This is a genomic window from Vibrio sp. L5-1, from assembly GCF_021728315.1.
GTDB lineage: Bacteria > Pseudomonadota > Gammaproteobacteria > Enterobacterales > Vibrionaceae > Vibrio > Vibrio splendidus_K.
This window is the reverse complement of sequence record NZ_JAKKCQ010000002.1, coordinates 57,672-288,357: the sequence shown is the minus strand read 5'-3', so window position 1 is coordinate 288,357 and position 230,686 is coordinate 57,672. Positions and strand designations below refer to the sequence as shown.

The following is a 230,686-nucleotide window of genomic DNA, read 5'->3' as shown; positions in this document are numbered from 1 at the left end:
AGCGGTATTCGTTATGGCAATTTGGGGGTTCAATTTCTCGATGATCAAAATGGGTGTGACCAACGTTCATCCATTATTGGCCACTGCTGCGCGTTTTTCGCTAGCGGTGATTCCGGTGATATTTTTCGTGGCGAGACCTAATGTTGCTTGGCGCTACTTAGTCAGTTATGGCTTTGTGTTCGGTGTGGGAATTTGGGGTATGGCTTCATGGTCGATTACTGCGGGTTTGTCTTCCGGGCTTTCATCGGTATTGCTTTCAACCAACGTATTAATCGGCATGGCGGTTGGCGTGTGGGTGTTCAAGGAGAGTGCTTCCGTTCGCAAACTAATGGGTGCGATGCTAGCCATGTGTGCGTTAGCAGTGTTGGTTTCGGCAGCAACGGGCAACGTGACACTCAATGGTGTTATCTTGATTATGATAGCGGCATGCAGCTGGACCTTGATGGGCGTGATTGTTAAGGCATCTAAAACCACTCAGGCTTTTGCATTTAATGTGTGGGGGATGCTGTTTGCTCCGCTGCCACTGGTGTTATTTGCCGTGATGTTACACGGTGACCAAATTATCTGGCAGGGTATTGAACAGTGGGATTGGAACACTACGATTGCCGTGTTGTTTCAGGCTTACCCAACCACGCTATTTGGTTACTGGGTGTGGAATAAGTTGTTGATCCAATATCCGTTAAGTACGACCGCGCCGCTAACCTTGTTAGTGCCTATCTTCGCATTGATCAGTGGCTACTTTATGTATGACGAAGTACTGTCAGTCGCCCAAGTTGTCGCATCGGTGCTGTTCTTAGTCGGGATTGGCTTAATCGTGAAACCTGCGAAGACACCGAGCGTTAAAACATCAGATAGCGCAGACGATAATGGAAAGCTTGTTAAGCAGTCGTGATTTGATTCGCTGCAAAGAAGCACGATGTAGATTAATCATCGAAACTACAGTGTTGAATAAAAACGAAGGCCTCGCAATTGCGGGGCCTTTGTGTGTATGTTTCACAATGAGTTATCGTTTCCATATTGAATTTTTGTGTCTACTTAGGACTATCTAGTGCCTGATTACGAAGTGTTCTGGAGAAATGAACTCATTGTTGTTATGTTATATCGTAACGATAAAGCAAGGGTGACTTGCACTTTCGATATTTGGAAATCAATGACATGGACAACATTAATCAAGTCTTACTGGTTGCTGGAACACACGGTAACGAGCTCTCAGGAATCTATTTAAACAAACTCATCAAAGAGCGTTTGTATGCCGCCGATCGTTCAACGTTTTCGACTACTTCTGTTACCGCAAATCCTAAAGCGGTAGAGCAGAACGTTCGATATGTTGATACCGACCTAAATCGTCAGTTTTCTAATGCTAACAACGACGATACTTCAGGTTTAGCTGAGTACACAGTCGCACGACAGTTTATAGATAGACACGCAAGCAAAGAGCAGCAATTGATCGTGGATTTGCACAACACGACCAGCAATATGGGAGCGACATTAATCTTGCTTTCCAATGATGCTTTCTACCAAAAAATGGGCGCTTACGTGAAACAGCGAATGCCAGAAGCCAATATTCTGTTTGAAGATAGAAAGCCTTGGGATGAGCAGCCTTACCTTTGCACAACAGGCAATTGTGGAGTGATGATTGAAGTTGGCGCTCAGGCACATGGCTCACTTAAGTTCGATACTCTCAAACTGATGAAGCAGATGCTGACCATGGTTCTTGATTACGTTGAGAAGCATAACCTTAACCAAGTACAAGCGTTAGAAGACTACAGCGCCTTCTTCTATGTTGAAGAGGTCAATGTTCCACTTGGTCCCGATGGTATGCGAGTAGCCACAGTACACCCAGCGATCTGTGGTCGAGATTTCGAGGTAGTGAAGCAAGGGGAGCCTTTGCTCGCGACTTTCTTTGGTTATGATATCTATTGGGAGCGCGAACAAGATATCTATCCCCATTTCATTAATGAAAGTGCTTACGCTAAAGCCAACATTGCAATGGCACTGGCAGAAAAGCGTTTGGTTTCGGTGAGTTAGTGATTTACACATAGCTGATTGGTTAAAAAGCCCTATGAATGTATCAATCCATAGGGCTTTGATTTTAGGGTGGGATAAGGGTTAACCAGTTCTGGCTAAATCTGACACGCCAACAATTGGTTCTCTAGGTCACTATCTATGCTTTGGCCTATAACCTCAATTCTGGTTTCATTGCATTCATCAAGTTCACACTCTGTTAGACCATCTTCCGTTAGGTTGTAACCAAAGATGCCGCTTTGAGTGATGAACACCGCTTTCATTCGTTCGGCTTTGAGTCCAACTAATACATTAAGCAATTGCTGACGGTCGAACAGTTTGTCAGCCGCGAATCGCCAACCAATACTTTCAAACCCTTCACCTTGGTTGCTCGCCTTTATCATGCCGCTTTCTGGCATCGGTAATTCAGAAGCGAGTGGTTTATCTTGTTTATGATCATGGTGGTGATGGTGCCCATGAGCTTGATGATGGTAAAAGCTGGTGTTTCCATCAAACTCGTCTGAAGGGATCTTACCGTGATGGGCAAATATTAGCTTGGTGTCTGGGTGACAAACCTGCGCGACGTACTCAGCCAGTTTTTCTGCATCGCCACTTTTGTATAGATCGACTTTATTACCCACGATGGTATCGGCAATAGTGATTTGCTGATTGAAGGTATCGTGTTCAGAATAGCGTGTGTCAGAAAGCTTACGGGCATCAACCAAAGTAACGTTCTTCTGCAGTGACAAGACTTTGCGGTAATGCTCTGAAGACAAGACTTCTAGCACTTCTTTAGGGTGACCAAGCCCGGTTGGCTCAATCAATAAGCGATCAGGTTTTGCCTCAGACAGCAGTTGATTCAGTGCGATCTGCATCGGTAAACCAGCCGCGCAACACATACAGCCGCCAGGCACTTCACGAATAAACACTTGTTGTTTGCTGTCGTTCCCTTGGATCAAACTGCCATCAACGCCAATTTCTCCAAATTCGTTCACCAAAATAGCCCAGTTTTCATCAGCGGGCTTATTCTTCATTAGGTTGAGAATCGCAGTGGTTTTACCCACGCCGAGAAAGCCGGTAATGATATTGGTTGGAATACCCAAGATAGGCTTTTTATCAGAGCTCATTGGCAATTCTCCGATAACCTTGCACAAGGGTATGGTTTGCTGAAACGACCGATTCTGAAAACGCAGAATACTCAGGTGGGACCTTGGAGATATTGTTCAAATCAAACCCTGAGCCGATGTTGGTCATCGGTGGTACATGGAAGTTTTCAGGTAAGTCGTGTCCGTCCACCACACAGTTATGGCGAATCACACAACCTTTGCCAATCACCGCATTAAAGACCACAGAGTTGAAGCCAATAAAAACGTCGTCACAGACCTCGCAAGGGCCATGAATAATCGAGCGATGGGCGATGGATGAACGTTCACCAATGGTGACGGCAGCGCCAGCTTTTGAGTGAATAACCACACCGTCTTGAATATTGGTATCACGCTTGATTACGATGGCTTTCATATAGCCTTGTTCATTGACTTCGTCAGCTCGAATCACGGCATAAGGGCCAATAAACACGTTGTCTTCAATGATGACCTTGCCACAGATGATGGCCGTTGGGTCAATGAAAGCGGTCTCCGATACTTCTGGCATATGGCCGTTTGGGTTTCTTCTTAACATATTGAGCTCTTTTATTTTTTCGTAATGCCACTGGGCATACCACCATTGATGGCGCTGGGCATTTATGTATCGACGCATTCATCGCACACGCAACTGATCTCTAGTTGAGGCGTGACCACGGTAAAACCTTCCTGTTTTGCATGGGATTGAAGCCCGTGAATCATGGCAGGGTCGATGGTTTGCTCGCTGATTTTGTCGCACTTTGAGCAAATTAAAAATTGAGGGATCCCGTGCTCATGTTCGCAAAGAATATGGTCGCAAAGTATGTACTTGTTGGACACTTGCAGCTTGTGCGCTAAGTGTTGCTGTTCAAGAAAATCCAACACTCGATAAACCGACATCGCTTGAACATTTTGGTCAAAATGCTCTTTACAATAATCAACGAGTTCATACGCAGACAACGCTTTGTCGGTGTGAACCAATGCCCGCAATATCAATCGTCTTTTTGCCGTAAATTGTTGGCCATTGGCTTTGCAGCCTTGTTTTACGTGCTCAATGATCGCTTCAATGTCTCTCATTCAATCTACATAATTAATGATAGTATTGATATGTTATAACATATCAAGTTGGGGTGTGAAACGTACTTTTTCTTTGTGGTGTCGAGGATAAATACTCAGGGTGATGAATATTAGTTTTGGCTGAGGTAGGTAATGAAAAGACTCGCCAAGCAATCATGGCGAGGGTTTACGGAATAATGAGCATGCTGAAATTTTTAAACCAAATTTACTGGCGCTTTGAGTGTTGGGTGGAAAATACCCTTGGCGCCCATGTCGACAATGGCATAGTCGTTGACTCCTTCAGTCATTCGGTTGTGCGACTGACTAATCTTTAGTGTTTTTAACATTAACTCCTCAAGCTTAGCGTTATATTCTTTAAATTCGTCTTCGGTCAACCTAAGCCTGGCAGTAATAAAGTAAGCCTGTTTGTTACGTGCATCGATATATTGCACGGCCTGTTTTAATGCATCTATGACTTGATTTTTAAACGTGACGCTAAATTGCGCTTGTTCAGAGAAAGCTGTATTTGTGGGCACAATGACGTGGAATTTTAAGCCAGATAACATCGTTATTAGTTTTAACTGTTCAAGTTTCCTGAGGTAGATATGCAGTGATGGTTCGTTTAAATCATAACTGGCCATTAACTGTTGAGCGTTTGCTCCTTCATTTACAATATCTTGGAAAATAGTAAATAACGGCGGCTTTTTGCAGAAGGCTGCATCTTGCTCATCCGTAAATAATGATACCGAGGCTAATGCTTCTTCTGCTTCTGTGATAATGGCTGATAGAGGAAGCTGAATTAGTTGACATATCTTTTGTAACTTCAAAATAGAGAGCGATTGATGGCCGTTCAGCAATCGTTTAATGCTTATTTCGGAAACTTCTGTGAACTCTGAAACTTCTTTATAAGAGATACCCGCCTTTTTTAAATGGCGTTTGATTGTTGTGCAAATTTCGTCGTCAAGTGCGTCCATTACTCTATACCATCGCTATTTCATACACCTAAGGTAGCATAAAGTGTCACTTTTATTATTCTCTTTGAAATATAAGCGATCTTTTTTGATACTTCCTTTCGGTAGTCAATACTATTTGAGAGGTTACGATGAATTTAAGGTTAGGGAATATCAATGTTGTTGTCACTGGAGGTTCTAGCGGAATTGGGGCGAAAATAGTTGAAGGCTTTGCTAACGAAGGAGCGAATGTTTGGTTCTGTGGCCGTTCTCAACATCGGATAGATAAGCTGCTTAAACAACTTGGAAAAGCGTCAAAGCAAGTTGTCGGAAAAGTGGTCGATGTCCATGATTTGGCACAAATGAAAGCTTGGATCGAGTCAATTCCGAATATCGATATTTTTGTACCCAATGTAAGTGCACTCTCTGATGAATGGGAAGATGTTCTGCAAAAAGACATTGCAGCCACGCAACAGGGCATTGCGTTAGTTTTACCTAAATTGCTTGAGTCGCGTTGCGCAGCAATCACCTATATTGGGTCGAAAGCGAGTGGATATACAGTTTGTAACGCCAATGCTTATGGAGCAGGGAAGGCCGCGCTTGCCCATTATATGAAATCCTTGTCTTTGACCTACGTTCGTAAGGTGAGAGTCAATACTGTTTCGCCTGGAGACACATATATTGCTGATGGTTTATGGGGGCGATGTAAGCGTGAAGAGCCGGACACTTTCCAGAAAGTTATCGATAGAAATCCAATGGGTCGCTTAGCTACCCCTGAAGAAGTAGCCAACGTGGTGACCTTTATTTCTAGTCCTGCTGCGAGTTTTGTTTCTGGGGCAAACTGGTACGTAGATGGAGCATCGACCAGCCATGTTCAATACTAGCTGTATCGGCTAGGTTGTTTATGCAAAGGTGAGCTTTATTATGTTAACTTCTAAACAAGTAACTCCGTGGGAAGCGTAACTCAGTAAGGTTTTATTCAGGCTAATTCGAATTAAATGCTGAAATGATACAAATCTCATATTTAATAACGCTTATTTAATAACCTCTGTTGAGTTCGATATCAAATCAAGTCGCTGATTTTATTGGGTATAGGATAAAAGTCTCAAAAATTATCATTTAGGTCTCTAAAGTATTAAATTCTGTTTTTAGTTAATTAATGGGTGTGTTGTTCTATTTGATGGTGGTTAAGTAGATGTTTTTTAGCCATATATGTGAATTTACAAGCGACTTATCTTTCTGATTTGAAAGAATAATTAAATAGTTGAGATAAAAAAGTTGGCGAAAATCAGAAGCTTGGCATACACTTTCCTTGTAAACGACCTTATCTCATTGATTGAATAGGGTAAATGCTTTGGCGCTACTGGCGATGGTAGCAATGTATAACATAGCTTTGAGGAAAGTTTTATGGCACTCACTAAAGCCGATTTGGCTGAGAACCTGTTTGAAACACTCGGATACAGCAAGCGGGATGCCAAGGAAACGGTTGAAGTGTTTTTCGAAGAAGTTCGTAAGGCACTTGAAAATGGCGAACAGGTAAAACTGTCTGGTTTTGGTAACTTTGATCTTCGTGAGAAAAACGAGCGACCTGGTCGTAACCCGAAAACTGGTGAAGACATTCCAATTTCTGCTCGACGTGTTGTTACTTTTAGACCGGGACAAAAATTAAAGGCCCGAGTTGAGAATATTAAAATCGAGAAGTAGCCAAGCAATAGACCACGCCTAGCGTGGTCTTTTTGTATCTATCCCAAGGAAAAACACCCATTCAATCTCTAACGGCTTTAACTTCCAAATTCCAAACCCAATCCTAGATTCACCATTCACCATTCACCATTCACCATTCACCATTCACCATTCACCATTCACCATCATTATGCCCATCTCTTTAGATTCGTTGATTTCACGGTTGGTTCTCAACCCCACAGCTTAAGACTGATGTATTTCCGAGCCTGTCATAACTTTATCTGCACCATATACTTTTAAAGTTCACCCAATTGTCTAGTTTACTTCTTATGTTTGTACTAGGAACTCAGTGTAAACAGATACAAAAAACACTAGACCGATCGGTTTGTTTTGTTTATTGTGTCATCAATACAGAGTGAAAGGGTGGCTGAAAGTCAGAAAATTTCTGCACAGAGCCTTTCAAACAGGCAGTTCAAAGAGAGAATCGCATCTATGACACTAGCATTGGAAAGTTATCTATTCATTGGGTTTTCAATGGCGCTATTGAGTCTTTGGAAAACGTATTCAGGGCCTGCTCTGGCAGCGCTCATGTCATATTCATACCCTGAAATGCTATTATTTAATCTACTTCCCGCATTGCTGGCAGCTTATGTTGGGTGGAAGGTCGCGCCAGTTTATTCGAGCATTTTTAATCGCCACAAAACCGTTGCTTTTAAGCCCAAGCTGAGACGCTTTATGAAGCGATGGAATAAATATGGTCAACTTACGATGGCTGTTTTAGCCCCTGTTCTGGTGGGAATTCCAAGCTACACCTTTGTTTCGAAGCGGCTTAATCAAGATTGGAGAAAGACGTTCGCCATGCTGACGTTGTCGATCTTAGGTTGGAGTGGTTTGGCTTATGGCTGTTTCTTGTTACTCGATGTTGAGCAGTACATTGCCATCGAAAGCATCATACCTAACGCAATGCTTGAAGAAATTGAATAGTACACAGTAAGTGTTAATCGACTAAATGGTGAAACTAATATGAACAAATCAATAATTATTGCTGGTGCGAGTGGCTTAGTCGGTAAAGAAACGCTTGCTGCACTGCTTAAAAGTGATGAGGTAAATCGCGTTTATGCATTGTCTCGACATCGATTGGCTGTTGAAGGTTCTAAGTTGACTCAAGTGATTGACGAAGCGCTGTCAGTCTCTCCAGACATCACAATGGATCAACCGCCAGAGATTGGCATCATTGCTTTGGGTAGCACGATTAAGAAAGCTGGCACGAAAGAAAAACTGCGCGAAATTGATGTCAATTTAGTCACAGCTACCGCTGAGAAAATGCAGCAGCTTGGCGTAGGTCACATCATTGTTGTGTCATGCCTTGGAGCGGATATTAACGCTCGTTCCCATTACCTTCGTTGCAAAGGTGAAATGGAAGCAAAGGTCGAATCTCTGGGTTTTGAACAAACGACTTTTTTACATCCCGGGCCTTTAGCGGGCGACCGTGATGAGAAAAGAACGGATGAAAAATTTCTGCAAGGTTTATTGAAAATTGTTAAGCCGCTAATGATCGGCAATCTAAGTAAATATGTCCCGATTGAGTCGTCTGTTATTGCTCAAAGCATTTTGACGATATCGATGATGCCCCATTCCAATCAGGTTGAAAGATTGAACTCGGTTGCGATGAATCAGCTCATTTCTTAGCGTGAATCTGCGTTCACTCTACTGATACTGATACTGATACTGATACTGATACTGATACTGATACTGTATAGGTATAGGCATAGCTTTGTTGGGCATGTGATTAAAAATTAAGAGGTTATCAATGAAAAATCGTTCTTTAATGATGTTGCTGGCGTTACCTTTGATGGGATGTGAGTCAACAGTTGATCCCATTGCTTATGTCTCTGAGCTACAAGCCGTCGATCAGAATGCTTTGACCGTCGAAGCTAATGCCCAAGGGCAAAATTTGGATCATGTGCTGACTATCGACCATTCTCGTTTAGCGGAACAAGCAGGAGAGTATTTGGCTCCAAGTCGTGTGGATTTCTACACCAATGACGCTCTTAATACCGCATTATTAAAACGCAACCCGGAAGTAGGACTCGATCTGCCTTTTCGAGTTTTAAACTACATGGAAGGCGGGATTCAAAAAACGGTCTACACAGACGCGGAGTTTATTCGAAAAAGACATGGGATCACAGATGACGCCACGCTTACACAATACCAACTACAGGTTGAACAGCTTGTTCTTGGGCTAGATAATGCTTCTGCAGTTAATAGTGCCACCTTAGAGCAAGGGTATGGCATTGAAGCGCTTGAATCTGATTATGACTTTGAGACGACGTTAAAGAACATTAAGCGAGATGTTCTTGAACAAGATGACACGGTTTGGTTTATGAATTGGGACTACAAGGCTCGGGCCGAATCGATTGGACAATCGATTCCTAAAGCAACTTTGTTGGTGTTTGGAGGGCCAGCTCCTGGCGCGACCGCGATGACTGATTTTCCTAGCATTGGTCTAGATGCTTTTGGTCAAAAGGTTCTTGTTATCGAGCAAGAAGGCAAGGTTATTGTGCTCTATAACGACATTGTCGATATGTCGGAACTGCATTACGGCGATAACGCAATATCTCACAAGATCATTAACTTTCGATTAAGCAAAACCCTTGGCGGAGCAGTATCGAAGTAGGGGGTGTTTTTACTAGAAGCGCTATTTGTTTGCTAAGCGGTTTCAGTAAGTCTGTATATCTATAGTTTACCAATTACCAATTACCAATTACCAATTACCAATTACCATCGCATGAGCTCTGTTTACGCCCGTCAAGCAGAGCTCTTATGTCTAGTTATTCTCCACAGTCGATCAATACCTGCCATTTCAGCTCAGTCATACAACTTTGTTCCCAGCACCTTATCTTGTCTCCATACATCGACGCCCGTCTTCATTTATTACCCGTACATTTAAAATGGACAGCTAGGCAGTATGTATTCAACGCACCTTATTTTTTTTAAACCCGTTCAGTGAAATTGAACAGAGGTTAAATCTAATTGAATTTAAATCACTCGAGTGATTTGCTGTAATGCGCTCAATAAACAGCCAGTTAATCTATTTTGTTGATCTAAATCTAAGGAGAAGCTTTGCGTAAGTCCGCTTTAGCTTTGATGTTACTCTTTTTATCGACTGTCGCTTCGGCAGCGGAGTACCAGCAACTTGCCAATATGTGCATTGCTTGTCATGGCAGTAACAACGACAACTCGTTTCCCTCTATCCCTAACCTTAAGTGGCAGAATCAAGTCTACCTTACTGAGCAACTGACTGACTTTAAAAGTGGTAAGCGTGAGGACAAAACGATGTCCAAAGTCGCGCAACTATTATCAGAAGAAGACATCAAGAAGTTAGCCAATTACTTTTACCAACTGAATAACACAGGGTCACCGCAATGAGTTTAGATAGAAGACAGTTCCTTAAAGCCGCGCTTTCAGCAACCGCAGTATCTGCATTGCCGGTGTCGTGGGTATTTGCCGCGAATCGACCTGAAGGTTTAGCTGCACTGGACATCAATGCATTAACGTGGGCAAAAGCAGAAGATCTACCGGATTACTACACCGTTTTAAATACCAACCCTTTGAATGCGTATCCGCCAGAAAGTATGCTTGCGCCTGCTGTGACTCCTGCAGATGTTCCTTTTGTTCGTTGGAATGGTTTGATGCCAGATTTTACGGAGATGGACCCAGATACTTGGACCTTCGAGGTGAAAGGTGAATCGGTAAAGCAAAGCAAAACCTATACGATCGCAGAGTTGAAATCGAAGTTTAAGCATCATACTCAAAGCTTGGTTTTAGAGTGTGGTGGTAACAGCCGTAATAACTTTTATCCAAGCACCAAAGGCAATCAATGGAGCAATGCTGGCGTCTATTGTTCGCAGTGGACAGGTGTGTTGCTGAGTGATGTGCTTAAAGACTGTGGAATTAAAGATGATGCGGTTTACGTCGGTAACCATGGCTTTGATAAGCACTTGAGTGGCAAAGGTGAGGCGATTTCACGTGGCGTTCCTATTGCAGCGGCGATGAACGATAACGCCTTAATTGCATGGGAAATGAATGGCGAGCCGATCCCTTATCTCCATGGTTATCCGCTACGAACTGTATTTGGCGGCCGGCCGGCTTCTGTTTCTCAGAAATGCACGACCGGCATCAGTATTCGAAATAAGATCCATGATGGACACAAGATGGCGGCTCCTGCTTATCAAGTGCCTAAGAACCCAATCGCCCCGGGTGAGAAAGTGGATAACAAAGATTTCCGAATCATTGAAGAGATGATTGTGAAGTCGCTAATTACTTCTCCAAAAAGCGGGACAGAGTTTGCCCTCGGTAAGAAGGTTAAAGTCAGTGGTCATGCTTGGGCTGGGTTAAGAAGCGTTGAGAAGCTGCAAGTGAGTTACGATTACGGTACTACTTGGCATGATGCGAAGCTGAACAAGCCAGTAAATAAGGGCGCGTGGCAACAGTGGGAAGCTGATTTAGACCTTCCTACGATTGGTTATTACGAGATCTGGGCAAAGGCAACCGACAGTGAAGGCGATAGCCAGCCAGTCGTACAACCGCAATGGAACCCTAAAGGTTATCTGTTCAATGGTTGTCACCGTATTGCTGTAAGAGTGTCGTGATGCTGTCTATTTCCAATAAGCCTATTGATGGCAGTTCTAAACTCACTAATTTGGTTGATGGCCACTCATTTCATGCAGACTCAACTCCTGTCAGCAAGCTCGGTTACCGTAAAGGCATAATGAGAGCGGCATTAGTGTGTAGTTTGTTAACGTCGATGCTTGTTCATGCTGATGAAGTTCCAGAGAATCCGAAAGAGTATTACGGCGTAGACAAAACGTCGGGTCTAATTATGGCACCCGGTTGGGAGACCGTGAAAGGGCAATGTAACGCCTGCCATACTAGCTTAATCGTTGCTCAGAATAGCGGCAACCGAGAGCAATGGCGTGAAACCATTCAGTGGATGGTCGACACTCAAGGGCTGTGGGATCTATCTGATACTTGGGATCCGGTATTGGATTACCTCAGTACTTACTATCAAGACAAAGGCATCGATATGAACAAGTATCGTCGTAAGCCTATTGATAGCGCCTTGATGCCACCTATGCCGGGAGACAGCCAATGATCATCAATCGATTAAAACGGACCTCTCTTACGAATGGAATTGTTGCGAATGGAGCTGTTGTTATTGGAGCTGTAGTTAATAGAGCTGTTGTTAATAGAGCTATTGCGACAGCCGCTGCTACAGTAGTTTTGTCGCTGTCTGCGTGTACTGATGAAAAGCAGAGCACTGAAGATAAAGTTGCCTCGCGAGTCGAATCATTGGGCATGGAGTCGGAACCAGCGCCGAAGCTTAAAGCGGAAGCTAAAACTGAGGTTGAAACTCTTGTCGATAGCAAGGTAATCACTGACGATTACATTCCGAGCTTAGTTGCAGGTGAAAAGTTGGTTCAGAATCTATGTAGTCAGTGTCATGGTGACAAGATCATTCCCTTCGTACAATCTTATCCAAACATCAAAGGTCAGAAAGCAGGGTATATTCTTAAGCAGCTGCGCAATTTTAAAAGCGATGAGCGCCAAGATTTGTACATGCAGTCGGTGGTGAAACACCTTTCGGATGAAGACTTACAAGATGCGGCGGCGTTTTATAGCACGTTGAAGCCATTGGATTTATACAATCGCACTAAAGAGTATTATCACCAATAGGTGAGGCTTTCTGGGAAGTTGGTTAAGTAGGTTTTTACGAGATTCGATAGGTAAAACAGTAGATAGCGATAGGTGAAAAAGTAAATAAAACAAAGGGCTGCGATTATGCGGCCCTTTGTCGTTGTTGTTTGTGATAAGCGTTTATGCCAGTGGTTAAGCCGCTTTGATGTGCGTGGTAATGTAAGGTTGCCATGCTTGTTGATAAAGCTCTAAAGATTGGCGTCTTAAGCTATTAATTTGTGCCGCTTCAATGTCATTGATAGGACGTTGTTCTGCAATTGCGTGACGCTCAATGCCTTGGATGATTTCGTAAAGCTCGTGCTCAGGGCCACTTTTCACATCAGCAATCGCTTTTAAGTGAAGTTGAACCTCTGCAATGATGTTGGTCTTTGGCAAACGAACCAACAAGTTAAGGTCACGGTAACCAGAGTCGGCTGGTGATTTAAACTTGTTTTTCAGCTTAACAACGTCTGCTTCACGGCTTAGTGCTTCGTAGACTTCAACCAAGCTCTCTACATCGTTCGCGATGATAGTTGCACGGGCTAAGTCGGTAATTTTTGTCACATCACCATCAAGCTCAAGGGCGATTTTTTCTTCTGCACGAGCTTGAGATTTAACGCCAGCAAATAGCGCTTCAGAATTGGTGAGTAGGGCAGTACTTTTACAGATAGTTTCTAGTTCAGCTTGGCCTTGATGTGCTTTGCTGTACAGAATATCGAAGTCGGTGTAAGGCTGAGTCGGGCGTGAGTCGAAGGCTTTGATGCCGTAAAGGCCGCTCAAACTATGACGGAATACGTTTGATGAAACTTGGTTTTGCGCAGGGGTGCGCGTTTGATCAGTCGAACTTGTTGAAACAGGTGCTGCTGCGAATGCAGGCGCTCGGCTCAATACCAATAGCATTAGGGCCGTCGTACGGAGAAATACACTCATTCAAACTCCAAAATACAAGGTTACAAAAACGGGTAGTCAAAAGGGGTAACCAGTAACGCATAAGAGTAAAAACAGCTTAACTAAACTCACTACATATTAAATGGGGCTAGCTAAGACAGAAACCAACTCTAACGTTTAATATTGCTTTAAAATGTGAAGATATAGACAAATAATCCAACCGTTAGTTCCGCAATTATCAGAACTTTGAACTTAGCCAGTTTCTGATTTTATCGAAACCAATGTGGTACTTTAAACCAAGCTAAGGTTGCTCTTACCTCTCTATACTGTACCCTTGCATTATGACTGTTTAACATGAACGAAAGATGAATAATCCTGAATTTTGGCACAATAAATGGGCAGCCAACCAAATTGGTTTCCACCTCGAAGATGTAAACCCACTTCTGATTAAATTTTGGGAAAAGACTGAGCCTAGCTACGAGAAGAGTGTGTTTGTTCCACTTTGTGGCAAGAGTGAAGATCTGATTTGGCTAGCTTCAAAGCATGAAGATGTCCAAGGTGTCGAGTTAAGCCAGATAGCGGTTCGCGCATTTTTTGCAGAGCACCTTTACACCCCGACTGTGACTCAAATCAGTGGTCAGCACGAGCTGTATCAATTCGATGAACTGAACATCTACACGGGCGATTACTTCTCAGCGCCAATCCAGCCTGTCGATACCATTTATGATCGCGCGTCTTTAGTCGCATTGCCTGAAGAGATGCGAGTGCAGTATGTAGAGCGTTTGAAACAACGACTGAAACCGGGTGGTAAGATCCTTCTAGTGACTCTGGATTACGACCAAAGCGAGATGGCAGGGCCTCCGTTTAGCGTCCCTAAACTAGAGATTGATCAGTTGTTCGTGGGATACAAAATCACATTGTTGAATCAAGATATTGCAGACGATGAACATCCGAAGATTGCCAAAAAAGGCTTGTCTCGATTTAGTGAAGAAGTGTACTTGATTGAGTCAGACGCTTAAGCGCAGTGAGCTCTCTAGCGAAAAGACCGCTTCAATAAAAAAGATAACACCAACAAAAAGACGGGCTCGATAGCCCGTCTTTTTTATTGTTCAGATTTGAAGCCGTGATTGCTCAGATGCGAGAAGGTAATGGTTCAGATCTGAGTTAGTCGTTACCAATTAGTAGTCATTAGCTAGAAAATGGTAATTAACAGCTAGTAAATTACTTTTACTTTAGAAGCACTCTCAATTGCATCTTCAATCGCTGTCTCAGTGCTGTTACGACGAGTAAGCGCCACACCTAGACGACGGCGACCATCGATATCAGGCTTACCAAACAAGCGAACTTGCGTCTGTGGTGCGTCTAGAGCTTCTGTAAGACCTTCAAAACGAATGTTGGTTGAAGTGCCTTGACCAAGGATAACCGCTGATGCACATGGACCGTATTGCGTGATTGATTTGATCGGCATACCAGTAAAGGCGCGTACGTGCAGTGCGAATTCCGATGAGTCTTGAGACATCAGAGTCACTAAGCCAGTATCGTGTGGGCGAGGGGATACTTCATTGAAGATCACGTGGTCGCCTTTAACGAACAGTTCAACACCAAAGATGCCGTGACCGCCGAGTGCGTTAACGACTTGCTCAGCCGTGTATTGCGCCGCTTTAAGTGCGTTGTCTGACATCACTTGTGGCTGCCATGATTCACGGTAATCACCGTCTTCTTGGCGGTGACCGATAGGCGCACAGAAATGAACGCCATCAACAGCGCGAACGGTTAGAAGCGTAATTTCGTAATCAAAGTCGATGAAGCCTTCAACGATTACGCGACCCGCGCCAGTACGACCGTCTTCTTGTGCGTAGTCCCAAGACTTTTGAATGTCTTCTTCTGTTTTGATAACGCTTTGGCCTTTACCTGAAGAGCTCATTACTGGCTTAACAACGCAAGGCATGCCCACGAATTCAACAGCGGCAGCGAAGTCTTCAAAGGTGTCTGCAAAGCGGTAAGGAGAAGTGCTCAGTTTTAGTTCTTCTGCAGCTAGGCGACGGATACCTTCGCGGTTCATCGTTAGCTTCGTCGCATTTGCAGTGGGAACGACATTTAAGCCTTGAGCTTCTAGCTCTACCAACTTGCTGGTGGCAATAGCTTCAATTTCAGGAACCACATAATCTGGTTTTTCAAGTTCAATGACTGCTTGCAGTGCATCGCCGTCTAACATGTCTAATACATGGCTACGATGTGCAACTTGCATCGCGGGTGCGTCTGCGTAACGGTCACATGCAATAACTTCCAAGCCTAAACGTTGGCACTCGATAGCAACTTCTTTGCCGAGTTCACCTGAACCTAATAGAAGTACACGAGTAGCATTTTCACGAGTAGCAGTACCAAACATAGAAATTCCTTCCGATCTTTTGAGCGATTGATTGAAAACGGGGTGATCATACTTATTTCAATGATAAAAGCAAACGTTTGCGCAAGTTGTTGCGTTAATTACAGGTATAAAAAAAGCAGCCCCGTTAAATAGGGCTGCTTATTTAAAATTTTGTTAATTAGATGTACTTAGATTGCTAAGTAAGTCACTGGAATGTCGGGATTAATCGCTTCTAATGTAGATTGCGTATCCGCTAGGTGACTGATGCTACCTTCGGCAATTTCAACCAACGCTGCACTTTCAATCTGTTCAAAATCGAAGCCAGCCAGTTTAAGTTGAATCAACGCCACTTGTAGAGGTGGTAAGCTCGGGTTGAACGCTGCGTTTTCAGCGTAAGCACCGGTGAAAACCTCACCCGACGTCAATTGCAGTGAAACACCACTTAGGTTTTTGGTGTATGGAGCATGGCTGCGGTTTAGTGCTGCTAGCGCTTCTACAACAATAGGCGTTGTTTCTTCAGTCGTGTGCTTATGATCAAGCTTAGTCATTAGGCCAGTCGTCACACCTAAATCAGCAGGGCCGAATGAGTCTGGCAGGTATTCTTGCAGAGACATTTCATCACGTTGTGGAAGCTGAACCTTAAGCTCTTTCGCTGTGGTCAGTTCGTTCATGAATTGACGACAGTGACCACAAGGGCTGAAATTGATTGTGATATCAGAGATACCTTGCTCGCCTTTCATCCAAGCGTGGCTGATTGCAGATTGCTCGGCGTGTACTGTTTGGCCAAGTTGAGCACCAGCGATTTCAAGGTTTGCACCAAAATACAGAGTGCCAGACAAACCACGCACGATTGCACCAACATAAAAGTCAGATAGCGGAGCGTAAGAATAGGCTGCGGCAAAAGGAAGTAGCGCAATACGTAGCTCGTCATCCGCTAAACCACTTGCTTGCAGTAGGCTAGCAAATTGTTCTGGAGACAATGTCGCGTCAAAGTTGTCTGCTAATACGATGTCACTCAAAAGTGCTTTGATTGCTGTTGGAGCACTTTCCAGCGCCAGGGTAATACGACTGTTCATGTTGAATCCTTAATTGACCTTAGGCTTTAATTCTATGCAATGCTCAGGAATTTTCTGTGACTTTGATCACTACTGCGTTGTTGTTGTTACATTGGTTTGCATAATTAGAGTGAGGTCACAGATGAAATCGATTGCAAGAGTAAAAACTACCATTGATATCGCACTTATTGCTTGAAATTGAGTTTGGTTTGTCACGTATTGATGAATAAATGAGAGAAAAAAGCCCAAGCTATCACTGAAATAATCAGGTTATGCTTGGGCTTATTGATATCTGTAACGCTTAAAAGTCGCGAACCAGTGAGTTTAGTTATTTACCAACTCATCTATTAGAGCGCGTATAAACTGTAATCAAAGTGGTTAAGAATAGAACCAAACCACGAGCGAAAATATACTCGGTGCAATGATTGAGGTGATAACCCCACAAAGAACCAATGCCAACGAACTGAATGCAGCATCTTCCTGATTCTTTTCAGCACAGGTCGCAGTACCTAAAGCGTGAGACACGGTACCCATGGTTAAACCACGCGCGATAGGGCTCTTAATACCAATGAGATTGTAGATTGGGTAAGCAAAGATTGCCCCAAATAGACCAACAATCAATACCAGTATTGCCGCAATCGCTGCTTCACCACCTAAATGGCTCGACACTTCCATAGCAATTGGCGTGGTGACTGACTTACCTAATAAACTCGCAATCAAAGTTAAGTCCGCTTTAAAAGCCACTGCGATTAATGCTGTCGTTGTCATGGACATCACACTACCTAGCGTGCAAGCAAAGGTGATGATGCGCCAGTTGGCTCTGATTTGAGGTAGCTGTTCGTAAAGCGGATAAGCAAGGGCAACAACCGCAGGCTGCAGCATGTAGGTAATCCAGGTGTTGTCTGCATAGTAAGTCTCAAACGGTACTTTGAAGAACGTGAGTATCGGAATGATGATACCAATGCTGATCAGCAGGGGATTACACAGCGGTGAGTTTACTTTTTGACTTACCCAGCGAGCAAACAGGAATACCACGATGGTGAGTAGAATCCACATGATCAGTTACCTCTCGAAAGCAAGCGGTCTAAAAACCATGATAAGGACACCAACACCAGCAACGTGCCACCAACGGCGCTCGCCATAATTGGCAATGCGTTCGCGATGAGCATGTCGAAGTGATCCATCAACCCAACACTGATCGGAACAAACAGTAAGATCATTAGGCGGATAATCAAGCTTGCACCGGGTTGTACCCAGTGCGAAGGAACAATACCAATCACCATGGCGGCAAACAGAATCAACATGCCAAAAATACTGCCTGGGATTGAGGTATCCAAAAAGTGCTGTAACGCGTTACCTGCTGTAAGTGCTCCTATGATTAAGGTGAAGGAGATTAAGCAGTAAACCAGCTGGATCAATCTTTCTTTCAAAGTGTTACGTCTCTTGATAATGGAATTAGCTAGCTAACTTTTCTACGTATTGATAAACCGACTTCAAGATAGCCATTTTCTTCTCGTCGCTTTCATGTTCATGCGCGAGGTTTTCAAGGTTGAGCATGTACTCTTCTAAACGGCTCTCATAAAACTCACGACAATGGTTCGCCCATTTCAATTGCTCAGCTTCGTCGAGCGTCCATGGGAAATGACGAGCACGGTAACGGAACAGTAACGGTTTAATACGTTCATCACCGAAGGTGATGTCTAAAGCTGCCAAGTTATTTGGGTCAGTTTCGCGAATGATGTTCATCGCTGTTTTATCAGCAGGTGAAAAGAAACCGTCGTAAAGGTGTGTATCAACATCATCACTCTTTTCGTACTCTCGTTCTTGTGAGTACAGGCCGATCAGTTTTTCGCGGATCTCTGGGTGTTCGCGCAGCAGTGCCAAGTTCTTCAAGCATTGTTGACGATCGATACCGATGGTTTCGGCATTTTCAGCCGTCAGCGTTTTGGCTGGAGCAAGAATAGGGCACTTGTTCAGTTGAACCAATTTAATTGGTACGGGTAGCTCGTCTTCACCCAGTTCACTGCGTTTGGTGTAGAGTCTGTCTCTGAGTTCATCAGCGTCCAGTTCTAACAGTGGGCTTGGATCTTTGGCTAAATCAACCACGATAACGGCATTTTGATTGGTTGGGTGCCAAGCCATAGGCACAATCCAACTTGTGTAGTTGCAGTCACGGCCAAACATGCCCGAAACGTGCATCAATGGTGTCATGTTTACAATATCAACCAGGTCATTCAGCTTACGCTTATGACGCATGTTGTAAAGGTAATCGAACATCTTAGGTTGTGCAGCTTTCAGCTTCTTCGCTAACTCGATGGTCGCAATAACATCGGCCATCGCATCGTGCGCGTTCTCATGTTCAATGCCGTTTGCCACAGATAGGTGTTCCAGTTTGAAGCTTGGATAACCTTCTTCGTTCTCTGGCCAAACAATGCCTTCAGGGCGCAGTGCGTGAACAGCGCGCATTACATCTAATAGATCCCAACGTGAGTTGCCGTTCTGCCAGCTCCACGCATATGGGTCGATGAAGTTTCGGTAGCAGGTGTAACGCGTTACCTCGTCATCGAATCGAATACTGTTGTAGCCAAGGCTTGTGGTATTTGGTTTCGCCAACTCAGCATGGATCTTTGCGATAAACTCTGGTTCAGGAAGACCTTGTGAAGCCGCTTTTTGTGGTGTGATGCGGGTGATCAGTGCAGCTTCAGGCGCAGGGAGATAATCAGCAGGAGGTTGGCAATAGATAACCAGAGGCTCTCCAATAACATTGAAATCTTGGTCGGTACGAACACCCGCAAACTGACTCGGACGGTCTTTTGCTGGGCTAACGCCCCACGTTTCGTAATCGAAAAAGAAGTAGGTCGGCTGATTATCTGAACTCATTGAATTTCCTGAACAGCAAGCGCGGAACGTTTACTGTGGCTGAAGGTTAGTTTTGTTCAGTATCTGATAGTATGCGGTACGCGTGCAACCCAGATCACAAATAAATTGCCGGAAAACGGTGCTTTACTATTCAATCGAGTCGGTGGGGAAGGTTTTGAATCCAATTGTGGCTTTTCTATGGTCACAATTCTGCCTGTGTACCTCTTTTTTAACTATCTTTTCACCTTATCTGTTGTAAAGCGATGAGTCGGGTTTTAGGTTTACCGCGAATGAGTTTGTTTGTCTTTTACTCTAAAGCTGTGTGATTAGAAACACCTCGTTGTTTTTTGACTGGTGGCTAATCTGCTGTACCTGTACCTGTACCTGTACCTGTACCTGTACCTGTACCTGTACCTGTACCTGTACCTGTACCTGTGGCTAAACCGCTGTGCTTGTGTCTAAACCGCAGCGCAGATGTCTAAACCGTAGCACAGGTGTTTAAACTGCTTCACTTGCCTGTCTAGGCTCTGTCCAATTAAGGTGTTTTTCGCAATACAATCCCCTTAGATTTAATTAATTTTTGGATATTTATGATTGTCGGGGTTAATTTTACTGGAGCGTTATGTCTGTCTCATTTTTAATACTTTCTATAATCCGTGTTTGAATTGGATATAAAGAAAGCTCTAATATTTCATTTTCATCACAATTTATTTTAATTGTCAGTATGTTTCATTTTTGAGACTGTATTGCAACACGGTGATCTATATAGTAATTAACCTGAATATAATAAGGCTTTATTCTTGTCCTTTATTCTTGTCCTTTATTCTTGTTCTTTATTGAGGGTTACTTTAATTAAGGTCATTTTATAGGAATAATTACGTACAAAAATAAAGGAATTAAGTGTAAAACCAGTTTTATATATAATTGGTGAAAATGAATCAATACCATCATTATTGTTAGTGTTATTTATATCAATTTGCGTGATCTTATTCTCACTGCGCCTCATTTCTTTATAAATAAGTGTCAATGTATATATTTTCTAAATAGGATTGTTGTTACTTAATTGTTAACTTTGATTGACTGTTAGGTAACCCTAATAATAAAGCCGATTTTATATAAAGGATTAAAAAATGAACAAAGTCTTTAAGGTTGTTGCTGTATCTGCACTTTCTATCTCTTCAGCGAACGTTTTCGCTGTGAGTGACACTTTTGATGCAACACTAGAAGTAAAACAAGCAATTACAATGACAAAAACAAGTGATCTTGACTTCGGTATCATCACTTCAGACAACACAACGGACGTTGTTATCGCTCAAGGTGATGCTGGAGCTGCGGCATTTACTCTTTCTGGAGAATCTGGTGATGCAGTAACAGTAAGTATTTCTGATACTAACTTGGTTAACGGCGTAAATACGATTGCAGCTGAATTCGACTTTAATAACGCTATTACTCTTACCGGTGGTACTGCGGCTCTTAATATTGGTGGTACTGCACGTACTTCAAGTGCGACATTAGTTGCTGGTACATATACTGCTAACGTTGCAGTAGATGTAACTTACCAGTAATTAAATGAAACCAGTGTAATATTGTGGCTGCTATAAAGCAGCCGCTTTTACTATGAGTGTTCTATTAAAATACGCGATTTATATTGGTCTGATGATTTACTCCAGCCCTTTTCATGCGCTAGAAATTATTCCTGAGAATATGGAAGTGAAATTTCCGGGTATGTATATCTCTGGGTCGGGTCAGAATGCGGATTCAAACCCATCCAATAGTCAGGTTTATGTGGTTCGTTTTTATGTTGAAGGTGAGCCTGGTAAAAAAATCGTGGTTTCTCTCCCTTCCAAGCAATATCTAAACCATTCTCGTAAATCCAAACGCCTGCGTATTAGAAAGTTCTATTTTGGTTGTGGCTTATCAAAGCGTGGTAGAGCCAAAATCAAAGGGAATGGAAGAAGCAAATTATTGTGTATTGGTGCCAAAGTGAAAATCGGCGCTAACCACCCAGCAGGTCTTTACACCAGTACAATCCCTTTTGAGGTTAATTATAAATGAAGTTGTTTATCTCATGTGTTCTCGGCTTAATCTTCACAACACAAGCCTATGCTCAGTTACTCATCGCACCGACTCGTTTTGTGCTGGATGCCGACACTTCGGTGACTGAAAAAATCGTCGTCGAAAACAATTCAGATCAACCGATTCGCTTGGAGATAAAACCGATTTATCGCCCGGTAAAGGCGAGTGGCTTAGTTCGAACTGACGCTAATATCGCGCAATCAGAAGATATCGCGAGTTGGATTAAAGTGTCACCACCAATAATTCGTGAACTTAAACCCAATCAAAGACGCACGGTTCGCTTACGTATGAATGCTTTACCTGCTGACATGGCTGATGGTGAATATCGTGCTTACTTGTGGTTTTCTCCAATAGCAAAAGCTACAGAGCTATCAGACATTGCGTTGTCTTCAAGTAAAACCAACAGTGATGGTTCAGCCTTTCAACTGAACTTTCACATCAACAGTTATGTACCCGTTTATGTTCAGAAAGGTGAGCAGGTGCAAGATGTTAAGTTTGCGTGTGACAACCAAAGCATCAAGATTCGCAACGATGGTAACTTTCAATTTACTGCGAAATTGAATGTTGATGAGCATAGCGAAAAAGTGGTGCTACTACGTAATTCTGAATTAACCAAGGCTTTTCCTAAAGACTCAAAGATCTCACTGGTTCAGAACGAACAGCCCCTGTACGAATGTGTTCTGTAGTGCTCGTTTCATTGAAGCGAACTCTGTAAAAGCCAGTGTTCAATTGCATGGTTTGGCGACTTTTGTTGCTCGCTTCACTGTTTCCTTTTGGTGCGTATTCGCAATCTAAAGCAGAAAGTGAGGCGAGTGAACTCTATCCAGCCCATGTTGAAGTTCGAGTCGGGAAAGTGGGGGATAGCTTTTATCGTGTCATGATGGATGACTACGAAGAACCCTTCATTTCGATATCCAATGCCGCTTTTTATCTGCTCGAAATGAATGGTCAGTGTGATGAAAGCGGATATTGCGAACTGTATTTGCCTCAAGATGTGGGAAGAGAATCTCCTCCGTACATTCTAGATACCGAACAAGCCATTTGTTATCGCGATGACAACAATATCCAGTCGATCAAATATCAAGTCATCGACTCAGAAACTTACATTCACTGGTACAGCTTACAAGTTTGTATCCCGGCAAAAGTGCGTTGGGATATTGATGATTATAGGCTCACCGTTACTCCAGAATTCAGTTCATTGACTGAACTGGAAGCCGCTATTTCTAAGATGAAAAATGAATCACGTAAGAAGGCCGAGGATCTCAAGCGAGCTGAAAGCACGCCAGCTTTCGAACCTGTTGCCGCTGTGGGTTTGGCGACTCGCTTAGCGACTTCGGTTTATCACTACAGTGAAACTGGCGGTGATGTTTATGCAATCTCAGACACCATATTAAGCACTGAACACTCTTTGTCTCGCTTGTCGATTGATTCACGAGAAGATAACCCCATCGTCTATTACAACATTGCGGTTGAGGCTCATGAAGGTGAAGGCTCTTTAGAAATAGGTCATGTGTTATTGGATGGCAGCGTCTTTACCGTGAATCAAACCCTCGAAGATGGGCTCTATTACACCAACCGAAAGCGACAGACAGAGTTCGGCAACCTTCAACTCGAACGAACTACTCAACCTAATATCAGCATCGATGTTTTAGTCAATGGCATTTATCAAACCACTTATCGCTCTGATGAGTTTGGACGCTTCGTGGTTGAAGAAGATAACATTTCCCCCGGTGACACCATCAAGTTTCGCTACTACCTATCGAAAGGTGTCTGGCAGGAAGAAGAGATCACCGTCGCCGGTTTAGAAGATGCATTTCTGCCAAGCAACGAGTGGGGTGTGCAAGTGGTGGGCAATGAAGGTGCAGACCGAGCTGGCGCTGTGTCGCTCGAATATGGGCTTGCCGATTACTTCACCGTGGGTAGTGCCTTTATGAGGCAAAATGGTAAAGACTTGATTGGTGTTCAAGGACGATACTTACCGGCGCATTGGTTCGCGGGTCATATCGGTTGGTTACCTGAGTTCAATCGCTTTCCAATGGAATTTGATATTTTGATCAATGGCGATCAGTCGGCATCGATAGAGCTCAATAAAACCGATGAATTGGACTTAGAGTCGATGGAGTACGATGTGTTCAAATACAGCCTGTCGCTTGCCAATCTAACGGCCTTTTTAACGGTAAGGGATGATGAAGATGAGTTGAGCGTTGAACCCAAGTTGAACTCGAAAGTGGCTCGTAATCTGTTTGTCTCATACGCCGGTGATTATCGATACACCAAAGCTTCTCATCAAGAAGACTATCTACACACGATTGGCTTGGCCAAAAGCGGTTTCTCCGATACGTCGTGGAATATTTCTGGAACCGTTGATGGCTCTGGTCATCATGAACGAACGGAGCTGTCTCTGAGAAATGCGTGCAAAGAGTGCCTGTTAGATCCGTTGGAGGTTTTTCAAGAGCTCACGACGAACGTATCGGCTCGCTATCAAAAGCAGGAGGTTTCGTTTTCCGCCTCTTTAGAAGCTCGAGTGAACCCTTATTTACTCTTTAAGCTAGAAGGAACCGAAGACCGATACGGTGTCGAGATGACGACAGAATTCGGTGCTAAAACTTACTTTGATGAAAGCATTGGTGAGTTTGTTGAGTGGAATCGATACAACCATTCTAAGCTGACGGGCGTTGTCTACGATCACCACAAACAACCCATACAAGGCGTAAGCCTACAAATCTTGGACCAACGAGCGGTCAGTGATGCAAAAGGCCGATTTGAATTCTCAAGTGTTCCGGCTCGAGATAATCTACCTATCTATATCGATGAAGGGGCACTCGACCTTAACCTCACGCCGATTCAAAACCCTGTGTTTGTAAACACTAAGCAAGTCGGGCTAACTCATGCTCACATCGAAATGGTGGTATCATTTGGCGTCGATGGCACAGTGGAAGGCGATCTAGAAAACAGTGCTTATCTGCACTTTAAACATATCCAGAAAGGCACCGAGTATTCGAGCGAGATTGAGAGCGATGGCTTTTACATGGTAGAGGGGCTCATCGCGGGCAAATACATTGTGACTTTAGAAATGGGCGACAAGCGATACGTGCAAGGTGCCGACTTGGACGGCGATTTCTGGGTAAGCGGCCTCACATTCAACCTCATTGATTTTCATAAGGTGTACTAAATCCGATCGCTTTGATTAGTCTGAAGGAGGCGAGAGTATCAATCGTACTTTCTGTTTCATGGTTAACTCTCGGTTCCTCAAATCTTTGAATATGGCCTTCCATTCTTGAAAGGTGACCACTATCGGGTTAAAACTGTTTACTGGCTTGGTGACGCCGTAACGCACGGTTTCAACTTCAGGTTCGAACGTACCAAACAACTTATCCCAAATGATCAAAACGCCGGCGTAGTTCTTATCTATGTATTGTGGGTTTTTTCCGTGATGTACTCGATGATGCGAAGGGGTGTTAAAGATGTATTCAAGTGGTCCCAAGCTTCGTATCCATTGTGTATGGACAAAGAACTGCAAACCTAGATTCAGAAGCACCACAAAGATGACCCATTTAGGGTCAAAACCTATGATGACCAACGGTACCCAGAATAGCCACATCCCAGCAAGTGGGTACATTAAGCTTTGACGGAAAGCCGTACTGAAGTTCATCTGTTCTGAGCTGTGGTGCGCGACGTGTGCTGCCCACATCCAGCGAACACGATGGCTTGCTCTATGGAACCAATAATAGAAAAAGTCTTGTAACACCATCAATACAACAAAACTCAGCACGCCCATGTCGATGTCCATTAAACGCCAACCAAACATCAAGAGATACAACTGCACGACCAATAACCCGGTGAGCAAATCGGAGAGTTGATGCATTCCCGCAAGCGTGAAGTTACACATCACTTCTGAAAGTTTATAGCTGGAATTATCTGGTAGTCGACCTTGCTTCTGACCGATAAAATACTCAGCCAACATGCACACCACGAACAAGGGCGCTAATACCAACAGTAGCCATTCTGGGTGATTGATTAATGCGTCGATATTCATGTTTTATCCTTGTTGAGTCGCCATACGCGTTCTTAGTATCAAATTTGCTTAGACTTGATCGTTTGTGATTCAGTAAGCAGAATTTCGCTACCAGCGTGCAAAGTGATCTTCTGTTAGACCAAGAGCGCCATCGAGTCGATGTGTCACTCCATTGTTGTCTTCAATCGAGCCAGAAAAATGACCAATGAACTGACGAAAGTTACTCTTTAACAGCCACAAGTTGAGCTTTTCGCTGCGGTTATTTAAGGGCGTAAAGGTCAGGTTTATACGTCCACCTTGTGATGTTATCTGCCAAGGCAAGTTCGTGTCTTGGCGACTGAACGTAAACTGTACCGGGTTAAGCAAGTGTCTGGTTCCATTGACCCATAACACGTTTTCGCAGCCTCCGGTTTCATTCACGCCCGCCGCGAGGTTTAGGCCAATATCTGTGCCATTGGATTGCGTGTTGATGCTTGCCCAGCGCCAACTGGTCTCACGTCTCATGTAGCCCGCTGAAAAGTCATAACCGGCACGAGCTTGTTCGAGAACGAGTGATTCTCCTTTGATTTGGATTTCACCGCTGATGCGCAAAGCATTGTGCTTTTGGGTGTAAGTCCAACCTGAATACCCCGTTGGGCTGCACATCGCCATGGGCAAGCTGTCGGCTTGAGGCTTTAAAGCGATATCGGCCTTGATGAGCTTGGTATTCAAGCGAACTCGCCATTGTCCGCCTTCGATATCGAAAGCAATGCTTTGATCTGCAATGCTTGTCTTTCCTTCGAATGGTGAAGGCGTTACATGCTTATCAAACCCTAATAGCCTCAACCAAGATGACTCTTCCAGATGGTTGTTTTCAATATCGTACAGATAACAAAATGCTGAGCCTAAGTAGCGAATATCCGCGATAGCGACACCAATAATGTGTGTGTCGGTGACGATACTGACAAACTGGAATTGCTTGTAGTGAAAGTGCTTCTGCCAAGGACCTGCTTTTGAATCCATCGAGTTTCGGTAGTCAAAGTTCTCGATGTTCAGTTGTTTTGGGATGCCATCGAAATGTCCAATGATCGGCTGACCATTAGAATCAATCAAACTGTGTGGGGCAGGGTTCGTTTTTATCATTGCGATGGTTCACATAAATTTAACAATTAAAGCCATTGTGCGATGAGTAGCGTAGAATTGGGAGGTCATATTCGGACAAGAGCGCGTTACCAATCACGATTTTGTCAGCAGTGTTGTTAAAGCTGAGTAGTCATGTTTATGGGAATGGGTTAGATATAAGGAGAGACGCTTGGAGATTATCGCGGAGTATAAGCCAACCGGACATCGGCATCAGTTGGGGACATTAGATATCGCGCTGCTGTTGAATACCTTAGAGCAACGAGGTCTCGATATTGAAAGGCTACTCATGGATGTGGGTTTAGAAACCATGGATTGGCGAGACCCGAATGGAAAGCTGACTTACGCTGATAAACTTGCGTTGTTTAGCGCGGCTAATCAGAGTTTTCCTCACGATGGTCTAGGTCTTTGGTTGGGAGAGCATGCAAGTCTGAGCCATTTTGGCGTGTTGGGTTATGCGCTATCAACCAGTCAAAATGTCGGGGAGGCCATCAAGTCGGGCTTTAAGTATTTGCGCCTGAATGGGCCTATCTTCTCGGTTAAATTGTTTCTAGATTCCGAGCAAGCGGTGATTCAGATTGAGAACACCTTGGAAGTGGGTGATCTCCTTCCTTTCTGCAGTGAGTACTTCTTAAGTTCAATTGTCTCTTTGTTCAAAGAACTGACTGGTTATGATTTAGCTATTAACACTCTGGCTTTTCCTTATGCTCGTCCCAATTACACCAAGCTTTATGACAACCGCTTCCAGTGCCCGGTGATTTTTGAACAAAACCATTGTGAACTGCGTTTTGATGTTTCTGTTTTGTCACAAACCTTATTGACTCATGATGCCGCGACACTGAAGCGCTATCTCGCGTCTTGCCAGTCGATAGTGGAAACGTTGGACTCGGAACATCTGTTGACTAACCAGATCAAAACGATCTTTTATCAAACTGCAGGTAGCTTCCCGAATATTGAACAACTCGCAGAAGAGTTTGGTTGCAGTTCTCGTACACTCAGGCGAGAGTTAGTGACCAATGACTCCAGCTATCAATTATTGCTTACCGAAGTTCGAGTGGAACTGGCCAAAGAGCTATTACTCGGTACAACCATGAGCATTGATGACATCGGTGAAAGGCTCGGTTATAGCGATCCTGCAAACTTCAGAAGAGCGTTTAAAGGGTGGCTCAATAAAACGCCTGCGCAGTTCCGTAACGGTTTAAGTTAAAGCGTTACTTGCTAAAAAACTGCTCCCTGAAATCGGATACTTGCTGCTGATAGTAACTGTCCCAATCTTGTTGAGTCCAAGTGGCATAACTTGAGGAACGCTGAGAGCCTAAGGTCGCTTTGAGCTGATCCAGTTGCTCGTGGTAAGTCATCACTGTTTGTTGCTGTTGCGCGACTTGTTGTTCTCGTGCGGCAATGTTATTGGCCTCAGTTTCATCTAAGTAGGTCTCTTGAAGGTCCGCTTTGACTGATACTATCTCAGCAGGGCTATAGCTGTTGGGTATCAAAGAGACTGCCAATTCATATTTTTGAAGCTGTGTTTCGGCGTTTAACGTGCCCGTATTGTTTTGCCATTCACTAAGCAAACCTTGATAGTTGGCCAAAAACTGGCTCGCTTCGTTTTCTTTAAGGGTGTTTGCGTCGAGCGTAAAATCTAGATGCGCAAACTGGTCTGCGAATAGCTGGTGGGCCAACTCGCCCCATACTTGCTGTGCAGATTGCTTGAATAAGGCAACACGATCTTCAAGAGTCTCTATGGATTCAAGTGGGATGGTACTTTGGGCTAATTGCCAGTCGACTGATAGCTGCGGATAGTCGCTCAGTAACTCAAACCATATACTCGGCAACTCTGATTTCAATCGTGCGAGTTGCTCAGTGCAGTCATCGCGTTGTTTGCAAAGCGCCCAGAACCCATCGAGTTCATCGAATAGAGCTTTACCTTCAAGTTCGCTTAAGTTTTCAACATGCGTTTCTCCGCCCGATGATTCTGCCTCGGCTTGTTTGTTCTGCGATGCTGCATTTCCCGAACTGGCGGTTGCAGTTGGCGTGGAATTATCGTCATCAGTTGTCGTAGAAACACGCGACTTAGCTTCTGTGTGTGGAGCAGAAGATAGCGGTGTTTCGTTCGTTTTTGATGACCATGAATAGCCAATAATGCTCGCCGTTAAGACGAGCATTATGATTAATATAACTCGATGCATTATGGGTTCACCGAGTTACTTGATGACAGCGCTAACAGGGAAGTGGTCTGAAAGGTTGTAGTGCTTCCATAACTTACTGCTTGTTGAACGAGGAACATCAACGCGGTTATTGTTGTGAGTTTTTTGTGCGTACTCCGAACTCACCACTACGTAATCCAAGTATTCGACGTTTTCCCCGCCAGACATAGGTTCGCCTGCAAAGTTGTTGATGCGAGGATCAAAGGTGGAAGCGGTATAACCTGAATACTCAGGCTCAGCGGCTTGCAGGTTAGCGAACATCTGTTGGTAGTCGCCTGGGAACTTCAGCTTGTTCACGTTGAAGTCACCGCTGTAAATAACCGTTTCTGAGGTTGGTATTTCCAGTGATTGAGCAAGCTGACGCATCTGTTTAAATTGACGCTGTCGGTAGTCACGAGCGGTATCCGTATCGAACGACGCGGTGTGAGTGCCAAACACATGGTAAGCCTGACCATTTTTGATGACCTCAGCGTAATTCACGCCCTTATCAGCGAAACAATCTGTGCCTGTACAATCAGGGAACACGTATTGCGCTTCGTTGACAATAGGGTAGCGGCTCACAATGACCACGCCACCGTCATAGATGTTAATCCCATCTTTATCGAGCATTTTGGTTTGGTACGGGTACTCTTTTGCAAGTTCACGCAAGAATTCATCTCTGCCGTTAGCAAACACCTCTTGTAGCGCCAACACGTCGTAGCCTTTTACATATTGAGGGAGAAGATCGTAGCGGTCACCAATATGCGAAGCGATGGCAGGTAGCGCCCAGATGTTATAGGTCATGACTTTGAGTGTATTGGCATCCGGCTCTGGTTGCTCATCTACTTTGGGTGGGGTGATGGTGTAATAAATATCATCGTAGCGCGCCGTAGAATCGGCTTTAAGTGCAAGCTCTGCATTGACCCCGAATGCATCGGTTGTGCTGCGATGAATATTACGATCGTCATGCAGCGTTAGGTTGACGTCTACGGCACTTAAACCATGTTGCAGTGTCGAGTTGTACCAATGACCTTGCATGGTTTGATTGAGCGTGACACTCTCTCCCACAGCGTTCGATACTACAGTGTCAAACTCGTAGGTCTTCCCAGATTTCACACCAGTCCAGCGATTGAAACTGATCAGCTTCTTCGTCTCCCAAGGGCCAATCTGTTCAACATGCTGTTGCCACTCATCACCGAATTGAAGCTGGTCAGTACCTGTGTGATTGGTTTGAATCGTCATTACTTGGCTAGTGTTATTGGTCAGGTACACATCGGTATCTGCAATAGCCGAGGTTGAAATGAATGAAGCTGATGCAAGTAATGCACTCAGGCAAGTCCATTGAGTTTTCATTTTCACGTTATCCTTACTGATTGGTTTAAAGAATAACGTAGTAAAGAGTTATGACATTGGAGTTATAACTCTATCAGAATTATCCAAATATTAGATATATGCCATGGTTTTATAAATTCGATTACTCATTGATAATTAACATATTGCTTTGTCGGAATGATAAGTGATACGCGCGCACGCCAACAAATAGAGGAACGATTTGGGTTTGAGGGTAAGTCACTAGTGGTTGTTTTCGTGGAAATCATAGGTCGGTAAATAACCAGAAATGGATGCTGTGAATCACGATAAGGAATAACGCTAACCGCCTTGCTCTATCAGCAAAAATTTTGCCATTGTTCAGTAAACAGATTCCTCAAAAACAGGTATGATAGTGTCGTTTTTAATCCTGAACTGGGAAAGTCATGGCAAAGTTAACACTCCAAGAGCAAATGCTTAAAGCTGGCTTGGTAAATGAGAAAAAATTAAAGAAGGCGAAAAAAGGCTCTAAAAAGTCTCGCGTTCAGTCTCGTGAAGCAAAAGCGGCAGCAGAAGAAACTAAACTGGCGCAGCAAGCGAAAGACAAAGAGTTAAATCAACAGTTGAAAGAACAGCAGTTGAGCAAAGAAATTAAAGCTCAAGTGAAGCAACTGATTGAGATGAACAAGATCGAACAGAAGAACGGTGAGATCAAATACAACTTCACCGATGGTACGCTAGTTAAATACCTTTACGTAGAAGACCTGACTCAAAAGCAACTAAGTAAAGGTATTCTAAGTATCGCGCGTCAAGGCGAAAGCTATGTTGTTATTCCTACTGCGGTAGCGAACAAGATCGCGATGCGTGACGAAGAATCTATCGTTGACACTCAAGCTTCAAGCTCTGATGAAGTAGACGAAGATGATCCGTACAAAGACTTCGTGATCCCAGATGATCTAATGTGGTAGTCCTCGACTAAACCACTATCTAATTCGTCAATTACTTGTGGCGTGAAGAAGTATTAAAAGCCCCGATGTGTCTTACATCGGGGCTTTTTCAATGTTGGCAACTGCATAGAATTATTTACGGGCTCATCTGAACCGGTCATGTCTCTATATTTGAGAAATAATTCATTGCCGGTGTCTCACTTACGACCGCTTTACTGGTAAGTAGCTAAGTAGCTAAGTAGCTAAGTAGCTAAGTAGCTAAGTAGCTAAGTAGGTAGGTTACCTACTAAGGCTTTGGCCAGCTAATCGGCAACAATGTCTGCGATGTCGAAAGTTGAGTCTTGTTGGTTGTTTTTAAGTTGATGATATTCGAGTTGATATTGCTCATAGCCATCAAAATAGCAGTCGCCGATTTCATTGCGTGGACAAATTTGTACATCGTCTCTTGCGACCAGTTCAGTTGAACAAGATGGGCAATGTTTCATAGATCCTCCTGATGGAATCCCAGTGTATAACCGACTCCATTAACTCAAACTTTTGTTTCGTTGTGATTTCATTTTTAAGTCAAGTAGTGGTTTTATTTGTCATAACCCCGCTACTTGTTGCTGTGCTTGGCCACAGAAAGGAGCAGCGATATAAGTTGCTTCGTGTTCGACAATGCTGTTTATTGGATGCTACATATATTGAAGCGAGAGCGACTACCTCCACCTAGCATTTTCACATTCTCTTTGTTGCTAAGTGCCTTCCAGGCGGTACTTTCTTCCGCACTGAGATTTGAAGGTTGATAATCTAAGTTAGCGTATCTGGATACAACCACTTGTTTATCCATGCTTTCAGATAGGCTATCGATTACATTAGTTGTCACTTTCCCATCGGAGTAGGCCATGACCAAAATTTCATCATTTTCCTCAAGCGCTGAGACTAACGTGCTTTCATTGTCTTTGCTGTATTGAACATCACTGTAACCTTGGTCTGCGTCTGTCTGTTTGCCTGAAATTGAACGATAAAGAAGGCTCTTTTTACGTTTCTTTAAGGAGTTAAGTGGGGTCTCATTCTGCTTGCTATAAATATTGACCACTTTAATATCGTTTTGAGCGGCGTATTTCAGAATTGAACTTTGGTTTCCGAGTCCTCGGCGTGTTAGCGCTGGTGAATTTTGCAAGCTTTGAGATAAGCGTTGTTCGGTAGCATCAACGATAACAATCGCAGGTTTGTTACCTTCACTTATCGATTTCTTTAGTACTTGTCTAACTTCGATATGTGCCATTTTCCCTTCTACAGTATCCCAGTTCGGTGCATGCTGAGGTGTTGCGGATGGTCTTGTTTCAAGCGTATATGGCTTGTAGTCGTAGTGCTCTTTCGGCCAATAAGTATTTCTTTTTGCTTTTCCCAAATCGTCAGCCAAATGAAATTCACTCACGATCTTTTCATTTTTTAAATACGCCTTAGGTTTTTCTTGTCCTAGCGCTTTCCATTGGAAGTACATCTCTTCACGAAGGTTGATGATTGACTGCCTGGCACTACTGATTTCCGTAACGGGATCTCGACCGTGTTCAGCATTGTTGTAGTGAGTAATTCCTGTGGTCTGATATTCATAATTTGGAATCACATACTCTGTCGCTTTATTGGTGTCTGGGTGACGGTGAAACAGAGGCGCATTACCTTGAGGTACGGCACCAGAAGAGAAGTCTCTCGCATGAATGAGTTCATGCCCTAATGCGACGGTTTGATCAAACGGTGTCTCTGTTCCTGGAATATTGACCATCTCCGTGGTGGAGAAGTAAACCGTATTCGAGACCCCCTTACCATTAAACTGTCGCTGCCAAGCTAGCGAGGCCTTTTGTTGATCTTCAAATATAGAGGGTATCGTCTCAAAGAGTCTTCCTGGTCCTTCTGGTTCTCTTATCACAGTGACAACCGTAGTATTAGAGTGGTCGATCCCCATTGTATGTTCAATTAATGGTTCAACATCGTCGTGAGGCGCATTGACCGGAACGTAGGTAGCGATTTGTCGTAAAATTTCTCGTCCAGTTTGTGACAACTGTAGCTTGCGTATTAACACGCTTATATCTGCAAGGTATGCGTCACTCTTTGTTTGTACGTAGAGGTTTCTAGACATGCGATAAAGTTTACCGTGGGTGTCTGAGTTGTACCCAGCAATCACTTTTACGCCATCCGGAGCGTCATAAAAGAGGCCGAATTCTGAGCCTTTTCCAGCATATACATTCATTGGGTCAACAAGCATTAAAAGTACTAAAAGCGTTAAGAACATTCTATTTTTCATTGGCTTATTCCTCTAATGCGATTTGTAATTCAATCCAATCTTCGAGTTCTTTGAGGAGCAGATGGTTGAGATGTGGGAGCATGGTGAATTCTTCTTGTTTAATGATTAACCCAAGCTGCCCAATCGCAGACTCGAGATCTCCTTGGCTCAACGCTATTTTTATGTTCGCGAGTTGGGTCCAGAGGGCATGTGAAGATACATAGCCTACTTGTTGTCCCAGCTCATCTTGATGCTCATCGGAAAGGTAGCTCAGGTGCAGAGGGGAAAGCGTGCTGTTGAACAGTTGATGTTGACTGTTAGGAGATACATTGAATTCTGACAGCTGATGTTGCGCGATTTGTAGATAGAGCGAAAGATCGCCTAATAAATATTGAAGTTGGTTGGCATTCGTCGTCTTCATTGCCTTTTCAATGATGCTTTCAATAGCGATTTGAAAGTTTTGGTCAAAGTTAGTGCTTGGCTGCGACATCACGTCATCGAGTATGTCTGCCATTTTTGGGGCATAAAACCTAAGATTTGCTGCAGAGTATACACTTGGATACGGTAACGAGTAATTGAGAGAGCGGATGTAAGACATTGAAATAGCAAGCTTGAATTGAGGCTGAATAAAATGTTTAAAAATTTCATATTGTTTGATTTGATCTAACACTCCGCCACTCGGTCGCTCTGTTAGCAGCAGTTCATACCAACGGCTAATCTCATACCAACTTTTACGAATATTTGGATCAGAGCTGTCAATACCTTTGCTCTCTAGGTACTCGTTGAAAGACGTTTGATAGCTAAGAATCTCGATGTTCGCTAACTCGGACACTAGCTCTTCAAATAGTTTATTCGAGGACTGGCCAGATATATAAGCGCTAGCGGTGTTGATTAGCTGAGTTCTAAATAAGCCTGCTGGCCAACCATTAACAACCCTCGATGCAATATGCTGTTCGACATTAAATCCTACCTTTTTTAGCAACAATTCGGATAACTCAGGATCCTTTATAGGGTGGTAAGTATCGTACAATGGACCAGAGTCTTTACATGCATCTAGAGAAGCTTGAATACCGCCTGGGGCTATGGAAGGAACACCCCAGCAAGTTCTTGCGGGGCGGACTTCTACAGTTGCTGTACTGAGTTGTTCCTCGCTCAGGTAATCGATATCCCACATTTCTTTCGCATACTCTCTCAATCCACTTTGCCTTACTTGAAATTCCAATATACTTCGGTTGATTTTGCTGTGTGTAATGATCGATACCACGTGAGGCTTTGACCTTTCTATGAGCCGTTTAATTGTGTTTTCTCTATGTGTGGATAGTCGGCGCAAAGCAATTTCAACAAGTTCTCTTTTCTTGCTATGTATATTCAAAGCGAGCTCGTTATAGTCATCTGCGTTCAGTTTATTAATCAGATCATCGATGCGTGCTGGTCCTTCAATGCGAATGCAGCGTTCGAGCGCTGTTAAAGAGTCTTGAGCATTTTTGCATAGCGGCTGGTGTAGATTTGAATTAGGGGAAACATGTCCGATTGACTTCAACAGTTCTAAATCAATTCGTGCCATTTGTTTAGATAACTGCCTGTCATACGCTGAAGCTAACCGGCGATACTCAGTGTCTGCTTCAAGAAGTAGGTTATCTATATACATAGAGGCAGTGAGCTTGACATGATCGTCGTATTTATTGATGAGTTCGATGGCATCTTGTTTTGAATGATGGAAACGAGAAAATTCTGATGAGTGGTTGGTAAACACGTAATGCGATTGGTTTTCAAATTCGGTGATTTTTTCTTTGGCTGAGAAGTACTTAATGTCATTCGATAATAGGTTTAGCTCATCACCAACTAGAGGAATGAGAGAAAAAATAGAAGCCGTTTTGTCGAGTTGAGTCGAAGATTCTTGAGAGAATGTTTGGACCATGTTGTCGACCCAAAAGCCCACCGCAACAGCATCTCCGATTGGCCCTAAGACTTCCAAAGTAGAAGAGCCGGCCTGACCCAACCGATTGATTAGGCTTTCTTGGCTCAGCGAGCTTTCGAATGTTTGTGGGACGTTAGCCAACGCTTTTTCTGTTTGTGGCCATGCTGATGTGAAAGATTGCGTGTGCGCATCGTGTTCAAGTTCGCCTAACGCAGTACCAAACTGTGGTTCCAAATAAAGCTCATTTCGAGACCATAAAGAGGCACGATCATTGTTTATTGTGTCTAGTGATTGGGTATCCTGAACTCCATTGCTTAAGCAAAGCGCGGCTGACATGGGGCTGTATAGTATGGCGACAAACCGCCATAACGTGTTTTTGTTTTTCATAGTTAACTTTTTCTTGGAGTAAATAGCTGGCCGTATTTATCGAGATAAAGGTTCACCCATAAACAAGAGCCTCGTTTGGGTGCCGATACGCAGGAGTGTTTTGGCTTTTTTGATTGAGGGGTTGCAAAAAGCTCACCACCAGTGTGGTGAACCTAGATTTGGGAATATGAGTTTGCTTACTGCTGCACAGGGTTAATCACAAGTTGAGCATCTAGATACCCAAGTTGAGCGAAAGTGTCAGGGTTGAAATCAGTCACTATTTTAATATCACCCGCGTAGTAGGTTTCGTGATTGTTGAACGTCGTTGTATCGAATGAATCAGCAGAATGCTCAGCGCCGATATCTATCATCCCTGAATATTGAGATTCAGCACTGAATTGGCCAGACACGTGAGAGTAGAACGGACGCACACTGGCACCTGCGGCATATTGCATGCTACTCAGCCCATTTGTGTTGATTGCCCAACTCCAGTCCCACCATTTCATTTCACCAGGTATATAGCGATGGTCCCATTGGTAGCGAATATTGGCTTGCTTTTCGCTGTTGGTGCCCATCGTAAAGGTGTGCGAGACAGTAGGGCGGTTTGTTGGGTGGGAGCTTAGCGCATTGCCGCTATAACGGAGGAAACCTGTGAAGTTCACGTCGTAACTCATGCTCGTTTTGATACGGTATGGGTATGAAATGGTAGAGCGCAAGAACTCAACCTGAAAGGGAAGTACTGAGTTCGCTGGTACAGTGATGATGGCTTGTAGGTCAGTCGGCTCAAAGCGAGAGCCACTGTTGGTATCAGAGAAGCGCTGGCCTTCTTCTAGCACGACTCTTACCTCTGTTTTTCGAACTTGCGGCCAATGAAAGGTCTCATCAATGACGACTGAATCAGCAAGGTCGAAGCGCTGTGTTTTACTCCATTGTGTTGATTGCTTAAAATGAAGGTCAACGACGATTTGTTTCGGCTGATCAGTCTTGTTAATAGCATAAGCTGTAAGGGTGTTGACCAGCTCTTGGTTAGTTTCTTCTACCGAGCCGTGCCAAAACGCAGTGTTATCGAGTACGTAAGAGAAGTTATCGACAGTGATGGTTGTCTTCTCATTACAACGCTCACCGGTACAGCTTCCATTGTTATTCCCTTTGATCTCCCAACCATTGTTAAGCGGTTTTATTGCCATATCTTGACCGACGTAACGCCCGTTATTGCCGCTAACCCAAGCGTAACCAAGACTATGAGCCAAGTAACTTAGCGGCCTGATAAAGTTCGTGTCGTCATTGACTAAAGCTCGTTGAACTTCAAGGTTACTGTTCTCTTGGATAGCTTGTGCTTCGTAGTATGGCAAGCCCGCTTCTGGTGTATTGGGGTAGCACCAAGTGCTATCGCTTGGTTGACCTGGTTTAATGAGGCCATGGTAGCCGGAGCCCATGATCACCCAATCATGCTGAAGGCCAACAACGTCCCAAACATTCATACGGGATATCAGTGCTGTTTTATGTTCTTGAGCTTCTGAATTGTTGAGAGCGCGATAGTCGAAACGACAGATATCTTCTCCAAGTTTATCTAAGACGATTTGGTCTGAGTATATCTTCGCATGAGCAGTAAAAGAGATTACCGATAGGGCTGTGCTAAATAGAATGGTTCTACTGACGTTAATCATTAATAAGTTCCTAAATGCCATTATTTGGCTATTTTTATTAGAATCGAGTTATTAGATTTTATTGATATTATTTAAAGCCGAGGGTTACTAGCGGGGTGTACTCTGCATATAAAACAATGCCAAAAATACTGAAATGAATTGAAAATAAATACTTATAATTATCAGCTAGTTATGTTGATTAGATTGTTGTTTTATAAAGGATTATTGCGATTGTTTTCAATTAGTTTCAACTATCAAAATATTAGGTGGTTGATTGTTGAACGTTTATATTTTCGTAGCTTGCTATTTGGAAAATTGGCTGAGTGATTAGCTAGCAGGAATGGTTGCCGAACGGCAAGAACAGACGTAAATGAGAATAAGAAATGGTGTTGTGATAGGCAGGATCAAAAAATGCAGCCAATAACCTTTCGGTTGTTGCTGCATCTTTGTTTTATATGGCTCTAGTTAACTCAATTGAACGTGTTTAAGCATCACCTGGCTGTTCGCGTTTACTGTTCCAACCCATAAAGTTGTAGATGTTGTAACGAGCAAAGCCTATCTGTTCATGCAAAGCAAAATCTGTGACCGCAAAGTTGTACCATAGTGGCAACCACGAAACTTGAGCTGCCATATAATCGGCTCTTACTGGAATAACATTTAAGCCGAAGTGGTTGAAGTAGAGCTCGCTGCGACGAATATGCAGGCCAGACGAAACTAACACAATGTTATCGAATTTATGATGCTTCATTAGGTCACTAGTGAGCTGTGCATTCTTCCAAGTGTTTACGCTATTTGGCTCTTGAATGATGTCACGTATTGGAACGCCAAGTCTCAGCAATTGTTGTTGATAAACTTCTGCTTCAGTTACACCATTATTTTGTGCATCGCCACCACTGATGATAACTGTGCATGTGGTTTGGGTTTTGGCGCAATCTTTATATTGGCTTGCCGCTTCGTTGATTCTGCCGAAAGAGAAAAAGGCTGGCTCGAACTCTTGCGTGCTTTTAATTAACTGCGTTCCCGCGCCCAGAAGAACAATAGCGTTATTGCCAGACCATTGGATATCAGGCTTACTTTCGTAATCAGTTTGTAGGTCGTTCAGTAAGTAACGAGGAATTAAGCCTGAACCAATCAACACAAATGACGATATAAGAACAAGAGATAAAAACAGAGAGGTTTTTCGCCACTGAAGTAAACGTGTAAAGCCTACGAATAGCAGAAGAAGTAATAATATAATAAAGCTCATGAGGATCCTGTTATCGAACTGGTGCCAAAATGATGTGACATACTGAAGCGGTGCATCATATCTCAGTTATGTTAGTCGTTCATAGCTAACTCATTGTATTATTGAACAAATGCACGATTTCTTTCTATTAAACACAATCATCGATGAGAGCATTCTAAAAATCGCTTTATTATTGTTCGATAATCCCATTCTAAATATAGGTATATAAATCAAGAAAGTTATTTAAACCTTATTTCGTGTTATTTGATTTATCTGTTCATCGGTTTCCGTTTTTTCAACTCGTTAACTCAGCTTTCATATTCTTAAACTACCAAATCTTCAAGCTCTTAAATGATCGAGCTCTCCAGTTTTCAAGCTCTTAAATTATCAAGCTCTCAAGCTCTCAAGCTCTCAAAGTAATGCTGAACAAATTTAACGAACACTTGGTGTTTCTTTGCAGGATAAATAACTTGCGGATAGAAAAGATAAATACTGTTGCCTTGTTGCAGGCATTCATCAGGCAGCACTCGCTCTAATTCTCCAAGCTCGACCTCTTTTGCGACGTAATAACTTGCGATACGGATGATGCCACTGCCTGCCATAGCTTGTTGCTTAAGTAAGTGGTTGTCATTACTTGAAAGCCAGCCGGACACATCAATATTTGCCGATTTTAAAGGCCACTCGGTTTGGTGCAGCGTTGCTAAGCATTGATGGTCATTTAAGTCGTTGGCATTGTTGGGGCGGCCAAATTGATCAAGATAGCCGGGAGTCGCGACTAAATCATGCTGATAGCTAATCAAGTGTTTCGCCACCATGTTATCAGGTGGCGTATTGGTGGCGCGAAACGCGATATCGATATCATCTTGGTTGAGATTAAAGTTGGTGTAGCTACTGTTTATCTCGAAACGGATCTCAGGGTATTGCTGCCTAAACCGTTGGCAGATATCGAATAGATATACCTCAGTAAACATCTTTGGCGCAGTGAGGCGTAATAGACCTTTTACGATGTCATGTTGCTCTGAAACGCTGCGTTCAAGCTGTAAGACTTGCGAGCGAATCGTTAAGCCTTGTTGTAACGCGCGGTCGCCTTCTTGGGTTAAACGAACACTGCGCGTGGTTCTGACCAAAAGCGGGCACTGTAAATCGTTCTCTAAACGTTTGATCTGCTCAGAAAGGTAGCTCTTAGAGATACCGAGCTTTTCGGCTGCCTTGGTAAAGTTAAGTTGCTGAGCAAGTTCTACAAACAGGATCAGTCGTTCTATTCTTTTGTGTTCGTTCATGTGCGTATGCCTTCAAAATTGGTCAGCTCTATTGTTCGTCATATCAAACAATCATTTCGTAACTAGCATATTCTGTTTTCTAAAAAGAACAATATGATAGAGGCATATTTATTGGCATCAAATCTTCAAAGCGAGATCAGGTATGACGAACAGCATTGAATCTACAAATAAAACGAATGATAAAAAGAACATTCCGTTATCAAACTATCTACCGAATGTCGGGCAGGTTGCCTACGGCTGCATGGGCTTAGGTGGTGGCTGGAATGATAATCCAGTAACGGCGGCTGATGTAGCGCAAACACGCAGCGTAATCGACACAGCATTAGAGTCAGGGATCAACTTGTTCGACCATGCAGACATTTATACCTTCAGCAAAGCAGAGCAAGCTTTTGGTCAAGCGTTACAGCAAGCTCCTGAATTACGTGATCAGATGTTCATTCAATCTAAATGTGGTATTCGTTTTGAAGGCGAGGGCAATGTTGGTCGTTATGATTTCTCGGCAGATTGGGTAAGTCAATCGGTAGACGGCATTCTCAACCGATTGAATACTGAAAAGCTCGACGTGCTGTTACTACATCGCCCAGATCCTTTGATGGAACTCGATGAACTAGCAAGAACGCTAGAAGATTTGAAAGCTCAGGGCAAGGTCGATTTCTTCGGTGTCTCTAACATGAACAGCCACCAAATTCAGTACCTACAATCTGCGCTCGGGCAACCCATTGTCGCAAATCAGGTTGAGATGAGCTTGGCTAAGCTTGATTGGCTTAATGATGGTGTGATGATTAACTCGCAAGGGCACCATCAATCTGATTTTGCTGCAGGTACACTTGAGCATTGCCAAATGAAGGGGATTCAATTACAAGCGTGGGGCTGCTTGGCGCAAGGTCGATTTTCTGAACAAGGCTTGTATTCAGAACATGACAACGTGAAAAAGACCGCGCATTACGTAGCTCAGCTAGCGAATCAATATGGCGTAGAAAGTGAAGCGATTGTGTTGGCGTTTTTACTTCGTCATCCAGCAGGTATTCAGCCTGTTATTGGTACGACTAACCTAGAGCGAATCAAAGCTTCGGCAGTCGCGACTCAGATAAATCTGTCGCGTGAAGAGTGGTACAACTTATACGTGTATTCACGTGGTCAAGCACTGCCATAAGGAATGAACATGTTGAATCAAAAGATCGCACAACAGTTGGTGTCTAACGCTCTCGATATTGCTGAGCATCATCAACAAGCAATTGCGGTGAGCGTGTGTGATACGCACGGAGAGTTATTGGCGTTTATTCGCATGGATAATGTGAGCGTACAAGCCGGGTTGTTAGCACAGAACAAAGCTTATACGTCTGCAAGAGACAGGCAGCCAAGTGGTAACTTAGGTGTTTGGGCGAGAGAAACTGGTAAAGACTTAAGTTACTGGACCGACTCAAAGCTCACTGGCTTTAAAGGCGGTGTTCCCATTGAGATAAAGGGGCAGGTGATTGGCGCAATTGGCATCAGCGGATTGAGTGAAGATGACGATGAATCGCTCGCCGAAAAAGTGATCCAACGAGTGCTCTAAGCGCTGTTGCTTGTGAAGTAACTGAAGCTAGATACAACAGATAATAAAAAACCGATGCATGTGCATCGGTTTTTTTGTTTAAAGAGACTCAAGTTAATGAATCCATTAAGCGTTCGCTTGTTCTAGATCCTGTTGCTTGTCTTTCTTACCCAATAGGCGACTTGTGATCGTACCCGCTGTCATTGCACCAGATACGTTAAGCGCTGTACGTGCCATATCGATAAGTGGTTCGATAGAGATAAGCAGTGCTGCAATCGTTACTGGAAGCCCCATAGCGGGTAGCACGATAAGTGCCGCGAATGTTGCACCGCCACCCACACCCGCGATACCGAATGAGCTCACTGTAATGATAGCAATTAGAGACAGAATGAAGTTGATGTCCATTGGGTCGATACCAACCGTAGGCGCAACCATGACTGCTAGCATTGCAGGGTAGATACCCGCACAACCATTCTGACCAATCGTCGCACCGAAAGTAGCAGATAGGTTAGCAATCGCTGGTGGCACATTTAGCTTAGTGATTTGAGCTTCAACGTTCAGTGGAATCGTTGCAGCAGAACTACGTGAAGTGAAAGCGAACGTTAGGACCGGCCAGATTTTTTGGAAGTACTCTTTCGGGTTTACACCAACAAAAGAGACCAACACACCGTGGACAACAAACATCAGGATGATTGCGACGTAAGAAGCAACGATGAAACCCAGTAAGCTTAGGATGTCAGAAGCACTTGATGTTGCTACAACTTTCGCCATTAACGCAGCGATGCCGTATGGCGTGAGTGCCATAATCATCTTAACTAAGCGCATAACGATAGATTGCGCAGCGTCAACGAAAGTACGGATCGGTGATTCTAGCTCTTCTTTCTCAGCCATTACTTTACGAGCAGCAATACCTGTTAGAACGCCGAAGATAACAACCGCAATGATAGACGTAGAGCGAGCGCCCGTTAGATCTGCAAACGGGTTGGTCGGAATGAAACTAACCAGCATTTGTGGAATGGTTAGGTCTGAAACACTTCCCATGCGGCTTTCTAGTGTTGCAATACGAGCTGTTTCGCGCGCGCCCTCTGTTAAGCCTTCAGCAGAAAGGCCGAATGCTTGAGCGACGGCAATACCAACAATCGCAGAGATCGCTGTTGTTGCGAGTAATACTGAAATAGTGATACCAGAAATCTTGCCCAGTGAACCGCCTTTTTCAAGCTTCACTACAGCCGCAATCATTGAAACCAAGACTAATGGCATGATTACCATTTTAAGCAATCCAACGTAACCACGACCAACGATGTTTACCCAGTCTAGCGTCTCTTTGATGATGGGATTGCCTTCGCCAAATAGCAGCTGTAGACCAAGACCAAATGCACTACCAAAAACTAAACCAAGTAAAACGAGGCGAGAAAGTGTGTTTTCTTTTTTCTGCTGTCCGTAGAGAAAAAAGAGGATACCAGTGAATACCGCTAAGGCAGCGATAGCTGAAAATGACATTTGTTTTCCTTATGAATAACTCTAAATCAATTAAGCACCTAGATGTATAGGTGTCAGTACTGCTGCTAAAATAACGTTCTGTTACAAAACGTAAAATAAGGAAAAGTAATTTATTAGAACGATTAGTAATATCCACTCAATGGGATGGGTGGATATTCAACATTGTGATGAATAGGTGAGCTTTTTAGCGATATTTTGCCAATAAATTGAGCATGTCACTTGACGAGTAAATTTCGGTATTTTTAAAATTATTTTCGAATAATCGGAACAACATTGCCTTCGCTACGTCTTCCGCTTGAATAGGGCGTAGGTTTTTGAACTGACCAAACATAAAGGGAGAGACTAAAGGAAAGATGCTTTGCAGGAGTTTTTCATCGGCTCTTGGTTCATCACGTTCACCAACCAGCGGCCCCGGACGTGCGATGAAAAGCTGCTTGAAGCCAATACGTTTTAAGTTTTGCTCCATTTGCCCTTTGCAACGAAGGTAGTGTGAATAAGAATCTGGTGAAGCGCCATAGCTCGAAACAACGGCAACGCGTTGTACCCCAAGAAACTTCATCGACTGTGCAACCTGGCTAACCAATTCAACATCGACTTTGCGAAGTGCTTCTTTTGATCCTGCCTTTTTCTTAGTTGTACCTAAGCAGATAACGCCAAGTTTAGGCGTCGCATTCGTATCATCCCAATTCGTGACTTGCAGGTCATTATGAATGAGTGTGTGGAGTTTATTGGAGTCAAATTGTGCATGGAGTGATCTTCGGGATAACGCATAGATATTGTCGACCGCGGGCTCATCAATGAGCTGCCTCATCACATGATGACCAATTAGCCCTGTTGCACCAGCCACAACAACCGATGTTTTGTCTCCAGCAATGCTCATTCTAATCCCTTATTCACTCCACAAGTGCTTGTTTAATATAAACAGTGTTTGAATTTTAAGCGAATAAAAGTTTGTTAAACGAGTGGTCAGTAGTGTGTGGGGAGTCACCTGTTTATGGAAAAGAGATGATTTAGTTTGGCTTGACGCATAAGTACGGCGTTAAACATAACAAAGCCCGCTGGGCGACGGGCTTTGTTACTTACTTTACTGCTTTCTAGGTGAAGGATAGTGGGATTTTCCTTACCTTTTTGCTGGTTTTCTTACTTGATTTATTTGGTTTTCTTTTACTAGAGTTTGGAATCATTACACCTCCTAAATCGTTGTTCTGTTTTGTCTTTCAATCGGTTGTCTTTCTTTGTGTAGCGTCAGTGTTGTGGGCATTCACTGTATGGGTACTTATCAATGGAGAGATTAATAAGTACTTTAGATAAAGCATAAACGATGCCAAAATGTAAGTTATTGATAAATCTATTATCAGTATTGTCGGTGTTTTAGAGTTCGTCAATTTGATTGTCAATTTGAGAAAAAATCAGCGTGATCTGTTTAAATTAAGAACACTCTCTACGGTTTCTGTTACTTAGGCATAGATACAGCATTGCTTAACACGTAAACTGAGTCGTAATTCACATAGACCAAGGACGTGCTATGAACCTCAAGCTTGATACTCTTGCTCCCACTCAGATTTATCACCTGATGACCCAAACCGTTGTTCCTCGCCCGATCGCGTGGGCATTGACAGAATCTTCTGACCAAGAGTACAACCTAGCGCCTTTCTCTTATTTCACGCCTGTTTCCAGCAATCCGCCGCTACTGATGTTGTCGGTCGGAAAGAAGCCATCGGGCGAAATCAAAGATACCACCCGTAATACCCTAGAAACGGGTAAGCTAGTGATTCACATTGCTTCTTCAAGTTCTGCCGAAACAATGACAGCAACAGCAGCCACTCTCGATCATGGTGATTCTGAAGTCACCGCGAATGATATTGAGCTGGTTGAATTTGAGGGCTTTTCTTTACCGAGAGTAAAAGAGTGCGCGGTCGCTTTTGGCTGCACCTTGTACGATGTAAAAGAAGTTGGAGAGGTGCCACAAAGCCTTATCTTTGCTCAAGTCGAAACCGTGTACATTGCCGAAGACGTGATCGATAAAGAGAGTGAACGTCTTAAGATTGATGCGCTGGCATTGGATCCACTGTCGAGACTTGGTGGTGGTGAATACGCGACGCTTTCTAATGTGTTCTCTGTTGCTCGCCCAAAATAGCCAATCCTAAATTTACGTACCTAGAATAAGCGTTTTTAAAAACTATGTTAGATACCCAATACTCGCAGTACATCCAACACCGTATTGACCAAAAAACCAAGCCACTCGGTGCGCTTGGCTTACTAGAAAAAGTCGCACATCAATTAGCTCTGATTCAAAGCCAAGGCAAAGAAGCTGCGGTTGAACATATCGAATTGAACAAGCCAAGTATTATCATTTTTGCTGGCGACCATGGCATAGCAGATGAAGGTGTGAGTATTGCTCCAAGTGCCGTGACACAGCAGATGGTGTTGAACTTCTTAAGCGGTGGCGCGGCGATCAATTGCTTCTGTGCGGTGAATAATATCGATATCACGGTAGTCGACACGGGGATATTGTTGCCTGTGGAATCTGACAGTGACATGTTGATCTCTCAGCGCTTGGGTACGCGAACCAATAGCTTTGCCAATGAAGCGGCAATGAGTTTAGAAACGGTTGAACGTGGCATTGAACTGGGTACAGAGCTTGTATCTAGAACCATTTCGAATGGCACCAATATCATCATGTTTGGTGAAATGGGCATCGGTAATACCAGCAGCGCATCAGCGATCTTAAGTGCATTATCGAATCGTGCTGCAGCGGAGTGTGTCGGCCTAGGCACTGGCATCAACAATGAACAGCTTGCACGTAAAGTGGCTGTGGTTGAGCAAGGTGTCGCACGTTGCAAAGGTTTAGAGCTTAAAGAAGTGAAAAAGCTTAAAGATATTAAAGAGGTACTGGCACAAGTCGGTGGCTATGAGATCGTTCAAATGGTAGGTGGTTTTCTTGGCTCTTACCAGAACAGAACACCAATATTAGTCGATGGCTTTATCGTGTCGGTTGCGGCGTATGTCGCGACCTTAATTGAACCGAATTGCCGCGATTACATGATCTTCGCTCATCGGTCTGAAGAGTCGGGGCACAAAATTCTATTAGAACTGCTAGACGCTGAGCCTCTGCTCGATCTTGGATTGAGATTAGGTGAGGGCACTGGTGCTGCGCTAGCTATGCCCATTATTCGTGCGGCAGCCGAGTTCTATAACAACATGGCGAGCTTCGAAAGTGCTGGAGTCTCGGTTTAATGAGTGATGCGCCAGAAAGATCGTTGAAAGGCCGAGTTACTTATCAGTGGGACCTGTTTGCGCTGGCTATGGGCTTCTTTTCTCGCTTACCAATGCCGAAGAACACGCCCTATTCATCAGAGCGAATGAATCGTTCTGGGCGCTACTTTTCAACGGTTGGTTTGTTACTTGGTGTTCTTTGTGGCGGTGTGTTCTTGCTACTTGATGCCATATTGCCGAGTGCGGTGGCGATCTTTTTGATGATGAGTTTTAGCTTGATGCTCACTGGTGCTTTTCATGAAGACGGCTTAACCGATATGGCGGATGGTATTGGCGGCGGCATGACCTTAGAACGCCGTTTGACCATTATGAAAGACAGCCGAATTGGCACTTATGGCGCGTCTGCACTGGCTATGGCTCTGCTTGGCAAGTGGGTGCTATTGAATGAACTGGTGAACATGACAGCTTTGTTTATGGTTATCGTTACCAGTTATACCTTTAGCCGTGCAATTGCTGCGTCACTTATCTATGACATGTCCTATGTCAGCGATTTAGATACCAGTAAAAGTAAGCCATTGGCCAATAAGCAAACTAGGGGCGAACTTGTCTTTCTATTGCTTGTTGGCGTTCTGCCAAGCCTGTGGTTTGGTCTTGAATTCGCTTTGGTTTTATCTGTCGTCGCTTATCTGTTCAGAACTGGTTTCAAAAAGTGGTTAACGGCTCGAATTGGCGGCTTTACCGGCGACTGCTTGGGGGCCGCTCAACAGTTGATGGAGTTACTGATTTACCTTGTATTCATTACTGCATTTTACAATGGCTTTCTATAACGGTTTCCTATGACAAACACCAATCAAACTATTCAATCAAGCCAGCGAAACAGCCATTTGGTATTGGGCGGAGCTCGTTCTGGCAAGTCGAGTTTTGCAGAGCAACAAGCATTATGTGCGTTTGAAGCATGTTCAAATGGACGCCTCAATTATATTGCGACAGCGACATATCTTGATGATGAAATGCGAGAACGAATCACGCACCATCAACAACGTCGTGGCGAGCAGTGGATTGAGCATGAAGTACCCGTCGAGTTAGCCTCGAAACTGCAGTCTTTTGATCAAGATGATGTGGTGCTGATCGACTGCCTAACATTGTGGTTGAACAACATCATCTTTGAACTGGGTGATGACGCGACTAATGAACAAGTGGAAGCAGTGGTTGAAGCCTTGGTCAAAAGCGTAGAGCAAAGCCCAGCGCAAATTATCATGGTCTCTAACGAAGTCGGTTTAGGTGTGGTACCTCTGGGTAAAGTGTCGCGCTTGTTTGTCGACAATGCGGGGCGAATGAACCAAGCATTGGCTCGCGTTGTCGAACGAGTTACATTGATCGCCGCAGGATTGCCACTGCACTTAAAACCATCTAATCAATCGCTTGATACTCAGGGTTAGGTCGCGCACATGATCAATGGAACAACCAAAAACATCTATTTGCTGAGACACGGCAAGGTTGAAGGGAAAGCAGCACTGAATGGTTTATCTGACGTGTTGGTTCATCCAAATATTCAACAGCGGATTTATGATGCGTTGGCTCATAATGATGTCGCTTTCGATGGTGTTATTACCTCACCATTAAGACGATGCAGTGACTTGGCAAACCTATATGCACAACGCATGTCGGTGCCTCTGTCTGTTGCACCAGATTTCCAAGAAATGAACTTTGGTGAAGTTGACGGGGTCGCATTTGATGAACTTGAAGACAAGTGGGCGATGCTAGACACTTTCTGGCAAGATCCCGCAAATCATCAACTGACTGGTGCGGAAAGTTTACAGAGCTTCCATGACAGAGTAACTCAAGCTTGGTCGCAACTTTTGAATGATCCAAGTGACAATCTACTGCTGGTTACTCATGGTGGCGTAATTCGAATGTTATTGGCGCATTGCCTTGATATTGATTGGAAAAATCCGAGTCTCTATTCGAAGCTATCGATAGAAAACGCGTCGATAACTCATATTCAAGTCACTCAGTTCGCACAGAGTTTTATCAGTGTAAAGTCGATAGGGTTGCCTGTTCTCTGAGTGTTAAAAATACACAGTTTTAAGAATTAACAATCTATTAGAACTGTAGATAGAAATATAAATAGAAGTATAAAGCGGCGTTTACAGTCGCTATACCAGATTGGTATTACTACCTACGTGAAAGGAATTTAGTCATGACAACTCCAAGTTGGGATTTAAGCATTGCTTATCGCGATCTTGATGATGCAAAAATCGAACAAGACATCGAACTGATTCAACAGTGTATTGAACTGTTGTACCTGCATGTTGAAAAGCGTCACATCATTCTTGCAATGCAAAACGCAATCCAGACCTCAGAAGCGGCAGGCACGTTACTGAGTACGATCAACACCTTCGCTAATTGCCACGCGTCGGTCGATGCGACACACACAGAAGCCAAAGCACTGCTTGGTCGTGTAGCGAAGCTGAACTCTGAAATGTCTCAAGCGTTCAGCCCTTACGAAGACACGCTAATTCACGCAGAACCAGAATTTATTGATGCAGTATTAGAGCACGAGAGCGCGGATGTTGCAGGGCAACGCTTTGCTATCGAAAGCTCACGTAAGTTATCAAGCAGTCGACTCAGTGTTGCTGAAGAGCAGTTGTTAGCGGCGATGAAGGTTGATGGCCGTGATGGGTGGGGGCGTTTATACGATAACCTAACCGGTTCTTTAAAACTGTCGCTAAAGCTGGACGGTGAAGACGAAGCTCTAGGTTTTTCACAAGCGGCGAGCCTGTTGTACGGCAGCGAATTCGACAAACAAGAACCTGCATGGCGCGCGGTTCAAGGCGCAATGAAGACGCATCAAGAGTCGTTTGCTTCGATCCTAAATGCATTGGCGGGTTGGCGACTGACTGAAAACAAAAAGCGCTCGAAAATAAGCGACGTACATTTCTTAGATCCAAGCCTGCATGGAAGCCGAATCGTTCCTGAAACCCTAGATACTATGATGTCGGTAGCAAAGGCAAATCGAGCAGTAGGACAGAAAGCAGGCCTGTTAATGGCAAGAGTTCACGGGCTCGATGAAATGAAGCCTTGGAACCATTTAGCAGCGATGCCACCGCTGGGTGACAGCGAATCTAAGGTTTATCCATTTGATGAAGCGATCGACGTGATTAAAACCGCCTTCGCTGAAGTAAATCCAGAGATGGCTGATTTCGTCGCATTAATGGTTGAGAACGGTTGGATTGATGCCGCACCAGCAGCCAACAAACGTTTAGGCGCGTACTGCACCAAGTTTGCTGCGACACGAACCCCGCTTGTGTTCATGACATGGAATGGTAGCCGCTCAGACTTAATGACATTGGCGCACGAGCTTGGCCACGCGTTCCACAACTGGGTAATGAAAGACATGCCGTTGTGTAAGACGCGCTACCCCATGACGCTGGCAGAAACGGCTTCTATTTTTGCTGAAAACATCGTTCGTGACCACTTGTTACAACAAGCTCAAACACGCAATGAGAAGCTCGAAATGTTGTGGGAAGAGCTTTCTTCTTCACTCGCTTTGATGGTGAATATTCCAGTACGTTTCGAATTTGAAAAAGCGTTTTACGAGCAGCGTGAGCAAGGCGAACTGACAGCTAAACAGTTGTGCGATTTAATGGAAACCACTTGGAAAGATTGGTACGGCGATGCAATGACTGAAGCCGACCCTTATTTCTGGGCGAGTAAGTTGCACTTCAGCATCTCTCAAGTGAGCTTCTATAACTATCCGTACCTGTTCGGTTACTTGTTCAGTAAAGGCGTTTACGCACAACGCGATGCTAAGGGTGAGAAATTCTACGGTGATTATGTCTCATTGCTTCGTGATACTGGTAGCATGATGGCGGAAGAAGTGGTGCAAAAGCATCTCGGAATGGACCTGACTCAAGCTGATTTTTGGCAACAAAGTATCGACATGGTCAAAGTTCAAATCGATGAATTCGAAAGATTGCTGAATCAGGAAGATTAATTGATCTCAATCTGTTCATAGCAGGTCAGAGCTGTGTTAGCTTACGTGGCTCTTATCTTGCTGACATGACTTGAGAAAAGCTGAGACGACCCAAAGTTACTTTAATTAGAGAAAGTTATTTGGAACAGATGTCGGTTAGTAAAGCCAGCAGGTAATATAAAAATATATGGGTAGTATTTGTGATTGATAACGGAGTTTCTGTTGATAAGTGCGATCCTAGCGACACAATTTCTATGTACAATTTATTAACATACGGCCGTGCAATTAAGGAGTAGCGCATGACGAAGACCCTCTTTCGCCAATCATTTCTTTTTGACAGCCTAGATCTTGAGCAAGAAGTGTTTGCAGGACAGACCGTACTGAGTAACGGTGTTGAAATTAAGCTTCATCAACGTGGTGTATTGGAAGTAATTCCCGCGGATTATAATTCTGAAACTAAGAACATCATCTTCTCAACAGGTGTTCATGGTGACGAAACTTCACCGATGGAGCTAGTAGATAAATTAGTTGAGGATATTGAGACAGGCTTTCAAGTAGTAAATGCTCGTTGCTTGTTTATCATCGCTCACCCAGAAGCGACCAATGCGCATACGCGTTTTCTCGATGTGAATATGAATCGTCTGTTTGATGAAAAGCAGCACGAAAGCAATCGAGAAGTGGATATCGCTAAGAACTTGAAGTTCTTGGTTACTGAGTTTTACAAAGAAACGGAACCTGCCACTCGTTGGCACCTGGATTTGCACTGTGCAATCCGTTTATCTAAGCATTACTCGTTCGCTGTGAGCCCTAAGGTTCGCCACGAAGTGCGCAACAAGGAGCTTTTCGATTTCATCAACAGTGCCCACGTTGAAGCTGTGTTGCTGTCGAATGCACCAACCAGCACCTTTAGTTGGTACAGCGCTGAAAACTTTGAAGCGCAAGCACTGACAATGGAATTGGGTCAGGTAGCAAAAATTGGTGAGAACCAACTTGATAAGCTAACAGCTTTTGATTTGGCGATGCGTAATTTGATTGCTGAAGCTGAGCCTGAGCATTTACCTAAGCGAACCATCATGTATCGTGTGAGCCGCACTATTGTTCGCTTGCATGATGACTTCGATTTCATGTTCTCTGATTCTGTAGAGAACTTTACCGCGTTCAAGCACGGTGAAGTATTTGGTCATGATGGTGATAAACCATTAATGGCTAAGAATGAAAACGAAGCGGTGGTGTTCCCAAATCGAAACGTGGCTATCGGCCAACGAGCTGCCTTAATGGTGTGTGAAGTTGAAACGCGATTCGACCACGGTCAGCTTGTGTACGATTAATACCGAGTCCGGTTTAAGCGACTAAAACAACTGCTCAACTGGTTGAAATATCAAGGTTCACATTACGGTGTGAGCCTTGAGTTTATTTGGGTATACAGGTAAGGTTACGCGAACATTTTCAAAGTAGCTTGATATGGATTTCCAACAACTTCTTCACCAAAAACAGCGTAAATGGACGCGAGCCATTTATCTGATGGCAGCACTGCTTGTCGCGCTGAGTGCAATTTACCTAATGGTTGGCGATCTCTTCATTTCCCCTCTGGGCACCTTGTCCACGTTAGAACAAAAACTACTGATTGATTTACGCTTACCTCGACTATTGGCAGCTATTGCTATCGGGGCTGGTTTGGCTGTATCTGGCGCAAGCTTACAAGTGTTATTAGGCAACGTATTAGCAGAGCCGGGTGTGCTCGGTATTTCCGGTGGCGCGAGTTTAGCCATGGTGATCGTGCTGTTCTTTTTGCCGTTTGCTCCCACACCTGAACTCTTTATGGTCGCTGCCGTATTAGGGTCACTCTGTTTTACCGTTATTCTGGTGAGTATGGTCAAAACGATGCGACTGACTACGGCCAAATTATTGCTGGTGGGTGTCGCGTTAGGCATTCTTTCCGGCGCTATGGTGACGTGGGCCTTCTATTTTAGTGATGACCTCAGCCTTCGCTTATTGATGTACTGGCTGATGGGCAGTTTAGGCGGCGTGACTTGGTATCAACACTCGCTTACGTTAGTGATGATCCCTGTGATTATTTGGTTGTGTCTGCAAGGCTGTAAACTAGACAAACTGATGATTGGCGAAACGCATGCCGCACAACTGGGCGTGAATGTTCCGAGATTACGCTGGCGTCTAATTTTCGCCGTGTCTATTTTAGTCGGCTGCGCGGTGGCATTGGGCGGTGTAATCAGCTTTGTTGGCTTGGTTGTGCCACACTTACTCCGTTTAGCGATTGGTACCGACAACCGATACCTGCTTCCTTTGTCTGCCGTTGCAGGTGCCGCGTTATTGGTGTTTGCTGATATTTGCGCGCGTACATTACTCGATTCTGCAGAATTACCTTTGGGTGTGATGACCACCAGTATCGGCGCGCCTATCTTCATTTGGATGTTAATTAAAAATCATGATTCAAATTAAGAGCCTGAGCGTCGGCGCTCGTTTATTACCACTATCATTTGAGCTCAAGCAAGGGCAGGTGACTCACGTTATCGGTCCTAATGGCAGTGGTAAAAGTACCTTACTCGAAGCGATATCTGGCATTGGAGATGGCTATAAAGGCGATATCAAGCTTGATGGGCAAGACTTATCTGTGTTGTCGTTACAAGACTTATCATTACACCGTGCTTATCTTTGTCAAAGCGCAAGACCCGCCTTCAATTTGGAAGTGTTCCAATACCTTGCGTTGTCACTGCCAAGCTCCTCACACGGCCTTGATACTGAAATCAACGCAGCTTTGGACGAAATAAGCCAGATGTTGGCCATCACAGACAAACTTCACCGCTCCATTCAAACCTTATCTGGTGGTGAATGGCAACGCGTCCGTTTGGCGGGAATGTGCCTGCAAATTTGGCCGTCGCTTAATCCTTACGCGAAGCTGCTGATCCTCGACGAACCCGCAGCTCCGTTAGATATTGCTCAAGAAGCCTTGTTATACAAGCTCATCGAGCGAGTGGCAGAGAAGGGCATCGCCGTGATCATGGCCAACCACGACCTGAACAGAACCCTAAGACATGCAGACCAAGTGTTGTTGCTCGACAAAGGCGTACTTCAAGTATCAGGTAGTGCAGAACAAGTTCTTACGCCTGAACAGCTAGAGTCCGTGTTCAACACTGAAGTCAAAAGTATCTCAGTCGATAATCAAACTTATATGTTGTTTGGTTAAGCCTTTATCGTTTGGGTAAGACGGTTGAATTTAGGATTGGAAAGCTCGGCAGTTATCGGGCTAACATCATCTCATATTCAACCATCATATCTGGCATCCCTAAACGCTGAACATAGCGCAACGTGCCTGTCGCTGGTTTTACTTCAACATCCCCTAAAAACTCTTCCCAGACATGAGCAATACCTTCGAATTGTGCAGAGTTTACTTCGTTGGTAAATGTCCAATCCGTCCTGACAATGTCGTTAACACTAAAGCCAGCTTCTTCTAAGAATGCCTTCATTTGGTCTAAAATCAATCGTGTTTGAGCAACAGGATCATTAGGGTGTTGAGTGATAAAGTCCGGGTTACAGTCAGCATGTCCTGTCACAAAGAATACTTCGCTGAATTCACTTAGTTTCAGTCCCCAACTAAACGCATTGCTCATATCGGGTAGGTTCTTATTACGAAAAGCTTGTTTAATGGCCATTTTATATCCTCTCTACTTGATAGTGTTTACAGCGAAACTTCCAATACGATTTTGCCACGAGCACGTTTCGATTGACTTAACTCCTGTGCTTGAGCGGCTTTAGATAGTGGGAACACCTTATCGATGTTCACTTTAATTACGCCATCATCAATTAAAGCGGCAATACGTTGTAGATCTCTGGCATTGGGTGAAACCCACCAACGTTGAAAATTTACGCCTAGTTGCAGTGGTAATGCGCTTTCAATGTCATCTAATAGTGAAACTACGTTGCCACCTTTTCGTACGACTTCGAGTGAACGCTCCGCGATGCCATCACCCCCAACAGCGACGAGTACAGCATCTAACTCATCAACCTCGTCTTCAAAGCGTTGAGTTTGGTAATCAATGAATTGATCGACCCCTAAAGCCGTTAAGTAGGCTTTGTTGCTGGCTGATGCTGTTCCGATAACATAAGCACCGAGCGCTTTCGCTATTTGAACCGCAAAGCTGCCTACACCTCCGGATGCATTGTGAATAAGGACACGTTGACCAGCTTTGAGTTGGCAGCCTTCAACAAGTGCTTGCCATGCTGTTGTTGCGGCCAATGGCACAGCTGCAGCGGTCACGATGTCGAGAGACTTGGGCGCTCTTGCTACTAAATCACTATCGACAGCAAGATATTCGGCGTAGGCGCCTTGTTCAGAAATGGGCGCATATACATAGACCTGCTCCCCAAGTTTAAGGTTGCTTACATTGTTGCCTTTTTCGACAACTTGCCCTGCTGCATCCCAGCCAACAATGAGTGGCATTTCATGTTGACCGCTAGCCTGTAAGAATCCCTCTCTTACCATCCAGTCGACAGGGTTTACCCCCGCGCCTTGTACTTTGATCAGCACTTGATTTGGTGTGATGGTGGGTTTCGCTATATCGCCGAACGTTAAGTTCTGCGCACTTCCATACTCTTCTAAATACACGGCTTTCATCGTATTTCCTTATAAGTGAGTCATCTGATTTGTTTTTCTACCAGCGGGTTAATCTGTTTGTGGAACTCACTTTGCCCAACTTGTTACTTATCGTCTAATTGATGATTGGTATAATATGCATTGATTAATATGATGAGTTTGTCGATACTCATTCACTAACTCCCTGTGTAATTAGGCAAGTAAGATGGCTAATGTCGATCTGAATTTAATGGTTATTTTTGATGCAATCATGCAGGAAAGCTCGATTACCGTGGCCGCAGAACGACTGTCGATGACGCAACCGTCGGTATCGAACGCAGTCTCTCGAATGCGTCACGCTTGGAAAGATCCTTTATTCGTGAAACAAGGAAGAGGGATTCGCCCAACCCCTTACGCCGTCGAGTTGTGGAAAACGATTGGTGAGCCGTTAGAGGCAATACGGATTGCAACTGAGCGTGATGAGTTTCGTCCTGCGACGTTAAAGCGCACGTTTAGAATCGCAACCACAGATTGGATGGCAGACCTGTTTTGGCTGCCGTTAAAGCAACGAATAGAGCTTGAAGCGCCTGACGTTAATATTCACGCCGTACCTTACAACGTCAATGGAGAAAAGTTATTGCTCAGTGCCGATGTCGATATGGTTTTGGATTATTTCGAAGGCAACTCAGCTCAAGTTCAAACTCAACATCTGTTTGATAATCACTTTGTGTGCGCAATGCGTGCCGATCACGCGTTGGCCAGTGAAGAGCTATCGCTAAGTGCGTTTGCTAGCGCTGACCATTTGTTGCTCTCGTTATCAGGTGAAGCGACGGGCGGGGTAGACATGCTACTAGGACAGAAGGGAATGAAACGGCGCATCGCCATGACGGTGAACCACTGTTACTCCATACCTAAGTTGCTCATTAATACTGACATGATCACGACGATTCCATTGCCGATAATATCGGAGAGCGTGAGCAAGGGAGAACTGGTGATCAAGAAAACGCCATTCCTCATGCAGCCGGGGCCCATTTCAATGTCTTGGCATGTGCGGCATCAACGTGACCAAGGTACGTTATGGTTGCGTGAGAAAGTACTTAGTGTTCTGAATCATGGTTTACCTAAAAATTTACTTATTGATCCGTTTCAATGAGAAGCGGTGCAAAGTGTATTCGTCTCGAAATTGCCTTTTTGCATTGTTAATCAGTATATTACTGACGTTATATATTGAGCATCGTCATAAAGAGTGACATTCTAAGTGTTGCTCAAATCTGAACAACATTTGATGTGATATTTGTAAATTGAAAGAGGAACTAGAGTGTTTAGATATATTGAACGACGAAGAATCAAAAAGGTGATTAAGTTACTGTCTGCAAAGATGGTACAGAGTTACGGAAGCCGTGACTTTTTCTCGATTGGGCAAGTTGAAACCAGCGCTCATGAACTAAGTAAACGCCAACAACAAATCGCATTGTCTTTGTTTACGGATCCACAAGATCTTGATGTTGAATTGGTTCCCACTATCCAACTGTTACGTAATGATGTGTCTAACGACTTCTTCGGCGGCGAAGACTACACCGCACGTGATGTGCTCAACCTCTTGGGTGGAAGCGGCTGGAAGGGCGGTCGTATGGACGACGACATGTCACATCGCATGGGCATGCATAGCCGTTATTAATGCTCTTCTCATTATTTAACTTCCTGTATATCCCCAAAGCGGCTTAATCATAAAGTCGCTTTTTTATTCATTTTGAATGATGTTCCCTCAATCAACACAGAATACTGAAATGTCATAATTCGAAGCAACATCATCTATCTACAACGCATTTGTTTGAGTTGTGTGATGCTGATTCCTATCAATATAAAACCCGCTGTTATTGATAAAATTGACGTATATATTTTTCGTTGTTCTTTAAGTCAGAAACTATAAACCTTCGAATGACAGTGCTGGTTGGTTAGTAACCAATTGGTTTTGTGTTTAGGGTAAAATAATAGAGAGTGGGAAAGTGACAACAATAAATAATAATATTCTAAAAATAGCAGTGGGTATGGCTATGCTATCGAGTGTGCCGTCAGTGGCAAATGCTCATGGCTGGTCTGAATTTCCAAGTGCACGTCAGAACACGTGTTACGAGCAAGGCGGGGTTTGGTCGGGTACACCACCAAATGCTGCATGTGCTCAAGCGAAAGATATTTCTGGATCATACCCGTTCGTTCAACGTAACGAGTATGCGAAAAATATCCAAGATTTCAACAACATCAATGCTGTAAAAGCGGCGATTCCAGACGGCACTTTGTGTTACGCCAATGATTCGCAAAAACGCGGCATGGGTGCACCTCATACAGGTTGGACTCGCACTGAGCTAAGCACAGGTACATTTGAATATGTATTCAACGCGACTGCGCCGCACAACCCATCATTCTGGGAGTTCTACCTAACGAAACCAAATGCAGATCTGAGTAAAGGACTAGCGTGGGGCGACTTAGATCTTATCCAAGAGGTGGGCAATGTTCCTGTTAGCGGTGGCAAATACCGTATCAACGTGACGATTCCATCTGACCGCTCTGGTGATGCAATCCTATATGTACGTTGGCAACGTGATGATGCAGCTGGCGAAGGCTTCTACAACTGTTCAGACATTACTATCGCGGGTGGTACAACTCCTCCACCAGAGCCAGGTCCAGAGCCTGATCTAGTCCGTGGCGACCTGTTTGTTTCTGACCAGTTTGGTACTCCACAAGTTGGCGACACCGTTAAGTACGACATCATCAACAAGTATGGTGAAGTAGCGCGTAGCTTCGACATCGTTATCGACGCTTCAAACGTTAATGATTGGGCTCGTTTGTTGGCTTCAGAAATTAATGGCTGGCATGAAGAGTTCAAAGATGGCGCGATCTTCATTGGTGATTGGCACGCTGAAATGCAGCACTACATGTACTTCCAAAACGATCCTTCACGTAACTTCTTCAACTCAAAGGATAGCCGTGCTTCTGGTCAGTTAACGCTGATTGATGGTGGCGACGGTGGTGTTGAACCACTGAAAGGCGACATCTACGAGCTAGTGAAGAGTGACAATGTAGTGAATGCTGGCGACAAAGTTGTGATTGCAACAAGCGAAGCGGCGACATTAACTCAAACTCAAGGTTCCGTAGTAAGCATTCAAAACAATGGCACAGCTTCTATTGTGGTTGATACGACTGCGATTACAGTGAACGAGACTTTGTCGTTCATGGCTAGCTCTATTGAAAGCGAGAGTGTTGAAACCTTCACGTTTGAAGTGATTGCTGATGACGGTGGCGTAACACCAGACCCAGATCCAACGCCGGATCCTGATCCGACTCCTGACCCTACGCCAGACCCAGGTACTTGGGACTCATCAGCGACTTACCTAGGTGGTGAAGTAGTGACTTACTCGAACCAGTCGTGGAAAGCGCAATGGTGGGTTCAAGGTGGTGAAAACCCTAAAGCGACCTACGAAAATGATCAGTGGGGCGTGTGGCGTCCAGCTAACTAGTTTGAATAGGATTAGTTAAGCCTTGAAAAATTAATGGCATCACTCTTTATAAGCGTGATGCCATTTTTTATGAGATAGCTGTCAACGGAGTTCTTTTTAAGAGAGTGTTTATGTAAGTCCTAGGTTGGCAGTGCGACAACGCATTGAATGTTATTAGGGAAGGACATTGTTTTACCTATAATATAATCTGTTCATCCACCTTCGAATACGAACGAACTTATTGATGAAAAAATCACAAATACTCGCCAATACAATCAAGAATCAGATAGAACAAAACATCTGGCTGAGTGGTGAGAAGATCCCATCAATTAGAGACGCATGTAAGCGCTATAAACTCAGTATCGAGACGGTGCTGCAGGCGTATCAACAGCTCGAAGACCAAGGCTATGTGCGCTCAAAGCCGAAATCTGGTTATTTCGTATTACCTCGCAGAAATGTATTCACCTCAGAACACATACAGCAAAAAGCCATAAAACCGTATCCGGTTAAAATCAGCGACCTGCTTTACGATGTACTTCAACGAGCGAAAGACCCCAGCATCATTCCACTTAGCTCGGCATTCCCAGACCCTGCCTTGTTTCCGCATCAAGCATTGTCGCGCAGTTTAGCTAATGCCAGCCGCCAAATGCCGGATAACAGCATGCTCACCAATTTACCACCGGGCAGTGAAACACTCCGTAGGCAAATCGCCCAGCGTTACCAAATGCATGGGTTAGATGTATTGCCGGACGATATTGTGATTACTTCTGGAGCGATGGAAGCACTTAATCTTTGTCTGCAATCTTGCACAGAGCCGGGTGACTTGGTCGCTATCGAGTATCCTGCGTTCTATGGTGTGTTGCAGACCATTGAGAGGTTAAACCTGACGGCAGTTGAGATACCAACAGGCCCTGAAACTGGTATAGATTTAGATGTGTTGGAATCGGTGTTCGCTTCAATGGACATCAAAGCGTGCTGGTTTATGACGGAATCGCAAAACCCAGTTGGCTATTCGATGAGTGACAGCAACAAGCAACGACTGGCAAAGTTGGTGAATCAACATAAGATCCCGATGATTGAAGACGATGTGTATCGAGAACTGCACGTCGGTAATCAAAGCTCATTGCCTACTAAAGCCTATGACACTGGCGAGCAAATCATGTTGTGTGGTTCGTTTTCCAAATCATTGTCGCCCGGCTTTCGAATCGGTTGGGTAGTTGCAAGGAAACAAGCGTTAAAGATTCAGAGATTGCAGCACCTTTCGACGCTCTCCAGCAGCATTCCTATTCAGCTTGGTTTGTCTCACTACCTAACGTTTTACAGCTATGACAATCATCTTAAAAAGCTTCGTAAATTGCTGAATGAAAGGAAGAAGGCGCATATAGCACTACTCGAATCCAGTTTGCCCAAGAGTGCTCTGATTCATAAAAGCCAAGGTGGTTACTTCCTTTGGATAGAATTGCCTCACTCTGTTTGTGTTGAGAAGCTGTATGAGTTAGCTCTTGAACACAACATCTCTGTCGCGCCAGGGATCATATTCAGTAGTGACAAGAAGTTCTCCCATCACATTCGACTTAATTGCTCGTATGCTTGCGACGACAAAATCGCAGAGGCAATTCAAACGCTCGGCAACCTAATCAGAACCATGGAATTGCAAGCTTCAGCCGTTAGCTGAGTTACCGACTGTTTTACACTTCAACGCTAGTCTCTACTGACTGGATATATAAACTGTTCTGTTTTTTAACAATCAATCTGTTCTAGTTTAGTTTGTTCGAACTGTGCTGAAATACGCTCCAATTCTTAATATGAAAGCCATCATTATGATGTTTGGAGCTTTAATGTTTGATGTTGTTGAATTGTCGCGTTTGCAGTTTGCGTTAACTGCTATGTTTCATTTTCTCTTTGTCCCCTTAACCATTGGTATGTCCTGTCTTTTGGCGATCATGGAATCGATCTATGTGCTGACTGGCAAGCAAATTTACCAGGACATGACTCGCTTCTGGGGCAAACTGTTCGGTATTAACTTTGCATTGGGTGTCACGACTGGTTTAACCATGGAGTTCCAGTTCGGCACCAACTGGTCTTATTATTCTCACTATGTCGGCGATATTTTCGGCGCACCTTTAGCCATCGAAGCGCTTGTCGCGTTCTTCTTAGAATCCACCTTTGTCGGCTTATTCTTTTTCGGTTGGGAAAGGCTATCGAAACGCCAACACCTTGTAGTGACTTGGCTGGTGGCGTTGGGCTCGAGCTTTTCTGCACTGTGGATTTTGGTTGCCAATGGTTGGATGCAAAATCCAATTGGATCAGAGTTCAATTACCAAACCATGCGTATGGAAATGACCAGCTTTGCCGAAGTGGTGCTCAACCCTGTCGCTCAAGTTAAATTCCTGCATACCGTGGCCTCAGCGTATACCTGTGGCTCGATGTTTATCCTTGGTGTGAGTTCATATTACTTACTGAAAGGTCGAGACATCGCATTTGCAAAACGTTCTTTCGCTGTGGCTGCATCTTTCGGAATAGCTTCTATCATTTCGGTAATCGTACTTGGCGATGAATCTGGTTATGAACTGGGTGATGTCCAAAAAGTAAAACTCGCAGCGATTGAAGCGGAATGGCACACCGAGCCTGCACCGGCTGCATTTACATTATTTGGTTTACCAAACCAAGAAGAAGGTAAAACCGACTTCGCGGTAAAAATCCCTTATGTGATGGGCATTATTGCAACGAGATCTTTGGATGAACAAGTGACGGGTTTACACGATTTGCGCGATCAGCACCTGGTCCGTATTCGCAACGGCATTATTGCATATGACTTGCTAGAGCGTTTGCGAGCGGGCGATACGTCTGATGAAACAGAACAAGCCTTCGACCAAACTAAGCACGACCTCGGTTATGGACTGCTACTCAAGCGTTACACCGATACCGTAACCGATGCGACTGAACAGCAAATCCAACAAGCGGCAGATGATTCCATTCCAACTGTCTGGCCACTTTTCTGGTCATTCCGAATCATGGTGGGTTGTGGCTTCATTATGTTGTTTGTCTTTGGTGCAGCCTTCCTGCAAACCTACCGTAAAAACATTACGCAAAAGCCTTGGTTACTGAAAGCAGCGCTATGGTCAATTCCATTGCCTTGGATTGCGATTGAAGCTGGCTGGTTTGTTGCGGAATACGGCCGTCAGCCTTGGGCTGTGGGTGAAATTCTTCCTGTGACGGTCGCGGCATCTTCGCAAACCGTTGAAAACCTGCTTACGTCTCTTGCTCTCATTATCAGCCTATATACCGTATTTATCATTGTTGAAAGTTACTTGATGATTACCGTTGCTAAAAAAGGTCCAAGCAGTTTAAAAACGGGTCGCTATCACTATGAACAAAATACAACTTCACTTGAAGCCAAATTGGCACAACAAGTTCAACAATAAGGTGACTGACTCATGTTCGAATATGACACATTACGTTTAATTTGGTGGGTTCTGATTGGTGTACTGCTGATTGGTTTTATGATCACCGATGGTTTTGATATGGGAGTGGGGGCGTTGTTACCGTTTATTGGTAAAACGAACGCTGAAAGACGAGTCATGATTAACTCCATCGCGCCCCATTGGGACGGCAACCAAGTTTGGTTAATTACCGCAGGTGGTGCGTTGTTTGCGGCTTGGCCTCTGGTTTATGCGACATCGTTTTCAAGCCTTTATGTGGCGATGTATTTGGTGCTTATTTCATTGTGGTTGCGTCCTTTGGCGCTTGAGTATCGAGCAAAGATCGACAGCGATCAGTGGCGACGGGTGTGTGACCTAGCTATCTCTTTCTCAGGCTTCTTGCCACCTATCTTGTTCGGGGTGGCGTTTGGCAATTTGATGCAAGGCTTACCTTTTACGCTCAATAGCTTTTTAATGGTTGAGTACCATGGTTCGTTTATCGATTTGATTAACCCATTTTCGCTTTTGTGTGGTCTGGTTGGGTTATTGATGGCGCTGTTACAAGGCAGTGCGTGGTTGATGATGAAAACCACAGACGCAGTGTACAAAAAGGCAAGAACGGTGACGCAGGCGAGTGCTGTATTTGTCGCTTTCCTTATGGTGATTGGCTGTATGGCGATAAACCATATTGACGGGTATCTAATAGTCAGTGCGATGGATCATAGCTCGGCTTCGAATCCTTTGAACAAAGAAGTCGTCAAACAAGCAGGTGCTTGGTTAACCAACTTCGATACGTACCCTTGGATGTGGTTTGCGCCGATCGGCAGCGTGACCATTCTTTTACTGGCTTTAATTGGCGCAAGGTTGAAATGGGATGCGATTGCTTTTATTAGTTCAAGCCTGACTAACGCTTGCATCATCTTAACGGCTGGTTTCTCGATGTTCCCGTTCATTATCCCGTCTAGCGTTAACCCGAGTAATAGCCTAACGCTGTGGGATTCAACCTCCAGTGAACTGACCTTGAATATCATGACAGGCGTGGCGTTTGTGATGGTGCCAATCATTCTGTGTTATACCGCGTTCAGTTATCGAACCATGTTTGGGCGACTTGATAGCGAGTATGTCGAACGTAATGGCCATTCACTGTATTAAGGAGTTTTTCATGTGGTATTTTGTTTGGATATTGGGCTTATTTCTAGCCTCTGCTTTTGCGGTTTTGAATGTCATTAGCTTAGAGAAAAGTGACTCAGAAACTGAGTTATGATTGACGCTTTAATTCATAAAAAGACCAGAAGCATGATGCTCTGGTCTTTTTTATACCTTTAAATCATGGTTATGCTGCTTTATTAGTTAGTGGCACAAAATGGTAAGACTCGAATCGAGTGAATGACTAGAATTATCTCAAACGAAACAAGTGAATTAGGGCGGATTCTAGTCACTTTATCTTATTCGAATGGATGCTTTGAAAGCTCGAAAGAGGATTATTTTATGTACGAACTCACACTGATTCTAAGCCTTATGATGGGTGGAGCTGATAGCACAGCAGAAATGGAAGTTAACACCCAATTTACGACTCTTGAGCAATGTAATGAAGAAGGCGCAGCGCTAGCTGAGAAGCTAAATGCAACAGATCTTAAAGTCATGCAAGTTCAATGTCAGCGTGATTAACTAGATCAAGATGAACTAGTTCATGATTAACCAGAACAGAACTAGTTAGATCATGATGAACCAAAGCTAACTAACTCCATAGATTTGGAGGCGTGGGCACACCCGAGGTGCCCATATCGAATTACCTCCAGTTTAACTAACCTTGATTCCTCAAATGTACTTCTTCAGATCATCCACATACATTCCCCACATCAGTCCAATAAAAACAATTTCATCTAACCTATTGTTAAATATTTACTATTTGATAGTGTGTCTAGGTGCACATTAAGGATGTGTTTCATATTGAGCGATGAAAATAGTAGGAGTTGCGATGAGTATTATAGTGAGACGGTCTGAACCGTCAGATGCAAAGGGAATCAAAGAAGTTTACGAATGCACTAATGCTTATACCGGTACGCTGCAACTCCCAAATCCATCTCTGGAAAGCTGGCAAAAACGAATCTCTAATATGCCTGACAACGTGTACTCGTATGTCGCGATGATAGACGATGAGATTGTTGGCAACTTGGGAATGGAAGTGTGTGTGAATCCAAGAAGACGACATGTGGCTTCATTTGGTATGGGTGTTAAAGACGATGTGTTAGGCAAAGGTGTGGGTAGTCAATTGCTCGCAACAGCAATCGATCTGTGTGATAACTGGATTAACATCAAGCGAATGGAGTTAACGGTGTACACCGATAACGAAAGAGCGATCAGTTTGTATAAGAAGTTCGGTTTTGTTATTGAAGGGGAGTCGGCAGGGTTTGCCTTTAGAAACGGTGAATATGTAGCGGTTTATCACATGGCGCGACTGGTATAGTGGTAACACTGTGACGTGTTCAAGAACGAGAAGACACAGAAAATAAGACGATAGATATTAAAACGCCACGTTATCGTAACGTGGCGTTTGTTGTTTTGACTCGCTAAAACATTAATGATTTAGAAAGCTAAAAGACTCGCCTAAGCTGTTAGTGGCTCAAGATTCGCAGGACGGTAGTGTACTGATTTAAGTACTTTACCTTGGCGAATTGTCTTACCTTCAGATACAAAATCTTCTGCACATTTAGCGATGATGTATTCACCTTTTTGAACAGCCATCAGCTTGATGTTTTGCTCAGCATAGAAAGCTTCTGTTTCAGCGTATTCAGTTTCGTTGCGACATACTTTGCTCATGTTGCTTGAGTGTACTTCGTCCCAACAAGGCAAGAAGTCGATTGAACGGTTTTTACAAACATTCAATAGCAGGTCGATCAGGTAGCTGATCGCTAGGTTATCTTCAACCTTAGCTTGGCCAAGGTGAACCAAACGTCCCATCAAAACATAAACGCTGTCTACGATAGCGTCAGCTTGCTCGATTTTAGAGTCTGCTTCTGCTAGTTCTGTTAGTTCTTCTATCGCTAGAGATGTATGTAGCGTATCGCCTTTTTCGTCCATTGTTTCAGGAGCAGCAACAGGCAGATCAAAAGTGCTGCGGAACTCTTCAATGTCGCGGTAAAGGTGATCGTAGATTTCTTGGCTTAGTTGAGAAAGGTTCATTTTCCTATCCATTCTGTTTCGTTAATGGATTATTTTACCAAAGCTAGGAATAGGGTGCTAACGCAAAGTCGAAGAAGTAGACTTTTATTCATTGGACCAATGAGGTATTTTGCATACAAACCAATTGATTATTATGTTTTTTTACCCTTTACTCTTTTTAATATACCAAATGTTGATGTTGCCATTAACTTCTGCAGTAGTGGAATCCCTGTTATGAACCAAGCTAGTGAAAGCGAAATTGTTATACGCCGCTTGTATCAAATCACCAATGATTATCGAAAGGGCTTCGAGAGTCAGATCGCTCAGCTGCTTATCATGGGGCTCGAACGCTTTAATTTGGATATTGGTATTTTATCTAAAGTCGATGGTAATTCTTATTTAGTCGAGCACTGTGTTACGCCAGAAGGGGTTGAACTCAACACTGGCGACACCTTCGATTATCGTTCGACCTATTGCGAGATTACCTGTAAATCGATTGGTCCTATTTGCATTGAGCATTGTGGCAAACACGATAAGTATGCGACGCATCCCGCTTACCAGTCTTTTGGTTTAGAGTCTTATATTGGCATCCCGATTTTCGTTAATGACGAGCTTTATGGCACCTTAAATTTTTCAAGCCCGGCTCCTTATCATCGTGAATTCAAGGAGTTCGATATCGACGTTATGAGGTTAATGGCCTCATGGATCGAAGTGGAACTGGTTAGAAGACAGCAAGAGCGAAAACTCAAAGAGCTGAATGAGAAGTTAGAGTACCAAGCTATGTACGATCCTTTGACACACTTGCCGAATAGACGTTGCTTGTTCAAAACGTTGAACGCAGAAGTGGAGCAGTTAAAAGGATCTTTAGGAAAGGGAACCTTAGCGGTTGTCGACATCGATTTCTTTAAACAGGTTAATGACACTTATGGTCATCAAATGGGTGATGTTGTATTAAAGAAAGTGGCGAACGTGCTGAGCAATAACACTCAAGAGGGTGAGTTTGTGGCGCGCTTTGGTGGCGAGGAGTTCATTCTTTGGTACCCCAATAAAACACCAAGTTGTGTTGAAGATAAGTTCATGACTCTTTTAAAAGAGATGAAGAAAATCACGCTTGATAGAAAGCCAGTCACTATATCAATCGGTGCGTGTCATTTTGAGTTGAGTACAGGGGATACCAAAGGGGAAAGGATGTCGGCGTTAGATAAGCTAATCAAAGTGGCCGATGAATGCCTGTACATTGCGAAACAAAATGGACGAGATCAGTTCATTTCTCGTCCATATCATCAAGAACGCTCAGGAATATGAGCCATCTTGTTAGCGATTAACTGGACGATTAACTGAACAGGTAAGGGAACAGTTGACGACGTTCTTCCGGCGTTAAAGATTCAACTCTCGCGATGTTGGTATCAGGAATCGCTTCAGGGTTAGGGTAGTGCTTCAACACTTTTTCCATACTCGCTTCACGAATCAAATGGTAAACCGGATACGGAGAACGGTTCGTTAGGTTTTCATCGTCTTCTGGATCTGCACCACCAAAGCAATAGTCTGGGTGGAAGGTTGCTACTTGGTAAACGCCTTCCCAATCTTCTTGCTTGATCAACGCTTCAATCCAATCAATGAACATGTTGTAGTCGAAGAAATCTTGCAGCATGTTAGGTACAACCACCAAAGTCGTCTCTAATTCTGCGACTGGCGTGTTATCTAACTCTACGAAATGCGTCATGATGTCTTGCAACAACGCTTCTTCCGTATTCGCTTCACTCACAAAGATCTTAATCTGTTTATTACGTTGTGGCTTGGCTGCGAATGGACACAGGTTTAGGCCAATAACGACATCGTCTAACCACTGCTTTACTTGGTCGTGGATGGTTTGAAGCTCTGTGCTTTGAGTGTTCGACATAACAGGTTCCGAAATGAAATTTTGCGTAGGATATCAGAACGGACGTTAATCAAAAGCAATAATTGAGTTACAACCTCAGTCGCACTTATGCTTGTGCGAGTTTAGAGGCCGATACTTGAAGTTGTTTTAATTGGTAGACCCAAGCAAATATCGCAACATAGAAGATTGAACCGCCCGCAATCACGCCATTCCAACCGAACAGTTGCCAGCAATACAAGAGTAAGAAACCACCTAAGCTCCCGCCAATATAATAGTGAACCAAGTAAAGTGCAGTTGCTGTCGCCTTAGCGCTTGGTGCTTTTTGACTTACCCAAGAGTAGGCAAGGGTATGGGCGAAGAACGCGCCGCCACTAATCAATAACAAGCATGCTAGCATGAACGGAACTTTGTCGACGGCAGAAATTAGCATTCCGATTAAGCTAATACACACGCCCATCAATATACCGTTTAACGGGTCAAAGCGAAGTGTCCATTTGTTGGAGAGCTTAGAGCTTACCGTACCAGCCAAGTAACAGAGGAATATCAGTGAAGCTAAGCCCACAGGCACTGAGTGAGGTTCGGATACCAACCGAAAGCCCATTACTGAATACAGGTTAACGAATAGCGCAAAGTTAGCGCCACCAATCAACATCGCGAGCCACAAGGTACGGTTTCTTAAGTGCATCACAACCGAGCGGTTATGATGAAAGAACAACCCTTTCTGAGGTTTGAAGTTTTGTTGGTCAGGCAAGCTATACGCAATATAGAGCGCGCCAAGTAAAGAGCCGACCACAAAAAACAATACCGTAGCGTGCCAGTCAAAGTAATCCGTGATTAAACCTCCGAGGACACGTCCGAAAATACCACCCAACGAATTGGCTGCAATATAACCACCAATCGCGACCGCGAATGCTTTCGGTGACAACTCTTCCACCATATAGGCAACCGCTACACCAGCAAAAGCTGCGACAGCGATTCCCATGAATGCTCGGGCAATAACCAGTTGTAGCAGGGTCGTCGTGAACACCATGCTCAGTCCAATCAAAGGAATAGCGAACAAACTGAATAGGATAATAGGTTTTCGACCAAAGGTTTCAGAAGCGATTGCCCAAGGCACCAAACTGATGGAAAGCCCCAGCGTTGTCGCGGCAAACAACCAGTTGATTTGAGTTTCAGATACTTGGAAGTGCTCGGCCATGTGCGGCAAGATAGGCTGAAAGAGGTAAAGGTTACAGAAAATGATAAACGAGCCAATCGCCAATGATTGGGTGATACGTTTGTATTGAGGACTGCCTTTATCAAACATTGACGTTGTGCCTGCGCAAGTTAGTAAGCTATTTGTGAACAAGTTATCAGTACAGGTGCGATTAAAGAAATATATTAAAGATATCACCTCCATATATAAAATATATCGCCATGCTTGAATCAAAACCACTTCGACATTTTCTGGCTGTTGCTCAGTTTGGTAACTTCACCCAGGCTGCCAAAGCGTTGTATATTGCACAGCCTGCATTGAGTATCTCCATTAAAAAACTAGAACAGACGCTTGAGTTGATTCTATTCCGTCGAGGCGATAAATCCGTCACTTTAACGGAGGAGGGCAAAGTACTGTTTGAGCATGCGAAGCGAATCGCCCAGCAGTTTGATGATGCTCAACTTGCGATGAATGAACTAAAGGGACTAGAAAAAGGCGAGGTTCGATTAGGCGCTCCAAGTATGATGGGCAGTTACTTTTTCCCGCAAGTCGTGATGGCATTTAAAAGCCAATACCCAAACCTAAAGTTGACCTTGATTGATGCTGGCACCGCATCGATTCGTGAAATGCTGTTAAACGGCGAACTCGATATTGGTGTAATTAATCATGAGAACGTCCCTGATGATTTGGAAACGGATCATCTGTTAAGTTCTGAGATGGTCGCCGTTGTCGGTAAGGAGCATCCGCTAGCACAACAGCCTTCGATGACCTTTGAAGAATTCTTTGCTCAAGAGCTGATCATGTTCAAATCGGGCTATTTTCACCGTGATTTTATCGATGCGACTTGTAAAAAATACAACCTCGATATGACCATTGCGTTTGAAACCAACTTGCTCCCGATGATTCTTTCTATCGTTAAACAAGAGTTTGCGATCACCGCGCTGTTGAGCTTAGTGACAGAATATGAAAAAGACGTGATAGGCGTGCCATTTAAAGACCCTGTAAAACTGAATCTATCGTTGGCCTGGAGAAAGGAAGGGTATTTGTCGAAAGCCGACAGAACCTTTATTGATTTCGTTAAGCGATATGTGTGATTGAGTAAGATATAAATAAACAAAGCCCGAACATCCTCGATTGGATATTCGGGCTTTGTTGTATAGAAGTATGACTGGCTCAAAACACGTTAGGTGTTCTTTGAGTTATACATCTTATCGAAGTTTTTCTGATTCCAGCCGACCATCACTTGGTCACCGATTTTCAGCACAGGGATAGAGCGAGCACCCATCGCCTGTAATTCTTTACGGCCACGCTGCATTTTTGCATTCGTTAGGCGATATTCAATTTTCTTCGAATCCAAATAGCGTTGTGCATCTTTACAGTGCGGGCATTTGTCTGCGACGTACAATACAACACGTTTCATTTTTACAATCTCTTTTTGAGTGTAGCTCTTGGTGAATCTCGCTAAAGTGTAACGAATCCTAGGTGATTAGAAAAGTGTGATCAGTTACACTATGCGGCTCAATTTTCAAGACCACAACATATTGTCGTGGTGTAACTTGTACGGTCTTTCAGCATGCATCCTTCTTTACGCTATATTCAAGGCTACCCGAAGCACATTCTCGACCCTGTGACTCAGTTAGTTGAGTCGGGTAAGTTAGTGCCGTGGTTTGAAGCTCGCTATCCAGATAATCACGAGATAAAAAGCGAGAAAGCCTTGTTTGACTATGCGATTGAGATAAAAAATCGCTATATGAAGAAAACACCGCCGATTAGCAAAGTGATTTACGACGGAAAGATCCACCTGATCAATAATGCACTAGGTCTTCACACTTATGTGGCAAAGAATCATGGTGGAAAGATAAAGTCGAAGAATGAAATTCGTATCGCGAGTGTTTTTCGAAATGCACCAGAACCTTTGCTGAGAATGCTGGTGGTGCATGAACTGGCGCACATCAAAGAGAAAGAACACGACAAAGCCTTTTACCAACTATGCTGTCACATGGAGCCGGAATATCATCAACTTGAGTTAGATGCCCGTTTATTCATGATGTATTTAGACTTAAAGAAGTAGCCCAATGAGCCAATCACAAAATAGAACTACGCTAAGCCTGTCGAAAAACAGTACCTCATCAACAAAAACAAAAGACAACCAAGCTGATCAAGGTAACCGTAAGCACGGTGATATTAAGCCAAATGCCGGCAAGCCAAGCAGCGACAAGCGTATTTCTACAAAGAACACATCAGACCGCAAAAACAGTGCTCCCAAAGGTGCTGACAACAACAAAGCAAAGCGACCTTTTGCAAAAGATAGCAAAGGTAAACCGGGTGCGAATAAAGGATCATCGAATAAGGGTTCTTTCAATAAAACTGCTTTTAACAAAAACGCAGCCCAGAAAAGACGCTCGACTGAAAAGCCCCAAGGTGGATTGCACCCAAGAAACCAACATACAGGTCGCTATAACTTCGAGTTATTGGTTGCAGCATTGCCTGAGCTAAAAGAACACCTGATCAAGAACCCGGTGGGCGAAGACACCATTAATTTCTCTGATCCATTAGCCGTTAAGCTACTTAACAAGGCTTTACTGGCGCATCACTATGGCGTTAAGCATTGGGATATTCCTGCTGGCTACTTGTGCCCGCCAATTCCTGGCCGTGCAGACTACATTCACAGAGTGGCAGATATCCTTAATAGTGATGGCCAAGGTGAACCTTATAATCATGCTTCTGTGAAAGCACTAGATATTGGTGTTGGTGCAAACTGTATTTACCCAATCATTGGTGCGACAGAGTATAAGTGGCGCTGGACAGGTACTGATGTCGATTCAGTATCCATCAAAACAGCGAACTTCATTGCGGCAAGTAACCCTAATCTAAAAGGTAAGATTCGAGCTCGCCTGCAAGCCGACTCAGAATCTATCTTTAAGGGCGTGATTAAGGATAATGAACGTTACGATGTCACAATTTGTAACCCTCCATTCCATAGCTCTCTAGAAGAGGCGGAAAAGGGATCACAACGTAAACTGGATAACCTAGCGGCAAACCGTGCTAAGAAAGCCGGTCAGTCGTTCAAGCCAGAAACGAACAAGAAGCCAGTTAAGTTAGACAAATCAACTAAGCAAGAGAAACCAACCTTAAACTTTGGTGGCCAAAAGTCTGAACTTTGGTGTCCGGGTGGTGAAGCAGCTTTCATCATGAAGATGGCGAGAGAGAGCCAGCTTTTTGCTACTCAAGTATTGTGGTTTACGACATTGATCTCAAAGAAAGACAACGTTGATATGGTTCGTTCAGAGCTTGGCAAGCTTAGAGCTAAACAAGTAAAAGTGGTTGAGATGTCACAAGGCCAGAAGGTGAGTCGCTTTATCGCATGGACCTTTATGGACGACGAACAAAGACAAGAGTGGATTGCGCTTAAATAACAGACTGTACTTAGTTAAGATATTAAGTTGATATTACGAACGGGCTTGTTGTTAACGCAACAAACCCGTTTTTTATATCTATCGCATCGACTCTAAGCTTAGTTAGCCTTAAACGGAGAGCAGTTCGTCTAATTTACTTTGGTATTTCTGTTGAAGTGCACGGTTACCCGCTTTCTTTTCGAGTTCGACCAAGATTTGAAGCGATGGAATTTGATAGCCATAACGTTGGTGGAATTTGAATAAGCGGAGCCTAGCGTCATTGTATTCGGCCTCACTGACTTCAATTTTAGAAAGCTGTAGTACGGATCTAGCTCGATTTGGGTCGTGGTCAATCGCACGAGAGAAGTAGTATTTTGCTTGCTCGACCTCTCCGGCCTTAAACGCGCAGAATGCGGCATTTTCATAACTTGCAGAGACGAGATAATAATAGGGTTGGTCGATGGCACGGTTAAAGTATTTATCGGCTTGCTCGTATTCGCCCTGTTTACACAAGAATGTACCGTAGTTGTTCAATACATTGCCGTTTCTTGCGTCTAACCTCAGCGCTTTCTTATAGGCGTCTCTTGCTTCGTCAACTTCCCCAACTTGTTCGTAATAGTGCGCAATGGAAAGGCGAGCTCGATAGTAGCTAGGTGCGTGTTTGATGGCGAGTTCTAGGTTCTCACGTGCTCTCACCATATTCCCTTGTCCCATATAACCCAAACCTAATTCAATACGAGATTCAGACATCGCAATAGGGTCGCTTTCGATCTTTGGCGGTCCTTCAGTGACAGAAACACAACCGACCAACGAAAGAGAGGCGAGTAGTATCAGGCTCGATAACGAAAGGGGGCGGGATAACGAAATAGGTTTAGATAATAACGGCTTGGCGGGCATGTGAAGCTCCTTATGAACACCAACCCATCATATGAAATCAAACCCATTGAAGTGGTAAATCTATTATGGAATGCGACTCAAACACCATAAAAAAACCGTGTCCAATTTGGTGTTTTATCAACAACCTACTGAACACGGCTTTATGTGATTGTGAATCGGAAGAAAGAACTTAATCGTCTTTGGTAAAGTTGTCTTCGCTGAAGTGATCCAAATCGTAAGGCGTTTGTTGGTAAACGCAGTAGTTCAACCAGTTCGAGAATAGCAAGTGCCCATGACTACGCCAACTTGCGACAGGCTTATTATCTGGATTGTTGTTCGGGTAGTAGTTGATTGGAATCACGGGTTCCATACCTTCGCCTAAATCACGAACGTACTCACCGTGCAATGTATGCGCATCGTATTCAGGATGACCCGTTACAAACACGTTTCGCTTATCTTTGGTTGCCGCCAGATATACGCCAGCCACATCAGAAGTCGCAAGAACATCAAGGTCGGTATGCTCGGCTAAGTATTCCTGAGAGAAATCTGCATAGCGAGAATGCGGTGCTAAGAAGGTATCGTCAAAGCCACGTAGAAGCGGGTGGTAAGGGTGATGAATCTCGTGATTATAAACACCAGAAAGCTTCTCTTTGCGAGTGCGCTTTGGTAAATCATACAGTAATTTCAAACCAGCCTGAGCGGCCCAACACACATACAAGGTTGAGGTCACATGCTTGTTTGCCCATTCCATGATGGTTTTTAGGTGGTCCCAGTAAATCACATCTTCAAATTGAACCAAGCCAAGCGGTGCACCAGTGATGATCAATCCATCAAAGTTTCTCCCTTTGACCATTTCAAATTGGCGGTAGAAGTTATCAAGGTGTTCAGTCTGTGTGTTTTTGCTTGGTCGGTCATCAATACGCAGCAGCTCTACATCCACTTGCAATGGACTGTTTGATAGTAGGCGTAAGAATTGAGTTTCAGTTTCAATCTTCTTCGGCATTAGGTTGAGGATCAAGACTCGAAGTGGACGAATTTCCTGCGTCGATGCTCTTGATAACGGCATCACGAAGATGTTTTCTTCACGAAGAACATCAGATGCTGGCAATTGGTCTGGAATGCGAATAGGCAAAGCTTTCTCCCTAAGCTAGATATGTAGACGTCTATACATCTAAATCTATAGTAGTTTGGTACGCTTGTCGATATGCAAAATGGATAGATGTAAATTATTTGTGTTTTCTATCAGAAGCCATCTTCCGACGTCGAGGGCGTCTTATAATGTTTTACGACTACCCGAGTAAGACATAAGTGCTTGGTTCTGTTATGTAGAACTAGGCAGTTATCAGAGCAAGCGGCTAGCATTTACGATAAACTCATGTTTTCGAATTAGCCTGTAAAGTGACAGATGAAGTTAATACTCATCCGAGGGTTGCCCGGTTCTGGCAAATCAACAAAAGCAAAAACCTACGATGCATTGCATGTCGAAGCGGATATGTATTACGTGAATGAGCAAGGTGAGTACCATTTTGACCCTAGGCAGCTGCAACAAGCTCATGAGTGGTGCCAAAACACGGCTGAAAACGGCTTAAAGCAAGGGCTTGATGTGGTTGTTTCGAATACCTTTATTAAGCATTGGGAAATGAAGGCTTACCGTCAACTGGCAAGAAAATACAAAGCTGACTTGTTCATCGAAGTATGCCGAGAGCAATATGGCAGCATTCACGACATCGAACCGTCTGTGATTAAGCGCATGGCAAAAGATTGGCAAGAATAGCCTCGTGCTTATCCAGCTTGGCTGAATGGCAAATAGAATTAAATTAATAGAACAACCCCAAGGTAACGATTGAAATGGCAAAGCGCTCTGTTGTGGTCGATATGACATCTTACGGGATCTACACAACGTGGGATTCTAAATCTAAAGACCTTCCAAAAATCCAAGAGTTTACTACTACCGTTGATGCCGAAATCGATGTGGAGTTTGGCTATATCTTGAATATTAAGAAAGCCAAAGGTGAAAAGATCCGCTACTGCATCTATCACCCGGATATCACCACAGAGAAGGGTGAAGTGCTCGAACCGTTCGATGGTGAAGAGCATGTCGGTAACAACGACTGGGATTTCTACTTAGGTGACACCATCTGGGCGCCAGTCTCGAACAAGTTAGGTAAGTGGCGCATGACCGTGGAGCTAAAAGGCAACATCATTGCCGATAAGACATTCGACCTTGTTGCAAAAGACGAAGGCCAATTCTGGAAGCGTAGGGGTTTTTAGACGAAATTTCTGGTGGACGTTAGCTTTAGGCTAAACGCAGACAATAAAAAGCCGAGTCACACGTCGTATGTGGGCTCGGCTTTTTTTCATAGTGCTAGATAGAAGTGACTACCTAACTAATGGATTAGATTATTGTGTTACGTAAGCTACAACAAACTCAGTGATAGCGACCATATCTTTCACTGCAATGTACTCTTCAGTGGTGTGAACTTTCGCCATACCAGTAGAAAGGTTAACCGTTGTTAGACCTTTCGCGTTGAAGTTGTTCGCATCGCTACCGCCGCCAGTGCGTTTAGTATTTGCGGTTACGCCAAGCTTCTCAAACGCTGATTTGATAGAAAGAATATGCGGGTGATCGTCTGCAATCACGAATGCATCGTAAGCACGAGTAGATTCGATTTCTACTTCAGCGCCGAACTGTTTTGCACTCTCTTGGAATGTCGAGATCATGTGCTCAACTTGAGCCGTTAGCTTTTCGCCGTTTAGAGAACGCGCTTCAGCCACGACTTTAAGCTCTGGCATTACGATGTTGGTCGCTTGACCGCCTTCAACAATACCCACGTTTGCCGTCGTTTCTTCATCGATACGAAGTAGGTTCATCTTAGTGATAGCGTCTGCAGCAACTTGAATTGCGCTGATGCCTTCTTCTGGCGCTAAACCAGCGTGAGCTGGGCGGCCTTTGATTTTAGCAACAATCTTTTGCTGACCTGGAGCTGCATTTACGATGGTGCCAATTGGACCGCCTGTATCTAGAACGATAGCGTGCTCAGATTGAATGTAAGACATATCAAAGTTCAAGGAACCGAATAGACCGCCTTCTTCGAAGACAGTAAACGCAATCTCGATAGTTTTGTGTTCTTGACCTTCGGCTTTGATGCAACGAACCGCTTCCATAATAGCTGCGATGCCTGATTTATCGTCGCCGCCTAGAATGGTGTTGCCTTTTGAACGGATGATACCGTCTTCGATGATTGGCTCAATGCCGATACCTGGCGTTACTGTGTCCATGTGGCAGCTGAACACTGTGCTACCTGGAAGGGTACCATCTAGACGAGCGTAGATATTGAAACCGTTAGACACTTCTTCAGGGACAGCCAGTTTGTGAACTTCAAAGCCTAGTTCACCAAGTTGTTCAGCCAACGCTTCAGCAATCGCTTTTTCATTACGAGATTCACTATCAATTTTCACTAGATTGCAGAAATGTTCTACAAGACGTTGTTCATTAATTTGGGTCATTGTTAATTCTCATTATGCTTCCGCTCGTTCTAAAGAAGCCGCGGAGGTAGGAACAGGAAAATTACTATAACGCCAATGAGGTAGATGATTATCTGAGTTAAATCAAGAAAGTTGCCTGATTATTCTAATTGATGAGAAAAAGCCAACTCAGATTCTCCAATGCGCAGGATTTTAATCTGTATATCTGTCGGGTATAATGTTTAACCGCTTTGAAAAAACGTCGATGAAATTGGAATGTAAACAATAATGGCACTGATAAATGAATAGAAACAATGTGTTAGGTTCATTCCTTTTAGTGGTGCTAATGAGTGTTGTGCTGGGGCTGTATTTGCTCTATCCAACTTATGACGATGATTTAAAGCACATTCGCCCTGAAAATCCGAGTGTTTATAGTCCAGAGAAAGAGTTATTACTCTCTCAATACGGAGCTACATTGATTGATATTCTCGATGTGTCTCGTGGTGATCCTAATCTAGCTGCCCAACAATTAGAGGCTCTGCGAGCTAAGTTCCCCCATCAAGATAAAGCCATCTATCGTGCCTACGAATTGATGATTTTGTCGAACCTCGCCCAACACAAACTGGATACCGAAGCGGTTTCAGAATACGTCAGACAGATTAAAACACTCGCACAACACGAACATATGGGTTGGCTAAAGGCCCAATCTCTTGTTGAACTGGCGATCGAATACATCAGTAAGGGCGAGCTAGCGGAATCTGAAATCCAAATCAGAGCAGCGATAGATATCGCGGAATCACTCCACTATGAAGAGTTGTTGATTAAGGCCTATAACACGGCTGGTGTCATCAATAATATCCGCAATGACTTTCCTGAAGCTCAATATTTTTTCCATAAAGGCTTAGACCTTGGCAAGAAGTACCCTCAACACATCTATAACAGTAAGTTAGTGTCTAATATGGCATTGCTTTATATCTATTTAGAAGACTGGCCTAAAGCACTCAAGTTGATTAAAAGAGCTAAAAGACTCTATTACAAGAGTGGACTACTCGAAGCTTCTACCATCGGTGTGCTGCATGTAAATGAGTCTTTTGCTTATCTGCGCAGTGGTGATTTGGTTAAAGGCCGAGAGGCGTATCAAAGTGCGGCTAAGCTCAATGGCGATAATGTGAGTGAGCGATACAAAATCATCTTGTTGAAAGCAGAGAGTGATGTGTTGTTGGCGGAAAAGAACTTTGAGTTAGCACGGCAGGTCGCAAATTTGTGTCTCAGATATCCGGGAGTGGACAAATACACACTTCAACTGGGTCAGTGCTACTTAAACAGAGCCTTAGCAAATATCGGTTTGAACCGAGATAATTTTGTCTTTGCTGATCTTAAGCGATCGTCTGCAATGTTCGACGTTGTGGGTACTCGCAGTTGGAAAGTCCTCGGTTTAAGAACACTTGCTGAATATTACGATTCGAGAGGCGACAGCGAAAACGCACTTCGTTACTTTAAGCTCTACTACAAAGGTAACAAAGCGCTGTTGTTTGATAAGCGTCAGAGCGATATCTTTTTACTAGAGCAAGATTTCACCACGGCATCATTAGCCCAAGAAAATGAACTGCTTAACGCAGAAAAAGAGCTTGGTGAGCTGACGTTAGATAAGCAGCAGTTACGAAATCGAATTGTTGTCGCGTTGGGAATAATGGTGATGATCAGTGTCGCATTGTTGTTGATAAGGCTTCGCAGCATCCAAAGTAAAAATAAAGCGTTGGTCACCCAATCTACAACGTGTGCGCTAACGGGTTTATACAACCGACGCTATCTAGAGCAGTTGTTAACTCAGCCAATGCCATTTAATACTTCACGGTTTGGAATCAGTTTAGTTATTTTAGATCTTGACCACTTTAAGCGCGTTAATGACACCTTTGGACATGATGTTGGTGATGAGGTATTAGTGGAAGTCGCAAGGCGAGTTAAACAACATTTGCTTCCGAATGACGTAGTGGCTCGCTGGGGTGGTGAAGAATTTGTCCTGTTGCTATCTGGATCCGTCGATCCTGAACAACAATTGAACGCAATTCGTTTAGGCATTGCTGAAACGCCAATTGATACGCACTCTGGCTCTTTAGACCTCACCACATCGATAGGAGCGTCGATTGGTATTGCTCATGAGCAACTCAATCAAGATACTTATAAGAAGTACCTCAAAGCCGCGGATGATGCATTATATCAAGCGAAAGAGTCGGGTAGGAATCAAGTTATCATCGCTGAAAGTTAATCGCTAATCTGGAAACAAAAAGCCATTCTGATCTTCGTGAGATAAGAATGGCTTCTGGAACACTCTGAGATCGCTAATATCAAAATTTGAGTGAGAAGTGGGGTTTACTTAGCGATATGTCGAGTTTATCTATATCAACATTTCTAAATGAGTTATTTAGCGGCACCTTGCAGCATTTCAACCAGTTCGCCCTCTGTAGCCGGTTCTTTTGCCAGTTCAATCACCGCGGAAGCACCGCCTTTTAACATATAAGCTCGAGTTCCGCAGTGGTCATAGTGGAACCATTTACCGTCTACACATACGTCCGTATAACATCTTGGGTCTTGTTTGAGTTCCATATCAATTTCCTTATTAACATTTGCCTAACGTTTTTCAGACTAGTTGATCACAAATTTAGGTAAATTGATCTAAATCAATCTAGAGTGTAATTGATGATTTGATTATCAAATAGGAGAGGTGTGTCTAGCGTATGAGCGACCTCTTGTTGATTACAGCATTCAAAGGTCGTGATTCTGGTTGGCAACTCTCGCTCTTTTGCTTGCCACGTGAGGCTTTTCTACATACGCTAGCCACTCTCTTAATCCCTATACAGACGTGATTGTGTTGGAAAATGACTAATATCTTTATCGTTGTAATTGTTCTGGTTGTGTTCTTTTACTTTATCCAAAAGTATCTAGTGAAGCATGACGACACCAAAGATCATGCCTATCAGAAAAAAGGGTCGTTGATGTCGACGCAACAGGCGACATTTTATAACGCACTTAAATCTGCAGTGGGTAACCATGGCGAAGTGTTTGCCAAGGTCAGCATGTCGAACGTTCTTGTTCCTGCTAAGGCGAACAACAAGAAGAATTGGTTTATCGCTAACAACAAAATCTCACGTAGCTATTTTGATTTTGTCGTGTGCGACCCGCGAACGTTAGAGCCCCGCGTGATCATCGAACTTGATAACGGCAAAGAGCTCAACAAGGGAAAGGCCGATCGAGAAAAGCTACTGATCCACGTGTGTAAATCGGCAGGATTGCCACTGATTGGTGCATCTATTAAACACAGCTACCAAGTGAGCCGTTTGAAGAGGTTACTGGCAGCACACATCGATTTAATCGAGCCATCAAAAGAAGTTCGATTCTGTAAGAAGTGCGGCAGCCCGATGATCATCAAACTGGCCAGCCAAGGCGATTACAAAGGCCGACGATTCTTCACTTGTAGCCGTCAACCAAACTGTACGTATACAGAGAACTACAACGTTGTATTCGATGTGGATGAAGATTCTAACTAATATCTTGAGTTAAAATGCTTTATTAGAGGAGTAAGACACGAAACAGGCAGATGTATATAGCTATTGAACTATAGGCGAAATGTGATCTACTTCAAGCCATTGATCTGCTTTGTGTTTAAAATTCATTCTGATTGTTGTTTTTAAAAGCAAACGAACCGTTTTGTGCAAATTTATCCTTGCACGCTACCCATTCACTCGTTATTATCCATCTCGTTCTGAAGCGTTAGCCACTTAGAAAAGCGGTTAGTTAAGTTTCAAAGCATTGCCCGCTTAGCTCAGTTGGTTAGAGTACTTGCATGACATGCAAGGTGTCACTGGTTCGAGTCCAGTAGCGGGCACCAAATTCGTTCTTTATGAACAAGCAAAAAAGCCCACCTAGCGTGGGCTTTTTTGTGTCTGTAATTCCTTTTTTATCAGACTCTTAACCATTTCTTGGTCCCAACAGATCCCATAATATGTTGTAAACCCCAAGGTTTGTGATTTGCATATCTATCCTATAATTAGAATTTTGGGCTTCTTAATTTCTTGCTTGCTAAGCTTTTGGACTGTGCCCTTCAATGCTCCAAAGTGCAATAACCACTTAAAATCCATTCGGGTTGTCAATAACGTATAGCCAACCTCCATCTATATACTTCATCACTTCGAGAGCGGTGCCTTTGGGGCCTCCAACTATCTCCCAATCAGACCTTATGAGAGCCGTGTCGCCGTTAATATGGATAGACACATCATGGGTGAGCATTTCAACGTCACCTTGAAGGTAACTTTTCAATATAGGCTTAATAGCCTTTGGCCCTCTAGCAAGGTTACCCTGATTATCTAGGACGAATATGGCGTCTTGATGGAACAGAGTGCCTAGTCCGTCTATGTCTTGTTTTGAAAAGTATTCAGCGAAAAGTTGATGTAGTTCTGTTGGCGACTGCGGTTTTTTGTAATCTGTTGATGCGTAAGAATAGAAAGTTATTAAGTTTAAAACTACGAATAGAAGTATCTTCATGGAACCACCTGCTTGTTTGTGTTTTGGGTTGAAGCCATAATAGATAGGCTGATTACTAAAAGAAATTAGCTACCTAAAAGTAACTAATTACCTATAGGTAACTATGCAATTGTTACTATGGATAATCTAAGAGGTGGATATGAGTGAACAGGGTAAGCAACCTGAAGGTTATTGCAGCGCTGATAAATATTTGGCATTGATCTCTACTAAATGGACTGCTCACATAGTTTGGATCTTAGGTCAGAGTAGCGAAATACGTTTTGGACAAATTCAAAAGCAGTTGGCTCTAGTGTCCAGTAAAGTACTTAGTGAGCGGCTGAAGTTACTCAGCAAAGAAGGTTTCATTTGGCGCAGGCAAGAAGAAACCGTTCCAGTGACGGTATATTACGGTCTGACCAAAAAAGGAAAAGAGCTGGCGGATATTGTTGATATTATCGTGAAAAAATCGGATAGCTGGAATTAGCCTAACGTAATGGTTGTAAAGCTATTCTGATATCCAACGTCATTACTATGGTGGATTTTTCTGTGTGTATGGTTTAGGCGGTTATTTTCGATATTTAGTGACAGACGAGGTCATAGGTTAAATATCGAATACGTTTAATAGGTTAGTTTTTAATTAGATTTAATCACAAAAACATGTGAGGCTAAATAATGGAAAAATACCAGTGCATATGTTGGTTATTACATGTCGGTCTTGGTATTAGTATTTCGTATGTTTTATTTTAGATATATATTAGGATGAGTCATCGTATTGAAATATCACACTCGAAGCTGAAGCGTGCAATAGAGTGTGATTGTTAGATTTCAACAGAGTATCATTGAGTCAAATCAGCAACAAATGTTTGCTTGTAACTGGCAGTAGTTTGCAACTCTTTTTTGATCCATTGGTTGAACAAGCTAAAGTCAGAGTGTAATTGCCAGAAAAGGGACGCAATAACTCGCTTACCAAAAAAATCAGGGTGGTCTGTAACTACTTTAAGTTTACTATTTTCTACACTTCCCTCTATGAGAAATCCCGGTAAAAAAGCGATGCCTTTTTGAGCCTTACATAGATCGATGATGGTTGCTAAGTCATCCAGTCGCCATAAGTTGTACGATGCTATGTTTGACAAGTTAAGCAGCTCTTCACAACCATCCATTAATAGAACTCGTTGTGATGGTGCTTGAGACTTAAAGGTTATCAGGTCTTCATGAGCCACCCACCAACAGTTGACGTGAAATAACTCCTCTATATTGAAGTCGTAATTTGTCTTGTGATAGGGGTTACCTAGGGCTAAATCTATCTTCCCTTCATTTATATAGTTACCTAACACGAAACTGGGTTTAGTTACGACAAGTAAATCAACGTTAGGGAATGCTTCTGAAAATGCTAACAGTGTTTTCTTTACATTATTATTAAACACTAATGGGTCTATGCCTACCCGATAGACTATCTGGTCAGATATATTCATTTGCTGTGCGATCGTGACTAGATTACGATATTTCGATACCACAGGTAAAGATAACTGGAATAGTCGTTTTCCTTTCTCTGTTAGCCAAACTTTAGAGTGTTCTCTATTAAATACATTGAAACCTAAATCGGACTCAAGATTTTGAACAGCCGTGCTAACGGTTGATTGTGACTTGCCAAGCTTGCGAGCAGCAGAGCTAAATGAACCTTCCTCAACTACCGCTATGAACGAAATGATATTTTCGAAATGTAGTTTCATGATTCGACTAACCTTTTGACACAAATAAATTATATTTTTTATGGTTTGTTGATTTGAAGAACAATAGCGTGATGATAATTGTATTTCAACAAGTTTTATAAGGAGTAATAAAATTGGGTAAATTAATTCTTAGATTGGTTCCAAAGCTTATATAAAGTTTAGATAAGTTAAAATATTGACCAATGTCTTACTTTTTCAAGTTTATAAATTTTATTTAATATTGTCTTTTGAAGTTGATCTTATATGTAACTCATTGTTAATTATAGTTTTGTTTTTAATTCCTTTGTTTTTATTGTGTTTATTTTGATCATTTTTCGTCCTGCCTATTGATTAAGTCGATAGGGGTTATTTTCCATAGATTGGTAGCGCTAATTATAATGGCGACGAATTTTCAACAGCCCTTATAGGAACAAATAATGATTACTAAGCTATACGTCAAAACAAGCATGTCTTTATCACAATTCAAGAACGATGAGCGCGGTGTAACTGCGATTGAATATGGTCTTATTGCAGTAGCAATGGCTGTATTAGTAACTACTGCAGTAGGCGCTGATGGTTTCATTGGTAAGTTAGAAGGTGCTTTTGAAGATGTAGCTACCGCTATTGACACTGCAAGCAGCTAACATCAAGCCTTATTGGCTAATGTAGATCATATCGAAAGATATTTGTGCCAGACCTATGTTTTCCATTGGTCTGGCTCAGTTAATTAGGAACATCAATTAAGACATACTTTACGCTAATCCATATAAATCTAGGTGATATTTCTAATTTTGAGTTTTGACGTGTATTTACTGATTTTGGTAATCGTGTGTGTCTATGTATCGGCTACCGATTTTCTCTATCGAAAGATACAAAATCACACCTTGTTGATATTGCTCTTTTTACAATGTTTTTTGTCACCGTTAGACATTCAAATTATGAGCTTTCTGCTGGTGTTAGGGGGAGGGTTGATTGTTTACGCCCTGATTTGGATTGGAGCTGGCGATATTAAATATGCCGCGGTTCTATCACTTACTATACCTCTCAATGATTTACTTTGGGCGTTTGTTATGACGGCTTTTGCCGGTGGATTTCTAGCCGTTATTTATCTCGTATACAACAAGCTGATAAGTAAAAGGCTAGTAAGAAAAACGTCGAACGGCCAGCAAGGTATTCCATATGGGATAGCGATTAGCGTTGGATTCTACTTGGTAATTTTAACTCAAAACACGCCACATATATAAACCTCCAAGAATGAGAACATTATGAGATCTCGACTGGTATTACTTGTTGCCATTGCTGCCCTGATAGTTGGCGCGCTAGGCGTTGTCGATTTGTTCAAGAGTGAACCTCAATCGACAACGACCGCTGAAGTGGTGGAAGAAAAAAACGAAGAACATGTTGCCGTTTGGATGACCACGGAACCTTATGAAAAAGGAAGTGCGATCGATGCGCAAGGTGTCGTTAAACAACAACTCCCTCTTAGCCAAGCATTGAAGCTTGGCGTTAGAGAAGACGCTCAAATCAGCTTTGCACCCTCCACTTTACTCAATCGAAGCCTCAACGCTGGCGAGGTTGTACTGCCTGAATATCAAGTGACGCCCGGCCAGCCTGGATACATAGATCTTTTGGTCACGGAAGGCATGACGTTGTACCCACTTAAAGTCAGTGACAAAAACCTAATCAACGATTACATCCGTCCTGGAACGTCCATCGATATCTTAACTGTAAGTTCTCCGAACGATAACTTAGCTGGAAATATCGATAAGCCGAAGCGCTTTAGAGGGGTGAAGGCGTCGATGTTTCTTAAAAACGTCAAAGTACTCAACATTGGAACTGATGCAACTGGCGATAGCTCAATTACCGCTCGCGCTCCGAGTAAAGAGGATGGGCTGACTACGGTGGTCATCGAAGTCAGCCCCGACGAGTTACCAAAACTTGCGCTAGCACAACGAACAATGCACATCGAGATTTACCGAAGCCAAACCTACACGCAACCTGAGTATGCAGAGGTGCGCAATATTATCGATAACTATACGGGGATTGCTGAGTTACGTGGTAACGAGAACAACCCGAGAGAGGCTTTGTGATGATGATTCACCATCGAATCAAGCAAGTACTGTTTGCTTCCATTCTAGTGCCGCTGATTGGCTTACTTTCTATAACAAACGCTTTTGCCGCCGATCGCTCCATCACGCTCAACGATGGTCAGCACATCCAGCTAAAAAGTCCGATTGGCCAAGTGTTTATTAATAACCCTGACATCGTCGACTACAAAATAATCAACGACAACACGATAGTTGTGTTCGCCAATGCTATTGGGCAATCACGACTGATCGTCTACGGCATTGATGGTGATGTTCTGCTTTCCGATCGCATTATTGTTGATTTGGATTTAACGGATATTAGACGACAACTAAAATTTCATTTCCCTGATGCCAAAGTCAAGATTCAGTCTGTGGGAGAGCAAGTCGCCGTGAGTGGTCTTGTTGATTCCGAAGCGACTCGTGACGATATCTATCGTTTGGTTGCCACTCTGCTTGGACGAGAAAAAACAGAGAAATGGGACAAAACGGTGAAACTGGAGTTTAAGTCCGACAACTCAAATTATGAAGAGCCCGAAAGTATGGTGTTTGCCCGCAATATGACGTGGGAAGGGATCATCGAACGCATTGAAGTAGCAACGACCCAGCAAGTGAACGTCAAAATATCAGTGGCTCAAGTCACCGAGTCATTTGGACAAACCGTTGGTGTTGATTGGAGTTCAGTCGGTTCAAGTGTTGGCGAGTTTGTGTTCGACCAGTTCGATGCAGCAAACCTGAGTACGTTAATCACGGCATTAGGTAACGACCAGATTGCTGAAGTTCTGGCTGAACCTAACTTAACCGTGTTATCCGGTGAATCTGCAAGTTTCCTTGTGGGCGGCGAAGTGCCCGTTATCGTTACTACCAGTAACAATGTAAACATTTCCTTCAAAGAGTTCGGCATCAAACTCGATCTCACCGCGAAAGTGCTTAGCCAAGACAGAATCCGCATGCAATTAGCGCCAGAAGTAAGCGAAGTTGAAGGTTATATAGAAACGGCAGGTATCAAAGTTCCGCAACTGGCTTCACGACGTGCGATGACAACCGTAGAGTTAGCTGATGGTGATAGCTTCGTGCTAGGTGGCTTGATGAGCAGTGCCGATTTGGAAAAAATGCAAAAAATCCCTTTTGTTGGTGATATTCCAGTACTCGGTGCCGCCTTCCGCAAAGCAACCACAGAAAGAAAACGAACTGAATTGATCATCGTTGCCACGGTGAATCTTGTAGAGCCAATGAAGCCGAAAGACATTCAACTGCCTTACATCAAGAAGACGTCTACTTTGGCGCGTTGGCTAAACATTAAGTGGGATGGCAAGTCGGTGACATCTTCCGATGCAACGATTCGTCTGTTGTCGCAAGGAGGGTTTATTCAATGAAGAAATTACTATTAATGGCGTTATTTACCACGTCACTTTTAGGCTGCGCCTCTGAGCAATATTTTGTTGGTCATGGTGCTGAAGCCTTGGTGTACAAAGAGCACCACAGTTTTGAGTTTGCGATGAAAAACCGCGCTGAAACGACGAAGCAGATCAACGCTTTGATTCAAGATATTGAGTCAATGGATAAAGAAGCCACCTATGTCGTGGATTACAAATCAACCCGTAGCAAGCAGATGTTGCAAGAGATCTTCGATCACTATCCGTCGCATGTCATCGCACCACAAAGAGTCTTGTATCGAAACGCTCAGTTGTTGCCGAGCGACTTAAAGGTTCAGGTGACCTTAGCGCGTTTGAAGACTCAGGAATGCGCACCAGCACAGATTCACGTTCGATTGAGGCAGTCAGATTGCTTTGCTGAATCGATGCGTTTGAAGCAAGTGGCTTACAAGTCTCGATTGGTAGGAGAGCAATAATGTTTGACCTGACCAAAGCATTAACAACAAAGGCTAAGCCAGTGCAAACCGGAACGACAGGTGTTGCCGGATGTACTTTGTTCTATCAATCTCAAGAGTGTTTAGATCTTGTTCAAGAAGTCTTTCGATTTGAAGGGTGGAATGATCCTGCATGCGTTAAAGCCAAAGCTGGATTGACCAAGCTGACAGAACAACAAAGTAGCCACATTGTGATTCTAGAGCTTAATGAATCGACCAATGTGGTTGAAGACGCTAAAGCCTTTGCCAGCAAACTACCCACACACAAAGGGGTGGTCGTGATTGGTAAAGAGGATGCCATTTCTACGCTTCGTTCTCTTAAAGACATGGGGTTTTACTACGTGTTCTGGCCGGTGAATAAGCAAGAATTTGCTGACTTCTTAAATCACGTTAGCAAGAACCTGAAGACGTTTTCTGGTGTGAGTCAAAAACGTAAAGCGAAGCGCGTGGCGATTGTCGGTTCAAAAGGTGGCGTTGGCGCATCGTTTATCACAACTGAGTTGAGCTCACTGTTATCGACGCAAGGCTCGGACACGATTCTCGTCGATCATCAATATGCCGATACCAACATTGATGTTTTGCTCGGCCTAAAAGACTTTAAGCCGCGAACCATTGACGAGTTCACTGCGCCATTACATGAAATGGATGAAGAAGGGGCGTTGAGTTATCTAATCAACGCTCGCAAGAATCTACGTCTGTTGGCGATTGATGGAGACATGAGCCAAACCGATGTTCTTAATTACAACCAAACCTTGTGTGACCTGTTAGCACGCAACACCAATTTCATTATCGAAGACTTTTCTGGTGGTGTGGATTTCAAAGTTGAACCTCAACTCTTGGTAGAAAACTTTGATGTGGTTGTGTTGGTTTTAGACGCATCAGTGTCTTCAGTAAGAAGTGCAAAGCGACTGTTTGAAAAAGTCTCCAACTTACAGCTTTCGTTATCGTCGCGCACTCGTGTTATTACGGTGGTGAACTACCATCGCCCGGAAAATGCCTACGTTTTACAAAAGCCTGATCTTATTAAGTATCTAGGCGCAGAAGTTGATCTAGAAGTCGACTACTGCAAAGCGCTGGCGCACATCATTATCGATGGAAAACGCGGGCATAAGCATGATCGTCATATTAGTCGTTCTATGGACCAGTTGGTGAAGCTGATTAATGGTCAACCTATGGACCAGAAGGGCATGAACTCTTGGTTGAAAAAGGTGCGTGCTAAATGAGTTCTAACAAAGACTTATACCTCGCGTTTCGTGGCCAGATATTTGAAGCCCTAGATGCAGAAGCGGTTCAGAAAATGAGCCGTCGAGACCTTGAATCGCAGATACAAGCGGCGGTTGATTTGTTGGCGAATAGCTACCAAAGACCGATTACTTCGATGATGAAGTCAGGCTTGGTGAAAAGCCTGATTGATGAACTGTTTGGCTTGGGGCCTTTACAGCCCTTAGTCGAAGATCAGTCCATTTCCGACATCATGGTGAACGGGCCCAACAACATCTTTTTCGAACGACACGGTAAGGTGAAAAAGTCCGAAGTCTCGTTTGTGAATGAGGAGCAGTTATTAGCCATTGCTAAGCGTATTGCCTCACGTGTCGGAAGACGTGTCGATGAACTTTCGCCGACAGTCGACGCTAGATTGGAAGACGGCAGCCGTGTGAACATCGTAATTCCTCCCATTTCGTTGGATGGTACTTCGATCTCCATTCGTAAGTTCAGAGAGCAGAACATCGGTTTCGAAGATTTAATTGGCTTTGGGTCGATGTCTCCAGATATGGCGAGAGTGTTGATGATTGCTTCGCGTTGTCGCATCAATGTACTGATCTCTGGTGGTACAGGCTCAGGTAAAACCACGCTGCTCAATGCGCTATCTCAATACATTGCCGAGGATGAACGTATCGTCACCATTGAAGATGCGGCCGAACTGCGTCTGCAACAACCCAATCTAGTTCGACTCGAAACGCGCACCTCGAGTATTGAGCAAACTGGCGCTGTGACTCAGCGTGAGTTAGTAATCAATGCACTTCGTATGCGTCCAGATCGCATCATTCTTGGTGAGTGTCGAGGATCTGAAGCGTTCGAAATGCTGCAAGCTATGAACACCGGACACGATGGGTCGATGTCTACGTTGCACGCCAACACGCCGCGCGACGCAATTGCTCGTGTTGAATCGATGGTCATGATGGCGAACCTGAATCAGCCTCTTGATGCGATTAGAAGAACGATCGTGAGTGCCGTTCAAATGATTGTTCAGGTTAACAGGCTGCGTGATGGGTCTCGTAAGATCACAAGCATCTCGGAAATCGTTGGCCTAGAAGGCGACAGTGTGGTGATGGAAGAAATTTATCGTTTTCGTTATGACGACGCGCATTACGGAGAAACCGTTAAAGGCGAATTTGTCACCGACGGCATTATGCAGCGATCTGAGCTTGTGAAAAAAGCGCAATTCTTCGGGCTCTACGAAGAGCTGAAAGCATCGTTTAAGGGGGCCTAGCATGCTTTGGCTTTCGTTAATCCTCTTTGCGTTTGTGCTGCTTTTGATCCGAGATTCAAAGGTAAAAAAGGTCAATCAGTTTTTCAATATTGAAGAAGTTGAAGCTGAAAACTTCAATGCCATTAACGTCAAGTCTTTGGTACGTAAACAAAACTGGCAAAAGTTCAAAGAGTCCATTTCACCCACGTTAATGGTGTTAGGCCCACGCTCTTCTCTTTACATCGCGCTCTATATTACGGGCAGCATCATCGCATCTTGGTACATCGTTGTTGAGTTGTTATCAATCACCAATACGTGGTTTGTACTGGGTTCATCTATGGTGTTTACCCTTTGCGGTTATCGATTCCTGGTCACAAGAAGACGTACAGAATTTGAGAATACATTTCCTGATGCGCTGAACATTCTAATGAGTGCGGTAACTGCAGGTGACAGCTTAATGCAAGCTATTGGTTATGTAGGCGATGTGATGCACAACCCGATTGGTCGCGAATTTAAGTTAATGGGTGACCGACTGAAGTTGGGTGAGTCGCCAGAAGTGGTGCTTAAACGATCGTGCAAAAACTACCCCTACCCAGAGTTTCTATTTTTTACCGTGACGATCAGGGCGAATATTGCGCGAGGCGGTCAACTCAAGGGTGTGTTAGCGCGGTTGATTAGGGTTTTGGTTGACTCTCGAACATTAGAGAAAAAGAAAATGGCGATGACTTCAGAAGCTCGAATCTCTGCCAAAATTGTTGCCGCAATCCCTTTGATTTTTATGCTTATTCTTAACTACGTTAATCCAGATAATGTGGAGTTTGTTCTCTACGATCCAGAAGGAAGGCTTGTATTGTTTTACGTATTGGGTAGTGAACTGTTCGGTCTATTTCTTGTTTGGTTGTTAGTGAGAGGAGTTCGCGCATGATGTTATTGGCTTCCCTTATTGTGTTGTTTTTTTCGCTACTCTTTTTGATTATCGACTCTATTCGTAAAGAGCAACGACATAAGAAGGTTGCGCTCTATATCGGGGATAATTCGACTCGTGCGCCTTCGCGCGTAAATCGCTTTTTTGTTCGTTTTGGTAAAGAACATCGACAAGAACTCGAGCAAAAAATGATTGAGGCGGGTTATTACAACACGGATTGGGCAAAATTTTATTTTCCTGCCAAGTTGTTGGTATTAGCGTTGGTATCAGGCTTGGTGCTGTTAGGGGATATGACCTCAACCAATAAACTGATCGCGGTTATTTTTTCGTTGATTGGCGTCATTGTTGTCCCAGATACAATGCTTCAAATGCGCCGCAAGATGTTGATCAGTAGAACCTCAGCTCAACTGCCGTATTTGCTCGATATGATGTCGGTATGTGTTCAAACCGGTATGACGATTGAAGCGGCGCTGGTTTATTTAGGGAAAGAACTGGCTGAATTTGACTCAGATCTTTGCTACCAGATTAAGCGCACATCCGATTCTGCAAAAATACACGGTTTAGAAAAGGCGCTCAATGATCTGAGTGAGCGTATTCCAACGCCTCCAGTACGAAGCTTTGTATTGACCATCATTCAAAACCTGCAATACGGCACATCCGTGGCTCAGGTGCTAAGTGACCTCGCGGAAGACATGCGAAAAGTCCAAATTCTTACGGTCGAGGAGAAGGTAGGTAAGCTTTCAGCGAAGATGAGCGTTCCTTTGATCCTTTTCATCATGTTTCCGATCGTTATCTTGATTCTCGCACCGAGCATCATGCAAATGACATTGAATATATAGGGAGACGGCGAGTGATTGGAAAACGTTTTTGTCTCATTTTGTTGTCGATGAGTGTGTTGGCGGGCTGTCAATCGGCCCCTTCACCACAAGACCTGCAGCTTGGCAACGTGACTAGCATGGAAAAAGTGAAGAACTATGACGGCTTGATTAGTTATTACAAATCCGAGCTAGAGCAGGGCTCCGAAGATCCAGAGGTGAAAGAAAAGCTGGCATGGGCATATTTCCATAAAGGGGATATCGAGTCGGCAGACTTCTATGTTCAACATTTGCAAAAAGAGGGGTTTGAAAATCCCAATTTGTACCAGTTAGAAGGGCAAGTGTTTGATGCAAGAAATGACGTTGAAAGTGCCATTGCTGCTTATATGGCGTCAGTAGATGCGGGGAACACCACCGGTCAAATTCACGTCTTACTCGGCGTGTCATACACCAAAGTTGGAAGATTCAACGAAGCGTATCAAGAGCTCAATCGAGCACGTTTACGCGGTTATGACGATGTCGTTGTTAAGAACAACATTGCGATGATTCAAATGGCCAATGGCGAGTACCAACAGGCGATCGAAACGTTAGCTCCGGTTTTAAAAGAAGACCCAGCGAATAAGATCGTTAAAGCGAACCTAGCTATCGCACTAATGAAAACTCAGCAAATCGACTCAGCCAAAAAGTTACTTAAAGGCGATTTCTCAGCGGAAGAGATCCAGAGCATCGCCGCTGAATTGACTCAAGTAGGAGTTAATGATGAAGCGTCTTAACAGGCAGAAGGGCGTGACGGCGATTGAGTTTGTGTTGGGTGCGCTTGTTCTGTTTTTCGCCACCTTTGCGATCTTCGAATCGAGCTATCAAATCTACGTTGTGAACATGACCGAGTATTCGCTGAGAGAAACCATCAGGAATACCAAAATATATGAAGGTAAAGGGATCAACGAGCAGTACGAAACTAAGTTCAAATCGTTAATCGAAGATGATGACAATCTATGGAGTTTCTTAATTGATAGCTCAAGGTTCTCTATCGCAGGTCAGTATTTCAAAACTTATGACGATTTCATCGCGAACAGGGGACATTCTGATCAAGGCTTGAACTTCAATTATGACTTAGCCGAGATCACGGTGACCTACCGTTATACACCAGTCATTAAACTGGCCGGTGCTGCGGATAGGGATATCTCAAGCACTATGGTTTTGAACTTAGAACACGAGGGGTGGGACAATGATGCGCCGTAAACAACGTGTGTCTTACGCGATTCGCCAGCAAGGTTCATTTACCGTTGAATTGTTGTTCATCCTTGTCGCGTTGTGGGGCGTTTACCTCTTTGGGGCAGACTTGAGCAATCAGCTACTTGTGCTGGCCAAGCTCGATCGATCCAGCTTTGCTTTAGTGAATGTGATCAAAGAGCGTACTCGTTATTTTGATGCCGACGTGCTGGCAGGACAAAACCTACCCGTAACTAATTCAGAGTTAGAAGACATGGCTAAAGTGGCAAGTCGCATGCTCAATACACCAGTCGATAACGTGGCGATCAAGATAGAGTCATTGATCAATAAAGTTAATGTCGCCGAATTCTCAACCAGCAAGTACCGAAGCTTAAATTGCCAAACCGATTCGATTCTCACGCATGCGGATCTAGCTCCAGTAGAAAAGGGCGTTGTGTATCCATTATACCGAATCAGTCTTTGTGAAGAGCAAAGCTCTTGGTTCAAGCCCTTCTTCAACAGTGGTACCAGCACCACGGTTAAGATTGGCTCTTCTTCAATCATGCCTGGGAGATAATGAAATGAAAATGCAGCACGACCGTCATATCAATCGCCAGCATCTCAGTCTCCAAAGACAGCAAGGGGTTGCCGCGGTGTGGATGGGCTTATTGCTTGTTCCAATCATGGGCATGACCTTTTGGGCGGTTGAGGGCACACGTTATGTTCAAGAAACCAGCCGATTACGAGATTCAGCAGAGGCAGCAGCCATAGCGGTGACCATTGAAGATCAACCGGATCAGGCTCGTGGGTTAGCGACCAAGTATGTCGAAAACTACGTGCGAGACATCAAATCAACCAACCTATCAGCAGACCGATTTCACCAAGCGGAAGACGAGGGCACTGGGGTTCTGGAATACATCCAATACACAGTGAATGCCAAGACGACGCACGACTCTTGGTTCGCGAGTAGCTTTATCCCTTCGTTTGATCAGCAGCAAGACTTAGCGGGACGCTCGTTAGCGAGGAAGTACCCTGTTTATCTTGGTGACAACAACATCGATATTGTTTTTGTGTCGGACTTTTCCGGTTCAATGAACGACAGATGGGGCTCAAGTCGACACATAAAAATCGACGATCTGAAGACAGCTATTGATGAAATATCTAGCAAAATTCTTTGCACATCGATTAAGCAGGACTACGTCGATGGAGAGTGGAAATACGTTTGTGATGAGCCCGGAGAAGATACAACCGGAGACAAGCTGCTTAATCGAGTTGGCTTTGTGCCTTTTAACGTTCGAACTAGGGAGATCGTCTCAGGAAATCAAGCTCGGGCGACAAGCCAGTTGAGTTATAAAGATAACTATAAAACGAACGTATCACCTTATTCCTACAACGATGTTAACTGGGATTACTGGCGTACCTATTCGCAAAATGAGGTGATCAACTGTGCGAACTGGCAATCATATTGTCCCAATCCAAAATCAGACAATCGACGGTACGCCAAACGCATTCAGGATGTGATTTATCAAGATAATTACTTGGTTGCCGATGTCTACAACTACGTTGATTTCCCGAGTTCAGTATCGACGATGTTTACTGATAAGTCGGGGTTACAGCCTGATTTTTATAGTGTGAGTGGAACAAGTTTATTTAACGCGCATGGTTCTTCCAATTCATCGCAGTTTTCTAACATTCAACTATCGAACAAGCTTTCAGACTTGAATCCGATTAATTCGATGTGGGCAGACGGTGGCACTGCGGCTTTTCAAGGTATTTTGAGAGGTTCTCAGGTGCTTCATGACGGTGACCCGAACAGTTCCGATCAAGAAGAACAACAAGTCTACAACAAGAAAATCAAGATGCTGCTGATCTTAAGCGATGGGCAGGAGAGTCCGAATAACGGCATCCTCAAAGGGTTAGTCGACAGAGGCATGTGTAACAAAGCAAGAGAGGAAATACCAGGCTTATACATAGGTGTTATTGGTATCGATTTTCGAGCATCTCAACAAAGTGGTTTTCAAGACTGCGTTGTCGACCCAAATGAAGACATCATCGACGTATCTAACTTAGATGAATTGATTGAAAAGATAGAAGAACTCATCCGTAAAGGCTCAAAAACAAGCGGAATCACTAAGTTGTATTAGAGGAAAATATGAAAAAGTTAATGATCAGTTCAATCGTCCTATCGACATTGCAACTTAGTTTTATCGCTCATGCGGAAGAAGGTATCAGTGTTTATTGCGACACCGGATTCAGTGAATATCAACATAGTGTAAGAGTCGATAATGTCGTCGGCATTGCACAACACAGACAGGGCTTTCTACAAATAGAGCAGCCGTCTGACAGCAGTGAGCTAAAACAAGCGTTAGCAGGTCAATCCAATCTCGGTATGAACCAATCAGGTTGTAAGACTTGGATTAGTAACCAAGAGCGTCAAGGGTTGCTCGCTCGCCTTCATTTTGGTTTCGACCAACACAACTTAACACCAATGGGCAGCAAAGCATTGAGCCAACTAGCTGGCGAATTAAAGACTAACGGCAGTGCGATTACAGTGGATGGACACACTGACAGCACTGGCGAAGCAGGTTATAACCAAGCATTGGGGCTCCAAAGAGCGCTGACTACGTCGAATGGTTTAATCGCGGATGGTGTAGAGAAGAATCGCCTTGTTATACGCTCATTTGGTGAAAGTAAACCTATTGCGTCCAACGCAACGTCAGAGGGTAGAGCCAAGAATAGACGTTCAGAAATTTGGGCCTCTGCGAATGATGCTTCCGAACTAGAAAACTAGGATGTAGGGCTTGGTTGTTACTTTGTCGTAATAACCACTCTAAGCTATCGCTCTTGGAATTTTTGTTACAACGTATACTAATGAATATTCAATTAAGTTTAACTGTCTGATACTAAAGAAATATTAATGTTTTTTGATAAGTTCTCTTCTGAAGGGATGCAAAAAAATATCGATGTCGATACTTGGGTATCTATATTGGATAACATACGAGACATCATGGACGCATCGAATGCGGGCATCATCATGATCTCTGATTTGAGTTGCTCTGGTTCTGAGAGCGTGTGGAGCTCCTCAAACATATCGTGTAACCAACATAAGAGCAAAATTAGCCTCTTTTGTGAGTATGTGCATAACGAAAATCGCACGGTTTATTTGAGTGGTCATGCTGGTGGTGATTCCGTTTCTGCGAATGGGGCGGATGCCTATAAGTCGTTTTGCGGCGTCCCGGTAAGAGATATCGATGGCGAAGTGTTTGCGGTGCTCTTGGTTTTTGATTTAAGCCCAACAGCGTATACCGAGAGCCAAGTTAGCTTGATTGAAAACATATCGACTCTATTGCGTTCTGAAATTCTATTAAAAGAAGAGAGCCGGATTTTATACAAAAACAGTCACTTTGATATCATGACAACGCTGCTTAATCGAAGGGGCTTCTTCCATGAATTCAACAAAGCAAACATCAGCGATGGAGAGATCGTTTGTTTGTATTTCGACTTGGATAATTTGAAGTACATCAATGATACTTATGGCCACTTCAAAGGTGATGACTATATCTCTGGCTTTGCGTCATGCATAAAAAACAATGCAAAGTACAACATCATATCGGCTAGGGTCGGTGGTGATGAGTTCATTGTCGTCATACATTCGGAAGAGGCTGGTTATGCTTCTGAGTTGGTCAATAAAGTTCACGCTGAATTTGATGACTTCATTGAAGGTTTTCGTTGCGATGATGAGGTTCCCCTCGGTTTTTCTTATGGTTTTGGTACTGCAGACTCTCGAAGCTTCAACATCATTAATCTAATCAAGTCGTCCGATGAAAACATGTATCTCAATAAGAAGAACAAGATTTAGTTTTATTTTTCAGACCTTGTTGAGAGTAATGATCGTCAGGAACTCATTTCCCCTGTGTAAGAAATCAAAATATTAAACCTTAGATAATTCAGGAAAATTGTAGGACTGGATCGGACAAAACGAAATTTTGTTTATTTTGATTGTGTCTATAATGAATGCACATCGATACACAAAGACGCGATTGATAGCTTACTCATAAAGGTCTTTTGGTATTGAATTGTATTCCTCTAAATGAACTTTGAGACACGTGATGAAACCTATTAAGAAGCGTAATATCAGTACTTTAATTACTTTGGCTCTTAGCCTAGGTAGTGCCGGTGTATTGGCATCAGACTATGACTTAGTGATTGAAAATGGTCGAGTTATGGACCCAGAAACCATGCTTGATGCCGTGCTGAATGTCGGTATTAAAGATGGCCGCATTGCAATTATTACCGCGGACTCTTTAAAGGGTGACCATGTCATTGATGCAAAAAATCACGTCGTTGCACCTGGTTTTATCGATACACACTTTCACTCTCTTGATGGCCTTTCCATTAAGTTAGCTGCACTCGATGGCGTAACAACGGGTATGGATCTTGAGATCGGCGCAACCCGTGTTGCTGAGTGGTATGACGCGAAGAAAGATGCTTGGCCGTTAAATTATGGTACAGGTATTAGCCAGGAAGCGGCACGTCTTGAAGTACTAGACCCTGAAGTGAAAATTGATCGCGCTTATGATGCTCCAGATATTCTAGGTAGGTTGAGAGCAGAAGCAGCAAAAGATGGCGTCAGTGGTTGGTCAGATGTGAAAGCAAATCCTGAACAGATGACTCAGATTTTATCTATTTTAGATCAAGGCTTTAAAGAGGGAGCAATCAATCTTGCTTCAACAACGGCCTATATGAAAAATGGTTTAACATCGTTTGAAATGTACGAATCTCAAAAAGTGGCCGCGAACTGGGGACGCTTTACTGCTTCTCATACCCGATATCATGGCAATCCTGTCGATCCAGAAGGTCAACTAGGCTTTGATGAAGTCTTTGCCAATGCCGTTGCGCTCAAAGCTGGCCTACTGATGCTTCACAACAACGAGTTTGGTTGGTGGGAAGTGGAAGATAAACTGAAGAGAGCACGTGAGCAAGGCATGAACATGTGGTCTGAATATTACCCATATGATGCGGCCTCGACAGCCATTGGTTCATCTTTCTTGATTCCTGAGAGTATAGAAGGGCTGTTTGGGTACAAATATGAAGACATCATGTATGACCCAGAAGGCGATAAGTTCCTAACCAAAGAGGAATATCAAAAACTCTCGGTAGAAAATCCGGGCCACCTTGTCGTGATCTTTAGCCCACCACGTAAGGACTGGCTTAAGTACTTCTTACAGATCCCACATATGACAGTGGCGGCTGATTCGATTTATTCTGGTTTAGGTGTTGATTCTTGGGACGCTGACCCCTCTGAATATAAGGGACACCCACGTACCGCTGGCACACGTGGCAGAGTATTTACGATGGCTCGCGAGGAAGGCGTACCTCTGATGTTCACTCTGGCTCAAATGGCTTACTGGCCAGCGAAGCACTTAGGTGATGCAGGGCTTGAGTCGATGCAAGAACGCGGTCGTATGCAACAAGGAATGGTGGCAGACATTACTGTTTTTGATCCAGAGAACGTGACGGATAATGCAACCTACAAAGCGGGTGAGCAGGGCGCTCCGACGTCTGGTATTACTTACGTTATCGTAAATGGCCAAAAAGTGGTTGATAATGGTGAGTTTAAGAAAGTTTGGGCGGGTCAACCTATTCGTCACACCCCAGAAGACAAAGGTCGTTTTAAAGGACTTGATAAAGCCAGTTACTTAAAAAATATCACGGTACCGACATTTTCTACCACTCAGTCTGGTGCAGATGGAAATCCGACGTACAAACAAAAGTAGCGAGAGAGTTATGCGAATCACTAAAGGCTTTCTAACTTGTGTATTACTGATGACGAGTACTGCAAACGCCTCTTCGCTTGAAGAGTTAGCAGGTGAAGTTAATGCCTTACCTTCTTATGAATCTCAATTAGAGTCAATGACGGTGGTTAAGGATATCGACTCAACGGAGCTGTCTAAGTTCGTTTATAACGTCGGGTTGGATGTTTCGAATCTATCTGAAAACCAAGTCACTGAAATTGAATCGGATTTTGGAGATAAACCATTTTGGTCTTTTTGTGATGAGCACGATGAAGTCGAGATAGTGATGACGGGCAATAGCCTTTGGGAGCGCACCAAACTCATGAAACTTCAGCGTACAACGGATATCACTTTCATTCATTAAGTACTGATAAACCAAGAATTAAAGCCGCTAGCCTCTAGTTATATTAGATGCTGGCGGCTTTTTGCTTTCTACTTAGACAAATGGGATTAAAGGTTCAAATCTTCCAAAATATGATTAATGTAGTTTTCTAATGCGCTAATGATAGAAGTTCGGATTTTAACGAGTTGGCTAGAGTGAGGGCTCCAAAGGGAAATGGGGATTTCTATGCTCTTTTTTACTTCATCAATTTCGAGTGCCACTAAGTTTTGTCTAACATATTCAGAATAGATAACCGAACGAGGCAGCAAAGACCAGCCGTGCCCGAGTTGTACGAGTTTGATAATCAAAGAGAGTTGGTCAATCGCTTCATAATCTGCCGATAAAGTGACCTTGTCGGCTAGCCCTTCTTCGATAAGTGACTGCAAAACCAGTTGTTTCGAGACCCTTAATTTAGACAGCAATTCATTTGGTGGGACTTTTGATAGCTCACCACCTTTATTGGCAAATGGAATCAGTGATAGCGTTTCCAGATAAGTCGAATGGAAACTATTTATGGCTTTGCTGTCGTGAGTGTTAACTAAGCCGAAGTGAAATTCGCCGGACTCAATCCCTTTCTTAATGGTGTCTTTTCCACGCACGAAAAAGTTGACAGATAAATTAGGGAAGTCTTTAGCCAACTGCATTCTAATGTCTGCAATCGCTAATTGTGGCAAGAAACTACAGTATCCAAAGTTAATAGATTCTAACTCACCTTGAGCAAGGCTTATTGCTAGTTTATCAAATGCCTTGACCTGTTCAATGGACTGCTTAGCGTAACGATAGAGTAAATCAGCTTCCGTTGTTGGCTCAACTGAGCGTCCTACTCGGTCAAACAGCGTCACCATCAAAATGTCTTCTAGGTTAACGACAACCTGTCCTATCGTACTTCGATGTTTGTTCAGTTTTACCGCTGCTTTACTGAATGATCGTTGTTCATAAACAGCAACAAATGTATTGAGTTGTTCAAGGCTAAAATTCATTTCATCTCTCGAAAATGGTGGTTAATCGTCGTTTATCTGCGTAGATCCAAATGACATAACGGATATTAATGATTTTGTATTAATAACGATATCAATAATAGAACACAGCGGATCTTTGTCCAGTTGAATCCTACAAGTGTAAGTTCGGGAATGGTTGTATCCCGCATATTATGACGTTGAAATTTGAACACAATCTTGGAGATAACAATGTCAATCAAACACACAGTTTCACTAACTGCACTTACGGCTCTTGTTCTTACGAGCACTTCACTTTACGCCGAAGAAGATCACGATCCATCGGATATCGCACGAGCAACAACATCGTTCACCGTAGGAGCAACCAATAATGGTGATGTAAAGGGCATGCTGACCTATGGCTTTGGGGTGACTGATACTCAGCAAGGCATGGTGGCCGTAGAAGGCAACATGAACCAAGAGGGAAAATACAATGATTCTCGTATTCAATACTTTCATGTATTTAACTTCGAAAACCCAACAGTACCAAAGGTCGCAGCATCGATTGACATGATCGACAACGCTTCTATGACGACGGCAGCATTGGGTGCGGTCGTGGCAATTACGCCAGTAGAACGGTTTTCAATGTACTTGAGAGGCGGTGTGTTAGCGGGTGAGTACAGTGATGCGATGACCAACCAATTTAACGTGAGTGACGACTCTGCGGTAGGTGGTATGGCGGCTGGTTACTTTACGCTTAAGACGGGTCAAGACGGAACCTATGTCATGTTAAGCCCTGAATACACTTATGTAGATGGGGACATTGAAACCAGTACGCTTAAGTCTTCAGTACGTATTGGCACCCCAATGAATGCAGCGATGAATCATTGGGGTGAATTTAGACTTGAAAATACTTACGGCAGCGTGAAGTCAGCGGCGCTGAAGCAAGATATTGACGATACCGTTGCTTGGTTCATGTATAAGTCTTTCTTCTAAAACACCGTTATTCAGTTAACCAAAGTGATGTTTCAAACATTGTACCTATAAATGTTCCATTACCGTAATATCTCGCCACCAACAGTACGTCTGTGATGTGGCCATCGAGTAGATTCACAGAGAGTTCCATGAGAATACAATCCAAATTATCTCCCATTGCCATATTGTTGATGGCACTGTCTTACCAAGCAGTGGCAGCGGAAAGGCTTGATATATTAGCGACAACGACAGAGCTGAATGAAACCACAACAGAACCGTCGCACTTTGAATCTTGGACAGAGACGAAACAGCGCTGGCAAGAACAACATGGGCTGCAACTTGGTGTGGATTACAACATGTTGGGACTCACGGCAACTAATCCGTTGGGTGATTCGTCATCGGCATCTGGTGCTTTGCGAGTCTATGGACAATGGGACATGGTTCATACCGATTCTGGCTCGACGGGAGGGGTAGTTTTTAAATTTGAACACCGCCATAAATATAGCGACACCTCACCGAAAGAGTTTGGCGTTCAAGACCTTGGCTATATCGGGTTTGTCCACTCTTTATATGGAGACCAAGGCTTTAGAACGACCCATTTATTTTGGCGTCAATCGATGTTAGACGAACGCATGGTTGCCTACGCAGGTTTTCTCGACATGACCGACTACACCGATTTTTATGCGTTGGCGAGTCCTTGGAACGATTTCAATAATGGCGTATTTACATCAGGAAGTGGCACGATAGGAGGGCTTCCTGACGGTGCATTGGGTGTCATGCTAGGCGGCTTTCTAACCGATAAGATCTATGGTTCTGCGAGTATTCTTGATGCGAAAGGTAATGCGTCTAACCTTGGACAAGGTGTTGAAGATCTATTCGATAGCAAAGCAACATGGAAAAGCTTAGAGATTGGTTATACACCATCGAAAGAAGCGTTGTTTATAGATAATGCCCACGTGACCGTTTGGCAACGAGACGCGGTCGAAAATGATAAAGAAGGTTATGGTGTTAACGTTTCTCTATCGGGCTTAATTGATAACCAATGGCTACCCTTCTTGAGAGCAGGTTGGGCGGAAGATGGTGGTGCAATGTACGATGCATCGGTCAGCGTTGGATTTGGCTACATACCAGTAAATCGCAATCAAGATATGATGGGGCTTGCGTTTAACTGGGCAAGTCCAATGGCAAGTACCTTTGGTGATATTGAATTAGATGACCAATATACTGCCGAGCTTTATTACCGAGCTCAAGTAACGCCTTGGTTGCAACTGTCTCCAAGTGTTCAGGTGTTAAACCATACCGCAATCAATGTAAATGCCATTGAAACCGGTAATCAGGAAAATATTTTCATTAAAGATAAAACGGATGTCGTGTTTGGCTTTAAAGCGCGTTTTGCTTTCTAATTGAGCAAAACGGATATGCATATTAATAAGCGTGGTGAACAAAATTATCTCGAGCTAACAATAAAGTAAAGCTAGGGAATTTATGACAGATTATTTAAGTATTATGATGTTGAGCCTCTGCAGAATTCGATTAGCTGTAGAGGCTTTGTTGTGTAATTCAATGGTGCTAAATCTATAACCTACGATCTGATCGGCTACATTCATTCTCCTTCTTAGCCTCATGCCTAAACCTCGTTACAAAACAATCAACTGGAAGCAATATAACCGAGCGCTCATTAACCGTAGCTATTTGACCTTTTGGATTGATGAAGAAGTGATAAGTGGTTAGGCACAAAGCAAATAGAGGTCTCATTTAAGGCAAAATGCGGGGGAGTGGTACAGCACTTAGCCATTGATGCTACAGGCCTTAAAGGTTATTGCGAAGGTGAATAAAAAGTCAGAAAATACGGGACGGATGGCGAGCGCAAAGCCTGGCGAAAGCTGCATATTGCTGTCGCAAGCACTCATGAAATCATTACAACCGAACTACATTTATCGACGGTTACAGATGGAGAAGTACTCCCGAGCTTACTGAAACAAACATGTTGAAGCATCCTGATGTATCTGGCGATGGCGCTTATGACATGAGAGCCTGTCATGATGCAATTAGCATTAAGCGAGCAGTCGCGCATATACCTCTAACAGAAGAGGCAGCTCTCTGGGGACACGATCATCCTAGAAATTTAGCCGTTGATTGCCAGAAGCTATATGGTTCAAATAAGTATTGAAAAGAGCGATATCGATACCACAGGTGTTTACAATCAGAGCTGCAATGTATCGAGTTAAACAGTTGCTAGGGGGACGATTGAGCGTCAGAAACTACAATGCAAAGGTTGGGGGGAATTAAGCAATGCTGAATAAGCTTGCTGGACTTGATATGCCTGAAACTAGCCGTATTAATTGAAAAACATACAAAGCGAGGTAGTTTTTTCTCTAAACTGAATTACGCAACGAAGCCTTGCTTAGCTGCTTAGCTGCTTAGCTGCTTAGCTGCTTAGCTGCTTAGTTGAGAATGTTGAGAAAACTGAATCACTTTTTTATCGAATCTCTCACATTTAAAAGCTCGTGATTAATAAAAAAAAATGATAATAGCTGAGAAATTGTTTTACAGCGCGGATTGTCAATAAAAGGCGGCTAGATAAGCCTTATAAAGACTGCATTACTAATAAATAAGGAATGCAGTGATGAGTGTTTATTTTAAATTGTTCGTTGTCATTATATTGGGGACACTATTGAGTTTGTTGGTTTTCCCAGAGCTCTCTTACTTTTCTTTTACGCCTGGCGTTGAACATCACTATCCAATGGGCAGTTTCGAAGTTCATGCTTTTTTTGACCAGCATTGGCATTCCTTATAGTTAAAAATTCATATAAATCATCGTCTTTATCTTTTTTTATATCGCAATTTTATTTCATCATTTTATTTCATTTTAAAATTCTCGAAAAGAAATACAGGTTAAGGCAAGTTGAAGAGGAACAAAAATTACAATGAACCCTACACATCTGGAGTTTAACTATGACAACTAAAACAGCTCTTAAGCCTGGTATTCAATACAACGCCGAAACCGTCCTTTACACAGGCAACTTTATTACTATGAATGAAGAGCTTCCAAAGGCAGCAGCGACCATTGTACAAGATGGGAAAATACTATTCGCAGGTACTAAAGATCAGGCTGAAACATTTTTAACCGATAAAAGCTTAGAATATCGCTTAGATGCTCAGTTCGAAGGCAAAACAATTGTGCCAGGTTTTATTGAAGCGCATATGCATCCACTGATTGCAGCATTGTTTACAGGTATGTTTGAATATGGCGGACAATACGACCGTCTAGGTGTAGAAGGTAAGTTACTAAAGGGGTGTGCAACTGCTGAAACATTAAAAGCGCACTTACAAGATCTTAAAAAAGAGCACGACAAGGCAGGTAAAACAGGAGAATGGATCAATCTTTGGGGTTTGGACCCACTGTTGATGACTGATGGGACCATTGTGAATCGTGATTTCTTGGATTCTGTTATTGATGACTCTCCGGTGTTTTTTATGCACGCAAGCTGCCACTTAGCAGGACTCAATACATTAGCGCTTGAAATGTCAGGGTTCAGCTTGGGCGACAATGCTGAATTTGTATTACGTGAAAATGGTCGATTGACAGGCGATATTGCCGAAATGAAAGACATCTACCGTGCACTCAATGTTGGAGCATTTAACTACGGAACTGACCCGGCCGTGATCGGAAAGACCTTGATCGATTACGCGAATATTGCCCACTCATTGGGTGTGACTACAGTCTCGGATTGTGGCATGGGCTTGCCGTCGAATCCATATCCGCTTTACCAAGCATTGAGTACCAACCCAGCGTTTAAGCTTCGTATTACGGCTTACCCTTTGGTAGGGCCTTTCAATTTGGAAGACGTAAACACCATGAAGCAGAACGATACAGACAGGCTTTGTATCGGTAGCGTGAAGTATGTGAATACCGATGGCTCAATTCAAGGTTTCACTGCGAATCTGTTAGACGGCCAAACTTATTATAATGGCAAGCCGAGTACCTCGCTGACTCGCGACGTAGAAGAGATCTACGAGTCTGCTTTGCCGTTCCATAAAGCGGGCTACAACATCTCGTTCCACTGTAACGGTAATGGCACCACAGAAAAACTGCTAAATATTATCGAACGCATGCAGAAAGACACACCAATGCCAGAAGCTCGTCACTGCTTAGAACATAACCAAATGGTGACTGATGAGCAAATGGACAGAATGGTCAAGTTAGGTGTGTGTCACAACTTGTTTGGTACTCATATTCCGGTTTGGGGTGACGTACACGCAACACAAACCGTTGGGCCTGAGTATGTCAATCGATTAAACCCGTTCCAAACTTCGGCGAAAAAAGGCATCCCGTTCTCTATTCACTGTGATGATGGCGTAACGCAGGTTAACCCGTTGTTTATGATGTGGGGTGCAATGAATCGTAAGTGCATTTTCTCAGGTAACGTGTATGGAGAAGAAGAGTGCCTAACCGCTGAGCAAGCTCTGCACGCTGTTACACTTGGTGCAGCTTATCTAATGGGGCACGAAGACAGTAAAGGCTCGATTTGTGCTGGGAAATTGGCTGATTTTGCTGTGCTAGACGCAAACCCACTAGAGACGCCAAAACAAGAGATTAAAGATATACGAGTACATGCCACGGTGTTAGGTGGCGATGTTTCAGTACACAAAAATGCAACAACGTCAGTGAAAGAACCAGAAATGGCTTAATCATATAAATACAACTTTCACATCAACTCAAAGAGCACGTAAGTGCTCTTTTTTTGTGTCTATAGAAAGCCCTTAAAAGTATTCACTATAACGTGAGGGTTTCACGGTACCTTTTAAAACATGCTGTAAGAAGCCGCTTCAGAGCCAGCATTGGTGGCAAGCAATATAGCCAAGGTCTGTAATGGCAGATATTAGCGCCGCTATGGATTACTTATAAGTGGACAAGAATACAGCTGAAACCCTAAATCTAAATTTTCGATTAACGAGCTGAGGGTTATAGAACGCCATTATTCACAAATGTATTTTCTAAAGTTGGATGAGTTGCCAATGGAGAGGGGAATGTCGAGAGAAACAATATTAGGGCGTTGATACTGGACTATCGTTTTCACAGTGTTTAAGGCGCTTTAATCGATGAGTGGAGTTGTCTCTAAAGGCTTGATAGCTGATGACCTGAGGAGCAAAACTTAAAAAGCCAACCCGTTAAGGTTGACCTTTCACTAGATTTTTAGAGAGTGTTTGAGAGTGGGGGGACGAGGCTGAAGCTTCGGTGGACCGATTCGAGAGCTGATATATCCACCGAGGAGTGAAATCAACACCAGAACCATCATCGCTAAGTTGAAACCAAAAACGCGAGCGTTTGCATTTTCATTTAATAGATATTCAGCTTGATGGTTATCTAACTGATAATTTTTAATCAATGTGTTAACACGGCTATCATCAACATAGGGTACATGAGAAAGTTGGTTCAAATCCGAAACGAAATCTTGAGGGTAGTAGGTCGCGATCTCATGGTTAGAGCGAATGTTGTGGTCCATTGCACCTTGGTTTAATCCGCCAAATAGACTGATACCTAATACCAAACCAATGTTTCTTACCGTTGCTTGTAAGCCACCAGATTGCTCCGCATCTCTTTCACCTAAGGCGCTTGTAATGATGACGGGACATTGGGAAGCCAAAATACCCATCGCAGCCCCTAGCAACGCCATGCCCAAATAGAAAGGGGCTAATATTTGCTGGCTTTGGCTCGATAATATCAATGTTAACCCGGCGAAAAACATTGTGATGAAAGCAATTTGGCAGAGTTTTTTCTGTGATTGCTGTTTAAATATGATTGGAGTCGCCACTGATAGAACAATCATACAGGCAGAGAACAGAAGAATAATGCTACCAGAGTGAGCAGAAGAGAGCGAGATGGCGACTTGCAAGTAAGTGACGGTGACAAAGCTACTTCCGCCTAGTGCGATGTACATCAGTGAGAGTACGATAAATCCCGTTCTTGACGCACTATTTTTGAACCAGCTAAATGGTAAAAGCGCAAAGCCGTGCTTCCGTTCAAACCTAATTTGCTGAATAACAAACAGCGTAAATAGCAAAACGCCTAGGCCGAGCAAAAACAGAGCAGGGCTTAATGGGTAAATTACGTTCAGCCAGTAGGGAACCTTTGCGCCGTTTAAGACTGTGAATACGCCCCAATAAGGCATCTTAATTAGCCCTAGAAAAACAGCGACCGTGCTTACTGCACCGAGTATTGCACCAACAACATCGAACTTAGTCGGGCTGTTAGTATGAATAGGACGAATAGCAAAGATGGCCGCCATTAAGCTTGAGAAATAGCACACTGCAATAATAACGAAAGACCAATACCAATCGGTGTTGTCGTGCAGCCAACCGCTCAACAAAGGGATGATGGCTGCTGCTAATCCGGTGGCGGCGGCCATAAAGCCGAATCCAACAGCGCGATTTTTCCCCGGGAAATGCGCAACCACAAGCGCCAGAACAGCGGGAAGTATGAGCGCAGAGGCAATGCCTGCAAGAGGGCGGACTAAAAGGGATAGGGTGGTTATATCATCGATTGCGATAAAACCAAGTGTGGAAATAAAGCCGATGCTTGTGCCAAGGATCAATAATCGTCGCCAACCAATAATCAAACCGAAAATGCTTGCAGAAAGCATCAAAGCCGCGCCAACAAGTGGTTGAACACTGCTTAGAAACTGGATGTTCGAAATGTCTGTTTGAAAAACATTAACCAGTGCGGAGGTGGAGATAGACAGGTTGGCGACATCTGCCGAGAGTGTGAATTGTGCTAAGCAGAGCGCGATGAGTAACCAAGTTGTTTTGCTATCGTTTTTCTTATCCATAAAATCTCATTAGGTGATTGAAATTACGTCGGGTGAAACGAATAAAGCCCCGGCATTGCCGAGGCTTGAGATGTTACTCTTCGCTCTTCATTAATGAACGTTGGGGAAGTTTAGAGCACAAGGCTAACCCACCAAGCATTAATCCAATCAAAGTAAATAGCGCATAGTGAACCGACTGTAAGCGAGACTCCGCCATGACTTCGATGACAATGCGTTGCTCTTCTTTATCTGCAATCAGATTCTCCATAAGGTCAACTGCCATAGCGTTTGATACGAATGGTAGCGAAGGTTGCTCAATAATGATTTGCTTCGTTTCTGCTGATAGCGCCTCATGTTCAGCTACGTTTGACTTAATCGCACCAGTTAAAGAGAACAGCATCACTGAACCTAGGATAGCCACACCAAACGCTTGTCCTACGTTACGAGATGTCGCTTGAATGCCACCTGATTGTTGAGCCTCACGCTCACTTAGTGCAGACGTTACAACAATTGAAGCTTGAGAAGCCAGTAAGCCAGCACCTGTGCCAAAGATGGTTAGAGAAATGTATTGCCAGAAGGTGATACCTTCAGTGGTAAAGCCTAAGAACATCAGCGCAGTACCTGTCGCAGCAATACTGAAGCCCAATTGGCAAATACGCTGACACGTTAAGTGAGCCAATTTAACTGGAGCACCAAGGGAACCAATCATCATGCCAAGAGCGAACGCACATAATGCCATGCCAGATGAGAATGCACTCATACCCGCGACAAGCTGCATGTAAGAAACGTTGATGAAACCCGTAGCGCCAAACAGTAAGAAGATCGTGGCACACAAGACTAAGCCGACCACAACTTGTGGATTTTTAACATAAGAAGAAGGAAGAAGAGGTGTGCCACCTTGCTCTTCAAAACGGCGCTCCCACACCATCAGCACTTTAAGTAGTGTAGCGCCTAATAGTACCGTTGGAATCGCTGGAGACATGCCCAAAAGGTTGAAGTCAGTTAGGGGCTTGATCAATCCCCAATCAGAGATTTTAAGCAAACCAGTCACGAAACAAAGAAGGCCAACACCTGCTAAGGCGATACCGATAGTGTCGAGTTTACCTTTGAAAGGGCTAGACTCAAGCGTTGGTAGTTTCATGCTACCGAACATCACAAATAAGCAGTAAATGCCTAAGCCACTGAAAGCGACTTGGAAGCTCGCGACATCCAAAATAAAGCCAAACAACAATGGCGTAACTGCACTTGCGAGGCCAACCAGAGCTGCAATCGCAGAGAACGCGATTGCTTGGTCTTTACCTTTGTAAATACCTGCCACGTTTGCCAGCACTGCAGGGATCAGCAAACAAGCACCTAAACCAGAACCCACACGAGCTCCATAATTTAAGACTTCCATATTTGGAGCGAATGCGGCTGCAAATGACCCCACAGCAAGCATGCCTGCTCCGATGATCATTTGACGCTTCCATCCAATAATCAGACCGATCAGGCCACCAGCGATCATGCCGGCGCCTGCAATAAGCGGGTACATTGCATTAGCCATTTGAATTTGCGGCATGCTTGCACCGTGAAGGGCTATAAGTGCCTCAGTAGAAATAGCCAATCCAGAGTTATCGGCCATGGTTGAAAATTGGGCTGCGAGGAGAACAATCAGAGGGAACCATTTGGCTAACCCTGATTTTTCTTCCGGAGTAGGGGGTGTGGTTGCGGATACCGTCATTGTAGATACCTTTATGTTGAAGAGCGAAAGCTCAAGTCGTTATAGTTATGAAATAATCTTCATCACCATTTAAACCTGTGAGCTCACTTACTCTCCAACCAAAAAAAGTATCTTTAGAAGAAAAAAAATTGTATTTGTAAATTGAGAGATAAAAAAAAGTAAATTAGTACTAACTACCTGATTTCTTGTCTAAAATATAAGATACATCTAAGCCTGCACTTTGCTCGACCTCAATAAAAATTCGACCTTCATCGAGGTTCCAAGCATTCAGACGGATCAAATTACTACCCAGTGGTATGTCAATATTGGTATTTTCGATAAACGCTTCTAAACCTCGCACTTCTCTCTTCTTTATCTCGAAATCGGTACTGACGTGCTCAACACGTTTCAATTCTAATGTGACATCGTAGGTGTAGTTAAATTCGTTGTACCGATTGCTTATTGAAAGTCGAATCCCATCGTTTGCGACTAACATCATTGCATTACTGTCAATCCTTGAGTCATCAATATAGACAGCCCCTTTCCCTTCCCATGCCCCTTCATTTAATCGGAGAGGATTATTTAAATATTGATAAGCTTGTGTGCCAAGTACGCCAGAAACGACAATGGCAATGACTATGGATAAAAGGGTTAAAGTTCGACTTGCTGGCATTCCAAAACTCCTCTTATCTCTGAACAAATTCGATAGAACGACTTATTCTTAGACACATATTTTGTCGAGTCTCCGGGTTGTATAGGTAACGAGCTGAGCTCCTGCTCTGTAGCATTGAAGAGTATCCAGTGATTGCCATATTGGTGGCTAATACGCTCAGGTTGATCAGTAAAAAGGCCAGATGCGCAGAGGGCGAAAGTAGCGATAGAGATAGCCAGTAATAGAGTGATTGAATTAACGATACTCCGTGGTGTGGCTTCTGTTTTGGTATTATTAGTAGTTACTGAGTTGCTCTGTTCGCTGGCGGTGTCAACTGTCTCTACCTCAGTACTTGATATTGTCTGGGCAGTTATTGATACGTCTACGGCCAACTCGTTAGCGTTTGACTCGTTGAGTTTTGGTACTGTGTTGTTGTCAATCTTTGGTGCAACTGCCAGAACATAGCCTTGCTTGGGGATGGTTCTAATCAAAGTTCTATCAGTGTCTTCTAAAGAAAACCTCAACGCTTTAACTGTTTGATTAATTGTTGCGTTTGTCGCGTAAGAGTCTTTCCAAAGTGTTTCTTCGATCGACGAACGTGAAAGGACTTCAGGGAATGTCTTGATGAGTTCGTGAAAGAGGTTGGATTCTCGTGCTCTTAGGCGACTTCGCTCTCCCTGGCTATCTATCACAGCAGAAGTTGGTGAATAATAGAGTTCGCCAACTTTATATATTGGTGGCTCTAGGCATAGTTTGAGCATTTAGTCTTCTCACTTACGTAACGTCTTTAAATATGCTAACTGGTATGCGTGGTTTTTCATTTTGATCCACAGCAATAAATGTTTCACATTGAAAAGCTAATCTTAAAAAATGAGAATTTAAGCAGAAATAAAAAATAACCATGTGTATCTAAATATTAATGACGCCATATCTAGTGAATCTGTTTTGTCTAGATATTAATATATTGAATATTAAGTGAGAAGAGGGCGAGTGTGATGTATGGGAAAGAGTGACAAAGTTAACGTTATTTTAGGTCTCGTCATTTGATACTTTGAACCCTACTTTTTTTTATTTTTTGTCTCTTTATTTTGTTATCTAGCGGGATCGAATTTCTCTAAAGTGTTTTGGAACTTGGCTTAATTAGGCTAAGAGCCCAATAACGTATAATAGGTTTTTGATCATGGCTAATTATAAAAAAATAACACTCAGTAGTGCCCTTATTCTTTTCTCATCTCATGTATTGTCAGATGATCATATCACGCCAGATGATGCCCCTGACCCTGGCGACCACACTAAGGTCTCATCCGTTATCAACGTGACTTACGGGAAGCAAAGTTTCAGAGAAGAAGATAACGACTTCGCACAGATTCAAGCTCAGATTTCCGGACAAAAAAGCAATGAGAACTTGTTTCTCGGGCAACTAACGATACAAGGTCAAGATAATGGAAAAGTGGGAAGTGAAGACTTTAACTTATCTCAAGTTCGAGCTCGTTATTTCGAAGTGAGTCGAACTGACTGGCAGCATGCACCAATGGTTGGTGTCTCACTTGACTATATAGAAACTAGTTTTACGGATGCTATCTCAGATCGTTTGTTCGCAGTCGGTGGGTTGATTCGTGTAAATACTCCTTTTGATAATTGGTTATCTTTCCCAATTTTGGCCGGTGCAGTAGGGCAAAACAACAGCGATTTTAGTCGATTAGGCCTTACCGATGACTATACCTATGGCGTTCAATTTAATTTCTTGAACTCGATTTATTTGCATGAAAACGGCACTCATGTACAAATAAATCCGCAGTTTAGCTCGCTTGATTTCGGTGGCAGTGTTGGGACGATAAATCAGTTGCAACTTGACCTCGCATTTCAAGGCCCACTATCGGGCAACCGCAAGCACTGGGGTAAAGTGACGTATACGGAATTCTTCGATGATACGGAGCAAAGCTTTGGTCACAATAGACAGGGAACAGAATTAAAGTTTACCTATAGCTATTATTTCTAAACTGGAATTGGATCTTATCGCACTCTAGCTTTGTTGATGGACAGGAAGAGGGAGAACAAACCGTGACAAAGCTAATTGTTGAAGACGGACAAAGAAGGCCAATAAAAAGTCGAGCAACTTGCTCGACTTTATTTAGCGTGATCATATTCATCAACGGATTAAATCGGGTTTATAGACACAATCAATCCGGAGACTTATAGAGTTAAACAATCAAAAGGTTTGTGTTAAACCTAGTCTCGAATGATCATTTGCTCGCGCTCTGGACCAACCGATACCATCACGATTGGAACACCCATCAACTCTTCGATGCGAGTAACGTAATCTTGTGCCGCTTGAGGAAGGCTCTCAAAGGTGCGACAACCCGTGATGTCTTCATTCCAGCCCGCCATGTCTTCATACACAGGTTTTAGTTTAGCCGTTTGTGGCCAAATCGGGTTCTCGCTATGTTCACCCGCGTAAGCCGTACAGATCTTAAGTTCAGATAAACCAGACAGGCAATCGATCTTAGTCAATGCGATTTCAGTTGCAGCTTGTAGTTCAACACCGTTACGAGTTGCTACGGCATCGAAGTAACCCATATCACGTGGGCGTCCTGTTGTAGCGCCAAATTCATTAGAGCTCTCACGGAAGCTGTCTTGCTCTTCCATTGCCGTTACTAGGGTGCCAGTACCAACAGATGAGCTAAATGATTTAGCAACAGCTATCACGCGTTCAGGGCGAAGGGCTGGTAAACCACTACCAATGCCAGCATAAGCAGCCGTTACGTTTGAAGACGTCGTCCACGGGTATTCGCCATAAACTAGATCACGACCCGCGCCCAATTGAGCTTCGAAAAGTAAGTTCGCGTTTTGCGCTTGCAGTGATTTTAGAGGCTCAGTCACATTGCAAATGAATGGGCGCCAAGCTTTAGTCACTTCAAGTAACCATTCGGTCATCTCAGCAGCACTTTGGGTGAAATCACATTGAGGGTAAAGCGCTTTTAGTTGAGGCATTTTCCAATCAAGCATGAATTGAATACGTTGTTCTAAGATTTCAGGTTGATTTAACCAGCCTACAAGAATGCCTTTTTTCATTACGCGATCGCCGTACGCTGGTGCGATACCTTGACGTGTTGAACCATAAGCACCATCGCCTAAGCGTTCTTCTTCAAGTGTATCTTCCAATGCGTGTAAAGGTAGGCACAGAGTCGCACGATCTGAAATCGCCATTTTAACTTCAATGCCAGCCGCTTGAACTTCTGCAATCTCTTCACTTAGTGCTGCAGGGCTTATCACCATGCCTGGACCAAGAACAGCAATACAATCAGGGTTAAAAATACCACTCGGCAGTTGGTGCAGCTTAAAGGTACCGAAGTCGTTTACTACAGTATGACCTGCGTTGTTCCCGCCTTGAAAGCGGATGCTAGCAGAAGCGTCTGCTGCTAAGAAATCGACGATGCGGCCTTTGCCTTCATCACCCCAGTTTGCGCCCACAACAACAATAGATGGCATAATTTTTCTCCTGACTGATTGAGAAATAATGTTATTCCTCAAATTTGGATAAGAGAAATTAATTATGTTTATTATCTCGATAAGGATCTCATATAATATGTAGGGATAGCGGAGGAAAGATGATGCTTGATATTAATTTGTTGAAGACGTTTGTGACGCTCGCGGAGTACAAGCATTTCGGGAAAGCCGCCAATGCGCTTCATATGACACAGCCCAACGTAAGTTTACACTTAAAGCAATTAGAGCAAACCACGCGCATTAAGTTGATAGAGCGAAGTCCATTTCAACTGACTCAAGCAGGCGAAAGGCTATTAGAGACAAGCCGAAGAACGTTACTCGAACTGCAGATTTGTCAAGCTGATCTCAATGCGATTAACGACCTTAAAATAGGGACGTTAACCATTGCCGTGAGTGACATCATTTCTCGATTCTTGTTGATTCGCCCTTTCCAGAAGTTCAAAGCGCAATATCCGGGTATCGATCTCACGTTGTTGAATACCACATCATCTCAAGCATCGAGTTTGGTCAAGAATGCTCAGGCGGATCTAGGCTTCGTTATTGCCAAAGAACAAAACAATGAGTCGCTGCATTTTACTGAGTTACAAGAGCTGTCATGGTGTGCACTGGGTGATGGTTTTGAAGCTCAAGTTATGGCGGGTTCGAAAGAAAGTGGCGTTCAAAAAACAAAGCCAAAAAACGCAGAACCAAGAGCTGAATCCGAGACTGACGCTGAGCTAACCTTAATTCTGCTTGGTCATGATACTAGAACGCGTGACTTCATTGATGAAGGTTTACCAAGCCTTAATCTACCCAATTATAGGGTAATGGAAGTAGGGAGTGTTGATGCTCAAATTGACTGGGCGGAGGCTGGCTTTGGGGTGGCAATCATTCCTGAGTTTGCAATATCGACAAAACACCATCTAATTTCAAAAGTAACGCCGTTAACGGATTTTTGTCACACCAGTCTCGGTTATATCGTTAGGCAAAACCAAGTATTATCTAAGGCGACCAAACAACTACTCGGTTGGGTTGATGATGAAATTACGCGATTGCAGCGCAAAGATATTTGAGAACGGCGAGTGATTCCCATGAAAGGTAAGATGCACTAGTTGTCTCATTCTCACATAGGCTGACGGTTTTATTAAGCCCACCAAGTGTGGGCTTTTTTGTGCCTGTTATTTGACCGAGCTGATTGGCTTTCAACATTTTTAAAGCAATCAATTCAAAGACACCTTAAACCAAGATTCGAACCAATTCTCGAAACTCGCCATTGACAATGTTTGATAATCAAACTAAATTCCAGTTATTACTTTGATTATCAAATTACTTGTAAATCAAAGAATACCGACCAACTACGATTATTAGGTCTCTAACACAAGATAAGGACGCCAATTTGAGCTTTCCAACACGTCATCAACACAATTTTTCTTCACATAATCAGCAAGGTGAGAAGCGTACTTTTTATGTCCTGCTACTAACCGTTGTCACCATGGTTGTCGAGATCATTGCGGGTACCATATATGGTTCAATGGCCTTGCTTGCCGATGGTTGGCACATGGGAACACATGCAGCGGCGTTTGGTATTACCTTGTTTGCATACCGTTATGCAAAAAAGCATGCTGAAAGTGAACGTTTCTCTTTCGGCACTGGCAAAGTCAGTGTGCTAGGCGGCTACACCAGCGCGATCGCATTGGGAATTGTGGCGTTATTGATGCTGGTGGAGTCGGTGCATCGCTTATTCAACCCGCAAGCAATTCAGTTTAACGAAGCGATCATCGTGGCATGTATCGGTTTAACGGTGAATGTCGTCAGTATGTTTTTGCTCGGGGATCATCATCATGATCACGGACACGAGCATGGCCACAATCATAATAAGAATCATGAACATTCACACGGTCATTTACATAGCCATGATCATGATAAAGACGATAACCATGAACATGCTAAGCAACATGAACATCATCAAGATCACAATCTACGTGCGGCGTATATGCATGTTTTGGCTGACACGTTGACGTCGTTGCTTGCCATTGTAGCGCTACTCTTCGGTAAGTTTTATGGGTGGAACTGGCTGGATGCCGCAATGGGTATGGTTGGCGCGGTTGTGATTGCCAAATGGACAATGAACTTAATGAAACAAACAAGCCCAATCTTACTCGATCAGAATATTGATGATGAGTACCGTAACGGAATCACTGAAGCTTTAGCTCCTTATGCGGCCGTAACCGACTTACACATGTGGAAGGTGAGCGGGCATCACTACTCAGCGGCGATTACTCTTGAATCAAACAGCGACAAAACCGTCTCTGAATATAAACAAATGCTCGCCAAGTTTGATAAGATTAACCATCTTACTCTTGAAGTGCACTCAAACGGCCATGCGAAATATAGAACAGCTTAACCAAATACTGACCGAGTTCTACGATAAAATGTCTTCGTGGGAGCAATCTGTTGTCAAAGAAACGGGTTACTCCTTGGCGCAAGTACATACTATCGAAGTGCTTGGTATGCATGGTGCGTTAAGAATGAAAGAGCTCGCAGAAAAGCTCGGCATCACTACGGGCACGCTTACCGTTCAAATCGAAAAATTGGTTAAGGCTGAATTGATCGAGCGTCACGAACACCCAACCGACCGTCGAGCGATAGTCGTGGCTTTGACAAGCGAAGGGCAGAAGATCCATGTTCATCACAATCAGCTTCACTTGAATCTCGTTAATGAACTCACACAAGAGTTCGAAGAAGATGAGAAAGCCGTATTACTAAAATGCCTGACTAAGATGGTGAAAGCGTTTTAGGCTTAGTGAGCACAAAGCACAAAGCACAGAACTTAGAACCAAGAGTCAACAACCACGAACACAAATAATTGGACTGTACCTGAATAGGGACGGTCCATTTTTTATGAATCTAATATATTGAGCTTCATTTTGTCTCCTCTGATCAGCCAAAATAATGTCATTAAAAGCAATAAGGCCAATAAAGTACGAAAGCTTTTTGATTCAAAGCCTTACGTAGTCTGCTGTTCAAGCCTTGTACGACCCGTCAAATAGCTGCCTCCCAAATCTATAATTCAACTAATGTACATGTTGCAAATCTGTGTTATTGATAATTTTAACTTTAGTAATGATTTCATTGGCAGCTCAAATCCAATTGAGAACAGCACGAGTTAATCACTATATAAGCAACCTGGGTTATGCAAGCGACTAGAGCTAGATAGACAAATTAAGCTAGATAAATATAAAAACAAGATAACAAAAGTTACAAAAAAACTTAGATACCCATAATTAGATTAGTAAAGACGAGTCACATATATGAACATAAAGAAAAAGCTCTATTCATTAGGATTGTTTTCCATTTTCGGCATGATTGCATTGCTGTTTACCACATCACAATTCGCAGATACCACCGCTCAAATGGGCCAAGCTAAACAAATCACCAAAGAACTTGAAGTGCGATTGCTTAACCTTCGCCGTAATGAGAAAGATTTCTTACTGCGCAGTGATTTAAAATACCTCGACAAATTTGACGTTAACTACAACAAATTTCTAGTGTCTGAATCACAGCTCAATACAATACTCAACGACTTGGGTTTGGCCAACAGCACACACTTGCGTGAAGATATTGAAACGTACCATACAAGCTTTGTTAACCTAGTCAAAGCCAATGAAGTCTACGGATTGGCAAGAGATAAAGGCTTGCTCGGCCAGTTTCATGAAGAGCTAGACAGCATCAGTGCAACAGTCGGCGCAGAGCAAAAAGTAGAGCTGTACCTGTTTAACGATCTGATTGAAAAGGGCACATTTGACCCAAGCGTTCTTTCTATTACTTCGAATGCAAGATCAAGTGCACTTTTAGATGCTGCAAAGCAAGTCGTTGCGCAGAAGCGTGTGATTGGATTGAAGCATAACGAAGGTTTGTTAGGGCAAGCACGCTCAGGTTCTCACGCGATTGAAACTCAATTTAAAGAGTTCTCAGCCGTGTTAGAGCAAGAAACCCAACAAGAGATGGATAAACTCTCGCTGATCAACAACATCCTTTGCGTCACGTTACTTGTGTCGATCATTCTGTTCAGCTGGTTAATCGTCCGCTCTATCATTGGTAAGATTGAGTCATTACTCTCGGTAATCCGCAACATTGTCGATTCTAACGACGTGTCTATTCGTTCACACCTAGACGGTAAAGACGAACTGAGCACCCTAGGCCAATACTTCAACCAATTGCTTGATCAACTTGAAGGGCTTATCGCAGCATCGCAATCTAAATCACTTCAGCTGACACAAAGCACATCAAACATGCATGATGAACTAGAATCGGTAATCAAACAGTTTGAAGTGCAAGCTAACCACACCTCGACCATGACCACATCAGTACAAGAGATGGTGTTAACGATCGGCGAGATTTCAGAAAGCACATCGGTTGCCGCTGAAGGTGTACATCAAGCGAAAGCGAATGCCGATAAAGGTCGTGAAGTGGTTGTAGACACCATCAGCAACATTACTCAGTTGTCTGAACGCCTTTCAAGCAGTCAAGATTCAATAAGCTCGCTGAACCATCATGTTGACCAAATCGGCGATGCAGTAAACATTATCCAAGGCATTGCAGAACAAACCAACTTATTGGCATTGAACGCAGCAATTGAAGCGGCACGTGCGGGTGAACAAGGCCGAGGCTTTGCTGTTGTTGCAGATGAAGTCCGTGCTCTTGCAAGCAGAACGCATCAATCCACCACTGAAATCACCAGCGTTGTGACGGCCATCCAAAGCCAAATGAACGCTTCGATGACAGAAATTGGCGAGTGTAACCAACAGGGCCAATTGACTCTGAAAGATTCTGAGGAGCTAGATGCCAGCCTGCAGCTTATCTTGAGCGATATGGAAAGCATTCAAGGCAACTCAGAACGTATCGCGTCAGCAATTGAAGAGCAGGGTGCTGTGATGGCGCAAGTGAGTGATTCAATCACCGAGCTAAACACTATATCTAACGACAACAATGCTTCAGCGCAGCACTGTCTAGTTGAAGTTGACAAGGTCGCAGAGCAAGCCCATGAGATGGATAAAGCGGTGGCGCAGTTCAAGACATCGTAACGTTCCTGAAACTAGCTAAAACCAAAGGCGCAGTTGATCTGCGCCTTTTTGCATTTTGAGTGCCTTGGATATGATTTGCCTTGTCAAAAAAAGACCCTGCTCGGGGGAGAGCAGGGTCTTTTGGTTCAAGAACGCTTGTTACTGTTGCTGTAACTATTACTGTCGCGTTGTTATTTACTTCGGCCTTCCAACACTTCTAGTGCAAGATCGACCGCTTTGTCGATGTTGTCGCATCCGGCTAACTTACCTGAACTTATCGGGCCCAAAACGTTAGCGTATAACGAGATCTGCTTATTAAATGGCAGGCTCAACTGCTCATATAAACGCTGGCGAATCTCGGCGTGTTGCTCAGGAGCGTGAGCAGCAAGGCTTTTCAAAGTGTCATAAACAAGAGTGGTGGTAGTGTTCATATGGCGCTTTATCTTTGAGTGGGGGATGCTTATTTTATAATCTTTTCGCCTTAGCTTGCTGTGATATATGTCATACAATAGTGCAAATGGTGTTTTTTAATTTTTGAAATCTAATGCCTATGGCGAAACCTTCTGAGTCTAATGAGAATAAGGCATTCCAAAATAGACTTAACTATCTGTGAAATATGACTAAAATGATGACAGACTATTAATGGTATCAACGTTACCGGCTTCATTGGCTTGTTGCTGATTGATGTTTAGATCTCAAAGGAAGAGGAACAACATGCACTACGACGTATTCAATGGAGATGCAGACGGCATCATCGCTTTACTGCAACTGCGCTTAAAAGAGCCGAAAGAAAGTGTACTGATCACTGGTGTAAAGCGTGATATTAAGTTGGTTTCTCAAGTTGTTACTCAAATTATGGAGCCGGGTAAGCAAGGTGACATTTCTTCCGTTACCGTTTTAGATGTGTCGATGGAGAAGAACCTACCTGCATTGCACTCACTGCTAGACGCCAACATCAATGTATTTTATTGCGATCATCATCGAACTGGTGAGGTACCTGACTCTAGCTATTTGGATACTCTGATTGATACCGCGCCAGAGAGCTGCACGAGCTTGCTGATTAACCAGAAGCTGAATGGTGCGCATGTGGCTTGGGCAATCGCGGCTGCTTTTGGTGATAACCTAAAAACAGTGGCCGCGCGGCTAGCGGATGAAAATGGATTCGATCAATCTCAAACAGAGTTTTTAGAAGAGCTAGGTACCTTGGTTAACTACAATGGTTACGGTTCTTCATTAAGCGATTTGCATTTCACGCCAATTGAGCTCTACCAAACCCTTTATCAATACCCGAACCCATTTGATCTTTTAGATGATAAAAACTCTGTGTTTTATCGACTACGAGCTGCTTATCAAAATGATCGTCAACAGCTATCAAACCTTGCTCCTGTTTATGAAAGTGAAGTAGCACGCGTGTTTGAACTGCCAGGTGAGACGTGGGCAAGGCGCATCAGTGGTGTATTTGGTAATGAAATCGTTAATCAAGATCCAAACCGAGCGCAAGCAGTATTAACGAAAAACCAAGATGGCGAGTCTTACACGGTGAGCTTACGGGCGCCATTATCAAACAGAACGGGTGCAGACGAAATTTGCTCAAGCTTTGAAACGGGTGGAGGAAGAAAAGCAGCGGCTGGTATTAATCAACTTAATGAACTTGATAAGGTGAATTTTATTTCACTATTGGATGCATATTATTCATCTAGTGCTGAGGGGCAACTGAAAAATTCCTGAGGTATACATCCAAAATTCCACAAATTTTCACTCCTATATGCCGTTATACGTGTGTATCTCTAGCACATGCATGACGGCTATATCCAAGCTATTTTAGTGATGTCACTCGCAATGGTATCTGGTCATAGGTCAGTAATTACGGTGTGTTTGGATCGATTTTTGTCGATTTTTGTCGATTTTTGTCGATTTAAAGTTCGTTTTTTCCTATTGGTGATTTTTTATATTTTTGGTTAATTATCTATGTGAATTAAGGTTGATTAAATATTTGCATGGTCAATGTGTCCAGCCGAAAATAACAGCTTTTAGCATTTCATTTTGAATGAAAAGTCAAAATCATATTGATTCTGATATTCAATCTGTGACTTAAAATCACAAGTTAAATCAAAGGTCATCTTTTCCTATAAATTCCATTACTTCTCTATAAATATTCATGATTACAATGAATTGGTTCGGTTGTGATTGGCACAGCTGTTAAGTAAGGAAGTGGGACTAATGTTGAAACGTAAAGCTCTACAATTAGCTGTATCGGTCGGCATGGCCGCAATGTCTGGCGCTGTTTATGCGAATGGTTCAGATATGACGAATCCAGATTCTGGTGTCGTGGTCGGTTATTGGCACAACTGGTGTGACGGTGGCGGCTACCAAGGTGGTAATGCGCCATGCGTGACGCTGGATGAAGTAAACCCAATGTATAACATCGTGAATGTGTCATTCATGAAGGTTTACGATGTGGCTGATGGTCGAATCCCAACTTTTAAACTGGACCCAACCATTGGGTTATCAGAAGAACAATTTATTGACCAAATTGCCGAACTCAACAAGCAAGGTCGTTCTGTACTGATAGCGCTGGGTGGTGCTGATGCGCACGTAGAGCTAGAAACCGGTGATGAAAGAGCCTTTGCTGATGAGATAATCCGCCTTACTGAGCGTTACGGTTTCGATGGCCTAGACATCGACCTTGAACAAGCCGCGGTAACCGCAGCAAACAACCAAACGGTCATTCCTGACGCACTTAAGCTAGTAAAAGATCACTACCGTGCCGAAGGGAAAAACTTCCTTATTACTATGGCGCCTGAGTTTCCGTATCTAACGACAGGCGGTAAGTACGTTCCTTATATCGATAATCTAGAAGGTTATTACGACTGGATTAACCCACAGTTCTACAACCAAGGTGGCGACGGTATCTGGGTTGACGGTGTGGGCTGGATTGCTCAAAACAACGATGCATTAAAAGAAGAATTCATCTACTACATCTCTGATTCGCTTATCAACGGAACGCGTGGCTTCCACAAAATTCCACATGACAAGCTGGTGTTTGGTATTCCTTCTAGCATTGATGCTGCAGCAACTGGCTTTGTGCAAGATCCTCAAGATTTATACGACGCGTTCGAGACCTTAACGACTCAAGGCCAACCCCTGCGTGGTGTAATGACTTGGTCTATCAACTGGGACATGGGCACTAACAAAAATGGTCAACAATACAACGAGCAGTTTATTAAAGACTACGGCCCGTTTGTCCACGGTCAAGTGACGCCACCACCAGTAGAGGGTGAGCCAGTTCTTAAAGGTGTCGAAAATGCCCGTGTTCTTCACGGCACAACGTTTGACCCAATGGAAGGTGTAACGGCAACCGATAAAGAAGATGGCGATCTAACATCTTCTGTCGATGTTGAAGGTTACGTGGAAACCAGTGTGATTGGCACTTACGTTCTAACTTACCGAGTGAAAGACAGCGATAACAACGAAACCACTAAAGCGAGAACGGTAGAGGTTTACAGCCAGAAGCCTGTGTTTAATGGTGTGTCTGACACTACTGTTGTGTTGGGTACTGCGTTTGATGCTATGGCAGGCGTGACGGCGAATGATGCTGAAGATGGCGACCTGACAAGCACTATCACACACACTGGCAGTGTCGATGTAAATGAAATCGGCAACTACACGCTTGTGTATAGCGTAACAGACAGCGCGAACCAAACTGTAACCGCTGACCGTAAAGTGTCTGTGACGGATGGTTCTAACTGTGCTGCTGCATGGGATGCCGACACCGTTTATGTTGAAGGTGATCAAGTCTCTCATGACGGTTCAACGTGGGGAGCGGGTTGGTACACTCGTGGCGAAGAGCCAGGAACAACAGGTGAGTGGGGCGTTTGGAGAAAGGTTTCAGACTCTTCATGTGGTGGTAACCCAGATCCGGGCGATGACTTAGAGCTTGCAGTTTCAGGCCTTCAGTCAGAATATGCGCCAGATAACGGCAATGTTCGTTTAGACCTGACACTGACATCAAATGAAGCTTTAGATGTTACGGCTATGGTGATCAACAGTGCAGGGTCTGTGGTTGAGCAAACTCAGGTTAACGTAACGGACAGCCGCGCTATTACCATCGACTTATACGATGTAGCGGAAGGGCAATATGCACTTGAGGTTGTCGGCAAGGTATCCGACGGCGAAATAGTGATGGTAAACAATTCGTTCACTGTGAAAGATGGTGGAGGAACGACTCCACCTCCAGGTGATTACCCGCCATATGAAGCCGGCACAAACTACGCAGCAGGTGACATTGTGGTAGGCAGCGACAATGGTCTATACGAATGTAAGCCTTGGCCATACACGGCTTGGTGTGCAAGCGCATCTTACGCACCAGCAGAAAGCCAATACTGGCAAGATGCTTGGACAAAGCTGTAGTCTGATAGCTCGACGTTAGCAATATAAAGTAGACGATCAAAGAGAGGCCATTGTGCCTCTCTTTTTTTATGTTCAAACATTTCTGACTTAGAGCTTTAAACCTTTCCTAACCTCAAACTCGGTTCTGCATTTTGCTCTAGATCAAAATAAGAGTGATTATCAATTGTATTAATGAGGTGGTAGATGCACTATGCGCACACTGAATTTGCTCTGTTGTGAATATTTGCATAATGAATCTTGCCCAAGTTGACCTAAACCTACTCGTTATTCTTAAACACCTTCTTGAAGAGAAGCACGTTTCCAACACGGCGTTGGCGTTGGATATGAGCCAACCTACGGTGAGCCGATCTCTACAAAAACTTCGCACTGTGTTCAACGATGATTTGTTGGTGCGAGCTGCCTATGGCTATGAATTAACGCCGAAAGCAGAGGTCATCAAGCAAGACCTCAACTCTGTGCTTACGCGCCTTGAGAAGCTGGTTCACGGAGACGTGTTTGAACCACAAACGAGTGATAGTACGGTTCGTTTTTTTGGCTTGGTTCCTCAGGTCTCACACCTTTTGCCAAAAGTAGTGGCACAAATTCGCCAGCAAGCGCCGAATATGGTTATCGATATTGACTCGATTCCTAAACGACACTTTGAGCCTCTGTTATCCGGTGATGCGCACTTTGTGTTGTCGACGCATGAGCCATTAAGTTCTGAACAAAACCTGTATCGAATGTTCGTAATCAGTCGCGATTATCGGTTATTAATGAGCAAAGACCACCCGTTGGCAGACAAAGAGATCACAGTCGATGATTTACTTAACAGCCAGCTTGGCCAGATTTCGCTGCAAGGTGACAAAAAACTCTCGATTGAAAGTCGATTTAAAGACCTTGGTTTAATTGATAAGCAGCGCCAACTCTCGATCCCAATTCAGTTGTCCAACTTCAATATTGCTGCGGATATTGCGGAGACGACCGATATCATCTTTCACTTGCCCACACCATTTGCGACAAAAGCTGCCAATCAACGAGATTTAATTTGTAAACGCGTTCCCAAAGCGATCAGAAGCCCATCAGAAGATGTTTATCTCTATTGGCATAAACGTTTCCATAATGACCCTATGTGTCGTTGGGTTCGTGATTTATTTAAAGAGATATATACCCAATCCATCTAGGTGGTGAATGCTATTGAGGTCATGCTATTAAAATGAATATGTATTGGTTTTATTATTTGAAAGTTGAATAACGAGAATCAATTTTTGGTATGAAACTTTCGTTGATAAGAGTGGTAACTGGTTATTTAATGCAAACCATTATCATTACCAATCACATATAAGAATGAATATCATGTCTGAGAGATCTCTTTTGATTCGCAAACCTCTTTTGGTTCGTAAACCCCTTTCGATCGCAGTCGCTGTTATTTGTACCTCACTTTCGGCTAACGTGTTGGCGCAAGAAGAAGCGCAAGCAACAGATGAGCAAATGGTTGTTACGGCAACTCGTACTGAAATGGCACTAAAACAAGCTCCGGCTTCAATGTCAGTGATCACCGCTCAAGACATTGAAGACAGCCCTGGTATTACCTTGGCTGACATCGTTGCAGAATCAACCAGTGTCGAATCTGACTTTGATAGCACACGTGCTGGCCGTCAGATGATCTCTATTCGTGGTATGGATTCAGATTACACGCTTATCATGGTCAATGGCCGTCGTCTAAGCTCGGCGAGTGCCATCATCCGTGGTAACGACTTCGACCTATCGACTATTCCTGCTGATTCAATTGAACGTGTTGAAATTATCCGCGGCCCAATGTCTGCACTTTATGGCTCCGATGGCATGGGTGGCACAATCAACATCATCACCAAGGCACCTGAAAATGATTGGAGTTCAACACTAAGTATGGACACGTCTTCACCGTTAGATGGTGATGGCGGTGAAGAGTACTCGATGGGCTTCACGACCTCTGGTGCTCTAATTGAAGATGAATTGTTTGCTCGCGTTTCTGTGAACCAAACTAGCCGTGATGCTTGGCAACCCTATTCTGGTACACATAGCTCTGGTTACGATCGTTCAGACATTACTGCGTTAGAAGAAAGAGAGACATTAAGCTTACTCGCGAGCCTGACATGGAATGCAACAGACAACCAAACCATCGATTTCGATTTTGGCTACAGTGACGACGAACGTGAATCATCTGCAGAAAACGTATCATCTGTGATTGAGTCTGACACACGAGTAGTGCGTCAGAGCCAAGCGATTACGCACAGTGGCTTTTGGAGCTGGGGTGATACACAAGTTCGCTACTCACGCGAAAATGTGACTGACAACGACGCTGCGGATTCTGATACTAACTACAGCAGTGACGTAGAAGAGTTAACTCAAATAGCAGAAGCATCAGCGACGACTTATCTTGGTGAGAATCATACCGTAACGTTTGGTATGGACTATCAGTTGAGCGAATTAACCAACAAAGAAAACTTGGTCAATGGCACATCAGAAGCGTATCAAGGTGCGTTATTTGTTCAAGATCAATGGCTGATGACTGAGCAACTAACAGCAACCATCGGTGGTCGTTTAGATAAGCACGAATTGTACGGTGAAGAGTTCAGCCCACGTGTGTATTTGGTGCATCAAACAACGAATGACCTGATCATTAAGGGTGGCGTGGGTAAAGCATTTAAAGCACCAACATTGACTCAAAATCAAGCCGACTACACAGTTAACAGTTGTAAAGGTGCTTGTGATTTATATGGTAACGAAGACCTGAAGCCTGAAACGAGCTGGAACTATGAGATTGCAGCGATATACAGCCAACCTCGTTGGAACGTTGAAGGTGCCTTGTTCCGTAATGAAATCAACGACCTTATTGATCGTGACGAAACCTACTGCGAGAACGGCGGAATGTTTGAATCGGGTAAAGGGTGTGCCGATAGTTCTAGCTCAACTGGCTATGTGAAAGGCAAACGTACTTATACCAATGTGTCTGAGGCTGTGGTTCAAGGTGCTGAGCTTACTGGCCAATTCCAAATAACGGATGAATGGGGCGTATCTGGTAACTACACTTTCTTAGACACTGAAGATAAGTCTACTGGTGAAGAACTGCTTGAGCGTTACAAGCACTCGGGTTTAGTTAAACTGAACTGGAGCCCAACTTACGACCTGAACACCTTTGTTAGTGCGCGTTACCGAGGTGAGCGTAATATCGAAACTGATTTGACTCAAGAAGCATACACTACGCTAAATATTGGTGGGGTATACAACATTAATGATTCGGTTAGAGTACGCGCAGGCATTACTAACTTGACTGACGAAGCGGTATCACAAGAGCTAGAGAGCATGGGTTATGTTGAAGAGCCACGCACTTACTACTTAGGTATGACCGCTGACTTCTAATCGAGAGTTCGAACACCGATAGCTTGATACAAAAGAACCCACACTGGCTGGATGCTCGATAAAGAGTACGGCGAGTGCGGGTTCTTTTTTGTCTGTGCTTGAATCTGGCTAATTCGTTTTGTATCGACGGACCTAGATTTTTACACAAGCGATCAGAGCATTACCTGATTTGGTATCCCAAGGTAACAGCTTGTCATAATCGTGCTCAAAAATATGAACCTCAAAGTAGGGCTTCAATATCTCGATCAACTCCTTAAACGAGAATGCCACCATCGGGTGTTCATCATTCCAAACTTGTGTCTCACCGGATGTTGTCTTTTCGATACTGAGTTTTAACGCCTGCTTGTCACCCTTGCCAGAGTAATACCAACCTGAGCTGAACGTGAAATCATCTTGTTCAAGATTGGTGGTGTGTCGAACAAAAAGATCATTGCTGATCTTGTCTTTATCCACCACATTAAAACAGAAAACTCCCTCTGGTTTTAAAGCGCGATGTACGCTCTCAACACATTCTTTTAGCTTCTCGAAACCATCGTTGTAATGGATTGAGTATAAGAAGCAGGTGATTAAATCCAGAGGTTCTGCCACTTCAAAACTGCTCATGTTTTGCACCGAGAAATTGGCTTCGGGGCAGCGAACCTGAGCGATATCTAACATTGGCGCGTTGAGATCGAGTCCATTACTTTGGTAACCAAAATCGATAAAGTGACGAACGTGTGGACCAGTGCCACAAGCTAAGTCGAGGTGAGTCTTTCCACCATTTCCGAAAATTTGATGTAGCCTACGTACGCAGTTACTTTGCGCTTGATAGTCAATATCAACACACATTAAATCGTAGTAACTGGATAGGTCGGTATAAAGTGCGTTGGAAGAAATAGTAGCTGACATATTGGCGGACATAAGTGCCTACAGCGTTAGCTGATATAATGAGGGTGGCGCATCATATACTGAAATGTCGAAATCGCAACCAAATATTCGATCAAGTTATGTGCTTTAATTCTCGGTGGCTGTACCTTAATTATGTGCGGCTGTGCTCAATTTGTACGGTTAGCCGACTCATTTAGCGTTAGCTTAAAAAGGCGTTGGATTATGAAAGAGAGCTGGTGGGTTATGCAGGATAGCCAGTGGATTATGAAGGAGAGCAGGGAACTGCGATCAAGCTAGTGCTTCATAGCAAACCACATCATCGTTGATTGAGACTTGATTTTTACCATTCGCTTTCGCACGATATAGTGCATCATCGGTCACGCGAATAAGTGTATCAATGGTGTTGGCAGAGTGGCACTCGCATTGGTTGGTAACGCCAATACTCACGCTCGTTGTAAAAGCGCGGCGATTAATGCCAAAGAAGGTATGTTGGTTAAAGGTGTGGCAGATTCGTTCGCTGATGATTTTGGTATGGGCCGATTTCGCTTTTGGAATGAACACAATAAACTCTTCGCCACCCCAACGTCCAACTACGCCACCTAACAATTCAATGTGAGTTTTAATGGTGTCTGCTAAGTGCCTAATCACCGTGTCACCCACTGTATGCCCAAATCGATCGTTAATCGATTTGAAGTCATCAATATCAATCAACAGACATGACATCGCCATATGCTGATTAACCGGCTTCTTGAGCCAACCGTAAATAGCACGACGATTGAACACATGCGTTAAATCATCATGCATCGCTCGATGCAGCAACTCCCGTTCTAGTAATACTTTATCGGTGACTTCTTCAAGGATCACTTGAATGGCGTCTTCGCCTTCCCAGTTAATCACGTTGTCATAGAGGTTGAAGTATTTGTGGGTGCCATCAAAGCATTGGTTATACACCACGGAACTAAAGTTGGGTGTATTGCCATTGAGAATGTTCTCGCAGCGTCTGATGGCCGTTGAACGCTGATCTTCAGGTACGATGGATAGGATGGAGTCCATCGCAAGCACTTGCTCTATTGAGTCCGCACCTTGTTGTTCTACCCATGCTTGGTTGACCATTAAAGGTTTGAAGTTTCTATGGATCAGGATCCCTTGTTTCGATGTATTAAGTAGCTTGCGATACATGCGATCTGTTTCGTTACGTTTGCGCTGAGCTTCGACTACGGATGTGATGTCGATGATAGTGACTTGGAGGGCGGGTTTACTATTGAGTTCAATAATGTGTGATAGGCAAAAGATAGAGATGTTGCGGCCATTGGCTGGAATATCGGTGTACAATTTTCCTTTTTTTAGTTTGCCTTTTATAGCCTCTAAGTAACGTTTCTTGGCTAGCTCTTGGTAACTGTCAGGAACTAACGCATAAACAAATTCAACGTTCAATAACAGCTCTTCACGGGTTCGGTAACCAAAGATCTGAGCGATTTCGTTGTCGACATCAATAATTCGGTGATTTTGCAGTGTCATGCGCCCTTGCGCGGAATCGAAGTTCTGGCAGGGTGTCGTGGTGGTTAAATCTAATTGAATGCTCATATCGACCTGGCTACTTATTCGTTAAATTGAAACAGGTGTTGTTCCTCGCCGTAGTGACCACACAGGCATTGTGGAACACTTTTATGGAGAGACTAGATAAGAAAAATATGCTATCTAGGTAAGGTCAGTATGGCATTTATAATTTCATGATTAATCGGTAATTTTACTGGTTTAAACGAAGTTTTTGAAAAGAAAACAATCAGGAAAGCAGGCCAGTAATTAAAGCCAAATCACTCAAGCTAAATAAGCGAACTAAACAAGGAGAGTTGAGGTAATGAAACCAGAAATAAAAGCACAGGATTCAATGGGAAACGGAACAGCATTGGAAAGCAGCACGTCAATAGAAATTAAGCTTGATGACTTGTCGGGTGGGGAAGTCGTTGAATTGCTTGAAGAGCACCTTGCTGACATGTATGCCACGTCACCAGCTGAAAGCGTTCATGCATTGGATCTGGATGGACTTAAGTCGCCAGAAATTACCTTTTTCAGCGCTTGGAAAGACAGCCAACTGCTTGGGTGTGTTGCCATTAAAGAGCTAAATACCCAACATGTTGAACTGAAATCAATGAGAACCTCACAGTTTGCTCGAAAGTCAGGTGTTGCAAGCCAACTGTTACAGCATGTAATAGACACAGCAACCGTTCGCCAGTATCGACAAATCAGTTTAGAGACAGGTTCAGAAGATTACTTTAAGCCAGCGCGTAACCTGTATGAAAAGTTTGGCTTTGGATACTGCGAACCCTTTGCTGACTATGTGTTGGATCCGCACAGCCAGTTCATGAGTATTGAGTTGCGTTAGATGCGGTCGAAATTGTAGATCGAAGTAAAAGAAAGATTCTCTATCACGTTCGTTCCTCACTGTAGGGAATGACGGGCGGGGTGTATCTCTACGCAGAAAGTGACACGGTTGTAGTTCCTCGCTGTTAAGAGTGAGGTGGTTGTAGCGCCTCACAGTAGGAAGTGACGTGCACAACATTGACTTGATTCCCCAGCGTCATTCCAGAACCGAGGGACGAGGTATGTGGAATCTCTAACCGCGAAGCGAGATTCCCTATAACGCTCGTCCCTCGATTTAGGGAATGACGATTATCCGGTCAATGACCAATGACCAATGGCTAAAGCGTTAGCGTGTTTCTAGTTCTGCAAATATCGCTTCTGCATCCACAACACTTCCTGAGATAGAAAGGGTACTGAAAGGAACCAAATCTTCTGGGCTTGATGGCTTTTTAACAAGCAGCTCTGGGTAGATTTTTGATTCACCCATTAACATCGCCTTTAGCTCTTTTACCGATAAATCAGGATAGCGCGACCACACCAACGCAGCGACGCCAGAAACGACAGGCGCAGCCATACTTGTGCCACTTTTCGAACCGTAAGTATTCCCCGGTGTGGTTGACAGAATTCGATATCCCGGTGCAAATACATCAACCGATTTCTGACCGAAATTACTGAAGTTTGCGACCAAGGTTTCGTCTGCGTATTTCGCTGATGCGCCCACATCTAACCACGTTGAAATAGGCTTTGAGCGGTAGTGCTTAGCGTAGCGGTTTGGAAAGCTTGGTTTTATGTCGTTATCGTTGCGGCTGTTACCCGCAGAGTGAACGATCAATACGCCTTTACGAGCGGCATAGCGGAATGCATGGTCGACGATGTACTTACGTGGCGAGTAACTTTTTCCGAAGCTCATGTTAATGATTTTCGCGCCATTATCGACGGCGTAACGCACTGCATTGGCAATGTCCTTATCTCGCTCATCGCCATTTGGCACCATGCGTACCGCCATGATTTGGGCATGATCCGCGACACCTTCAATACCAATAAAATTGCCGCGCTCCGCAGCGATGATTCCAGCAACGTGTGTGCCGTGTGAGCCTACAGGGCCTTTCACATCGTTGTTGCCGTAGCCTCTTTCCCAAGGGTTAGAAATGTCATCCCAAACAATATCGCCACGCGTATCGATCTCTAGGTTAAGGTGGAAATCTAAAGAGTCTTGATAGCGGCTACGACGTGATTCCAGATATTCAAAGGAGTACCATGAATCAAATACGCTCAAAAGCCCTTCAGCTGCTGTAACGACGCTAGCATTCTCACTATCTAACAGTGTTTTAAGACCGTTAGTAGAAAAGTCTTTTTGATCGACGAATTTAAGAATCTCTTCTTTGTACTCATTAGCTCGATTAGTTGCTGATGTTACGCGATTCAACGCATCTTGGTCATCTTTTAGAGACGACAAATAATCAGATTCAACACCTTGATAGTACTTGCGTTTCTTTCGAGGAATCCAATGTCCATTTTCTTTTAACTCGAGGTACTTTTTGTATTCTCTGGTGACCTCTAATGTATCTTGATCAACGTTAATACCTAACGAGTTACCCAGAAAGTTCCAGCCGTGGACATCATCGATGTAACCATTGCCATCATCGTCAATCCCGTTGTCTGGGATCTCGTCTTCATTGGTCCAAAGTTTGTTTTTGAGGTCTTCGTGTTCAACGTCGACACCCGAATCAAGAACGGCAACGATGACAGGTTGTGGTTGAAGAGGGGGCATCAAGTAGTCGTATACCACATCAGAACCCACGCCCTGAAGTCTTGTGTAGCTCGCCGATAAGTTAAACCAATCGCCGCGTTGTTCATCGGCGTTACTCATCATTCTCATAGAGAAGAACGAAGGTTGAATGGTTTCTCGTGAGTAATCCTCAACAATCGTGCCTTTTATATCTTGAATAAAAGGTGAGTTGATGGGTTGTGGCTCTGGGCTACTTTTGTTCAGAGTCGTAGCTGATACGTGGGTCGAAGCCATAATAGCTAGGGCTATAGTGGTAAGTCTTTGTCCGTGATTCATCTGTGGTGCATCCTTATCATTGTGCGACTAAATAGTTATGCGACTAAATAGTTATGCGACTAAATAGTTATGCGACTAGCACTGACTTCTTCGAAACGAAGTGTACAACGCGCAATAAGTTAGTTAAGTGAGAGGGAAATGCCCGCTCAAAACGCAGTTAAAAGGTAATATGCAATCAGACTTGTATCATTCGCTTGGTCAATGAAATGGTAGGAAGATCTCACTGTGATCGATTTTTAATTCTCAAACTTTGAGCTAAATTCTATTAATAAAAGCAATATTTATAAAATAAAGACTGAAATTAAAGATGTTTAAAATCAATTGATTGGATTGTTAATTATTGTATCGGAGGGTAGGGTAACTCGTTTCGATTAGAGTCGAAGTATACGTCTGCTTCTCGTCTTTTGGTTACTCTAATGGCCAAAAATACACGAAACGTGTCATTGATAAACAACAGAGTCACTTGTTAACAATCTGATTAATTGGCAGTATTGTGTCAATTATTACCGTCACTACTTTTACAGATCTTTTTCCATGACGACTTATTTTGCTGGTTTTTCCCTTGGCCTCTCGTTGATTCTTGCGATTGGCTCTCAAAATGCGTTTGTTTTAAAGCAAGGGCTTAAGAACCAACACGTATTGGCAGTTTGTGCTGTATGTGCGATTTCTGATGCCTTACTCATTAGCTTTGGTGTGACGGGCTTTGGCGCAATCGTTAAGCAGTTCCCACAAATTGAGCAGTTCGCCCGTTATGGTGGGGCTATCTTTTTGGGCGTCTATTCATTCTTAAGCTTCCGTTCAGCATTTACTGAAAACCACGCCTTAGAAGCCACTGCTGAAACCAAAGACTCGCTAACTAAAGCGATTGCGATGTGTTTGGCATTCACTTGGCTTAATCCGCATGTGTATTTGGATACTGTGGTATTGCTGGGTTCTATCTCAACCCAATATCAACCTAACCAAATGTTGTTTGGCGCTGGTGCAGTATCGGCGTCGTTTGTGTTCTTCTTTTCACTTGGATATGGAGCACGCTTTTTGGCTCCAATGTTTAAGAACCCGAGAGCGTGGAAGGTGTTGGAGTTTGTCGTTGGCGTGATCATGGCATCTATTGCAATATCTTTGATCGTCTAGTTACTCGTAATTAGGTATTCAAATATATTATCTAAAGTTCCTACCTAAAGTGACGACTTAAAATGACTGTCTTTAGTTGCCTTTGTATTTAATTATTTCCACAAAAATGGAATTATTTTTCGTCTTTCGGTTTTGGCGTTCGTCTTAGGGGTACAAATACAAATTAATGACCTAATTCGGAGTCAACCATGATTAAACTTGTTAGCTTTAAAAACTGCCCATTCGTTCAACGTGTAATGGGTGCTTTAGTAATGAAAAATGTCCCATTTGAAATTGAATACATTGAGCTAAACAATAAGCCTCAATGGTTCCTAGATATTTCGCCAAACGGACAAGTGCCGGTATTGATTACAGAAAATGACACGGTTCTGTTTGAGTCTGATGCAATTGTTGAATACCTAGACGATAAATATGCGCCGATAGAAGAGGTGTCTGCAGAGCAAAAAGCACTAGATCGCGCTTGGTCTTATCAGGCAAGCAAACATTACATGCCGCAATGTGGAACGATGGGCAGTAAAGATAAAGAAACCTTTGAGACACGTTTAGCGAATCTTCAAAAATCCTTCCAAAAGGCCGAGAACAAGCTGGGTGACAGCGACTTCTTCAAAGGCGATGACATCTCTAACGTCGACATCGCTTGGCTACCACTATTACACCGAGCGTCAGTGATTAAAGAAGGCTCAGGTTTTGATATGCTTGAAGGCTTCCCGAAAGTACAGAAGTGGCAAGCGGCGCTGATTGAATCTGGCTTGACCGATAAAACCGTTCCTGCGGACTTTATTGAGAAGTTCAGCGGCTTCTACTTAACGAATAACTATTTGGCTAGTCTCGTTGACGCTCGTTAATAATATGAATTAAATTGTAATATATTTTAATGGCAGGTTGTTCTAAATAAATGTCCTCCAAAAATAAAACTTATTCTTCTCTTTATATCTTTTATTGGGAAAAGAGAGAAACAGGATGAGTTTTTATATTTAGGCGTGAAGATTCAGGTTGTTTTTGAGAACGAGTGACAATTTGGCTAGTACGGTAACGACATGATTATAATGAACTTAATGTTGATGATGCTCAGGTTTACTATCAGGTTTATACGTATTTTAGTACTCGTCACTTCTCAGGAAATACACCTGTCTCATAAGTAAGACTGAATTAAATATCTTTGATTGTTCGTTTGATGACCTAAAAATCTTGTGGTACTTTCTCATTCGCTCCGTAAATGAACAGTGTTTTATTGTTCATTAGGGGCTGCTTATTTAATTTATTTTAAACAGTAACGCAACAGGTGAAATAGTGTCGGAAGCTATTTGCGGTTGATCAACGTTGCTGTAGGACAGACAAAAAAAGGGTATTTTCATGCTTAAATCATCATTTCTATTGGGCCTAGTTGGCTTAGTTTCACTTCCTACATTTGCTGCTGGTATTGAGGGTGGTCCATACATTGGCGCCGGCCTTGGTGTGTATCAAGACTCAGACACTGACGGCGCAGGTAATTTAGATGCTGAAAGCATGGGATATAGCCTTTACGGTGGTTACCAATTTAACCGCATTGTAGGTATCGAACTTGGTTACACGGATTATGCTGACTATGAATCATTTGGAACGAAGGTGTTTTCGCCAACATCGCTTTCTGTTGCAGCAAACCTTGGCTACACCTTCGATAACTCAATTCGTCCATTTGTACTAGCGGGCTTGAGCTACGTAGATTTGAACTCAAACAACGCTAGCTCTTTTGATGATGATTCTGGTGCCGGCTTTCATTTCGGTATTGGTGTTGAATACACGCCAGTAGAAAACCTAACATTACGTTTGATCTCACAAGCAGACGCAGTAAACATCGAATTCTTCGATAGAACAACGGGTAATCGATTGGAAAGCCGTGATGTAGCCTTTAGCACAGTAACTCTGGGTGCTTCATACAATTTCTAATGGCTTCTGTTAAATAGCTTAAAGCTAAAGCTATGGACACCCAAAACCGCTCTAACGTTGAGCGGTTTTTTATGTCAAAAATAACGATTGCTCACGCTGTGGGCGGAGTTGGTCCAAAGCCTGAAATTAGTTGGTTTTCACAAGCTTATAAAAGGGAATTATCTCGACTATTTTGGTAGATTAAAGGTATTACAGACTTCCAGTGAGCAGCAATGAAGATTCTTCACACGTCCGATTGGCACCTTGGCCAAAACTTCTACAATAAAAGCCGTAAGAATGAACATGAACGGTTTTTACAATGGTTACTTGAGCAAGTTACAGAGCACGACATCGACGCGATCATTGTTGCTGGCGATATTTTTGATACCAGCACACCGCCGAGTTACGCTCGTGAGATGTATAACAAGTTTGTGGTCGATTCGAACAAGATCGGCTGCCAGTTGGTGTTGTTAGGTGGTAACCATGATTCGGTGTCTGTGCTTAAAGAGACACAACAGCTGCTCAAATACATGGGTGCAGACGTGATTCCTAATACCAATGAAGATCATGCGACTCAGGTTGTCGAACTAAAAGGCAAGAACGGCGATGTAGAAGCGCTGGTTTGTGCCATTCCTTTTATTCGCCCTCGCGATGTGTTGACCAGCCAGGCGGGTGTCACTGGCGTTGAGCGTCAGAAGCAACTCGGAGATGCAATCAAACAGCACTACCAAAGTGTTTATGATGCCGCTGTAGAAAAACGTGCGACGTTTGAAAACAGCGAGCACATGCCGATTATCGCTACGGGTCATTTAACGGCGATGGGCGTTCAACAATCGGATTCGGTACGCGACATCTATGTCGGTAACCTTGATGGTTTTGCCGCTGATGGCTTCCCAGACGCAGATTATATTGCACTTGGTCATATCCACCGCCCACAAGTGGTGGCAAAGCGTGAATACATTCGTTACTGCGGCTCACCAATTCCATTAAGCTTTGATGAACTTAAATCTCAAAAGCAGGTCTGTGTGGTTGAATTTGTTGAGGGCGTGCGCACCATTTCTCAATTGCCAGTTCCAACGTTCCAACCCCTAGCTGAAATCAAAGGCGACTTGAGTGAAATCGAATCTCAACTGAATCAATATTTAGGCTTAGATAGCGAACAAAGCGTTTGGTTATCGATAGAAGTGCAAGCGCAAGATTACTTGTCGGATCTTCAAGAACGTATGCGCGCACTAACAGAAGGTTTGAATGTGGAAGTGCTTCAATTGCGCAGAGCAAGAGAACGTCGCAATCAGGCATTAGAGCAAGAATCAGCAGAAACCTTATCTGAACTGAGCCCGATGGACGTTTTTAGCAAGCGTATTGCCTTAGAAGAGTTTGAAACCGATTCTGAAAAAGCGCGTTTAGAGCGAATGACGGTGAAGTTTAAACAAGTGATGGTTGAAGTGTCTGAAAGCGCTCAAACACCAAACAAAGTAGAAGAGTAACCAGTATGAAGATTTTAAGCCTAGAATTTGAAAACCTGAACTCTTTGAAAGGGCGTTGGAAGCTCGATTTTACCCAATCACCGTTTGCAGAAAATGGTCTGTTCGCGATTACTGGCCCGACAGGGGCAGGTAAAACCACCATTCTTGATGCGATTTGTTTGGCACTGTTCCACCGCACGCCACGTTTGAAAAGTATCGCTAAAGGCAACAATGAATTAATGACACGTGGTACAGGTGAGTGTTTCGCTGAGCTGGAATTTGAAGTGCAGGGCAAAACGTACCGCTCTAACTTCCATCAAAAGCGAGCGCGTGGAAAGCACGATGGCGCATTACAAACGCCAACGTGTGAATTTGCCGATGCTGACACCGACAAAGTCTTAGAAACCATGCTGACCAAGAAGACCAAGTTGGTCGAGCAGGTAACAGGTCTCGATTTCTCTCGTTTCACCAAATCCATCATGTTGTCTCAGGGTGAGTTTGCGGCATTCCTTAATGCCAATGCGAACGACCGCGCAGAGCTACTTGAAGAGCTGACAGGAACAGAAGTCTATAGCCTGATTTCCGAGCGCATCTACGATCATTTTAAGTCGAGTGAAGAGTCGCTTAATCACCTGAAAGCAAAAGCTGAGGGTGTGAGTTTGCTGTCTGAAGAGCAAATCCAAGCGCTAACCGCAGATCGAGAAACGTTAGAAGCTGAACAGAAGCGTTTGTCTGAGCAGTTAAAAGAGTGGCAAGCTCATCTTAGCTGGTGGAAAGACGTGACCAAAGCTGAGCAAATTATTGCGACCAGCGAGCACGATCTTAAAACAGCTCAAGATGAGCTAGACCTTAACCAACCCTCACTAGAGCGTTTGGCAAACAGTGAACCTGCCGAAAAACTGCGCCCAATGCACAAAGATTTAAAGCGTTGCGAACAAGAGGTGAACACTACTCAAGCTCACTTAGATAACAGCACTAAGTTACTTGCTGTTCGTGATGCGGAAAAGCAAGACGCGCAAACTCAACTGACTCAAAGCAGTGACGCTGTTCAGAAGATAAAAACCGAACAACAAGATCAAGAGAAGATCATTGAACAGGTTCGTCCTCTAGATAACCAAATTGCTGTACTCAAAGATAAGCAAACTGCGGCCGTTAATGCAGCGAATACGCTAAACGAGCAACACACGCAGCAGCGTAATCAACAGGTCGATTTAGTTCAAAAAACTGATGCACTGAAGCAACAATATCAACTGAGCACTGAGTACTTAAATACACATCAAGCTGACCAACATCTGGAAAAGTACCTAGGTCAATGGCAAGCAAAGGTAGAGCAAGTTCGTACCCTTGAGCGCCAGCATTCAGAACAACTAAACTCAGCGAGGCAAGCCTTATCTGCGGTTGATGCTCATCAAACGATCATCAAATCTGCGCAAGAATCTAAAGCATCGCAAGATAAAACCTTAGCTGAATTGGTAGTGGCAGAGAGTAGTGCAAAGCAACAATGGGAAGCATTGCAAGGCAACACCAGTGAGCAAGTGTTGAATGCGCAAAAGGAACTGTTGGAGTTTTGGAATCGCAATACGCACTCATTACTTGAGATCAATCGTGGTTTCCTAAATGCCCAACAACAGCTGCACGTTAAAACACAAACACATCAAACTAACACTCAGTTGGTCGACAAGCTTTCGAAAGAGCGTGAAGTGTTGGTGGAGCGATATAAAGAGAAAGAGACTTCGCTTGAGCGATTAACGCGTTTGATTGATCAAGAAGGCGAGTTGGCGAAATACCGTGCAGCTCTAGAATCAGGCTCTGAGTGCCCGCTGTGTGGTTCAACAGACCATTCGATTGAACAGTCACAAGATATTGCAAATTTGGTTGCTCAAAAAGATAGGGAAAACCTAGAGTTAACGGCCATCAAAAAAGAAGGCCAAGAGCATCGTCAGCAGTTAGATTCTCTTGCCCCTATGATTGCAGCACTTAACGATGACATTCAACGTGCGCAAGCGGATATTCAGCAAGCTCAAATGAATTGGCAAGGCGTTGTCGGCAAGCTTCAACAGAGCTTATCGGATTTCGTTGGCACGGCTCCAGAGCTAGCAGTGCTAACGATTAACGATTTAGGCAATGAAGCTACACTCGTGACCTTTGCTCAGCAGTGTGAACTTCAACTAAGTCAGATCTCGCAGCAACTCAAAGCGTTGGCTGATACGAAAGCACACTATGCTGAAGCTGAAAAACAACGCTTGTCTGCAAGTGTTATGGCTGACAAGGCGCAGTCTAATCTCGAGTTGGCCGAGCAACGCTTAGCGGATCTGAATAAGCAAAATCACAGCACGAGCGAACAAGTGGCTCAGATAGCTCTAACAAAAGAACAGCAATGGAACGCTCTGAAAGAGAGCATTGTTCAAACGGCTATCGAAGCGCCTGAACTTGAACATATCGATGATTGGTTTACTGCGAAATCGCAAGCATCAAGCACATGGCAGCAAACTAAACAGCAACAGGTCGATATTGAGAAGCAACTGATTACTCAAAATGCCGAATTGAAAACCTTAGATGACAAGCTAAGTAGCGCAGAGAAAGAGATCGCGACACTGACGCAAGAGAGTGAGTCTCTAGTTTCAGAGCTGACTCGTATTAGTGCTGAAAGGGCTGAGTTATTTGGTGACAAAGACATTCAAGCCACCAGCAATGCGATGAAGCAGAAAGTCACTGAAGCGGTAAATGCATTTGATGCAGCGCAGTTAGTGCTTAACCGCTGCGAACTGGAACATCGAACTGAGCAAACCAAACACATTAGCTTCTCTGAAGAGTTGGCCAGCAAGCAGTCAAGTTACACACAAGCGTCGAATGCTTGGTTAGAAGCGCTTAAAACGAGCCCATTCGAAGGTGAGACTGATTTTGAAGCAGCATTGTTGGATGAAGAGGTTAGAACTCAACTTCAAAGCCTGAAGAAGTCTTTAGACGAAGCGATTGTCAGTGCTCAAGCTAGGTTGAACACTGCCAAAACGACGCAAGTGGAGCTACAAAACCACGAAAATGCTAAAATATGGCAAGAGCAAGACCAACAGCAAGTTGAACTTGCGACGACTGAATGCCAAAACGCACAACAAAGCCATGCGACCAAGATCGGCGCGATTTCGGCTAATCTTGAAACGGATAGCCAGAATCGCAGTAATCAGCAAGATCTGTTCAAGCAGATCGACGAGCAGCAGGTCGAGTTTGATGATATTTCACGTCTCAACTCACTTATCGGTTCTAAGAACGGCGACAAGTTCCGTAAGTTTGCTCAAGGTCTAACACTGGAAAACTTGGTGTATTTGGCGAACAAGCAGCTACAGCGTTTGCATGGTCGTTACGAACTTAAACGTAAAGCCGACGATGGTTTAGAACTGCAAGTGCTTGACACATGGCAGGGCGATGTGATGCGTGATACCAAGACTTTGTCGGGCGGCGAAAGCTTCTTGGTGAGTTTGGCGTTGGCATTAGCGCTTTCTGATCTTGTGAGCTACAAAACCAGTATTGACTCTCTGTTCCTAGATGAAGGTTTCGGCACGCTGGATAGCGACACATTAGACATTGCACTTAACGCGCTCGATAACCTGAATGCGTCTGGCAAGATGATTGGTGTCATTAGCCACGTTGAAGCGCTGAAAGAGCGAGTACCTGTTCAGCTTAAAGTGACGAAACACTCTGGCTTAGGTGTGAGTGAGATGGAGAAGCAGTACAAGGTTGTTGCTTAGCTTCTCGCCATATTCATTAGCGCAGAAATAGAGGTAGAGCTAGACCAAGCAGATCCCCGACTCAGTCGTTCCTCCTTCTCGAGGATGACGGAGTCGGGAGTTGTCATCAATCATGTCTCGTACTCCCTAACACATGGAACGAACATAATAATTATCGTCATTCCCTAAAGCGAGGAACGAACGTAATAGGGAATTTCTACTAGACGCAGGAAGTGGGCTCATCGAAAAGGAAACTGACATGCACAAGAAGCCCCATTTACCAATTAAGACATGTCCTATTTGCCAAAAGCCTTTCTCATGGCGTAAAAAGTGGCAGCGCTGTTGGGATGACGTGATCTACTGTTCTGAACGTTGTCGTCGTCATAAGCCAACTTTGGCGTAATTTCTGTTCGTTTTTAGAACACGTTAATAGTTTCGTCATTCATTTCTTAAGTTAATATTTCTATCTGTAAGACAACTAATGTATAAAGGCGGCATGAAGATACCTAAAAGAATACAGCCCTTAGTTGACGATGGTTTAGTCGACGAGGTGACAAGCCAATTAATGAGTGGCAAAGAAGCATCAGTGTACATAGTGCGCTGCGGCGATACGATCCGTTGTGCCAAGGTATATAAGGAAATAAGCCAGCGCAGCTTTAAAAAAGCAACGGCGTATCGTGAAGGACGAAAAGTCCGAAACAGCCGCCGTGCCAGAGCGATGGAAAAAGGCTCAGGATTTGGACGTGAGCAACAAGAGAAAGTGTGGCAAAGCGCTGAAGTGGACGCCTTGTATAAACTGGCAGAAGCGGGTGTTCGTGTGCCTGTGCCTTATGGCTGTTTTGATGGCGTGCTGCTTATGGAGCTAGTCACTGATGATGACGGTTATGTTGCTCCAAGATTGAACGATGTTGTAATGCCGCCAGAACAAGCGATTGAAGATCATGCAGTGATGATGACTTACGTGGTTAAAATGCTTTGCGTTGGTTTGATCCATGGTGACTTGTCTGAGTTCAACGTATTGGTTGATGAATACGGCCCTGTGATTATCGATCTACCGCAAGCGGTCGACGCTTCGGCTAATAACAACGCCGAGTGGATGTTGGCTCGTGACATCAATAACATCCGTGATTATTACGCTCAGTTTGCCCCTGAATTGGCGAAAACCGAGTATGCCAAGGAAATGTGGGCTTTATACGAGAAAGGCGACTTAAAGCCTGACAGCAAGCTGACGGGCGAGTTTACAGAAACGGACGATTTGGCAGACATCGAAGCTATTATGCAAGAGATAGACGCTGCGCGAATTGAAGAACAACACCGACGCGAGCGTGTTAAAGAAGAAAAAGAAGGTGTGGACGACAGCAAGTTCAATTGGGCTGAGTAGTCGTAATGATCCGTTTTGATCTTTCGTTAAACATCAGCCATCTCTCCTTAAATAATTGATGCATTCATTCTAAAAATAACCCAACAGAGTAACACTCGTTGGGTTTTCTTTTTTAGCACTCATCAAATTTTACCATTCATCAAAGCCAACGATTGGTATTCCTCACTACCAGTTTAACTGCTCACCATCGTAAGCGTAGAAGTGCCCACTTTTGTCCGGTGTGGCAGTGCGAATGATATCGACCAATTGATGGGCGACATAGCTCGACTCAAACAACTTACCTTCAGGGACATTGGTTTGAAAAGGCTTAGATAGAGCGGTGTCGGTTGTACCAGGGTGGAGCGCTAACACGGTGCCTTTCTTTATGGTACGTTGCCATTCAATCGACATGGTTTTGATAAACATATTGAGTGCCGCTTTCGATGACCGATAGCTATACCAACCACCTAAGCGGTTATCTGAAATACTGCCGACTTTGGCCGATAGCACTGCAAATTTTGGATTGTCACTGGCTTTGAGAATCGGCGTGAAGTGTTTCGCCAGTAACAAGCTAGGCAGGGTGTTTACCGAGATATTTTTCAGGAAGAATTCTGGGTCGATAGAGGACAAATTCTTTTCTGGGCCGAGCTCTGGTGTGTGAAGCATACCCACGCAGTTTATCAACCAGTCCAATTTTTCAAACTGTTTGCTGAGTTGCTCAATATCAGCTTCATTGGTTGCATCGACTTGGTGCCAGTTTAAGCGACTGTTTTCTAGTTCTGGCTGTTGAGAGTGATAAGTCGCGTCGACATGTACATCGAGAAAATCAAAGCGAGACAGCTCAGACAGTAGGTGCTTAACCACGGCGAAACCAATACCGCCGCTGCCACCAATGACCAATATGTGTAATCTGAGTTGTTCCACCATTATAAGTTCTCCAAGTTAGTCAGTCGTTGTTCTGCGGTGTCGAGTATCGCTTGTTGGTCTTGCTCATCCATATTGTCCCAAGAGCGATAAAGCATCCCCATTCGAGGGTTGCGATTTAAGGCCTCGCGATGTTTGTTCATGAAGCGCCAGTACAAGCTGTTGAATGGACAAGAACTCTCTCCACTGCGCTCTTTAATTTGGTAATGACAGCCTTTGCAGTAATCACTCATGCGATTAATGTAAGAACCGCTGGCAGAGTATGGTTTGGTTCCGACGATCCCGCCATCGGCAAAAAGTGCCATACCTCGCGTATTCGGCATTTCGACCCACTCAATCGCATCAACATAAATACCAAGGTACCAACTGTCGACTTGCTCCGGAGCAATGCCCGTAATTAAGCAGAAGTTACCGGTGATCATAAGCCTTTGAATGTGGTGCGCATAAGCAAACTCGAGGGATTGATCAATCGCGTGCTTCATGCAATTCATCTTGGTTTGTCCATCCCAAAAGTAATGAGGCAACTGACGGTCTGCTGCGTAGTGGTTTTTGTTTGCGTAAGCAGGCATGTTCGCCCAATAAACACCGCGTATGTATTCTCTCCAACCTAGAATTTGGCGTACGAACCCTTCGACTTGTGCAATATCGATAGTGGGTGCGTTTAGCTTAGAGGAAGCCTGATAAGCCGAAAGTGCCGCATCAATCGCTTCTTGGGGGCTTAGCAGTTTGCTGTTCAACGAAAAGGAGAGGCGACTGTGATACAAACTCCATTTCGAATCGTGCTCGGTCGTCATTGCATCTTGAAACTGACCAAACAGTGGTAAACAGACTTGGCAGAAGTGAGCGAGTAGAGACAGACTTTGCGCTCGATTGACTGGCCATAATAACTGTTCGCCAACTTCACCAATGGTTTGAACTTGATGATGCTCGATGCGTTCTAAAATCGCAGAAATGTCGTTGGCAAACATTAATGGTTGCGGCAGGTTCTCGATGTCTTGTTTCTTTAGCTTCTTGCGATTGTTTGCATCGTAATTCCATTTTCCGCCAACCGGTTTGCCATCGTCGAGCAGGATGTCGAAACGCTTTCTCATTCGACGATAGAAATGTTCCATCATGATGTGTTTGTCTTTAGGAAACTCGGTTTCAATCTCGTCAAACGGAAACAAGAAGTGCTCGGAATCGATACAGCCTTTGGTTGCATTGGTGAGTTTTAGCTTGTTCATCTGCTCTAAAAGGCGATATTCATCTGGCCTTTGATATTCGAATGTCTCTGCGCCGAATTCGTGTACATAGTGCTTTAGAAGTTTATCTAGGTTTTCAAATTGCGTTGTGTCGTCAAGAGTAAGGTGGAGTACTTGATGACCTTGTTCTTTGAGTTCGTCAGCGAAGTAACCCATCGCACAGAAAAACGCGGCCACTTTTTGAATGTGAGATGCAACATAATCCGTTTCTTGTTTGAGCTCAGCAATGATGTAAATAACGTCATCGTTAACTTGTTGAAACCATGAATGCTCAATGTTTAGTTGGTCACCTAATACAAGTCGTACCGTTTTAAATTTCATAATGCGTCCTGGTTTGTGAGGCTTGTTGAAACTGCGTTACCACCTACCCATTGGTTGATGAAGGAATGGTCTGGGTCGTACATTTCAGTCTGCTTGGCCAAATCAAAATGGCGTGATTTAGGTTGTGATTGGTTTTTAGTTTGCTCGTTGTGGGCGGGTTTATTGAGAGCCCCAGCGATATACGCCCAATTCCCCCAGTTTGATGCCACGTCATGGTCGATAAGTTGGCTCTCAAAATAGGCTGCGCCGTGTCGCCAATCGATCCCTAGTTCGTAGATCAAACAGCTGGCCGTTAACTGTCTTCCTCGGTTAGACATATAGCCTGTTTCATTAAGCTGACGCATACATGCATCGACAATCGGATAGTTGGTATTGCCACTCTTCCATTTGGCGAAATTCAGGTTCGACGTCGCTGAGGAGTTAGGGCTGTAGAGTTGACGGTTTGAAGAATCACCGAACAACGAGGAACCCAGTGACAAACACGTCCAATAGAAATATTCGCGCCACAACAACTCAAAGTAGATCCAATAGGTTGAATCGTTACTGCCATGATCGGCTTCGAACTGTTTTAAATGGCGATAAATCGTTTTAGGCGAAACGCAGCCGAGCGCTAACCACGGTGAGAACTTGGTTGAGTTTTCGATGCCGTCAAATGCGTTTCGAGTCTGCTTGTAGTTAAGGGCGTAATCATGTGAAAAGTAGTTTTCTAAATGCGCTAGTCCTGCGTCTTCGCCACCCAAATAATCGCTTGTTACTCCGATTTCATCATTTGCTGAACTAAATAGTGGGATTGTCGATATTGGTTCAGGTGTCGCTATTGGTGTTACTGCTGGTGGAAGGCGTGAAATAACCGTCTCACTTTCATTAACGTCCAAGTGTTCGACTAGCTTTCTAAATTTGCTAAACGAGCTCGGAAGCTTTGACCATTCAAACGGCAGTTCATCTTGGTCAAACAAGGTGGAATGATGTGATAAACACATCACTAAGTTAGGGGACTGTCTTTGTGTCGATCGAATCAATTGTCGCTCGTCGTAGCTGCAATGTGCGTTAGCGAAAAAGTGAGTGACGTGTTGAGTAGCGATGATTTGGCTGAGTGTTTTCTCAGCAGAGCCTGGCTCTATATGGTTACTGTGAATTACGACAAGTTGCTGCCCAAGCTTCACTAAATTCGATTCTAGATTAGCTATCGATTGTGAAATAAAAGCCTGGCGATGTGCGCCATAACTTTGCTCTTGCGCTAAATCAGCAGAGAAATGAACCAAAGTGGGTTCGACAATCACGCAAACGAGTTTATCGACGCTCTGCGCGGCGTAATGGAGCAATTGATTGTCGTTGATTCTTAAGTCGTTCGTAAAAAGATAGAGACCAATCTTTTTCATTGCTTGCACTCGTGATTTGTTAGTTATTAGACGGTTACGAGTGGATGAGCAAACAAGATCACAAATGATTACGCCGAATGGGTAATGGTTGAATTTGGGGAAAGAAGAGGATTGAGGAGGGAATAGAAGCCAACCAATAATACCGATAGAGGCTGGCGATTGAAGCTTGGCTTTATTAGCCCAAACAGCTATTTTTTAAGAGCGACAGTCTTTAGGAGCAGACAGTCCATAGAAACTCTAGTCCATAGAAGCAGTCAGTCTTTAGGAACGAGCTCTAGTCCATAGGAACGACGAGTATGTCGACAGGAGAAGAGTCTATCAATTGCTTCGAGTGCGAGATGATCTTATGCCAAAAATCATGATGGTGACCACAGAGCATCAGGTCAATGTTGTGCGCTTTTACGGTGTCTTTGAGCTTGTCATTCAAATCACCCGTACCCACAAAGATGTGCTGAACCGGCTGTTTAGCGTAAGCCTCAAACTCTCTTAGTTGTTTTATGGCATCTTCATTGACAGGTAGGTCATTCTCATTTTCTTGAATATCAACGAGTTCTGGGTAGATTTCTCCGTGAGTACCGTCGATATAAACAAATGAAAGTTCCGTTTCTAGTTTGTTCGTGAAGAAGGTTGCTCTATCAATGAGTATTTTTGAGTCATCAGACATTTCAAGTGCGACCAGAATATGTCGGTATTCCATAATTAAAGCCTCTTGTTATTAGTGATGTTACAAGCATAGTTTCTCTCTAAGTAAATGATATCGAAGAGGTCTCATATTGCGTAAAATCATCATTCAAAGATCTTCTAAGTACTCTCGTATTTATATCGCTTTGATTGATAAGAAATTTACAAAAGGTTGTTATAGTGACTTGAGTCCGAGCTTTAGTCTTTTTGCCATTAGATAAGTTCGACAGTCCAACGCGCCATTAACGAAGAGGCATCAATGACAGCATTACTTACCATTCCCACTCGCACATTAGGCTTCGACTACGATATTGAGATCAGTGATTGGTCACAAAAGCTCGTGGGCTTTCATGTGTTTGAAGATGGTAGACGCCCGCTCGATGGTGGTATTGGTTTAAGCCTCAACCTCGTTGAACAGTTTGATGTAAATGGTCGTTGGTTAGATTCGTTGCCTGCTCGTTATCGTGAAATCACCGATGATTTTCCAGAGTATCAATATCAAATGCTTTGGTTAGCTGCAAACACTTATGAGGCAGCTCAACTGCTTGAATTAAGGCCGGTTATCTTGGCGTTAATCTGCATGAAACACAGTGTTGATAACAAGAAAGCGTTGGAACTGAGTCGTTTAGGGCAAAAGAAGATCTTAGCTAAACTCGGCTTAGACGGCAGTAAAGCGACGCTCAAGTTTATCGACAAGTTAGAGCTACATTATAACGTCGGTGACGAGCTTGACCACATTGTGCGAATTCTTGAACCGCTGCAAAGACGTGTTCTTAAATTCAAGCACTATTCCAAAGTTGGCTACACAGCGCTTCGTTTGGACCAAGTTCATCCATTTCTAACCGGCAGTCGATTGGGCATTGCGATGGTGGAAGAGGGCAGGCTTAATGCGCCTTCAAAAATGGCAATGTTCCAAGATGCGATATTGTTAGGACTAGATTTGGAGATGGATGATCCATTACGCGCTATTACCAGTCAAAATTCCTTTGCTATGTTTGAGCAACTGCATGATAGATGGACAGAACAGCGTCAGTTACGCCGTCTAGAAGGAAATCGGCCTGTGGACATGGACATCCCTTATCCAGTTCCTTTACTTGGTAATGACAACATTCATCCGCTTACTGACTACTACGACCTTGAACAAGAAGGCGTGGAACAAAAACACTGCATTGGCGTTTATCATAATCGAATCATGAGCGATCGCTATGTGGTATTCCGTATGTTCAAACCTCAGCGTTTAACCATAGGTTTACGTCGTGTCCCGAGCAAAGCGTTTCCGTTTGAAATCGACCAAATCTGCGGCAAACGAAATGCACCGCCATCGGAGTCCGCTCGCCAAGTCATTCACGATTGGCTAGAACTGAGTAAGCAAAAGTATCCTAAACAATAGTCGTTGAACTAGAAGGAATAACAGGATGTATCAACAAGGCGATTTATGCCCGCATTGTGGTTTGATTATTGTGATGCCAACAGATTTGCAAGCCGAATGCTTAGGGTGTGGCGAAGAGATCAATCAAGACCCTGCAGACGATTACGACGAAGAAGAGTAACTTTATCTACACTGATATAAATCAAGGCTAGGATGGCCGTATTAACCCTTCGAAGGATGGAAAGACATGCAGAAAGTAATCTTTAGAAATTGCGATGAAAGTTCGCCATATTGGAGTGAATTAGAGCGCTTGTTTCAAAGTGAATGGTCGGATTTCAAGTTTAAAGATACCTATAAAGACTGCGTACAACTCCCTCCAGTAATAGTAGTGCTTCGCGATAATGTGGTAATTGGTGGCTTGGCATATTCCCATTTTCAGGAACCTCATCAAGTAAGAGATGTGGTTTGGGTCAATGCTGTTTATGTTGATGCTCAATGGCGAGGCCAAGGTATTGCAAGTGAATTGATTAATCGTGGTGTAAAACAGGTTTCTTCTACAGTACAAACTCAACTGTACGTGTACACCAATGTAATGGAACTCTACCAAGGGTTAGGTTGGTCAGTCGTCGATATCGAATCAGAAGCAAACCATAAAGTGATGAGTATAGAGCTTATTCGATAAGCTCAGAGCAAAGCCGACTATTAGGTTATCTACCTATCGAGTATTGAACCTATCTCTTTATCAACAAATTGTAATCCTGTTAAATTTTCGTTTGAAATGATACCTATATCGCCTTTAAATCAAACAACTCGCTGTTGATTAAAACGATCACTACGATTTATTGCAGCAGTTGTTGAGCACAAAGCCTATATTGACTAGAATGGCGCACTTTTTTTATTTACGTACATACAGGTAATGAACATGAGCGATACTAATTCAAAACCAGCTTTACCAGATCATCTAGCAGGTAACCCACGCAGCCCACACCACGTGGCTGAGTGTTTCGAATACCCAATCGGTATTCGTCTAAATGGTAAAGAGCGTACTGATGTTGAAGAATACTGCATCAGCGAAGGTTGGGTTAAGATCCCTTCTCCAAAAGCGCTAGACCGCCGTGGTCAGCCAATGCTTATTACTCTAAAAGGCTCTGTAGAAGCTTTTTACATCGAAGAATAATCGCTTTGTGTGACTAGCTAATGCTTCGTGTAGTTAGCAAATGTTTTGTCTAATTAGCCAACATAAAGTCACTAAGAGTTATTACTTGAAAGGGTCTAGAGAAATCTAGGCCCTTTTTGTTTGCATTAATGTTGGCGAACTTGTCGACGTCTACTATGCATACGTAGGAATAATGCGTTTACTGCTGGTTGATTTATGTTCGCTCGCTCGTTTTGGGTTGATTAACGTTCGAAATTACTGCTGATAAATTAACCTATCAAAAACAAAAATATGAAGCGTAGTCTAATTAAATGAAACTAAAGTGCTGTATTTAAGGTTATTTTTTGTTAATGGCTATCTCTATCACAGAAAATAATCCTGAAGCACATACAATTCCCAGGCTTTCGAATGAGCGCTATACTTTTTTCGTTCGAGCATTTTATTTCTATCGCCCAATACACATGAGGTTCCTATGTTTGGAATATTCAAACCTATGGCGCATATCGATCGCTTATCTACCGATAAGATCGATAGCACCTACACACGATTACGATGGCAGCTTTTTCTCGGCATCTTTGTTGGCTATGCGGGTTATTACTTAGTTCGCAAAAACTTCAGTTTGGCGATGCCATACCTGATTGAGCAAGGGTACAGTCGAGGAGAGTTAGGGATTGCTTTAGCCGCAGTATCCATCGCTTACGGTTTATCTAAGTTTTTAATGGGAAGCGTTTCTGATCGTTCAAATCCCCGTTATTTCCTAAGCGGTGGCTTGTTAATGTCTGCACTGGTGATGTTTTGCTTCGGCTTCATGCCATGGGCAACAGGCAGTATCACTGCAATGTTTATTCTATTGTTCTTGAATGGTTGGTTCCAAGGAATGGGCTGGCCAGCTTGTGGACGAACCATGGTTCACTGGTGGTCACGCAAAGAGCGTGGTGAGATCGTATCGGTATGGAACGTTGCTCACAACGTGGGTGGCGGCTTGATTGGCCCAATGTTCTTATTGGGACTGTGGGCTTTTAACGATGATTGGCGAACCGCTTTTTATGTTCCTGCATTTTTTGCCACTCTCGTTGCTATTTTTGTTTGGTTCACCGTAAGAGATACACCTCAATCTTGTGGCTTACCACCGATTGAAGAACACAAAGACGATTACCCAGACGACTACGACACGTCCCATGAGAAAGAAATGACGGCGAAAGAGATCTTCTTTAAGTACGTTTTCTCTAACAAGTTACTGTGGTCAATCGCGATTGCTAACGCGTTTGTTTACCTTATCCGCTATGGCGTACTCGATTGGGCTCCAGTTTACTTAAAAGAAGCAAAAGACTTCTCAGTAGATAAATCGTCTTGGGCTTACTTCCTGTATGAGTGGGCAGGTATTCCTGGAACGCTACTGTGTGGTTGGATTTCAGATAAGTTGTTTAAGGGCCGACGCGCACCAGCAGGGATCCTGTTCATGGTTCTCGTTACTGTCGCTGTATTAGTGTACTGGCTAAATCCGGCAGGTAACCCAACGGTTGATATGCTGGCACTTATCGCGATTGGTTTCCTTATCTATGGACCAGTAATGCTAATTGGTTTGTATGCACTTGAACTTGCACCTAAGAAAGCGGCAGGTACGGCTGCAGGTCTTACTGGCTTGTTTGGTTACTTAGGTGGCGCAGTTGCTGCCAATGCAGTGCTTGGTTTCATGGTTGACCATTACGGCTGGGATGGCGGCTTCATTATCTTGGTCGGTGCTTGTGTTGCTTCAATAATTTGTCTGCTTTATGCCTTCTTAGGAGAGCGTGAACACCATAAACAAAAAGAACTTGAACAACAGAAAGAAGCATTAACTCAGTAGTTCATTAACTGGACAACGTCATACTAATAAACAACAGAGGCAGGTATATCCTGCTTCTGTTTTATCAAGGGAAACAATAATGAAAACAACGTCACTGTCTCTGACTTTATTAGCACTTAGCTTATCTGCAAATGCGTTCGCCGATCCTTTAGTGATTGCGCATCGCGGTGCGTCTGGCTATTTACCCGAGCATACATTACCGGCTAAAGCACTCGCTTACGCAATGAAACCTGACTATATCGAACAAGATGTAGTGATGACCAAAGATGACCAATTGGTGGTTTTGCATGATCACTATTTAGATCGCGTCACTGATGTTGCTGACCGCTTTCCAGACCGTGCACGAGCAGATGGCCGCTATTACGCGATTGATTTTACGCTTGCCGAGATCAAATCATTAAAAGTGACTGAAGGCTTTAACTTAGATGACCAAGGTAATCGAGTGGCAGGGTTCCCAACACGCTTCCCTATGTGGCAGTCTGATTTTCGTGTCGCTACATTTGCAGAAGAGATCGAGCTGATCCAAGGCCTAAACAAGACCTTAGGTTATGACGTGGGTATCTATCCAGAGATTAAAGCACCTTGGTTCCATCGTCACGAAGGCAAAGATATCTCTAAAGCTGTGCTTGCCACCTTGCAGCAATATGGGTATCTATCGAAAGACGACAAGGTGTACTTGCAGTGTTTCGATGCCAATGAACTTCAACGCATCAATGATGAACTTATGCCAGCGATGGAAATGGATCTTAAGCTCGTTCAGTTGATGGCTTATACAGATTGGAATGAAACCATGACGTACCAAGGTGACAAAGCAATGCCGTACAGTTATGACTGGATGTTTGAGAAGGGCGGAATGGCAAAAGTCGCTAGCTATGCTGATGGCATTGGCCCATGGAAACCTATGCTGGTGGACGATGCATCGACCAAAGATAACATCATTATTAAACCATTGATGAAGTCAGCAAAAGACGCTGGCTTAGACGTTCACCCGTACACGTTCCGTGCTGATCCAGGAAGAATCCCAGCTTATGCTGATAACTTTGATGGCATGTTGGATGTCTTCTACAACCAAGTCAAAGTCGATGGTGTGTTTACCGACTTTCCGGACAAAGCGGTCGACTTCTTAAAACGTTAATTTCCTGCTCAGTTACGAGGTACTAGTAACGAGATACGAAGAGCTAAAAGCACAGCCTAAAGGCGCTTTTAGCTCTTTTTACTTCTTGGCTCTTCTTGTACTGGCCTCGAAATCCTACCCATACTCTTCTTTCTCAGCCCACATTTTGATATTCACTCGGTTTACAGCAATAACCTGACTTGATAGGTTACTCCCAATGCAGCCAGATGCTTAATCTATAAGTATTTATCGGCTCAACCTAATATTGAACTTGGAAAGATCATGGAAGAAAGAAGTAAAGCTTATCTTGATAGGTACCTCAACACATTGCCAGCAGACGTTGCCTCGCAATACACCTCCTTTAGTGCTGATTATTACTGCGCCGACGAGTACAACGCCAACCTTTGCGCGCAGTTGATTTTAAAAGGTGAAAAACAGGCTTCCTGCGGCCTTGAACACTGGTATACCTATGAAGGCGAGACGAGACCCATAGTGGGTCACTTACAAGTCGTCACCGATTGGGATGGTGAGCCTGTCTGTATTGTTGAGATCACGTCGGTGTCGTCGTGCAAATACAACGAAGTGAGTGCGGAGTTTGCTGCTGCAGAAGGCGAGGGTGACAAAACACTAGAATGGTGGAGAAAAGCTCACTGGAACTTCTTCTCTCGTGAATGTGAAGAACTCAAGATCTCACCAAGTGAAGACATGTTACTTATGTTAGAGCGTTTCAAAGTGGTTTATCAACAGTGATCTCCCCAGTGAGTGCCATGTTGAATCTCGAGGCATGGCACTTTAGTCTTCGTTTGAACAATACAAGATAACTAACAATCACAAGGAGAGTGATGTGAAAATAGCGATATTGGATGACTACCAGAACGTTGTTAAAGACCTCGATTGCTTCAACAAACTCGAACAACACGGTGTCACTGTATTTACCGAGACTTACTCAGAGCAAGAGCTCGTCGCTAAGTTGGTCTCGTTTGAAGCCATTGTGCTCATTCGTGAAAGAACCGAGATCACCGAATCTTTGTTATCACAACTCCCCAACCTCAAGCTGATTAGCCAGACGGGCAAAGTGAGCAACCATATCGACCCGCAAATGTGCGAACGATTTGGTGTTACCGTTTTAGAAGGTCGAGGCTCGCCTGTTGCGCCCTCCGAGCTATGTTGGGCGTTGATTATGACTGCATCGCGCCACATTCCGACTTATGCTTCAAACCTTAAACAGAACCAGTGGCAGGATTCTGGCTCATTAGGGTTAGGTCGAACTTTGAAGGACTTGAAGCTAGGTATTTGGGGCTACGGAAAAATCGGAAAATGCATTGCGCAATACGCCCAAGCATTTGGGATGTCTGTCGTAGTGTGGGGGAGCCAAGCTTCACGCGATCAAGCACAAGCAGATGGCTTCGAAGCAGCAGCAACCAAACAAGACTTCTTTCGAGAAGTTGATGTTCTTTCTTTGCATTTGCGTTTGAATGATGTCACCAGAGGATGTGTTACGGCACACGACCTTAGCTTGATGAAACCGAACTCACTGTTTGTGAACATCAGCCGTGCCGAGTTAGTCGAACCGATGGCCTTGTATCATGAACTACGCGAGGTAGCGACCAAAACTGCCGCTATTGATGTGTTCGATTGTGAGCCAGTAACAATAGACACCGAACCGCTATTGTCCTTACCAAACGTCACAGCGACTCCACATTTGGGCTATGTTGAACAAAATAGCTACGAACTCTACTTCGATATCGCTTTCGACAACATTCTGTCCAATCAAAGAGATGGCCTATAAAGGCGCGATGATTAATGCAGGAGGCAAGATGACAAAGCTAATCGAATTAACAGAAGTAGTCTTATTCGACTGGGGCAATACGCTGATGGTCGATTTCCCCGACGCACAAGGGAAGATGTGTGACTGGGAAACCGTACAAGAAGTGAGTGGTGCTCGTGTATTACTGGCTGAACTCTCCAAAAATCATCAAGTCTATGTTGCCACCAATGCCGGTGATTCAAGTAAAAACGACATCATTCGAGCCTTTGAGCGTGTTGGCCTGTCTCAATATATCTTGGGTTACTTTTGTAAGGCGAGCATTGGCTTTTCTAAGTTCGAACCGGAGTTCTATCCCGCCATCATTTCTAAGCTCGGTGTTGAACCACAACACATCACAATGGTGGGTGACACCCTAAAGAAAGACATTTACCCAGCACTTGAAGCGGGTTTGCAAGCGGTGTGGTTGAATACGGAAGGAGTTGAGCTTAAGTCAGAGCATCCGAATGTCATGCAAGTTCAATCCCTAAGCGAACTGTTGGAGAAGCGCGATTAACTACCTGATATCAAGTTCAGATAAAGCGCTTGTCCTTTTTGACGCCAACTTCTCATCTCTTTGTTATTTAATCCTCTAAGCTAAGTCTAGTTTCCACTATGAGGGCTAGGCTATGAATATCGAACGTCACGGAATATCGGTTGGAATTGAACGTGTTAGTGGTGAAACCATTGTTGTGTTTAAAGCGAAAGGTAAACTCACACATGATGACTATCAAGCAATGATGCCAATTCTAAATACCACGCTAGAAGAACTCGATTCATCCGAACTCAAGATGCTTGTCGACATCTCCACTTTAACGGGATGGGAGTTGCGTGCTGCATGGGATGATTTCAAATTGGGATTAGAGCTCAATTCGAAGATAGACAAAATCGCGATTTATGGTGATAAAAGCTGGCAAGAATTCGCTTCAAAAGTAGGGGGCTGGTTTGTGTCCGGTGAGATAAAGTCATTCGAAGAGCATGACTCTGCGCTTCAGTGGCTAGTCGATTGATACTCTTCGCGGGCAGCTAGAGAGTAGTTCGTAAACATCGCCAATGACAGTTGATGAGCATTGTCTCAAACGCTGTCATTTTTCGTTTTGGTTATGATATTTCCTATTCGATTCAATAGAGCATATTCATTCCAGCGTGTAACATACGCAGGCTTGGTTTGGTCGTGACTAGTAGCGCGGCCAGATTCAGTAAAAACGAGAATTAAAACAAAAATAAGGTCTAACGACATGCATAAGGTAATTGATAAGCTGGCTTGGATATTCATCAAAGACGGCAAGTTGTTGATGGTGAGATCAAAAGGCAAAGAACTGTTCTACCTACCGGGTGGTAAGCGTGAAACTGGCGAAAGTGATGAGCAAGCACTGGTTCGCGAAATCAAAGAAGAGATCTCAGTAGATTTAGTGCCTGATTCCATCAAATACGTTGAAACGTTCACAGGCCAAGCTGATGGCAAAGCGGAAGGCGTATCGGTGCAATTGACTTGTTATCTTGCTGATTATACTGGCGAATTGTCTCCAGATGCCGAAATTGAAGAGCTTAAGTTTGTGGATGGCAACGACAGAGCGGTATGTTCATTGGCAGCACTGGTTGCGCTTGATTGGTTAGAAGCGAACCAGTATTTACCACTTATCAGTAAATAATGGTTCGTTAATACAAAACGACTGTTTAGTCAGGATCTTTATAGATCAGTGCTTATGAAAAGCTTGAAGGGCGACTGTCTTTCATCAGAATGTCGAGTTTTCTTTGAGCTTTTTTCGTATCTTGTAGATCCACCACCTCAATCATTTCACACTCATCTCGTACCATCTCATTAATTAGGCTGGGGTAGTGTCTGCAATCTTCTGGTCGGTCTAAGTAAATACTACAGGTGTACTTGGCTTGAGCCTTGGTGTCTTTCGTCGGAACTAGCTCCAGAAAAGGGCAGCGAGTTAAACGTTCGCCAGATTCAGGGTCAAACCATATCTCGCTTCCTCGAACATATTCAAAGATGTCTGGGTTGAACAACTCCCACAAATCAATCTCTTCTTGCGTTGCGGCAAGGTCACCATCTCCGTATTTGATACAGCATTTCCCGCATTGATTACAATTTTTCATTAGTGACTTCATTGGTTGGTGAGCTTTTGTCATTTTACCACTGATAGGCGTGGCACGTTGACTTTGTTGTTCATGGTTAAACCGTTTCGGGAAGGGAGCCTAGAACAGAAGTGCTAAATATGACTTTTACAACCTAACACCACTCCAATCAAGGCTGTAAACAGTGATACAATTTGCGCCTAGCAAGTTATTAAAACAAAGGTATAAAAATGAGAACCGTATACACCACCGAAGGCGATATCAACGCAAAGAAACAGAAAGACGCTTACCCAAAGTTGGCGCTATGTGATAACTGCGTTCGAGATTATGTGGTGATTGCTCAAGGCGAACGTACCTACAAGCCATGCGCAAAATGTGGTGCTGACGATTAATGCGCCTTGATAAATACCTATGTAAAAGCACTGACCTAACCAAGCCTGAAGCGATTGAACACATCCATAATGGCGAGGTGAACGTAAACAATAAAACAGTCACCGATGAATCGACTCAGGTTCACGAAAGCAACACCATCTTGTTAAATGGGACGCTTCTTAAGTTGCGAGAATTTCGATACCTTTTAATGCACAAGCCAGCGGGTACTATTTGCTCCAATATCGATGAGGTTTATCCTTCGCTGTTCAACTACATCGAGGTAGACAAAGCATCAGAACTGCACATCGCAGGGCGCTTAGATGCAGACACAACAGGCTTAGTCTTGATTACCGATGATGGGCGCTGGTCATTCAATATCACGCTGCCAACCAAGTCATGTAAGAAGGTCTATCACGTGACATTGTCACGAGATATCAAAGACGATGTCGCTGACAAGTTCAAAGCGGGCATTCAATTGCAAGGCGAGCAAAAACTGACGCGTCCGGCAGAGCTCGAAGTTATTACCAGTAAAGAAGTGCTGTTGACCATTACAGAGGGTAAGTTTCATCAAGTAAAACGAATGTTTGCCGCGGTAGGGAATCGAGTTGTTGGCCTTCACCGTGAACAGATTGGTGATGTTCGTTTAGATGTTGAAGCAGGCCAGTGGCGTTATTTAACCCAAGCCGAAGTCGACTCATTTCAGCAGGGTTCTGAGTAATCGTTTAACCACTAGAAGCGTAAAGCGTGTCAGCACCAGAACATCAACACTATAAGGATGTAGGATGGAAAACCTAAAAGTCTCAGAAATTAAGTCTTTCGTACCCGCGAGAGACTTCGTTTTATCCAAGCGTTTTTACCAGTCAATCGGCTTCGAAGTGATGTCTGAATTTCACGATATCGCCTATCTGCGTCACGGCAGTTGTGCGTTCCTTCTGCAAAACTTTTATGAACCTGCGCACTGTCACAATTACATGATGCACTTGCTGGTTGAAGACGTAAAAAGTTGGTATCAACACATCCAAAACTCTAATGTAGTGTCGGAATTTGAAGTTACTGTTTCCGAGGTTGTTGAGCAGCCTTGGGGAATGCTAGAGTTTTGTATCACTGACCCAAGTGGTGTGCTGTGGCGTGTGGCTGAAAACATCAGGCCGCGTTAATTCCTCCAACTTGCATTGAGGCCAGTGAAAACTTCAAATTATTCATCTGTTTCTTTATTTATGCCGATATAAGGCAATGATCAAATAGGTTCAAACATGGATATAAAGGCTAAAATGCACAGCCAAGACGTTTACTACTGTGACGACGTTGATTTGGTTGCTGAGCAAACTCAATGCTTAGAAGTGCTATACGATTTTAACCACACTCGTCCTAGTGAAGGGGATAAACGACAACAAATCATGAAGCAACTGTTCGCCGAAGTCGGTGAGGGCTGCTACATCGAGCCGCCGTTACGCGCGAACTGGGGGCGTCACACCCACTTAGGCAACAACGTATACGTTAACTTCAATCTAACTCTGGTCGACGACACAGACGTATTCATCGGCGACAACGTGATGATTGCTCCTAACGTGACCATCGCCACTGGCACACATCCCATCAGCCCAGAACTCAGGCTAAAAGCAGCGCAGTTCAATGTTCCTGTTCGTATTGGAAACAACGTATGGCTTGGCGCGCACACCGTCGTACTTCCCGGTGTCACCATTGGTGAAAACTCAGTAATAGGCGCAGGCAGCATAGTCACCAAAGATATCCCAGCTAATATGGTCGCAGTCGGTAACCCATGCAAAGTGATACGCGAAATAAACGAACGCGACCGAGAGTATTACCACAAAGATCGCCGCATTCCAGATGAACTAAAGTAAGCGATTTTTCACACACCTGAAATTAGCTGTGACATAAGCCATTGTTATGTAGTGGCTTAGTTGCATATTGCTTGTGCATATTAGAAACTAAACATAATTATTCTGTCTTTTAGCTGTTATACGCAAGGAGATAAATTGAAGTATCTAAGATATATTTTTCCATTGTTTATGTTGACTGTAGTTTTTGGAAAGGAATTTTATGTCGATTATCGTCAGGAGCAGAGACATGAGCAGCTAAAGGAAGTGTTATTTGATGGGGACGATCGTACCAATGTGAGAAGCGTTTCGTTAACGGATGAAGTTATTCGTGTTGCCGTCAATATACAAAATACGATAGTGACAGATGAGATCAAATCTAAGTTTCAAATAAATGCCCACAATGAACTCCCATCAAAGATATGTAGCAGTATAGGTCTCATGGAAATGATGAAAAATGGCACAAGAGTGTCGATTGCCGTAACTGCGAATAGTAATGTGACAATAACTAATGTGCGCGTCATGTGGGAAGATTGCACCTAAAAATCTCTTCAAGTTGATTCGTAACATTTGGTTGTTTTACTCGGAATCGTTTCAGTGATAAATGCAGAGCCTATGTAGAGTGTTGCACCACAAGTACATTAGGCGTTAGTTGCATTCAAATATGAATAGGCAAGGATCTTGGGAATATACAAAATGTGGAAAAAAGTTTATCTGGTAATTATCCATATATTAGCTGTTATCGGAATTTCAACTGTTTATTTGTCTGTATCGGCTAGCCTAGGAGTCAGTAAGCAACGCACTGTTGTTGAGCGTTCAGACGGGTGTCTAACAGGAGAAAGCGATAAAATATTTAGTCCGGAGGGAAAACGAGCAATCCATGCACAATTTTCCCAGTGTCCAGACAGTGACAATATAATGAAAGTGTGGCTTCAACCGGACGTAACTGTGACTAGATATGAACTTATTTATGAGTCTGTGTATAACACGGATGAAATCATTGATATTTCATGGCGTAATGCACGTGATATTGTCATTGGTATACCGAGTACAGCAAACCCCTCGTCAGTCGTATCAAACCAAAGTGGTGTAGGCGTATACGTTGAGAAAAAATAGTGTACATAAAATTTTAACTAACAAATTGTTCAACAGTAATTCTCAACGTGTGGCATTTTACTATTCGTTGCTTTTAGTGTTTGAGGCGGCATGAGTCGACTTTTGCATTGCATGGTTCAACCCTAAACAAAGTGTTATGCCTCTATCATTCTTACTGAGTAAAATTAACTATCTATACCTAGTCTTAATAGTTTGTTTAGGTTCACGGTGCCTTTCTTAACTATTTGGTAGAGTGACATTTCAGTGTGCATGGAGGTTTTGTAATGGGAACTGTAATCGGTTTGGTGATTCTAGCTGCTATAGATTTGTATCTTTTTCGTAAAACAGGGCTTCATATTCATAAATGGATCTCTAAAAAGTACGCCGCGTATCTGTCGGATAAGGGAAACAAAAAATAGCCTTTACTTATTAAGTCATCGGTATAAAAAGCGTTAGCTGTTATTAATTTTACACACATTACAAAGATTGGAGGATTCATGAAAGGTAAAGGAAAGTGCCTATGTGGCTCGGTTGAGTTGGAAGTAGAGTACGCCAGTAATGAATTGGGGGCTTGTCATTGTAGTATGTGTAGAAATTGGTCTGGCGGTCCGATGTTAGTCATTGATTGCGCTGATTCCGTCAAAATATCAGGTGAATCAAATGTAGTGAGATATAAATCATCCGATTGGGCTGAGAGGGGGTTTTGCGGTAAATGTGGTACTCACTTGTTTTACTTTTTGGTGCCAAATAATCAGTATCACCTTCCTGTCGGGTTATTGATGCCTGGGGATGACTACAAGTTAACTCATCAAATATTCATCGATGAAAAGCCTGAATACTACGAATTTAAAAATGAAACACAAAATATGACTGGTGCAGAGGTTTTTGCCTACTTTGAAAGTAGAGAGTAGCACTTAGTTTTTACTAGCTTAAGACTAATTCACAAAGCTCGGCATTTTTCAGTTTCGGTCGAGTTTTGTGTTTGCGGTGCAATGGTTTCGGTCAGGTGGTAGCGTTGTTCACGCTTAATCTCCCAGCCTCAACCCCCAATTTGAAGTGCCTCGAAACTCGATTGTGTGAACTCCGAATAGCTGAATAGTTACTCTAATATACACTGAGTTTTCTAATGGCTCTTAGGGGGCGGAAATGACAGATATGGCAATATCAAGTTACCTTGGCTGGTTGTTACTTCTTATCGGTTGTTATCCTTTCTTTCTTGTTGGTGTCAGTATGTTTTTCTATGATGCAGAGCGTAAACAAGCATTAAGGTGGTTGAATGGAGTTAGTTTTCTATTGGCTGCATTCCTTCTTTACATGCATATGCAGACAGAAGTCGTCTATGGTCGGGAACTGCTCGAAGCCTGGTATCGTGATAACCCTCAATAAAAAGCACATAACAAGTGTTTATTATCCATATCGGTATATAAGAGTGATGTTAAACGCTTGGCATTTCCTGTTCGAATCAGCTTTAGTGTTTTCGGTACATGGTTGAGGTGAGGTGGTCGCGATGTCAGCCACTTCAAGCGGCGATAACTCGTCTATCCAATTATGGTTATCCGAGTGAACCATGTTCTCTTACAAAGTGTCTGACATTTTAGATATTCAAATGTTGAGGCTCCGATGAATTTTCTCCGTAAGTATAAAATCAGCTTTCTTTTCTGTGTTAGTGGCCTTTTGTGTTTCATTGCTTATAACACCATCGGTTCATACGTAGATGAAAATGGTTTGTTAGTTGAGCCATTCGGGCTTATTCCTCTATTTTGGCTTTTTGAGCTACTTGCGTTGATGGCTTTGGTTGTGACCTTCGTTAGACACAGAAAGTGTCAGTAGACCAGTTAAGCTGTGAGTAAACGAAGATGTTTCGTTATCACAAACAACTTAGGCGCGATTCGGTACGCGTGGCATTTTTGGCATGCGGCGGTATTGGTGTTTCCAATCGTTTTAACTTCAGTGGGTTAGCTGTTAAATTTGAGAGTATTGGTAGCGTTGCAATCTGCTCAAGCGGGCGTTATGTTACTAATTGAATTCAACTTTTATATAGGATGAACATGGTAGTACTTAGAGGAATGCGCCAAGACGAATATCCAGCATATTGTCAGTATTTTATTGGCGATTACAGTCAGGAAATAGCTAGAAACTATGGGCATTCTTTAGACGTTGCAGTCGAATTGGCAAAGAAGGACTTGCATCGCAGCTTCCCTAACGGACTAGAGGGCGACGAGCATTCGCTATTATGCATTGATGCTGAAGTCGATGGTGAATGTAAGCTTGTGGGTTACCTATGGCACTCAGTAAATATTGGGTATAAATCTACGTTTATCTATGACTTCTTTATTTCGAATGAACATCGAGGTCTAGGTTATGGTACTCAATCAATTTCTGCGTTAGAGACCCAACTACTCGCTATTGGTATCAATCAAATAAAACTGAGGGTCGCATACCATAATGAGCGGGCGCTTAAGTTGTATAAAGAAGTTGGCTTTGAGGTCACCGGTTTCAATATGTCTAAGACAATCAGCGGGTAGCTTCAACATATCAAGCAACATACATAAACCTGCAGGTTTCATTCAAACATGGAGTGAAAATATGAAGTCAGACTTTTCAAAACTTGCGACAACCGATTACGGAAACATATTAAGTAACGATCATTTTATCAACTTTAGCATTGGTCCTCTTTGGCAGGGAATGCCGCCAATTTTTGGAGAGGCTTTTACTGTTCAGTTAGCGTCTGGTGATAATTTAATGCTTCATTCAGCCATATACGAAGCACCAGAAGGTTCCATCATTGTAGTGGATGGAGTTGATAGTAGCTGGCGGTAATGTATGTGCAGTCGCTAAGAGTCGAGGTATCAAAGGCTTTATTATTGATGGTGTCATTCGAGATTTGAGTGAAATTTCAGATATGAAGTTTCCAGTTTTTGCGAAAGGTGTTCATCCAGTCCCGGGAAAGAAAGAGGTCTATTCTGAATTGGGCGCTCCAATCACTTGCGGGGGAGCAAAGGTCTCTACGGGAGATATCATTGTTGCTGATGCAGAAGGTATTGTCGTTATTCCTAAATCCAGAAAAGACGAAGTATTTTTAATGGCTTCAAAGAAAGCAAGTAAAGAAGCGTCATTAACGCTCGCTGAGTGTGAAGCAAATCACAGGGCTAAAATAGCCCAAGCAATAACGTGTGCGAAACAAAAAACTTAATTGGTGCAGTAAGTTGATTTGTAACACGTGGCATTTGTCATCAATTAACAGGCGTTAGGCGACAACGAATAAATTCATCCATGGAGAAGAGAGTGATCGTACGGACTGCAACGAAAGAAGACTCAAGTGTCTTGTTAGAGTTTATTGAACAAAAAGCTGACTTTGACCGGAGTATGAAAGGGTTTAGTGGTGAAATCTCGACAACTATAGAGAAAATCGAACGCACATTATTCGGTGATTACGCATTTGCCCATGCATTAATATTGGAACGGAATTGTGAGCCTTTTGGCTTCGCACTGTATCACTATCGATATTCATCCTTCAGTGGAGAGCCATCAATCTGGCTTGACGACCTATTGATAACAGGAAATCAAAGATCAAAAGGGTATGGCCGTGAACTTATGTTGGCTTTAAAGTCACAAGCGGAGTCATCATATGCCTCTCACATCTCATGGACGGCAAGTCCACATAATAAGAAAGCGCATGATTTCTACAAAAGGTTGGGTGCAGAGGTTGAGCGAATGGATGGTCAAAGACCTTATTTCCGTTGGGCAATGTACGATTCGTGATCAGATTAAAAGAGAACGATGAATAAACAAAAACTAAAGAACCTCATTCAACAAGTTCCTGAGCTAATCGATACAGCCAAAGTATGTCGTGAGGTGGGCTTACCAAACTTCTATATTGCAGGCGGTGCTATCACTCAAATCATCTGGAATGATATCGAAAACAAACCGCTTCTAGATCAAGTCAAAGACTTCGATGTTGTCTATTTCAATAGTACCTCAGCTATCACCGAAGATGAGTTCAAAAGCCGCATTCGTTCGCGGTTAAGTCATTGTGTCGACGTGGACGTTAAGAACCAAGCGACCATTCATGAGCATTACGCTAAGAAGTTCGGTTGCCTCATTCAGCCATACGTACGTGCTGAGCAAGGTATCGAGTCTTGGCTCTCTGCATTTGCTATCGGGTTTACTTTGGATGATTCAGGCGACATCAAGTTGTTTGCCCCATACGATGTAGAGGACGCATTTGATATGCTGATTAAGCCGAATAAGCGAGCAATGACAGAAGCAAATTACAACAAAATGACCACTGGCTATAAGGCTCGATGGCAGCAAGTGAAAGTGCTCCCTTGGGGTTGATTGATAGAATGTTAAGGAGTTTTAAGTGAGCCAGGAAGTAAGAGTAGGTGTAGCTGCGGTTATTCTACGTGAAGGACGAGTGCTACTTGGAGAGCGAATTGGTTCCCACGGGGCTCATACGTGGGCAACGCCGGGCGGACACCTTGAATGGGGTGAAAGCATTGAAGAGTGTGCTAAACGTGAAACACTCGAAGAGACTGGCTTAGTTGTTAGTGCATTTGAGAAGCTGACTTTTACCAATGATATTTTTGAGAAAGAGAACAAGCACTATATAACGCTGTTTGTTGTTACTTCTGACACAAGCGGAGAGCCTCAGGTGATTGAGCCTGACAAATGTAAGCAATGGGAATGGTTTAAACTAGATGAGCTACCAGAACCACTGTTTCTTCCTCTGACGAATTTGCTTAACGATCCGGTCATTCTTGGGAAGCTAGCGCAGTAAAACGTGAACGATTGGAGAGAAAATCAATGAGAGCACCTTTTCAAGTTTTAGTCTTTCCCTACAAAACAGTCGATAACAAATCTCGATTTTTAATCGCACGTAGAAGGGACAATGGTGTATGGCAGGCAATATCGGGTGGTGGCGAAGACAATGAATCATTACTTGAAGCAGCAAAACGAGAGCTCTCTGAAGAGGCTCAGCTAGTCGGTTGTAACTGGCAGTTGCTTGATTCAATGTGCATGCTTCCAAAAGTCTTTTATGCAGGAAATCACAATTGGACTGAGCATCCATTCGTAATTCCTGAGCATTCCTTCTCAGTTAAAGTGACGGAAGACCCTCAATTATCAAATGAACACACAGATTACCGTTGGTGTGATTACCAAGAAGCTATTGAACTTCTAACATATGACTCGAACAGAAACGCGCTTTGGGAGATCAACGAAAGGCTTTACAAAGCTAGCTTAAAGTACACAGATTAGTTAACTCTATATTAGAGTGGAAATCCTGATTAGATTCTTACTAATCTCTCGCTATTTAGTGAATAGGAAAATCATGACATTACGAGTAGTTCCAGAGCTTTATTGTTTCGATATTAATGTGAGCAAATCCTTCTTTGTCGATGTGTTGGGGTTTGAAGTGAAATACGAGCGCCCAGATGAAGAGTTTGCTTATCTAACGCTCGATGGTGTTGATGTGATGCTTGAAGGGATTACGGGCAAAAGTCGAAAATGGCTTTCAGGTGATCTAGAGTTTCCGTTAGGGCGTGGTGTTAACTTCCAATGGGATGTTATCGATATCGAACCTCTATATCAGAGAGTTAACGAAAGCGCCGCTGATTCTATTTACTTAGCGTTAGAGTCAAAGTCTTATCAATGTGGGGATTCGATCGCGACTCAGAAGCAGTTCATAGTCCAAACCCCAGACGGTTACCTCTTTAGGTTTTGCCAAGATATTCTTTAACATATAAATATTATTGGTTACTTATTACGAGAAACATGGCTAACTAAGTACCTGCTTAAACAAGGAGAGTAGAGTGGTCAACATTCGGGAAATGGCAATTTCAGATTACGACTCCGTGATCGCGTTGTGGTGCCAGACAGAAGGCATGAGTATTCGCGATGCCGATTCGAAAGAAAGCATTGCGAGCTATTTAGCTCGTAACCCCGGTCTGAGTTTTGTGGCTGAAAGTAACAACGAGATCATTGGCGCTGTGTTGGTCGGAACGGATGGACGTCGTGGGTATTTACAACATTTAGCTGTCTCAGCCAACTTCAGAGGGCAAAAATTAGGTTGTAAGCTTGTCGCAGAGGCGGTCAACGCACTTGCAGGGCTAGGTATCCCCAAGACCCACTTGTTTGTTTATAACGACAACATCAATGCTCAACAGTTTTACGAAAAGTTGGGCTGGTTTCCTCGAGATGAAGTTCGAATGTACTCGTTTAATAGCTCGGATAATAGTAACGTTTAGCCTTAAAGGTTCGTGCAGGCTGAACTTGAATTTGTAACAGGTTCGCGCGCATCCGTCTAATATCAAAACAATCCTTGGAGTATTTAGAAATGTTGTTTTCTAGTCTGTCTAAATCATTGGTTCATGGCTCCGAGTTATGTTCTGAGCTACTCAATTTCTTAACCGAGCATAAGAGTGACTTCGAAGAAAAGTTAATCCCTGACCTGTCATACATCGATGATATGGCACATGTGGTGAACGGTATTAAAATCAAAGACGTTCTACACATCAATTCGAATCAATACCGACTTCAATATTCGTTTGATTGGGAGCTATTTCTCGGCTGTTCAGATAGAAACGAAACCGGTGTAGAGAATGGAAGTGTGCTATTCACTCTTGAGGACAATAATGTTCTTAATATCAACTTCCCAAACTACGGTTCTCGAGATACTAGCGATGAGCTGTAGTCGGTTTTTCGTGCGTGTTATACAGAAGGAAGAACAATGATAACTATCGAAAGGCTTGAAGAATCACATGTGGCGTTAGTTCAGGCCATCCAACTCGCCGATGAACAGGTCAAGTTCGCTGGCACAGCTGCAGAGTTTTTATTAGACGGCAGTGAAACGACGCACTTGCACGTGATTAAGTCTAATAACGAAGTTGTTGGTTTCTTTAAGTTGGATATCGCTTACGCAGATTCTTATGAGTTTTGCCCTGAAGGAAGCATTGGGCTAAGAGCTTTTGTGCTTGATAAAAACCAGCAAGGTAAAGGTTTAGGAACAGGCACGGTGAAGGCTTTGTTTCCGTATTTAAAAGCGAATTACTTAGCGTATGAGTCGATTTACTTAACCGTGAATTGCAAAAATCGCGCAGCATTCAACTGTTACAAGAAAGGCGGCTTCGAAGATACCAATGAACAGTATCTAGGTGGCGCAGCAGGCCCGCAATTTATCATGCGCGGTCAAATCGTTTAGTTACATAAACAGGTTAATTGTCGAACGACAAACGATCTAGGGAGGGATCATGTCAATTACATCAGGAATAGCTCTGTTTGTTGCGATGTTACTATCTGCAGCGATACCGGGACCCAGCGTTCTCGCTGTTCTGTCGAGGTCTCTAAGCTATGGCTGGAAACAAGGCTTGTTAGTGGTGCTTGGCGTACTAATCGCGGATTACATTTTTATATTCTTAGCTTTGTCTGGTTTATCGGCTTTAGCCAGCGCAATGGGTGAATTTGCTACGGTAATTAAATATGTAGGCGTTACCTATTTGTTTTGGTTGGCTTACACAACATGGACGTCAGATGTTAGTGAATCATCGAATACATCTTCGGAGCAAGGATCGAAAGCCTCAAGCGTGATTATTGGCTTATTGATGACAGTTTCAAACCCAAAGGCGATTTTGTTTTACATGGGTTTCTTTCCTGCATTCATAGACCTAAAAACATTTACCACGACAGATGTGATGATGATTTTGGTGATTTCAACTGTAGCTGTAGGTGGAGTATTGAGTCTTTATGCTTGCACTGCCTCTAAAGCTCGTGTTGTGTTTCAAGGGCGCTCAGCAAAGGCGCTATTGAACAGATTATCAGGTGGCTTTTTGGCGACTTGCGGTGCTTTGTTAGCAACTAAAACATGAGTACTCTTTGGACTGATTTAGCCATAACACCAAACTAAGCGTCAATACCTAGTGTCTTTACCTGCTTCATGGCATCATTCCACGCAGCTAAAACCCCAACAAGGTATGTTATGAAACAGAATATTGTCCACATTGCACTCGTGGTAAAAGACTACGATGAAGCGCTTGATTTCTATGTAAACAAGCTTAAGTTTGATCTCATCGAAGACACGTATCTACCAGAAGAAGATAAGCGCTGGGTTGTTGTTGCTCCACCAAATTCAACCGGTGTGAGCCTGTTACTTGCTAGAGCTTCCAAGCCAGAGCAACTTGATTTCATCGGCAACCAAGCTGGTGGACGTGTATTCCTATTCTTAAACACCGATGACTTCTGGCGTGATTACGAACGCATGACATCTTTGGGTATTAACTTTGTCCGAGAGCCAAAAGAGCAAGGCTACGGTACCGTTGCTGTGTTTGAAGATCTTTACGGTAACTTGTGGGATCTGCTTCAGTTAAACCCTGAACACCCAATGGCTAATAGGTAGAATAATAGCTTAGTCAACAACCCTAATTCTAGTCATACGGATTGACAGGAGCGACATGGAAGTCACAAAGTATCATCCCAAGTATTTAACCGCTTTACAGGCAATCTATTTAGAATCGAGACAGAACACCTTTCATTGGGCTGATACTAACGCTTTTAAGTTATCCGATTTCGACTTAGATACAGAAGGTGAGCAAATATGGGTCGCCGTTTCTGGCGATAAGGCTTTAGGTTTTGCCTCTATCTGGATACCTGAAAGCTTCATCCATCACCTCTATGTTTGCCCGCGAACGCTACGTTCTGGAGTAGGCTCTGCTTTACTCAATACCTGCAAACAACATTACTCTGATCTGACATTGAAGTGTTTGACTGCCAATGAAAATGCGATTGGCTTTTATCAGTCGCAAGGCTTTGCTATCTCGTCCACAGAGGGAGAGGGATTAGAGCGTTATCACTTAATGACTTACTAAGCTTGGTAATAATAAGCTTAGTAATAACAATCATAACAATCACAAGCCCTGCAATTACAACAAGGGTAATCAAGTCGGGAGTTTAAACAGAGAATATGGAAATAAAACAGCTTTCAGCGATTGAGGTACTTCCGGTTAGGCATCAAGTGCTTTGGCCTGATAAACCGATGTCGTTTTGTGTGGTGCCAGATGACGAACAAGCAACGCATTACGGCGCGTTTGTTGGTGAGCTGCTGGTATGTGTCGCATCTATCTATATTCAAGACAATGAAGCTAGGTTGAGAAAGTTTGCTACGCTGCCTGAATTCCAAGGGCAGGGAATCGGTTCCAACGTGATTGAGCATGCGATCTCTAACCTCAAAGATTTAAACATCCAATACTTTTGGTGCGATGCACGTACAACGGCTTTAGGTTTTTATCAAAAGTTTGGGATGGCTGTAGAAGGCTCTGAATTTGAAAAATCGGGTGTCGCGTATTACAAAATGTCGGTTCATTGGGAGTAACGGTTCTCTGTAGCTCTGTTAACCCTCCGTATCGCCAAATCATCAACTTAAGTTAAGGAAGCTCATCGTGGAAGAAATAAAAGGCATTCTGCAATTCATGGTCGAAATTGAAAAATTAAAGGATGTTCATCGACAAACAAAGCCAGTTGGATTGGCTCGATATGAAAACTCCGCTGAGCACAGTTGGCATGTCTGTTTGAGCGCGCTCATGTTGAAAGACTATGCCAATGAAGAAATCGATATTACGCGAGTGATGAAGATGTTGCTGATTCATGACCTTGGGGAAATCGATGCCGGAGACACCATCATTTATGCCAGTGAAACCGAAGAAAACAAGCTCAAAGAGAGAAACTGTGTTGAGCGCTTGCTGAAATCATTGCCGAGACATTTAAGAGCCGAGTACTTGGATCTATGGCTTGAGTTCGAAGCGGGTGAGTCACCGGAAGCCAGATTTGGTAAGGCGATCGATAGAGTGCCACCTTTGCTTCATAACATCCATGGAGGCGGTCACAGCTGGAAGAAGCACAACATATCTAAAGATAAAGTACTGACCTTTAATGGCGAGCGTATTTCTAAAGGCAGTCGTGCTCTATGGAAAGAGCTAGAAGTGCAACTTGAAGGGGCTGCGGACAAAGGGCTATTAAAGTAAAAATTAACTATCTTGCCAAGGAATGACAAAGAAGTTTCAACCTAACAACGTTTAAATTAAACTCGAGAATTCATAGTGTTACTTCAGCGTAGCAAGCCCATTGTTAAAGGAATAAGAACCACATGAAAACCACTGCTTTAGCTTTATTGTTGCTTAGTGTTTTTGGTAGTGCATTTGCAACCAATATTGAAGCGATCGATTACCAAGTGTCGGTCACTGTCGAGGATTCCGAATCAAAACTCAACTTCCCAACCTTTAAGTTCGACTCTTTCGGACAGGAAGTCTCATCTCAAACTGAAGAATGCATTTATTCGGGTGTTCTTTCTAAGCATGAAGCTAACGCTATTCTATTAGAGGCCAAAATGTCATGCGATTATGAAAATGGTGAGTCTAGTAGTGAGATGCCTGTTTTTATTCTTGATAAAGAGGGTGGAGAAGCAAGTATCGAGCTTGGAGAAGATGAAGCAAACCTGTGGAAATACACGGTTCTAATTAAAGCGCTTGACTAAATTTCAAACGATACACGGTTACTCTTTTTGTTCTGCTATTGAACACCGCAATGCCAATTCAAGTAGATGCATGACACATGGTATTATCTTGTGTCTCATTTCTTTCTAATAAAACTCTAATGGACGACAATAAGTTCGAGAACCGAGTGATAAGTTGTTAGTATGCATCAACTTTATAAATGTTAGTTGGCTTATATAAATGCTTGATAATAAGTATATTAAACACCCTTATCACTGTGAGCAGTGCAACGCACTTACCCCGCACCTTGCTGTTAACGCTTCCGATGCTCAATCTAAAGCGGACGCTGAATCTGAAAAGAAACAATGGAAACTAGGCGTGTTGATGGAGTACCTGATGACGTTATTGTTTAAAGGTGACAATAACGTTCCCGGTTTTTATGTCGACAGTGATTATGAATACCAATGTGAAAAGTGTGGGACTAAGTCGTGGCATTAATTGGGTATGAAAATTTGATTCAACCCTAATTTTCGAGCTCTAATCCCCAAAATCAATTAGCTTAAAGAACTAGTTAGCTTTAATAATTAATGAGTTTCAATCAGGCGTATTATTCTTACTTTGTTATGGAGGACAAACGAGTGATATACCCAAAAACTTTAAATATCGGTGACAAAATCGGATTTTTCTCACCGTCATCGCCTGCAACTGTCTTTGCTCCTAAACGGTTTGCTCGTTCTAAACGCTATTTGGAAGAGCAGGGCTTCATTCTGGTTGAAGGTTCGTTAACTGGAGAGTCAGAAGGGTATCGTTCTGGTTCCATTCAAGCACGAGCCGAAGAACTCAACCAGCTCATTCGAGACCCAGACGTGCGCTGCATTATGTCGACCATTGGTGGTAACAACAGCAACTCATTGTTGCCATACATCGATTATGATGCCCTTAGAAACGACCCTAAGATCATCGTCGGCTATTCAGATGCCACCGCATTACTGTTAGGCATCTACGCCAAAACTGGATTGGTGACTTTCTATGGCCCAGCACTCGTCGCGTCATTTGGTGAGTTCCCGCCGTTAGTCGACGAAACCTTCCAATCATTTACTGACATCTTATGTTCGGATTCAAGCCAACATCAGTACACGATGCCTGAGAGTTGGACGGACATCAAACACGACTGGGAAACTCAAGATTCGGCAAAGCCAGTTTACAATAACGAATGGCACTTCATGGGAATAGGTCAAGTAAGCGGTCGCGTGATTGGTGGCAATCTGAGTACGATGGCGGGGATTTGGGGCAGTGAATACATGCCAGAAATTCAGCCTGGCGATATTCTTCTTATTGAAGATTCACTAAAAGGCATTGAAGCGGTAGAGCGTTCATTCGCACACTTATTGGCTTGCGGAGTATTCGATAAAGTTGGCGCTATTGTACTCGGCAAACATGAGCTGTTTGATGACAAAGGGACAGGGCGAACACCCCTCGATGTACTTCTTGAAGTGTTGAACGGTAAAAATGTCCCGATCCTGTATGGCTTCGACAGTTGTCACACCCATCCTATGCTAGTCACGCCACTAGGTGTGCAAGGCACTATTGATTTTGATGACCAGACATTCAAGCTTCAAAGCCAATAGTTAGCGTCGAGTTAGCATAAACTGATGATAATAAGACGCATTAGAAAAGTGATCCTCTCTGCAAACTGAGAATGGAAACGCGTCTATACTGACATGGGTTACGTCACTGATTTAAGAAGTGGCGCTATGAATGTAAGTTTGATTAGGCTAAATCTCAGAGGTGACGATGAAAAAATTACTACCACTATGCGCCATTTTACTCTCGGCATCATTTTCAGCTGCGGCTTCTGATGGTTTGATTAAATACCAAAGTAATTACTCAGTGAAAGAGACTGCAGACCGCTTTGAAGAAATCGCTAAAAGCAAAGGTTTGACCTTGTTTGCGAGAATCGACCATCAGAAAAATGCGAGTAAGGTTGGTCTTGAATTGAGACCAACGGAAGTCATCATCTTTGGTAACCCAAAAGTAGGGACACCATTAATGCAATGCGCTCAAGATGTCGCGATAGATTTACCGCAGAAGGTGTTAGTCACTGAGGATTCTAATAAAGAAGTATGGCTATCTTACAACGATCCTAATTACTTGGTAGAGCGTCACGCAATCAATGGCTGTGACGAAGTGGTTAAGAAGATCTCGGGTGTACTAAGCAAGCTTTCAGAAGCGACAGTGGCGAAAGCTGAATAACCGAGCCAATAAGCACTCATTTAGACCATTAATGGGTGCGACTTGACGATGATATAGCTTCCCAATCAACGTTTGGCTGCATTGACAACTAAGCAACAATATATAAAAGTAGTGTTATGAAACTGAATTTAGCGCCATCTAACCAACGAATTATCATCATTCCATAGGAATGGTGGGATTGTTGATGCGCTTTGTTTATCGAACCCACCCGTAAGGTGGGTTTTTTGTCGCTGTCTTATGGGTTTTATCTGAATAGAGGAAGTCATATGAAAAAGGTCGCGGTTTTTGGCAAGCCTGGGAGCGGAAAGTCCACAATCAGCAAAGCTTTAGCTCTAGCTACAGAGATAGAGCTTCACCAGTTGGACTCTATTGTTTATAAGGCCAACGGAGAGTTTGTTGAACGTGAAGTATTCGAGCTGGCTCATGAGAGCATACTTAAGTCAGAAAGCTGGATCATCGATGGTTTTGGCCCTCTAAGCTCATTCAACACACGTTTAGAAGCCGCAGATACTTTGGTTTATATCGACCTTCCTTATCCAATTAACTACTGGTTTGTTACCAAGCGAATGCTCAAAGGGTTGTTCGTTAAACCTGAAGGTTGGCCTGATGGAAGCTCAGTGATAAAAGGCACGATACAAAGTTACAAGACACTAAAACTGTGCCCTAAGTTTTGGAATGACGACTTTAGACTACGGTTAGAATTACGCGCAAAAGAGAAAGAGGTTCACATCATCAGAAGCGTGAGTGAATTGAATAACTTTGTCCGCCAACACGTCACTTAACAGGTGAGAGCTTACCTTTCTTTGAAACGCTTTAATTTGCTCATAACTTCATGAAAATATTTAGATTTAATTCAACATGTGGCATATTTGCCATGTGTTGAATTTGTGCTTTAAGTTAAGGCTATAGATATTATGTATGGAAGTGAGAAGACGAGAGCGTTCTGCTGTAACTGTAAGGAACTTACACTGCATAAGTACACTATGTTCAGTAACCAAGCCGAAAAAGCGCCACAAGATGTAAAGAAGCCAGGGTTGCTGGGAATGATTTTATCGTCATTAGCTTCAAGCGGCGGAACCGGTGATTATAAATGTATAAAGTGTGGAACCAATTTGCGAACACCAGACAATCTAGACTGAGTTTGGCTTGGACAAATAAAAACGGGAAGACCTCAATGATCTTCCCGTTAGGTATTACTTAACTCATCGTGCTATTGGCAGTTTGAGTGAGAAGCCTTATGCACAACACTTCTTGTATTTCTTACCGCTACCGCAAGAACATGGGTCGTTACGGTTAGGTGTCTTTTCGAACGTCATTGTTTTTGGCTTGTTTAGCAACGTGTCGAACTCAAGCGTGTTTTCTTCTTTAGTTGCATCAACAGATACAGTAACAAAGATTGAATGCTCAGCCGCGATTGCTTCAACTTCTGCTTTACGAGCTTCAGTTTGAACCATTACCGCAACTGGTGACTCTTCAGTACCCACTTTAACATCGCGGTTTACATTGTAGCCAGCAAGAACGTGGTTCTGTCTTGTTTCGATACGGCCTTTGAAAAATAGTTTCGACATTGGGTACTCACAAAATTTGGGATGACGCTATTCCTATGCTAGGTAGCGTTATAGAGCGGGGGATTATACGCATATATTCCAATTGATAAAGCAGTGATGTGAGTAAAGATTGTTGGTTTTTGTTTGCTAGCAATTATTTGTTTTATTGCTTTGTTCTAATTAGACTAATTTTGAAACTCAAGACAATAAGATTTCCCTTAATAGGGCTTCAAGTGATAAATTGAAATCGTCAATTTAAACAACGAGATACCCCATGAAGTTAGATGCCATCCTGTGGGATTACGATGGAACCTTAGTGAATTCAGTTCCAAAGAATATCGCAATTACTAAAGATATTATCTCTGTGGTCGCGCCACGCTTATCAGGTGAGAACTTACCTAAATATCTGCTGAGCGAAACGCTTTATCACGAAGCCAACCACGGTGCTAAAAACTGGCAAGCTTTATATGTCGATTATTACGGCCTATCACATGACGAAATGTTGATCGCCGGTGGAATGTGGGCAGAGCATCAAGAGAAAAACCAAACTGCTGTCGCCTTGTTTGACGGGATGAACACTGTGGTAAGTCAGTTTGCTCATCTTCCTCATGGGATCTGTTCTCAAAACTCTCAATTGAATATTCGTGGTGTACTCGACAGTTATGGCATTGGCGATTTGTTTAAATCGGTAGTGGGCTATGACGATGTCTCGAACGGCCACCAAAAACCACATCCATTTGGTGGAGTGAAATGTGTTGAGAACATATTTGGCGTCGATCAGGCTAACGAGCTTTGTTTGATGTACATCGGTGACCATGAAGCGGACACACAGTTTGCTCGCAATATTGAAGACGCGCTGGGTAAAAACGCAAAAGTGATTGCGGTGGCTGCCGGTTATAGCCGATCTGAGCCTGAAAATTGGCAAACCAAGCCCGATTATATTGCTAACAATGTCGATGATCTTTTAACGATCATCGGTAAGTACGCATAGAAAGCTAAGTACGCATAACGAAGCAGTACGTTTAAAAATCACCACACCTGAATGACTTTAAGGAAGAATAATGACACCAAAACAAGTGGTATTAGGTTTTTGGGATGCAATGCGCAGTAATGATTTTGCCAAGGCAAGCGAATGGTTAGCCGCAGATTTTGAAGGCTATTGGCCTCAGTCGTCTGAATTGACGGTAGGCCGCGATAACTTTACGGCAATCAACTCTGAATACCCAGCCAATGGTGTTTGGGAGTTCACCCTCAATTCGATTGTCTGTGAAGGAGATTCCGTAGTGACGGACGTTTCGGTTACTGACAGTGTATTGAAAGACCGAGTGATTACCTTTCACACGGTTGTTGATGGTTTAATTCAAAAGCAAACTGAGTTTTGGCCAGACCCGTTCGAAGCGCCGGCGTGGCGATCGCAGTGGGTTCAGGTTATATCGAAAAATTAGTTTGTATCGATACGATCAGTTTGTAACGAAAACCCAGGTCGTATCGAATAATCAGGTTATATCGAACGATCAGGTTTCATCGAAAAATCAGGTTATAACAAACAAGTGGTATTAGGAGGTTTCATTGAGCAAGGTAGTGATTGTAACGGGCGGAAGCCGAGGTATTGGCGCAGCGACGTCTAAATTGTTGGCCAGTAAAGGCTATGCTGTATGCGTTAACTTTATACACAATGAGTCGCGAGCTGAAGATCTAGTGAACGAGATTCGCGAACAAGGCGGAACCGCGATAAGCGTGCGTGCGGATGTGTCTGTTGAATCGGACGTGAAATCCTTATTCGAGATTGCTCGTAACAAGTTAGGTCCAGTGACTCACTTGGTCAATAATGCCGGGATCTTGTTTACCCAGTCACCATTGGTTGATATCGAATTGGATCGCTTTGAGAAGGTGATGAAATCGAATGTATCAAGCTGTTTCCTGTGTAGTAAAGCCTTTATCAAACAAGCGGACGGTGCAGGTTCTATTGTGAATGTCTCATCTGCTGCTTCTCGCACAGGAGCGCCGTTTGAATATGTCGATTATGCAGCATCGAAAGGTGCGATGGATTCACTAACCAAAGGTTTATCGCTTGAATTGGCTGCGCGTAATATCCGAGTGAATGGCGTAAGGCCGGGTTGTATCTACACCGAAATGCACGCAGACGGCGGAGAGCCTGATCGCGTAGACAGACTAGCTTCGCAGTTACCATTACAACGAGGTGGCACGCCAGAAGAGGTGGCTAACTCTATCGCGTGGTTACTGTCAGACGAAGCTTCTTATGTAACTGGTTCATTTATTGATATTGCGGGCGGTCGATAGGACACGCTGGCCTTTACACTAAGATAAACCAGTTAAAACCATAAACACGCAACAAAAGTACCTAACTAAAAGAACGAAACTAAGAGTACAAACATGAAAAACTATTTTGAGAGTCCGTTTGTCGGAAAGTCACTCAAAGAACAAGTGACCAACCCAAACATCATCGTGGGCGAGCACAGCTATTACTCGGGTTACTACCATAACCACAGCTTTGATGACTGTGCGCGTTACCTATTACCGGATAGAACCGACATCGATAAGCTGATCATCGGTAGCTATTGCTCGATTGGTTCTGGCGCCGTATTTATGATGGCGGGCAACCAAGGCCACCAAAATCAATGGGTGAGTACCTTCCCGTTCTTCTACCAAGACGACGAGAAGTTTGAAGATGCGATAGACGGCTTCGAACGCTCTGGTGATACCGTGATTGGTAACGATGTGTGGATTGGCACAGAAGCCATGATCATGAGTGGTGTTAAGGTCGGTGACGGAGCAATCATCGCAAGTCGAGCTGTTGTGACTAAAGACGTCGCACCATACTCGATTGTTGGTTCAAACCCAGCGCGTCACATCCGTTATCGTTTCAATGAAACTGAAATTGCTCAGTTGTTAGAAATGAAATGGTGGGAGTGGAGCGAAGAACAAATCAAAGGCGCAATGCCATTGATGTGCTCTTCAGATATCGATGGGCTTTATCAATATTGGAAAGCGCTTAAATAATCTCTGTTACCTGAGCACTTTGTCTCATCGTTACCGCTTTGGTTTATTGGGTGAGCATAACGTAATGAATTAGATGCCAGCACCGACTTGAAAATAGAGCGCGGTATCTTCTTCACTGAACGCGATATCAATCCCCGAAATTAAACCATAGCGTCTTGCGATAAGGTAACGGAAACCAACGCCGTAAGCCGCGTGAGAGCTTTGATCAAACATGTCTTTATCGCTGTCACCTGCATAACCAATTCCCGTAAACACAGCGGTTGACCAGCGTGGTGTCCATTGTTTGCTTACTTGAACTTCTGCCGCTACGGTGTGTTCACCTTGATAACGATTACGGGCGATACCTCTCAGTTCAATGTCTGGGTAATATTGAGGAGAAAGCACTCGTTCATTGGTCGACAATGACTTGTACTGTCCTCGTAATGCTAAGTTCCACTCCTTGTTTAACTCCCAATAGTTCAGCCCTTCCACATTAAACGTTTGATAGGTGTAATCACTGCCAATCGCATCACCAAACCAAAGGTATTCCGCGACATAGTTGTATCCTTGCGTCGGATTCAAGAAGCTGTTCTTGCTGTCGTACTCAGCGATTAGACCCAAGCCGGAAGAGGTCGGTGACGTGTTGCCAATGTTGTTTAAGATTTCTTGCGCTTTAGGATGATTATTAAGTGAGAGTGTTGGTGCGAAGAACTGTTGAGAAAACCCCAGTAACCAGTGCGAGTCGGGTACTCTAAATTGGAGCTTCTGTATCCCGCCCATGCCTTTTAGCCCTAACTCAACACCTTCGTTTGGATCGAGTGGAGACAAGGCGTTCGGAGAGCTTTGTCTATAAAAGGTCATGTTGATATCGCCATAACCTAATCCACCAAGGTAGCGTATTGAGTCCTCATTCCAACTGCGCTTGTGACCAACAAACGCCATCCAAGTGCCATTCTCTGTTGCAAAGCCTCCGACCGCGGTAATTGCAGGCGTTAAAAGTTGTGCTCCGCCATCGAGTGATTTTTCAGCAAGTTCTTTACGCGTGTTTTTTTGCTCTTCAGATTCGTGCATGAAGATACCGGTGAAGCCGCCACCGTATCCTACCGCAGGCTCTGTAATTAGAATTGGCACAGGAAGAAAGCCGTAGGCATTTTCTGCGAGGTATTCTCCCATATCGAGTTGGCCATCAATTTCATCGATAAAGCTGACGGCGTGTGTCGCCGTTGAAACAAGTATCAGGCTACTTAGTGCTAAAGGTTTAAAGGTCATAACATTCCGTATTATTCACTATCCATTAAATTGAGTGTAATCAATCAAATAGATAGCGCAATAGAACGAGGAGTATTAACAGATATATCGGTTCAAAAGGCGAATGGAACAGCGTTTACTATTGGATAGCTTCTACGTACGTCAGAATATCCAGAGCATCTTGCTTGGTAATTGTACCTTTCCACGCTGGCATACCTTGTTCTACGTTACCCTCTAAAATGTCATCCGCCACAGAACTTGGACTGGTAAAAAAGCCGCCTAGTTTATTAGCGATATTGGCGGGCTTGTGTGGCAATGAAGCGGCAGTGGGGCCATCACCGTGTCCTTTGTCGCCATGACACACCTGACAAAGCTGCGTGTATTTGGCTTTACCATTGGCAAAGTGCCTCGCATCGATTTCTGAGGCGGCACTCGCATTAAACGTCATCATTGCAGCGACTAAACCTAAGAAAGCTAACACGTGTAAGTGGTTCATGGTTTTCATTGTATTGTTCTCAATTATTATTTAACAATGAAAGAATAAGCAGGCGTGAGTAGAAGAAACGTGAATGGGTAAAGCGGGATTAAGCTAAGTTTAGAAGTAGGTTTAGAAGCAAGTTTAGTTACGGACGAACATCAATGTGATTTGGGTAAATGATTGATTATATGCATATTGCATAGTATGGCGTGTCGCATTAGCGTGGTGGATGAATTGGAGGGGTATTATGATTAGTTGCAACGATTACGATTATATTGAGATTGTGTGTATGCACCGATACCCAATCAAATTAACGCTGAAGTCTGGCGAGCAGATTGAATGTGTCGGATTAGATACTCAACACAATGATAGCCGTGAAGAGTGCATTAAGGTCAGTATTCAAGGTGTAGAACAACTTGTCGTACTCACTGATCTTTCCACACTAGAAGTCTGTGTCGACAATCCTCATTTTCAGCAGATTTCATTCAAAACGTCATAGGCTTTCAAATGAATAACACCATAGAACAATGCTATTGCACCGCGTGCAGAGAAGACACACAACACGTTGTTGTGTTGGTCAGAAAGACGAGTGCGTTTGCAGACAAACCTAACCAAAAGCGAAGCGAGTTTTGGGCAGGCATGATAAAAGGTTGGTTCCTTGGCCCGTTTATCGCGTCAATGGATGAGTTTTCTCGTCACCTTGTCTGTGAAAAGTGTGGCCATAAAGAGATACAAGATTAGTCGCGTTATTTTACAAAACATTGGATTCAATACAGTTAGATCGTCAATTGGCTTAGGAATAAAACGAATGAGAGTAGAAACGATTGAAGCCGTAAAGGCGTATGGTTTTTCAGTAAGAACCACTAATACCGATGAGATTGACCCAGCCAAAGCCAAGATAGGGCAATTGTGGCAGGGCTTTTTTGACCAAGCGTTTCCTAAACTGACACCAGATTCAAAGGTGTATGGTGTCTACACAAACTACGAGTCTGACTTTACGGGTGAATTTGATGTCATCGCTTGTACTAGCGCACTCACCGATAACAATTTAGATGCGCTTGTCGAAACCGAAATACAAGCAGGCAAATACTTAACGTTTTCTGCTGAAGGTAAACTCCCTCAAGCAGTGATCGACCTATGGGGTGAAGTGTGGGCGTATTTCAACGCTGCAGATTGCCCACATGTTCGAACTTACACAACAGATTTTGAATTCTACAAAGGCGAAACCGAAGTCGAAATCTCGATAGCGATTCAGTGATCAGTTTAAAATAAACAAAAGGCTTAACTTAGACTCTAACATCCGGTTAAAGGACTGCAGTATCCAGTTAAGAGACAGTAGTTACCGGTAAAGAGACAGCTAAGCCTTTGAATATCTGTTTATTACAAATAAGATACAGTGTCACGTAATTACCTTAATACCCACGCCTTATCTAACTCTGAATTCCCCTAGATCACCCAAATTCCCTTAAGTCACCCAAAAACACAATCTTGCTTGGTTTCATTCCATAAAGGGTATTGCTTCATGACTTGGGTGTAGAGCTTACTTTCCAAGTGCGCTCTTAACCAACGTCTTACGTTTTGGTACTCAGATTGTACAAACCACTTCTTTTCGACTCGTACAAACTGGCTGACAAAAGGCATCACGGCAAAGTCGGCCAAGCTTGGGGTTTCTCCGAAAAAGTAGGGCTGATCGGTGAGTAGCGCTTCTAACTGACTAATGAACGCTTCGCAGGCTTGTCGACGTAGTTCAACATCGATGTTTCGATAACGAACAGACGCTCTGTACTTTTCTAAGTGGCCAATAAAATCTTCATCGTTGATTTTGATGAGCTGGTGGACTTGTTGGCTAAGTGTTGGATTACTTGAACGCAGAAGATCTTGAGGATCGTTTTGCTGAAGTGCCCAGTTCATCACATCCAAGCTCTGCTCAATGATTTGTCCATCTGGCAACACCAATACCGGAACGGTGCCTTTTGGCGAACTGGCCAATAGTTCGCTAGGCTTGTCTTTGGTAACGATTTCTCGAAGTAACACTTTTTGCTGTGATAGTGCGATGCCCATTCGTCCGCGCATGGCGTAAGGGCAGCGACGTAAAGAATAAAGGATAGGTAAATCGGATTCGTTTGGCATTATTGAGGTCATTTAGTTTGAAAAGTGTTGTTAGGTGGTAAAGAGATCGTGATGTAGGTAGAATACGCGGCTTAAAAATTATAAGTAAGTGAGCGACTTCAAAAATGAGCAGAAAGATTGAGTTATTAGCCCCAGGTGGCGATGTAGAGGCGATTAAAGCAGCTATCGTGGCCGGTGCCAATGCAGTTTATTGCGGTTTAGACACCTTCAACGCTCGTAACAGAGCCTCTAACCTATCGTTAGATGAGTTGAATGGTGTGATTCGCCTTGCTCATGAATACGGTTGTGAAGTGTTTCTGACTCTTAACGTTGTGCTGCTGGAGCATGAAATTAAGAGCATCACTAAACTGTTGAACCAGCTTGTGAACACTAAGCTTGATGGCATCATCGTCCAAGATCTTGGTTTGTTCGATTTGGTGAAAAAGCATTTCCCATCGTTAGATGTTCACGCATCGACTCAGTTAACGACACACAACGAAGGCCAGATTAAGTTCTTGTCTAAAATTGGCGCAACACGCGTTAACTTGTCTCGTGAATTGAACCTGCCAGAAATCAAAATGCTGACGGAAGTGGCACACGACCACGATGTTCTAACCGAAGTGTTTGTACATGGCGCTTTGTGTATCGCATTCTCTGGCCAATGTTACTCAAGCTCAGTAAGTGTGGGTAACTCAGGTAACCGTGGCCGTTGTAGTCAAGCATGTCGTGATGAATACGAAATCACTGATGCAGGAAACAAATTCCCACTGAATCTGAAAGATAATTCAGCGTACTACGACCTACCTGAATTGGTTGACGCGAAAGTCGACTCATTGAAAGTTGAAGGCCGTATCAAAGGCGCACACTACGTATACACAGTGGTTGATACGTGGCGCAAACAAATTGATAGCTTTGTAGAAAGTGGTTTGTTGATCGAAGACGATTCAAACCTGCACAAAGTATTCAACCGTGATTTCACTAACTCTTTCCTTAAGGGCAACTTAACGAAAGACATGTTCATTGATAATCCTCGTGACAACAGCATGAACTACGCCGTTGATAAAGCGACGAAAGAGAACAATGAAATCTCAGTCGTACAAATTCAAGAAGTGACCAGCGATCTTTATGAAGCGAAAAATGCCCTAGGCAGTGAAATGCGCGACAAGATCGAGTTCCTTGATATTCGTAAAACACCCGTGTCATTGTCGTTTAGCGCTAAGGTGGGTCAACCATTTACGGTGACAGTGAACACACCAAAAGAAAATTTTACGGTTCAATCTCAATCATTATTGGCAACAGCTAAAGAGACTGCGATTACTCAGGCGTTACTTGAGAAGCGTTTCAAATCAGTGAAGAGTGCGGTTCATACGCTAGAAAACTGTAACTACGACAACTTAGATGAAGGTCTGATTCTTCCTTTGAAAGAAGTGTCGGTCTTAAAAGACGAAATCGATTTCATCTTAAACGGTTCTGTGAAAGTGATTAAGCACGTTGAAGTGCCAGCACTGCCTCAGCAACCAAAGGTTAACGAGAAGCCAACCATGTCGATGCTTATCGCTGATGTGGAAGACTTGCACCTGTGTGACGTAACTGACGCGGATGTTTATTTCAAACTGCCTGAAAGCTTCAAGAAGCGTTGTAACAAGTACATCGACATCTTGGCAGCAAACCCACGTTTGATTCCTTGGTTCCCAGCAGTATTAATCGGCAAAGATTACGACGAAGCGGTTCGTATTCTTGAAGAGATCAAGCCAGCTCGCATCGTGACCAACAACACGGGTATTGCTTACAAAGCTTACGAGATGGGAATTGAGTGGGTTGCAGGCCCGTTCATGAACACGACCAACTCTCACGCACTGGTTACGCTGAAAGAAGAGCTGAACTGTGCTGGTGCTTTCATTTCGAACGAGATCAACAAAGGTCAGATTCGTCATATTCGCCGCCCAGAGAACTTCAAACTGTTCTACAGCATCTACCACCCAATCTTGATGATGACCAGCCGCCAGTGTTTCTTCCAAAGAACTGTGGGTTGTAACAAGCCAAGCATTGAAGCCGGTTGTATGTTGAAGTGTGAGAAAGCGACCACGATTACCAACGTGAAAGGCATCTCTTTCGCGGTTGATAAACAGAAGGGTGGCTACCCAAGCATTTACAACCACGAGCAGTTCTTAAACCATGACGCTGTAACGGATTTCTCGGGTCTGTTCGACGAGTTCTTCATCGACCTAACCAACATCGGCGCGGGCTCGAAAGAAGTACAAGACAAAGTAGAGCTGATTAAGCACTTCCAAGGTTTGATTGACGGCGTTGATGGCTCACAACAGAACCTAGAGCAGATGGTTGAAGTTCGAACTAATGCTCAATACGTCCAAGGCTTATAGGGTTCAAGGTTTATAGCTTCTAAGGTGAGAGCGTTCAAGGTAGAGAGCGTTCAAGGTCTATAAGTCTTAACCGCTTATAAGCACTCAGAACCAATAAACATAAGGCCACTCAATCGAGTGGCCTTTTTAATGTCTGAGTCGTTTTGAATCAGCGAATACGCTATTCCGTCACGGCTTCTTGTTTGAAGCATGGGCTTTTCAACGTGTTCATCTTTTCGATTTCATTGGTTAAGCGCAGCGAGAGCAGGGCTTTTTGATTCGAAGCAAAATCAAACATCACGATAGTCGCGGTGCCTATGGTCGTCAGTTTCTGCTGAGTTTTACTGACAATCGCGTATTCCATGGTGAATCGGTCATCTTGAATATCAGTGACACGAGAGCCAATCATCAACGTATCTGGATACGTGACTGGGCGGAAATACTTACAGTAAGTGTCACCAAGAACAGGGCCAACTTTGGTAATCGCCATCTCTTCCATCAGCTCAACGTGCTTGAAAAAATCTAAGCGAGCGGTTTCGAAATAGCGAAAATATACGGCGTTGTTAACGTGATTGAGTGCGTCCATTTCTCCCCAAGCGACTGGGATTTCTGTTACTACCGGGTAGTCAGATAATAGTGCTTCCATGCGAACTCTCTTATTTTTATCTGTGTAGTTAATGTTATCTGGGTAATTAATGTTATCGGCTTATCCTTCATCGGGATAAGTTGTTATTGGAATAAAAACCCTACCGCTAAATTAACAAAACTGCAACACGTGTGATTTAAGTTTTTGAAGCTTGAAACCACACAATGTCAGTGACTTAGCCTTTAGTGAACCAATGACTTAAACGCTTTTGCTCTACAACTTAGCTACTGAGGTGTTTGAATTGGAGTTCAACCAATCGTTGGTACAGTTCACAGCTATTGATGAGCGACTGGTGGTCGCCGATGTCTACTAGCTGTCCTTTATCGAGCACTGCAATCTGGTCGGCGTGTTTAATTGTTGATAATCGATGGGCGATAATGATCGTCGTTCTACCACGCATTAACTCTTCTAACGCTTGTTGTACGTGATGCTCACTTTCGCTGTCTAGCGCACTGGTTGCTTCGTCCAACAATAGAATGTTTGGATCTTTTAGGATGGCACGAGCAATCGCAATACGTTGTCTCTGGCCACCAGAAAGCCTTACACCGCGTTCACCAAGAAAGCTGTGATAGCCTTCAGGTAGGTTTTGGATGAACTCATGTGCGTGCGCTTTCTTCGCTGCTTCGATAACTTGCTCGTCTGTTGCCTGCGGGTTGCCGTAGCGAATGTTGTGGAACACATCGTTACTGAACAGGGCGGGTTGCTGAGGAACTAACGCCATCTGCTTTCTTAATTCGTTCGGATCAAACTGATTCAGTTCAACACCGCCTAACGTCACTTTACCTACTTGTGGGTCGTAGAAACGTTGCAACAGTTCGAATAGGGTTGTTTTACCTGCGCCAGACGGGCCAACCAATGCCAATACTTTGCCTTCATGGGCTGTGAGCGTGAGGTTGCTTGTTGCGGGCTGGTCGGGTCTTGATGGGTAACAGAAGGTCACATCATCAAAAGCGACTTCTGGTGTCACGTTATCCAGTGGTGTTGGGTTTTCTACAGGCGCCACAATGTGGCTTTCAACTTGTAGAATTTCAATTAATCGTTCTGTCGCACCTGCCGCACGTTGCAATTCACCCATCACTTCAGAAATCGTACCTAGCGATGAAGCAACCATGATCGCGTAGAAGACAAATGCAGCCAGATCACCCGCCGACATAGTGCCGTTGATAACGTCACTGCCGCCAACCCAAAGCATGCCTGCAATCGCACTGAACACGATAACAATCACACCAGAGATAAGAATCGCACGCTGCTTTACGCGTTGGCGACCAATTTCGTAAGCCTTTTCTACTTCAATTGCGAATGATGCTTTCTCTTGTGCTTCTCGGCTGTAGCTTTGCACTGTTTTGATGTGTTCAATCGCTTCGCCAGCATAAGAGCCTACATCAGACATCGAATCCTGGCTTTGGCGAGAGAGAGCTCTCACACGTCGTCCGTATACCAAAATCGGGATCAAGATAAACGGAACAGAGGCCAACACGATCAGCGTTAGCTTAATGTTGGTCGCAAACAACATGATGATTGCGCCAATACACATTAGCGCGCTTCGCATCGCCATAGAAAATGACGAACCAATGATGCTTTGAAGCAGAGTTGTGTCGGTTGTGATACGCGACATGATGTCGCCACTGCCATTGGTTTCGAAGTAACTCGGGTGCAGCGTCACAACGTGGTTGAAAACCGATAGGCGAATATCCGCACTCACACGCTCCCCAACAGAAGAGACCAAATAAAAGCGGAAAAAGGTACCAATCGAGATTAATACCACGACCACCATGATGAATTGAATCGCACTGCCTAAATCTTCTAATGAACGTTGGCTAAACCCCTGATCGATAAGCAGACGAATACCGTGGCCAACAGACAGCGTTAAGCTTGCCGTAAAGATCAACGCGAGCAGAGCGGTGATCACTCTCCCTTTATAGGGTTGAATGAACTTACTTAGCTCAAACAAAATGCTGAGGCTTTTCTTCTCAGGTTTGGGTTCTGGTGCTTGTTGAGTCGATCGCTGAGTCTGTTGTTGGTTTGAGTCGAACGTAGAAGAGACATCGTTTTGCATATGACGGCCTTAGTGTGTTGTCGCTTTAAGAATGATGACTTGTCGCTGGTGCTTATCTGTTGCTAACAAATACTCGTTATTCGTTATTCGTTATTCGTTATTCGTTATTCGTTAGTACTTGTTCTGGGCAAATATCTTTTGTAGATAACGATTCGTTGTTGGTAAGTACGAGCCATTAAAGCATTTATTGCCGCGTGACGCTCCCTAGGAAACTCAATTTCCAATATTTCATATACGTGAAGTGAATAGGAGCGAGGAAACTAAAAGAAAAATTAAGCATTACCTAGTACTTAGGTTAGGCATCCCAACTGGTTATTTATCCCTGATTTTTATGCAGGCAAATTGACGCGAATACAAGAGTGTATTCATAGAGTTGATACTGAACAGTGATTTATAGAACATGAGTAAAACGTTTGCTATTTGTCCCGTTCTTCACCTTAATCAACGAGGTGCGATTTATAGATGTATGACCAGTCATTGAGACTGTTTTTTGCGCAATATTTGTTACATAAATTCAACAAAGTAGTTTTTTATACATTTATCTTGCATAAAACTTCAGTTTGAATAGAATAACCAACAAATGACAATTAATGCAGTATTGTGGCATGAGTATTCAAGTAAAGAGCATCAACAAATCATACGGTGATACCCAAGTTCTTCACGACATCAGTTTTAACTGTGAAAGCGGCGAAACCTTGGTACTGCTTGGCCCAAGTGGTGCAGGCAAGAGTTCACTACTGCGTGTTTTGAACCTACTGGAAATCGCGGACAACGGCGAATTAGACATTGCGAACGAGCAATTCGATTTTGCAGGTCAGATCCAAGAAAAACAGGGTCTAAAATTACGTCGTAAAGTCGGCATGGTGTTCCAGCAATACAACTTATGGCCACACATGACGGTAATGGAGAACTTAATTGAAGCCCCGACCAAGGTTGCAGGCTTAGACAAACAAGAAGCCATTAAACAAGCGAAAACGGTATTAACCACGTTACAGCTTGCAGACAAAGCAGACGCTTGGCCACTTCAACTCTCTGGCGGCCAACAACAGCGTGTCGCGATTGCACGTGCATTGATGATGAAGCCAGACGTGCTGCTGTTTGATGAACCAACGGCAGCGCTTGATCCTGAGATTACTAACCAAGTCGTGAGCATTATTAAAGAATTGAGTGGAACTGGCATTACCCAAGTGGTCGTGACGCATGAAGTCGATTTCGCGAAGAAGATTGCTAGCCACGTTCTGTACCTAGAGAAAGGGTACATCGTCGAACACGGCACCAGCGATTCATTCGTTAATCCGCAGACACCTGAGTTTGCCGAGTATTTAACTCATTAGATTCAGCTAAAACAAGATGATTTCGTTCAAAAATAACATTTAGAAAAAACAATCAAATTATAAGAATGGCCACAGGCCACTATCTAACAGTATTCGGAGTAACAAAATGAAAAAGATTCTACTAGCTTCACTTATCGGCCTTGCTTCTTTCAACGCAGCGGCGCAAGAAGAAATCAAATTCGCAATGGAAGCAACTTACGCACCATTCGAGTACATGGATGAGAACAACCAAATTCAAGGTTTTGACGTAGACCTAGCAAACGCACTTTGTGAAGAATTGAAAGCAACCTGTACTTTCCACAACCAAGCATTCGATAGCTTGATCCCGGCTCTTAAGTTCAAACGTTACGATGCAGCTATCTCAGCAATGGATATCACTGAAGCGCGTCTTCAACAAGTGAACTTCTCTGATGCGTACTACGACAACTCTGCAGCGTTCATCTCTATCGAAGGCAAAGTAGCAGACCAAGCGGCATTAGAAGGTAAGCGTGTTGGTGTTCAAAACGGTTCTACTCACCAGAGCTTCCTACTTGAGCAAATGACGGGTGTAACAGCGGTACCTTACTCAAGCTACCAAGATGCATTCATCGACATGAAAAATGGTCGTATCGATTCTGTATTCGGTGACACAGCCGTTGTAGCAGAATGGTTCAAGAAGCAAGACAACCTAACGTACGTTGGCGACCAAGTAACAAACCAAGAGTACTTCGGTAACGGCTTTGGTATCGCAGTAAACAAGAGCAATCAAGAACTTGTAGACCAGCTGAACACAGCACTTGCAGCCGTGAAAGCGAACGGCGAATACGACAAGATTTTCAACAAGTACTTCGGTAAGTAATATGCAGTTAACGGGTTACTCTTTAGGGCTCGTCGAAGCAAGCTGGATGACAGTTCAGCTTGCGTTCGTAAGTCTATTGGTCGGATTAGTTTTAGCGGTACTGTTTGCTGGCGGTGAAATGTCTCGTCGTATTGCAATCAAATGGCCGACAACCGCGTTCGTGACTATCGTACGTGGTCTACCAGAAATTTTGGTGGTTCTGTTTATCTACTTTGGCTCAACACAAGTGCTTTTTATGATCACTGGTGACTTTGTTGAAGTTAGCCCGTTCTTATCTGGAGTTGTTGCACTGTCACTTATCTTCGCTTCTTACGCTTCACAAACCATTCGTGGTGCATTGAAAGCAGTAAGTAAAGGGCAGAGAGAAGCGGCGAGTGCATTGGGTATTCCTCAATCTCGCGCTTTCTTCAGAGTTGTATTGCCACAAGCAGTAAGACACGCACTACCAGGTTTAACGAACCAATGGTTGGTTCTATTAAAAGACACCGCATTGGTTTCACTGATTGGCGTAACCGATCTATTGAAACAAGCACAATTAACATCTGCAGCAACGCACGAAGCATTCACTTGGTACGCGACAGCAGCAGCAATCTACTTGGTCATCACTTTAATCACACAAAGATTAGTAAAAGTGATTGATGGTAAGTTCTCTATTCAAGGTTTGGGTAGCAAAGGGGCAATGGCATGAATCAACAATACCTCTCTCAAATGCTTGAAGGCTTGGCGACCAGTCTTCAACTGACAGGTGCTTCATTGCTTGTTGGTTGTATTTTGTCATTGCTGATGACAGTAACGTTAATCTTAAGAATACCTGCGATTCACTGGTTAACTCGTGGCATCATTACGCTGTTCACCGGCACACCATTATTGGTTCAAATCTTCTTGGTGTATTACGGTCCGGGTCAATTCGATTGGATTCGTGAAAGCTTCCTGTGGACATGGTTAAGCCAACCTTGGTTCTGCGCGATGTTAGCATTAGCTTTGAACACCGCAGCGTACAGCACGCTACTATTCAGAGGCGCATTCAACGCGATTCCTGCTGGGCAATGGGAAGCATGTCGTGCGCTAGGTATGGACAAAATCGCAACGCTTAAAGTGTTACTGCCATACGCACTGCGCCGCGCGGTTCCTGCTTATTCAAACGAAGTGATTTTAGTCTTCAAAGGCACCTCACTGGCAAGCACCATCACCATCATGGATTTGATGGGCTACGCTCAGCGTATCAACGGCCAAACCTACGACACGCTCACCGTGTTCGGTATTGCTGGCGCATTCTACTTAGCAGTGAACGGTGTATTAACGCTGATCTTCCGCCAAGTAGAGAAGAAAGCCCTCGCATTCGAAGCGGTATAAGCTAACTACTCACAAGCTTAACTAACGTATAAAGCCTGCCATTTATGTTCACATAGATGGCAGGCTTTTTTGTGTTTGGGGTAGGTGTAGGGGTACTGCGATTATATACAGTTTAGTGCGGTTTTCGCTAAAATCATACTATATAGAAATATTCTGCATTTTATCATTCAATGAGTTTATCTATGTTTTAAATCACTGAAATGCGGTGATTAATCATGGTAGAGTTCTGACCATATGAAACTAGATAGAATGATTCTGTATTTAAATGCAGAATTTTTCTGTCTAATATAGCTGTTAGTTTTACAAAGGTAGATTATGGATCAATACGAAGAAAAAGCGCTTAAAGATATAGAACAGTGCGGATGTCATATTCTCCATATAATGGAAGAGGATGAGTACCCAGGATTCTCTTATTCAATTGGTATAGAGAAAACAAGCAGTCAACCAGAGATAATAATCACCGGTTTAAATCAAGAAGTAGCACATTGGATTGCAAACGAATACAACAATAGAGTTAAAGCTGGTGAGATATTTAAGCCAGATGAATACTATTCAGACTTCCTTGAAGGATTTGATATAACTTTTAAAGAAGTAAGTCCAGAATACTACGCTGAATACTTTGGTTGGGCTAACTGGCTTTACAAAGGCAATAATTTCAAAGTCCTTCAGTTCATCTATCCGGATACTTCTGGTGTTTGGCCTTGGGATTCTGAAGCATCCGCAAATTTTAAATGGTTTTTACCTAAGCTATATGCAAACTAACAAATTGTTCAAGAGTGATTCGGCACGTGTGGCATTTTTACTATGCGTTGATTTTAGTGGTTAAGGTGGTATGCGGAGGCTCAGGTATTGCGTGCCTCACACCTTAACAAGGCGTTATATTTTAATTGGAGATTTGTGGTTGGAAGTTGATGTAAAAAAGTACGAAGAGCTTTATAAATATCAAAAAGAACAATTTGATGCAGCAAGAGCTAGGTTTAATCGTTTAGAAGAAAAGGCGGTTAAGTTTCTAACTTCAGCGACATTTGCTCTGAGTGCATATGTTCTCCTTGTCCGGTGGGTTTCAGACAAAATTTTCCCACCTCAGGATGTTTTAGGTTGGGCTGTTGTCATTTCTATTGTGTTCACTTTCCTTTCTTTATGTTCAACTTGGAGTATGGTTTTACGAAGTATAAAGCTACGGACGCTAGTTAAATTAAAAGCTGACAATGAAATGATTGAGTTTTTTAAAAAGCAAAAACTTGATACGGTTTATCTAGCCTTGGCTCGTAGATACGCTCAAGGTATTGATAAAACGAACGAAGAATATGAAAAGAAACTAAAGTATGTACGTAAAGCGTACAATGAAATAGTGTTTTCAGGTTGGTGCTTTTTTACTTCTACCATCCTGATCTTTGTCGAAATATGGAGTAAAACATGAGTAAATATGACTTTGACGATAATAACCCACAAGAGCAACTTCCAGAGCCAGAACCTATGGAAGCCGAAGCTCCTGAGCTTGAAATGATCTTTGAAAGCTATTCCGATAATCGTAACGATGATTCCGAGGATAAATAAAATATAACAAACTGTTTAAGAGTGATTCGCAACGCTTGGCATTTTTGCTATGCGTTGCGTTTTGTGTTTAAGGTGGTATGCGGGAGCTTCAGTATTGCGTTGCTCACACCTTAACAGGGCTACATGGATTCCCCCGGTTGTCAAACATCCGCTAAACTTATGTTGATGGGTTTTGGACTGCCGCTCTACATTCGGCCTACTTATCGACGATTCGCATACGTCGTGGCCCTGATGACTTTACGCGACTGCGGTGCCTTATTCGTTAGATGACATCTAGTGTGTCCGCCGCATTAACAGGCTCTCCGCAAGTGGTCTTAACCTATCTCCATCATTAGCGTCTGCAATGACCCGGTGGGTTTAACTCTTTATGTTGCTTAGGTTTTTACTTAAGCAGCATAGTTTTCATATTCGGTTTGATTGTGTGAAAGCGACCATATAATTCGTGCGTTCTTCGCGGCCAGTGCCACTATCGCTCGGTTCATTCCTCTTCGTTCCAGAACGCCTCTGCACCACTGACTTAACTTATCTTGCTTGTCGCCAAGGTTGGCAATCACGGTCCTTGCTCCGTGAACTAATAGCGTTCGTAAATATTTATCACCGTGTTTGGTTATTCGGCCTAACCGAGGTTTTCCTCCTGTGGAATATTGCTTTGGTACTAGTCCTAGCCAAGCAGAAAAATTACGGCTTTTATCAAATTGAGAACCATTGCCTATCGAAGCAAGTATCGCAGTAGCGGTTTGTGGCCCAATACCTCGAACTTTCATCACTCGTTGAACATTAGCGATGACCTTAGCAAAAGAATCAAAGACTTGCTCAGTATCGGCGATACGTTGATTTAATTCTCCAAGGTGGTGATAAGCATCGGCTATTACTGTTCTAGCGAGATGTGGCAGTTCACTTTCTGCATCTTCGAACATTAAGGGAACCTGTTTCATCAATGAAGAGCGACCAACGGGAATGATCAACCCGAACTCAGAAAGTAGGGCGCGCATGCGATTCATAAGCGCGGTGCGTTCACGAACCCAATGATCTCTCATTCTATGTACCGATAAGATGGCTTGTTGCTCGAGGGATTTTACGGGTACAAAGCGAGTGGATGGTCGCTGAACAGCTTCGCAGATAGTAACAGCATCATTAAGGTCGTTCTTTCCCTTAGTTCGATAAGGGATTACGTATTTAACAGCCATAATGCGGGCGTCGTGACCCAGTTTATTGAGTGTTCCTGCCCAATAATGTGCACCACCACACGCTTCAACGCCTATACGCATGAGTGGCATATTTGCTATTGTAGTCAGTAGTTTAGAGCGGGTTACTGACTTATGAAGTATGACCTTACCATTTTGGTCTACGGCATGAAGACTAAAGTGGTTTTTGGCTAGGTCGATACCGCAGAAATAAGAATAATCAGACATGGTGCCTCCGATGCATTTAAGTACCACATAAGTGTGGCAGATCCTCGGGAGGGGGAATCCATGTCATTCGTTAGCAGTACAGATTAAATCGGAGTAGTAAATGAACATTGAAGTTTTGGATAATCCCGAACAAGAATTAATTGATTATCTCGACAAAAAGATTGATGAATTTAATTGGGCTAACTGGGAGGTAAATGAAAGGCTTCCTTTAGCCGCTCAAATTAAAAATAATTCTGGGGAAGTAATTGCGGGGGCGGCTGCTCGTTCTTTTGGAGATTGGCTTTTGCTCGATACTCTTTGGGTTTCAGATGAATTAAGAGGTCGAAATATTGGTTCAAAGATCCTAAATGAAATAGAGAAAGCGGGTATAGAGCGGGGATGCAAAAAGTGCCTTTTGGATACTCTTAACTTTCAAGCTATGCCGTTTTACGAGAAGCATGGTTACGTTACTCAGTGGACACAAGAAGGCTACCCTAAGGACGGGTGTAAGTACTTTATGGTTAAAGTGCTATAAGTACTGCTAACAAAGCATTTAAGAGTGATTCTGTAGTTGACCCGAGCTAGTGGTGACATCCTTGTCGATATTGTTTTAGCCTTCAGTAACCTTTACTTTGTTGTACTCGCGTAGAGATCGCCCTCCGATCGGATCTGTACAGGTTAAGTTGATTAAGTATTCGTTGGTTGAAAGCAGGTTGGCGGCCTCAGTCAGTGTAGACGCATATACCTTATTCTTAGCTTTGTTGGTCCTATTAGAATCGGTGGGCGTATGAACTTTTCCATTTAGTATATATTGACCATCGAGGTTCCTTTTTGCGACGAACTCTAGGCCTTTAACTTTACCGCGTGTACCGATAGCTGAGATTTTTATTACGTTCTTATATGTCATTTTGGGTTTCTCTGAATTACATCCATAGATCATAAATTGCCAAGCCGGCATAATCAAAAAATAATTAATACCTAAAAATCAGTAGGACAATGTGTGTTGTAATGAGCATGCAAGAAATTTAAAAGCGATGTCCAATTTCGGCTTACTTTAGTTTAAGCGTCTATATCACAATGATTTAAGATCTGGTCATAACGTCACTTACACCTATACATAGTTTTGCTTTCTACAAGGGAATGAACATGAAACAACGAATTTTCAAGAACTTGAAGCTCGCAATAGGGGTTGGCTTTGGTGTCGCCATTCATCAGTACTTTTTTATGACGGATGGTGCGTTTGATTTCTATCGACCAATTGTGGCGTTTACTTTTACGTTTGTAGTTAGCAGTATTGGTACACTTCTAAAAGAAAGGATCATGCGTAACAAGCAGACTAAAGGGGCATCATGATTAAAATCTACTTCGTATGTGGCTTTATTGGCTCAGGTAAAACGACTTACTCTAAAGCGCTTGCAGAAAAGCATGGCGCCTTTCGTTTCTCAATCGATGAGTGGATGATTCCTTTGTATGGCGAGCATATGGAGCGTGAAGTTTTTGATCGCCGGTTGGCTACGCTTCAAGGGTTATTCAAGGACTCTGCAATGCAGCTGTTTTCCTTGGATGTTCCGGTAGTTTTTGATTTCGGTTTTTGGCGTAAGTCTGATCGGGATTCTTTTATAAGCTGGGCATCAAACCTAGGTGTGGACAGCGAAGTTCACTACCTTGGTGTTCCGCTTGAGACTTGTAAGGAGAGGGCATTCAGTCGTAACTCGGAACTGAATGGCAAATCTTATGAAATGACACCGGAAATGTTAGATCTGTTTTGGTCTTGGTTTGAGGTTCCAACTTCAAATGAAAATGTTGTTTGGGTTAAACAAGACGCTTAACAAGTTATGTAGCCAAACCTAATTTGAGTTAGCAGCTCCTTAGTACCGCAACAAGTGAATCGGAGGTTTAATGGACAAGGCAATCAAAACACATTTCGATGAGTATCCCAATGATGTTCGAGCTCGGCTTGAAGAGCTGCGTTCGTTAATCTTTGAGCTTTGCTCTGATTTAGAGCTAGGTGAAGTCGAAGAGTCTCTGAAATGGGGCGAGCCGAGTTACAGCGTTAAGACGGGTAGCCCAATTCGAATCGACTGGAAATTTAAATCACCAAACAACTATTACTTGTTCTTTAACTGTCAAACCAAGCTAGTCGACACATTCAGAGAATTGCACGATGGCACATTGGTATTTCAAGGTAATCGGGCAATCGTCTTGAACCTAACAGAACCACTTCCCAAAGCACCAATCAAGCAGTGCTTAGAGCTAGCCCTGACTTATCAACAACGAAAACATCTGCTGCTTCTTGGCGCGTAGTTCTTACGTGTTGTCATCATATTTCCTAAACTGGTTATCTGTGCTCTAGCTATCACTCTTTAAATCACTAAGACTGTACCATCTTGATTAGTATCAAGAGGCTAGGGAATCTATATAACCAACGCTGATTGTATTGCTTACCGTTTAAAAAGGTGTTTTAGTCACCTTGTATTTCAGACTTAAAGGTAGTTGTATGAATTTAGATAAAGCTAAGAAACGTATCGCAAAGCAGGTTAAAAAAGGCGACCACGGATACCCAAAAATCACTTTAGCGTATTTCGGAACGACCAAAGATCTTGCAACGGAAGTCGCGGTTCAATTTATGTTGGGTGAGGGCGATGGTGTCCAAGAAGAGCGTTTTTCTTGCGAAACCGAAATCCGAGATAATGAGCTAATCCAAACGACGTTACTCAAGATAATCGAACGCGCTAATGTTAACTCTGTGATTGAAGTTGAAGGCGTGGCTGTTCTTTAGTTTGCTGGTATCTGTGAGTTGCCGTCGTTGTCTCGGTAATGTGGTATTACATAGGTTCGTTGAGTCAGGATATTTAGAGTAATGCACTTAAGAAAAGCACAGCTTCATGAGCTAGATACCATTTATACAATGGGCTTCGATGTTTGGGGGGATGGCTTGACGTTAGACGATTACTTAACAGGTTGTCGTATCAGTGAAAAGTACTTATCTGGCACTTGGTATGTGCTAGTCGAGAAGGATAGAGTCGTCTCATCTCTAATCGTTTACAGTGACATGTTTGGCCTTGCAAAAGGATGTTTCGGTATTGGCTCCGTGGCTACGCCACAAAAATTACGACACCAAGGCTATGCGTCTGAGTTGATCAACTTGCTAAAAACGGAGTTATTCATTCATCATAATTGTAAGGCTTTATACCTACACAGCGACATTGAGCATCAATTTTATAATAGGCTTGGCTTTGTGGGCATAGTAGGTTCTGATTGTATGTATATTTCGAACGACTCTTCTGAGTTTGATGGACGAATACCAGATTACTTCTAGGCGTGAGTATTTCGATTCGTTATAAAATCGGGGGCTTAGAAGGTTAAGTGTATCCGAAGTGTTTTACTCATAATTTATCAAGGAAGAAACATTATGAAATTAGCTCAGTTAAATATCGCTCTGGCTAAATACCCGTTAGATGCGCCAGAAATAAAAGAGTTTGTCGATAACTTAGAGTTGGTTAATGGAATCGCAGAAAGCAGTGAAGGGTTCGTTTGGCGTCTGAAAGATGAATCTGGTGACGCCACCAACGTCCAAGCTTTCGATAATCCGAATATGATCGTGAACATGTCGGTGTGGGACTCTGTGGATTCGTTAAAGAACTTCATGTTCCGCACACATCACCGTGATTTCATGCGCCGAAAGAGGGACTGGTTTCATCGATTACCTGAAGATACTTATGTTCTTTGGTGGATTGAAGCAGACCATATTCCCACACTCGAAGAAGCGATAGAGCGGCTTGAACACCTCAGAAAAATTGGTGATTCGCCGTATGCCTTCACTTTTAAAACCAACTTTACAGCATCAGAAGCGCCAAAATAGCGTTCATAGATAACCAACATTATGTTTTTTAGACGTTTTTATGCCAACTCCCGTGAAGATTAGTCGGTTATTGGTATGATGTTTCTATAGTCTTCGAGAGGTTTTATGATGTTGAAAATGAAAAGTAGTGTACTTGCGATGTGTTTATTCGGTTTCAGCATGAGTGCTACCGCTTCAACACTGGAAGAGTGTGCCAAACTCCTTCCTGATGGTCACACGTATAAAGTAGAGATCATTTTAGACGTAGATAAGACTGAGAAGGATCCAACGGTGAAAGGCAGTTTTGGTGTGACGGGCGGAGCCGATGCGCCAGATACTTTTGATATCGGTGATTTTGTCGAGTGCGCTGGTCCTCTGATCAAAACCGTAGATACAGACAGCAACGAAGCGTCTAATTCCTAGTCATTGGTTGTCGCGTAAATAGTTCACTTTCATCATGGAAGACATGATCAGGGGTACTTAAACTAGGTTGAGGTGAATAGGGTAATTATGGGCGATTATTTAGATATTTGGTTTACGGTTACCTCCTTAGTTTTTATTGTAAGCTTACTTTCAGCTCTTTTTGTTGGGGTCTGGCGTAAAAATATAAAAGCGTTGATTCTATTAAGTGGAGTCGCAGCAATCAGTATCGTTCTGTTTCTCTCTCAGAAGTATCAAATCCGAAAGATCCTCGCTGAAGAGCTGAGCGTGTCGAGTTTCGTTGTGGAGACTCATGAGGAGTTTGAGGAATCTAAATTGTTAGATTCTTTGAGAAGTAGTAACTACGTAACGATGAATAGAACGAAACCTTTGTCAAAAAGTAAAGTACGTATTGTTATTAACTCTGGCGAAGTTGAGTTATTGATAGCTCAAGACTCTAAGAACGAAGATCTGTTTTGGATCTATTACCCTAAATACCGATTTAGTCGTTTAAACCCAGTTGGAAAGGTACGTATCCGTTAAACATGGGTGCACAATTGCCACAGCGACTTTCAGTAACAAAAATACCGCCGACGATATCGGCGGTATTTTTTATTACGCTTATTACATCATTCAGCAGAGAACAAAGAGCCTAGTTAACGTGGGCTAATTCGACACTCTGTGTTTCATTAGCTACTTTCCAATCGCCACCTAACGCTTTATACACCGCAATCGTGGCATTGGCGGTTTGAAGCTTGGCGGCGACTTGGCAATCTTGCATCGCTTTTTGTTGTCTTTGTGCGTCTAAGACCGACAAGTAATCGACTAGACCTGCTTTATAGAGCGACTTTGCCTTGCTCACTGCGTTGTCGACGGCGAGGGTGGCTTCATCGATGCGCTTTTGGTTCTCTTGGCTACGGCCATAGGCAAACAAGCTTGAATCGACTTCCGCAAAGGCGCTATCAACTGAGTGTTGATAGTTAAGCGCTGCAGAACGGAACCTTGCTTCGTTCATTTCCACCATGGCTTCCCCTCGGCCACCATCGAATACATTCCAACTTATGCCAGCAGATGCCGCCCAACCGAATGAATCGCTACCGAATAGGTCATCAAAACTTCCTGCAGTTACTCCTGGCGTACCCGTTAGGAAGAATTTTGGATAGCGATTGGCAATGCTTGCGCCGAGTTCTTCGTTAATGGCTGCCATTTCTCGTTCTGCAATTCGGATGTCTGGGCGTTGTTCTAACAAGTCAGAAGGTAAGCCTGTCGGAATCACATCGTTCATTCTCGGTAACGTAAATTCACCCGCTAAACGTTGGTTCACGCTCGTAAGTGATTCGCCTAACAACACTGCCATACGTTGTTTGTGAACTTGCTCTGCGATTTCAAGTTGAGGAACAATGGATTCAGTCGCGGCAAGCATGGCTTTGGCTTGAGCAAGATCTAACTCCGAGCCATAGCCGCTACGAACAACTTTGGTGACCAGTTCTAAAGTCTGCTTTTGGTCGGAAATGTTCTCTAGTGCGATCGCTTTTCGCTCTTGAGCGCCACGATATTGCAGGTAGTTGTGAATGACATCGGCAGTGATCAAGGTGTTCAAACCCGATTGGAATATCTCGGCTTGTTCAACTCGAATCGTCGCCGCGTTGGATTGCTTATCGATACGTCCAAACAAGTCCATTTCCCATGCGATGCTTGCGCCTAAGAACCCACCATCGTGTTGGGCTTCCAATAACGACATGCCCGTCGCTGATTCAACTGCATCAGAGGCGCCAAATACCGGGCCGAGTAGGGAGTTGTTCTCACTCAGTTGGTAGTTGTAATAACCACCGCCGACATTGATGGTCGGAACTTTGAATGACTCCACAACGCTCTTATATGAGTTCGCCATGTTGATTCGCTCAGCGGCCAGTTTAAGCGGGATATTCTGGCTTTGAACATCAGCCACTAACTGATTGAGCGTTGGATCATTGAACTGTGTCCACCAATGGTTGTGCTGTTCGTTTTGGCTCACGCCATCTTGGTTCACATCACCTTGGCTATATAAGTAGGTCTCAGCCATAGTCGTTTGCGGTTCATCGTAATCAGGGCCAACCGCACAACCTGTCAGCAATAAGGCAAGAGCAATAGGAGCCACTTTAAACTTAGTTAATGGATACATGTTTATTGCTCCTTGTTGAATGAGGTTGTAGTGCCGCTGTTTGTAGACTGAGGCGTCGCATCGAGCACAACTACAGCATCTTTAATGGCTTCAGCCACTGTCTTTTTTTCTTCAGTTCGATAGAAGAGCTTGTACAGCGCAGGCATTACAAACAGAGACAACACGGTTGCCGCAGCCAAGCCACCGATAATGGTCGCCGCCATCTGATCAAACAGCAGGTCACTAAGCAACGGGATCATGCCAAGTGCTGTGGTGAGTGCTCCCATCGAGATCGCCATAGTACGGTTCACGGTTGCTTCTTTAATTGCGTCTGACAGTGAACGACCGTCTTTACGTTCAAGCTCGATCTGGTCCATCAACACGATGCCGTTCTTGATGATCATACCTGTCAACGTTACCGCGCCAATCAACGCCATGAAGCCGAACGGTTTGTCCAACAGCAACAAGCTGAATGTTGCACCCGTCGCCGCAAGCGGTAGGGTGGTGAAGATGATCACTGGCTGTTTAAAGCCATTAAACATCGCAACTAGGATGATCACCATCAACAACATCGCTTTAGGTAGCTGTTTAAGAATATCGCTGACCGCTTTATGCTCGTCGTAATATTCGCCACCCCATTCCAAGTGGTAACCGTGTGGAAGGTGAATGGATTCTATTTGTTCTTTAACTGAGTCTCTCACTGCTGCAGGTGTGGTGTAGCGACCAACGCCAGCTTGTGCTGTGATGGTTTTTACTCGGTCGCGACGCCAAATCATGGTCTCTTCGCTTGTAAGCTCAAACCCGTCAATGACTTGACCTAGTGGAACGCTGTGGATGCCCAATAGAGAACGTACCGGCAAAGTTTCTAGCGATTGAATAGAGCTTTCTGTACCACGCAGTTGAATCGTCACCAGTTCGTCGTTTAAGTTCATACGACCCAGCGGCATGCCTTCTGACGCACGTTTCATCGCGAATGCAATATCTGCACGGTTGATGCCAGCAAGGCGCATCTTGTCTTGGTTGATGACAGGTTCTAGCACTTTGCTCTTTTGACGCCAGTCGTCACGCACGTACTTGGTGTCTGGGTGTCGAGCAAAGATAGCTTTCGCTTGTTCAGATAAGCCGTGCAGTACCTCGATATCTGGGCCTGAAAAACGCGCTTCGACACTGAATTTATCCGAAGTCGCAAGCTTTAAGCTTCTAAAGCGAGGATCGGCGTTTGGAAACTCTTCCATTAACCATTTGTCGCCACGCGCAATCAACGGGCTGAGTGAAGGGAAATCGGTCGCGTTAATCAAGATCTGACCGTAAGCAGAGTCAAACGGCTCTGGTTCAATCGTCACTGAGAAACGAGGAGCGCCAGCACCAATGTACGATGAAATACTCTCGACTTCCGGCTGCTCTAACAACCATTGTTCGATACGCTTCATGTCTTCTGAGGTCTGTTCAACCTTGGCGCCATTGGGCAGCCAGTAATCTAAGAACAGAATGGGTCTGTCGGCTTGTGGAATAAAGTTAACGGCAATATTCGGGATAGCCAATGCAGTGACCAAAATCAGCGGAATGAGTCCCGCAAGTGCTTTGAGTGGGTTATCTACCGTCCAGTTTACGCTCTTACGGTATAAGCTCACTTTGGTATTGTCAGCTTGCTTAGTTGGCTTGATGAAGAACCAACACATCAAAGCTGTAAAGGTCATTGCGACAAACCATGACAACAACAGTGAAGAGGCGATAATTAGGAATACTGAGCTTGCGAACTCAGCGGCATCGGTTTTTGAAAAGATAACAGGGCTCGCACCCATGATAGCAATGACTGTCGCGCCAAAGAGTGGTGTAGCGGTCTCTTTAACAGAATCAATGGCAGCTTTGGTGCGGTCAACGCCTTTGTTGATTTTCACAATCATCATATCGGTGATGACAATGGCGTTATCCACCAACATACCAAGCGCAAGAATGAACGTACCTAGCGAAACTCGGTGTAAATCGATTGAAGCGATGTTCATGTAGATAAGTGTCAGCAAGATAGTCAGCAGTAAGCTTGAGCCGACAATGGTTGCGCTTTTTAGCCCCATGAATATAGACAGGACGATGAATACAATCGCGACACTCTCTAGCAAGTTGCTTACGAAGTTGTCGATCGATTTCTGAACTTCTTCCGGTTGGTTAGCAACTGTCGCGATATCAACACCTAACGGCAGGGTTGCTTGAAAATCGCTGACGATTTGATTGATTTCATCACCAAGTGATACCACGTTGACGCCGGTGACTGGGCTCATCGCTAATGTGACTGCAGGTACGCCGTTGTAGCGGTTCTTCGTCATCATTGGCTCTTGGTAGCCCATTGTGACGTCTGCAATATCGCCTAAGCGGATTAAGCTGGTTCCTAATTCACTCAGGCCGCCTTTGATCATCAGGTTTTTGATGTCGTCTAATGAACCGAACTCACTCGACTGTTGAACTCGGATTCGTTCAGTTCCTGCTGAAAACTTACCGGCATCGAACGCCATGTTTTGAGTATTCAGCTGCGACCAAACTTGTGTGATAGATAGGCCGTATTGCGCTAACCTTTCATCTGGGATGTCGATATGAACAACGCGTGGCTGAACGCCGTGTAATTCGATCTTCTTAATACCATCGACGGTTTTAATTCGACGTTGCAACTCTTCTGCGTAACGTCTTAGCTCAGCAGGAGACGCATCCTTACTGTGGATAGAGAAAAGCATGCCGTAGACTTCAGAGAACTCGTCTTGTACGACACTGATCTGTGCAGTCGAAGGCAATAACAGTTTCATGTCAGATACTTTGCGACGCAATAAGTCCCACTCTTGAGGAAGTGCTTTTGAATTAAGAGACTCTTTGAGATCGACAAACACCATCGACATGCCAGGGCGAGACAGTGAACGAAGTCGGTTTAATGACCCCATCTCTTGCAGTTTAGTTTCGACGGTATCAGTAACTTGCTGTTCCACTTCATCCGCAGAAGCACCGGGGTAGAGCGTTACTACGACGGCCGTTTTGATGGTGAAGCTTGGATCTTCGAGCTTGCCAAGATCAAAGTAAGAAAACAGGCCTGCGATAACACTCAATGCAGTGAAAAACAGGATGAAGGTGCGTTGTTTGATCGCAAAATCAGCTAGATTCATCATGATTTACCTACAGACTCTTAACTTGAATATCGGAGAAGTGTTGGCCTTCCATGACGTACTGAGCACCACTCACCACGACGAAATCACCATCGTTGAGCGTTGATTCAACACATACGGTATTTTGGGACATCGAAACCACGTCCACAGTCACGCCATGAGCTTGCTCGTTCTTAACCGTGAACACTTGCTCGATGCCAGATTGATTCACCAACGCTGAATACGGTAAACAAAAATTACTGCTAGCTTCGCCAAGTTGAGTTGTCAGTGTGACGGCTTTTCCTGGCAACACTGACTTGTTGGTTGTTTCTACATGGTAGGTAACCGCGTAGGTTTGCTTGATCAGGTGAGGTGAAGTTGCAATTTCAGCGGCGTACCCAATCAGCTTTTCCTCTGAGCCATACCAATTGATAACAGCGGTTTGATTCGGTTGGAACTCATGAATCAAGTTTTCTGGGACTTGGATTTTAACTTCAAGCTGATCAGGGTTGTGGATGGTGAAAACCGAAATGCCCGGCAGAACTTGCTCAAACTGATCGAAGTTCGATGCTGCTACCACGCCGTCGAAGGGTGCGAGCAGTTGGGTATAACGAATCGAATCTTTCGCGCGGCGTATGTTCTGTTCTACGACTTTAACCGCCGCTTCACTTCGTTCATAACCGCTGATTGCACGGTCTAGGTTAACATCGGCAATCGCATTATCAGCGATGGCTTGTTTTACTCGTACAAGTTCGGATTTCGCTAATTTGTGTGCAGATTTCGCTTCGAGTGCTCGTGCTTGTAACTCTTCCAATGCCACTTGGTAATCGTGCGGGTCGAGTTGTGCCAACGGTTGGCCTTTCTTAACTGAATCACCAACCGAGACCATCATTTTTTGAATAGTGCCAGGCACACGAAATGCGACGCCAGCCGTTTCTGATGATTGCAATTTACCCGTGAAGGATTTTTCAACTTGATGAGAAAGAGGTTCAAGTTGGATAACTTGAATCGGTCGCGTTTGTTTTTGAGTTATCGTTGCCTCAGAGTCATTACAGCCAAACAGAGCGGTTAGGCTTAGTGCAATGACTGTGTATTTGAAGGTAGGTGTCTGCTGAAAGATAGACGAACGCTGCAAAACAGATGAATGTTGAGATATAGGCTTCATGGATTACTCCTGTCAATTTATGGAGTAATTCTATCTTTCAGTCTTGTTTAGATAATCTAGTCTGCACGTGAAACACTGTCACATTATTCGTTACAATAACTATAGTTTCGGAAGCTCTTGTAATAAAAAATCAATCAAAAGCTGTGCTGAATGGCTTAACGCTTTACGCTGAGGATAGAGCAGCCATGCTTCTTCTTCTTGAAGATTCTCGTCGGGGAACAGGTTAATCAGACTGCCGTCTTTAAGTTGCTGTCGTACCAAGAGTTCTGGTAACAACGCGATGCCTCTATGTCGAATTACACCGCCTTTCACGAAGCCAATGCTGTCGCTGACGACCGAAGGTTCAACTTTGATGATGTGATCTTTGATGTCCCATTGTTTATCGATGTCGCCACTTGGCCACCTGAAGCAAACAAATGGGTAATTGGTGAGCTCTCTTAGGTTTGAGGGCTTGCCTTGTTTCTCTAGAAACTCAGGGCTTGCGACAAAAATACGTTGGAGAACCATCACTTTACGAGCAACCACGTTAGCGTCGCTCAACGTACCACCATGCATAGCGAGGTCTAACCCTTGACGGTACATGTCGACAAAGCCGTTACTAATGTTGCGAATATCAAGCTCAACCTTGGGGTACATATCTTGGAATTTAAACAGAGTCGACTGCATGATGTCGCTGGTTTCAGGCAATAGACCAATCTTAACTTGCCCGTGTGCAACTTCTGAAAGGTTGGAAGCGACATGATTCGCTTTGTCGAGCGCACTTAATGCATTGAGTAGTTCTTTGTAATAGAGCTCGCCAGATTTGGTTAAGGAGAGGCTTCGTGTAGTTCTAAAAAACAGTTGAATGCCGAGAGACTTCTCAAGGTCGTTAATTCTACGGCTAACGTTAGCTCGGGGAAGGTCAAGTGCATTGGCTGCGGCAGTAAAACTACCCAGTTCGACTACAGTGGTAAATAGCTTAAGATCTTCGATTTTCATAACAACGGCATTTAATCGGCTTTAGAACAGTATGTTGGCATCGTATACCAATTGGATTTTAAAATCGAAGCGTTCTTGGTTTTGGCTTATTTTAAGACAGTAAAAAGCCAGCTGATCAACCATTATCAAAACTGGCTTTGTGTTCACATCGGACAAGACTGCTCTATTTTTCACCTTGGACTTGGCAACTTGTTCTTTCTCCTCACACCATATCAGTTTAGCGACCTCGACCGTCGACCATCACAATGATTGTTTTAGAAATGATGGAGAGGTCAGCGGCAATCCAAGACTTAACAGAACATAGGCTTAATGCGTAACTATGGTCAAAGCCCACTTTACGACGTACATCATCAATACAGGTATCATAACCTTGATTCACTTGTGCAAGCCCCGTAATACCAGGCATTACGCCGTATGTACGGTCAGCAAAGTAAGGGATTTCGTTTTCTAGTTTGGTGTAAAAAGTAGGGCGTTCAGGCCGTGGACCAATTAGAGACATTTCACCTTTCAATACATTGAACAGCTGTGGGAGTTCATCAAGACGTGTCTTTCTCAAAAAGCGTCCAACGGGTGTAATTCGTGGGTCATTCGCGGTAGCCCAGACTGCGCCAGAACGCGTTTCTGCATCTTCGTACATGCTACGGAACTTCATGATTTCAAAGATTGTCATTTTCTCCGGCGTAGATTTACCGACACGCAATTGGCGGTAGAAAATAGGACCGCGAGAAGTAAGTGCAATTGCCATCGCTATCAATGGAAATACTGGCGCTAACAAAATCACCGCAATCAATGAGCTAACGAAATCGAACGTACGTTTAGCACGTGAGATTTTGTATTGGTATAAGTTTTGAGTAGATAGCTGTTCAATGTTCATCATAATAAGTCCTTAATGATTCGCTCGTGTCCAAGGTGAGTTTTCTAGTCCGATTAGGTAACGAATGCCACCAATGAAGTTGGCATAGTGTCCAACTATCAAATAAGAGATTAATGAAATAGGTTTGTTTACTAGACGCTTTGGCAAGATACAACCAAGTACGCCAATGGTATAAACGGTAACTTGAGCCCATAACAGTGCTTCAAACACCAAGTAGTTACTAAGCAAGATGGAACACACTAAACACACGATCATTAAATATGGTGTTAGGAGGCGAAGTCCTTTTCCTGAGAAGAACGCAAACGCGATGCCCTTGAACTTAGGGCTGAATAAGCCAAACAATCGAATCGCTTGTTGCATGTTGCCCGCTGATATACGAAGTCTTCTTTTGAAGTCTGTTTCTAAATTTGATTCTTCTAGCTCTAATGCAACCATTTGGGTTTCGTATTCTGCGATGTAACCTTGTTTAACGATTTGCATCGGTAAGATGAAATCGTCATTAATAGTGTTGAGTGGAAGCAGTTCAAACAGGTGTGTTCTAAACAAGTAGAAAGCGCCATGAGAACCTACGCTAGAACCTAATGATGCCTCAGACTCTTTAACGGCTGTTTGATACTGCCAGTAGGCGTTTTCGCCTTCATTGCCTGTAGGGCATAGTTGATACGTTGCGTTTACCACACCAACCTTGTCACTTTCAAAATGAGCCGCTGCAATAAGCAATGCATCCAATGAAATAAGGGCTGATACGTCACTTAGCGCCGTGATGTCGCTGTTTATATTGGTCACTTCTTCATTGATAACCGCAACTTTTCCTCGGTTGGTCTTGTGGTCATGTATCTCGAAATAGATATCGCTGCACATCGCTTCTTGAATCGTCATTTCGGCGATTTCTACCGTGTTATCAGTGCAGCCATCACAAGCAATAATCACTTGTAGCTTCTTTTTTGGGTAATCTAATGAAGCAAGGTTACGAATTTTATCTGCGATCCACTGTTCTTCGTTAAATGCAGGAACAAGAACGGTGATGCTCGGTAATGTGCAATCTTGTTGTTCATCTTTGTAACAACGATGGCTCTCTTCAATTTGACGCGCTGGATGGCTTTTCGCGTACCAACGCAGTAACAGTGGATACGCGGCGTGGTGGTAGACAATCAGCGCACCAGAGAATAAGCAAAGTCCTGCAAGTAACCAGTCGATCATGCGCAAACTCCTTCTGAGATATCGTTATATGAGGCAACCATTTTCACAATGTCGAAGTTGTCGAGAACGTAACGACGAGGTGACAAAAAGCGTTCATTTTGTTTTTCTAATAGCGCACTGGCTAGTCCGGCAATACTGCCACTTTTTACGAGGGTGCCGCTAACTGGACATAAGGTCTCATCAACCGCACCTACGTTCATCGCGACAGTTGGAATGTTGCATGCTTGGGCTTCGAGTGTAGAAAGTGGAAGCCCCTCATGACGAGAAGGTAGGCAGAAGGTATCCAACGCGCCGTAAAAGGTGGTCATGTCATCCACTAAGCCAAGAAAGATTACACGGTCGCTGAGATTCAATCGGTTAGTGAGTTGTTCCAGTTGATTGCGTTTTGAACCATCACCAGCTAGTGCGACAACGGTGTTAACTGGAAGTAGAGCAAGCGCCTTAATCAGCTGGTCTTGGCCTTTCACGTGCTCTAAACGGCCCGCACAACCTATGATGTATTTGTCGGTTGGTAGGTTGTGCTTTGCTCTCGCGTTTGCTTTTGACATCGGTTTGAACTTCTCGCAATCCACACCGTTTTTAATCGTGATGATATTGCTGTATGAAAAGGCAGAGCGAAGTTGGTTGTAAACACGGGTTGCATCTGCAACCAATGTAGGCTGAGCTGCCTTTAACGCTAATGCTTGTAAGCGACGACGTTTGCTATTGTTCAAATGCCAAGCATCATGCTCAGTATGAATTCGAGTAGGAACCCCTGATACGCGAGCCGCATAACCAGCATAAAGTAGCGGGCCAATATGGTGGGTATGAACCACATCGGGTCTAATCCCATTAAATGCTTTAATCAATTTGATGATGATATTGAATTGTACGCCTGGCGCTTTATCCAAAAAGACGATTTGATTTTGGTACTGCTTCAATTTTGGCCAGTTGTTTATAGAATCTTGTTTTGTTCCTTCTAAACTGACAATCAACACTTGGTCCGTTGGTTTAGCAAGACGTAGCAAATCTAACGTTAGGGTTTCTAAACCACCAGGGGCAAGGTGTTGAACAACATGTATGATCTTCTTGCCATGCTTTGTTATCTGGTTATTCATAATTTGGGCCCTGCCTCTATAATTCTTGTTTCGCCATTCTTACGTTTCTCTTGAAGTAACTTCTTTAAAACGTTTGACTACAAAGGAGATTGCAGGAGTTGTGCCAATTAAATAATCGTTATCTTTCAATGATTTACGATAAATTGTTCTAGGGCGATTTTCATTTCTCAAAATGGGAATCAAAACAGAATACGAATGAATGGCTGTTTGAATCATGGTGCTTGGGGAAATCGAAAGTAGGATTAATAATTGGGGCTTTATAAAAGCCAAACGCCAACAGAGTGTTGGCGTTTGGCTCTAGGAAGCTAGGAAGCTAGGAAGCTAGCAAGTTAAAAATAGCTTTAAGGCTAATCAACTCATTTTAGGGATAACGGTAATAACAGGAACACCTAAGATGTCTTCAATTTCATCTTTACGCTTGATTGAAGAGTCAAACAGCTCAAACAATATCGCCAACCCAATGCCAAGGCCGATACCTGCAACGAAACCAGCCAAAACAAACACAAAAGAAGGTATGTTAGATTTGATACTAGGCGTGAAGGGTAAATCGATAATCTTCACACGTTTGTTTTGCTCGAATACACCAAGCGAACCCGTTAATTGAGCCATTTCATAACGCTCTGTCAGTTCATCATATAGCTGACGCTTGATTTCAACTTGGCGTTTAAGGCGATACATTTCTTTTGCATTTTCACCGAAGTTATTCGCCTTGTGTTCTAATTCGAAAATCATAGTACGAAGGCTTTTCGTTTCTTCAGTTAAAGACTCAAAGCGAGCGCGAACCAGTTGTAAACTGTGTAGTTGGGTGACTAAAAGAGGTTGGGTATCCGACAGTTTGTTCAGTGTCGTGCTACTTGCAATGTCCCAAAGCTGGTCGCTGTTCATCGTAGGTTGAGTTACATCGAGTAAACTCTTTCTCTCATTTTCAAGTCTGTCTAGTTCACGAACTTTAGCCTGTACGGCACTGTGTTTGTTTGTGTATTTGGCTTGAAGTAGAGCCAGTTCACTGCGAATATCGATGATCTGATCTTCTATTCGACCTATCACTGGGTTGGTTTTTGAAAGCTGTTGATCGATTGACCCTAAGCTTTTTTCAACACCGGATAACTCGGCCTCTTTTTCTGCCAGTGTTTGCTTGAGTGACGCTAAGCGATTCAAACTTTGGCTCTGTACCTCAGGCGTCGAATGAACATTCTCATTCATGTATAAGGCAAGGGCTTCTTCTGCTACTTCAAGTTCAGCACTGCGCTTATCTATATGAATTTTCAAGAAGTTGCTCGAGTCTTCAATCGAAGAACGTTCTGGTGCTAACAGTTGCTCAATAAAATGTTCACTTACCGAACGAAGCGTCGCTTCCATTCCATTTGGTGTGTTTGACGTTAAGCTTATCTTTAGAAAGTCTTTTCCAAGTTGAGTAACTGATAAACGCTGAGACAAGTCAGTAATGATCTCTTGTTTCTCAATTTCAGGCATATCGGGCGTGGTTAATTGCAGTTCATCTGCGACCGAGTAAAGCACATGTCGACTATGAAGTAGTGTTCTCAATGCGTTAAGGCGGTCTTTGAGCATGGTAGAAACGGCGATGTCTTCCAAGAATGGATTCATCTTGGCCGTTTCTTGAATCAACATACTGGTATGCGCGTCATATTTAGTCGGAGCCAACTTGCTCACACCAAAGCCTACAAAGGGCAAAATAAGGATTGGTAGAACAATAACGTAGCGTTGGCGCCACATGGCATTGATGATGACTAATAACCGCAATTTCAGATTATTCATAATAGCTCCAACATCCAATGTACGAAGTTACCGCGGTTCTGCCAACTGTCTTTGGAGACAACAGATACTGGCGAGTTTTCAAGGTGACGGCTTTGCTCGAGAGCTTCGACCATCTGTTGTCCATTATCAACGGACGTAACGTGATTCTTATAAGGAACCATTGCAGGAAAAGGAGTGGTCACGATAGGAGTTCCCGCGGCTAGGTATTCCATCAACTTTAATGGACTGCATGCTCTGATTTGTTCGTTATCAACGAAAGGTAATAGACTCACATCCCAGTGTTGTGAATAGCTTGGCAACGTGTGATGTGGGCGAGGCCCCAAGTAATGAACATTATCGAGGTTAGGCAACGACAATGCATCAAGCTCATTAGGGCCGATGAATACAAAGTCCCATTCCGGCATTGCTGTCGCCACATGTTTGACCATGTCGTAATCCAGCCATTGAGATAAGCTTCCGTAAAAACCTGCAATCGGGCGGTGGTGGCTTGGCAAGTCGTGTGCTCTTGGAGCTGGTGTAGAAAATAGCCCGACATCGACACCATGTGGTAAGAGTTGAGCTTTCTCACTAGGGAATTTGCCCATCAGCTTTTCACTAGCAGCGAAGATCAGATCTGATTTTTCAATCAATTCCAATTCATGCTGTGCGACAGTTTTGTGGTCAACGCCCGCGAGCGCACTAAAGTCATCCCCGCAGTAATAAACAACCGCTGACTCGCCTAAGTGTCCGCACAAATCAACAGCGGTAGGAAGGGAAGTCCATAAGATAGGAGCATGAAGCTTCAGCTCGGCAATAACTGGCTTCAACTGGCGTAACATCATTTGCTGAGCCAGTTTTCTAGACAAGTTAGAAGAAGGCGCAGGAATGGTTTTCAAGTTCACGACCGTTATGTTGCCTTGGTCGTTTGAATCAGCGACGTTTTGTGGATCCAGCATTTTTTGAGTAACTGCGTTGCTTCGCCCTGTCAGTTTATTGAATGCACGATTGATGTCTTTAACTGACAATCTTGGCTGTCTAAGACCAATAGAGTTGACCCACAAGACTTTATGTTGTTTAGCCAAGTGGCGAACCAAGTGTTGAGTCGATGAAGGTAGGCCACCAAAGTCTTCACCAAATACGATTAAATCACGCATGGTCGCCTCCATGAGTCTCTAACGAATCGAATACATCGGACTCTGTCACTTCAACGGATTTAATCTGACCGACAACTCGAGCAGGGTTGCCGCCTGCGATTGCGAAGGCAGGGATGTTCTTTGTTACCACGCTGCCTGCGGCTATTACGGCACCTTCGCCGATGGTTACGCCACCTTTAACGGTAACATTGGTGCCTAGCCATACATCTTGTTCAAGAATGATGTCGCCGATTTGCTGAGGGTCATCTCCTTCACCTAGTGCTCGACGTTTTGCATCAAGCGGGTGTCCAGAGTATCCAAACAGGAAAGCGCCGCCAGCGATGCGTACGTTGTCGGAGATAACGACTTTACCTCCAACTGCGATAGTCGATTGCCAACCGATGTCTACATTGTTGCCAATCGACAGTAGTGGGTGTTCCAAGCCTTCAAGTGGTTGGGTACAACCAGAGAATGTCGTGTGGCCAGAGATACGGCAGTTATCGCCAATCGTAATTTGTACCGGACCGCTCACGAAAGGGAGGCCACCGTATAAATACAGGCGTTTCCCACATTGAGCGACACGACCTTTGAAAGCTGGTGTCCAGTAGAAGAATCGAGTAAAACCAGAAACCAAATTCACCACAAGCTTGTGTGCTTGGTATAGGCAACGATTAAGTAGTTGGGGGGTAGGTAGCTCTGCGCTTCTGATGTTTTTCAAAATGATAAACACATTTCTAATTCGAGAATTAGGGTGAAACTTAAGCCAATGTTTGAATTGATGTATAGATACTGACGTCATAATGAAAATCCTCTTTTTTGTTATATAGAAGTACTTTCATATATTGTGCCATTTAATAAGTTTATTATTTTCAATGTGTTACAAGTTGGCTTTTAGATTTTCTCATTTTGACAGGCAGTATGAGATACGTTCGCAACAGCAACAATCAATGCGGAAAGGATATAGATAGGCCAGTTGAAGCCTTGTGTTAGGAAGGTACCCGAGACGATGGTGCCAATTAACCCAGCATATACGGCGTAAGCCGCGGCATTGAGATTTGGGTCGATTACGTTGGTCGTCTCTGAAAGCTGTTTGAGTGTCGAGCGTATTGTTTTGATCAGTGAGCCAATCAATATCAGAAAGATAATCAACCCTAGAAAGCCAGTTTCAGCGAGCACGCCAAACCAAGTACTGTGAACCGCATGATTCAGTCCGTCCCAGTGCGAACTATAAAAGAAGTAATTAGAAAAGAAATTGTTTAGGCCGACTCCGGTTAAAGGGTTATCCAGTGCCATTTTGAACGCGGCTTCCCATGCATAGATTCGCCCCATTGCAGATTCATCAACCCCTTGTTCAGCAGCACCGCCTGATGCTCTGTCTGAAATTCCAGCAACAAAGTAAAGGCCAATCGCTCCGATCGCGCCCAAAGTGATCAACAGTGATTTTGAACGTATTACTTTGAACGCAAAAATCCCGACGACTGCTAGCGCACCAAGTAATCCACCACGGCTTTGGGTTGCAACGATAGCGGCAAGTAACAATACAGCGACACCAATACTCAATACACGCTTAAAAGCATGAATGCCATGGGTGGTCGTCTGACTGAGCGCAAACGCAAGTGGAAACAAAAGAACCAGTGCTAAATCATTAGGATCTCCTAACATCGAACCAAAATCGCGGCCAATAGTGACACGTGACCCTTCGACTAATCCGATACCATTGATTGAGTTGTTAATTGCAATAAGTGCGACTAACGAACCGGCCATCATGATGATTGTCGATGTCTTTGCTAAATTTTCGACGCTGTTTACCAGCCACACAATAGCGAGTGTCATCACCATTATTTTCCAATACACGCCTTTAAATTCAGCTAACGCTATTGGACGGTTAGACGCGAAGATCAGGCCGATAAAGACGAGAGCCCAAAAAACAGCAAGCCAGCTCAATGTAGGGTGCCAGAATATTTTAAGTTCTTTGCTGATGAAAGCATGCCAGAGCAAAGCGGAAAGCGCGCCTAGCGAGAGTAATAGCGGTATCTTTAACGAATAGAGTTGAGGTATCGCTTCGTGGATTCGAAAAAATGAAAAGACAACGAACAGTATCACCATCCAAAAGGTTTTGTTAATAACAAACATTCCAGCCAAAGGAAGAAGTGCTAGCGCAACAATAACAGCGGGATGCGGCACGAAGTACCAGACAATACCGAGCCCGACACACAAGGCGCTGATCGTGATGATGACAGGCAATCTATTGGCTTCAGGATTGACCATTGTGACCTCTGTTCGCAAATAAACTCTTAATGACTCGGCTCGCAATCTTTTGAGACGTAGTTACACATGATGTTAAATATTGCAAAGCGAGTGCCAGTTATGCATTTTGTTTAACCAACTGATTTAGCTTTAGATTATTAGGATAGGGCTTAGCCTTGAGTTGAGTTTTTTCATTTTGAGAATCAGTATAAAACTGACTAAAGTACTTAAATCATTAAGTCCAAATAACCAGTTATCTACTAAGACGGGTATTAACGGTCGAGTTGATAGATTTCCAACAACTGCGGGACAACGGCTTGTGGCGAGTATTGGTGTTTGACGGTTTCTATCGCGTTATTCTTGAGGGAGTCACGTTGTTCGCGAGTCAATGACATCCATGAGGATAAATTCTGCTCTAGAACTAACGCGGTTTCTGAATCAGATTCTGAATTGGCGAGGTAACCATTAACTTGGTGCACGATGAGCTTAGGCAAGTTACCAACTGAGGTGGCGAGAACGGGAATGCCGCGAATCATGGCTTCTAATGCTGCCATCGGTAAGCCTTCAAAGCGGGAAGGGATGATTAACAAATCGATTTGGCTCCAGACGTCGTCCATATTGGTCTGATGCCCATGAAAGGTAACATTATCAGGCTGCGATTTAACTAAGGCCTCCATTTCGGGTCCGTCCCCAAAAAGCTCAAACCGAACATCAGGAAACTGTTTGGCTAATGCGACAAATCGATCAGGCGCTTTTTCATGGCTCAATCGCCCCACAAAACCAACATGGAATGGGCCTGATGAAGGGGAGCTTGTTAACCCGGTTGGGACTTTAACAAAGTTATTCAATTGATGGGTTTTACTCGGTACTTTCGCTTTAATCTTCTCACTAACCACGAGCGACTGATCAGAAAGGAAGCTGCTGTAACGGTCGAGCCAGTCATAAAGCCATACTTTGCCTATTGGGGTTTCACCTGCGTGATAAGTGGTGATTTGTTTGGTATTGCTTAAACGAGGTGAGATTTTTATGAGCTTGCTGACCAAACTGGCTTTGTAACCATGAGCATGGATAAGCCTTGGCTGATAATGTTGAACTGCACGTTTAAGCTGTGTCGCGCTATTACTGCTTGAATCCACACAGCCAGAGGCTAAATCGGAGAGGTAACTATAAGGGATATGCAGCGCATCTAACTTTTCAACGATGATCGCTTCAGGCTTAAACTTAGTCAAAAGAACGATTCTAACAGCCTCTGAATACTGAGCGCTTTCAGATATCAGGCCTTGTGCTAATTCTAAAACATGCGTTTCTATACCTCCAAAAGTTTGGCTGTCGATCAACAGCCAGATCTCATGAAGGTTTACGTTGAGTACACCTTTTTTAGGCTTGATTGTACTCATCTTCCGATTCCCAAGCCTGCTTCTTACGGTAAACGGTAGAAGGACTAAGTTCTAACAACACCGCAGCGTTTAGCACATTCCCATCGCAATGATTGATCGCGTGTTGAATGGCTTCGCGCTCTATTTGCCACATTGGACGAATAGCACCTTCGTTTGTTGTAAATGCGGGCGTCATCGGGTCGTTGTTAGCGGGAACAACTGACGATTGCTCCAACTCTTCAGGAGTAATCGGTGGCAACTTAGCTTCTGGTGCTTCCACAACAGCAGCTTGGGGCGCCGCTACTCGAATCGGTGTCACTGATTTCGAAGTTGGAGCTGCGTCTACTTTATTAATCGGAGGCGGTAACATGTCTTTGGTCACGCTCGTTTCATTGTTCAACACCACGATGTTACGGATGATGTTTTGCAACTGACGCACGTTGCCTGGCCACACATAACGTTTAAGTAGATTCTGCGTTTCTTTGTCTATGGATTTGAACTTCTTCTTGTCTTGCTTCGCATACAATTTCAAAAAGTGATTAGCCAAAGTCACAATGTCACTTCCTCGTTCACGAAGTGGTGGCATCTCGATAGGCACAACGTGAACACGATAGTAAAGGTCTTCTCTAAAACGTCCTTCTTCGACCTCAACCAGTGGGTCGCGGTTGGTTGCACAGATAATTCTGACATCTACTTTAATCTCGCGATTACCACCGAGTGGAGTAAACGTACCTGTTTGCAAAAATCGTAGGAGCTTCTTCTGCATCTCCAGTTCCATTTCGCAAAGCTCATCGAGAAATAGGGTACCGCCGTGTGCTTGCATTGCAGCACCTTTACGGTCGGTTGTCGCACCGGTAAACGCACCTTTGACGTGACCGAAGATTTCACTCTCCATTAGGTCTCGAGGGATAGCGCCACAGTTAATGGCAACGAAGGGCTTGCCGTTACGCTGACTCTCCTGATGAATAGCCTCCGCGCACACTTCTTTACCCGTACCACTTTCGCCGTTAATAAACACGCTAGCAGTGGTTGGCGCTACCGAATCAATGATCTTGTAGACAGCCTGCATAGGTAGGCAAGAGCCAATGAAATTATGAAAGCGGTCACGATCAAACTTGCTTTGCATGTCATCAACGAGGTTCTCTAGCTTAGCTCGTTTCAAATGCAAGCGGACAGAGGTCTTAAGTCGATCGGCTTGAATTGGCTTTTCCAAGAAATCTTCCGCACCGCGTTGGATAAGGTCTACAGCAATATTAACTGAACCATGTGCTGTCGCGATAATGACGGCGGTCGGTATTTCATTTTCGCTAATCCAATCTAGTACTTCTTCACCTGGCATGTCGGGCAACTTAAGATCGAGAATAACAAGCTGTGGAGAGTGCCTTTCAATGAAGATCTTAGCTTCTGCGCCGGTTTCGACGTGGAAAATATCGTAGGGTTCGTCTTTTACGTACTGCTTGTAGAGTACGGCGAGTGAGGTGGAGTCTTCAACTAACAATACCTTAGGGCGCATTGTGTATTCCTTTTGAAACTTTATCCTAACCAATCAATAACATAGTGGTATGCATCCATCAATACGAGTCTTGTTTATTTGTTATCTACCGCATGCAATCTCTTAACAAACTATAGATGTACTTCTCGCGTTGTTGGTCACGCCGGAGTACATGTTAATGGTGACTATATTGATAACGACTATGTTGAGTTTTTGTCTGATACTTATGATGAACATCCAAAGTTAACTGAAACCAGCCTCTTTTCTTTCAAGCAAGGCTTTGATTGAACGATCTGCGAGTTCTAATAATTCGTCAACTCGTCGAAATGCTGCATCATGATTCTGTTCTAAACATTGCTTCTCTAAGGCGCGAGCTAACTCACCCAAAGGGCGATTACCTAATGAGAGTGCTGTGCTGCCGAGAGTGTGTACCTCGAATTCTAGTGTTTGAGCGTCGTTCTGAGCGACAGCCTCTTTTATGGCGACCAAGCGTGTTTGTGATTCTTCAACATAATGGTCGATCAAGATCGGGATAATATCCGCACTTGTATCTCGAATCATTTGCTCTAGAACGCTTTCATCAACAAGCTCGCTAACTTCTTGTGAGTTTAGATGTGCAGCTGTGTCTGACGCTAAAGTGGAATTCATCAAACTAAGTCCTTCTATTGAGCCTAATATCCATGAGTACTAATAAGTTCTAGTCATTTTCTAGAATAATTTCAACTGCTTGCCGTATAAACAGAGCAATTAATTACTATCTCACTCATCTTGCTACAGGGTTTGTGACAAGCCTAACGGACTGATTTAATTTTGTTTTCTCTTATGAAATATAAACTTAGGTGCTTATAAACGTAAGGGGCGGGTAGAGCTCAGGAGAAAACGAGGCCGATACAAATAAAAAGACCACTGCAGTGAATTAACAACAGTGGTCTTGGAGGGGTTAAGTAGTTTAGGCTACGAAGCTTTATCAATCTTTGGCTTTGGGTCAGCTTCTACTTCTTCCTCGCTACTTTCAGAGAAGATATCAGCAACGGCGCTTCTCTCTAATTCACCCTTCAGATTTCCATCTTCGTCGACAACTGGAAGGGAGTAGTCACAAGACATGGTGTCTGGTAGAACTTCTTCAATGACCGCATCAGGTAAAACAGCAGGAACCTCTTCGTAAATCTCATCACTGAAGTCATGAACAGAGGCATCTTCAACGGCGTCTTGTAGGCTCTCTTGTGTGACTAGGCCTTGATAGCCGTCATCCGTTACGTGATAAGCGTAATCGTTTTTCAGCATCTTCATTTGTGCCAGAGCACCTTCAATCGTTTCTGAAGTGATTCGATAGAGAGGAGGCTGCATAACCGTTTCAACCGTCAATGCACGAGCACGGTTTACGTCTTTAACGAACGCCTCTACATAGTCATCGGCTGGATTCAGCAGAATCTCATGTGGTGTGCCTTGTTGTACCAACTCGCCATCTTTCAAAATTGCGATTCGATCGCCGAGACGGAGTGCTTCATCCAAATCGTGGGTGATGAAAACAATCGTCTTATGAAGCTTCTGTTGAAGTTCGATAAGCTGATCTTGCATTTCACTTCGAATCAAAGGGTCGAGTGCCGAAAAGGCTTCATCCATTAACAAGATTTCAGCGTTAGTACACAGAGCGCGAGAAAGGCCAACACGTTGTTGCTGACCACCAGAAAGCTGGGCAGGGTACTGCTTGCCGTAACCTTTCAAACCCACTGTTTCTAACCATTCATTGGCTTTTGCTAAACGGTCTTCTTTTTTGATGCCTTGTACTTCCAACCCGTACGCAACGTTTTCTACCACGGTGCGATGAGGCATTAAGCCAAAGCGTTGGAATACCATCGACATTTTATGACGGCGGAACTCTTCTAATTGCTTGGTGTTGAGGCTCATTACATCAATGCCTTCGACCATGATTTTACCCTGAGTTGGGTCAATTAAACGGTTGAAGTGGCGAATTAGAGTCGATTTACCCGAGCCAGAAAGCCCCATGATAACGAAGATTTCACCGCGGTTAATCTCGAGATTAATCTCTTTTAAACCGACGGTATGACCTGTGTCCGCAAGAATCTGATCTTTGTGTTCGCCGTTCTGAACTCGGTTCATAACAGACATCGGTTTCGGTCCAAACACTTTGTATAGACCACTAATTTCAATCAATGGTTTAGTCATGCTTGAGTCCTCCTAAATGCGCATTGGTTCTTCTTGCGTATGCCTGGGAAGCGCGGTCAAAAAGAATTGCGAGGGCAACAATGGCGAAACCATTCATCAAGCCTAATGTGAAATATTGGTTGGTGATGGATTTAAGAACTGGTTGTCCTAGGCCTTTCACGCCAATCATGGATGCGATAACAACCATAGACAGTGCCATCATGATGGTTTGGTTGATACCCGCCATGATCGTTGGCATTGCTAGAGGGAGTTGAACACCCCATAAGCGTTGTTTTTTGCTCGCACCAAATGCGGTAGCGGCTTCAAGAACTTCTTTGTCGACCAAGCGTATGCCTAGGTTGGTTAAACGAATCACGGGTGGGATAGCGTAGATAACCACGGCGATTAGACCTGGAATTTTACCGATGCCGAGTAACATCACCACTGGGATCAAGTAAACGAATGCTGGCATGGTTTGCATGATATCAAGCATCGGTGTAACGATAGATTGAGCTCGATTTGAACGAGCCATCGCAATACCAATCGGAATGCCTAAGAATATCGAAACCAAGGTACAAACAGTAATGATACTGAGCGTCCGCATGGTGTCTTCCCACATTCCAAAGTAACCAATAAGGAGCAAAGAAACGACACAACCTAAAGCCAGTTTCCAAGAACGACTCGCGGCGTAGACAAGGCTGGTACAAACGGCGAGGACTATAATCCAAGGGGTTGAGATAAGAAGTTTTTCAAACCAAACAAGGAATGAAAGAAGAGGGTCAAATAGAGATTCAATCATTTCACCGTATTCACGAGAGAATTCACGGTATGCGCCATCTAGCGTCTTTTTTATGGTTCGTAAATCAGCGCGTTCCATCTCTGGAAAGCTTGATAACCAATTGGTGTCAGCCATTTTATATCCTTATAGTTCGGAGCCGCTTGTTCATGCGATGAGGTATCGCCTATGAAAAGGGCTCCGAATCATGAATAACATCAAGTATAGCGACGTTATTTCCGTATTATTGAAGCGTAATTGCTTATTATTAAACCAAGCTCTTACAGCTCTGCTTCAACTTTCTTAGCGATTTCTTGAGAAACCCATGGGTGCCATATTTCTGGGAACTCACTCAAGAAATGGATACTCGCTTCTTCGCCATCCGCTTGGTTGTCTTCCATCCAAGCAAGAAGTGAGTTCATTTTGTCGTTAGTGAAACCACGTTTAGTGAAGTAGTCGTAAGCCTCTGGTGCTCTCGATGCGAAGTCTTCTGTAGTGACTGTGTGCACTGGTGAAGGTGGGTACATGGTCGCTTTAGGTGAATCACAGTCTTCTTTAGTGGTACAAGTTAGGAACTCTTGCTCATTAACACCACTGCCAAAGTCAACTTTAACCATGTCGTATTTACCTAGAACGGCAGTTGGCGCCCAGTAATAACCAAACCAAGCTTCTTCGCGCTCATAAGCTTTTGCGATAGAGCCAGATAAGCCGGCACTCGAGCCTGGATCAACAATCGTGAAACCACTGTCTTCCAGCTCAAGAGCGTTAAACAAGTTTCCGGCGCTGATCTGACAGTTCCAGCCTGCTGGGCAACTGTAGAATGCTGATGTATCTGGGTCTTCAGGGTGCTTAAACAAGCTAGCGTTTTTACGTACACCTTCGATGGTTGCCATCTCTGGGTATTGTTTAACTAAGTAAGCTGGAACCCAAAAGCCTTCTTCACCACCATTCACAAGTGCTTTACCTGCGTAGCGAAGACGTTTTTCTTGGACACCTTTGTCCAATGCATCTTTTAAGCTGTTGCTCCAAAGTTCAGGTGCAACATCAGGCTGGCCTTTTTCAATCATGGATGTGCCTGTTGGCATGGTGTCGCCAGGGATAAGTTCAGCATCACACCCATAACCATGTTCTAGGATGAATTGGTCGATATTGGCGATCAGTGTTGCAGAGTTCCAGTTCATATCTGCGATTGTTACGCTGCCACATTCTCCAGCGTTAGCATTACCGCTGGCTGCTGCTACTAACAAAAATACGGAGCTTAACTTGTATTTCATATTGAGTTTCCTTTCTCTTTAATAATACAACTAAGGTAACCAAGGTAAATCGATTATCTAAATTGCTCGATGGTGATCCTTTCCGTGTATTTGAACCATTTGAGCAGAAGGAGGGATGGGTGAAGTTTGAATAGATAAACGTGCAAAGTCAGTGAAGTGTGATTTGCCAATTCATCCACTGTGTTTCAACAGCCATCGGATAACTTTGTCAAACTATTACAAATTCGTCAAAAACCACCTCTATTTATAATCTTAGGGAATAATCGTACGAATTCCATCTTTGATGCGATTTACATGGCACTTTAACCGTCTGTGTCACATTACCGCTAAAGTTAGGCATGGGGCTGTTGATTTCTGAAGGGATTTAAAGGTGGTAAGACCATGGTTGGCGTGTGTGAAATGCGTTGAATGGTTTTTAAAATCTTATTTTCAATAATAATTTCGCCAAAAACACCCAATTTGGTTTTGGGGCATTTAGAGCTGTCACGGCATGAAATTTAATAGGATAGGTGGCTGTCATGGTATCAATGACAGCCATACAGTTGTACAAGAAAGCTATAGTTGTACAAGAAAGTTACAGTGGCACGGAAAAGTTACATCGGCAGGTTTAAAAACTCATTTTGATACAGCTTGTTTGCCAAGCTATCGCGAAGTTTAGTTGGAAGGAATTTCATTCGATTGATTTGTCTTACCAGCTCTTGTGCAAAGCTAGGAGTTTGTTTCATGTTCATCACACTGCCCATTAGATTGATACTCTGTGCATCAAGCAGCTTTTTCGCTTGTTCTAGGTGGTGAGTTGACGTTTCACCATAGGCGACAACCATCAATGTGCTGTCACAGGCACTCGCAACAGACTGTGCAGGGATATTCCCTTTGTTAATGTTGAGAAGCGGTGAGGTATCAATGATGACTCTATCGTATTTCTCTAACCATTTGTTCACTACTGTTTGTAGCGTTGTCGGGTCTTTATAAGCAAGCTGTGTTGATGCCACTTGAGGTGCCGGGACACCAATGAACATCCGGTGAGACTCAACATGTTCTATTAACTGCCCCTGTTGACTGTCTTCTAACATGTTCAAATCTTTGAAAGCGGGGTTGTATAAGTTGAGGTCAACATAAAGCGTGGAGTGACCAGCAAGAAGAAAACGTTCCGCTAATGCAGTTGCAACAGAGGTTACCCCGTCACCTGAGTGACAGGCCGTCACACAAATCGATTTCTGACCGTTAAGTTCAGAAGCTAAATACAGTTGCTCGACTTCGGCATGGGTTGCTGAAATAGTCATTATAAAGCTCCTATTAGTACGATGGTGGTCGTAATACGTAGTATGTCATCTAATCCGACACGTGCTTTTTCGATAAAGCTTTCACGACGATCTGGGATGTAAATGGTGTCACCAGCGCGTAGCACAGGTAAGTTGTAAATATTGGCTGTTTTGCTGAACTCAACAAGGTCGAAGGTACGAGCTTGACCTTGGCAACAAGACATATTCACAATGGTAATTTTCTCTACGTAAGCATTGTCAGTAGGGCCTGCCGCTTCTGCCAATATATCTAGAATGGTCATGTTGTCGTTAAACACATAGCGACCTGGGTTGTTAATCGCACCAAGCACACGAACTGTTTCTTCTTTCGGTGTGTCTAACCAGTTCTTACCTTTCTCTGGGATATAAATGGTGTCACCGGTGGTTACATTGGGCAGTAATGATTCGTCACCGGTTTCAAAGTACAGTGAAAGATTGAGTTTGCTTACTTTAGAGTAGGTTTTATCACGATGCGTGACACGAACGTTGTGTATATCGGCATCCTTAGTAGGGCCGTCAGCCGCAGACAAGATATCAAGGAAGTGCATGTCTTTGGTGAAGCGGTAACGACCCGGTGCATTCACTTGTCCAAAAATGTAGATCGAAGCATCAGAGCTTTGACGTACCCATTGAGATTTATTGTCTGAAGGGTCTTGTGGTAAGTCGTGGACACGGACGATAGATCCTGCACGAATTTGCGGCATCAGATCTCGTGGCGCGCCATTTCTGATGAAATCATCAAGATTAAACACAACCATCTTTCTACCCGTCACGACTTCAATTTTTGAGGTGTCAGCACGTAACGTAGGACCGCCGACGTGAGCCAATAATCCCATGAAGTTCATTTCATCTGACCATTCAATACGACCTGGTCGGTTGACTTCACCGATAACGTTAACCGCTCTGTCTGGTGCAATCTTCAACCAAGACTTCTCGTTCATGTCGGTTTTCTCTGGAACGAAAATAGCGTCACCGGCTTTAATGCTCGGTGGATTAGAATTAGGTAGACCTTCTGTGTAAGCCGCTAAATCGAATTTAAGGACTCTGCCATCCGCCTTGATCACACGTATTTGGCGCGATTCTGCAAATCGAGTCGGACCGCCAGCATTCGCAAGGATATCCATGAAGGTGGCGTCTCTTTTTCCTTCAAAAGCACCGGGAGCGGCAACTTCACCCATGACGTAAACCATGTTTGCGCCGGATTTGATCTCTTCTTCTTGCTTCGGCACAAAAATGGTTGCACCCGGGCGTAAGATTGGAAGTAGGCTTTCGTCACCAGAATCTAAATAACGTTTAAGGTTGAATAGCGTAGGCGTGTTGTTTGAAATTACTCGTATTTGCTCAACACTGGCATAACGAGTCACACCGCCCGAGCGCATTAGTACGTCGACAAGATCGGTGCTCTCTTTATAAGTGAACGAACCCGGTGCGTTGACCTCGCCAAATACTTTGATTGAATTGCGAGAGTCAGCACTGTCACCAGAGTTAGCAAGCTTTGCTGCGTCGAACTCTTGTTCAATATTGCCTACTAATGGCGATGCTGGAACAAAAAGCGAATCCAGTGATTGCAGAGTAGGTAGCGTTGATTCGTCACCTGAATCAAGGAAGCGCTTATAGTTAAACTCTTTCTTGTCCGCGCCTCGCTTGAGAATCAATTTGTCCAGTTGTGCTCCCGGGCGTAATCCACCGGCTGCGTAAAGCGCCATTTGGATGCTAGAACCCAATGACAGTGTGTATTCGCCAGGCTGTTCTACATAACCTTGAACGTAAATAATGATTTGTTGTTCTTTGACGTACACCGAAGCGTTTGAAAGGTCTTTATAAGCGGTTGCCAGTGATTCTAGAACGACTTTGTTAAGCTGCTCACTGTCATAACCGGCAACAAATACGGCGCCAACTTCAGGAAGTGTAATACGTCCACGTTTATCCACTTGGAACCCTGTGTTTAACGTACTTTCACCGGGTACGTTAACTTGGATAAGGTCACCGACTTGAACCGCGTCTGAAAACTCTTCGCTCGCATTCACGACATTCGTAAAGCATAACGATAGAGTGATGATAAAAGCGATCAATGATTTCATAATCCACCTCCCATTTTCTCGGCATTTTTAGGGGAGATAACTTCGATACTTACTCGACGGTTCGTTAAACGAGTGCCGTCAGACTCACCCTCAAAAAGGGGGACGGTTTCACCAACAGATACTGCCTTGATTCGCTGAGCACCTAAGCCAAAAATAGTCAGGTAGCGTTCGACTTGTTTAGCACGTCCAAGTGCCAAATCATCGTTAAATTTTTCGGTACCCGTAGCATCGGCATGACCCGTAACTACAAGGTCTAGAGATTTATGTTCTTTCAGTAGTGTGGTCGCCTCGGCAAGTCGTCCCATGTACTTGGGATTGACTTCAGTAGAGTTTTCCGCGAATTGGTTGTCAACGTTAAGCAGGTCGTACAACTGTTCGATAACCGACAATTGCATTCTAAATTGGTTTTCATTTTTTGGTGGTTCACAGCGGGCTTGTGAGGTCACATAGTCGAGTTGGACTTCAAGTTCATTTAAGCGTTTTCTTTGAATGACTAGGTCGTTGGCCGCATCTAGAAGCAGGCCACCTTGCAGTTCACGAGCGATACGATTTTGCTTCTCTATCGCTTGCACAACAGCAGCGGGGAAGCACCAACGGGCGCCTTCTTGAATCAAGGCATCAAGATGTAATTTAGCCAGTTGCCAATCAAAACGTAATCCGTGTTCAGGACCAAGAGGTTCGTCTGGCATCACAGGAGAAAAGTCGGAATTTTGGTAATTAATAGAGTCATAACTTTCAGCCAAACCGCCGGTGCCTTGTTCAGGGTAGCTAGTACAGCCACCTAGAACCAAAGCAGACAGAGAAAGGGCTATGTAGTTTTTCAGTATTTTCATGCCAACGTCCTATGTTTTTACTTTTTATTATTATGTTTTGTTACTTCTAGCTTAGTGGATCTTCATGAATTTGTAGGATTTTTTGAATTTACTGGAATAGCGTGGCCAATGCGTAGCAAGTTCATAATTTCAAGAGGCTGGCCAGTCACATTTTCAAGTCGCATGTTGCGCTCACGCTCAGTTAGGCGTTTGAACATGTAAACAATCGCGCCAACACCAGATGAATCTAAAAACTCAACTTGGCTAAAATCAACTTCGATTTCAGGGTGGCCATCATTTGAGATTACATCGTCAATATCGGTCTGAGCATCACGGCTACCTGCTGCATCTAAATCACCGAAGATAGAAAGAGTCAGTGTCGTTGTATTTAAATCAATCTTACGTAGTTCCATAGCGATATCTCCTTTTGAGTATGTATGGACAATTGCACTGAATGTGCCAACTTTTATGTTTATATTTTTCAATAACTTAAATAAAGCGCTAATCTCTATCTCATATTGAGAAAGTCGGTTTCTCAATATGAGAACTAAAAATGGGTGAACATTTGAGACCCATAAGTCATTAATTATATGAATGAAATTGAAAGTTAAATAAGGTTGATGTGTGGATCGCATCTTCTAGCAAAGGTTGTCTACCTACGTGTCAGAACGCTTAGGATTAAAGGCGTTTGTTGACCACTACAGATATCAATACGGAGCAGATGATGAGATTAACTAAATTGGCGATAGCAACTCTATGGGCGTGTTCGCTTTCTTCTCATTCATCCTATTTACCTCCCGACCATTTGGTACTGGCCAATACATACCAACAAGGCATTGATGTCTCTGAATACTGGAAGAGTGAAAAGCTTGATGGGATTCGGGCTCTTTGGGACGGACAACACCTTTATACTCGAAACGGGAATCGCATTTACTCACCGAAGTGGTTTACAAAAAACTTGCCTAAGGTACATCTCGAAGGGGAGTTGTGGGCAGGAAGAGGTCAGTTCCACTTAGTCCAATCTACCGTCCTCGATCATACGCCTAGTGACGTAGCGTGGCGCCAAATAGATTTCATGCTGTTTGATATGCCAGGGGCTGCTGGTGATTATCAAAAGCGCTATTACAACATCTTGCATTGGGTAAGCATGATTGGAGAACCTCATGTCAGCTACATCGAACATGTACCGATTCACAATGAAGAAGCTCTTTTCCATCAACTCGATAATGTCGATGAGAGTAATGGTGAAGGTTTGATGCTTCGTAAGATCACCAGTCGCTATCAAGCCGGTCGAAGTAATGACCTTTTAAAGCTTAAAAGGCATCACGATGCAGAAGCCACGGTTATTGGTTACAAAGGCGGAACAGGGAAGTATAAAGGGATGATGGGTTCGATTTTGGTTCACACAGAAGAGGGTGTTGAATTTTATATTGGAAGCGGGTTCAGTGACCAGATGAGACTTGCACCGCCTGAAATTGGCAGTCAAATCACCTTCCGGTATAACGGCTTTACGCAAAACGGAAAGCCCAAGTTTGCGCGCTTTGTTCGAGAAAAGAGTGAGTATTAATCTCCTGAGTATAAACTAATCGCCCCTAAATTATTTACAGCCGTAAGCGAAAAGAGCCCTGAAAATCAGAGCTCTTTTTGTATGTAATAACGGCGATACCGGTTTAGCGAGTACGAATCTAACGAGAGCTAAATTCTAGCTGAACATCATCGTCTTGTTTATGCATCCAATGCAAACGCATACCCAGCATAATGGCAGCTGATGTTAGGCCGACAATGAAACCAATCCAGAAGCCATGTGCGCCCATAGGTTCAACAATCCAATCTTTCATTCCTAAGATGTAGCCGATAGGAAGACCAAGTAACCAATACGCTACGAAGGTAATGTTGAAGATCGAACGCATGTCTTTGTATCCACGCAAAGCACCTGCAGCGATAACTTGGATTGCATCGGTACATTGATAAACCGCAGCGAACAATAGCAATTGCATTGCAACGGTAACTACTGCCGTGTTCTCCGTGTAAAGTAACGAAACCTGCTCTCTAAACAATACTGTTAATGCCGCTGTCATAAAGGCGGTTACCAAACCGACGATGATACCCACGTGTGTTGCGATCTTCGCACCTTCAGTGTTGTTTTCACCCAACTTATGGCCAACACGAATACTCACGGCGGCACCGATACTCATTGGAATCATAAATACGAGAGAAGAGAAGTTAATCGCGACTTGGTGTGCGGCAACAACCAATGAACCTAATGGGGCAACTAATAAGGAAACCACAGCGAATAGCGTGACCTCGAAGAAGATAGCGGCAGCAACTGGAAAACCAAGTCTAAACAAACGAATTTGAGCTTTAAGTTGAGGTTTGTGGAACGTCCCGAAGATGTTGATTTTAGCCAAACGCTTTGATGTTAAAACATAAGCGAACAACAGTGCAAACATCACCCAATAGACGATAGCCGTTGCAACGCCACAGCCAACACCACCAAGAGCAGGGGCTCCAAGTTTCCCGTATACGAACATCCAGTTTAGCGGAATGTTTAATAGCAAGCCGATAAAACCGATCACCATGGCAGGCTTAGTTAAAGACATGCCATCCGTAAAACTTCTCAATGTTTGGAACAGCAAAAACGCAGGCACAGCAAACATCACCGCGTTCATATAGCCGATGGTCTTATCTGCCATGAGTTGCTCAATGTCCATCCATTCCAATATCAGCTGCGTTTGGAACAGCACGCCAATGATAGGTAACGAGATGACGAGTGCCAAAAATGCACCTTGCTGAATCTCAAATGGGATTTTGACTTGGCGGCCTGAACCGTTCAGTTGTGCAACAACAGGAACCAACGCCATCAAAAGACCTACACCAAATAAGATTGATGGTAGCCAGATACTTGCTGCAATCGAAACCGCTGCCATATCGATAGCACTTACACCACCGGCCATCACGGTATCAACAAAACCCATTCCAGTTTGTGCAACAGATGCGATCAATACTGGGGTCGCAAGTTTGATTAGATTCGAGGATTCTTCTTTGTAACGATGCACAAACAACTCCAAATAAGAGGGAAAATTAGAATAATAGTGTAGGAAAGGACATTCTGAAGGAATCAGAGGCAATGATCTTAAGCTTCCACTGGACGAATCATAAAGAAATGTCACAATAACTGCTATGAAAAACTGTTATTAGGGCGTGTTGATCGTTCGAGCTGATTTTTGCAGCGAATTGCTGGGTATTAATACAAGGCAGAGGCTTTGATGTGTAGCTAGCCTACATGAGAAGCCGATAACGTAGTATAAATGACCAGCAAACGCTGCCCGAAGGGTTCGGCTAAAAGCGTTTTACTCTTTGTTGAGGGAGATTTGCTTAGGATGCTAGGCTACTTCCCCCTCGCCGCGATTAAAACGCTTTTATCTCGAACAAAATTTAACCGCGAAAGGTCAACACGCCCTAGAATGCTAAATAGGAATCTTATGTTTACAGGTATCGTTCAAGGCATGGCAACACTGGTTGCAATAAACAAAAAAGAGCTGTTTCAGACTCATACCATTGAGTTAACAGATGAAATGGTTGAGGGATTAGCAATTGGTGCCTCAGTAGCTCATAACGGTTGTTGCTTAACGGTAACGGAAATTTCGGGCAATCAGATTGCTTTTGATTTAATGCAAGCCACATTGCGATTGACGAACTTGGGCCAACTGAATGTTGGTGACAAAGTGAATGTTGAGCGTGCAGCAAAGTTTGGTGACGAAATTGGCGGACATAGTATGTCTGGCCACATTACTCTGATGGCTAACCTCGTTGATGTGATTAAGACAGAAAATAACTGTACGCTTTGGTTTGAGCTGCCGCAAGAATCAATGAAGTATGTGTTGAGCAAGGGCTACATCGGCGTTGATGGTTGTTCATTGACAATCGGTGAAGTGGAAGAGAGCCGTTTCTCTGTTCACCTGATCCCAGAAACGCTGAATCGTACTCTGTTTGGCGGCCGTGAAGTAGGCGACCAAGTAAACATTGAGTTTGATCCTCAAACACAAGCGATTGTTGATACTGTTGAACGCGTACTAGCAAACCAGAAATAGTAGTGACGGTTTATCAATAGCATTTGCCCCCAAAGCGACACCAAGTAAAAGTCGAAGATATTAAAAAAGAGCACATTAGGTGCTCTTTTTCTATTTGTGTTTTTCTAGGCTAGCCTCAAAATCGAGGGGAAGCTCTAAATCGAAGCGTAGCTCCAACTCGACAAGAGAGTAGGTGTTAGAAGACTTGTTCGTCGTCTGCATCAATCGAGAGATTAATTCTGTCTCTGACTTCATCCACCTGCATATCGAGGTGAATGGCATTGCAACACGCCGGACAATCGTCATAAAAATCTTGGCTCCCATTAGAAGCATCGAGCGTTATGCTGATTGCATGCCCACAGTGGGGGCACGAGACATGTTTCTCTGTGTATTTATGCATGGCTAATTCTCCTCACTGTATCTTGTCCAAATCGTATTAGCTTTAAAGATCGCAGTAGCTTGTATAGACCGCAACAGCTAGCTGTGATTGGTATTAAACGGCCTGTATCTTCTGAATACACGCCTCAGTTTGTGCCAAATATTCGCCGCCAAATTGATTGCAGTGGTTAAGAAGATGGTACAAGTTGTAAATGTCTTTCCGATCAGTATAGCCAACGTCGAGTGGATTGACGCTCTGGTAACCTTCATAAAACTCTTTTGGAAACCCATCAAACAATTCCGTTAACGCTAAGTCACATTCATGATCGCCCCAATAACAAGCGGGGTCGTAACAGATTGGCCCAAAGGCTGAATTCGCTACGTTGCCATTCCATAGATCACCATGAAGCAACGAAGGGCGAGGGTTGTGGCCAGCAAGACGCATATTCACCACATCAACGATGTCATCAATATCACCGAATTCAATGCCTTTCTCTTTTAGCAATTGCAGTTGGAAGCCGATGCGTTGTTCAGAGAAAAAACGACCCCATTTCTTATGCCAAGGGTTAGGTTGCAGCGTACTACCAATATAATTATCTTGGTCACAACCAAACTCTTTTTGCTCGCCCCATTTATGAAGCTGAGCAAGCTGCACCCCGAAATCAAAGCTGTTATTACCCGTATCAAGCGGCTTAGTTGGCAAGTAATTGAGAATAATGAATGAGCATTCTTTGGTTTTACCAATCAGTACCAACTCAGGCACATAAACGGTGGAGGTTTCTCTTAACAAGCGTAAGTTCTCAGCTTCGATTTCAAACTTAGGTAAAAATTCTCGCTGGTTCACTTTTACGAAGTAGCGTTCATTACCATCGCTGATCATATAGCAATCGTTAATGTCACCACCAGAAACCTTGGTACGTTCAGTAATCTGAAAGTTAAATAGAAGAGTATCTGAAAGTTGTTGAGAAATGGCCTGCCACATAGGAAATCCTCAAAGACTGAAAGTTAAAAAATTGAAGGTTAGAAATACTGTTTGTTAGCCATAGTTTAGGATAAATTTGAGCAATTTATAGACGTACTCGTCAATGTTCTTATCTGTTCTTCACCTTATGTAGAATCAATTGGCTGATTTGTGAACTCGAACTGATTCAAGCTCTTTGAAATACAAACAGAAATTGGCAACGCAAAGTTATAGAATTGTTTGGAACAGGCCTCACAATCGAAACGGTTTTGGTCGAAACAAACTGGAAAAGTAGTTGGAGCTTGTTATTGTCTACGCATCAACTTAAATGTGTTATTAGAGTAGGTTGAAACGACTATAGTTAACGATAGGGCACGTGACCATCTCAGCTTGCTAGCTATTTACTAACCCTTTAATAGCCGAGTAATGATGACGTGCTGAGTCTGCAAGTATCTTGACCAACAGACATCTAGCAACATGTATATATTCAGCTATTGGTTTAATATTTAAGCTGAAATACTAACTAGGATCATTTTAATACGGTTTTTGGTAATAAAGTGATGACAAATCGCTTCATTTACATAGTATTAAGCAAGTACGTATTAATCTGCTCTTGAGCTTAAAACGGAGATTTATTGTGGTTGTAGAAACCGATGGCTATTTGGCTCTGATCGAGCACTTATCGTTTAATCTGGATGTCTTTACAAATAGTAATGGCGATACAGGCAATGAGAGTGTTGAAGACATCATCACAGACATGATTTCAACAAACATCATGGCTATTTTTGAGCAAAATCCAGAGTTGCATTCGAGTGTTCGTTTTCAACTTTTGAAAGAAGCCGATGCTGTGGTAGCGGATTTAGGCGAAGTATTAGCGGGTGTATGGGCTAAGAAAGCGACCAACGAGCAAATTGTATTTCTAGATGAATACATCGCGCTAGTGAAGAATCTATTTGATTCTGCTGTCGCTAAATACGACTAACTATTTGTCTATTTCCTCGTTAGTCATTTTTTCACGATGATTATGTTCACGATGATAGGCGTTTACGTCGTAGCTTTAAAAGTGACCTCGTTTAGCGGTTAAGACTTTAAACAGCTATAAACGCCTAAAGTGCCAAAACTTTGAAGCCCAATAAGGGTTATCCAACCTCGATATAATGACACCTTTCGATGTCGAAGCATGTAGGAATTGATTATTTCCTAAATACACACCTACGTGTCTTACCGTCATCGACGTTTTGAAAAATACCAAATCTCCGCTTGTTGCTTGTCCATACGCTATTTCTTTTCCCTTTTTACTCTGATCTTTTGTGGTTCTCGGTAGGGCTTGTTGTGTCGCATTTTGCACGGCAATTTGAACAAAAGCGGAGCAATCTACGCCTCGAAATGATGTCCCACCGAAATGGTATGGCACACCTTTCCACTGCTCATACACACTCATATAAGCGTTTGTAGTCAATTGTTCTGACTTTGATAGGGGTTTCTGTGCGGTTTGACTAAGCTGAGAAGGCGATGGTGACGAGCTACAAGCAACCAATGTTGCTAAAGTTATTGTAACTACAGCCATTTTACTGAATTTCATATGTAACTCTTCTGACAAAAAACTGAAATAAAAACGTCATCAAGGACTTCTAGTATACGAACTAACTTAAGGATATCTCTTTTCGTAGTCAAACTGGATTTCACATGCCCGACACAAATTTATCAATAAAACCCTCACGTTATACATTCTCGCTCATTCAAACCGTCACTGCTGTATTTATTTCCATTCTTTTACTCGTTAGTTTTTTATCAATGGTTAGCATTCGGGGAGTTGAACGAGTCGGAGGACATTTTGACGCACTTTCAGAACAAGCTTTACCCCTTGCTTTACACAATGCCGAATTAACGCAAAGCGTATTAGAGCAAGTGAAACTTCTCACCTATAGCACCCAGTCAACCGACTTAGATGCGCTGAATTCGACAAGGGTTTCAATTGACCAACTCGCAACAGAGAGTAATACCACGCTTGAGGAACTCCTTTTTATCTCCCAATCTTTTCCTGATGCGATCTCTTTAGAGCAACAACAAAACCTTATTGATGATATGGCGCAACTGCAAACCATGACTAATACGGTATTGCTGGCGCAGATTGAGATTCAAAGTAAGCAAAACCTAATCGACAGTAAAATGGGCGAGTTTCGTTATGGTGTTGGCTCAATCGGACCAGAAATGAATCGAATCAGCTCATTCTTGGTTGAAGACAACCCAGAAGCGAGCGATGCAGCGAACCGATTTACATCCAGTGCGTCTGCTATGGCGAACACCTTCTTGATGTTGATGATGCAATCTGACATTGATAAAGCACAAGACGAATACCGTCAATTGAGAAACCGAATCGCAGGCCTTAACTTGGCTTACAGCGATTTTGCCGATTGGCACCCAGACATCGCTGAGTTCGCGAGCTTGACGGCGCCTTACGAGATGGTGAAAGAAGGCTTTACCGAAGAAGGTGTAATCAAACAAATCCTCTTGAAACTCGAACTGGTTCAGCAGCAAGAGCAGAACTTAACGCAAGTCATTACCTTAGCGAATACCGTCATCACCACATTGAATCAGTTGTCTTCTACCGCTTCCCACCTGATTGATGAAAGTGAACTCGTTGTAAATCAAACCATCACCAACATTGATCGTGTGTTGTTTATCAGCGGGCTAGTGATTGCCATAATCATCGTGCTCTCATGGTTTGTATTACGTCGCTGGATGAATAAAGGGCTTAAAAACATTACTCAACAACTGAGTTCACTCGCAGAGCATGATTTCTCTAAACAAAGTGAACTGATGGGGCCGCTAGAGCTGCAAGTTATTACTTCAAAACTCAATACGGTCGTAGATTCAACTGCGGATTCGGTTCGTTTGGTAACGCGCAACTGTGAAACGCTCTATCAAACCGCTGAAGTAAGCCATGACGCTGCCGAGCAAACCAATTCAAGCTTGAACGAGCAGAACGAATCACTACAGAATATGATCGCCACAATTACAGAACTTGAAGCATCCATTGGTGAGATTGCTCGTATCTCGAACGCATCGAATGACGACGCGCAGATAGCAGAAGACGAATCAGTCAATGGTAGCCAAGTGGTCGGCCTTAATCAGAAGCGATTACAAGCACTCGAGCAATCTCTTAGCTTGAATCAAGAATCGATGACGGACTTGGATATTCGCGTTAAACAGATTCGTGAAATGGTCGACGTGATCAGTGGTATTGCTGAAAACACCAATTTACTCGCATTGAATGCCGCAATAGAAGCAGCGCGAGCAGGAGATCAAGGCCGCGGGTTTGCAGTGGTTGCCGATGAAGTACGTAAACTGGCGAGTGGTACCTCCCAGCAAACCACTAATATTCGTAATATGATGAACGAATTGGTGGCGGCGGCTGACCGATCACGCGCTTCTGTAACGGAATCGAGAAGTGAAATGGCCAACGCACTGGAAACCAGTGGCGATGTAAAACAAGCCTTCGAGAAAATCGAATTCGCGGTTAGCCAGATTAAAGGACGTGTTGAACAAATCATGGTGGCAACCGAACAACAAGCACGTGCGACTGTCGATGTAACGCATTCTATCACTCGCGTGTCTGAGCAGGGTGAGAATACTAAACTGCAACTTGAATCTATGATCGAGAGTTCAGAGCAAGTCGGAGAGATAGCAGGGCACCAACAAGCTATGCTTCATAAATATGTACTGAAATAAACAAGCGTGCTGAAATAAACGTGCGTGAGAGTTAAGTTAGTGTGCGCAAGAGTTTAAGTACTAGCAGCACTTAGTCACTAACTACGCTTATAACGACTATCGATACAGAAATGCCCTTAGGTTCTCACAAGAATCTAAGGGCATTTTGTTTTGGCATTCAGCTAAGTTTGTATTTAAGCTAACTTCGTTATTAAGATAAGTTTGGTCTCAATACAAGCTTGAGACTCAGGTGTATTAGAACCTAGTTTTTCGTCGTCGGGAATCGTGCAAATGGCTGACGTAGCATTAGATCTAAGCGTTGTTCTTTACCATCTTGAATCTCTGGAACGCCAATCTGAACCTTATCGTGGCCAAGCTTTGGCTGAGCGCGGTAAGTCTTAAACCAGATGTCCCACACAGATAAAAAGAAACCGAAGTTTGAGTGGGTTTCTTTCACGATAACCGAGTGATGAACGCGGTGCATGTCTGGTGTCACAATCACTTTTCTCAACCGCTTATCAATCCACAGCGGTAGACGCGCATTGCTGTGGTTAAACATGGCACTGGCATTCAACACAATTTCGAAGATGACAACGGCGATCACTGGAACAC

General features: G+C 43.6%; 235 protein-coding genes, 1 tRNA gene and 3 pseudogenes (2 of these 239 only partly in view). 156 read left to right on the top strand and 83 right to left on the bottom strand.

All coding sequences use genetic code 11. From position 1 onward, the window contains the following. Both L3V35_RS08035 and L3V35_RS08030 read left to right on the top strand, forming a co-directional pair. Positions 1–892 carry the 3' portion of an EamA family transporter gene (locus L3V35_RS08035; protein WP_065205396.1) on the top strand. Its footprint begins 23 nt before the window's first position, so the window shows 892 of its 915 coding nt (coding positions 24–915); the start codon falls outside the window, past its left edge; its stop codon occupies positions 890–892. A gap of 263 nt (positions 893–1,155) precedes the next feature. Further along, the gene (locus L3V35_RS08030; RefSeq protein ID WP_114633372.1) at positions 1,156–2,028 is read left to right on the top strand and encodes an aspartoacylase; all 873 of its coding nucleotides are present in this window, start codon (positions 1,156–1,158) and stop codon (positions 2,026–2,028) included. 95 nt (positions 2,029–2,123) lie between these two features. Here L3V35_RS08030 and L3V35_RS08025 read toward each other — a convergent pair whose 3' ends face one another. From L3V35_RS08025 to L3V35_RS08010, 4 genes are all read right to left on the bottom strand, one after another. Beyond that, a complete protein-coding gene (locus L3V35_RS08025; protein ID WP_237299231.1) occupies positions 2,124–3,131 on the bottom strand; it encodes a CobW family GTP-binding protein in 1,008 nt (335 codons plus the stop codon). Next, complete coding sequence (locus L3V35_RS08020; RefSeq protein ID WP_237299229.1) at positions 3,121–3,681, bottom strand: carbonate dehydratase; 561 nt, start codon at positions 3,679–3,681, stop codon at positions 3,121–3,123. Before L3V35_RS08020 ends, L3V35_RS08025 begins: the two co-directional genes overlap by 11 nt. A gap of 62 nt (positions 3,682–3,743) precedes the next feature. Beyond that, complete coding sequence (locus L3V35_RS08015) at positions 3,744–4,199, bottom strand: transcriptional repressor (RefSeq protein WP_146454703.1); 456 nt, start codon at positions 4,197–4,199, stop codon at positions 3,744–3,746. A 194-nt stretch (positions 4,200–4,393) separates the two neighbouring features. Continuing rightward, positions 4,394–5,152: a helix-turn-helix transcriptional regulator gene (locus L3V35_RS08010; RefSeq protein ID WP_237299228.1), complete on the bottom strand. Its 759-nt coding sequence runs from the start codon at positions 5,150–5,152 to the stop codon at positions 4,394–4,396. Positions 5,153–5,280: 128 nt separating this feature from the next. Here L3V35_RS08010 and L3V35_RS08005 point away from each other — a divergent pair, with 128 nt between their 5' ends. The 9 genes from L3V35_RS08005 to L3V35_RS07965 all read left to right on the top strand — a co-directional run bounded on the left by L3V35_RS08005 (position 5,281) and on the right by L3V35_RS07965 (position 12,547). Beyond that, positions 5,281–6,012, top strand: a complete 732-nt coding sequence (locus L3V35_RS08005) for an SDR family oxidoreductase (RefSeq protein ID WP_054546474.1) — start codon at positions 5,281–5,283, stop codon at positions 6,010–6,012. Between the two features lie 523 nt (positions 6,013–6,535). Further along, the gene (ihfA, locus tag L3V35_RS08000) at positions 6,536–6,832 is read left to right on the top strand and encodes an integration host factor subunit alpha (RefSeq protein WP_004734853.1); all 297 of its coding nucleotides are present in this window, start codon (positions 6,536–6,538) and stop codon (positions 6,830–6,832) included. Positions 6,833–7,303: 471 nt separating this feature from the next. Next, positions 7,304–7,795 (top strand): hypothetical protein, encoded by a 492-nt coding sequence (locus L3V35_RS07995; RefSeq protein WP_065205653.1) that lies wholly within the window; start codon positions 7,304–7,306, stop codon positions 7,793–7,795. A 39-nt stretch (positions 7,796–7,834) separates the two neighbouring features. Next, positions 7,835–8,500, top strand: a complete 666-nt coding sequence (locus tag L3V35_RS07990) for an NAD(P)H-binding protein (protein ID WP_076646570.1) — start codon at positions 7,835–7,837, stop codon at positions 8,498–8,500. Positions 8,501–8,621: 121 nt separating this feature from the next. Then, entirely contained in the window at positions 8,622–9,488 is an 867-nt protein-coding gene (locus L3V35_RS07985) for a DUF302 domain-containing protein (RefSeq protein WP_054546472.1), read from the top strand. Between the two features lie 446 nt (positions 9,489–9,934). Further along, a complete protein-coding gene (locus L3V35_RS07980; RefSeq protein WP_054546471.1) occupies positions 9,935–10,240 on the top strand; it encodes a c-type cytochrome in 306 nt (101 codons plus the stop codon). Next, a complete protein-coding gene (locus L3V35_RS07975; RefSeq protein WP_237299227.1) occupies positions 10,237–11,463 on the top strand; it encodes a molybdopterin-dependent oxidoreductase in 1,227 nt (408 codons plus the stop codon). The genes L3V35_RS07980 and L3V35_RS07975 overlap by 4 nt, the downstream gene beginning before the upstream one ends. Next, positions 11,463–11,966, top strand: a complete 504-nt coding sequence (locus tag L3V35_RS07970; protein ID WP_237299225.1) for a cytochrome C — start codon at positions 11,463–11,465, stop codon at positions 11,964–11,966. Before L3V35_RS07975 ends, L3V35_RS07970 begins: the two co-directional genes overlap by 1 nt. Then, the gene (locus tag L3V35_RS07965; protein ID WP_237299223.1) at positions 11,963–12,547 is read left to right on the top strand and encodes a c-type cytochrome; all 585 of its coding nucleotides are present in this window, start codon (positions 11,963–11,965) and stop codon (positions 12,545–12,547) included. The genes L3V35_RS07970 and L3V35_RS07965 overlap by 4 nt, the downstream gene beginning before the upstream one ends. A 153-nt stretch (positions 12,548–12,700) precedes the next feature. Here the strand turns inward: L3V35_RS07965 and L3V35_RS07960 are convergent, their stop codons facing one another. Next, positions 12,701–13,477, bottom strand: coding sequence for a RelA/SpoT domain-containing protein (locus tag L3V35_RS07960; protein WP_017077978.1), 777 nt, complete (start codon positions 13,475–13,477; stop codon positions 12,701–12,703). Between the two features lie 323 nt (positions 13,478–13,800). Here L3V35_RS07960 and L3V35_RS07955 point away from each other — a divergent pair, with 323 nt between their 5' ends. Further along, positions 13,801–14,454 carry a thiopurine S-methyltransferase gene (locus L3V35_RS07955; RefSeq protein ID WP_237299221.1) on the top strand — a complete coding sequence of 218 codons (654 nt, stop codon included), beginning with the start codon at positions 13,801–13,803 and terminating at the stop codon, positions 14,452–14,454. A 194-nt stretch (positions 14,455–14,648) separates the two neighbouring features. Here L3V35_RS07955 and purT read toward each other — a convergent pair whose 3' ends face one another. The 5 genes from purT to sbcB form a co-directional block, all read right to left on the bottom strand. Continuing rightward, positions 14,649–15,824 carry a formate-dependent phosphoribosylglycinamide formyltransferase gene (gene purT, locus L3V35_RS07950; RefSeq protein ID WP_237299219.1) on the bottom strand — a complete coding sequence of 392 codons (1,176 nt, stop codon included), beginning with the start codon at positions 15,822–15,824 and terminating at the stop codon, positions 14,649–14,651. A gap of 167 nt (positions 15,825–15,991) precedes the next feature. After that, positions 15,992–16,879, bottom strand: coding sequence for a cytidine deaminase (gene cdd / locus L3V35_RS07945; protein WP_017086319.1), 888 nt, complete (start codon positions 16,877–16,879; stop codon positions 15,992–15,994). Positions 16,880–17,236: 357 nt separating this feature from the next. Further along, positions 17,237–17,914: an LrgB family protein gene (locus L3V35_RS07940; protein WP_004734865.1), complete on the bottom strand. Its 678-nt coding sequence runs from the start codon at positions 17,912–17,914 to the stop codon at positions 17,237–17,239. A gap of 2 nt (positions 17,915–17,916) precedes the next feature. Beyond that, complete coding sequence (locus L3V35_RS07935) at positions 17,917–18,288, bottom strand: CidA/LrgA family protein (protein WP_004734867.1); 372 nt, start codon at positions 18,286–18,288, stop codon at positions 17,917–17,919. Between the two features lie 25 nt (positions 18,289–18,313). Further along, on the bottom strand, positions 18,314–19,738 hold the full coding sequence (gene sbcB, locus L3V35_RS07930; RefSeq protein ID WP_054546465.1) for an exodeoxyribonuclease I: 1,425 nt from the start codon (positions 19,736–19,738) through the stop codon (positions 18,314–18,316). A 1,109-nt stretch (positions 19,739–20,847) separates the two neighbouring features. On the opposite strand from sbcB, the gene L3V35_RS07925 reads away from it, so the two are divergent. From L3V35_RS07925 to L3V35_RS07910, 4 genes are read left to right on the top strand one after another with little or no spacing between them, the layout of a single operon-like run. Next, positions 20,848–21,282, top strand: a complete 435-nt coding sequence (locus tag L3V35_RS07925; RefSeq protein ID WP_004734871.1) for a DUF4402 domain-containing protein — start codon at positions 20,848–20,850, stop codon at positions 21,280–21,282. Between the two features lie 52 nt (positions 21,283–21,334). Beyond that, positions 21,335–21,772, top strand: a complete 438-nt coding sequence (locus tag L3V35_RS07920) for a DUF4402 domain-containing protein (RefSeq protein WP_054546464.1) — start codon at positions 21,335–21,337, stop codon at positions 21,770–21,772. Next, positions 21,769–22,479, top strand: coding sequence for a molecular chaperone (locus tag L3V35_RS07915; RefSeq protein ID WP_054546463.1), 711 nt, complete (start codon positions 21,769–21,771; stop codon positions 22,477–22,479). Before L3V35_RS07920 ends, L3V35_RS07915 begins: the two co-directional genes overlap by 4 nt. A gap of 47 nt (positions 22,480–22,526) precedes the next feature. Further along, positions 22,527–24,965, top strand: coding sequence for a carboxypeptidase-like regulatory domain-containing protein (locus L3V35_RS07910; RefSeq protein ID WP_237299218.1), 2,439 nt, complete (start codon positions 22,527–22,529; stop codon positions 24,963–24,965). Between the two features lie 15 nt (positions 24,966–24,980). On the opposite strand, the gene L3V35_RS07905 is transcribed toward L3V35_RS07910, so the two are convergent. Both L3V35_RS07905 and L3V35_RS07900 read right to left on the bottom strand, forming a co-directional pair. After that, on the bottom strand, positions 24,981–25,829 hold the full coding sequence (locus tag L3V35_RS07905) for a sterol desaturase family protein (RefSeq protein ID WP_237299216.1): 849 nt from the start codon (positions 25,827–25,829) through the stop codon (positions 24,981–24,983). Positions 25,830–25,916: 87 nt separating this feature from the next. Continuing rightward, positions 25,917–26,930, bottom strand: coding sequence for a DUF2804 domain-containing protein (locus L3V35_RS07900; protein ID WP_237299214.1), 1,014 nt, complete (start codon positions 26,928–26,930; stop codon positions 25,917–25,919). Between the two features lie 169 nt (positions 26,931–27,099). On the opposite strand from L3V35_RS07900, the gene L3V35_RS07895 reads away from it, so the two are divergent. Next, on the top strand, positions 27,100–28,134 hold the full coding sequence (locus tag L3V35_RS07895; RefSeq protein WP_237299212.1) for an AraC family transcriptional regulator: 1,035 nt from the start codon (positions 27,100–27,102) through the stop codon (positions 28,132–28,134). A gap of 4 nt (positions 28,135–28,138) precedes the next feature. Here the strand turns inward: L3V35_RS07895 and L3V35_RS07890 are convergent, their stop codons facing one another. Both L3V35_RS07890 and L3V35_RS07885 read right to left on the bottom strand, forming a co-directional pair. Further along, positions 28,139–29,089, bottom strand: a complete 951-nt coding sequence (locus L3V35_RS07890; RefSeq protein ID WP_237299909.1) for a chromosome partitioning protein ParA — start codon at positions 29,087–29,089, stop codon at positions 28,139–28,141. 39 nt (positions 29,090–29,128) lie between these two features. Further along, positions 29,129–30,463: a sphingomyelin phosphodiesterase gene (locus tag L3V35_RS07885; protein ID WP_237299210.1), complete on the bottom strand. Its 1,335-nt coding sequence runs from the start codon at positions 30,461–30,463 to the stop codon at positions 29,129–29,131. A gap of 401 nt (positions 30,464–30,864) precedes the next feature. Between L3V35_RS07885 and L3V35_RS07880 the strand changes: the two genes are divergently transcribed. Beyond that, a complete protein-coding gene (locus tag L3V35_RS07880) occupies positions 30,865–31,386 on the top strand; it encodes a DUF2058 domain-containing protein (RefSeq protein WP_004734880.1) in 522 nt (173 codons plus the stop codon). A gap of 281 nt (positions 31,387–31,667) precedes the next feature. On the opposite strand, the gene L3V35_RS07875 is transcribed toward L3V35_RS07880, so the two are convergent. The 6 genes from L3V35_RS07875 to L3V35_RS07850 form a co-directional block, all read right to left on the bottom strand. After that, positions 31,668–31,850, bottom strand: coding sequence for a hypothetical protein (locus L3V35_RS07875; RefSeq protein ID WP_017077989.1), 183 nt, complete (start codon positions 31,848–31,850; stop codon positions 31,668–31,670). 179 nt (positions 31,851–32,029) lie between these two features. Further along, positions 32,030–33,649, bottom strand: a complete 1,620-nt coding sequence (locus tag L3V35_RS07870; RefSeq protein WP_237299208.1) for a M91 family zinc metallopeptidase — start codon at positions 33,647–33,649, stop codon at positions 32,030–32,032. Positions 33,650–33,653: 4 nt separating this feature from the next. Continuing rightward, complete coding sequence (locus L3V35_RS07865) at positions 33,654–35,933, bottom strand: hypothetical protein (protein ID WP_237299207.1); 2,280 nt, start codon at positions 35,931–35,933, stop codon at positions 33,654–33,656. A gap of 176 nt (positions 35,934–36,109) precedes the next feature. Further along, entirely contained in the window at positions 36,110–37,579 is a 1,470-nt protein-coding gene (locus L3V35_RS07860) for an aerolysin family beta-barrel pore-forming toxin (protein ID WP_237299205.1), read from the bottom strand. 463 nt (positions 37,580–38,042) lie between these two features. Further along, complete coding sequence (locus L3V35_RS07855) at positions 38,043–38,804, bottom strand: YdcF family protein (protein ID WP_114633394.1); 762 nt, start codon at positions 38,802–38,804, stop codon at positions 38,043–38,045. A gap of 374 nt (positions 38,805–39,178) precedes the next feature. After that, positions 39,179–40,063, bottom strand: a complete 885-nt coding sequence (locus L3V35_RS07850; protein WP_237299203.1) for a LysR family transcriptional regulator — start codon at positions 40,061–40,063, stop codon at positions 39,179–39,181. A 142-nt stretch (positions 40,064–40,205) separates the two neighbouring features. Here L3V35_RS07850 and L3V35_RS07845 point away from each other — a divergent pair, with 142 nt between their 5' ends. Together L3V35_RS07845 and L3V35_RS07840 are read left to right on the top strand one after the other, a co-directional pair. Then, on the top strand, positions 40,206–41,216 hold the full coding sequence (locus tag L3V35_RS07845; protein WP_237299201.1) for an aldo/keto reductase: 1,011 nt from the start codon (positions 40,206–40,208) through the stop codon (positions 41,214–41,216). Positions 41,217–41,225: 9 nt separating this feature from the next. Continuing rightward, the gene (locus tag L3V35_RS07840) at positions 41,226–41,618 is read left to right on the top strand and encodes a heme-binding protein (protein ID WP_237299199.1); all 393 of its coding nucleotides are present in this window, start codon (positions 41,226–41,228) and stop codon (positions 41,616–41,618) included. Positions 41,619–41,723: 105 nt separating this feature from the next. Here L3V35_RS07840 and L3V35_RS07835 read toward each other — a convergent pair whose 3' ends face one another. Next, on the bottom strand, positions 41,724–43,097 hold the full coding sequence (locus tag L3V35_RS07835) for an L-cystine transporter (protein WP_017077997.1): 1,374 nt from the start codon (positions 43,095–43,097) through the stop codon (positions 41,724–41,726). 184 nt (positions 43,098–43,281) lie between these two features. Next, positions 43,282–43,977 carry an NAD-dependent epimerase/dehydratase family protein gene (locus L3V35_RS07830; RefSeq protein WP_171312875.1) on the bottom strand — a complete coding sequence of 232 codons (696 nt, stop codon included), beginning with the start codon at positions 43,975–43,977 and terminating at the stop codon, positions 43,282–43,284. A gap of 645 nt (positions 43,978–44,622) precedes the next feature. On the opposite strand from L3V35_RS07830, the gene L3V35_RS07825 reads away from it, so the two are divergent. The 9 genes from L3V35_RS07825 to btuD all read left to right on the top strand — a co-directional run bounded on the left by L3V35_RS07825 (position 44,623) and on the right by btuD (position 53,491). Further along, positions 44,623–45,234 (top strand): flavin reductase family protein, encoded by a 612-nt coding sequence (locus L3V35_RS07825; RefSeq protein ID WP_237299197.1) that lies wholly within the window; start codon positions 44,623–44,625, stop codon positions 45,232–45,234. A 44-nt stretch (positions 45,235–45,278) separates the two neighbouring features. Further along, a complete protein-coding gene (cobT, locus tag L3V35_RS07820) occupies positions 45,279–46,334 on the top strand; it encodes a nicotinate-nucleotide--dimethylbenzimidazole phosphoribosyltransferase (protein ID WP_237299195.1) in 1,056 nt (351 codons plus the stop codon). Then, a complete protein-coding gene (locus tag L3V35_RS07815; RefSeq protein ID WP_237299193.1) occupies positions 46,334–47,140 on the top strand; it encodes an adenosylcobinamide-GDP ribazoletransferase in 807 nt (268 codons plus the stop codon). Before cobT ends, L3V35_RS07815 begins: the two co-directional genes overlap by 1 nt. 9 nt (positions 47,141–47,149) lie before the next feature. After that, the gene (gene cobU / locus L3V35_RS07810; protein WP_114633402.1) at positions 47,150–47,752 is read left to right on the top strand and encodes a bifunctional adenosylcobinamide kinase/adenosylcobinamide-phosphate guanylyltransferase; all 603 of its coding nucleotides are present in this window, start codon (positions 47,150–47,152) and stop codon (positions 47,750–47,752) included. 9 nt (positions 47,753–47,761) lie between these two features. Beyond that, positions 47,762–48,379, top strand: coding sequence for a histidine phosphatase family protein (locus L3V35_RS07805; RefSeq protein ID WP_237299192.1), 618 nt, complete (start codon positions 47,762–47,764; stop codon positions 48,377–48,379). Positions 48,380–48,513: 134 nt separating this feature from the next. Then, positions 48,514–50,310, top strand: coding sequence for a M3 family oligoendopeptidase (locus L3V35_RS07800; RefSeq protein ID WP_237299190.1), 1,797 nt, complete (start codon positions 48,514–48,516; stop codon positions 50,308–50,310). Positions 50,311–50,588: 278 nt separating this feature from the next. Further along, positions 50,589–51,617, top strand: coding sequence for a succinylglutamate desuccinylase (locus tag L3V35_RS07795; RefSeq protein WP_076671710.1), 1,029 nt, complete (start codon positions 50,589–50,591; stop codon positions 51,615–51,617). Positions 51,618–51,750: 133 nt separating this feature from the next. Then, entirely contained in the window at positions 51,751–52,746 is a 996-nt protein-coding gene (btuC, locus tag L3V35_RS07790; RefSeq protein ID WP_237299188.1) for a vitamin B12 ABC transporter permease BtuC, read from the top strand. Beyond that, positions 52,733–53,491 (top strand): vitamin B12 ABC transporter ATP-binding protein BtuD, encoded by a 759-nt coding sequence (btuD, locus tag L3V35_RS07785; RefSeq protein WP_237299186.1) that lies wholly within the window; start codon positions 52,733–52,735, stop codon positions 53,489–53,491. The genes btuC and btuD overlap by 14 nt, the downstream gene beginning before the upstream one ends. A gap of 52 nt (positions 53,492–53,543) precedes the next feature. Here the strand turns inward: btuD and L3V35_RS07780 are convergent, their stop codons facing one another. Next, positions 53,544–53,957 (bottom strand): RidA family protein, encoded by a 414-nt coding sequence (locus L3V35_RS07780; RefSeq protein WP_017057425.1) that lies wholly within the window; start codon positions 53,955–53,957, stop codon positions 53,544–53,546. A 26-nt stretch (positions 53,958–53,983) separates the two neighbouring features. Continuing rightward, complete coding sequence (locus L3V35_RS07775; RefSeq protein ID WP_237299184.1) at positions 53,984–54,919, bottom strand: NADP-dependent oxidoreductase; 936 nt, start codon at positions 54,917–54,919, stop codon at positions 53,984–53,986. Between the two features lie 184 nt (positions 54,920–55,103). Here L3V35_RS07775 and L3V35_RS07770 point away from each other — a divergent pair, with 184 nt between their 5' ends. The 9 genes from L3V35_RS07770 to L3V35_RS07730 all read left to right on the top strand — a co-directional run bounded on the left by L3V35_RS07770 (position 55,104) and on the right by L3V35_RS07730 (position 64,260). Then, positions 55,104–56,030 (top strand): LysR family transcriptional regulator, encoded by a 927-nt coding sequence (locus L3V35_RS07770; RefSeq protein WP_237299183.1) that lies wholly within the window; start codon positions 55,104–55,106, stop codon positions 56,028–56,030. A gap of 165 nt (positions 56,031–56,195) precedes the next feature. Beyond that, entirely contained in the window at positions 56,196–56,555 is a 360-nt protein-coding gene (locus L3V35_RS07765) for a DUF6559 family protein (RefSeq protein ID WP_237299181.1), read from the top strand. Between the two features lie 376 nt (positions 56,556–56,931). After that, positions 56,932–58,392: a lytic polysaccharide monooxygenase gene (locus L3V35_RS07760; RefSeq protein ID WP_171312928.1), complete on the top strand. Its 1,461-nt coding sequence runs from the start codon at positions 56,932–56,934 to the stop codon at positions 58,390–58,392. A 223-nt stretch (positions 58,393–58,615) separates the two neighbouring features. Continuing rightward, positions 58,616–60,046 (top strand): PLP-dependent aminotransferase family protein, encoded by a 1,431-nt coding sequence (locus L3V35_RS07755; protein WP_237299179.1) that lies wholly within the window; start codon positions 58,616–58,618, stop codon positions 60,044–60,046. Positions 60,047–60,209: 163 nt separating this feature from the next. Then, positions 60,210–61,796: a cytochrome ubiquinol oxidase subunit I gene (locus tag L3V35_RS07750; protein WP_065205358.1), complete on the top strand. Its 1,587-nt coding sequence runs from the start codon at positions 60,210–60,212 to the stop codon at positions 61,794–61,796. Positions 61,797–61,808: 12 nt separating this feature from the next. Next, a complete protein-coding gene (cydB, locus tag L3V35_RS07745; protein ID WP_237299176.1) occupies positions 61,809–62,945 on the top strand; it encodes a cytochrome d ubiquinol oxidase subunit II in 1,137 nt (378 codons plus the stop codon). A 10-nt stretch (positions 62,946–62,955) separates the two neighbouring features. Then, positions 62,956–63,057: a cytochrome bd-I oxidase subunit CydX gene (cydX, locus tag L3V35_RS07740; protein ID WP_017109819.1), complete on the top strand. Its 102-nt coding sequence runs from the start codon at positions 62,956–62,958 to the stop codon at positions 63,055–63,057. Between the two features lie 224 nt (positions 63,058–63,281). Continuing rightward, on the top strand, positions 63,282–63,461 hold the full coding sequence (locus L3V35_RS07735) for a hypothetical protein (RefSeq protein WP_054546434.1): 180 nt from the start codon (positions 63,282–63,284) through the stop codon (positions 63,459–63,461). Between the two features lie 310 nt (positions 63,462–63,771). Then, positions 63,772–64,260 (top strand): GNAT family N-acetyltransferase, encoded by a 489-nt coding sequence (locus L3V35_RS07730; protein WP_054546433.1) that lies wholly within the window; start codon positions 63,772–63,774, stop codon positions 64,258–64,260. A 140-nt stretch (positions 64,261–64,400) separates the two neighbouring features. On the opposite strand, the gene L3V35_RS07725 is transcribed toward L3V35_RS07730, so the two are convergent. Next, on the bottom strand, positions 64,401–64,976 hold the full coding sequence (locus L3V35_RS07725) for a nucleoside triphosphate pyrophosphohydrolase family protein (RefSeq protein WP_017075082.1): 576 nt from the start codon (positions 64,974–64,976) through the stop codon (positions 64,401–64,403). Between the two features lie 213 nt (positions 64,977–65,189). Here L3V35_RS07725 and L3V35_RS07720 point away from each other — a divergent pair, with 213 nt between their 5' ends. Further along, positions 65,190–66,260 carry a diguanylate cyclase gene (locus L3V35_RS07720; protein WP_054546432.1) on the top strand — a complete coding sequence of 357 codons (1,071 nt, stop codon included), beginning with the start codon at positions 65,190–65,192 and terminating at the stop codon, positions 66,258–66,260. Positions 66,261–66,288: 28 nt separating this feature from the next. Here L3V35_RS07720 and L3V35_RS07715 read toward each other — a convergent pair whose 3' ends face one another. Continuing rightward, a complete protein-coding gene (locus L3V35_RS07715; protein ID WP_054546431.1) occupies positions 66,289–66,855 on the bottom strand; it encodes a DUF1415 domain-containing protein in 567 nt (188 codons plus the stop codon). Between the two features lie 85 nt (positions 66,856–66,940). Further along, entirely contained in the window at positions 66,941–68,140 is a 1,200-nt protein-coding gene (locus L3V35_RS07710; RefSeq protein ID WP_237299174.1) for an MFS transporter, read from the bottom strand. A 110-nt stretch (positions 68,141–68,250) separates the two neighbouring features. On the opposite strand from L3V35_RS07710, the gene L3V35_RS07705 reads away from it, so the two are divergent. Then, on the top strand, positions 68,251–69,123 hold the full coding sequence (locus L3V35_RS07705) for a LysR substrate-binding domain-containing protein (protein ID WP_237299173.1): 873 nt from the start codon (positions 68,251–68,253) through the stop codon (positions 69,121–69,123). 89 nt (positions 69,124–69,212) lie between these two features. On the opposite strand, the gene L3V35_RS07700 is transcribed toward L3V35_RS07705, so the two are convergent. Next, a complete protein-coding gene (locus tag L3V35_RS07700) occupies positions 69,213–69,449 on the bottom strand; it encodes a glutaredoxin family protein (protein ID WP_004734934.1) in 237 nt (78 codons plus the stop codon). A gap of 153 nt (positions 69,450–69,602) precedes the next feature. Here L3V35_RS07700 and L3V35_RS07695 point away from each other — a divergent pair, with 153 nt between their 5' ends. Continuing rightward, a complete protein-coding gene (locus L3V35_RS07695; protein WP_237299171.1) occupies positions 69,603–70,100 on the top strand; it encodes a M48 family metallopeptidase in 498 nt (165 codons plus the stop codon). A gap of 4 nt (positions 70,101–70,104) precedes the next feature. Further along, positions 70,105–71,445: a 23S rRNA (adenine(1618)-N(6))-methyltransferase RlmF gene (rlmF, locus tag L3V35_RS07690; protein WP_237299169.1), complete on the top strand. Its 1,341-nt coding sequence runs from the start codon at positions 70,105–70,107 to the stop codon at positions 71,443–71,445. A gap of 108 nt (positions 71,446–71,553) precedes the next feature. On the opposite strand, the gene pilW is transcribed toward rlmF, so the two are convergent. After that, positions 71,554–72,321 carry a type IV pilus biogenesis/stability protein PilW gene (gene pilW / locus L3V35_RS07685; RefSeq protein WP_017089281.1) on the bottom strand — a complete coding sequence of 256 codons (768 nt, stop codon included), beginning with the start codon at positions 72,319–72,321 and terminating at the stop codon, positions 71,554–71,556. Between the two features lie 169 nt (positions 72,322–72,490). Continuing rightward, entirely contained in the window at positions 72,491–73,432 is a 942-nt protein-coding gene (gene metA / locus L3V35_RS07680) for a homoserine O-succinyltransferase (protein ID WP_237299167.1), read from the bottom strand. A gap of 273 nt (positions 73,433–73,705) precedes the next feature. On the opposite strand from metA, the gene L3V35_RS07675 reads away from it, so the two are divergent. Both L3V35_RS07675 and L3V35_RS07670 read left to right on the top strand, forming a co-directional pair. Continuing rightward, positions 73,706–74,074: an ATP-binding protein gene (locus L3V35_RS07675; RefSeq protein WP_237299165.1), complete on the top strand. Its 369-nt coding sequence runs from the start codon at positions 73,706–73,708 to the stop codon at positions 74,072–74,074. A gap of 74 nt (positions 74,075–74,148) precedes the next feature. Next, positions 74,149–74,571, top strand: coding sequence for a DUF3859 domain-containing protein (locus tag L3V35_RS07670; RefSeq protein ID WP_237299164.1), 423 nt, complete (start codon positions 74,149–74,151; stop codon positions 74,569–74,571). A gap of 129 nt (positions 74,572–74,700) precedes the next feature. Here L3V35_RS07670 and L3V35_RS07665 read toward each other — a convergent pair whose 3' ends face one another. After that, positions 74,701–75,807 carry a M20/M25/M40 family metallo-hydrolase gene (locus tag L3V35_RS07665; RefSeq protein ID WP_237299162.1) on the bottom strand — a complete coding sequence of 369 codons (1,107 nt, stop codon included), beginning with the start codon at positions 75,805–75,807 and terminating at the stop codon, positions 74,701–74,703. Positions 75,808–76,066: 259 nt separating this feature from the next. On the opposite strand from L3V35_RS07665, the gene L3V35_RS07660 reads away from it, so the two are divergent. Then, entirely contained in the window at positions 76,067–78,031 is a 1,965-nt protein-coding gene (locus L3V35_RS07660; RefSeq protein WP_237299160.1) for a GGDEF domain-containing protein, read from the top strand. 152 nt (positions 78,032–78,183) lie between these two features. On the opposite strand, the gene L3V35_RS07655 is transcribed toward L3V35_RS07660, so the two are convergent. After that, positions 78,184–78,369 carry a hypothetical protein gene (locus L3V35_RS07655; RefSeq protein WP_017089278.1) on the bottom strand — a complete coding sequence of 62 codons (186 nt, stop codon included), beginning with the start codon at positions 78,367–78,369 and terminating at the stop codon, positions 78,184–78,186. Positions 78,370–78,641: 272 nt separating this feature from the next. Here L3V35_RS07655 and L3V35_RS07650 point away from each other — a divergent pair, with 272 nt between their 5' ends. Together L3V35_RS07650 and L3V35_RS07645 are read left to right on the top strand one after the other, a co-directional pair. Next, entirely contained in the window at positions 78,642–79,310 is a 669-nt protein-coding gene (locus tag L3V35_RS07650; RefSeq protein ID WP_237299159.1) for a DUF2726 domain-containing protein, read from the top strand. Between the two features lie 264 nt (positions 79,311–79,574). Beyond that, positions 79,575–79,651 (top strand) — tRNA-Val (locus tag L3V35_RS07645). A 239-nt stretch (positions 79,652–79,890) separates the two neighbouring features. Here L3V35_RS07645 and L3V35_RS07640 read toward each other — a convergent pair. Then, positions 79,891–80,304, bottom strand: coding sequence for a nuclear transport factor 2 family protein (locus L3V35_RS07640; protein WP_102442757.1), 414 nt, complete (start codon positions 80,302–80,304; stop codon positions 79,891–79,893). 139 nt (positions 80,305–80,443) lie between these two features. Between L3V35_RS07640 and L3V35_RS07635 the strand changes: the two genes are divergently transcribed. Then, positions 80,444–80,767, top strand: a complete 324-nt coding sequence (locus L3V35_RS07635; RefSeq protein WP_054546414.1) for a helix-turn-helix domain-containing protein — start codon at positions 80,444–80,446, stop codon at positions 80,765–80,767. 352 nt (positions 80,768–81,119) lie between these two features. Here L3V35_RS07635 and L3V35_RS07630 read toward each other — a convergent pair whose 3' ends face one another. Then, complete coding sequence (locus L3V35_RS07630) at positions 81,120–82,013, bottom strand: LysR family transcriptional regulator (protein WP_237299157.1); 894 nt, start codon at positions 82,011–82,013, stop codon at positions 81,120–81,122. Positions 82,014–82,429: 416 nt separating this feature from the next. Between L3V35_RS07630 and L3V35_RS07625 the strand changes: the two genes are divergently transcribed. The 17 genes from L3V35_RS07625 to L3V35_RS07545 all read left to right on the top strand — a co-directional run bounded on the left by L3V35_RS07625 (position 82,430) and on the right by L3V35_RS07545 (position 97,527). Next, a complete protein-coding gene (locus L3V35_RS07625) occupies positions 82,430–82,636 on the top strand; it encodes a Flp family type IVb pilin (RefSeq protein ID WP_237299155.1) in 207 nt (68 codons plus the stop codon). 159 nt (positions 82,637–82,795) lie between these two features. After that, a complete protein-coding gene (locus L3V35_RS07620; RefSeq protein ID WP_004733955.1) occupies positions 82,796–83,236 on the top strand; it encodes a prepilin peptidase in 441 nt (146 codons plus the stop codon). A gap of 21 nt (positions 83,237–83,257) precedes the next feature. Then, entirely contained in the window at positions 83,258–84,082 is an 825-nt protein-coding gene (gene cpaB, locus L3V35_RS07615) for a Flp pilus assembly protein CpaB (RefSeq protein ID WP_171317493.1), read from the top strand. Next, positions 84,082–85,452: a pilus assembly protein N-terminal domain-containing protein gene (locus tag L3V35_RS07610; RefSeq protein ID WP_065605290.1), complete on the top strand. Its 1,371-nt coding sequence runs from the start codon at positions 84,082–84,084 to the stop codon at positions 85,450–85,452. The genes cpaB and L3V35_RS07610 overlap by 1 nt, the downstream gene beginning before the upstream one ends. Further along, complete coding sequence (locus L3V35_RS07605) at positions 85,449–85,928, top strand: hypothetical protein (RefSeq protein WP_171317491.1); 480 nt, start codon at positions 85,449–85,451, stop codon at positions 85,926–85,928. Before L3V35_RS07610 ends, L3V35_RS07605 begins: the two co-directional genes overlap by 4 nt. Further along, positions 85,928–87,169 (top strand): chromosome partitioning protein ParA, encoded by a 1,242-nt coding sequence (locus tag L3V35_RS07600; protein WP_237299154.1) that lies wholly within the window; start codon positions 85,928–85,930, stop codon positions 87,167–87,169. Before L3V35_RS07605 ends, L3V35_RS07600 begins: the two co-directional genes overlap by 1 nt. After that, positions 87,166–88,437: a CpaF family protein gene (locus L3V35_RS07595; protein WP_017075057.1), complete on the top strand. Its 1,272-nt coding sequence runs from the start codon at positions 87,166–87,168 to the stop codon at positions 88,435–88,437. Before L3V35_RS07600 ends, L3V35_RS07595 begins: the two co-directional genes overlap by 4 nt. Before the next feature lies 1 nt (position 88,438). Next, complete coding sequence (locus tag L3V35_RS07590; RefSeq protein WP_237299152.1) at positions 88,439–89,341, top strand: type II secretion system F family protein; 903 nt, start codon at positions 88,439–88,441, stop codon at positions 89,339–89,341. After that, entirely contained in the window at positions 89,338–90,180 is an 843-nt protein-coding gene (locus L3V35_RS07585; protein WP_237299150.1) for a type II secretion system F family protein, read from the top strand. Before L3V35_RS07590 ends, L3V35_RS07585 begins: the two co-directional genes overlap by 4 nt. A gap of 47 nt (positions 90,181–90,227) precedes the next feature. Next, on the top strand, positions 90,228–90,929 hold the full coding sequence (locus tag L3V35_RS07580; protein ID WP_237299907.1) for a tetratricopeptide repeat protein: 702 nt from the start codon (positions 90,228–90,230) through the stop codon (positions 90,927–90,929). Then, positions 90,916–91,398 carry a TadE family protein gene (locus L3V35_RS07575; protein ID WP_237299905.1) on the top strand — a complete coding sequence of 161 codons (483 nt, stop codon included), beginning with the start codon at positions 90,916–90,918 and terminating at the stop codon, positions 91,396–91,398. The genes L3V35_RS07580 and L3V35_RS07575 overlap by 14 nt, the downstream gene beginning before the upstream one ends. Further along, positions 91,388–91,945 (top strand): tight adherence pilus pseudopilin TadF, encoded by a 558-nt coding sequence (tadF, locus tag L3V35_RS07570; protein ID WP_237299903.1) that lies wholly within the window; start codon positions 91,388–91,390, stop codon positions 91,943–91,945. Before L3V35_RS07575 ends, tadF begins: the two co-directional genes overlap by 11 nt. Before the next feature lie 10 nt (positions 91,946–91,955). Next, positions 91,956–93,512: a TadE/TadG family type IV pilus assembly protein gene (locus L3V35_RS07565; RefSeq protein ID WP_237299902.1), complete on the top strand. Its 1,557-nt coding sequence runs from the start codon at positions 91,956–91,958 to the stop codon at positions 93,510–93,512. An 8-nt stretch (positions 93,513–93,520) separates the two neighbouring features. Next, positions 93,521–94,159, top strand: a complete 639-nt coding sequence (locus L3V35_RS07560) for an OmpA family protein (protein ID WP_237299148.1) — start codon at positions 93,521–93,523, stop codon at positions 94,157–94,159. Positions 94,160–94,285: 126 nt separating this feature from the next. Continuing rightward, positions 94,286–95,227 (top strand): sensor domain-containing diguanylate cyclase, encoded by a 942-nt coding sequence (locus tag L3V35_RS07555; protein WP_237299146.1) that lies wholly within the window; start codon positions 94,286–94,288, stop codon positions 95,225–95,227. Positions 95,228–95,477: 250 nt separating this feature from the next. After that, positions 95,478–97,145, top strand: coding sequence for an amidohydrolase family protein (locus L3V35_RS07550; RefSeq protein WP_237299144.1), 1,668 nt, complete (start codon positions 95,478–95,480; stop codon positions 97,143–97,145). Positions 97,146–97,155: 10 nt separating this feature from the next. After that, positions 97,156–97,527 carry a hypothetical protein gene (locus L3V35_RS07545; RefSeq protein WP_237299142.1) on the top strand — a complete coding sequence of 124 codons (372 nt, stop codon included), beginning with the start codon at positions 97,156–97,158 and terminating at the stop codon, positions 97,525–97,527. Positions 97,528–97,613: 86 nt separating this feature from the next. Here L3V35_RS07545 and L3V35_RS07540 read toward each other — a convergent pair whose 3' ends face one another. Next, positions 97,614–98,525: a LysR family transcriptional regulator gene (locus L3V35_RS07540; protein WP_237299140.1), complete on the bottom strand. Its 912-nt coding sequence runs from the start codon at positions 98,523–98,525 to the stop codon at positions 97,614–97,616. A gap of 207 nt (positions 98,526–98,732) precedes the next feature. Here L3V35_RS07540 and L3V35_RS07535 point away from each other — a divergent pair, with 207 nt between their 5' ends. The 4 genes and pseudogenes from L3V35_RS07535 to L3V35_RS07520 all read left to right on the top strand — a co-directional run bounded on the left by L3V35_RS07535 (position 98,733) and on the right by L3V35_RS07520 (position 104,147). Further along, positions 98,733–99,476: a hypothetical protein gene (locus L3V35_RS07535; protein WP_237299138.1), complete on the top strand. Its 744-nt coding sequence runs from the start codon at positions 98,733–98,735 to the stop codon at positions 99,474–99,476. Between the two features lie 128 nt (positions 99,477–99,604). Continuing rightward, positions 99,605–100,858 (top strand): carbohydrate porin, encoded by a 1,254-nt coding sequence (locus tag L3V35_RS07530; protein WP_237299137.1) that lies wholly within the window; start codon positions 99,605–99,607, stop codon positions 100,856–100,858. Between the two features lie 220 nt (positions 100,859–101,078). Further along, a pseudogene (locus tag L3V35_RS07525) lies at positions 101,079–101,741 on the top strand (IS5 family transposase); the annotation flags it as partial. Positions 101,742–102,410: 669 nt separating this feature from the next. Beyond that, a complete protein-coding gene (locus L3V35_RS07520; protein WP_237299135.1) occupies positions 102,411–104,147 on the top strand; it encodes an amidohydrolase in 1,737 nt (578 codons plus the stop codon). 497 nt (positions 104,148–104,644) lie between these two features. Here L3V35_RS07520 and L3V35_RS07515 read toward each other — a convergent pair whose 3' ends face one another. The 4 genes from L3V35_RS07515 to L3V35_RS07500 form a co-directional block, all read right to left on the bottom strand. Continuing rightward, complete coding sequence (locus L3V35_RS07515) at positions 104,645–106,285, bottom strand: MFS transporter (protein ID WP_237299133.1); 1,641 nt, start codon at positions 106,283–106,285, stop codon at positions 104,645–104,647. Positions 106,286–106,358: 73 nt separating this feature from the next. Then, the gene (locus tag L3V35_RS07510; protein WP_237299131.1) at positions 106,359–107,984 is read right to left on the bottom strand and encodes an MFS transporter; all 1,626 of its coding nucleotides are present in this window, start codon (positions 107,982–107,984) and stop codon (positions 106,359–106,361) included. Positions 107,985–108,153: 169 nt separating this feature from the next. After that, positions 108,154–108,636, bottom strand: coding sequence for a hypothetical protein (locus tag L3V35_RS07505; protein WP_237299130.1), 483 nt, complete (start codon positions 108,634–108,636; stop codon positions 108,154–108,156). Beyond that, positions 108,615–109,376 (bottom strand): winged helix-turn-helix domain-containing protein, encoded by a 762-nt coding sequence (locus tag L3V35_RS07500; RefSeq protein WP_237299128.1) that lies wholly within the window; start codon positions 109,374–109,376, stop codon positions 108,615–108,617. Before L3V35_RS07500 ends, L3V35_RS07505 begins: the two co-directional genes overlap by 22 nt. A 419-nt stretch (positions 109,377–109,795) precedes the next feature. Here L3V35_RS07500 and L3V35_RS07495 point away from each other — a divergent pair, with 419 nt between their 5' ends. Further along, positions 109,796–110,614 (top strand): hypothetical protein, encoded by an 819-nt coding sequence (locus L3V35_RS07495; protein WP_237299127.1) that lies wholly within the window; start codon positions 109,796–109,798, stop codon positions 110,612–110,614. A gap of 230 nt (positions 110,615–110,844) precedes the next feature. Here L3V35_RS07495 and L3V35_RS07490 read toward each other — a convergent pair whose 3' ends face one another. Next, positions 110,845–112,104, bottom strand: a complete 1,260-nt coding sequence (locus tag L3V35_RS07490) for an adenylosuccinate synthase (protein ID WP_237299125.1) — start codon at positions 112,102–112,104, stop codon at positions 110,845–110,847. A gap of 119 nt (positions 112,105–112,223) precedes the next feature. Between L3V35_RS07490 and L3V35_RS07485 the strand changes: the two genes are divergently transcribed. From L3V35_RS07485 to L3V35_RS07470, 4 genes are all read left to right on the top strand, one after another. Then, positions 112,224–113,174: a LysR family transcriptional regulator gene (locus tag L3V35_RS07485; protein ID WP_237299123.1), complete on the top strand. Its 951-nt coding sequence runs from the start codon at positions 112,224–112,226 to the stop codon at positions 113,172–113,174. 323 nt (positions 113,175–113,497) lie between these two features. Further along, complete coding sequence (dmeF, locus tag L3V35_RS07480; RefSeq protein WP_237299121.1) at positions 113,498–114,505, top strand: CDF family Co(II)/Ni(II) efflux transporter DmeF; 1,008 nt, start codon at positions 113,498–113,500, stop codon at positions 114,503–114,505. Next, the gene (locus L3V35_RS07475; protein WP_237299119.1) at positions 114,483–114,899 is read left to right on the top strand and encodes a MarR family transcriptional regulator; all 417 of its coding nucleotides are present in this window, start codon (positions 114,483–114,485) and stop codon (positions 114,897–114,899) included. Before dmeF ends, L3V35_RS07475 begins: the two co-directional genes overlap by 23 nt. A gap of 564 nt (positions 114,900–115,463) precedes the next feature. Continuing rightward, positions 115,464–117,185 (top strand): methyl-accepting chemotaxis protein, encoded by a 1,722-nt coding sequence (locus L3V35_RS07470; protein ID WP_237299900.1) that lies wholly within the window; start codon positions 115,464–115,466, stop codon positions 117,183–117,185. 170 nt (positions 117,186–117,355) lie between these two features. On the opposite strand, the gene L3V35_RS07465 is transcribed toward L3V35_RS07470, so the two are convergent. Continuing rightward, positions 117,356–117,595 carry a PAS factor family protein gene (locus tag L3V35_RS07465; protein ID WP_135458504.1) on the bottom strand — a complete coding sequence of 80 codons (240 nt, stop codon included), beginning with the start codon at positions 117,593–117,595 and terminating at the stop codon, positions 117,356–117,358. A gap of 283 nt (positions 117,596–117,878) precedes the next feature. Between L3V35_RS07465 and L3V35_RS07460 the strand changes: the two genes are divergently transcribed. The 4 genes from L3V35_RS07460 (at position 117,879) to L3V35_RS07445 (ending at position 124,952) form a co-directional block, all read left to right on the top strand. Next, positions 117,879–118,892, top strand: coding sequence for a DHH family phosphoesterase (locus L3V35_RS07460; RefSeq protein ID WP_237299118.1), 1,014 nt, complete (start codon positions 117,879–117,881; stop codon positions 118,890–118,892). A gap of 492 nt (positions 118,893–119,384) precedes the next feature. Then, entirely contained in the window at positions 119,385–121,574 is a 2,190-nt protein-coding gene (locus L3V35_RS07455; protein ID WP_237299116.1) for an immunoglobulin-like domain-containing protein, read from the top strand. A gap of 230 nt (positions 121,575–121,804) precedes the next feature. Then, positions 121,805–122,734: a LysR family transcriptional regulator gene (locus L3V35_RS07450; protein ID WP_237299114.1), complete on the top strand. Its 930-nt coding sequence runs from the start codon at positions 121,805–121,807 to the stop codon at positions 122,732–122,734. A 172-nt stretch (positions 122,735–122,906) separates the two neighbouring features. Then, positions 122,907–124,952 carry a TonB-dependent receptor gene (locus L3V35_RS07445; RefSeq protein WP_054546395.1) on the top strand — a complete coding sequence of 682 codons (2,046 nt, stop codon included), beginning with the start codon at positions 122,907–122,909 and terminating at the stop codon, positions 124,950–124,952. 132 nt (positions 124,953–125,084) lie between these two features. Here L3V35_RS07445 and L3V35_RS07440 read toward each other — a convergent pair whose 3' ends face one another. Then, entirely contained in the window at positions 125,085–125,840 is a 756-nt protein-coding gene (locus tag L3V35_RS07440) for a class I SAM-dependent methyltransferase (RefSeq protein WP_065205296.1), read from the bottom strand. 267 nt (positions 125,841–126,107) lie between these two features. Then, a complete protein-coding gene (locus tag L3V35_RS07435) occupies positions 126,108–127,403 on the bottom strand; it encodes a diguanylate cyclase (protein ID WP_237299113.1) in 1,296 nt (431 codons plus the stop codon). 274 nt (positions 127,404–127,677) lie between these two features. Here L3V35_RS07435 and L3V35_RS07430 point away from each other — a divergent pair, with 274 nt between their 5' ends. Further along, the gene (locus L3V35_RS07430; protein WP_237299111.1) at positions 127,678–128,202 is read left to right on the top strand and encodes a GNAT family N-acetyltransferase; all 525 of its coding nucleotides are present in this window, start codon (positions 127,678–127,680) and stop codon (positions 128,200–128,202) included. A gap of 324 nt (positions 128,203–128,526) precedes the next feature. On the opposite strand, the gene L3V35_RS07425 is transcribed toward L3V35_RS07430, so the two are convergent. Further along, positions 128,527–130,245, bottom strand: a complete 1,719-nt coding sequence (locus tag L3V35_RS07425; protein WP_237299109.1) for a S8 family peptidase — start codon at positions 130,243–130,245, stop codon at positions 128,527–128,529. Between the two features lie 534 nt (positions 130,246–130,779). Here L3V35_RS07425 and L3V35_RS07420 point away from each other — a divergent pair. The 7 genes from L3V35_RS07420 to L3V35_RS07390 all read left to right on the top strand — a co-directional run bounded on the left by L3V35_RS07420 (position 130,780) and on the right by L3V35_RS07390 (position 139,850). Further along, on the top strand, positions 130,780–131,376 hold the full coding sequence (locus tag L3V35_RS07420) for a LysE/ArgO family amino acid transporter (protein ID WP_102562003.1): 597 nt from the start codon (positions 130,780–130,782) through the stop codon (positions 131,374–131,376). Positions 131,377–131,564: 188 nt separating this feature from the next. Continuing rightward, entirely contained in the window at positions 131,565–132,221 is a 657-nt protein-coding gene (locus L3V35_RS07415; RefSeq protein WP_237299108.1) for a glutathione S-transferase family protein, read from the top strand. Between the two features lie 508 nt (positions 132,222–132,729). After that, positions 132,730–133,302, top strand: a complete 573-nt coding sequence (locus L3V35_RS07410) for a porin family protein (protein ID WP_065205291.1) — start codon at positions 132,730–132,732, stop codon at positions 133,300–133,302. 212 nt (positions 133,303–133,514) lie between these two features. After that, positions 133,515–134,768 (top strand): exonuclease subunit SbcD, encoded by a 1,254-nt coding sequence (gene sbcD / locus L3V35_RS07405; RefSeq protein ID WP_237299106.1) that lies wholly within the window; start codon positions 133,515–133,517, stop codon positions 134,766–134,768. 5 nt (positions 134,769–134,773) lie between these two features. Continuing rightward, complete coding sequence (locus L3V35_RS07400; protein WP_237299104.1) at positions 134,774–138,490, top strand: AAA family ATPase; 3,717 nt, start codon at positions 134,774–134,776, stop codon at positions 138,488–138,490. Between the two features lie 238 nt (positions 138,491–138,728). Then, positions 138,729–138,872 carry a DUF2256 domain-containing protein gene (locus tag L3V35_RS07395; protein ID WP_237299103.1) on the top strand — a complete coding sequence of 48 codons (144 nt, stop codon included), beginning with the start codon at positions 138,729–138,731 and terminating at the stop codon, positions 138,870–138,872. Between the two features lie 93 nt (positions 138,873–138,965). Then, positions 138,966–139,850, top strand: a complete 885-nt coding sequence (locus L3V35_RS07390) for a PA4780 family RIO1-like protein kinase (RefSeq protein WP_029221996.1) — start codon at positions 138,966–138,968, stop codon at positions 139,848–139,850. Positions 139,851–140,015: 165 nt separating this feature from the next. Here L3V35_RS07390 and L3V35_RS07385 read toward each other — a convergent pair whose 3' ends face one another. The 4 genes from L3V35_RS07385 to L3V35_RS07370 form a co-directional block, all read right to left on the bottom strand. Further along, on the bottom strand, positions 140,016–140,756 hold the full coding sequence (locus L3V35_RS07385; protein ID WP_237299101.1) for an SDR family oxidoreductase: 741 nt from the start codon (positions 140,754–140,756) through the stop codon (positions 140,016–140,018). Next, positions 140,756–142,315 carry a cryptochrome/photolyase family protein gene (locus L3V35_RS07380; RefSeq protein ID WP_237299099.1) on the bottom strand — a complete coding sequence of 520 codons (1,560 nt, stop codon included), beginning with the start codon at positions 142,313–142,315 and terminating at the stop codon, positions 140,756–140,758. The genes L3V35_RS07385 and L3V35_RS07380 overlap by 1 nt, the downstream gene beginning before the upstream one ends. Beyond that, positions 142,312–143,694 carry a DASH family cryptochrome gene (locus L3V35_RS07375; protein WP_237299098.1) on the bottom strand — a complete coding sequence of 461 codons (1,383 nt, stop codon included), beginning with the start codon at positions 143,692–143,694 and terminating at the stop codon, positions 142,312–142,314. Before L3V35_RS07375 ends, L3V35_RS07380 begins: the two co-directional genes overlap by 4 nt. A gap of 274 nt (positions 143,695–143,968) precedes the next feature. Continuing rightward, positions 143,969–144,391, bottom strand: a complete 423-nt coding sequence (locus tag L3V35_RS07370; protein ID WP_237299096.1) for a universal stress protein — start codon at positions 144,389–144,391, stop codon at positions 143,969–143,971. 243 nt (positions 144,392–144,634) lie between these two features. Between L3V35_RS07370 and L3V35_RS07365 the strand changes: the two genes are divergently transcribed. The 11 genes from L3V35_RS07365 (at position 144,635) to L3V35_RS07320 (ending at position 153,316) form a co-directional block, all read left to right on the top strand. Next, positions 144,635–145,765, top strand: a complete 1,131-nt coding sequence (locus tag L3V35_RS07365; protein ID WP_237299095.1) for a PcfJ domain-containing protein — start codon at positions 144,635–144,637, stop codon at positions 145,763–145,765. A 25-nt stretch (positions 145,766–145,790) separates the two neighbouring features. Beyond that, positions 145,791–145,925 carry a hypothetical protein gene (locus tag L3V35_RS25455; RefSeq protein ID WP_261875693.1) on the top strand — a complete coding sequence of 45 codons (135 nt, stop codon included), beginning with the start codon at positions 145,791–145,793 and terminating at the stop codon, positions 145,923–145,925. Positions 145,926–145,991: 66 nt separating this feature from the next. After that, positions 145,992–146,426: a GNAT family N-acetyltransferase gene (locus tag L3V35_RS07360; RefSeq protein WP_237299093.1), complete on the top strand. Its 435-nt coding sequence runs from the start codon at positions 145,992–145,994 to the stop codon at positions 146,424–146,426. Positions 146,427–146,666: 240 nt separating this feature from the next. Then, positions 146,667–146,921 carry a DUF3297 family protein gene (locus tag L3V35_RS07355; protein ID WP_004733911.1) on the top strand — a complete coding sequence of 85 codons (255 nt, stop codon included), beginning with the start codon at positions 146,667–146,669 and terminating at the stop codon, positions 146,919–146,921. 451 nt (positions 146,922–147,372) lie between these two features. After that, the gene (gene glpT / locus L3V35_RS07350; RefSeq protein WP_114633484.1) at positions 147,373–148,746 is read left to right on the top strand and encodes a glycerol-3-phosphate transporter; all 1,374 of its coding nucleotides are present in this window, start codon (positions 147,373–147,375) and stop codon (positions 148,744–148,746) included. A gap of 79 nt (positions 148,747–148,825) precedes the next feature. Next, entirely contained in the window at positions 148,826–149,881 is a 1,056-nt protein-coding gene (glpQ, locus tag L3V35_RS07345; protein ID WP_237299091.1) for a glycerophosphodiester phosphodiesterase, read from the top strand. 261 nt (positions 149,882–150,142) lie between these two features. Next, positions 150,143–150,610: an ASCH domain-containing protein gene (locus L3V35_RS07340; protein WP_102442728.1), complete on the top strand. Its 468-nt coding sequence runs from the start codon at positions 150,143–150,145 to the stop codon at positions 150,608–150,610. Positions 150,611–150,704: 94 nt separating this feature from the next. Next, the gene (locus L3V35_RS07335) at positions 150,705–151,649 is read left to right on the top strand and encodes a D-2-hydroxyacid dehydrogenase family protein (RefSeq protein WP_237299089.1); all 945 of its coding nucleotides are present in this window, start codon (positions 150,705–150,707) and stop codon (positions 151,647–151,649) included. A gap of 28 nt (positions 151,650–151,677) precedes the next feature. Further along, on the top strand, positions 151,678–152,181 hold the full coding sequence (locus L3V35_RS07330; protein ID WP_237299088.1) for an HAD family hydrolase: 504 nt from the start codon (positions 151,678–151,680) through the stop codon (positions 152,179–152,181). A 112-nt stretch (positions 152,182–152,293) separates the two neighbouring features. Further along, positions 152,294–152,674, top strand: coding sequence for an STAS/SEC14 domain-containing protein (locus tag L3V35_RS07325; RefSeq protein ID WP_146454522.1), 381 nt, complete (start codon positions 152,294–152,296; stop codon positions 152,672–152,674). Positions 152,675–152,902: 228 nt separating this feature from the next. Next, positions 152,903–153,316, top strand: coding sequence for an NUDIX domain-containing protein (locus L3V35_RS07320; protein WP_237299086.1), 414 nt, complete (start codon positions 152,903–152,905; stop codon positions 153,314–153,316). 52 nt (positions 153,317–153,368) lie between these two features. On the opposite strand, the gene L3V35_RS07315 is transcribed toward L3V35_RS07320, so the two are convergent. Next, entirely contained in the window at positions 153,369–153,770 is a 402-nt protein-coding gene (locus tag L3V35_RS07315) for a YkgJ family cysteine cluster protein (protein WP_054546373.1), read from the bottom strand. A 209-nt stretch (positions 153,771–153,979) separates the two neighbouring features. Between L3V35_RS07315 and L3V35_RS07310 the strand changes: the two genes are divergently transcribed. From L3V35_RS07310 to L3V35_RS07160, 30 genes and pseudogenes are all read left to right on the top strand, one after another. Continuing rightward, on the top strand, positions 153,980–154,141 hold the full coding sequence (locus tag L3V35_RS07310) for a hypothetical protein (protein ID WP_012604036.1): 162 nt from the start codon (positions 153,980–153,982) through the stop codon (positions 154,139–154,141). Further along, positions 154,141–154,839, top strand: a complete 699-nt coding sequence (locus tag L3V35_RS07305) for a pseudouridine synthase (protein WP_237299084.1) — start codon at positions 154,141–154,143, stop codon at positions 154,837–154,839. The genes L3V35_RS07310 and L3V35_RS07305 overlap by 1 nt, the downstream gene beginning before the upstream one ends. A gap of 64 nt (positions 154,840–154,903) precedes the next feature. Then, on the top strand, positions 154,904–155,278 hold the full coding sequence (locus L3V35_RS07300; protein WP_017078093.1) for a VOC family protein: 375 nt from the start codon (positions 154,904–154,906) through the stop codon (positions 155,276–155,278). Between the two features lie 96 nt (positions 155,279–155,374). Continuing rightward, positions 155,375–155,983, top strand: coding sequence for a sugar O-acetyltransferase (locus tag L3V35_RS07295; RefSeq protein ID WP_054546370.1), 609 nt, complete (start codon positions 155,375–155,377; stop codon positions 155,981–155,983). Positions 155,984–156,118: 135 nt separating this feature from the next. After that, the gene (locus L3V35_RS07290) at positions 156,119–156,502 is read left to right on the top strand and encodes a hypothetical protein (protein WP_237299082.1); all 384 of its coding nucleotides are present in this window, start codon (positions 156,119–156,121) and stop codon (positions 156,500–156,502) included. A gap of 153 nt (positions 156,503–156,655) precedes the next feature. Beyond that, on the top strand, positions 156,656–157,075 hold the full coding sequence (locus L3V35_RS07285) for a hypothetical protein (protein ID WP_237299081.1): 420 nt from the start codon (positions 156,656–156,658) through the stop codon (positions 157,073–157,075). Positions 157,076–157,551: 476 nt separating this feature from the next. Continuing rightward, positions 157,552–157,965 (top strand): GFA family protein, encoded by a 414-nt coding sequence (locus L3V35_RS07280; RefSeq protein ID WP_017078097.1) that lies wholly within the window; start codon positions 157,552–157,554, stop codon positions 157,963–157,965. Between the two features lie 235 nt (positions 157,966–158,200). Then, positions 158,201–158,440 (top strand): hypothetical protein, encoded by a 240-nt coding sequence (locus L3V35_RS07275; RefSeq protein WP_237299080.1) that lies wholly within the window; start codon positions 158,201–158,203, stop codon positions 158,438–158,440. Between the two features lie 234 nt (positions 158,441–158,674). Then, entirely contained in the window at positions 158,675–158,884 is a 210-nt protein-coding gene (locus L3V35_RS07270) for a DUF3955 domain-containing protein (RefSeq protein WP_065205270.1), read from the top strand. A 218-nt stretch (positions 158,885–159,102) separates the two neighbouring features. Further along, complete coding sequence (locus L3V35_RS07260; protein ID WP_237299078.1) at positions 159,103–159,579, top strand: GNAT family N-acetyltransferase; 477 nt, start codon at positions 159,103–159,105, stop codon at positions 159,577–159,579. Positions 159,580–159,640: 61 nt separating this feature from the next. Then, a pseudogene (locus L3V35_RS07255) lies at positions 159,641–160,247 on the top strand (RraA family protein). Between the two features lie 80 nt (positions 160,248–160,327). Further along, positions 160,328–160,816 carry a GNAT family N-acetyltransferase gene (locus L3V35_RS07250; protein WP_237299076.1) on the top strand — a complete coding sequence of 163 codons (489 nt, stop codon included), beginning with the start codon at positions 160,328–160,330 and terminating at the stop codon, positions 160,814–160,816. 18 nt (positions 160,817–160,834) lie between these two features. After that, positions 160,835–161,392 carry a nucleotidyltransferase family protein gene (locus tag L3V35_RS07245; protein ID WP_237299074.1) on the top strand — a complete coding sequence of 186 codons (558 nt, stop codon included), beginning with the start codon at positions 160,835–160,837 and terminating at the stop codon, positions 161,390–161,392. A 25-nt stretch (positions 161,393–161,417) separates the two neighbouring features. Beyond that, positions 161,418–161,834 (top strand): NUDIX hydrolase, encoded by a 417-nt coding sequence (locus L3V35_RS07240; RefSeq protein ID WP_237299072.1) that lies wholly within the window; start codon positions 161,418–161,420, stop codon positions 161,832–161,834. A gap of 26 nt (positions 161,835–161,860) precedes the next feature. Then, positions 161,861–162,313: an NUDIX pyrophosphatase gene (locus L3V35_RS07235; RefSeq protein WP_019823495.1), complete on the top strand. Its 453-nt coding sequence runs from the start codon at positions 161,861–161,863 to the stop codon at positions 162,311–162,313. A gap of 73 nt (positions 162,314–162,386) precedes the next feature. Then, positions 162,387–162,794, top strand: coding sequence for a VOC family protein (locus tag L3V35_RS07230; protein ID WP_237299071.1), 408 nt, complete (start codon positions 162,387–162,389; stop codon positions 162,792–162,794). A 73-nt stretch (positions 162,795–162,867) separates the two neighbouring features. Beyond that, positions 162,868–163,302, top strand: a complete 435-nt coding sequence (locus tag L3V35_RS07225) for a GNAT family N-acetyltransferase (protein WP_237299069.1) — start codon at positions 162,868–162,870, stop codon at positions 163,300–163,302. 89 nt (positions 163,303–163,391) lie between these two features. After that, positions 163,392–163,748, top strand: a complete 357-nt coding sequence (locus tag L3V35_RS07220; protein WP_114633503.1) for a hypothetical protein — start codon at positions 163,392–163,394, stop codon at positions 163,746–163,748. Between the two features lie 36 nt (positions 163,749–163,784). Next, positions 163,785–164,255, top strand: coding sequence for a GNAT family N-acetyltransferase (locus L3V35_RS07215; RefSeq protein ID WP_237299067.1), 471 nt, complete (start codon positions 163,785–163,787; stop codon positions 164,253–164,255). Between the two features lie 49 nt (positions 164,256–164,304). Next, the gene (locus tag L3V35_RS07210; RefSeq protein WP_237299066.1) at positions 164,305–164,919 is read left to right on the top strand and encodes a LysE family translocator; all 615 of its coding nucleotides are present in this window, start codon (positions 164,305–164,307) and stop codon (positions 164,917–164,919) included. 110 nt (positions 164,920–165,029) lie between these two features. After that, a complete protein-coding gene (locus L3V35_RS07205; RefSeq protein WP_017061801.1) occupies positions 165,030–165,446 on the top strand; it encodes a VOC family protein in 417 nt (138 codons plus the stop codon). A 55-nt stretch (positions 165,447–165,501) separates the two neighbouring features. After that, positions 165,502–165,915: a GNAT family N-acetyltransferase gene (locus tag L3V35_RS07200; RefSeq protein WP_237299064.1), complete on the top strand. Its 414-nt coding sequence runs from the start codon at positions 165,502–165,504 to the stop codon at positions 165,913–165,915. 95 nt (positions 165,916–166,010) lie between these two features. Further along, positions 166,011–166,418, top strand: a complete 408-nt coding sequence (locus L3V35_RS07195) for a GNAT family N-acetyltransferase (protein WP_171308237.1) — start codon at positions 166,011–166,013, stop codon at positions 166,416–166,418. 67 nt (positions 166,419–166,485) lie between these two features. Then, positions 166,486–167,067, top strand: coding sequence for an HD domain-containing protein (locus tag L3V35_RS07190; protein WP_171308238.1), 582 nt, complete (start codon positions 166,486–166,488; stop codon positions 167,065–167,067). Between the two features lie 122 nt (positions 167,068–167,189). Further along, positions 167,190–167,576 (top strand): hypothetical protein, encoded by a 387-nt coding sequence (locus L3V35_RS07185; RefSeq protein ID WP_146454495.1) that lies wholly within the window; start codon positions 167,190–167,192, stop codon positions 167,574–167,576. Between the two features lie 199 nt (positions 167,577–167,775). Then, the gene (locus L3V35_RS07180) at positions 167,776–168,033 is read left to right on the top strand and encodes a hypothetical protein (RefSeq protein ID WP_065681845.1); all 258 of its coding nucleotides are present in this window, start codon (positions 167,776–167,778) and stop codon (positions 168,031–168,033) included. A gap of 140 nt (positions 168,034–168,173) precedes the next feature. Further along, positions 168,174–169,163, top strand: coding sequence for a S66 peptidase family protein (locus L3V35_RS07175; protein ID WP_054546786.1), 990 nt, complete (start codon positions 168,174–168,176; stop codon positions 169,161–169,163). Between the two features lie 166 nt (positions 169,164–169,329). Next, complete coding sequence (locus L3V35_RS07170; RefSeq protein ID WP_029406454.1) at positions 169,330–169,788, top strand: DUF302 domain-containing protein; 459 nt, start codon at positions 169,330–169,332, stop codon at positions 169,786–169,788. Between the two features lie 266 nt (positions 169,789–170,054). Next, positions 170,055–170,570, top strand: coding sequence for an adenylate kinase (locus L3V35_RS07165; protein ID WP_054546353.1), 516 nt, complete (start codon positions 170,055–170,057; stop codon positions 170,568–170,570). 132 nt (positions 170,571–170,702) lie between these two features. Further along, positions 170,703–170,927 carry a hypothetical protein gene (locus L3V35_RS07160; protein ID WP_032555842.1) on the top strand — a complete coding sequence of 75 codons (225 nt, stop codon included), beginning with the start codon at positions 170,703–170,705 and terminating at the stop codon, positions 170,925–170,927. Positions 170,928–171,023: 96 nt separating this feature from the next. Here the strand turns inward: L3V35_RS07160 and L3V35_RS07155 are convergent, their stop codons facing one another. Beyond that, positions 171,024–171,356 (bottom strand): PBPRA1643 family SWIM/SEC-C metal-binding motif protein, encoded by a 333-nt coding sequence (locus tag L3V35_RS07155; protein WP_004733856.1) that lies wholly within the window; start codon positions 171,354–171,356, stop codon positions 171,024–171,026. Between the two features lie 253 nt (positions 171,357–171,609). On the opposite strand from L3V35_RS07155, the gene L3V35_RS07150 reads away from it, so the two are divergent. The 4 genes from L3V35_RS07150 (at position 171,610) to catB (ending at position 174,356) form a co-directional block, all read left to right on the top strand. Continuing rightward, on the top strand, positions 171,610–172,326 hold the full coding sequence (locus L3V35_RS07150) for an HAD hydrolase-like protein (RefSeq protein ID WP_054546352.1): 717 nt from the start codon (positions 171,610–171,612) through the stop codon (positions 172,324–172,326). A 70-nt stretch (positions 172,327–172,396) separates the two neighbouring features. Next, positions 172,397–172,780, top strand: a complete 384-nt coding sequence (locus tag L3V35_RS07145) for a nuclear transport factor 2 family protein (RefSeq protein ID WP_054546351.1) — start codon at positions 172,397–172,399, stop codon at positions 172,778–172,780. A 124-nt stretch (positions 172,781–172,904) separates the two neighbouring features. Next, entirely contained in the window at positions 172,905–173,636 is a 732-nt protein-coding gene (locus L3V35_RS07140) for a glucose 1-dehydrogenase (protein ID WP_017090681.1), read from the top strand. 93 nt (positions 173,637–173,729) lie between these two features. Beyond that, positions 173,730–174,356: a type B chloramphenicol O-acetyltransferase gene (gene catB, locus L3V35_RS07135; protein WP_237299056.1), complete on the top strand. Its 627-nt coding sequence runs from the start codon at positions 173,730–173,732 to the stop codon at positions 174,354–174,356. Between the two features lie 69 nt (positions 174,357–174,425). On the opposite strand, the gene L3V35_RS07130 is transcribed toward catB, so the two are convergent. Beyond that, on the bottom strand, positions 174,426–175,604 hold the full coding sequence (locus L3V35_RS07130) for a BamA/TamA family outer membrane protein (RefSeq protein ID WP_237299055.1): 1,179 nt from the start codon (positions 175,602–175,604) through the stop codon (positions 174,426–174,428). 118 nt (positions 175,605–175,722) lie between these two features. Beyond that, positions 175,723–176,088, bottom strand: a complete 366-nt coding sequence (locus L3V35_RS07125) for a cytochrome c (RefSeq protein ID WP_237299053.1) — start codon at positions 176,086–176,088, stop codon at positions 175,723–175,725. A 220-nt stretch (positions 176,089–176,308) separates the two neighbouring features. On the opposite strand from L3V35_RS07125, the gene L3V35_RS07120 reads away from it, so the two are divergent. From L3V35_RS07120 to L3V35_RS07110, 3 genes are all read left to right on the top strand, one after another. After that, on the top strand, positions 176,309–176,560 hold the full coding sequence (locus L3V35_RS07120; protein ID WP_237299052.1) for a Rho-binding antiterminator: 252 nt from the start codon (positions 176,309–176,311) through the stop codon (positions 176,558–176,560). A gap of 8 nt (positions 176,561–176,568) precedes the next feature. Further along, positions 176,569–176,802, top strand: a complete 234-nt coding sequence (locus L3V35_RS07115) for a hypothetical protein (protein ID WP_004733848.1) — start codon at positions 176,569–176,571, stop codon at positions 176,800–176,802. A 67-nt stretch (positions 176,803–176,869) separates the two neighbouring features. Continuing rightward, positions 176,870–177,319, top strand: a complete 450-nt coding sequence (locus L3V35_RS07110) for a GyrI-like domain-containing protein (protein ID WP_237299050.1) — start codon at positions 176,870–176,872, stop codon at positions 177,317–177,319. 212 nt (positions 177,320–177,531) lie between these two features. Here the strand turns inward: L3V35_RS07110 and L3V35_RS07105 are convergent, their stop codons facing one another. Next, a complete protein-coding gene (locus L3V35_RS07105; RefSeq protein ID WP_237299896.1) occupies positions 177,532–178,122 on the bottom strand; it encodes a glutathione S-transferase in 591 nt (196 codons plus the stop codon). A gap of 173 nt (positions 178,123–178,295) precedes the next feature. On the opposite strand from L3V35_RS07105, the gene L3V35_RS07100 reads away from it, so the two are divergent. Then, the gene (locus L3V35_RS07100; RefSeq protein WP_054546343.1) at positions 178,296–180,551 is read left to right on the top strand and encodes a peptidase U32 family protein; all 2,256 of its coding nucleotides are present in this window, start codon (positions 178,296–178,298) and stop codon (positions 180,549–180,551) included. A gap of 160 nt (positions 180,552–180,711) precedes the next feature. On the opposite strand, the gene L3V35_RS07095 is transcribed toward L3V35_RS07100, so the two are convergent. Together L3V35_RS07095 and L3V35_RS07090 are read right to left on the bottom strand one after the other, a co-directional pair. Then, positions 180,712–181,176, bottom strand: coding sequence for an acyl-CoA thioesterase (locus tag L3V35_RS07095; protein WP_016786146.1), 465 nt, complete (start codon positions 181,174–181,176; stop codon positions 180,712–180,714). 220 nt (positions 181,177–181,396) lie between these two features. Then, positions 181,397–183,232, bottom strand: coding sequence for an ABC transporter ATP-binding protein/permease (locus L3V35_RS07090; RefSeq protein ID WP_237299048.1), 1,836 nt, complete (start codon positions 183,230–183,232; stop codon positions 181,397–181,399). Positions 183,233–183,837: 605 nt separating this feature from the next. Here L3V35_RS07090 and artP point away from each other — a divergent pair. The 8 genes and pseudogenes from artP to L3V35_RS07045 all read left to right on the top strand — a co-directional run bounded on the left by artP (position 183,838) and on the right by L3V35_RS07045 (position 188,428). After that, a complete protein-coding gene (artP, locus tag L3V35_RS07085) occupies positions 183,838–184,566 on the top strand; it encodes an arginine ABC transporter ATP-binding protein ArtP (RefSeq protein ID WP_010441040.1) in 729 nt (242 codons plus the stop codon). 106 nt (positions 184,567–184,672) lie between these two features. Next, complete coding sequence (locus L3V35_RS07080) at positions 184,673–185,404, top strand: lysine/arginine/ornithine ABC transporter substrate-binding protein (RefSeq protein ID WP_016769264.1); 732 nt, start codon at positions 184,673–184,675, stop codon at positions 185,402–185,404. A gap of 1 nt (position 185,405) precedes the next feature. Beyond that, complete coding sequence (gene artQ, locus L3V35_RS07075) at positions 185,406–186,092, top strand: arginine ABC transporter permease ArtQ (RefSeq protein ID WP_010441036.1); 687 nt, start codon at positions 185,406–185,408, stop codon at positions 186,090–186,092. Beyond that, positions 186,089–186,757 (top strand): arginine ABC transporter permease ArtM, encoded by a 669-nt coding sequence (gene artM / locus L3V35_RS07070; RefSeq protein WP_016769265.1) that lies wholly within the window; start codon positions 186,089–186,091, stop codon positions 186,755–186,757. Before artQ ends, artM begins: the two co-directional genes overlap by 4 nt. A gap of 315 nt (positions 186,758–187,072) precedes the next feature. Then, a complete protein-coding gene (locus tag L3V35_RS07065) occupies positions 187,073–187,519 on the top strand; it encodes a DUF4262 domain-containing protein (RefSeq protein ID WP_016788902.1) in 447 nt (148 codons plus the stop codon). A gap of 139 nt (positions 187,520–187,658) precedes the next feature. Beyond that, entirely contained in the window at positions 187,659–188,177 is a 519-nt protein-coding gene (locus L3V35_RS07055; protein WP_072611958.1) for a hypothetical protein, read from the top strand. After that, positions 188,174–188,314 (top strand): hypothetical protein, encoded by a 141-nt coding sequence (locus tag L3V35_RS07050; protein ID WP_154142319.1) that lies wholly within the window; start codon positions 188,174–188,176, stop codon positions 188,312–188,314. Before L3V35_RS07055 ends, L3V35_RS07050 begins: the two co-directional genes overlap by 4 nt. Further along, positions 188,311–188,428: pseudogene (locus tag L3V35_RS07045) on the top strand (DUF3265 domain-containing protein). The gene L3V35_RS07050 and the pseudogene L3V35_RS07045 overlap by 4 nt, the downstream one beginning before the upstream one ends. A gap of 272 nt (positions 188,429–188,700) precedes the next feature. Here L3V35_RS07045 and L3V35_RS07040 read toward each other — a convergent pair. Then, positions 188,701–189,726 carry an IS110 family transposase gene (locus tag L3V35_RS07040; RefSeq protein WP_237299046.1) on the bottom strand — a complete coding sequence of 342 codons (1,026 nt, stop codon included), beginning with the start codon at positions 189,724–189,726 and terminating at the stop codon, positions 188,701–188,703. Positions 189,727–189,826: 100 nt separating this feature from the next. On the opposite strand from L3V35_RS07040, the gene L3V35_RS07035 reads away from it, so the two are divergent. After that, positions 189,827–190,240 (top strand): GNAT family N-acetyltransferase, encoded by a 414-nt coding sequence (locus tag L3V35_RS07035; protein ID WP_237299044.1) that lies wholly within the window; start codon positions 189,827–189,829, stop codon positions 190,238–190,240. Positions 190,241–190,315: 75 nt separating this feature from the next. Here L3V35_RS07035 and L3V35_RS07030 read toward each other — a convergent pair whose 3' ends face one another. After that, complete coding sequence (locus L3V35_RS07030; RefSeq protein WP_237299042.1) at positions 190,316–190,612, bottom strand: hypothetical protein; 297 nt, start codon at positions 190,610–190,612, stop codon at positions 190,316–190,318. A gap of 239 nt (positions 190,613–190,851) precedes the next feature. Between L3V35_RS07030 and L3V35_RS07025 the strand changes: the two genes are divergently transcribed. The 8 genes from L3V35_RS07025 (at position 190,852) to L3V35_RS06990 (ending at position 194,509) form a co-directional block, all read left to right on the top strand. Beyond that, complete coding sequence (locus L3V35_RS07025) at positions 190,852–191,058, top strand: hypothetical protein (RefSeq protein WP_237299041.1); 207 nt, start codon at positions 190,852–190,854, stop codon at positions 191,056–191,058. After that, on the top strand, positions 191,055–191,534 hold the full coding sequence (locus tag L3V35_RS07020; protein WP_237299039.1) for an ATP-binding protein: 480 nt from the start codon (positions 191,055–191,057) through the stop codon (positions 191,532–191,534). Before L3V35_RS07025 ends, L3V35_RS07020 begins: the two co-directional genes overlap by 4 nt. A 70-nt stretch (positions 191,535–191,604) precedes the next feature. Beyond that, complete coding sequence (locus L3V35_RS07015) at positions 191,605–192,009, top strand: DUF1801 domain-containing protein (RefSeq protein ID WP_237299038.1); 405 nt, start codon at positions 191,605–191,607, stop codon at positions 192,007–192,009. 193 nt (positions 192,010–192,202) lie between these two features. Further along, complete coding sequence (locus tag L3V35_RS07010; RefSeq protein WP_237299037.1) at positions 192,203–192,484, top strand: hypothetical protein; 282 nt, start codon at positions 192,203–192,205, stop codon at positions 192,482–192,484. 81 nt (positions 192,485–192,565) lie between these two features. Further along, a complete protein-coding gene (locus tag L3V35_RS07005; RefSeq protein ID WP_237299035.1) occupies positions 192,566–193,024 on the top strand; it encodes a GNAT family N-acetyltransferase in 459 nt (152 codons plus the stop codon). Positions 193,025–193,117: 93 nt separating this feature from the next. Then, the gene (locus tag L3V35_RS07000) at positions 193,118–193,567 is read left to right on the top strand and encodes a DUF3291 domain-containing protein (protein WP_237299033.1); all 450 of its coding nucleotides are present in this window, start codon (positions 193,118–193,120) and stop codon (positions 193,565–193,567) included. Between the two features lie 105 nt (positions 193,568–193,672). Beyond that, the gene (locus L3V35_RS06995; RefSeq protein WP_346730171.1) at positions 193,673–193,969 is read left to right on the top strand and encodes a hypothetical protein; all 297 of its coding nucleotides are present in this window, start codon (positions 193,673–193,675) and stop codon (positions 193,967–193,969) included. Positions 193,970–194,056: 87 nt separating this feature from the next. Continuing rightward, on the top strand, positions 194,057–194,509 hold the full coding sequence (locus L3V35_RS06990; RefSeq protein ID WP_237299030.1) for a hypothetical protein: 453 nt from the start codon (positions 194,057–194,059) through the stop codon (positions 194,507–194,509). A gap of 109 nt (positions 194,510–194,618) precedes the next feature. Here the strand turns inward: L3V35_RS06990 and L3V35_RS06985 are convergent, their stop codons facing one another. From L3V35_RS06985 to L3V35_RS06885, 21 genes are all read right to left on the bottom strand, one after another. Further along, positions 194,619–196,127 carry an efflux transporter outer membrane subunit gene (locus L3V35_RS06985; RefSeq protein ID WP_237299029.1) on the bottom strand — a complete coding sequence of 503 codons (1,509 nt, stop codon included), beginning with the start codon at positions 196,125–196,127 and terminating at the stop codon, positions 194,619–194,621. A 2-nt stretch (positions 196,128–196,129) separates the two neighbouring features. Continuing rightward, entirely contained in the window at positions 196,130–199,249 is a 3,120-nt protein-coding gene (locus tag L3V35_RS06980; protein WP_237299895.1) for an efflux RND transporter permease subunit, read from the bottom strand. Positions 199,250–199,259: 10 nt separating this feature from the next. Then, entirely contained in the window at positions 199,260–200,393 is a 1,134-nt protein-coding gene (locus L3V35_RS06975; protein ID WP_237299027.1) for an efflux RND transporter periplasmic adaptor subunit, read from the bottom strand. A 99-nt stretch (positions 200,394–200,492) separates the two neighbouring features. Further along, positions 200,493–201,371 carry a LysR family transcriptional regulator gene (locus tag L3V35_RS06970; protein ID WP_054547772.1) on the bottom strand — a complete coding sequence of 293 codons (879 nt, stop codon included), beginning with the start codon at positions 201,369–201,371 and terminating at the stop codon, positions 200,493–200,495. 217 nt (positions 201,372–201,588) lie between these two features. Beyond that, positions 201,589–202,248 (bottom strand): sugar transferase, encoded by a 660-nt coding sequence (locus L3V35_RS06965; RefSeq protein WP_237299026.1) that lies wholly within the window; start codon positions 202,246–202,248, stop codon positions 201,589–201,591. Positions 202,249–202,257: 9 nt separating this feature from the next. Beyond that, entirely contained in the window at positions 202,258–203,445 is a 1,188-nt protein-coding gene (locus tag L3V35_RS06960) for a glycosyltransferase family 2 protein (protein ID WP_237299024.1), read from the bottom strand. Beyond that, the gene (locus tag L3V35_RS06955; protein WP_237299022.1) at positions 203,442–204,542 is read right to left on the bottom strand and encodes a glycosyltransferase; all 1,101 of its coding nucleotides are present in this window, start codon (positions 204,540–204,542) and stop codon (positions 203,442–203,444) included. Before L3V35_RS06955 ends, L3V35_RS06960 begins: the two co-directional genes overlap by 4 nt. Before the next feature lie 351 nt (positions 204,543–204,893). Further along, positions 204,894–206,318 (bottom strand): Wzz/FepE/Etk N-terminal domain-containing protein, encoded by a 1,425-nt coding sequence (locus L3V35_RS06950; RefSeq protein WP_237299021.1) that lies wholly within the window; start codon positions 206,316–206,318, stop codon positions 204,894–204,896. Then, positions 206,315–207,451, bottom strand: coding sequence for a glycosyltransferase (locus tag L3V35_RS06945; protein ID WP_237299019.1), 1,137 nt, complete (start codon positions 207,449–207,451; stop codon positions 206,315–206,317). The genes L3V35_RS06950 and L3V35_RS06945 overlap by 4 nt, the downstream gene beginning before the upstream one ends. Next, on the bottom strand, positions 207,444–208,229 hold the full coding sequence (locus L3V35_RS06940; RefSeq protein WP_054547766.1) for an acyltransferase: 786 nt from the start codon (positions 208,227–208,229) through the stop codon (positions 207,444–207,446). Before L3V35_RS06940 ends, L3V35_RS06945 begins: the two co-directional genes overlap by 8 nt. A gap of 92 nt (positions 208,230–208,321) precedes the next feature. Further along, positions 208,322–209,698 (bottom strand): O-antigen ligase family protein, encoded by a 1,377-nt coding sequence (locus tag L3V35_RS06935; RefSeq protein ID WP_054547765.1) that lies wholly within the window; start codon positions 209,696–209,698, stop codon positions 208,322–208,324. Positions 209,699–209,949: 251 nt separating this feature from the next. Continuing rightward, positions 209,950–211,074, bottom strand: coding sequence for a glycosyltransferase family 4 protein (locus L3V35_RS06930; protein ID WP_237299018.1), 1,125 nt, complete (start codon positions 211,072–211,074; stop codon positions 209,950–209,952). After that, the gene (locus L3V35_RS06925; RefSeq protein ID WP_065205220.1) at positions 211,055–212,566 is read right to left on the bottom strand and encodes a sigma-54 dependent transcriptional regulator; all 1,512 of its coding nucleotides are present in this window, start codon (positions 212,564–212,566) and stop codon (positions 211,055–211,057) included. Before L3V35_RS06925 ends, L3V35_RS06930 begins: the two co-directional genes overlap by 20 nt. A 222-nt stretch (positions 212,567–212,788) precedes the next feature. After that, positions 212,789–213,193: an Hpt domain-containing protein gene (locus tag L3V35_RS06920; protein WP_237299016.1), complete on the bottom strand. Its 405-nt coding sequence runs from the start codon at positions 213,191–213,193 to the stop codon at positions 212,789–212,791. Between the two features lie 306 nt (positions 213,194–213,499). After that, positions 213,500–214,732: a glycine betaine/L-proline ABC transporter ATP-binding protein gene (locus L3V35_RS06915; RefSeq protein ID WP_054547761.1), complete on the bottom strand. Its 1,233-nt coding sequence runs from the start codon at positions 214,730–214,732 to the stop codon at positions 213,500–213,502. Beyond that, complete coding sequence (locus L3V35_RS06910) at positions 214,725–215,624, bottom strand: proline/glycine betaine ABC transporter permease (protein ID WP_054547760.1); 900 nt, start codon at positions 215,622–215,624, stop codon at positions 214,725–214,727. Before L3V35_RS06910 ends, L3V35_RS06915 begins: the two co-directional genes overlap by 8 nt. A gap of 143 nt (positions 215,625–215,767) precedes the next feature. After that, positions 215,768–216,760: an ABC transporter substrate-binding protein gene (locus tag L3V35_RS06905; protein ID WP_054547759.1), complete on the bottom strand. Its 993-nt coding sequence runs from the start codon at positions 216,758–216,760 to the stop codon at positions 215,768–215,770. A gap of 593 nt (positions 216,761–217,353) precedes the next feature. Continuing rightward, positions 217,354–218,043 (bottom strand): tyrosine-protein kinase family protein, encoded by a 690-nt coding sequence (locus L3V35_RS06900; RefSeq protein ID WP_065205216.1) that lies wholly within the window; start codon positions 218,041–218,043, stop codon positions 217,354–217,356. Further along, positions 218,043–220,142, bottom strand: a complete 2,100-nt coding sequence (locus L3V35_RS06895) for an SLBB domain-containing protein (RefSeq protein ID WP_054547757.1) — start codon at positions 220,140–220,142, stop codon at positions 218,043–218,045. Before L3V35_RS06895 ends, L3V35_RS06900 begins: the two co-directional genes overlap by 1 nt. Continuing rightward, positions 220,139–220,975, bottom strand: coding sequence for an OmpA family protein (locus tag L3V35_RS06890; protein WP_017086732.1), 837 nt, complete (start codon positions 220,973–220,975; stop codon positions 220,139–220,141). Before L3V35_RS06890 ends, L3V35_RS06895 begins: the two co-directional genes overlap by 4 nt. A 62-nt stretch (positions 220,976–221,037) precedes the next feature. After that, the gene (locus L3V35_RS06885) at positions 221,038–221,367 is read right to left on the bottom strand and encodes an STAS domain-containing protein (protein ID WP_004733793.1); all 330 of its coding nucleotides are present in this window, start codon (positions 221,365–221,367) and stop codon (positions 221,038–221,040) included. 311 nt (positions 221,368–221,678) lie between these two features. Between L3V35_RS06885 and L3V35_RS06880 the strand changes: the two genes are divergently transcribed. Then, a complete protein-coding gene (locus L3V35_RS06880; protein WP_029405054.1) occupies positions 221,679–222,521 on the top strand; it encodes a DNA ligase in 843 nt (280 codons plus the stop codon). 118 nt (positions 222,522–222,639) lie between these two features. Here the strand turns inward: L3V35_RS06880 and L3V35_RS06875 are convergent, their stop codons facing one another. Next, positions 222,640–224,010 carry an MATE family efflux transporter gene (locus L3V35_RS06875; RefSeq protein ID WP_004733791.1) on the bottom strand — a complete coding sequence of 457 codons (1,371 nt, stop codon included), beginning with the start codon at positions 224,008–224,010 and terminating at the stop codon, positions 222,640–222,642. 426 nt (positions 224,011–224,436) lie between these two features. Here L3V35_RS06875 and L3V35_RS06870 point away from each other — a divergent pair, with 426 nt between their 5' ends. Then, the gene (locus L3V35_RS06870) at positions 224,437–225,045 is read left to right on the top strand and encodes a riboflavin synthase subunit alpha (protein WP_237299015.1); all 609 of its coding nucleotides are present in this window, start codon (positions 224,437–224,439) and stop codon (positions 225,043–225,045) included. A 175-nt stretch (positions 225,046–225,220) separates the two neighbouring features. On the opposite strand, the gene L3V35_RS06865 is transcribed toward L3V35_RS06870, so the two are convergent. After that, positions 225,221–225,424 carry a CPXCG motif-containing cysteine-rich protein gene (locus tag L3V35_RS06865; RefSeq protein ID WP_004733789.1) on the bottom strand — a complete coding sequence of 68 codons (204 nt, stop codon included), beginning with the start codon at positions 225,422–225,424 and terminating at the stop codon, positions 225,221–225,223. Between the two features lie 93 nt (positions 225,425–225,517). Further along, entirely contained in the window at positions 225,518–226,384 is an 867-nt protein-coding gene (locus L3V35_RS06860) for a fructosamine kinase family protein (protein ID WP_054547752.1), read from the bottom strand. Between the two features lie 616 nt (positions 226,385–227,000). Here L3V35_RS06860 and L3V35_RS06855 point away from each other — a divergent pair. Continuing rightward, positions 227,001–227,345 (top strand): DUF3802 family protein, encoded by a 345-nt coding sequence (locus L3V35_RS06855; protein WP_004733787.1) that lies wholly within the window; start codon positions 227,001–227,003, stop codon positions 227,343–227,345. 114 nt (positions 227,346–227,459) lie between these two features. On the opposite strand, the gene L3V35_RS06850 is transcribed toward L3V35_RS06855, so the two are convergent. Continuing rightward, a complete protein-coding gene (locus tag L3V35_RS06850; RefSeq protein ID WP_237299014.1) occupies positions 227,460–227,945 on the bottom strand; it encodes an NlpC/P60 family protein in 486 nt (161 codons plus the stop codon). Positions 227,946–228,049: 104 nt separating this feature from the next. On the opposite strand from L3V35_RS06850, the gene L3V35_RS06845 reads away from it, so the two are divergent. Beyond that, positions 228,050–230,095 carry a methyl-accepting chemotaxis protein gene (locus L3V35_RS06845; RefSeq protein WP_237299012.1) on the top strand — a complete coding sequence of 682 codons (2,046 nt, stop codon included), beginning with the start codon at positions 228,050–228,052 and terminating at the stop codon, positions 230,093–230,095. Positions 230,096–230,336: 241 nt separating this feature from the next. On the opposite strand, the gene L3V35_RS06840 is transcribed toward L3V35_RS06845, so the two are convergent. Then, on the bottom strand, positions 230,337–230,686 hold the 3' portion of the coding sequence (locus L3V35_RS06840; protein WP_237299011.1) for a sterol desaturase family protein. It continues 454 nt past the right edge of the window; the window shows 350 of its 804 coding nt (coding positions 455–804); its start codon lies off the right edge, out of view; it ends in the stop codon at positions 230,337–230,339.

Coding starts and splice junctions, on each gene's coding strand:
- L3V35_RS07260 (WP_237299078.1), top strand. CDS start 159,103: ATGGTAGTACTTAGAGGAATGCGCCAAGACGAATATCCAGCATATTGT.
- L3V35_RS07215 (WP_237299067.1), top strand. CDS start 163,785: ATGATAACTATCGAAAGGCTTGAAGAATCACATGTGGCGTTAGTTCAG.
- L3V35_RS07565 (WP_237299902.1), top strand. CDS start 91,956: ATGCAGCACGACCGTCATATCAATCGCCAGCATCTCAGTCTCCAAAGA.
- L3V35_RS07555 (WP_237299146.1), top strand. CDS start 94,286: ATGTTTTTTGATAAGTTCTCTTCTGAAGGGATGCAAAAAAATATCGAT.
- L3V35_RS07640 (WP_102442757.1), bottom strand. CDS start 80,304: ATGAAGATACTTCTATTCGTAGTTTTAAACTTAATAACTTTCTATTCT.
- L3V35_RS07275 (WP_237299080.1), top strand. CDS start 158,201: ATGACAGATATGGCAATATCAAGTTACCTTGGCTGGTTGTTACTTCTT.
- L3V35_RS06950 (WP_237299021.1), bottom strand. CDS start 206,318: ATGAATAATCTGAAATTGCGGTTATTAGTCATCATCAATGCCATGTGG.
- L3V35_RS06860 (WP_054547752.1), bottom strand. CDS start 226,384: ATGTGGCAGGCCATTTCTCAACAACTTTCAGATACTCTTCTATTTAAC.
- L3V35_RS07830 (WP_171312875.1), bottom strand. CDS start 43,977: ATGAGCATTGCTGGAGACAAAACATCGGTTGTTGTGGCTGGTGCAACA.
- L3V35_RS06910 (WP_054547760.1), bottom strand. CDS start 215,624: ATGGCTGACACCAATTGGTTATCAAGCTTTCCAGAGATGGAACGCGCT.
- L3V35_RS07220 (WP_114633503.1), top strand. CDS start 163,392: ATGTTGTTTTCTAGTCTGTCTAAATCATTGGTTCATGGCTCCGAGTTA.
- L3V35_RS07065 (WP_016788902.1), top strand. CDS start 187,073: ATGGATCAATACGAAGAAAAAGCGCTTAAAGATATAGAACAGTGCGGA.
- L3V35_RS07370 (WP_237299096.1), bottom strand. CDS start 144,391: ATGGAATACCGACATATTCTGGTCGCACTTGAAATGTCTGATGACTCA.
- L3V35_RS07185 (WP_146454495.1), top strand. CDS start 167,190: ATGAAAACCACTGCTTTAGCTTTATTGTTGCTTAGTGTTTTTGGTAGT.
- L3V35_RS07715 (WP_054546431.1), bottom strand. CDS start 66,855: ATGTCGAACACTCAAAGCACAGAGCTTCAAACCATCCACGACCAAGTA.
- L3V35_RS07450 (WP_237299114.1), top strand. CDS start 121,805: ATGAATCTTGCCCAAGTTGACCTAAACCTACTCGTTATTCTTAAACAC.
- L3V35_RS07020 (WP_237299039.1), top strand. CDS start 191,055: ATGATTAAAATCTACTTCGTATGTGGCTTTATTGGCTCAGGTAAAACG.
- L3V35_RS07035 (WP_237299044.1), top strand. CDS start 189,827: ATGAACATTGAAGTTTTGGATAATCCCGAACAAGAATTAATTGATTAT.
- L3V35_RS07865 (WP_237299207.1), bottom strand. CDS start 35,933: ATGAAAAACAAAAACACGTTATGGCGGTTTGTCGCCATACTATACAGC.
- L3V35_RS07635 (WP_054546414.1), top strand. CDS start 80,444: ATGAGTGAACAGGGTAAGCAACCTGAAGGTTATTGCAGCGCTGATAAA.
- cobT (WP_237299195.1), top strand. CDS start 45,279: ATGTTAGATACCCAATACTCGCAGTACATCCAACACCGTATTGACCAA.
- L3V35_RS07995 (WP_065205653.1), top strand. CDS start 7,304: ATGACACTAGCATTGGAAAGTTATCTATTCATTGGGTTTTCAATGGCG.
- L3V35_RS07115 (WP_004733848.1), top strand. CDS start 176,569: ATGAATAACACCATAGAACAATGCTATTGCACCGCGTGCAGAGAAGAC.
- L3V35_RS06870 (WP_237299015.1), top strand. CDS start 224,437: ATGTTTACAGGTATCGTTCAAGGCATGGCAACACTGGTTGCAATAAAC.
- L3V35_RS07545 (WP_237299142.1), top strand. CDS start 97,156: ATGCGAATCACTAAAGGCTTTCTAACTTGTGTATTACTGATGACGAGT.
- L3V35_RS07860 (WP_237299205.1), bottom strand. CDS start 37,579: ATGATTAACGTCAGTAGAACCATTCTATTTAGCACAGCCCTATCGGTA.
- L3V35_RS07990 (WP_076646570.1), top strand. CDS start 7,835: ATGAACAAATCAATAATTATTGCTGGTGCGAGTGGCTTAGTCGGTAAA.
- glpQ (WP_237299091.1), top strand. CDS start 148,826: ATGAAAACAACGTCACTGTCTCTGACTTTATTAGCACTTAGCTTATCT.
- L3V35_RS07475 (WP_237299119.1), top strand. CDS start 114,483: ATGCGAAATATAGAACAGCTTAACCAAATACTGACCGAGTTCTACGAT.
- L3V35_RS07030 (WP_237299042.1), bottom strand. CDS start 190,612: ATGACATATAAGAACGTAATAAAAATCTCAGCTATCGGTACACGCGGT.
- L3V35_RS07165 (WP_054546353.1), top strand. CDS start 170,055: ATGAAAAAGGTCGCGGTTTTTGGCAAGCCTGGGAGCGGAAAGTCCACA.
- L3V35_RS07010 (WP_237299037.1), top strand. CDS start 192,203: ATGAATTTAGATAAAGCTAAGAAACGTATCGCAAAGCAGGTTAAAAAA.
- L3V35_RS06985 (WP_237299029.1), bottom strand. CDS start 196,127: ATGTATCCATTAACTAAGTTTAAAGTGGCTCCTATTGCTCTTGCCTTA.
- L3V35_RS07850 (WP_237299203.1), bottom strand. CDS start 40,063: ATGAACGAACACAAAAGAATAGAACGACTGATCCTGTTTGTAGAACTT.
- L3V35_RS06930 (WP_237299018.1), bottom strand. CDS start 211,074: ATGAGTACAATCAAGCCTAAAAAAGGTGTACTCAACGTAAACCTTCAT.
- L3V35_RS06915 (WP_054547761.1), bottom strand. CDS start 214,732: ATGACTAAACCATTGATTGAAATTAGTGGTCTATACAAAGTGTTTGGA.
- L3V35_RS07880 (WP_004734880.1), top strand. CDS start 30,865: ATGGCAAAGTTAACACTCCAAGAGCAAATGCTTAAAGCTGGCTTGGTA.
- L3V35_RS07285 (WP_237299081.1), top strand. CDS start 156,656: ATGTGGAAAAAAGTTTATCTGGTAATTATCCATATATTAGCTGTTATC.
- L3V35_RS07655 (WP_017089278.1), bottom strand. CDS start 78,369: ATGGAACTCAAACAAGACCCAAGATGTTATACGGACGTATGTGTAGAC.
- L3V35_RS07700 (WP_004734934.1), bottom strand. CDS start 69,449: ATGAAACGTGTTGTATTGTACGTCGCAGACAAATGCCCGCACTGTAAA.
- L3V35_RS07495 (WP_237299127.1), top strand. CDS start 109,796: ATGGCTAATTATAAAAAAATAACACTCAGTAGTGCCCTTATTCTTTTC.
- L3V35_RS07395 (WP_237299103.1), top strand. CDS start 138,729: ATGCACAAGAAGCCCCATTTACCAATTAAGACATGTCCTATTTGCCAA.
- L3V35_RS07505 (WP_237299130.1), bottom strand. CDS start 108,636: ATGCCAGCAAGTCGAACTTTAACCCTTTTATCCATAGTCATTGCCATT.
- L3V35_RS07325 (WP_146454522.1), top strand. CDS start 152,294: ATGAATATCGAACGTCACGGAATATCGGTTGGAATTGAACGTGTTAGT.
- ihfA (WP_004734853.1), top strand. CDS start 6,536: ATGGCACTCACTAAAGCCGATTTGGCTGAGAACCTGTTTGAAACACTC.
- L3V35_RS07840 (WP_237299199.1), top strand. CDS start 41,226: ATGTTGAATCAAAAGATCGCACAACAGTTGGTGTCTAACGCTCTCGAT.
- pilW (WP_017089281.1), bottom strand. CDS start 72,321: ATGCCCGCCAAGCCGTTATTATCTAAACCTATTTCGTTATCCCGCCCC.
- L3V35_RS07985 (WP_054546472.1), top strand. CDS start 8,622: ATGAAAAATCGTTCTTTAATGATGTTGCTGGCGTTACCTTTGATGGGA.
- L3V35_RS06955 (WP_237299022.1), bottom strand. CDS start 204,542: ATGAATAACCAGATAACAAAGCATGGCAAGAAGATCATACATGTTGTT.
- L3V35_RS07400 (WP_237299104.1), top strand. CDS start 134,774: ATGAAGATTTTAAGCCTAGAATTTGAAAACCTGAACTCTTTGAAAGGG.
- L3V35_RS06850 (WP_237299014.1), bottom strand. CDS start 227,945: ATGAAATTCAGTAAAATGGCTGTAGTTACAATAACTTTAGCAACATTG.
- L3V35_RS07340 (WP_102442728.1), top strand. CDS start 150,143: ATGGAAGAAAGAAGTAAAGCTTATCTTGATAGGTACCTCAACACATTG.
- L3V35_RS07630 (WP_237299157.1), bottom strand. CDS start 82,013: ATGAAACTACATTTCGAAAATATCATTTCGTTCATAGCGGTAGTTGAG.
- L3V35_RS06980 (WP_237299895.1), bottom strand. CDS start 199,249: ATGAATCTAGCTGATTTTGCGATCAAACAACGCACCTTCATCCTGTTT.
- L3V35_RS07815 (WP_237299193.1), top strand. CDS start 46,334: ATGAGTGATGCGCCAGAAAGATCGTTGAAAGGCCGAGTTACTTATCAG.
- L3V35_RS07500 (WP_237299128.1), bottom strand. CDS start 109,376: ATGCTCAAACTATGCCTAGAGCCACCAATATATAAAGTTGGCGAACTC.
- L3V35_RS07425 (WP_237299109.1), bottom strand. CDS start 130,245: ATGAATCACGGACAAAGACTTACCACTATAGCCCTAGCTATTATGGCT.
- L3V35_RS07080 (WP_016769264.1), top strand. CDS start 184,673: ATGAAAAAGATTCTACTAGCTTCACTTATCGGCCTTGCTTCTTTCAAC.
- L3V35_RS06970 (WP_054547772.1), bottom strand. CDS start 201,371: ATGAAAATCGAAGATCTTAAGCTATTTACCACTGTAGTCGAACTGGGT.
- L3V35_RS07025 (WP_237299041.1), top strand. CDS start 190,852: ATGAAACAACGAATTTTCAAGAACTTGAAGCTCGCAATAGGGGTTGGC.
- L3V35_RS07940 (WP_004734865.1), bottom strand. CDS start 17,914: ATGTGGATTCTACTCACCATCGTGGTATTCCTGTTTGCTCGCTGGGTA.
- L3V35_RS06845 (WP_237299012.1), top strand. CDS start 228,050: ATGCCCGACACAAATTTATCAATAAAACCCTCACGTTATACATTCTCG.
- L3V35_RS07455 (WP_237299116.1), top strand. CDS start 119,385: ATGTTGAAACGTAAAGCTCTACAATTAGCTGTATCGGTCGGCATGGCC.
- L3V35_RS07855 (WP_114633394.1), bottom strand. CDS start 38,804: ATGAGCTTTATTATATTATTACTTCTTCTGCTATTCGTAGGCTTTACA.
- L3V35_RS07845 (WP_237299201.1), top strand. CDS start 40,206: ATGACGAACAGCATTGAATCTACAAATAAAACGAATGATAAAAAGAAC.
- L3V35_RS07610 (WP_065605290.1), top strand. CDS start 84,082: ATGATGATTCACCATCGAATCAAGCAAGTACTGTTTGCTTCCATTCTA.
- L3V35_RS07110 (WP_237299050.1), top strand. CDS start 176,870: ATGAGAGTAGAAACGATTGAAGCCGTAAAGGCGTATGGTTTTTCAGTA.
- L3V35_RS07235 (WP_019823495.1), top strand. CDS start 161,861: ATGAGAGCACCTTTTCAAGTTTTAGTCTTTCCCTACAAAACAGTCGAT.
- L3V35_RS07100 (WP_054546343.1), top strand. CDS start 178,296: ATGAGCAGAAAGATTGAGTTATTAGCCCCAGGTGGCGATGTAGAGGCG.
- cydB (WP_237299176.1), top strand. CDS start 61,809: ATGTTCGAATATGACACATTACGTTTAATTTGGTGGGTTCTGATTGGT.
- L3V35_RS06935 (WP_054547765.1), bottom strand. CDS start 209,698: ATGGTCAATCCTGAAGCCAATAGATTGCCTGTCATCATCACGATCAGC.
- L3V35_RS07575 (WP_237299905.1), top strand. CDS start 90,916: ATGAAGCGTCTTAACAGGCAGAAGGGCGTGACGGCGATTGAGTTTGTG.
- L3V35_RS07125 (WP_237299053.1), bottom strand. CDS start 176,088: ATGAAAACCATGAACCACTTACACGTGTTAGCTTTCTTAGGTTTAGTC.
- tadF (WP_237299903.1), top strand. CDS start 91,388: ATGCGCCGTAAACAACGTGTGTCTTACGCGATTCGCCAGCAAGGTTCA.
- L3V35_RS07600 (WP_237299154.1), top strand. CDS start 85,928: ATGTTTGACCTGACCAAAGCATTAACAACAAAGGCTAAGCCAGTGCAA.
- L3V35_RS07660 (WP_237299160.1), top strand. CDS start 76,067: ATGAATAGAAACAATGTGTTAGGTTCATTCCTTTTAGTGGTGCTAATG.
- artQ (WP_010441036.1), top strand. CDS start 185,406: ATGCAGTTAACGGGTTACTCTTTAGGGCTCGTCGAAGCAAGCTGGATG.
- L3V35_RS06960 (WP_237299024.1), bottom strand. CDS start 203,445: ATGATCGACTGGTTACTTGCAGGACTTTGCTTATTCTCTGGTGCGCTG.
- L3V35_RS08025 (WP_237299231.1), bottom strand. CDS start 3,131: ATGAGCTCTGATAAAAAGCCTATCTTGGGTATTCCAACCAATATCATT.
- L3V35_RS07015 (WP_237299038.1), top strand. CDS start 191,605: ATGGACAAGGCAATCAAAACACATTTCGATGAGTATCCCAATGATGTT.
- L3V35_RS06880 (WP_029405054.1), top strand. CDS start 221,679: ATGAGATTAACTAAATTGGCGATAGCAACTCTATGGGCGTGTTCGCTT.
- L3V35_RS07050 (WP_154142319.1), top strand. CDS start 188,174: ATGAGTAAATATGACTTTGACGATAATAACCCACAAGAGCAACTTCCA.
- L3V35_RS25455 (WP_261875693.1), top strand. CDS start 145,791: ATGTATCAACAAGGCGATTTATGCCCGCATTGTGGTTTGATTATTGTG.
- L3V35_RS07890 (WP_237299909.1), bottom strand. CDS start 29,089: ATGCTCGTCTTAACGGCGAGCATTATTGGCTATTCATGGTCATCAAAA.
- L3V35_RS07925 (WP_004734871.1), top strand. CDS start 20,848: ATGAACAAAGTCTTTAAGGTTGTTGCTGTATCTGCACTTTCTATCTCT.
- L3V35_RS07730 (WP_054546433.1), top strand. CDS start 63,772: ATGAGTATTATAGTGAGACGGTCTGAACCGTCAGATGCAAAGGGAATC.
- artM (WP_016769265.1), top strand. CDS start 186,089: ATGAATCAACAATACCTCTCTCAAATGCTTGAAGGCTTGGCGACCAGT.
- L3V35_RS07420 (WP_102562003.1), top strand. CDS start 130,780: ATGACGACTTATTTTGCTGGTTTTTCCCTTGGCCTCTCGTTGATTCTT.
- L3V35_RS07540 (WP_237299140.1), bottom strand. CDS start 98,525: ATGAATTTTAGCCTTGAACAACTCAATACATTTGTTGCTGTTTATGAA.
- L3V35_RS07955 (WP_237299221.1), top strand. CDS start 13,801: ATGAATAATCCTGAATTTTGGCACAATAAATGGGCAGCCAACCAAATT.
- L3V35_RS07095 (WP_016786146.1), bottom strand. CDS start 181,176: ATGGAAGCACTATTATCTGACTACCCGGTAGTAACAGAAATCCCAGTC.
- L3V35_RS07695 (WP_237299171.1), top strand. CDS start 69,603: ATGCATCCTTCTTTACGCTATATTCAAGGCTACCCGAAGCACATTCTC.
- L3V35_RS07410 (WP_065205291.1), top strand. CDS start 132,730: ATGCTTAAATCATCATTTCTATTGGGCCTAGTTGGCTTAGTTTCACTT.
- L3V35_RS07605 (WP_171317491.1), top strand. CDS start 85,449: ATGAAGAAATTACTATTAATGGCGTTATTTACCACGTCACTTTTAGGC.
- sbcD (WP_237299106.1), top strand. CDS start 133,515: ATGAAGATTCTTCACACGTCCGATTGGCACCTTGGCCAAAACTTCTAC.
- L3V35_RS07195 (WP_171308237.1), top strand. CDS start 166,011: ATGGAAATAAAACAGCTTTCAGCGATTGAGGTACTTCCGGTTAGGCAT.
- L3V35_RS07250 (WP_237299076.1), top strand. CDS start 160,328: ATGGAGAAGAGAGTGATCGTACGGACTGCAACGAAAGAAGACTCAAGT.
- L3V35_RS06895 (WP_054547757.1), bottom strand. CDS start 220,142: ATGAAATCATTGATCGCTTTTATCATCACTCTATCGTTATGCTTTACG.
- L3V35_RS07870 (WP_237299208.1), bottom strand. CDS start 33,649: ATGAAAAATAGAATGTTCTTAACGCTTTTAGTACTTTTAATGCTTGTT.
- L3V35_RS07430 (WP_237299111.1), top strand. CDS start 127,678: ATGAAACCAGAAATAAAAGCACAGGATTCAATGGGAAACGGAACAGCA.
- L3V35_RS07005 (WP_237299035.1), top strand. CDS start 192,566: ATGCACTTAAGAAAAGCACAGCTTCATGAGCTAGATACCATTTATACA.
- cydX (WP_017109819.1), top strand. CDS start 62,956: ATGTGGTATTTTGTTTGGATATTGGGCTTATTTCTAGCCTCTGCTTTT.
- L3V35_RS07415 (WP_237299108.1), top strand. CDS start 131,565: ATGATTAAACTTGTTAGCTTTAAAAACTGCCCATTCGTTCAACGTGTA.
- L3V35_RS07560 (WP_237299148.1), top strand. CDS start 93,521: ATGAAAAAGTTAATGATCAGTTCAATCGTCCTATCGACATTGCAACTT.
- L3V35_RS07040 (WP_237299046.1), bottom strand. CDS start 189,726: ATGTCTGATTATTCTTATTTCTGCGGTATCGACCTAGCCAAAAACCAC.
- L3V35_RS07595 (WP_017075057.1), top strand. CDS start 87,166: ATGAGTTCTAACAAAGACTTATACCTCGCGTTTCGTGGCCAGATATTT.
- L3V35_RS07770 (WP_237299183.1), top strand. CDS start 55,104: ATGGCTAATGTCGATCTGAATTTAATGGTTATTTTTGATGCAATCATG.
- L3V35_RS07755 (WP_237299179.1), top strand. CDS start 58,616: ATGAAAAAATCACAAATACTCGCCAATACAATCAAGAATCAGATAGAA.
- L3V35_RS06940 (WP_054547766.1), bottom strand. CDS start 208,229: ATGACGTCAGTATCTATACATCAATTCAAACATTGGCTTAAGTTTCAC.
- L3V35_RS07375 (WP_237299098.1), bottom strand. CDS start 143,694: ATGAAAAAGATTGGTCTCTATCTTTTTACGAACGACTTAAGAATCAAC.
- L3V35_RS07515 (WP_237299133.1), bottom strand. CDS start 106,285: ATGGATAAGAAAAACGATAGCAAAACAACTTGGTTACTCATCGCGCTC.
- L3V35_RS07355 (WP_004733911.1), top strand. CDS start 146,667: ATGAGCGATACTAATTCAAAACCAGCTTTACCAGATCATCTAGCAGGT.
- cobU (WP_114633402.1), top strand. CDS start 47,150: ATGACAAACACCAATCAAACTATTCAATCAAGCCAGCGAAACAGCCAT.
- btuD (WP_237299186.1), top strand. CDS start 52,733: ATGATTCAAATTAAGAGCCTGAGCGTCGGCGCTCGTTTATTACCACTA.
- L3V35_RS07535 (WP_237299138.1), top strand. CDS start 98,733: ATGTCAATCAAACACACAGTTTCACTAACTGCACTTACGGCTCTTGTT.
- L3V35_RS07470 (WP_237299900.1), top strand. CDS start 115,464: ATGATTGCATTGCTGTTTACCACATCACAATTCGCAGATACCACCGCT.
- catB (WP_237299056.1), top strand. CDS start 173,730: ATGAAAAACTATTTTGAGAGTCCGTTTGTCGGAAAGTCACTCAAAGAA.
- L3V35_RS07800 (WP_237299190.1), top strand. CDS start 48,514: ATGACAACTCCAAGTTGGGATTTAAGCATTGCTTATCGCGATCTTGAT.
- L3V35_RS07120 (WP_237299052.1), top strand. CDS start 176,309: ATGATTAGTTGCAACGATTACGATTATATTGAGATTGTGTGTATGCAC.
- L3V35_RS07310 (WP_012604036.1), top strand. CDS start 153,980: ATGAGAACCGTATACACCACCGAAGGCGATATCAACGCAAAGAAACAG.
- L3V35_RS06890 (WP_017086732.1), bottom strand. CDS start 220,975: ATGAAAATACTGAAAAACTACATAGCCCTTTCTCTGTCTGCTTTGGTT.
- cdd (WP_017086319.1), bottom strand. CDS start 16,879: ATGAACAGTCGTATTACCCTGGCGCTGGAAAGTGCTCCAACAGCAATC.
- L3V35_RS06885 (WP_004733793.1), bottom strand. CDS start 221,367: ATGGAACTACGTAAGATTGATTTAAATACAACGACACTGACTCTTTCT.
- L3V35_RS07760 (WP_171312928.1), top strand. CDS start 56,932: ATGCTATCGAGTGTGCCGTCAGTGGCAAATGCTCATGGCTGGTCTGAA.
- L3V35_RS07805 (WP_237299192.1), top strand. CDS start 47,762: ATGATCAATGGAACAACCAAAAACATCTATTTGCTGAGACACGGCAAG.
- L3V35_RS07510 (WP_237299131.1), bottom strand. CDS start 107,984: ATGACGGTATCCGCAACCACACCCCCTACTCCGGAAGAAAAATCAGGG.
- L3V35_RS07105 (WP_237299896.1), bottom strand. CDS start 178,122: ATGGGCATCGCACTATCACAGCAAAAAGTGTTACTTCGAGAAATCGTT.
- L3V35_RS07915 (WP_054546463.1), top strand. CDS start 21,769: ATGAAGTTGTTTATCTCATGTGTTCTCGGCTTAATCTTCACAACACAA.
- L3V35_RS07625 (WP_237299155.1), top strand. CDS start 82,430: ATGATTACTAAGCTATACGTCAAAACAAGCATGTCTTTATCACAATTC.
- L3V35_RS08015 (WP_146454703.1), bottom strand. CDS start 4,199: ATGAGAGACATTGAAGCGATCATTGAGCACGTAAAACAAGGCTGCAAA.
- L3V35_RS07295 (WP_054546370.1), top strand. CDS start 155,375: ATGGATATAAAGGCTAAAATGCACAGCCAAGACGTTTACTACTGTGAC.
- L3V35_RS07435 (WP_237299113.1), bottom strand. CDS start 127,403: ATGAGCATTCAATTAGATTTAACCACCACGACACCCTGCCAGAACTTC.
- purT (WP_237299219.1), bottom strand. CDS start 15,824: ATGTTTGGTACTGCTACTCGTGAAAATGCTACTCGTGTACTTCTATTA.
- L3V35_RS07590 (WP_237299152.1), top strand. CDS start 88,439: ATGCTTTGGCTTTCGTTAATCCTCTTTGCGTTTGTGCTGCTTTTGATC.
- L3V35_RS08005 (WP_054546474.1), top strand. CDS start 5,281: ATGAATTTAAGGTTAGGGAATATCAATGTTGTTGTCACTGGAGGTTCT.
- L3V35_RS07520 (WP_237299135.1), top strand. CDS start 102,411: ATGACAACTAAAACAGCTCTTAAGCCTGGTATTCAATACAACGCCGAA.
- L3V35_RS07230 (WP_237299071.1), top strand. CDS start 162,387: ATGACATTACGAGTAGTTCCAGAGCTTTATTGTTTCGATATTAATGTG.
- L3V35_RS07445 (WP_054546395.1), top strand. CDS start 122,907: ATGTCTGAGAGATCTCTTTTGATTCGCAAACCTCTTTTGGTTCGTAAA.
- L3V35_RS06995 (WP_346730171.1), top strand. CDS start 193,673: ATGATGTTGAAAATGAAAAGTAGTGTACTTGCGATGTGTTTATTCGGT.
- L3V35_RS07650 (WP_237299159.1), top strand. CDS start 78,642: ATGACTAATATCTTTATCGTTGTAATTGTTCTGGTTGTGTTCTTTTAC.
- cpaB (WP_171317493.1), top strand. CDS start 83,258: ATGAGATCTCGACTGGTATTACTTGTTGCCATTGCTGCCCTGATAGTT.
- L3V35_RS06900 (WP_065205216.1), bottom strand. CDS start 218,043: ATGACTATTTCAGCAACCCATGCCGAAGTCGAGCAACTGTATTTAGCT.
- L3V35_RS07130 (WP_237299055.1), bottom strand. CDS start 175,604: ATGACCTTTAAACCTTTAGCACTAAGTAGCCTGATACTTGTTTCAACG.
- L3V35_RS06925 (WP_065205220.1), bottom strand. CDS start 212,566: ATGCGCCCTAAGGTATTGTTAGTTGAAGACTCCACCTCACTCGCCGTA.
- L3V35_RS07150 (WP_054546352.1), top strand. CDS start 171,610: ATGAAGTTAGATGCCATCCTGTGGGATTACGATGGAACCTTAGTGAAT.
- L3V35_RS07155 (WP_004733856.1), bottom strand. CDS start 171,356: ATGTCGAAACTATTTTTCAAAGGCCGTATCGAAACAAGACAGAACCAC.
- L3V35_RS07305 (WP_237299084.1), top strand. CDS start 154,141: ATGCGCCTTGATAAATACCTATGTAAAAGCACTGACCTAACCAAGCCT.
- L3V35_RS08020 (WP_237299229.1), bottom strand. CDS start 3,681: ATGTTAAGAAGAAACCCAAACGGCCATATGCCAGAAGTATCGGAGACC.
- L3V35_RS07795 (WP_076671710.1), top strand. CDS start 50,589: ATGACGAAGACCCTCTTTCGCCAATCATTTCTTTTTGACAGCCTAGAT.
- L3V35_RS07330 (WP_237299088.1), top strand. CDS start 151,678: ATGACAAAGCTAATCGAATTAACAGAAGTAGTCTTATTCGACTGGGGC.
- L3V35_RS07490 (WP_237299125.1), bottom strand. CDS start 112,104: ATGCCATCTATTGTTGTTGTGGGCGCAAACTGGGGTGATGAAGGCAAA.
- L3V35_RS07160 (WP_032555842.1), top strand. CDS start 170,703: ATGTATGGAAGTGAGAAGACGAGAGCGTTCTGCTGTAACTGTAAGGAA.
- L3V35_RS07390 (WP_029221996.1), top strand. CDS start 138,966: ATGAAGATACCTAAAAGAATACAGCCCTTAGTTGACGATGGTTTAGTC.
- L3V35_RS07725 (WP_017075082.1), bottom strand. CDS start 64,976: ATGAACCTTTCTCAACTAAGCCAAGAAATCTACGATCACCTTTACCGC.
- L3V35_RS07585 (WP_237299150.1), top strand. CDS start 89,338: ATGATGTTATTGGCTTCCCTTATTGTGTTGTTTTTTTCGCTACTCTTT.
- L3V35_RS07780 (WP_017057425.1), bottom strand. CDS start 53,957: ATGGCCATTAAACAAGCTTTTCGTAATAAGAACCTACCCGATATGAGC.
- L3V35_RS07385 (WP_237299101.1), bottom strand. CDS start 140,756: ATGGTGGAACAACTCAGATTACACATATTGGTCATTGGTGGCAGCGGC.
- L3V35_RS06865 (WP_004733789.1), bottom strand. CDS start 225,424: ATGCATAAATACACAGAGAAACATGTCTCGTGCCCCCACTGTGGGCAT.
- L3V35_RS07900 (WP_237299214.1), bottom strand. CDS start 26,930: ATGATAAAAACGAACCCTGCCCCACACAGTTTGATTGATTCTAATGGT.
- L3V35_RS07910 (WP_237299218.1), top strand. CDS start 22,527: ATGGTTTGGCGACTTTTGTTGCTCGCTTCACTGTTTCCTTTTGGTGCG.
- L3V35_RS07920 (WP_054546464.1), top strand. CDS start 21,335: ATGAGTGTTCTATTAAAATACGCGATTTATATTGGTCTGATGATTTAC.
- L3V35_RS07315 (WP_054546373.1), bottom strand. CDS start 153,770: ATGAAAAATTGTAATCAATGCGGGAAATGCTGTATCAAATACGGAGAT.
- L3V35_RS07365 (WP_237299095.1), top strand. CDS start 144,635: ATGACAGCATTACTTACCATTCCCACTCGCACATTAGGCTTCGACTAC.
- glpT (WP_114633484.1), top strand. CDS start 147,373: ATGTTTGGAATATTCAAACCTATGGCGCATATCGATCGCTTATCTACC.
- L3V35_RS07245 (WP_237299074.1), top strand. CDS start 160,835: ATGAATAAACAAAAACTAAAGAACCTCATTCAACAAGTTCCTGAGCTA.
- L3V35_RS07710 (WP_237299174.1), bottom strand. CDS start 68,140: ATGTTTGATAAAGGCAGTCCTCAATACAAACGTATCACCCAATCATTG.
- sbcB (WP_054546465.1), bottom strand. CDS start 19,738: ATGAGTTCAGATAATCAGCCGACCTACTTCTTTTTCGATTACGAAACG.
- L3V35_RS06945 (WP_237299019.1), bottom strand. CDS start 207,451: ATGCGTGATTTAATCGTATTTGGTGAAGACTTTGGTGGCCTACCTTCA.
- L3V35_RS07825 (WP_237299197.1), top strand. CDS start 44,623: ATGAACCTCAAGCTTGATACTCTTGCTCCCACTCAGATTTATCACCTG.
- L3V35_RS07280 (WP_017078097.1), top strand. CDS start 157,552: ATGAAAGGTAAAGGAAAGTGCCTATGTGGCTCGGTTGAGTTGGAAGTA.
- L3V35_RS07675 (WP_237299165.1), top strand. CDS start 73,706: ATGAAGTTAATACTCATCCGAGGGTTGCCCGGTTCTGGCAAATCAACA.
- rlmF (WP_237299169.1), top strand. CDS start 70,105: ATGAGCCAATCACAAAATAGAACTACGCTAAGCCTGTCGAAAAACAGT.
- L3V35_RS07735 (WP_054546434.1), top strand. CDS start 63,282: ATGTACGAACTCACACTGATTCTAAGCCTTATGATGGGTGGAGCTGAT.
- L3V35_RS07750 (WP_065205358.1), top strand. CDS start 60,210: ATGTTTGATGTTGTTGAATTGTCGCGTTTGCAGTTTGCGTTAACTGCT.
- L3V35_RS08010 (WP_237299228.1), bottom strand. CDS start 5,152: ATGGACGCACTTGACGACGAAATTTGCACAACAATCAAACGCCATTTA.
- L3V35_RS07905 (WP_237299216.1), bottom strand. CDS start 25,829: ATGAATATCGACGCATTAATCAATCACCCAGAATGGCTACTGTTGGTA.
- L3V35_RS07965 (WP_237299223.1), top strand. CDS start 11,963: ATGATCATCAATCGATTAAAACGGACCTCTCTTACGAATGGAATTGTT.
- L3V35_RS07090 (WP_237299048.1), bottom strand. CDS start 183,232: ATGCAAAACGATGTCTCTTCTACGTTCGACTCAAACCAACAACAGACT.
- L3V35_RS07775 (WP_237299184.1), bottom strand. CDS start 54,919: ATGAAAGCCGTGTATTTAGAAGAGTATGGAAGTGCGCAGAACTTAACG.
- L3V35_RS08030 (WP_114633372.1), top strand. CDS start 1,156: ATGGACAACATTAATCAAGTCTTACTGGTTGCTGGAACACACGGTAAC.
- L3V35_RS07465 (WP_135458504.1), bottom strand. CDS start 117,595: ATGAACACTACCACCACTCTTGTTTATGACACTTTGAAAAGCCTTGCT.
- L3V35_RS07440 (WP_065205296.1), bottom strand. CDS start 125,840: ATGTCAGCTACTATTTCTTCCAACGCACTTTATACCGACCTATCCAGT.
- L3V35_RS07210 (WP_237299066.1), top strand. CDS start 164,305: ATGTCAATTACATCAGGAATAGCTCTGTTTGTTGCGATGTTACTATCT.
- L3V35_RS07300 (WP_017078093.1), top strand. CDS start 154,904: ATGGAAAACCTAAAAGTCTCAGAAATTAAGTCTTTCGTACCCGCGAGA.
- L3V35_RS07485 (WP_237299123.1), top strand. CDS start 112,224: ATGATGCTTGATATTAATTTGTTGAAGACGTTTGTGACGCTCGCGGAG.
- L3V35_RS07665 (WP_237299162.1), bottom strand. CDS start 75,807: ATGACCCAAATTAATGAACAACGTCTTGTAGAACATTTCTGCAATCTA.
- L3V35_RS06905 (WP_054547759.1), bottom strand. CDS start 216,760: ATGAAATACAAGTTAAGCTCCGTATTTTTGTTAGTAGCAGCAGCCAGC.
- artP (WP_010441040.1), top strand. CDS start 183,838: ATGAGTATTCAAGTAAAGAGCATCAACAAATCATACGGTGATACCCAA.
- L3V35_RS06975 (WP_237299027.1), bottom strand. CDS start 200,393: ATGAAGCCTATATCTCAACATTCATCTGTTTTGCAGCGTTCGTCTATC.
- L3V35_RS07835 (WP_017077997.1), bottom strand. CDS start 43,097: ATGTCATTTTCAGCTATCGCTGCCTTAGCGGTATTCACTGGTATCCTC.
- L3V35_RS07580 (WP_237299907.1), top strand. CDS start 90,228: ATGAGTGTGTTGGCGGGCTGTCAATCGGCCCCTTCACCACAAGACCTG.
- L3V35_RS06990 (WP_237299030.1), top strand. CDS start 194,057: ATGGGCGATTATTTAGATATTTGGTTTACGGTTACCTCCTTAGTTTTT.
- L3V35_RS07875 (WP_017077989.1), bottom strand. CDS start 31,850: ATGAAACATTGCCCATCTTGTTCAACTGAACTGGTCGCAAGAGACGAT.
- L3V35_RS07360 (WP_237299093.1), top strand. CDS start 145,992: ATGCAGAAAGTAATCTTTAGAAATTGCGATGAAAGTTCGCCATATTGG.
- L3V35_RS07180 (WP_065681845.1), top strand. CDS start 167,776: ATGCTTGATAATAAGTATATTAAACACCCTTATCACTGTGAGCAGTGC.
- L3V35_RS07145 (WP_054546351.1), top strand. CDS start 172,397: ATGACACCAAAACAAGTGGTATTAGGTTTTTGGGATGCAATGCGCAGT.
- L3V35_RS07720 (WP_054546432.1), top strand. CDS start 65,190: ATGAACCAAGCTAGTGAAAGCGAAATTGTTATACGCCGCTTGTATCAA.
- L3V35_RS07960 (WP_017077978.1), bottom strand. CDS start 13,477: ATGAGTGTATTTCTCCGTACGACGGCCCTAATGCTATTGGTATTGAGC.
- L3V35_RS07200 (WP_237299064.1), top strand. CDS start 165,502: ATGGAAGTCACAAAGTATCATCCCAAGTATTTAACCGCTTTACAGGCA.
- L3V35_RS07380 (WP_237299099.1), bottom strand. CDS start 142,315: ATGAAATTTAAAACGGTACGACTTGTATTAGGTGACCAACTAAACATT.
- L3V35_RS07270 (WP_065205270.1), top strand. CDS start 158,675: ATGAATTTTCTCCGTAAGTATAAAATCAGCTTTCTTTTCTGTGTTAGT.
- L3V35_RS07975 (WP_237299227.1), top strand. CDS start 10,237: ATGAGTTTAGATAGAAGACAGTTCCTTAAAGCCGCGCTTTCAGCAACC.
- L3V35_RS07205 (WP_017061801.1), top strand. CDS start 165,030: ATGAAACAGAATATTGTCCACATTGCACTCGTGGTAAAAGACTACGAT.
- L3V35_RS07460 (WP_237299118.1), top strand. CDS start 117,879: ATGCACTACGACGTATTCAATGGAGATGCAGACGGCATCATCGCTTTA.
- btuC (WP_237299188.1), top strand. CDS start 51,751: ATGGATTTCCAACAACTTCTTCACCAAAAACAGCGTAAATGGACGCGA.
- L3V35_RS07885 (WP_237299210.1), bottom strand. CDS start 30,463: ATGAAAACTCAATGGACTTGCCTGAGTGCATTACTTGCATCAGCTTCA.
- L3V35_RS06920 (WP_237299016.1), bottom strand. CDS start 213,193: ATGAATTCCACTTTAGCGTCAGACACAGCTGCACATCTAAACTCACAA.
- L3V35_RS07000 (WP_237299033.1), top strand. CDS start 193,118: ATGAAATTAGCTCAGTTAAATATCGCTCTGGCTAAATACCCGTTAGAT.
- L3V35_RS07970 (WP_237299225.1), top strand. CDS start 11,463: ATGCTGTCTATTTCCAATAAGCCTATTGATGGCAGTTCTAAACTCACT.
- L3V35_RS07670 (WP_237299164.1), top strand. CDS start 74,149: ATGGCAAAGCGCTCTGTTGTGGTCGATATGACATCTTACGGGATCTAC.
- L3V35_RS07705 (WP_237299173.1), top strand. CDS start 68,251: ATGCTTGAATCAAAACCACTTCGACATTTTCTGGCTGTTGCTCAGTTT.
- L3V35_RS07550 (WP_237299144.1), top strand. CDS start 95,478: ATGAAACCTATTAAGAAGCGTAATATCAGTACTTTAATTACTTTGGCT.
- L3V35_RS07320 (WP_237299086.1), top strand. CDS start 152,903: ATGCATAAGGTAATTGATAAGCTGGCTTGGATATTCATCAAAGACGGC.
- L3V35_RS07530 (WP_237299137.1), top strand. CDS start 99,605: ATGAGAATACAATCCAAATTATCTCCCATTGCCATATTGTTGATGGCA.
- L3V35_RS06965 (WP_237299026.1), bottom strand. CDS start 202,248: ATGATGAACATTGAACAGCTATCTACTCAAAACTTATACCAATACAAA.
- L3V35_RS07170 (WP_029406454.1), top strand. CDS start 169,330: ATGAAAAAATTACTACCACTATGCGCCATTTTACTCTCGGCATCATTT.